The organism is Umezawaea endophytica (assembly GCF_025061645.1).
Lineage (GTDB): Bacteria > Actinomycetota > Actinomycetes > Mycobacteriales > Pseudonocardiaceae > Umezawaea > Umezawaea endophytica.
In genome coordinates this window covers 303117-533802 of the sequence record NZ_JANYMP010000004.1, presented here as the reverse complement: position 1 = coordinate 533802, position 230686 = coordinate 303117, and the positions used below count along the sequence as shown (strand labels likewise).

At 71.3% G+C, this 230686-nt stretch carries 191 protein-coding genes and 2 pseudogenes (1 of these 193 running past the window's edge); 92 read left to right on the top strand and 101 right to left on the bottom strand.

Annotation, left to right across the window (positions count from 1 at the left end; genetic code table 11):
• The 11 genes from NZH93_RS12270 to NZH93_RS12220 form a co-directional block, all read right to left on the bottom strand.
• Nucleotides 1–211, bottom strand: partial view of a COG1470 family protein gene (locus tag NZH93_RS12270; RefSeq protein ID WP_259623127.1) — the 5' portion only. 1094 nt of this gene lie to the left of the window's left edge; the window shows 211 of its 1305 coding nt (coding positions 1–211); its start codon is at nt 209–211; its stop codon lies beyond the left edge, outside the window.
• An 84-nt stretch (nt 212–295) separates the two neighbouring features.
• On the bottom strand, nt 296–2650 hold the full coding sequence (locus NZH93_RS12265) for a hypothetical protein (RefSeq protein ID WP_259623126.1): 2355 nt from the start codon (nt 2648–2650) through the stop codon (nt 296–298).
• A 5-nt stretch (nt 2651–2655) separates the two neighbouring features.
• Entirely contained in the window at nt 2656–3636 is a 981-nt protein-coding gene (locus NZH93_RS12260; RefSeq protein ID WP_259623125.1) for an NADase-type glycan-binding domain-containing protein, read from the bottom strand.
• Nucleotides 3633–4172 carry a phage tail protein gene (locus tag NZH93_RS12255; RefSeq protein WP_259623124.1) on the bottom strand — a complete coding sequence of 180 codons (540 nt, stop codon included), beginning with the start codon at nt 4170–4172 and terminating at the stop codon, nt 3633–3635. Before NZH93_RS12255 ends, NZH93_RS12260 begins: the two co-directional genes overlap by 4 nt.
• A 2-nt stretch (nt 4173–4174) precedes the next feature.
• Nucleotides 4175–6118 carry a putative baseplate assembly protein gene (locus NZH93_RS12250; RefSeq protein ID WP_259623123.1) on the bottom strand — a complete coding sequence of 648 codons (1944 nt, stop codon included), beginning with the start codon at nt 6116–6118 and terminating at the stop codon, nt 4175–4177.
• On the bottom strand, nt 6118–6528 hold the full coding sequence (locus NZH93_RS12245) for a GPW/gp25 family protein (RefSeq protein ID WP_259623122.1): 411 nt from the start codon (nt 6526–6528) through the stop codon (nt 6118–6120). The genes NZH93_RS12250 and NZH93_RS12245 overlap by 1 nt, the downstream gene beginning before the upstream one ends.
• A gap of 3 nt (nt 6529–6531) precedes the next feature.
• Complete coding sequence (locus tag NZH93_RS12240) at nt 6532–6813, bottom strand: PAAR domain-containing protein (RefSeq protein WP_259623121.1); 282 nt, start codon at nt 6811–6813, stop codon at nt 6532–6534.
• 20 nt (nt 6814–6833) lie between these two features.
• Nucleotides 6834–8654, bottom strand: coding sequence for a VgrG-related protein (locus tag NZH93_RS12235; RefSeq protein ID WP_259623120.1), 1821 nt, complete (start codon nt 8652–8654; stop codon nt 6834–6836).
• A complete protein-coding gene (locus NZH93_RS12230; RefSeq protein WP_259623119.1) occupies nt 8644–9411 on the bottom strand; it encodes a CIS tube protein in 768 nt (255 codons plus the stop codon). The genes NZH93_RS12235 and NZH93_RS12230 overlap by 11 nt, the downstream gene beginning before the upstream one ends.
• A gap of 3 nt (nt 9412–9414) precedes the next feature.
• Nucleotides 9415–9846 carry a phage tail protein gene (locus NZH93_RS12225; RefSeq protein WP_259623118.1) on the bottom strand — a complete coding sequence of 144 codons (432 nt, stop codon included), beginning with the start codon at nt 9844–9846 and terminating at the stop codon, nt 9415–9417.
• Between the two features lie 15 nt (nt 9847–9861).
• Complete coding sequence (locus tag NZH93_RS12220) at nt 9862–10500, bottom strand: hypothetical protein (protein ID WP_259623117.1); 639 nt, start codon at nt 10498–10500, stop codon at nt 9862–9864.
• On the opposite strand from NZH93_RS12220, the gene NZH93_RS12215 reads away from it, so the two are divergent.
• Nucleotides 10490–11386, top strand: coding sequence for a hypothetical protein (locus NZH93_RS12215; RefSeq protein ID WP_259623116.1), 897 nt, complete (start codon nt 10490–10492; stop codon nt 11384–11386). The two genes, NZH93_RS12220 and NZH93_RS12215, sit on opposite strands and share 11 nt — an antisense overlap.
• A gap of 18 nt (nt 11387–11404) precedes the next feature.
• The gene (locus tag NZH93_RS12210; protein ID WP_259623115.1) at nt 11405–11584 is read left to right on the top strand and encodes a hypothetical protein; all 180 of its coding nucleotides are present in this window, start codon (nt 11405–11407) and stop codon (nt 11582–11584) included.
• A 731-nt stretch (nt 11585–12315) separates the two neighbouring features.
• Here the strand turns inward: NZH93_RS12210 and NZH93_RS12205 are convergent.
• From NZH93_RS12205 to NZH93_RS12190, 4 genes are read right to left on the bottom strand one after another with little or no spacing between them, the layout of a single operon-like run.
• Nucleotides 12316–12474 carry a DUF6760 family protein gene (locus NZH93_RS12205; protein ID WP_259623114.1) on the bottom strand — a complete coding sequence of 53 codons (159 nt, stop codon included), beginning with the start codon at nt 12472–12474 and terminating at the stop codon, nt 12316–12318.
• Nucleotides 12471–12905 carry a hypothetical protein gene (locus NZH93_RS12200; protein ID WP_259623113.1) on the bottom strand — a complete coding sequence of 145 codons (435 nt, stop codon included), beginning with the start codon at nt 12903–12905 and terminating at the stop codon, nt 12471–12473. The genes NZH93_RS12205 and NZH93_RS12200 overlap by 4 nt, the downstream gene beginning before the upstream one ends.
• A 4-nt stretch (nt 12906–12909) precedes the next feature.
• Complete coding sequence (locus NZH93_RS12195; RefSeq protein WP_259623112.1) at nt 12910–13353, bottom strand: phage tail protein; 444 nt, start codon at nt 13351–13353, stop codon at nt 12910–12912.
• Nucleotides 13354–13365: 12 nt separating this feature from the next.
• Nucleotides 13366–14901 carry a phage tail sheath family protein gene (locus NZH93_RS12190; protein WP_259623111.1) on the bottom strand — a complete coding sequence of 512 codons (1536 nt, stop codon included), beginning with the start codon at nt 14899–14901 and terminating at the stop codon, nt 13366–13368.
• 150 nt (nt 14902–15051) lie between these two features.
• Here NZH93_RS12190 and NZH93_RS12185 point away from each other — a divergent pair, with 150 nt between their 5' ends.
• Nucleotides 15052–18393, top strand: coding sequence for a phage tail protein (locus tag NZH93_RS12185; protein WP_259623110.1), 3342 nt, complete (start codon nt 15052–15054; stop codon nt 18391–18393).
• Nucleotides 18394–18657: 264 nt separating this feature from the next.
• Here NZH93_RS12185 and NZH93_RS12180 read toward each other — a convergent pair whose 3' ends face one another.
• From NZH93_RS12180 to NZH93_RS12165, 4 genes are all read right to left on the bottom strand, one after another.
• Nucleotides 18658–19383 carry an eCIS core domain-containing protein gene (locus NZH93_RS12180; RefSeq protein WP_259623153.1) on the bottom strand — a complete coding sequence of 242 codons (726 nt, stop codon included), beginning with the start codon at nt 19381–19383 and terminating at the stop codon, nt 18658–18660.
• Between the two features lie 115 nt (nt 19384–19498).
• Nucleotides 19499–21496, bottom strand: coding sequence for an ATP-binding protein (locus NZH93_RS12175; protein WP_259623109.1), 1998 nt, complete (start codon nt 21494–21496; stop codon nt 19499–19501).
• Nucleotides 21493–22128, bottom strand: coding sequence for a Pvc16 family protein (locus tag NZH93_RS12170; RefSeq protein WP_259623108.1), 636 nt, complete (start codon nt 22126–22128; stop codon nt 21493–21495). The genes NZH93_RS12175 and NZH93_RS12170 overlap by 4 nt, the downstream gene beginning before the upstream one ends.
• A 103-nt stretch (nt 22129–22231) precedes the next feature.
• Nucleotides 22232–23386 carry an MFS transporter gene (locus NZH93_RS12165; protein WP_259623107.1) on the bottom strand — a complete coding sequence of 385 codons (1155 nt, stop codon included), beginning with the start codon at nt 23384–23386 and terminating at the stop codon, nt 22232–22234.
• A gap of 91 nt (nt 23387–23477) precedes the next feature.
• Here NZH93_RS12165 and NZH93_RS12160 point away from each other — a divergent pair, with 91 nt between their 5' ends.
• A complete protein-coding gene (locus NZH93_RS12160) occupies nt 23478–24257 on the top strand; it encodes a DeoR/GlpR family DNA-binding transcription regulator (RefSeq protein ID WP_259623106.1) in 780 nt (259 codons plus the stop codon).
• Here the strand turns inward: NZH93_RS12160 and NZH93_RS12155 are convergent.
• The gene (locus NZH93_RS12155; RefSeq protein WP_259623105.1) at nt 24233–25081 is read right to left on the bottom strand and encodes a LysR family transcriptional regulator; all 849 of its coding nucleotides are present in this window, start codon (nt 25079–25081) and stop codon (nt 24233–24235) included. The two genes, NZH93_RS12160 and NZH93_RS12155, sit on opposite strands and share 25 nt — an antisense overlap.
• Before the next feature lie 108 nt (nt 25082–25189).
• Here NZH93_RS12155 and NZH93_RS12150 point away from each other — a divergent pair, with 108 nt between their 5' ends.
• The gene (locus NZH93_RS12150) at nt 25190–25924 is read left to right on the top strand and encodes an NADPH-dependent F420 reductase (RefSeq protein WP_259623104.1); all 735 of its coding nucleotides are present in this window, start codon (nt 25190–25192) and stop codon (nt 25922–25924) included.
• 20 nt (nt 25925–25944) lie between these two features.
• Here the strand turns inward: NZH93_RS12150 and NZH93_RS12145 are convergent, their stop codons facing one another.
• Together NZH93_RS12145 and NZH93_RS12140 are read right to left on the bottom strand one after the other, a co-directional pair.
• Nucleotides 25945–26565: an NAD(P)-dependent oxidoreductase gene (locus NZH93_RS12145; RefSeq protein WP_259623103.1), complete on the bottom strand. Its 621-nt coding sequence runs from the start codon at nt 26563–26565 to the stop codon at nt 25945–25947.
• Entirely contained in the window at nt 26562–27368 is an 807-nt protein-coding gene (locus NZH93_RS12140; protein WP_259623102.1) for an inositol monophosphatase family protein, read from the bottom strand. Before NZH93_RS12140 ends, NZH93_RS12145 begins: the two co-directional genes overlap by 4 nt.
• 94 nt (nt 27369–27462) lie before the next feature.
• Here NZH93_RS12140 and NZH93_RS12135 point away from each other — a divergent pair, with 94 nt between their 5' ends.
• Nucleotides 27463–28383 (top strand): LysR family transcriptional regulator, encoded by a 921-nt coding sequence (locus tag NZH93_RS12135; RefSeq protein ID WP_259623101.1) that lies wholly within the window; start codon nt 27463–27465, stop codon nt 28381–28383.
• On the top strand, nt 28380–29237 hold the full coding sequence (locus NZH93_RS12130; protein ID WP_259623100.1) for an SCO6745 family protein: 858 nt from the start codon (nt 28380–28382) through the stop codon (nt 29235–29237). Before NZH93_RS12135 ends, NZH93_RS12130 begins: the two co-directional genes overlap by 4 nt.
• 117 nt (nt 29238–29354) lie before the next feature.
• Here the strand turns inward: NZH93_RS12130 and NZH93_RS12125 are convergent, their stop codons facing one another.
• Nucleotides 29355–30680, bottom strand: coding sequence for an extracellular catalytic domain type 1 short-chain-length polyhydroxyalkanoate depolymerase (locus NZH93_RS12125; protein ID WP_259623099.1), 1326 nt, complete (start codon nt 30678–30680; stop codon nt 29355–29357).
• 298 nt (nt 30681–30978) lie between these two features.
• On the opposite strand from NZH93_RS12125, the gene NZH93_RS12120 reads away from it, so the two are divergent.
• Nucleotides 30979–32412 carry a cellulose binding domain-containing protein gene (locus NZH93_RS12120; RefSeq protein ID WP_259623098.1) on the top strand — a complete coding sequence of 478 codons (1434 nt, stop codon included), beginning with the start codon at nt 30979–30981 and terminating at the stop codon, nt 32410–32412.
• Nucleotides 32413–32415: 3 nt separating this feature from the next.
• Here NZH93_RS12120 and NZH93_RS12115 read toward each other — a convergent pair whose 3' ends face one another.
• Nucleotides 32416–33153 carry an SDR family oxidoreductase gene (locus NZH93_RS12115; RefSeq protein ID WP_259623097.1) on the bottom strand — a complete coding sequence of 246 codons (738 nt, stop codon included), beginning with the start codon at nt 33151–33153 and terminating at the stop codon, nt 32416–32418.
• An 84-nt stretch (nt 33154–33237) separates the two neighbouring features.
• On the opposite strand from NZH93_RS12115, the gene NZH93_RS12110 reads away from it, so the two are divergent.
• Both NZH93_RS12110 and NZH93_RS12105 read left to right on the top strand, forming a co-directional pair.
• A complete protein-coding gene (locus tag NZH93_RS12110) occupies nt 33238–33846 on the top strand; it encodes a TetR/AcrR family transcriptional regulator (RefSeq protein ID WP_259623096.1) in 609 nt (202 codons plus the stop codon).
• A 188-nt stretch (nt 33847–34034) separates the two neighbouring features.
• Nucleotides 34035–35399, top strand: coding sequence for a glycoside hydrolase family 43 protein (locus NZH93_RS12105; protein ID WP_259623095.1), 1365 nt, complete (start codon nt 34035–34037; stop codon nt 35397–35399).
• A 99-nt stretch (nt 35400–35498) separates the two neighbouring features.
• Here NZH93_RS12105 and NZH93_RS12100 read toward each other — a convergent pair whose 3' ends face one another.
• From NZH93_RS12100 to NZH93_RS12090, 3 genes are all read right to left on the bottom strand, one after another.
• Nucleotides 35499–36860: a glycoside hydrolase family 10 protein gene (locus NZH93_RS12100; RefSeq protein WP_259623094.1), complete on the bottom strand. Its 1362-nt coding sequence runs from the start codon at nt 36858–36860 to the stop codon at nt 35499–35501.
• Between the two features lie 433 nt (nt 36861–37293).
• Nucleotides 37294–37554, bottom strand: coding sequence for a hypothetical protein (locus tag NZH93_RS12095; protein ID WP_259623093.1), 261 nt, complete (start codon nt 37552–37554; stop codon nt 37294–37296).
• A gap of 368 nt (nt 37555–37922) precedes the next feature.
• The gene (locus NZH93_RS12090) at nt 37923–38354 is read right to left on the bottom strand and encodes a toll/interleukin-1 receptor domain-containing protein (RefSeq protein WP_259623092.1); all 432 of its coding nucleotides are present in this window, start codon (nt 38352–38354) and stop codon (nt 37923–37925) included.
• An 82-nt stretch (nt 38355–38436) separates the two neighbouring features.
• Between NZH93_RS12090 and NZH93_RS12085 the strand changes: the two genes are divergently transcribed.
• Entirely contained in the window at nt 38437–40017 is a 1581-nt protein-coding gene (locus NZH93_RS12085) for an Hsp70 family protein (protein WP_259623091.1), read from the top strand.
• Here the strand turns inward: NZH93_RS12085 and NZH93_RS12080 are convergent.
• A complete protein-coding gene (locus NZH93_RS12080; protein ID WP_259623090.1) occupies nt 39965–45280 on the bottom strand; it encodes a tetratricopeptide repeat protein in 5316 nt (1771 codons plus the stop codon). The two genes, NZH93_RS12085 and NZH93_RS12080, sit on opposite strands and share 53 nt — an antisense overlap.
• Before the next feature lie 173 nt (nt 45281–45453).
• Between NZH93_RS12080 and NZH93_RS12075 the strand changes: the two genes are divergently transcribed.
• From NZH93_RS12075 to NZH93_RS50635, 6 genes are read left to right on the top strand one after another with little or no spacing between them, the layout of a single operon-like run.
• Nucleotides 45454–45951 (top strand): nucleotide exchange factor GrpE, encoded by a 498-nt coding sequence (locus NZH93_RS12075; protein WP_259623089.1) that lies wholly within the window; start codon nt 45454–45456, stop codon nt 45949–45951.
• A 17-nt stretch (nt 45952–45968) separates the two neighbouring features.
• Complete coding sequence (locus NZH93_RS12070) at nt 45969–47573, top strand: Hsp70 family protein (RefSeq protein WP_259623088.1); 1605 nt, start codon at nt 45969–45971, stop codon at nt 47571–47573.
• A gap of 6 nt (nt 47574–47579) precedes the next feature.
• The gene (locus NZH93_RS12065) at nt 47580–50255 is read left to right on the top strand and encodes a SaeA-related protein (RefSeq protein WP_259623087.1); all 2676 of its coding nucleotides are present in this window, start codon (nt 47580–47582) and stop codon (nt 50253–50255) included.
• Nucleotides 50233–51450 carry a TRAFAC clade GTPase domain-containing protein gene (locus NZH93_RS12060; RefSeq protein WP_259623086.1) on the top strand — a complete coding sequence of 406 codons (1218 nt, stop codon included), beginning with the start codon at nt 50233–50235 and terminating at the stop codon, nt 51448–51450. Before NZH93_RS12065 ends, NZH93_RS12060 begins: the two co-directional genes overlap by 23 nt.
• A gap of 1 nt (nt 51451) precedes the next feature.
• On the top strand, nt 51452–53803 hold the full coding sequence (locus tag NZH93_RS12055) for a GTPase-associated protein 1-related protein (RefSeq protein ID WP_259623085.1): 2352 nt from the start codon (nt 51452–51454) through the stop codon (nt 53801–53803).
• Nucleotides 53800–55344 carry a TRAFAC clade GTPase domain-containing protein gene (locus NZH93_RS50635; protein ID WP_259623084.1) on the top strand — a complete coding sequence of 515 codons (1545 nt, stop codon included), beginning with the start codon at nt 53800–53802 and terminating at the stop codon, nt 55342–55344. The genes NZH93_RS12055 and NZH93_RS50635 overlap by 4 nt, the downstream gene beginning before the upstream one ends.
• 162 nt (nt 55345–55506) lie before the next feature.
• Here NZH93_RS50635 and NZH93_RS12045 read toward each other — a convergent pair whose 3' ends face one another.
• Nucleotides 55507–56325 carry an aldo/keto reductase gene (locus NZH93_RS12045; RefSeq protein WP_259623083.1) on the bottom strand — a complete coding sequence of 273 codons (819 nt, stop codon included), beginning with the start codon at nt 56323–56325 and terminating at the stop codon, nt 55507–55509.
• Between the two features lie 185 nt (nt 56326–56510).
• Between NZH93_RS12045 and NZH93_RS12040 the strand changes: the two genes are divergently transcribed.
• The 5 genes from NZH93_RS12040 to NZH93_RS12020 all read left to right on the top strand — a co-directional run bounded on the left by NZH93_RS12040 (nt 56511) and on the right by NZH93_RS12020 (nt 62628).
• Nucleotides 56511–57440 (top strand): type II CAAX endopeptidase family protein, encoded by a 930-nt coding sequence (locus NZH93_RS12040; RefSeq protein WP_259623082.1) that lies wholly within the window; start codon nt 56511–56513, stop codon nt 57438–57440.
• Nucleotides 57437–58195 carry an ABC transporter ATP-binding protein gene (locus NZH93_RS12035; RefSeq protein ID WP_259623081.1) on the top strand — a complete coding sequence of 253 codons (759 nt, stop codon included), beginning with the start codon at nt 57437–57439 and terminating at the stop codon, nt 58193–58195. Before NZH93_RS12040 ends, NZH93_RS12035 begins: the two co-directional genes overlap by 4 nt.
• Before the next feature lie 3 nt (nt 58196–58198).
• Nucleotides 58199–60718: an ABC transporter permease gene (locus NZH93_RS12030; RefSeq protein WP_259623080.1), complete on the top strand. Its 2520-nt coding sequence runs from the start codon at nt 58199–58201 to the stop codon at nt 60716–60718.
• Nucleotides 60719–60782: 64 nt separating this feature from the next.
• Nucleotides 60783–61979: a sensor histidine kinase gene (locus NZH93_RS12025; protein WP_259623079.1), complete on the top strand. Its 1197-nt coding sequence runs from the start codon at nt 60783–60785 to the stop codon at nt 61977–61979.
• Nucleotides 61980–61983: 4 nt separating this feature from the next.
• Nucleotides 61984–62628 carry a response regulator gene (locus NZH93_RS12020; protein WP_259623078.1) on the top strand — a complete coding sequence of 215 codons (645 nt, stop codon included), beginning with the start codon at nt 61984–61986 and terminating at the stop codon, nt 62626–62628.
• Between the two features lie 6 nt (nt 62629–62634).
• On the opposite strand, the gene NZH93_RS12015 is transcribed toward NZH93_RS12020, so the two are convergent.
• Nucleotides 62635–63093, bottom strand: a complete 459-nt coding sequence (locus NZH93_RS12015) for a DUF4395 domain-containing protein (protein WP_259623077.1) — start codon at nt 63091–63093, stop codon at nt 62635–62637.
• A 496-nt stretch (nt 63094–63589) separates the two neighbouring features.
• Between NZH93_RS12015 and NZH93_RS12010 the strand changes: the two genes are divergently transcribed.
• Together NZH93_RS12010 and NZH93_RS12005 are read left to right on the top strand one after the other, a co-directional pair.
• Nucleotides 63590–64771, top strand: coding sequence for a glycosyltransferase (locus tag NZH93_RS12010; RefSeq protein WP_259623076.1), 1182 nt, complete (start codon nt 63590–63592; stop codon nt 64769–64771).
• A 423-nt stretch (nt 64772–65194) separates the two neighbouring features.
• Nucleotides 65195–66796, top strand: coding sequence for a DUF1996 domain-containing protein (locus NZH93_RS12005; protein WP_259623075.1), 1602 nt, complete (start codon nt 65195–65197; stop codon nt 66794–66796).
• A gap of 66 nt (nt 66797–66862) precedes the next feature.
• Here NZH93_RS12005 and NZH93_RS12000 read toward each other — a convergent pair whose 3' ends face one another.
• Complete coding sequence (locus NZH93_RS12000) at nt 66863–68605, bottom strand: serine/threonine-protein kinase (RefSeq protein WP_259623074.1); 1743 nt, start codon at nt 68603–68605, stop codon at nt 66863–66865.
• Between the two features lie 133 nt (nt 68606–68738).
• On the opposite strand from NZH93_RS12000, the gene NZH93_RS11995 reads away from it, so the two are divergent.
• Complete coding sequence (locus NZH93_RS11995; protein WP_259623073.1) at nt 68739–69473, top strand: SDR family oxidoreductase; 735 nt, start codon at nt 68739–68741, stop codon at nt 69471–69473.
• Between the two features lies 1 nt (nt 69474).
• Here NZH93_RS11995 and NZH93_RS11990 read toward each other — a convergent pair whose 3' ends face one another.
• Both NZH93_RS11990 and NZH93_RS11985 read right to left on the bottom strand, forming a co-directional pair.
• On the bottom strand, nt 69475–70602 hold the full coding sequence (locus NZH93_RS11990) for a cellulose binding domain-containing protein (RefSeq protein ID WP_259623072.1): 1128 nt from the start codon (nt 70600–70602) through the stop codon (nt 69475–69477).
• 120 nt (nt 70603–70722) lie between these two features.
• The gene (locus NZH93_RS11985) at nt 70723–71499 is read right to left on the bottom strand and encodes an alpha/beta fold hydrolase (protein ID WP_259623152.1); all 777 of its coding nucleotides are present in this window, start codon (nt 71497–71499) and stop codon (nt 70723–70725) included.
• A gap of 159 nt (nt 71500–71658) precedes the next feature.
• Here NZH93_RS11985 and NZH93_RS11980 point away from each other — a divergent pair, with 159 nt between their 5' ends.
• Both NZH93_RS11980 and NZH93_RS11975 read left to right on the top strand, forming a co-directional pair.
• The gene (locus NZH93_RS11980) at nt 71659–72180 is read left to right on the top strand and encodes a hypothetical protein (protein WP_259623071.1); all 522 of its coding nucleotides are present in this window, start codon (nt 71659–71661) and stop codon (nt 72178–72180) included.
• Between the two features lie 198 nt (nt 72181–72378).
• Nucleotides 72379–72705 (top strand): DUF6204 family protein, encoded by a 327-nt coding sequence (locus tag NZH93_RS11975; RefSeq protein WP_259623070.1) that lies wholly within the window; start codon nt 72379–72381, stop codon nt 72703–72705.
• A 19-nt stretch (nt 72706–72724) separates the two neighbouring features.
• Here NZH93_RS11975 and NZH93_RS11970 read toward each other — a convergent pair whose 3' ends face one another.
• A complete protein-coding gene (locus NZH93_RS11970; RefSeq protein WP_259623069.1) occupies nt 72725–73243 on the bottom strand; it encodes an MOSC domain-containing protein in 519 nt (172 codons plus the stop codon).
• A 32-nt stretch (nt 73244–73275) separates the two neighbouring features.
• Between NZH93_RS11970 and NZH93_RS11965 the strand changes: the two genes are divergently transcribed.
• Entirely contained in the window at nt 73276–74163 is an 888-nt protein-coding gene (locus tag NZH93_RS11965; protein ID WP_259623068.1) for an NAD-dependent protein deacetylase, read from the top strand.
• Here NZH93_RS11965 and NZH93_RS11960 read toward each other — a convergent pair.
• On the bottom strand, nt 74150–75457 hold the full coding sequence (locus tag NZH93_RS11960; protein ID WP_259623067.1) for a cation:proton antiporter: 1308 nt from the start codon (nt 75455–75457) through the stop codon (nt 74150–74152). The two genes, NZH93_RS11965 and NZH93_RS11960, sit on opposite strands and share 14 nt — an antisense overlap.
• 137 nt (nt 75458–75594) lie before the next feature.
• Nucleotides 75595–76500 carry a LysR family transcriptional regulator gene (locus NZH93_RS11955; protein WP_259623066.1) on the bottom strand — a complete coding sequence of 302 codons (906 nt, stop codon included), beginning with the start codon at nt 76498–76500 and terminating at the stop codon, nt 75595–75597.
• Nucleotides 76501–76619: 119 nt separating this feature from the next.
• Here NZH93_RS11955 and NZH93_RS11950 point away from each other — a divergent pair, with 119 nt between their 5' ends.
• Nucleotides 76620–77285 (top strand): type 1 glutamine amidotransferase domain-containing protein, encoded by a 666-nt coding sequence (locus NZH93_RS11950; protein ID WP_259623065.1) that lies wholly within the window; start codon nt 76620–76622, stop codon nt 77283–77285.
• Nucleotides 77286–77305: 20 nt separating this feature from the next.
• Here the strand turns inward: NZH93_RS11950 and NZH93_RS11945 are convergent, their stop codons facing one another.
• Both NZH93_RS11945 and NZH93_RS11940 read right to left on the bottom strand, forming a co-directional pair.
• Nucleotides 77306–78127, bottom strand: coding sequence for a GAF and ANTAR domain-containing protein (locus tag NZH93_RS11945; protein WP_259623064.1), 822 nt, complete (start codon nt 78125–78127; stop codon nt 77306–77308).
• A gap of 164 nt (nt 78128–78291) precedes the next feature.
• Nucleotides 78292–78684, bottom strand: a complete 393-nt coding sequence (locus NZH93_RS11940) for an STAS domain-containing protein (protein ID WP_259623063.1) — start codon at nt 78682–78684, stop codon at nt 78292–78294.
• Between the two features lie 409 nt (nt 78685–79093).
• Between NZH93_RS11940 and NZH93_RS11935 the strand changes: the two genes are divergently transcribed.
• The 3 genes from NZH93_RS11935 to NZH93_RS11925 all read left to right on the top strand — a co-directional run bounded on the left by NZH93_RS11935 (nt 79094) and on the right by NZH93_RS11925 (nt 83469).
• Nucleotides 79094–80209 (top strand): trypsin-like serine protease, encoded by a 1116-nt coding sequence (locus tag NZH93_RS11935; protein WP_259623062.1) that lies wholly within the window; start codon nt 79094–79096, stop codon nt 80207–80209.
• Between the two features lie 130 nt (nt 80210–80339).
• A complete protein-coding gene (mycP, locus tag NZH93_RS11930; RefSeq protein ID WP_259623061.1) occupies nt 80340–81731 on the top strand; it encodes a type VII secretion-associated serine protease mycosin in 1392 nt (463 codons plus the stop codon).
• A gap of 346 nt (nt 81732–82077) precedes the next feature.
• On the top strand, nt 82078–83469 hold the full coding sequence (locus NZH93_RS11925) for a glycosyl hydrolase family 18 protein (protein ID WP_259623060.1): 1392 nt from the start codon (nt 82078–82080) through the stop codon (nt 83467–83469).
• A gap of 195 nt (nt 83470–83664) precedes the next feature.
• On the opposite strand, the gene NZH93_RS11920 is transcribed toward NZH93_RS11925, so the two are convergent.
• The 5 genes from NZH93_RS11920 to NZH93_RS11900 form a co-directional block, all read right to left on the bottom strand.
• Nucleotides 83665–84603: a chitinase gene (locus NZH93_RS11920; RefSeq protein WP_259623059.1), complete on the bottom strand. Its 939-nt coding sequence runs from the start codon at nt 84601–84603 to the stop codon at nt 83665–83667.
• A gap of 699 nt (nt 84604–85302) precedes the next feature.
• On the bottom strand, nt 85303–86505 hold the full coding sequence (locus NZH93_RS11915) for a serine hydrolase domain-containing protein (RefSeq protein WP_259623058.1): 1203 nt from the start codon (nt 86503–86505) through the stop codon (nt 85303–85305).
• 18 nt (nt 86506–86523) lie between these two features.
• Nucleotides 86524–88062, bottom strand: a complete 1539-nt coding sequence (locus NZH93_RS11910; protein WP_259623057.1) for a flavin-containing monooxygenase — start codon at nt 88060–88062, stop codon at nt 86524–86526.
• 2 nt (nt 88063–88064) lie between these two features.
• Nucleotides 88065–88529, bottom strand: coding sequence for a cupin domain-containing protein (locus NZH93_RS11905; protein WP_259623056.1), 465 nt, complete (start codon nt 88527–88529; stop codon nt 88065–88067).
• Nucleotides 88530–88629: 100 nt separating this feature from the next.
• Nucleotides 88630–89397 carry an IclR family transcriptional regulator gene (locus tag NZH93_RS11900; RefSeq protein WP_259623055.1) on the bottom strand — a complete coding sequence of 256 codons (768 nt, stop codon included), beginning with the start codon at nt 89395–89397 and terminating at the stop codon, nt 88630–88632.
• A 64-nt stretch (nt 89398–89461) separates the two neighbouring features.
• On the opposite strand from NZH93_RS11900, the gene NZH93_RS11895 reads away from it, so the two are divergent.
• From NZH93_RS11895 to NZH93_RS11855, 10 genes and pseudogenes are all read left to right on the top strand, one after another.
• Nucleotides 89462–90241, top strand: coding sequence for an SDR family oxidoreductase (locus tag NZH93_RS11895; RefSeq protein ID WP_443742649.1), 780 nt, complete (start codon nt 89462–89464; stop codon nt 90239–90241).
• Nucleotides 90241–90744 (top strand): cupin domain-containing protein, encoded by a 504-nt coding sequence (locus tag NZH93_RS11890; RefSeq protein ID WP_259623053.1) that lies wholly within the window; start codon nt 90241–90243, stop codon nt 90742–90744. The genes NZH93_RS11895 and NZH93_RS11890 overlap by 1 nt, the downstream gene beginning before the upstream one ends.
• Nucleotides 90741–91619 (top strand): alpha/beta fold hydrolase, encoded by an 879-nt coding sequence (locus tag NZH93_RS11885; RefSeq protein WP_259623052.1) that lies wholly within the window; start codon nt 90741–90743, stop codon nt 91617–91619. Before NZH93_RS11890 ends, NZH93_RS11885 begins: the two co-directional genes overlap by 4 nt.
• Nucleotides 91616–92545, top strand: a complete 930-nt coding sequence (locus NZH93_RS11880) for a DODA-type extradiol aromatic ring-opening family dioxygenase (RefSeq protein WP_259623051.1) — start codon at nt 91616–91618, stop codon at nt 92543–92545. Before NZH93_RS11885 ends, NZH93_RS11880 begins: the two co-directional genes overlap by 4 nt.
• Nucleotide 92546: 1 nt before the next feature.
• Nucleotides 92547–93332 carry a 2-keto-4-pentenoate hydratase gene (locus NZH93_RS11875; protein ID WP_259623050.1) on the top strand — a complete coding sequence of 262 codons (786 nt, stop codon included), beginning with the start codon at nt 92547–92549 and terminating at the stop codon, nt 93330–93332.
• Between the two features lie 366 nt (nt 93333–93698).
• A pseudogene (locus NZH93_RS51220) lies at nt 93699–94067 on the top strand (toll/interleukin-1 receptor domain-containing protein); the annotation flags it as partial.
• Nucleotides 94068–94070: 3 nt separating this feature from the next.
• The gene (locus NZH93_RS11870; protein WP_372506615.1) at nt 94071–96170 is read left to right on the top strand and encodes a WD40 repeat domain-containing protein; all 2100 of its coding nucleotides are present in this window, start codon (nt 94071–94073) and stop codon (nt 96168–96170) included.
• 128 nt (nt 96171–96298) lie between these two features.
• A complete protein-coding gene (locus tag NZH93_RS11865) occupies nt 96299–97054 on the top strand; it encodes an HAD family hydrolase (protein WP_259623151.1) in 756 nt (251 codons plus the stop codon).
• Nucleotides 97051–99390 (top strand): glycoside hydrolase family 65 protein, encoded by a 2340-nt coding sequence (locus tag NZH93_RS11860; RefSeq protein ID WP_259623048.1) that lies wholly within the window; start codon nt 97051–97053, stop codon nt 99388–99390. Before NZH93_RS11865 ends, NZH93_RS11860 begins: the two co-directional genes overlap by 4 nt.
• Nucleotides 99391–99510: 120 nt before the next feature.
• Nucleotides 99511–100794 (top strand): annotated as a pseudogene (locus NZH93_RS11855) (transcription termination factor Rho, short form); the annotation flags it as partial.
• Between the two features lie 23 nt (nt 100795–100817).
• On the opposite strand, the gene NZH93_RS11850 reads toward NZH93_RS11855, so the two are convergent.
• Entirely contained in the window at nt 100818–101597 is a 780-nt protein-coding gene (locus NZH93_RS11850) for a hypothetical protein (protein ID WP_259623047.1), read from the bottom strand.
• 37 nt (nt 101598–101634) lie between these two features.
• Nucleotides 101635–102741 carry a PA2928 family protein gene (locus NZH93_RS11845; RefSeq protein ID WP_259623046.1) on the bottom strand — a complete coding sequence of 369 codons (1107 nt, stop codon included), beginning with the start codon at nt 102739–102741 and terminating at the stop codon, nt 101635–101637.
• 101 nt (nt 102742–102842) lie between these two features.
• Between NZH93_RS11845 and NZH93_RS11840 the strand changes: the two genes are divergently transcribed.
• From NZH93_RS11840 to NZH93_RS11825, 4 genes are read left to right on the top strand one after another with little or no spacing between them, the layout of a single operon-like run.
• On the top strand, nt 102843–104117 hold the full coding sequence (locus NZH93_RS11840) for a hypothetical protein (RefSeq protein ID WP_259623045.1): 1275 nt from the start codon (nt 102843–102845) through the stop codon (nt 104115–104117).
• Entirely contained in the window at nt 104114–105127 is a 1014-nt protein-coding gene (locus NZH93_RS11835) for a hypothetical protein (RefSeq protein WP_259623044.1), read from the top strand. Before NZH93_RS11840 ends, NZH93_RS11835 begins: the two co-directional genes overlap by 4 nt.
• Entirely contained in the window at nt 105124–107046 is a 1923-nt protein-coding gene (locus tag NZH93_RS11830) for a hypothetical protein (protein ID WP_259623043.1), read from the top strand. The genes NZH93_RS11835 and NZH93_RS11830 overlap by 4 nt, the downstream gene beginning before the upstream one ends.
• Entirely contained in the window at nt 107040–108194 is a 1155-nt protein-coding gene (locus NZH93_RS11825) for a CHAT domain-containing protein (protein ID WP_259623042.1), read from the top strand. Before NZH93_RS11830 ends, NZH93_RS11825 begins: the two co-directional genes overlap by 7 nt.
• 1 nt (nt 108195) lies before the next feature.
• Here the strand turns inward: NZH93_RS11825 and NZH93_RS11820 are convergent, their stop codons facing one another.
• Both NZH93_RS11820 and NZH93_RS11815 read right to left on the bottom strand, forming a co-directional pair.
• Nucleotides 108196–109650: an ATP-binding protein gene (locus NZH93_RS11820; protein ID WP_259623150.1), complete on the bottom strand. Its 1455-nt coding sequence runs from the start codon at nt 109648–109650 to the stop codon at nt 108196–108198.
• 5 nt (nt 109651–109655) lie between these two features.
• Entirely contained in the window at nt 109656–111353 is a 1698-nt protein-coding gene (locus NZH93_RS11815) for an NAD(P)/FAD-dependent oxidoreductase (RefSeq protein ID WP_259623041.1), read from the bottom strand.
• Between the two features lie 100 nt (nt 111354–111453).
• Between NZH93_RS11815 and NZH93_RS11810 the strand changes: the two genes are divergently transcribed.
• Complete coding sequence (locus NZH93_RS11810; RefSeq protein ID WP_259623040.1) at nt 111454–111720, top strand: UBP-type zinc finger domain-containing protein; 267 nt, start codon at nt 111454–111456, stop codon at nt 111718–111720.
• Between the two features lie 21 nt (nt 111721–111741).
• Here the strand turns inward: NZH93_RS11810 and NZH93_RS11805 are convergent, their stop codons facing one another.
• Genes NZH93_RS11805 through NZH93_RS11795 form a run of 3 tightly spaced genes read right to left on the bottom strand, consistent with a single transcriptional unit; the run spans nt 111742 to nt 114256 of the window.
• Nucleotides 111742–112218, bottom strand: a complete 477-nt coding sequence (locus NZH93_RS11805; protein WP_259623039.1) for a hypothetical protein — start codon at nt 112216–112218, stop codon at nt 111742–111744.
• Nucleotides 112215–113582: an ATP-binding protein gene (locus NZH93_RS11800; protein ID WP_259623038.1), complete on the bottom strand. Its 1368-nt coding sequence runs from the start codon at nt 113580–113582 to the stop codon at nt 112215–112217. The genes NZH93_RS11805 and NZH93_RS11800 overlap by 4 nt, the downstream gene beginning before the upstream one ends.
• Entirely contained in the window at nt 113579–114256 is a 678-nt protein-coding gene (locus NZH93_RS11795; RefSeq protein ID WP_259623037.1) for a response regulator, read from the bottom strand. The genes NZH93_RS11800 and NZH93_RS11795 overlap by 4 nt, the downstream gene beginning before the upstream one ends.
• A gap of 112 nt (nt 114257–114368) precedes the next feature.
• Between NZH93_RS11795 and NZH93_RS11790 the strand changes: the two genes are divergently transcribed.
• Both NZH93_RS11790 and NZH93_RS11785 read left to right on the top strand, forming a co-directional pair.
• Entirely contained in the window at nt 114369–115445 is a 1077-nt protein-coding gene (locus NZH93_RS11790) for an acyltransferase family protein (RefSeq protein ID WP_259623036.1), read from the top strand.
• 40 nt (nt 115446–115485) lie between these two features.
• Nucleotides 115486–116919, top strand: a complete 1434-nt coding sequence (locus NZH93_RS11785; protein ID WP_259623035.1) for an alpha/beta hydrolase — start codon at nt 115486–115488, stop codon at nt 116917–116919.
• Here NZH93_RS11785 and NZH93_RS11780 read toward each other — a convergent pair whose 3' ends face one another.
• The 3 genes from NZH93_RS11780 to NZH93_RS11770 all read right to left on the bottom strand — a co-directional run bounded on the left by NZH93_RS11780 (nt 116920) and on the right by NZH93_RS11770 (nt 120107).
• Complete coding sequence (locus NZH93_RS11780; RefSeq protein ID WP_259623034.1) at nt 116920–117933, bottom strand: YdcF family protein; 1014 nt, start codon at nt 117931–117933, stop codon at nt 116920–116922.
• A gap of 285 nt (nt 117934–118218) precedes the next feature.
• Nucleotides 118219–118593: an STAS domain-containing protein gene (locus tag NZH93_RS11775; RefSeq protein ID WP_259623033.1), complete on the bottom strand. Its 375-nt coding sequence runs from the start codon at nt 118591–118593 to the stop codon at nt 118219–118221.
• Between the two features lie 203 nt (nt 118594–118796).
• Nucleotides 118797–120107, bottom strand: coding sequence for a glycosyltransferase (locus NZH93_RS11770; RefSeq protein ID WP_259623032.1), 1311 nt, complete (start codon nt 120105–120107; stop codon nt 118797–118799).
• A gap of 252 nt (nt 120108–120359) precedes the next feature.
• On the opposite strand from NZH93_RS11770, the gene NZH93_RS11765 reads away from it, so the two are divergent.
• On the top strand, nt 120360–121949 hold the full coding sequence (locus NZH93_RS11765) for a glycosyltransferase family 4 protein (protein WP_259623031.1): 1590 nt from the start codon (nt 120360–120362) through the stop codon (nt 121947–121949).
• A gap of 64 nt (nt 121950–122013) precedes the next feature.
• Entirely contained in the window at nt 122014–123909 is a 1896-nt protein-coding gene (gene htpG / locus NZH93_RS11760) for a molecular chaperone HtpG (RefSeq protein WP_259623030.1), read from the top strand.
• 42 nt (nt 123910–123951) lie between these two features.
• Here the strand turns inward: htpG and NZH93_RS11755 are convergent, their stop codons facing one another.
• Nucleotides 123952–124680, bottom strand: a complete 729-nt coding sequence (locus tag NZH93_RS11755) for a Crp/Fnr family transcriptional regulator (protein ID WP_259623029.1) — start codon at nt 124678–124680, stop codon at nt 123952–123954.
• Nucleotides 124681–124748: 68 nt separating this feature from the next.
• Nucleotides 124749–124952, bottom strand: a complete 204-nt coding sequence (locus NZH93_RS11750) for a hypothetical protein (protein ID WP_259623028.1) — start codon at nt 124950–124952, stop codon at nt 124749–124751.
• Between the two features lie 1087 nt (nt 124953–126039).
• On the opposite strand from NZH93_RS11750, the gene NZH93_RS11745 reads away from it, so the two are divergent.
• Both NZH93_RS11745 and NZH93_RS11740 read left to right on the top strand, forming a co-directional pair.
• Complete coding sequence (locus NZH93_RS11745; protein WP_259623027.1) at nt 126040–126645, top strand: ABC transporter ATP-binding protein; 606 nt, start codon at nt 126040–126042, stop codon at nt 126643–126645.
• Nucleotides 126642–128000 (top strand): DUF6297 family protein, encoded by a 1359-nt coding sequence (locus NZH93_RS11740; protein WP_259623026.1) that lies wholly within the window; start codon nt 126642–126644, stop codon nt 127998–128000. The genes NZH93_RS11745 and NZH93_RS11740 overlap by 4 nt, the downstream gene beginning before the upstream one ends.
• Before the next feature lie 53 nt (nt 128001–128053).
• Here the strand turns inward: NZH93_RS11740 and NZH93_RS11735 are convergent, their stop codons facing one another.
• From NZH93_RS11735 to NZH93_RS11705, 7 genes are all read right to left on the bottom strand, one after another.
• Nucleotides 128054–133540, bottom strand: a complete 5487-nt coding sequence (locus NZH93_RS11735; RefSeq protein WP_259623025.1) for an ATP-binding protein — start codon at nt 133538–133540, stop codon at nt 128054–128056.
• A gap of 358 nt (nt 133541–133898) precedes the next feature.
• Nucleotides 133899–134513, bottom strand: coding sequence for a hypothetical protein (locus NZH93_RS11730; RefSeq protein ID WP_259623024.1), 615 nt, complete (start codon nt 134511–134513; stop codon nt 133899–133901).
• 29 nt (nt 134514–134542) lie between these two features.
• Nucleotides 134543–135607 carry a dipeptidase gene (locus NZH93_RS11725; protein WP_259623023.1) on the bottom strand — a complete coding sequence of 355 codons (1065 nt, stop codon included), beginning with the start codon at nt 135605–135607 and terminating at the stop codon, nt 134543–134545.
• 91 nt (nt 135608–135698) lie between these two features.
• Nucleotides 135699–137054: a serine hydrolase domain-containing protein gene (locus tag NZH93_RS11720; protein ID WP_259623022.1), complete on the bottom strand. Its 1356-nt coding sequence runs from the start codon at nt 137052–137054 to the stop codon at nt 135699–135701.
• Between the two features lie 72 nt (nt 137055–137126).
• Nucleotides 137127–137369 (bottom strand): helix-turn-helix transcriptional regulator, encoded by a 243-nt coding sequence (locus NZH93_RS11715; protein WP_259623021.1) that lies wholly within the window; start codon nt 137367–137369, stop codon nt 137127–137129.
• 2 nt (nt 137370–137371) lie between these two features.
• On the bottom strand, nt 137372–138211 hold the full coding sequence (locus NZH93_RS11710; protein WP_259623020.1) for an ABC transporter permease: 840 nt from the start codon (nt 138209–138211) through the stop codon (nt 137372–137374).
• Nucleotides 138208–139086: an ABC transporter ATP-binding protein gene (locus tag NZH93_RS11705; RefSeq protein ID WP_259623019.1), complete on the bottom strand. Its 879-nt coding sequence runs from the start codon at nt 139084–139086 to the stop codon at nt 138208–138210. Before NZH93_RS11705 ends, NZH93_RS11710 begins: the two co-directional genes overlap by 4 nt.
• Between NZH93_RS11705 and NZH93_RS51215 the strand changes: the two genes are divergently transcribed.
• From NZH93_RS51215 to NZH93_RS11670, 8 genes are all read left to right on the top strand, one after another.
• Nucleotides 139058–139327, top strand: a complete 270-nt coding sequence (locus tag NZH93_RS51215) for a putative leader peptide (protein WP_372506610.1) — start codon at nt 139058–139060, stop codon at nt 139325–139327. The two genes, NZH93_RS11705 and NZH93_RS51215, sit on opposite strands and share 29 nt — an antisense overlap.
• An 88-nt stretch (nt 139328–139415) precedes the next feature.
• A complete protein-coding gene (locus NZH93_RS11700; RefSeq protein WP_259623018.1) occupies nt 139416–140636 on the top strand; it encodes an ROK family protein in 1221 nt (406 codons plus the stop codon).
• 137 nt (nt 140637–140773) lie between these two features.
• The gene (locus NZH93_RS11695; protein ID WP_259623017.1) at nt 140774–141745 is read left to right on the top strand and encodes a TauD/TfdA dioxygenase family protein; all 972 of its coding nucleotides are present in this window, start codon (nt 140774–140776) and stop codon (nt 141743–141745) included.
• Entirely contained in the window at nt 141745–142791 is a 1047-nt protein-coding gene (locus tag NZH93_RS11690) for an ABC transporter substrate-binding protein (RefSeq protein WP_259623016.1), read from the top strand. The genes NZH93_RS11695 and NZH93_RS11690 overlap by 1 nt, the downstream gene beginning before the upstream one ends.
• A complete protein-coding gene (locus NZH93_RS11685; RefSeq protein WP_259623015.1) occupies nt 142788–143627 on the top strand; it encodes an ABC transporter permease in 840 nt (279 codons plus the stop codon). Before NZH93_RS11690 ends, NZH93_RS11685 begins: the two co-directional genes overlap by 4 nt.
• The gene (locus NZH93_RS11680) at nt 143603–144325 is read left to right on the top strand and encodes an ABC transporter ATP-binding protein (RefSeq protein ID WP_259623014.1); all 723 of its coding nucleotides are present in this window, start codon (nt 143603–143605) and stop codon (nt 144323–144325) included. Before NZH93_RS11685 ends, NZH93_RS11680 begins: the two co-directional genes overlap by 25 nt.
• Nucleotides 144322–145659, top strand: coding sequence for an LLM class flavin-dependent oxidoreductase (locus tag NZH93_RS11675; RefSeq protein WP_259623013.1), 1338 nt, complete (start codon nt 144322–144324; stop codon nt 145657–145659). The genes NZH93_RS11680 and NZH93_RS11675 overlap by 4 nt, the downstream gene beginning before the upstream one ends.
• Before the next feature lie 65 nt (nt 145660–145724).
• The gene (locus NZH93_RS11670; RefSeq protein WP_259623012.1) at nt 145725–146156 is read left to right on the top strand and encodes a pyridoxamine 5'-phosphate oxidase family protein; all 432 of its coding nucleotides are present in this window, start codon (nt 145725–145727) and stop codon (nt 146154–146156) included.
• Here NZH93_RS11670 and NZH93_RS11665 read toward each other — a convergent pair.
• Nucleotides 146153–147121, bottom strand: a complete 969-nt coding sequence (locus NZH93_RS11665; protein ID WP_259623011.1) for an anti-sigma factor RsbA family regulatory protein — start codon at nt 147119–147121, stop codon at nt 146153–146155. The genes NZH93_RS11670 and NZH93_RS11665 overlap by 4 nt on opposite strands.
• A gap of 139 nt (nt 147122–147260) precedes the next feature.
• Nucleotides 147261–147416: a hypothetical protein gene (locus tag NZH93_RS11660; RefSeq protein ID WP_259623010.1), complete on the bottom strand. Its 156-nt coding sequence runs from the start codon at nt 147414–147416 to the stop codon at nt 147261–147263.
• Nucleotides 147417–147554: 138 nt separating this feature from the next.
• On the opposite strand from NZH93_RS11660, the gene NZH93_RS11655 reads away from it, so the two are divergent.
• Together NZH93_RS11655 and NZH93_RS11650 are read left to right on the top strand one after the other, a co-directional pair.
• Nucleotides 147555–148166, top strand: coding sequence for a hypothetical protein (locus tag NZH93_RS11655; RefSeq protein WP_259623009.1), 612 nt, complete (start codon nt 147555–147557; stop codon nt 148164–148166).
• A gap of 21 nt (nt 148167–148187) precedes the next feature.
• Nucleotides 148188–148373 carry a hypothetical protein gene (locus NZH93_RS11650; RefSeq protein WP_259623008.1) on the top strand — a complete coding sequence of 62 codons (186 nt, stop codon included), beginning with the start codon at nt 148188–148190 and terminating at the stop codon, nt 148371–148373.
• Between the two features lie 391 nt (nt 148374–148764).
• Here NZH93_RS11650 and NZH93_RS11645 read toward each other — a convergent pair whose 3' ends face one another.
• From NZH93_RS11645 to NZH93_RS11635, 3 genes are all read right to left on the bottom strand, one after another.
• On the bottom strand, nt 148765–149469 hold the full coding sequence (locus NZH93_RS11645; RefSeq protein ID WP_259623007.1) for a hypothetical protein: 705 nt from the start codon (nt 149467–149469) through the stop codon (nt 148765–148767).
• Between the two features lie 94 nt (nt 149470–149563).
• Nucleotides 149564–149986 carry a hypothetical protein gene (locus tag NZH93_RS11640; protein ID WP_259623006.1) on the bottom strand — a complete coding sequence of 141 codons (423 nt, stop codon included), beginning with the start codon at nt 149984–149986 and terminating at the stop codon, nt 149564–149566.
• A gap of 150 nt (nt 149987–150136) precedes the next feature.
• The gene (locus NZH93_RS11635) at nt 150137–150556 is read right to left on the bottom strand and encodes a hypothetical protein (protein ID WP_259623005.1); all 420 of its coding nucleotides are present in this window, start codon (nt 150554–150556) and stop codon (nt 150137–150139) included.
• A gap of 1722 nt (nt 150557–152278) precedes the next feature.
• Between NZH93_RS11635 and NZH93_RS11630 the strand changes: the two genes are divergently transcribed.
• The gene (locus NZH93_RS11630; protein ID WP_259623004.1) at nt 152279–152596 is read left to right on the top strand and encodes a hypothetical protein; all 318 of its coding nucleotides are present in this window, start codon (nt 152279–152281) and stop codon (nt 152594–152596) included.
• Complete coding sequence (locus NZH93_RS11625; RefSeq protein WP_259623003.1) at nt 152580–152876, top strand: hypothetical protein; 297 nt, start codon at nt 152580–152582, stop codon at nt 152874–152876. The genes NZH93_RS11630 and NZH93_RS11625 overlap by 17 nt, the downstream gene beginning before the upstream one ends.
• 47 nt (nt 152877–152923) lie before the next feature.
• On the opposite strand, the gene NZH93_RS11620 is transcribed toward NZH93_RS11625, so the two are convergent.
• Nucleotides 152924–153244, bottom strand: coding sequence for a hypothetical protein (locus NZH93_RS11620; protein WP_259623002.1), 321 nt, complete (start codon nt 153242–153244; stop codon nt 152924–152926).
• Complete coding sequence (locus tag NZH93_RS11615) at nt 153241–153552, bottom strand: hypothetical protein (protein ID WP_259623001.1); 312 nt, start codon at nt 153550–153552, stop codon at nt 153241–153243. The genes NZH93_RS11620 and NZH93_RS11615 overlap by 4 nt, the downstream gene beginning before the upstream one ends.
• A 370-nt stretch (nt 153553–153922) precedes the next feature.
• On the opposite strand from NZH93_RS11615, the gene NZH93_RS11610 reads away from it, so the two are divergent.
• The 3 genes from NZH93_RS11610 to NZH93_RS11600 are packed head-to-tail and all read left to right on the top strand — an operon-like array spanning nt 153923 to nt 155506.
• Nucleotides 153923–154132, top strand: a complete 210-nt coding sequence (locus NZH93_RS11610; protein ID WP_259623000.1) for a hypothetical protein — start codon at nt 153923–153925, stop codon at nt 154130–154132.
• Nucleotides 154132–154653, top strand: a complete 522-nt coding sequence (locus tag NZH93_RS11605) for a DUF6879 family protein (protein ID WP_259622999.1) — start codon at nt 154132–154134, stop codon at nt 154651–154653. The genes NZH93_RS11610 and NZH93_RS11605 overlap by 1 nt, the downstream gene beginning before the upstream one ends.
• A 10-nt stretch (nt 154654–154663) precedes the next feature.
• Nucleotides 154664–155506 carry a helix-turn-helix domain-containing protein gene (locus tag NZH93_RS11600; protein WP_259622998.1) on the top strand — a complete coding sequence of 281 codons (843 nt, stop codon included), beginning with the start codon at nt 154664–154666 and terminating at the stop codon, nt 155504–155506.
• Between the two features lie 21 nt (nt 155507–155527).
• On the opposite strand, the gene NZH93_RS11595 is transcribed toward NZH93_RS11600, so the two are convergent.
• The 4 genes from NZH93_RS11595 to NZH93_RS11580 all read right to left on the bottom strand — a co-directional run bounded on the left by NZH93_RS11595 (nt 155528) and on the right by NZH93_RS11580 (nt 159837).
• A complete protein-coding gene (locus NZH93_RS11595) occupies nt 155528–156289 on the bottom strand; it encodes a hypothetical protein (protein ID WP_259622997.1) in 762 nt (253 codons plus the stop codon).
• A 685-nt stretch (nt 156290–156974) separates the two neighbouring features.
• Entirely contained in the window at nt 156975–158267 is a 1293-nt protein-coding gene (locus NZH93_RS11590; protein ID WP_259622996.1) for an AAA family ATPase, read from the bottom strand.
• Entirely contained in the window at nt 158267–159238 is a 972-nt protein-coding gene (locus NZH93_RS11585; protein WP_259623149.1) for a bifunctional DNA primase/polymerase, read from the bottom strand. The genes NZH93_RS11590 and NZH93_RS11585 overlap by 1 nt, the downstream gene beginning before the upstream one ends.
• A gap of 395 nt (nt 159239–159633) precedes the next feature.
• Complete coding sequence (locus NZH93_RS11580) at nt 159634–159837, bottom strand: hypothetical protein (RefSeq protein ID WP_259622995.1); 204 nt, start codon at nt 159835–159837, stop codon at nt 159634–159636.
• A 467-nt stretch (nt 159838–160304) separates the two neighbouring features.
• On the opposite strand from NZH93_RS11580, the gene NZH93_RS11575 reads away from it, so the two are divergent.
• Nucleotides 160305–161624, top strand: coding sequence for a tyrosine-type recombinase/integrase (locus tag NZH93_RS11575; RefSeq protein WP_259622994.1), 1320 nt, complete (start codon nt 160305–160307; stop codon nt 161622–161624).
• A 40-nt stretch (nt 161625–161664) separates the two neighbouring features.
• Here the strand turns inward: NZH93_RS11575 and NZH93_RS11570 are convergent, their stop codons facing one another.
• From NZH93_RS11570 to NZH93_RS11555, 4 genes are read right to left on the bottom strand one after another with little or no spacing between them, the layout of a single operon-like run.
• Nucleotides 161665–162105 (bottom strand): SRPBCC family protein, encoded by a 441-nt coding sequence (locus NZH93_RS11570; protein WP_259622993.1) that lies wholly within the window; start codon nt 162103–162105, stop codon nt 161665–161667.
• 25 nt (nt 162106–162130) lie between these two features.
• Nucleotides 162131–162559, bottom strand: a complete 429-nt coding sequence (locus tag NZH93_RS11565; protein ID WP_259622992.1) for a hypothetical protein — start codon at nt 162557–162559, stop codon at nt 162131–162133.
• A 9-nt stretch (nt 162560–162568) separates the two neighbouring features.
• A complete protein-coding gene (locus NZH93_RS11560; protein WP_259622991.1) occupies nt 162569–162733 on the bottom strand; it encodes a hypothetical protein in 165 nt (54 codons plus the stop codon).
• Nucleotides 162734–162780: 47 nt separating this feature from the next.
• Complete coding sequence (locus NZH93_RS11555; protein WP_259622990.1) at nt 162781–164277, bottom strand: FAD-dependent oxidoreductase; 1497 nt, start codon at nt 164275–164277, stop codon at nt 162781–162783.
• Nucleotides 164278–164350: 73 nt separating this feature from the next.
• On the opposite strand from NZH93_RS11555, the gene NZH93_RS11550 reads away from it, so the two are divergent.
• The 7 genes from NZH93_RS11550 (at nt 164351) to NZH93_RS11520 (ending at nt 172522) form a co-directional block, all read left to right on the top strand.
• Nucleotides 164351–164524, top strand: coding sequence for a CsbD family protein (locus tag NZH93_RS11550; protein ID WP_259622989.1), 174 nt, complete (start codon nt 164351–164353; stop codon nt 164522–164524).
• 240 nt (nt 164525–164764) lie between these two features.
• Nucleotides 164765–167605 carry a glycosyltransferase family 2 protein gene (locus tag NZH93_RS11545; RefSeq protein WP_259622988.1) on the top strand — a complete coding sequence of 947 codons (2841 nt, stop codon included), beginning with the start codon at nt 164765–164767 and terminating at the stop codon, nt 167603–167605.
• 26 nt (nt 167606–167631) lie between these two features.
• Nucleotides 167632–168462, top strand: coding sequence for a DUF4397 domain-containing protein (locus NZH93_RS11540; RefSeq protein WP_259622987.1), 831 nt, complete (start codon nt 167632–167634; stop codon nt 168460–168462).
• Entirely contained in the window at nt 168459–169109 is a 651-nt protein-coding gene (locus NZH93_RS11535; RefSeq protein ID WP_259622986.1) for a class F sortase, read from the top strand. Before NZH93_RS11540 ends, NZH93_RS11535 begins: the two co-directional genes overlap by 4 nt.
• Nucleotides 169110–169179: 70 nt before the next feature.
• Nucleotides 169180–169674, top strand: a complete 495-nt coding sequence (locus NZH93_RS50630) for a helix-turn-helix transcriptional regulator (RefSeq protein WP_259622985.1) — start codon at nt 169180–169182, stop codon at nt 169672–169674.
• A gap of 84 nt (nt 169675–169758) precedes the next feature.
• The gene (locus NZH93_RS11525) at nt 169759–171174 is read left to right on the top strand and encodes a M14 family zinc carboxypeptidase (RefSeq protein ID WP_259622984.1); all 1416 of its coding nucleotides are present in this window, start codon (nt 169759–169761) and stop codon (nt 171172–171174) included.
• A 316-nt stretch (nt 171175–171490) separates the two neighbouring features.
• A complete protein-coding gene (locus tag NZH93_RS11520; protein ID WP_259622983.1) occupies nt 171491–172522 on the top strand; it encodes a hypothetical protein in 1032 nt (343 codons plus the stop codon).
• 334 nt (nt 172523–172856) lie between these two features.
• Here NZH93_RS11520 and NZH93_RS11515 read toward each other — a convergent pair whose 3' ends face one another.
• Nucleotides 172857–173426 (bottom strand): NUDIX domain-containing protein, encoded by a 570-nt coding sequence (locus tag NZH93_RS11515; protein ID WP_259622982.1) that lies wholly within the window; start codon nt 173424–173426, stop codon nt 172857–172859.
• A gap of 490 nt (nt 173427–173916) precedes the next feature.
• Here NZH93_RS11515 and NZH93_RS50625 point away from each other — a divergent pair, with 490 nt between their 5' ends.
• The 7 genes from NZH93_RS50625 (at nt 173917) to NZH93_RS11480 (ending at nt 186548) form a co-directional block, all read left to right on the top strand.
• Nucleotides 173917–175221 carry an aKG-HExxH-type peptide beta-hydroxylase gene (locus NZH93_RS50625; protein ID WP_259622981.1) on the top strand — a complete coding sequence of 435 codons (1305 nt, stop codon included), beginning with the start codon at nt 173917–173919 and terminating at the stop codon, nt 175219–175221.
• Between the two features lie 224 nt (nt 175222–175445).
• Nucleotides 175446–177689, top strand: a complete 2244-nt coding sequence (locus NZH93_RS11505) for a VWA domain-containing protein (protein ID WP_259622980.1) — start codon at nt 175446–175448, stop codon at nt 177687–177689.
• A 22-nt stretch (nt 177690–177711) separates the two neighbouring features.
• Nucleotides 177712–180816 carry a tubulin-like doman-containing protein gene (locus NZH93_RS11500; RefSeq protein WP_259622979.1) on the top strand — a complete coding sequence of 1035 codons (3105 nt, stop codon included), beginning with the start codon at nt 177712–177714 and terminating at the stop codon, nt 180814–180816.
• Entirely contained in the window at nt 180813–182942 is a 2130-nt protein-coding gene (locus tag NZH93_RS11495) for a hypothetical protein (RefSeq protein ID WP_259622978.1), read from the top strand. The genes NZH93_RS11500 and NZH93_RS11495 overlap by 4 nt, the downstream gene beginning before the upstream one ends.
• Nucleotides 182939–183859: a hypothetical protein gene (locus NZH93_RS11490; protein WP_259622977.1), complete on the top strand. Its 921-nt coding sequence runs from the start codon at nt 182939–182941 to the stop codon at nt 183857–183859. Before NZH93_RS11495 ends, NZH93_RS11490 begins: the two co-directional genes overlap by 4 nt.
• Nucleotides 183856–184893 carry a GTPase gene (locus NZH93_RS11485; RefSeq protein ID WP_259622976.1) on the top strand — a complete coding sequence of 346 codons (1038 nt, stop codon included), beginning with the start codon at nt 183856–183858 and terminating at the stop codon, nt 184891–184893. The genes NZH93_RS11490 and NZH93_RS11485 overlap by 4 nt, the downstream gene beginning before the upstream one ends.
• Nucleotides 184893–186548, top strand: a complete 1656-nt coding sequence (locus tag NZH93_RS11480; protein WP_259622975.1) for a hypothetical protein — start codon at nt 184893–184895, stop codon at nt 186546–186548. Before NZH93_RS11485 ends, NZH93_RS11480 begins: the two co-directional genes overlap by 1 nt.
• 36 nt (nt 186549–186584) lie before the next feature.
• Here the strand turns inward: NZH93_RS11480 and NZH93_RS11475 are convergent, their stop codons facing one another.
• Both NZH93_RS11475 and NZH93_RS11470 read right to left on the bottom strand, forming a co-directional pair.
• Nucleotides 186585–187643: a ricin-type beta-trefoil lectin domain protein gene (locus tag NZH93_RS11475; RefSeq protein WP_259622974.1), complete on the bottom strand. Its 1059-nt coding sequence runs from the start codon at nt 187641–187643 to the stop codon at nt 186585–186587.
• 77 nt (nt 187644–187720) lie between these two features.
• The gene (locus NZH93_RS11470; protein ID WP_259622973.1) at nt 187721–188761 is read right to left on the bottom strand and encodes a LacI family DNA-binding transcriptional regulator; all 1041 of its coding nucleotides are present in this window, start codon (nt 188759–188761) and stop codon (nt 187721–187723) included.
• A gap of 133 nt (nt 188762–188894) precedes the next feature.
• On the opposite strand from NZH93_RS11470, the gene NZH93_RS11465 reads away from it, so the two are divergent.
• Nucleotides 188895–189860 (top strand): acetylxylan esterase, encoded by a 966-nt coding sequence (locus NZH93_RS11465; RefSeq protein WP_259622972.1) that lies wholly within the window; start codon nt 188895–188897, stop codon nt 189858–189860.
• 16 nt (nt 189861–189876) lie between these two features.
• Here the strand turns inward: NZH93_RS11465 and NZH93_RS11460 are convergent, their stop codons facing one another.
• From NZH93_RS11460 to NZH93_RS11445, 4 genes are all read right to left on the bottom strand, one after another.
• Nucleotides 189877–190839 carry an ROK family protein gene (locus tag NZH93_RS11460; RefSeq protein ID WP_259622971.1) on the bottom strand — a complete coding sequence of 321 codons (963 nt, stop codon included), beginning with the start codon at nt 190837–190839 and terminating at the stop codon, nt 189877–189879.
• A 92-nt stretch (nt 190840–190931) separates the two neighbouring features.
• Nucleotides 190932–191921 carry an L-glyceraldehyde 3-phosphate reductase gene (gene mgrA / locus NZH93_RS11455; protein WP_259622970.1) on the bottom strand — a complete coding sequence of 330 codons (990 nt, stop codon included), beginning with the start codon at nt 191919–191921 and terminating at the stop codon, nt 190932–190934.
• Nucleotides 191922–191929: 8 nt separating this feature from the next.
• Nucleotides 191930–192790 (bottom strand): LacI family DNA-binding transcriptional regulator, encoded by an 861-nt coding sequence (locus NZH93_RS11450; protein WP_259622969.1) that lies wholly within the window; start codon nt 192788–192790, stop codon nt 191930–191932.
• Complete coding sequence (locus NZH93_RS11445) at nt 192791–195235, bottom strand: glycoside hydrolase family 2 protein (RefSeq protein WP_259622968.1); 2445 nt, start codon at nt 195233–195235, stop codon at nt 192791–192793.
• A gap of 106 nt (nt 195236–195341) precedes the next feature.
• Here NZH93_RS11445 and NZH93_RS11440 point away from each other — a divergent pair, with 106 nt between their 5' ends.
• Nucleotides 195342–197498 (top strand): alpha-galactosidase, encoded by a 2157-nt coding sequence (locus NZH93_RS11440; protein ID WP_259622967.1) that lies wholly within the window; start codon nt 195342–195344, stop codon nt 197496–197498.
• A gap of 222 nt (nt 197499–197720) precedes the next feature.
• Here the strand turns inward: NZH93_RS11440 and NZH93_RS11435 are convergent, their stop codons facing one another.
• Genes NZH93_RS11435 through NZH93_RS11420 form a run of 4 tightly spaced genes read right to left on the bottom strand, consistent with a single transcriptional unit; the run spans nt 197721 to nt 203111 of the window.
• Nucleotides 197721–198638 carry an ATP-binding cassette domain-containing protein gene (locus NZH93_RS11435; protein ID WP_259622966.1) on the bottom strand — a complete coding sequence of 306 codons (918 nt, stop codon included), beginning with the start codon at nt 198636–198638 and terminating at the stop codon, nt 197721–197723.
• Nucleotides 198635–200398 carry a dipeptide/oligopeptide/nickel ABC transporter permease/ATP-binding protein gene (locus tag NZH93_RS11430; protein WP_259622965.1) on the bottom strand — a complete coding sequence of 588 codons (1764 nt, stop codon included), beginning with the start codon at nt 200396–200398 and terminating at the stop codon, nt 198635–198637. Before NZH93_RS11430 ends, NZH93_RS11435 begins: the two co-directional genes overlap by 4 nt.
• A gap of 12 nt (nt 200399–200410) precedes the next feature.
• On the bottom strand, nt 200411–201403 hold the full coding sequence (locus tag NZH93_RS11425; RefSeq protein WP_259622964.1) for an ABC transporter permease: 993 nt from the start codon (nt 201401–201403) through the stop codon (nt 200411–200413).
• A 28-nt stretch (nt 201404–201431) separates the two neighbouring features.
• Nucleotides 201432–203111, bottom strand: a complete 1680-nt coding sequence (locus NZH93_RS11420) for an ABC transporter substrate-binding protein (RefSeq protein ID WP_259622963.1) — start codon at nt 203109–203111, stop codon at nt 201432–201434.
• Nucleotides 203112–203316: 205 nt separating this feature from the next.
• Between NZH93_RS11420 and NZH93_RS11415 the strand changes: the two genes are divergently transcribed.
• Nucleotides 203317–204597 (top strand): ROK family transcriptional regulator, encoded by a 1281-nt coding sequence (locus tag NZH93_RS11415; protein WP_259622962.1) that lies wholly within the window; start codon nt 203317–203319, stop codon nt 204595–204597.
• Nucleotides 204598–204615: 18 nt separating this feature from the next.
• Here NZH93_RS11415 and NZH93_RS11410 read toward each other — a convergent pair whose 3' ends face one another.
• The 7 genes from NZH93_RS11410 to NZH93_RS11380 form a co-directional block, all read right to left on the bottom strand.
• Complete coding sequence (locus tag NZH93_RS11410; RefSeq protein WP_259622961.1) at nt 204616–205125, bottom strand: hypothetical protein; 510 nt, start codon at nt 205123–205125, stop codon at nt 204616–204618.
• Complete coding sequence (locus NZH93_RS11405; RefSeq protein WP_259622960.1) at nt 205110–206402, bottom strand: lytic polysaccharide monooxygenase; 1293 nt, start codon at nt 206400–206402, stop codon at nt 205110–205112. The genes NZH93_RS11410 and NZH93_RS11405 overlap by 16 nt, the downstream gene beginning before the upstream one ends.
• 16 nt (nt 206403–206418) lie before the next feature.
• On the bottom strand, nt 206419–208029 hold the full coding sequence (locus NZH93_RS11400) for a cellulase family glycosylhydrolase (RefSeq protein WP_259622959.1): 1611 nt from the start codon (nt 208027–208029) through the stop codon (nt 206419–206421).
• Nucleotides 208030–208110: 81 nt separating this feature from the next.
• Complete coding sequence (locus tag NZH93_RS11395) at nt 208111–210792, bottom strand: glycoside hydrolase family 9 protein (RefSeq protein WP_259622958.1); 2682 nt, start codon at nt 210790–210792, stop codon at nt 208111–208113.
• Between the two features lie 32 nt (nt 210793–210824).
• Complete coding sequence (locus NZH93_RS11390; protein WP_308214189.1) at nt 210825–213539, bottom strand: cellulose binding domain-containing protein; 2715 nt, start codon at nt 213537–213539, stop codon at nt 210825–210827.
• A gap of 268 nt (nt 213540–213807) precedes the next feature.
• The gene (locus NZH93_RS11385) at nt 213808–216738 is read right to left on the bottom strand and encodes a glycoside hydrolase family 48 protein (protein ID WP_259622957.1); all 2931 of its coding nucleotides are present in this window, start codon (nt 216736–216738) and stop codon (nt 213808–213810) included.
• A gap of 193 nt (nt 216739–216931) precedes the next feature.
• A complete protein-coding gene (locus NZH93_RS11380) occupies nt 216932–217354 on the bottom strand; it encodes a hypothetical protein (protein WP_259622956.1) in 423 nt (140 codons plus the stop codon).
• Between the two features lie 766 nt (nt 217355–218120).
• On the opposite strand from NZH93_RS11380, the gene NZH93_RS11375 reads away from it, so the two are divergent.
• Nucleotides 218121–219452, top strand: a complete 1332-nt coding sequence (locus NZH93_RS11375) for a glycoside hydrolase family 6 protein (RefSeq protein ID WP_259622955.1) — start codon at nt 218121–218123, stop codon at nt 219450–219452.
• Between the two features lie 130 nt (nt 219453–219582).
• Entirely contained in the window at nt 219583–220551 is a 969-nt protein-coding gene (locus NZH93_RS11370; protein ID WP_259622954.1) for a hypothetical protein, read from the top strand.
• 49 nt (nt 220552–220600) lie between these two features.
• Here the strand turns inward: NZH93_RS11370 and NZH93_RS11365 are convergent, their stop codons facing one another.
• The 5 genes from NZH93_RS11365 to NZH93_RS11345 are packed head-to-tail and all read right to left on the bottom strand — an operon-like array spanning nt 220601 to nt 226179.
• Nucleotides 220601–221626 carry a LacI family DNA-binding transcriptional regulator gene (locus NZH93_RS11365; RefSeq protein WP_259622953.1) on the bottom strand — a complete coding sequence of 342 codons (1026 nt, stop codon included), beginning with the start codon at nt 221624–221626 and terminating at the stop codon, nt 220601–220603.
• Nucleotides 221623–223020 carry a GH1 family beta-glucosidase gene (locus NZH93_RS11360; protein ID WP_259623147.1) on the bottom strand — a complete coding sequence of 466 codons (1398 nt, stop codon included), beginning with the start codon at nt 223018–223020 and terminating at the stop codon, nt 221623–221625. The genes NZH93_RS11365 and NZH93_RS11360 overlap by 4 nt, the downstream gene beginning before the upstream one ends.
• An 11-nt stretch (nt 223021–223031) precedes the next feature.
• Nucleotides 223032–223916, bottom strand: coding sequence for a carbohydrate ABC transporter permease (locus tag NZH93_RS11355; RefSeq protein ID WP_259622952.1), 885 nt, complete (start codon nt 223914–223916; stop codon nt 223032–223034).
• Complete coding sequence (locus tag NZH93_RS11350; RefSeq protein WP_372506608.1) at nt 223913–224917, bottom strand: carbohydrate ABC transporter permease; 1005 nt, start codon at nt 224915–224917, stop codon at nt 223913–223915. Before NZH93_RS11350 ends, NZH93_RS11355 begins: the two co-directional genes overlap by 4 nt.
• Entirely contained in the window at nt 224914–226179 is a 1266-nt protein-coding gene (locus tag NZH93_RS11345; RefSeq protein ID WP_259623145.1) for an ABC transporter substrate-binding protein, read from the bottom strand. Before NZH93_RS11345 ends, NZH93_RS11350 begins: the two co-directional genes overlap by 4 nt.
• A 967-nt stretch (nt 226180–227146) precedes the next feature.
• Here NZH93_RS11345 and NZH93_RS11340 point away from each other — a divergent pair.
• From NZH93_RS11340 to NZH93_RS11325, 4 genes are all read left to right on the top strand, one after another.
• Complete coding sequence (locus NZH93_RS11340; protein ID WP_259622951.1) at nt 227147–227665, top strand: redoxin domain-containing protein; 519 nt, start codon at nt 227147–227149, stop codon at nt 227663–227665.
• A 4-nt stretch (nt 227666–227669) separates the two neighbouring features.
• A complete protein-coding gene (locus tag NZH93_RS11335) occupies nt 227670–228518 on the top strand; it encodes a cytochrome c biogenesis CcdA family protein (protein WP_259622950.1) in 849 nt (282 codons plus the stop codon).
• Between the two features lie 94 nt (nt 228519–228612).
• Nucleotides 228613–229116, top strand: coding sequence for a SigE family RNA polymerase sigma factor (locus NZH93_RS11330; RefSeq protein ID WP_259622949.1), 504 nt, complete (start codon nt 228613–228615; stop codon nt 229114–229116).
• The gene (locus tag NZH93_RS11325; protein ID WP_259622948.1) at nt 229113–229985 is read left to right on the top strand and encodes a hypothetical protein; all 873 of its coding nucleotides are present in this window, start codon (nt 229113–229115) and stop codon (nt 229983–229985) included. The genes NZH93_RS11330 and NZH93_RS11325 overlap by 4 nt, the downstream gene beginning before the upstream one ends.
• Before the next feature lie 42 nt (nt 229986–230027).
• On the opposite strand, the gene NZH93_RS11320 is transcribed toward NZH93_RS11325, so the two are convergent.
• The coding region (locus NZH93_RS11320; RefSeq protein ID WP_259622947.1) for a Gfo/Idh/MocA family protein at nt 230028–230686 on the bottom strand (659 nt) is incomplete at its 5' end.

The window sequence follows — 230686 nt, the reverse complement described above, 5'->3', positions numbered from 1 at the left end:
GCGCGAACGTGACCACCACCTCGGCCGACTCCCCCGGCAGCAGGTTCACCGAGGGCGGTTCGGCGGTCGCCCACCCGCCCGCGTCACCGACCACGTCGACGACGAACTGGTCGACGACCTCACCGGTGTTGCGGATGGTCACGGCGCAGGTGACCTCCTGGCCGGGCTCCACGGTGAGACCCGCTGCGGACAACGTGGCGGTTGCTCCCATGGGTCGAGTCTCCGATCCGATCGGTGGGCGGGGGACGGGCGGAGGGGTGCGGACGGGGACATCACCCGCTGCCCCAAAGGGCAGTCAGCCCCGCGTGACGAAGCCGTGCGGCTGCACGGTGCGCGGCACGACGAGGAACGGGTTCGACCGCGCGGGGGTGAACGCCGGTCCGCTGACCGCCGTCACGACCAGCTCCCTCTCCCCCAGGGTGTCGCGGTGGAACACGAGCACCTGCGCGTCCAGCGTCCCGTCCACGCCGACGGTGACCTCGCCGGGCGTCTGCGAGATGCCGACGGACCACGTCAGCCGGACGACCGCGCCGGGCGGGAAGTCCTTGCCCACGGCCCGCGTGACGAAGCCCTGTGCGCCGATCCGCGGGGCCACCTCGACGCTCGGCTCGCGGATGACCACGCGGGCGGTCGCGGTGTTGTCGGCCGGGTCGACGTCCGGACCGGTCGTCGCCACGGTCGCGGACACCTCGGCGTCGACCGCCGTCCCGGCGCCGACCGTGATCCGCGCCTGGACGCTCTGCCCCGGCTGGAGGTCACCGAGATCGCACACCGCGCCGCTGGCCGCGCATCCCGCTGGTGACACCGCTTTCGGCGCGGGCAGGACGTCCCCGAACGTGGTGGTGATCCGCACGGACGGCATCACCGAGGGGCTGCCGTTGCGGACCGTGTACGACACGACCACGTCGTCACCACCGACGTAGCCGGGTATCGGCGCGACCTCCGCGCTCAAGGACAAGGGGCCCTTGACCTCCGGTGTCGCGGACAGGGTCAGCGCGGCCGTGGCAGCCACCGGCTGGTTGACGCCGTCGGACACCGTCAGGGTCAGCACGTAGGCCCCGACATCGGTGCACGTGACGACGGTGGACAACGCCGCCGCGTTGGTGAACGAACAGGTCGCGGTCGCCGGCGTGCCAGCGGCGGGGGCGCTGGTCCACACCGAGGTCCGTTCGGGACCGTCCGGGTCGACGGCGGTGCCCGTGATGGGCACGGGTGTCTTCTCCTGCCCCGAGTACGGTCCGCCCGCGCTGACCACCGGCACGCCGTTGGTCAGCGTCAGGGTGGTGCTCGCGGCGACCGGAGGGGTCACGCCGTCGGTCGCGGTCAACGTCAAGGCGTAGACGCCGTCGTCGTCGCAGGAGACCGTGGTCGACAGCGCCGCCGCGTTGCCGAACACGCAGCGCGCGGCGGGATCCACGCCCACTCCCGGCACGACGCTCCACGCCGTGGTCGAGGTCGGCCCGTCCGGGTCGACCACGGAGCCCTGGATCGGCACCGCGGTGTCCTGCAACCCGGTGTACGGTCCGCCGGGGCTCACCGTCGGCGCGACGTCCAGGGTGACGGTGTGGCAGTCGGTCACGCCGCCCGCGCCACCGCCGTCGCTGCCGCTCGCGGTGACGCACAACCGGTGGGCACCGGCCGGGAGCGGGCCGGTGGTCGTCCGGTAGGTGACCGCGACCGGGCCGTCGTGGGGCACGGCGGGTGTGACGTCGGTGATCGCCGTCGACGGTCCGCCGTCGACGCTGAGCGTCAGCGACGTCAGCCGGGAGGCGATCACGCCGGGCACGATGGTGGGCAGCGACGCGATGTCGTCCACCTTCGTGCACGTGCCGCGGGCCTTCTCCGCGATGTGCGCCAGGCTGCCCTGGGTGCCCGGCTGGTCGCAGGAGGACGCGGCGCCGACCGCGAACGTGTACACGCTCGCGGTCTGGGGCAGGGTCGCCAGTGCCGCGTCCAGGTCGCCCTCGACGGTCGACTGGCCGTCGGAGATGAAGGCGACGACCTGGTTCGGCAGGTCGGAGTCCCGCAGCGCGGACACGACCGTGGTCGTCTTCAGGATGCCCGCGGCGAAGTTGGTTTCCACCCCCACGGTCCTCGGGGAGTGGCGACGGGCTCCACCGTTGCCACCGAACTCGGAGAACAGCGAGGTCAGCATCCCGACGATGTCACCGCCGTCCGGCCTGGTGACCAGTTGGTCCCCCTCGTCGGACCCGACGTCGGCCGTGGCACCCTCCGAGGCGAACACCACGGCGCCCACCCCGCCGACGGTCCGCGCGTCGGCCGCTCGGCCGTTGAGGGCCCTGGCCGCGGCGATCTCGCAGTCCAGCACCCGATCGGGCGCCTCGTCGCCGTTCTGGTCGCCGCCGCACCCGGTGATCGCCGGGTTGTCGGTGCTGCCGGACACGTCCAGCACGTAGACGAGCCCGGTGCTGGCCACGGGCTGGCCGACGCCGATCGACGCCGTGCCCGCCACCGCGACCGGGCCGGGCGGCAGCACGGTCCCGTTCACCGGGGTGTCGACCGAGACCGCGATGCTGGTCCCTCCCGGCAGGTTGGCGCCGACGTCGTGCGCCACCACGACCCGCGGCGACGTCAGCAGCGCCGCGGCGACCACGATCACCACCGCCACCCGGCTCGCGCGTGCTCGCACCGTCCTCATCCCCGTTCGAAGAGCTCGATCTCCGAGATGGCCACGTCCGTGCCCTGCAACGACCGGTGCAGCGCGACGACGTGCACCTCCACGCTCGTGCTGCCCTCCCCGTTGTCCAGCGTGATCTCCTGGGGGTCCGGGGTGTCGGCGAGGTCCACGTCGTAGGTCTTGCCCGTGGAGTACACGAGGTGCCAGCTCCGCGGCCGGTGCGCGGACTGGAACTCCTTCTCGACGCCGACGCGGACGATCGCCTTGCGCAGGTCGACCGGGTGGTCGAAGGTCAGCACCAGCGCGGGCTCGCCCTGGTCGACCGGAGCCGCCCAGTAGGTGTTGAAGGCGTTGTCCACGACCAGGTTCCCAGGGTGGTCCGGCCGTTCGACGGTGGCCGTCACGGCGGTCGGCCGGACCGGGGCGAGCCGGGTGACGAACACGTCCTCGACGTCCTGCTTCCAGGACAGCGCCTGGTCGTTCACCGCCTGTCGGAAGGGCGAGTACAGCCCGTAGAGCGCGGCGGACACCACCAGCAGGACGGCGACGAGCCAGCGGACGACCCGGAGGACCCCGCGCACCGCGGGGCCGAGCCCGGTCCGGCGGTGCACCCCGTCGCGGCCCGGTCGCGCGCCCGCCTTGAGCGTCGCGGGTTCCCGCTTCGGGATCCAGCGGCGCCACCACGGCTGCGCGACGACGGCGACCTCGACGAGCGAGGCGCCGCACCGGCCGCAGAACCGCCGCACCGGCGCGTTGCCGCTGCCGCACTGGCCGCAGATCAGGTCGCCGGGCTGGGCCGCTCGCGGCCGGGTGGGACCGGGCCCGTGCTTCGGTGCCGCGGTCCGCTGTTCGGCGGGCTGCATGGCCGACGGCTGGACGGTCCTGGCGGGCTCCGCGACGGTCGCGTCCGCGCCCTCCCACTCCAGGAAGGCGCCGCACGCCCCGCAGAACTCGGTGCCCACCGCGTTGTGCTCCCCGCACCGCACGCAGACGGTCATGGCGCGATCACCTCGACGTGGACGGTCACGTGCGCGGGCACGGCCCCGACGACCGCGCTGGTGAGGTGTGCGACGTCGACCGCCGCCGGGTCCGGCACCCGCACCCGGACGACCACGCTGGGCGGGCCCGTGTCCGGCAGGGGCAGCCCCGGCTGGTCGGTCGAGGTGCAGCCACCGCTGTCGACCACCTCGACCTCGCCGCCGGTCAGCAGCGCGACGTGGTCGGCCAGCCCCCGCCCGGTTCCCCGCCAGCGGTGCAGGTCGACGGCCTTCGCGACCAGCTCGCGCCGCCGCTCCACCGTCCAACCCTCGCCGACGTCGAGCGCCACCCAGGAGGCGAGCCAGTCGAGGAAGTCCTCGGGCGCCAGGCGCGGGTCCAGGTAGCCCGCGAAGCAGTCCAGCGTCGCGAACACCGGGGCGAGCACCTCGTCCAGCGCCGCGGTGAACCGCTGGGTGAACAGGTCCTCGACGTAGACGCCCGGCAACCGCTCCCCGAGCGGACGGGCGGTGGGCAGCGTGGTTTCGCCTGTTCTCATGATCAGCTCCGCGTCACTCGAACCTGGTGGCCGAACGGGAAGACGAGACCGTTGACCGGCAGGTCGAGCCGCGGCACCGCGCCGCCGCGCTCGCCGGTCACCGGGTTGGCCCCGAACAGCCGGATGTCCTCGACCAGCTCCACGCCGGGCAGCCGCTGGAGCACCGCGAAGACCTCGCCGGACTGGACGGGCCGCCCGAACGGCCAGCCCGTCGAGTCCGGGCCGCCGCCGATCGGGTTGAAGTAGTCGTAGAGCGCCCGCGAGGCGCGGGCCCGCACCAGGTCCACGGGTGTCCCGGTGCCGGCGCGCACCTGCGCCACCACGGTCACCCCCTGGTAGAACGGCGGTTCCACCGAGACCCGCGCACCGACGCACCGCCGTTCGTCGAGGTGCTTCTCGATCCTGGTGCGCACGGCCGGATCGAGGCGGAGGGAGGCGAACTCCAGGACGTCGTGCTCGGCCACCGCGGGCACGACGAGGACGCGGACCGCCTCCGAGCCGGGGCCGACGGGCACGCAGCGGACCCTCGCGACCTCGGGGGCCGCCTCGCGGGTCAGCGACTCGTAGTCCTCCGCGGTGACCGCCCGGTCGCGGCTGCGCAGCGACAGCGGACCGCGGACCGCCGCGTCGCGCACCGATTCTCCCGCCACCCCACCGGTCGCGGGTTTGCGGTTGACCACGCCGCTGACGAAGGGGATCGGGTCGCGCTGCACCAGCAGAAGACCCCGCGCGACGTTGCCGCGCGGGCCGCCGCCCGTGCGGTACTCGGGCACCCTGATCGCCGCCGCCTTGGCGGGCACGGCGCCGTGGTTCAGGATTCCGCCGTCGGGGAGCCGGATGGCGGGCCCGAACGCCACCTCGCCACCGACCCGGTCGAGCACGACGTGCCGGTCGGCGGGCCCGGACTCAGCGAACGAGCTGACCTCCGTCCACTCCTCCCAGCCACCGGTCGCGGCCACCTCGACCACCAGCGCGCCCTCGTCGACGACCACCGGCACGCGGGACAGCGGGAAGCGTTGGCCGGGCACGCCCTCGGACACGCCGATCGTCTCGTTGCGCACGATGTCGGCGTGCGTCGCGTCGGTCGTGCCGCCGATCGTCGCGGCGGTGACCGAGACCAGTTTCGGCGACTCCTGGTAGAACGGCTGGTCGGACCTCGGTGGCACCGCCCGGCAGCGCAACCAGCCCGCCCGCTGCCGGGCGAGGATCGACGTGGTGTGCGTGCGCGGCACGTGCACCACGACGTCGCCCGGCTTGTTGAACCCGCCCGTGGTGTCCCGGTCGAGTTCGCACGCCGTCCAGTCCGTGCCGTTCCACGCCTCCCACACCCAGGGCGGGTCACGGGGGTCCACGCCGCGGCCTTCCGCCCGGCAGTCGATCCGCAGCAGCACCGCGCAGCCGGGAACCGCTTCGGACAGGCCGAACAGCACCGCGTCACCCGCCGCCGGAGGGGTGTCGAAGCAACCGGGCTCCTTGCCGCTGAGGAGGTCGTCGGTGCGGTCCAGCGGCGGCGACCCCTGGTCGGCGACCGACGTGGCGAGGTGGGCGAGCGAGCACGGGACCACCGTCAGCTCGCGGTGGACGCTGAAGACCACCGGTTCCTCCACCTCGCTGCGCTCGGTCGCCACCTGGGCTCCGCGCGGGACGACGACCGGCGTCTCACGAGGGGCGGACAGCCAGAAGGTGACCTCGCAGCGCGCGGCGGTAGGCGGGAACAGCCGCACCCCGATCAGGTCGAGGAACCGCAGGTAGTGCAGGTCCGGCACGCGGTTGACCCGGTAGATCAGCTCGTCGACCATGTGCGCGAACGCCTCGATGAGCGTCACACCCGGATCGGACACGTTGTGGTCCGTCCACTCCGGACACTTCTGCTGCACTCTCCGCTTGGCCTCGTCGACGAGGTCCTGGAAGCGCCGGTCGTCCAGGTTGGGGGTGGGCAGGGACATCAGGCACCGTCCTCGTCCGACTCGTGCGGCGGGATGACGTAGAACGGGAAGACCAGGTTGCGCGGGTCGTTGGTGCTGCGCACCGAGTACCGGACGTCGATCAGCAGCGTGCCCTGGTCGACCTCGTCGAAGCGCACGACCACGTCGGTCACGACGATCCGCGGTTCCCACCGCTCCAGCGACAGCCGGACCTCGTAGGCGATCTGGCCCGCGGTCGCGGTGTCGGCGGGCGCGAACACCAGGTCGTGGATGGCGCAGCCGAACTCCGGCCGCATCGGCCGTTCCCCCGGCGAGGTCGCCAGGATCAGCCGGATGCTCTCGATGATCTCGCGCTCGCCGCCCACCAGTGCGATCGACCCGGTCACGTCGGTGTGGATCGGGAAGGCCAGTCCCCGCCCTACGAAGTCCACGTCTCATCCTCCGATCAGCACGGTCGGGCACCCCACGACGATCGGCGCCCCGCACGCCGAGAGGTCGCCCATCCGCGCGGCGGGCAGCCCGCCGATCAGCACGGTCGGGCACCCCGGCGGCGCGATCACCGTCGGCGGGTGCGGTGGCAGACCGGGGAACGAGCAGATGTGCTGCGTGCTCACCGTCGCCGCGGGCATCCCGCCGATCAGCACGGTCGGCACGCCGGGGGGCCCGACCACGCCGGGATGGCCCGTGGGGTCCCCGACCCTCGCCGCTGGTGGCATCCGTCCTCCTCCCACTCCGCCTAGTTGATCCGGACGACGCCGCCGCGCACGGTGACCGCGCCGCTCGCCGTCAGTTCCGCCTGGCCCTGGCCCGCGACCGAGACCGTCGCGCCCTCGACCTTCACCCCGGACGTGCCCGAGAGCGTCAGCGCCGCGCTCGCCTCGATGGCCACGTCGCTCGCGGACTTGGCGGAGATCTTCTGGCCCTTCAGCTCCAGGGGCCCGTTCCCCGCGTCGATCGTGACGCCGTTGGCCGCCTTGACCGTCACACTCTTGCCGCTGGTGACCTCGACGACCTGCTTGCGCTGGTCGAGCCGGACGGTGAACTTCCCGTCACCGCTGGAGATCACGATGCCGTCCTGCTCGACGAACTCGATCTTGTGCCCCTTGCGGGAGGTGAACCCGCGCGCGGCGATCTCACCGCTGCTCCCGTCGACCGGTTCCGTCGACAGCGTCGGCGGGCTGTCCTTGCCGTTGTGCAGGCCGCCCAGGACGTAGGGCGCCTCGAAGTCGCCCAGTTCGAAACCGACCAGCACCTCGTCGCCGACCTCCGGCAGCACCAGCGCCCCGCGCCCCTTCCCCGCGCCGCTCTGCACGGTGCGGGCCCAGCCGCTGGTGAAGTCCTTGGACAGCCAGGGGAACGTGAGCTTGACGCGGCCGAGCTTCGCGGGGTCCTTGACGTCGCTGACGATCGCGGGCACGACACCTGCTTGTCTGGTGGCCGGACCACCGCCGTTGGCCAGGCCGTAGAGGGAGCGCTCCTGCCTGCCGGACACGGTGAACTCGGTGCTGTAGCCGACGTCCGCGGTGAACAGGTGCCGCGTGCTGGTCAGGGTGTACTTGCCGACGAACGGTTCGCCGACGTTGACCAGCGCCACCGCCGCGCCCGCGCGCAGCTTCGGGTTGCCCCTCGCCACCCCCGTCAGCTCCGCGCACGCGGTGCCGAGCTGCGCGGCGAGCGCGTCCGCGGTCGCCTTGGCCGCGGCGTGCGTGCGGCACGGCGGGTCGGCGCGCAGGAACGGCGGGCTGCCGAACTGCCCGGCCATCGCCACCGGGTCGAGACCCGGTACCTCGGTGCCCGCGGGGTTCGGCTTCGCGGTCGCCGACACCTCCTTCTTGGCCTCGAAGTCCCAGCCCCGCACCTCGACCTCGGGGACCTGCCCGGCGGCCGTGATCGCGGCGCGCAGCGAGATCAGCGTGCGGTGCATCTCCAGCACCAGCGGGTTGCTGCGGGCCTTGGCCTTGGTGTCGGGTGCCCCGCTCGGCTTCTCCGGCAGGCGGAAGTCGAGCTTCCCGTCCAGCACGGCGATCTGCGCGCCGACCGCGCCCGCGAGCCGGGACAGGAACTCCCAGTCGCTGACGTTGTCCTGGCTGAACTGGGTGTTCGGCCCGCCGCCGAAACCGCGCACGTCGTCGACCTGACCGACCTGCAACCCCGCCCGCAGCGCGACCTTGCGCACCACGTCGGCCACGGTCATGCCGGGGTACACCGCGACCCGCGTGCCGCGGAAGAGGCGGTGCGCCAGGTCGTAGCCGCGCACCTCGGTGAACGTGCCGTTGCCGTCGGCGTCGAGCCCCACCGCCGTGACCTCGCCGGTCAGCAGCGGTCGCGGCCCACCGGGATCGGACGTCTGCACCTTCAGCACCGCCTTGGCCCCGATCTTGAACCCTCCCTTGGCGAGCACCACGTGCCCCACGTCGCGGAAGCGGAGCACGAACACGTCCGGCAGGTTCCGGCTGTCGTCGACGTAGGCGTAGGTGAGCAGCGCCTTGACGTCCGCGGGCAGCGGGTTGCCGTCGACCTCCACGACGAGGCTGTTCGCGAAGCTCTCATTGGGCACGCTGGACCTCCTCCAGCGCGGGCACCAGCAGCCGGGAGCCCGGTCGCAGCCGCATCGGGTCGTCGATGTCGTTGGCCCGCGCGATCTCGCGCCACAGCTCGGCGTTGCCGTAGGCGCGGTAGGCCAGCGACTGGAGCGTGTCGCCCGCGACGAGCAGGTGCGAGTTCCGCATCTCCAGCGCGCCGGAGGTCGGGTTCTGGCCGCCCAGTTCGCCGGAGATCTCCTCCAGCGCGACCGTGCACACCGCCCGCACCGGGATCCCGCCGGGCGTGAACAACGTGTACTTGGCGCTGACGCTGGACACGAACGACGTGAACCCCGTCATCTCGCCCCACTTGAACTTGACCCACGGGGGCGAGCCCTTGCCCTGGCCACGGCTGTCCTCGGTCGGGACGCAGCAGGTGAAGAGCTGCTCGACCTTCTTGACCACCAGGTCGTCCATCTTCGCGGTGGCGTCCAGGAACACCTCCAGCGACAGCTTGCACGGGTCGGAGCCCTTGAACTGCGGCGGGCCGCTCTTCGGGTGGTTGGGCTGGTTGTCGCGGCCCCACTTGGCGTTCTTGGTCAGCGAGAGTTCCTTTGGGTTGAACTGGAACTCGATGTCGAACATCAGCGGACCCGGTTTGGTGATGTCGCCGGTCTTGTTCGGCTCGTGGACGCTGAGCAGCGCCTTCTGGAGGCTCTTCGGCGTCGAGCCCGATCCGTAGGCGCTGGGCGGCGGGCTGCCCGCCGAGGTGAACGTGACGGGGGTGGCCATGCCTCACCGCGCCGGGGTCAGGAAGCCGTGGTGCGCCAGTTCCAGCGTCTCGGTCGCGACCTTCGGCGAGTCCGCGGAGAGCTGGGGACCGCTCCACCGCACCGGGACGACCTCGGCGAGCTCCCAGCTCGCGATCTTGGTGCCGCCCAGCGTGCGGGCCTCGATGGTCGCGGTCTTGCGGGTGACGCCGCTCGCCATGCCCGCGATCCAGGCGGTGATCTTCGCGCTCTCCCTGGTCACCGGCCGGGTGAGCTTGACGTTGGAGTACTTGATCCGGGTCGGCAACTGCCACACCATGCCGTTGTTGCCGCCCTCCTCCCGCTGCTCCATGGTGAACTCGCAGCCGAGTCCGTCGCAGCCGCTGAACGACCCGAGGCTCTCGTCGTCGATCCGCACCACGAAGCAGACGGCGACCGCCTCCTCGATTTCCGTCATCGCGACGCCCTCCAGTCAGTTCCACACGTCGGTGAGCGCCCCGCGACGCTCGCGGTCCAGCCACAGCTCGGCCTTCAGCCGTCGCAGCAAGGGGTCGTACAACTTCTTCACCAGGTCCTCCGGCTCGCCCGCCGGAGCGGCCGGTACCGCCGCGGCGGGAGGACTCGCCGCGGCCGGGGGAACGTCCGGGACCTCCTCGCGCTGCACGACCGTCGACGACCGCACGACCTGCTCCACGCGCTGGACCGGCGCCTCGACGGCGGGCCTCGTGGCCACCGCGAGCGGCGCGCCCTCGACCAGCCGGGAGACGATCGGCGGCACCGCGACGGGCACGTCCCCGGTCCCACCCCGCAACGCGGCCTGGGACCGGTTCGGGGGGCCGGTCGGTTGGAGCACCGGGGTGTCCGCCGTCCACGGCCGCACCACGTCACCCGCGCTGGTCTCGACCTGGTTGACGAGCAGGGGGCGCTCGCCGACCAGCTCGATCCGGTCGGTCGGTGGAGGGGCGGGTGGTTCTTGGAGGCGTTGCACGGCGGGACGGTGGTCGGGGCTGTGGTCGGGGCTGTGGTCGGCAGGGCGGTAGTCGGCGGGGTGGTGGTCGGCCAAGCGGTAGTCGGCGGGGCGGTAGTCGGCCGACGATTCCATGCGCGCCAAGGGAACCACCTCGGGCCGCGACACCGGGTCCCGTGCCGGCACCATCCCCGGTGCCGGCACGGTCTCCGGAATCGGCACAGTCCCTGACATAGGCAGAGTTCCCGACATCGGCACAGTCCCCGACATCGGCAGAGTCCCCGGAATCGGCACCGACGCTGACACCGGCACAGACCTCGACACCGACACGGTCCCCGGATTCGGCACCGATTCCGACACCGGCGCAGATCTCGACACTGACACCGACATCGGCTTCGGCATGGACATGGGCACCGGCTCCGACATGGACACGGTTTGCAGCGTCGGTGTCGGCGACACCGGTTCCGGGCTCGGTGTGGTCTCCGGTCCGGGCACCATTCCCAACGTCGGCACGGTCTCAGATTCAGGCGTGGTCTCCGATGTCGGCACCGCCTCCGGCGTCGGCGCGGTGTCCGGCATCGGCGTCGTCTCGGGCACGCGCTGGACCGCCGTCTGCGGGGCCGGAGGCGGCGGTAGTGGCCGACTCGGTTCGGACTGCGGCAGGATCGGCGGGCCGAGGCCTCGCCGACGCACCACGGTGACCTCCGGACGTCCCACCTCCTCGACCGGGGAAACCTGGCGCTGCACCACCGCAGGTGGCGCGGGCGACAACACCGGTCTGACGCTCTCCCGCGCCTCGACCCTCTGCACCTCGTGCCGAACCTCAGGTGGCGCGGAAACCTCGACCGCTCGCCGCACGACCGGACTTGGCAACTCGACGACCCGAGACACCACAGGAGCCGCGACCTCGTCCGCCTCCTGGAGGACAGGCCGGAACTCTTGCCGCGCCAACGGTTCCGGCGCGCTTCCAGACGCCGGGCCGTCCACACGCTGCACCGACAGACTCGACAGCACCGGCGAGGACTCGTGACGTTCGGGCGCCTGCCCGATGACCAGTGGCGCGGGCGAGGTGACGACGTCCGCCACCGCGGGTTCCACCACGACCGCCGCCGTGGACCTCTCCTCCGCCACAACAGCGGAAACCTCTCGCTGCACCAGCGGCTCCGGCTCCCGGTCCGCCTTCACCGCGCTCAGGCGGTCCCGCGACTCGGCCACCTGCGCTCTCTGAACAGTAACCGGCGTGACAGCCCGCTGCACCTGCGGTACGGGTGCAGTGCGGTCGACCTCAACCCGTTGGGGAACAACAGGTGTCATCGAGTCCTGCGACACAGCGTGGCGCACCGGTTCAGCGGGCGGCTCGGAGTCACCCACCCTCGGCTGTCCCAGCGTGCTCACAGGCTCCTCGGACGGCACGACTTCCGCCGTCGCAAAGGGTTCTTCGGCAACCGCGACCTCCGGAGACACGAAGTCCCCGTGCACCACGGGTTCCGGCAAGACGGGCCCCTCACCCACCTCGGGTTCTGCAACCGCCGAGTCGTCGACCACCGAGTCGTCGAACACCGGGGTCTCGGCCTCCACCCGCGGCGGCACGTCCGCCGGAGAGGTGGCCGGGGCGACACTCCGCTGGGCCACCAGGTCCCGCACCCGCGACCAGGCACCGCCCACTGTGGACGGTCGTCGTCGAGGTGGCCGCGCGACCGGCAGGTCGACGGCCGCTGGACGCGCGTAGTCCGAGATGACACCCGCCGGTTCCGCGGGCCCTACCTCATGCCCGAGCGGCGCGAGGTAGGACGGGTTCCGCCACGACGTCAACGAGTCGGCGAACCGCTGCACCGGGTTCACCAGCGGGTGTTCCGGCACGATCCGCTGGATCGGCGGCAGCGTCCGCCACTCGCCGCGCCGGACCGGCGGTGCGGCCGGGCCCGCCGCGTCCTTCCGTCGCCACGGCCACATCGCGCTTCACCGCCCTTGGCTGATCCTCGTGTTGATGCGGGCTATCTCGCCGACGTACCGCAGCCGGTCGGCGTGCTCCAGGTCGAGGATGTCGTCGAGCGACCAGTGGAAGTGGTACGCCACGTACGCGACCTCCTCGTGCAGGCGGTCGGCCGCGTACGTCACGATTCCCCCAGGCGCCCGCCCGCGACGTCGACCACGAAGTTGTGACCGCACTCGGGGCAGGCGACACCGGCCCTCGTGTGCCCCTCGCTGTTGATCCTCCGGTACATGTCCTGCAAGAACGCCAGGTCCGACGCGAACAGGTTCTCGATGACACCCGCGTGCACGTCGGTGATCCCGCCGATGCGCGTGACGACCCTGGCGAGCAGCACCACCGTGAGGTAGGCCGAGTTCTCCCGCACCCGGTCGTCGCGCAGCGGCACCAGTTCGTCCCGCGCCGTCGCCAGCCGCATCAGGCCGGAGTGGTGCACCGCGCCGTCGTCGTCGACGTAGCCGCGCGGCAGTTCGAAGGCGAACTCGGTGCGCAGCTCCGGCTGTTCGCGGCGGCCCTCCGGCCGGGCCTCGGGCGGGGCGGCGGTCATCACCCTGCGCATCGGCTCACTCGACTTCCATCATCTCGTAGGTCACCACGAGCTTCTCGGTGAGGACGCTGGTGTCGCCCGCCTTGAGGGAGCCGATCTCCAGGCTCTTCGGCCACGCGTTGGTCAGCTTGTAGCGCTTGATCGCCTGGCCCTCGTAGTCGTAGACGATGATGGCGCCGCCCTTGCGCGCGGTCGCCATCTTGCCGAAGTGCGCGTCCTTCACCCACTTCTCGAAGCTGTTGTCGCCGGTCAGACCTCTGGTCAGCGTCACCTCGCCCGCTTTCGGCCTGCCGGGCAGCTTCTTGATGACGTACTTGCCGTCCGCCGTGTTCTGCTTCAGCTCGATGACGTCCTGCTCCATCTTCAGTCCGCTGACCTCGGAGATCTGCTTGATGGCGACGCCGTCGACTTCGAGGCCGAAGGAGTGGCCTACCGAGGTGTCGAGGTCGGGAAGAGCCATGATCTACCGCCTTTACTCGTTGACCAGGCTGGTGCCGCCGGAGAACTGGGCGAGCCTGAAGATGACGAACTCCGCAGGTTTCACCGGAGCGACCCCCACCTCGCAGACCACCTGGCCGATGTCGATGCTCTCGGCCGGGTTGGTCTCCCGGTCGCACCTGACGTAGAACGCCTCGTCCGGCGTCAGGCCGAAGAGGGCGCCCTTGCGCCACTCGTTGACCAGGAAAGCGCTGATGGTGCGCCGGATGCGGGCCCACAGCGCGTCGTCGTTCGGTTCGAACACCACCCACTGGGTGCCGTTGAGGATCGACTCCTCCAGGTAGTTGAACAGCCTGCGGACGTTCAGGTAGCGCCAGGCCGGGTCGCTAGACAGGGTTCGCGCGCCCCAGACCCGGATGCCCCTGCCGGGGAAGGACCTCACGCAGTTGACGCCGATGGGGTTCAGCAGGTCGTGCTCCGCCTTGGTGAGCTGGGTCTCCAGCGTGACGGCTCCGCGCACGACCTCGTTGGCCGGTGCCTTGTGCACGCCCCTGGCGCCGTCGGTGCGCGCCCACACGCCCGCCATGTAGCCGCTGGGCGGGATGAACACGTTGTCGTTGCAGGCGGGGTCGAAGACCTTCACCCACGGGTAGTAGAGGGCGGCGTACTTCGAGTCGTAGCCCGCCTCGACCGTGCGCCAGTCCTTGACCTGCTGCGGCGACAGCCCCGGCGGCGGGTCGAGGACGGCCATCCGGTCGCCCATCAGCTCGCAGTGGGCGATCATCGCGAGCTGCACCGTCTTGACGTCCTCCAGGCTGATCAGCTCGCGCCGGTAGGCGCTCATCAGGTCCGGCACCGCGACCATCGTGACCTCGTCGACCGCTTCCAGGCCACCGAAACCGGTGCGGTCCGAGACGTCCCCGACGTAGTCGACGGCGGCGACCTTCTTGGGCACCGGAGCGGTTTCGGGCTCTTGCTGGAGCGTCACGCTGCCCCGGTCCGGTTTCACGGCCACCGCGCCCGACCCCGCTTCCTCGACCGTGACCAGGCTGGACTTCTCCTGGACGACGGTGACGACGTTGTCCTTCGTGCGCTTCGTGGTCACGTTGTGCGTCTCGACCACCTTGCCGTGCTGCTTGACCAACACGGTGAACCGGTCCTCCGGCGGGTTCTCGCCGCCCGGTTCGGCGACCTCGACGGTGATGTCGCCTGCGCCCCTGCCCGCCTGCACCTGCTTCGCGGCGAACCGGTAGCCGCCGAGGACGGCCTGCGGGCTCTTGGGGCCGGGCGCTGACCCGTTGTCGCGGGGTCCGCCGATCCGGACGATGTAGCAGTTGCTGCCACCGTTGAGGAAGTACCCGTACACCGACTGGCCCAGGTAGCAGTCGCGGACGAAGTCCCCGAAGATCTGCGTGTACTGCGACCAGTTCGACACCAGCGTCGGTGTGTTGAAGGGCCCCTCCGCCGCGAACCCGACGAAAGCGGCGACCGCGGTGCCGACACCCTCGATCGGGCGCGCTCCCGCCTCCACTTCCTCGACGTACACGCCCGGCGAGTAGTAGGTGGGCATCCGTGCCTCCCTGGTCGAACGGATCCAGCGGTACCACGATCGTGCTGTGCCCCAACGGGCCGCGAAACGACCACGGGGATGGGCCAGGGGGAACTGATCGCTGCCCCTTTGGACGTTGTTCGCCGCCCCCGTCGAGCCGACAGTGGACGCATGGCACCTGGCCGGGACGTGCCCGCACGCGACCAGGCCGTGGTCGCGCGCGTGCCACGGCCCGCGCCCCGCGCCCGGAGAACGCCACCGCCCGGTCTGCTGGTGCTCCAGGCGACCGCGGGCAACGCGGCCGTGGCGAACCTGATCGCCGTGCAGCGGCAGTGCCCCGCTCCCCCGGTCGCCCCCGCGGGCGTCACCCCCGCGACCGACCCGAAGTTCCGGTCGCTCGAGCAGGACGTCGCGGGCAAGGCCAAGTCCGCCAAGGCGCATCCACCCGCGGGCTCCGAGGTGAAGAAGTCGCAGGACGCCGCCGTCGCTCCCGCGGACGACAAGGAGGCGCAGGCGAAGGCCGCGCAGGCGGACAAGATGGCCGGGGCGAAGCCGGGTGGTTTCGACAAGGCGGCGTTCATCGCCGCCGTCAACGCGGCCATCACCAAGCAGGCGCCGCAGAACCTCGACGAGGCGGACAAGTTCGCCACGTCCGGCAAGGCCGACCAGATCAAGACCGACGTCATGGGCAAGGTCAGCGCAGGCAAGGAGCAGTCCGCCAAGGACGTCACGGACAAGACCAAGGAGGCCCCGGACACCGGCAAGGCGGTGGAGAAGCCCGTCACCCCGCTGCCCGCCGCGCCTGCGCCTCCCGCGCTGGCCCCGCCCGACGCGCGGAAAGCCGTGCCGGACAAGGCACCCGCCGAGCAGACCGACCTGCGCGCCGACCAGTGCGAGACGCACGGCAGGATGGCCGAGTCCGGCGTGACCGACGAGCAGCTCGCCCAGTCGAACGAGCCCGAGCTGACCGGCGCGCTGGCGGCGAAGCAGGAGGGCGAGAAGCACACCGCCGCCGCGCCCGCCGCCGTCCGAGCGTCGGAGGCGAACCAGTTGGCCTCCGCGACCTCGGCCGCCCAGGCGAGCGGGCAGACCGCCGTCACCGGGCTGACCGGTGCCCGCGCCGCGAGCGGACAACGCGGTCAGGCCAACAAGTCCGCCACCAAGGCGAAGGACGAGCAGGACCGCGCGCGGGTCACCGGCGAGATCAAGGCGATCTTCGACGAGACCAGGACGAAGGTCGAGGGCGTGCTGAACGGCCTCGACGGCGAGGTCGCCAAGCGGTTCGAAACCGGTGAGGCGAAGGCGAAAGCCGCGTTCACGGCCGACCACAAGGCGCGGATGGCGAAGTACAAGGACGAGCGGTACGACGGCGTCTCCGGCGCCGCGTGCTGGACGTACGACCTGTTCGCCGGCCTGCCCGCCGAGGCAAACACCCTGTTCCTGGAGGCGAAGAAGGTCTACGAGTCGCAGATGCAGCTCGTGATCGGCGAGGTCGCCGACTACATCGGCGGACAGCTCGCCGAGGCGAAGCGGCTGATCGCCGAGGGCCGCGACAAGGTCAAGAAGAAGGTCGACTCGCAGTCCCCGGCGCTGCGCAAGATCGCGGACGAGGCCGCGAAGGAGTTCGGCGGCCAGTTCGACGACCTGGAGAAGTCGGTCGACGAGAAGCAGCAGGGCCTCGTGGAGGACCTGGCGGAGAAGTACACGGCCGCGCGCAACGCCGTCGACGAGGAGATCAAGAGCCTCCAGGCCGAGAACAAGGGCCTGTGGGACAAGGCGAAGGAGGCCGTCGGCGGCGCGATCGAGACGATCACGAAGCTCAAGGACATGCTGCTGGGCGTGCTCGCCAGGGCGGCGGGCTCGATCGACCTGATCATCAAGAAGCCGATCGAGTTCCTCGGGAACCTGGTCAACGCGGTGAAGACCGGCGTCGTGAACTTCGGCGCCAACATCGTCGACCACCTCAAGGCGGGCCTGAAGGCGTGGCTGCTGGGCAGCCTCGCCAGCGCCGGCATCGAGATCCCGGAGACGTTCGACGCCAAGGGCATCCTGAAGATGATCCTCTCGATCCTCGGGCTGACCTGGGCGAGCGTACGAGCCCGAATCCTGCGCTTCATCCCCGAACCGGTGCTGTCGAAGCTGGAATCGACGTTCGAGGTGGTCAAGATCCTGATCACCGAGGGCGTGCCGGGGCTGTGGAAGTGGGTGGTCGAGAAGCTCGGCGACCTGAAGGAGATGGTGCTGGGCCAGATCAAGGAATTCGTGATCGAGAAGATCGTGAAGGCGGGCATCACCTGGATCATCTCCCTGCTCAACCCGGCGGCGGCGTTCATCAAGGCCTGCAAGGCGATCTACGACATCGTGATGTTCTTCGTCGACAAGGCGGCGCAGATCAAGGAGTTCGTGGACTCGGTGCTGGACTCGATCGAGTCGATCGCCCGTGGAGGTGTGGGGGCGGTCGCGGGGTTGATCGAGAAGACCCTCGCCAAGGCACTGCCGATGGTGCTCGGGTTCCTGGCGAGCCTGCTCGGGTTGGGCGGCATCTCGGAAAAGATCAAGTCCATCCTGGACAAGATCCAGGCGCCGGTGGGCAAGGTGGTCGACTCGGTCGTGGGCACGATCGTGAAGGCGGGGAAGAAGCTCTTCAAGAAGGCGTTCGGGAAGAAGGACAAGAAGAAGGACGACCTGGAGACCGCTCAGACCTCCCAGGTGAAGAAGGCTGCGATCAGAGACGCAACCACAGCCCTGCGTGGCAAGGAGAAGGTCGACGACATCAAACCGGTTCTCGATGGAATTCGACGGCGCTATCAGCCCGATGGACTCAAGAGCCTCACCGTGGAGGCAGCCCCCGACCTGTCCACCATCGCCGTCAAAGCAACCGCAAGCCCGGAGGACGAGGCCCGCATCCCCTTCGAACACGTCTTCCGCAATATGGGCAAACAGCAGGTGGAAGACCTGAGGAAGGTATTCGAGAACAAGGCGAGGGAGGTGTACGGCGACGACGCCAAGCGGGACTACGTAATCGCAGCCATCACGGTAGACGGGACCGTCATCGGACAGGCCGAGTACAACGACGCCGGCACGGGCGTCCATGCCGAAGTGATGCTAGGACCACACTGGAACAACGCGATCAAGGTCGTCACCGCGCAGGTGGCCAAGAACAAGGACACGGCACGCCGGAATGGCGAAGAGTACAAGAAGCCGCAACTGGTCTTCGCACTCAGCGCGAGCCCCTGCCAGGCGTGCGCGAAAGTGCTCAAACAACGCATCGCGGAAGCGCGCCGCGACATCGGCGACGACGCGCAGTTCGTCTTGGCGATCAGAGCCGTCTACGAAGGCCGAATGGACCGGCAGAAGAAAACCCTCGGCAAGGACTTGGTCGCCCTGGTCGATCTCGGCTGGGACCTCAAGCAGCTCGCCACCAAGGTCGAGTTCAACAAGCACTGGGAAGGGCCGATCATCGAGACCGCAACCAGGCTAGCCAACCGAGTGACGAAGGTAGGAACCCACTAGATCAACTCGGCTGGACGCCTGGCCAGGTTGATCTGGTACCAAGCGGGCGGATGGTGCTGGCGATCAGGCAGGACTGCCGTGCAGAGAGCGATCAGCGTGCAAGATGGCGATGTGCCCGCGTCCGACATCGGGTCGTACTTGTCGTCGCGTTCTCTCGTCGCCGGTAAGCCTTCGCGCCGTTGCCCTCGACCCGTCCACACAGAGCGCGCATCGGCGAGAATGTAGCTGCCAAACCCGGACAGCGTGGTGGTTTACCGCATCCCCCTACGCCATCTCCTCCTCTTCCTCCCGCTGCACGAACGTCTGCGCCATCTTCTCCTCTTCCCCCTCCTCCGCCGCTGGCGCTTCCTCCCGCTGCACAGAGGCGTCACCGTGGTCCTCACACCGCTGCACCGCCGACACACCCGGCACCGCGACCGGACCAGCCGACATCACGCGGTCCGCGTTCGACACGGCCTCGCGTTCGAACCGGTCCGAGGGATCGCTCACCCTCACCCCGCCGCCCGCTTCCGTGCCCTCCACCGGCCCGCTGCGCTGCTGCACCACGTGCGTCAGCTCGTGCGCCAGCATGTGCTTGCCGGCATCCGACGCCGGGTCGTACTTGTCGCGCTGGAACACGATGTTCGTGCCCACCGTGTACGCCTGCGCGTTCACCGACTTCGCCGACTCGTGCGCCGCGCCGTCGGTGTGCACGCGGACGTCCCCGAAGTCGTGACCGAGTCGGCCCTCCATGTCCGCGCGGAGGTCGTTTGCCAACGGGGCGCCGCCGCCGGAGTTGACGACGTCGTGCACGGGCGAGCGTTCCTCCTCGACCAGGGTGGTCACGCCGGCGTTGCCGACGGCGCGCTGCAAGCCGAGCAGGCCCGCGGGGCCCAGTACGTCGGTGCGGCCCGCTGCCGCCGCGCGTCCCACCAGGTCCTGGTCCTGGCGCTCCACCCGGTCGCCCTTCGGCCGGAAGTCCTTCTCCAACTCGTGGTCGTGGCCGCGCATGGTCGTCTCCCGGAGGTCGAGGTCCCGCTCCATGCTGCCCCTACCTGCCCGGCCGGGCCAGGCACGGCAGCGTGACCATGAGGGCGGCGACCGCTGCCCGAAAGGGCAACCGCGGTCATCGTGCCGCTCCCTCGCTCGCCAGCGCCAGGTACGGGCCGAACTCGCGTTCGCCCAGCAGCCTGCCGAGCTTGCGGTACTCGCGGGCGACGGCGCCGATCAGGTCGGCCATCCCCACCTCGTGCCCCGCCTCCGCGGCGAGGTACGCGGCCGTCACCGCGGCGGACCGGATGTGGCCGCCCGCCAGCTCGAACGCCCCCGCGAGGAAGTCGAGGTCCAGGTCCACCTCGCGCGGCAGCAGGCGGCCGAGGCAGCGGTCCCACAACTGCCTGCGCAGTTCCTCGTCCGGCAGCGGGAAGTCGACGATCACGTCCAGCCGCCGGGTGAACGCGTCGTCGAGGTTGGCGCGCAGGTTGGTCGCGAGCACCGCGATGCCGTCGAAGGTCTCCATGCGCTGCAACAGGTACGCGCTCTCGATGTTGGCGTACCGGTCGTGCGCGTCGCGGACCTCGGAGCGCTTGCCGAAGATCGCGTCCGCCTCGTCGAACAGCAGCACGCCGTTGACGCCCGCGGCCTCGGTGAAGATCCGTTCGAGGTTCTTCTCCGTCTCGCCCACGTACTTGTCCACCACGGTCGCCAGGTTCACCGTGTAGAGGTCGAGCCCGAGCGACGCGGCGACCACCTCGGCCGACATCGTCTTGCCGGTGCCGGAATCGCCCGCGAACAGGCCGGTCACCCCGCGGCCCCGGCCGCCGCCGGGACGCATCCGCCACTCGTCGAGCACCTGGTCGCGGTGCTTCGCGCGGGCCGCCAGCTCGCCCAGCAGCGTGGTCACCGAGCCGGGCAGGACCAGGTCGTCCCAGCCGACGACGGGCTCGACGCGGCGGGCGAGCCGTTGCAGGCCCGCCGCGTTCTGGCTGCGCGCGCCCGCCCGGAGGTGGTGGACGTCGACCGCGCCGCCGTCCGCGAGCGCCGACACGGTCGCCGCCCGCGCCGCGCGCCGGATCTGGCCGGGGCCGAGCACGAAGTGGGCGGTGACCTCGGCCGGGTCCAGCCCGGCCTCGACCCTGCCGTCGAGGCATCCGCGCCAGAGGCCCGCCCGGTCCGTTGTGGACAGTGCGTGCGCGTCGAGCTGCAACGGCGGCGCGCCGCTCCACCTCGGGTCCCACCCGCCGGTGCCGTGCACGATCACCGGGATCTTCCCGTGCGCCAAGGAGGCCAGCCGCGGATCGGTGTCGACCGGTCCCAGCACGATGCCCGCGCGCCGCAGCAGCGCCTCCCTCAGCACGGCGGCCGACAGGTCGGCGTGGTCCGGTTCCGCGCTCAGCAGTTCGGCGTCCACGACCAGCGCCGCGAACCCGGCCCGCGACAGCGCCGCCGCGGCCAGTTCCCGCGCCCCGCCGCCCGGTAGTTCGCGCAGGTGCACCAACCGCACGTCGGCCCGCAGCGCTCGCGCGAGCCGCTCGGTCTCGGGCACCGGCACCGGGTCCACGCCGACCCGCGCGATCCGCTCCAGCACGGGATCCGGCCGGTCGTCGCCCAGCAGGTGGCTCACCACGCGGTCGGGCGCTCGCAGCGACCGGGACAGGAACGGCCGCTCGCGGTCCTCGACCACGAGCATGCCGGAGGCGATGAGCGGTGCCGCCGCGTCCAGCCGGGTCCGTCCCACCGACGAGGCCTCCGGCAGTCCGCACAGCCGCAGCGCCAGGCCCGTCGTGGCCCGGCGCCGGGTCACGTCGTCGTTGAGGTAGCCGTAGAACTGCTCGAACCGGCTGTCCACGTCCGGGGCGAGCGCCACCAGCAGCAACTCGACGTCCAGGCCGCTGAGCCCGGCGGTCGTGGCCAACCGGCCCATCCGCCCTTCGGCCGGGGTCTCCTGGAACGGCACGAACGGCTGCCGGTGCTCGTCGAGCAGCGCGTCGATCGCCTCGTCGGACAGGTACAGGCCGCGGAACGGGTCGTCCGGGTGCGGGTCCGCGACCCGCCGGACGGCGACCGCTTCCCGGATCCGCCGCTCCAGCCGGGCCAGCCGGTCGAAGAGGTCCACCGGGGTCACGACCGCACCCGCTTGCGCGACATCGCGACCCGCTCCCCGTCGACCCGGTGGGCCACCCGCTCGTCGCCGCCCATGTCCAGCCGCACGCCCTCCTCCGCGGGCTTCTCCGCCTGGAACACCCGGCCGGACTCGATCGGCGCCGACACCACGACGTCCAGCGAGGGCTTGAGCTCACCCCCGAGCGCGGTCCACACGTCGGCGAAGGCGCGGTCCTCCGGCGGCGGCAGCGCGACGGTCATCGGCACTTGGAGGCCCAGCGCGGCCAGTGACCCGGTGAGCAGCGCCTTGGGCAGCGCCTCGTGCCGGAGGAACCCCATCAGCAGGTCCGACAGCAGCCGGTGCTCGTCCTCCGGACGCTGGGTCCACGCGGTGACCAGGTACGACAGCTTCATGTGGCGGGGCGGGAGGTGGCGCGAGGTGACCACGCCGTCGGAGTCGTAGGTGTTGAGCAGGCCGCGTTCCCGGCGGCGCAGGTCCTCGCGGATGTCGTAGAGGTACACGTTGACGGTCGGCGCGTTGCGCCGTGCCGCCCAGTCCTTGGTCGGCGCGTCGAACGCGACCTCGACATCGGCGGCACGCAGCGCGTCGTCCCTGACCAGGCGCCGCAACGCCTCGTCGACCTCGTGGATCACCCCTCCACGATGAGGCCCTCCCGCTCGCCGCACGAGCGGCGGGCCGACGGATCTTCGGGTAGTGATGGCCGCCCGAAAGGGCACCCCGCCGGTACCGCCCCCGTCACCGGGTCGGTCGGGCGGACAGCGCCGGGACACCCCGCTCGGCGTCCGGAGCCCCGTCGCGGAACCGCCGGGTGGTGGCGGCGACGGCGGCGGTCAGCAGCGCGAGGCCGCTCAGCGCCCACGGCACCGCGCCGACACCGGCTTCGCGGGTGAGCAGGCCGATCAGCGGGGAGGCGACCAGCGGACCCGCCAGCGCGGCGGCGAAGATGATCGTCGCGCCGCGTCCGGTCGGCACCCGTGCGGCGTGCCACGCGATGGCCGCGGGGAACACCGGTGCGATGGCCAGCCCGACGAGGCCGTAGGCCACCACCGCCAGCGGCGCGTACGCCGCGAGGCCCGCCGCGGCGGCCCCGGCGATCGAGCACCCGACGACCAGGACGCCGGGGTCGTGCCGCAGGAGCAGCGGCGCCGCGCCCAGTCGGCCCGCCGCGAGGCCGAGCCAGAACACCGCGACGGCGCCGGACGCCTGGCCGTCGTCCAGGAAGGCCGCCAGGTGCGTCGTCGCCCAGCCCGCGGTCGACGCCTCCACGGCGACGTAGCAGAGCAGCACCAGCGCCAGTGCGGGCACGACGGCCCTGGACCGCGTCCGGGACGAGGCCGCGGCCGCTCCGCCGGGCGCGGACGGGAGCCGAAGCCCCGCCGTTAGGCCCAGCAGCGCCACGGCCACGGCGGCGCACCCCCAGTAGGGCACCCGCAGGTCCGCTGGCGCCCACCCGACCACCACGGGGGTGACGACCGCGCCCAGCCCGAAGGCCGCGCTGAGCGCGGTCAGCACCGCGCCGCTGCGGGTGCCGAACGACGTGGCGAGCGTCAGGTTGAGGACGATGTCCACCACCCCGAAGCCCGTGCCCGCGACCAGCAGGCAAACCACGGCCGCGCCGCCGCCCGGCACCAGGGGCAGCACGGCGGCGCCGACGGCCATCAGCGCCGCGCCCACGCTCAGCAGGAGCGCGGACGCCGGACGACGGCGGCGCACCAGGCCCGCGGCGACCACGCCCAACGCCGATCCCGCCGAGAACGCGGCGAGCAGCCAGGCGCCCTGCGCCGTCTCCAGGCCGAACTGGGCGCGCAGTCGGGGCGTGGTCGGCCCGACGACACTGGCGAACGCCCCCAGCACCAGGAACCCCACCGCCCCGGTGATCGTCAGTCGCACCCGCGAAGACGGACTCAAATCAGCAGATTCCCGCATAAATAGGCAGACAATCATGCATACTTCGGCAGAGTCAAGGAGAGGAGTGCGAGTGGTGCAGGCTTTCGCACAGGAACGCCAGGCGCGGATCCTGACCGAACTGCGGCAGCACGGCCGGGTGGAGGTCGTCGCGCTGGCGGTCCTGCTGGACGTCTCCGAGGACACCGTGCGCCGGGACCTGCGGGCGCTGTCCGCGGCGGGCCACCTGCACAAGACGCACGGTGGCGCGGTGCTGCTGGACACGGCCCGGATGGGGTGGGCGACCAGGGCCGACGTCGCCGCGGCGGCGAAGCAGGCCATCGCGGAAGCGGCGGCCGCCGTGGTGCGGCCGGGTGACGTGCTGATGCTGGACGGCGGGTCGACCGTGCTGGCGTTCGCCACGGCGCTGGAGGCGCGCCCGCTGACGGTGGTGACGAACTCGCTCGACATCGCGCGGGTCTTCGACGCCGATCCGGAGGTCGACCTCGCGCTCACCGGCGGCCAGTGGGACCGCGACTCGCGGATCTTCACGGGCTCGGCGGCGGTGGGCTCGCTCGGCCGCTACCGCGCCGACTGGGCCGTGCTCGGCGCGTGCGCGCTGGACCCGGTCGTGGGGGCCACCTCGGTCAGCGCACCCGACGCCGACGTCAAGACCGCCATGGCGGGGGCTTCCCGGCGCACGGCGGTGCTGGCCGACGTCACCAAGCACGGCCGCGTCGAACCGCACCTCGTGCTGCCGCCCGACCGGATCGACCTGGTCGTGACCGACGACGCCGAGGCGTCAGCCCAGTGGTCGGAACGGCACGTGGAGGTGCTGACGGCGGTCGGCCCTCACCCGGCGAACGCGGCGAGGTAGGACGCCACGCACGACTCCGGGGTGGCGAAGGACGTCACGACGTGACCGTCGACGGTGATCGGCGGGTCGAGCGGCACCTGCGCGACCCGGTCGGAACGGGAACCCGCGATCTGCTCGGCGGGCAGCAGCGTCCAGCCCCGCGGGTCGCGCCCCACGTCGTAGAGCACGGTGAGCAGGTCCCCGGCGGGCGGTCGCGGCGGGGCGACGGGCAGGGCGGCGAGGATCGCGTCGTGCAGCGGCGGGTCGCTGTCGCGGGCGGCGAGCCGCAGGCCGCGCGGGTCGAGGTCGTGCAGGCCGACGGCGGGCTCACCCGCGGCGGGGTGTTCGCGGGACAGCACCACGTGCAGCGGCTCGGACCACGCGCGCACCACCGTCACGGCGGTGGACGTGAGGGCGCCGCGGACCAGCGCCAGGTCCAGTTCGCCGTCGCGCACGGCGTCGAGGCGCGCGGTCACCGGCAGGTCGACCAGTTCCGGTTCGGCGGGGCGTTCGCCGCCGCGCAGGCGGGTCAGCGCGCGGTCGAGCCGCGGGGTGACGCAGGACGCCACCCCGATCCGCAGGGCCGCCGCCGGTTCTCCGGCGACCACGCGCACCCTGGCCGCCGCGGCGAGGGTCTCGCGGGCCGCGAGGAGCACCCGTTCACCGGCCGGGGTGAGCCGCACCCGGCGTGAGGTGCGGTCGAGCAGGCGCACGCCGAGTTCACGCTCCAGCCGGGCGATCTGCTGGCTCACGGCGGACTGCACGATCCGCAGCCGGTCCGCCGCGCGACCGAAGTGCAACTCCTCGGCGACGGTCACGAAGTACGACAAAGCCCTCAGCTCCACCCCTCTGATCTATCACACGATGTGATCGCTGCTGGTCGGTTTCGCTCGTTGTCGGCGACCGGCGCCCCGGCTGTGATGGGAGGCGAACCACACGATCGGAGAACAGCAGTGAGCACAACACTCGGCGTCATCGGCACCGGAGCGGTCGGCGCGGGAGTCGCCCGCCGCGCCGTCGACGCGGGCCTCGCCGTCGTCCTGAGCAACTCGCGCGGTCCCGAGACCCTGACCGACCTCGTCGCCGAACTCGGCCCACGAGCCCGCGCGGCCACCCCCGCCGAGGCGGCGCGCGCCGCCGACCTGGTCATCGCGTCCGTACCGCTGGCGGCCCACGACCGGCTGCCCCGCCCGGAACTCGCCGGCAAGACCGTGATCGACCCGATGAACTACGCGCCGAACGTACGGTGGCGAGCCCCGGAACTCGACGCCGACGAGCTGACCTCCAGCGAACTGGTGCAGCGCCACCTCGTCGGCGCACGGGTCGTGAAGGCGTTGCACAACATCGGTCCCAGGCAACTCCTGGACCTGCACCGCCCGGCGGGCCATCCCGACCGCACCGCGCTGCCGCTGTCCGGCGACGACCCCGCGGCCAAGGAGGAGGTGGCCGCCCTGCTGGACGCACTGGGCTTCGACGCGGTCGACCTGGGCGCGCTGGCGGAGAGCTGGCGCAGCGAACCCAACACCCCGCTGTACGCCTTCCCCTACGTGGGCCCGCCACCGTCCGGCCTCGCCGTGCTCGACCTGGTGGCCTGGGTCCAGGCGGCACCCGGCGTCCCCGTCCCCGCGTCCAGGGTGGAGGAGTTGGCCGCCGCGGCGGTGCGCGGACCGGCGGGCTTCCGGATGTAGCCCACGCGGCCCGCGGTCGGTCAGCGTTCCACGGGGATGACCGTTCCGCCGACGTGCGAGCGGTTCTCAGCCTCGTCGAGCATCGCGGCGGCGACGGTCGCGCGGCTGACGCGGGGTGGGAGCAGGTGGCGGGGCGCGTTCGCCAGGGACAGGGCGCGGCGGGAGGTGCTCAGCGGGCCGGTCGTCAGCGGGCCGGGGTGGAAGACGGTGCCGCCCGCGGCCAGGACCGTGGTGTCGGCGGTGGTCTTGTCGTCCAGTTCGGACTTGAGGAGCAGGCGCAGCAGCGTCCTGGTCAGCGGTCCCGCCGCGTCGGCCGAGGCTCCCGTGCCGAACGCGCCCAGCCAGATGATCCGGTCCGGTCGTGCCCGGACGACGGCCTCGGCCCCCGCGGTGAGCACGCCCGGTGGTTCGCCCTTGGGGATGCCGAGTCCGGAAAGGACGGTCGTGCCCTCGGGGAGCACCCGTGCGAGTGACTCCGGGTCGCGCAGGTCGGCGACCACCCGGACGAGGCGGTCGGAGTCCGGGACCGTCACGCGGCTCGGGTCGCGGGCGATCGCGGTCACGACGTGGCCGCGGTCGAGGGCCTGACGGGTGAGTTCGAGGCCGGTGGCCCCGGAGGCGGCGAGGACGGTGATGTTCACGAGGTCTCCACGATGGACAGGGCTTCGAGGGCGGGGCCGTGGACGCCGGGGGCGGCGGCCAGCAGGGTGGCGCTGCCGACGGTCCACGGCACGCCCTGGACGTCGGTGAGCACGCCGCCCGCCTCGGTCACCAGCAGCGCGCCCGCGACGAGGCCCGAGCGGACGTCGCTGTACTGCCAGAAGGCGTCCATGCGGCCCGCGGCGACGTGGACGAGCTGGAGCGTCGCGGGCACCGAGACCCGCAGCACGGTGCCCGCGACCAGCATCGCGGTCACCGACTCACCCATCTGGCGGAACGTCTTGGTGCTCTCCCCCGGCCGCGCCTGACCGGTGCCGACGAGCGCACCCTCCAGCGAGGTCTTCCCGGACGGGCGCAGCGGAACGCCGTCCTGGTGGGCGCCGCCGCCCTCGATGGCCGTGTAGGTGGTGCCCAGCAGCGGCAGGTGCACGACCGTGAGCACCGGGCGGTTGTCGCGGACGAGCGTGGCGGTCACGCCCCAGTCGGTCAGGCCGTGGATGTGGTTGATGTTGCCCTCGGCGGGGTCGGTGACCCACCACTCGCCCGCCGGGAGCGCGCCGCCCTCGAGTTCGTCCTCGACCCAGCCGGAACCCGGTCGCGCGGCGAGCAGCGGCTCGCGCAGGAGTTCCAGGACCGCCTCGTCGTTGGCGTGGATGGCCGCGATGATCTCGTCGAAGTTGGTCAACCACGGCGGGTCGGCCGTGAAGCGCTTCTGGAGCAGCGCGCCCGCCGCCTCCACGATGGAGACGACCTCGGTCAGCAGCGCGGTGTCGTTGTGGGACATGGTTTTCCTCGTTTCGCTCTGCGGTGTTGACACCAACGTATGGACCGCGAGCCATAACGTCCAGTGCATGCTTGCTCATGATAGGTTTACCCGCATGCAACTGGACTTGAACCTGCTCACGGCGCTGGACGCGCTGCTGGAGGAGGGCAGCGTCACAGGTGCCGCCGACCGGCTGCACCTGTCCGCGCCCGCGATGAGCCGCACCCTCGGGCGCATCCGCCGGGCGACCGGGGACCAGATCCTGGTGCGCACCGGCCGGACGATGACCCCGACGCCGCACGCGACGGCGATCCGCGAGCAGGTGCACGCGCTCGTCCACCAGGTCCACGGCGTGCTGTCGCCCGAGCGCGCGGTGGACCTGGCCACGCTCGACCGCGTGTTCACCCTGCGGTGGCACGACTCGATCACCACCGCGGTCGGCGCCGAACTCCTCGGGACCGTGCGCGCCCAGGCTCCGGGCGTGCGCCTGCGGTTCCTGGTCGAGACGACCGCCGACACCGACGACCTGCGGCGCGGCCACGTCGACCTGGAGACGAGCTCCCACGAGCCCGAGCTGCCCGAGATCAGCCGCGAACTCGTCGGCCACGACCGGCTCGTCGTCCTGGTGCGAGCCGACCACCCGCTGGCCGCCCAGCCGCTCACCCCCGAGGCGTACGCCGCCGCCGAGCACATCACCGTGTCGCGGCGCGGCAGGCTGCGCGACCCGATGGACGACGTGCTGGAGGACCTGGGCCTGCGCCGCGAGGTCGTGGCCGCCGCCCCCACCACGCTCGCGGCGATGCAGCTCGTGCGGCGGGGCGACTTCCTCATCGTCGTCGCCGAGCGGGCGAGCAGTTCGCTGGTCGGCGACCTCGGCCTCACCGCGCTGCCGATGCCGGTCGAGATGCCCGCCGTGCCGCTGTACCTGGCCTGGCACCAGCGCTACGACGGCGACCACGCGCACGTCTGGCTGCGCGGCCAGGCCCTCGCCGCGCTGCGGGCGCTCCAGGCCGGTGGGGCATCATCGGGCGCGTGACGAACGACGAGGGCCGGGCGCTCGCCCGACGGCTGTGGACGAGGTACGAGTCGGTGCACGCGCTCGTGTACTTCCACCCGACGGCGCTGTCCGCGCTGGAAGCGGTGGGGCTGCGCGGTTTCTGGCGCGGCTACTTCGCGCAGCGCGCGGCTCCGCTCGGCCCGGTGGACGAGGCGCCGGTGCGGGCCGCGTTCTTCGGCTTCGCCCCCGCGATGACCGCCCGCGCGCTGCCCGCCGTGTGGGACCTCGCCTCCCCGGCCACGGCGCTGGCCGCGCGGCTGGACGGCGCCGGGCGGGCGTTGGCGGGCCTGCTGCCCGACCTCGACGAGGACCTGGCCGACGACCTGTGGGCCGTGGCGTCCGCGCTGCCCTGCGGCGGCCGGGTGCTGGCGGCGGCGAACGCGGCGCTCCCCCGGCCCGACGACCCGCGCCAACGCCTCTGGCAGGCGGCCACGACCCTGCGGGAGCACCGGGGCGACGGCCACGTCGCCGCCCTGCTGACCGCGGGCGTGACCGGCCTGGAGTCACTGGTGCTGCGCACGGCCTCCGACCTGGACCGCCGGGTGGCGCAGGCCGCTCGTGGGTGGACAGACGAGGAGTGGTCGGCAACCGCGGAAGCGTTGCGGGAACGGGGGTTGCTGGTCACCGAGACCGAGATCAGCACCGCCGGGCTGGCCCTGCTGGAGGGCGTCGAGCGGGTCACCGACGACTTGGCCTGGGACGGCTGGACGCGCGCGGGCGCCACGGCCGCCGACGCCCGACGGCTGGCGCGGGACCTCCACGGACCTGCGCGGACGTGCCACGCGACCCTGCCCGCCGCGCACCCCATCGGCGTGCTGGACCTGGACGCCTGAACAGACGCCCCGGCACCATCCCCACGACCCGCCCCGATGGCCGCGCGATCCTGCCCATCGCGCGACCGATCGGGGCCGACGGCTGTGCGGAGGCCCCCGTGAGGGCCTCCGCGGCCGTCACGCGATCGTGCAGGCGGCCCCGTTCAACGTGAACGAGGTCGGTGCGGAGGTGTTGCCGGTGTGCGTCGCCTGGAACCCGATGCCGGTGGACGCGCCCGCGGCGATCGTCCCGTTGTAGGAGGCGTTCTTCGCGGTCACCGCCCCGCTGGTCGGCGTGTACGTCGCGTTCCAGCCGGACGTGATCACCTGGCCGCCTGGGAGCGTGAACGCGAGCGTCCAGCCGCCCGTCACCGACGCGCTACCGGTGTTGGTGATGGTGATCGTCGCGGTCAGGCCGGTGTTCCACGCGTTCGTGCCGTAGCCCACGCGGCACGCGCCCGCAGGCGGGTTGGACGTGGTCGTGGTCGTCGTTGTCGTCGTGGTCGTCGGCCCACCCTGGTCGAGGCCGAAGAACTGGATCACCCGCAGCCCCATGCCGGACGCGTACAGGTTGTGGCCGACGCCCTGGAGCGAGATGGCCTCGACGCCGGTCCCGTAGCGGGTGCGGGTCCAGCCCGACTGCGGGCTGTCCGTGGACGTCGGCGTGGTGGACACGCCGTGGACGTTCGTCCACTGGTCGATCTCCTCGCCGAAGTTGGGGTAGCGCAGGGTGTCGTCCGCCGTGCCGTGCCAGAGCTGCATCCGCGGCCTCGGCCCCGAGTAGCCGGGGTAGGCGGACCTGGCGATGGTGCCCCACTCCTGCGGGGTCTTCAGCACGGTTCCGTTGGCGCACGCGCTGTTCCAGCCCGATCCGTCCGTGGTGGCGAAGCACCCGTCGGGCACGCCGGCGAACGCCGCGCCCGCCTGGAAGACGTCCGGGTAGTTGGCCAGCATGACGTTGGTCGTCATGGCCCCGGAGGAGACCCCCGTGACGAACACCCGTCCGGCGTCGCCGTTGTAGCGGTCCAGCGCGTAGCGCACCATCGACATCAGCCCGACGGGGTCGCTGCCGCCGTCGCGCTTGAGCGCCTGCGGCGACGACACGTCGAAGCACTGCCCGCTGCGGGTCGCGGACGGGTAGACCACGATGAACCCGTATTGGTCCGCCAGCCGGGCGAACTCGGTGCCCGAGTAGAACGCGGGCCCCGTGCCGGTGCAGTAGTGCACCGCGAGCAGCACGGGTGGTCTGGCGGCGAGCCGGTCCGGCACGTAGATGTGCATCCGCAGGTTGCTCGGGTTCGTGCCGAACCCGGTGACCTCCGTCAGCGTCGCGGCCGAAGCGGGTGGGGCCTGCGGGGCGACCAGCACGGCGAGCACCGTGACGAGGGCGGCGACGAGGGCTCCGAGTGTTCTCACCACGACGGCGCCGTGGCGGGCAGGGGGTGGAGAGGTGCTGAGGTGCATCCTTCCTCCTTGAAGGATGGCGGCCAGGGGCCGCTTCACCGTACTGCCGCGTCAGCCGATCAGACGCGTAGTTTCGGGTGGTTTCGAGTCTCATTTGGTTCACTGATCAGCATAAATGTCGAATATGCCATTCGACGGCGTTCGAAACTTTCTCGAAGCCATCGAAACTTTACGGCGAGCGGGCCCCACCCCGTTCCTTGACATCGCGCGCGCCGGTGAGAAGTCTTGTGCCGCTCACAGTCGATCACCTGAAGAGCCGGGGCCGCCACGCGCGCACCGGTCGGCGCGAGAGGGCGAAGTGACCACCCCCGCCTCACCCCACAAACGCTCCACGCGCACGGCGCTGTTCGCCGCGGCGGCACTGGCCACCGTCGCCGTCGTGGTGGCCGCGATCCTGGTGTCCACCACCAGCGGCGCGGAGAGCACCCCGTCGCAGATGGGCAACGCGACCCACTTCGCCGGGTTCGGCTCGTCCTACAGCGGGTGCGGGCTCCCCCAGGACGTCCTCGACTCGCAGAACTTCGTGTCGCTCAACGTGTTCGACACCCCCGGCGACTACTCGACCCACGCCCGGCCGCTCCCCACGTCGGAGTCGCACCGGATCGGGCGCTGGGAGAACGGCCGCAACTGCGGCCGGTACGTCCAGGTCACCCTCGGCAGCTACTGCACCGGGATCAACGACGGCACGCAGGGACAACCGTTCTGCCGCGGGGGCTCCTGGATCGGCGACGACTTCAACGGCGCCACGCTGACGATGGTCGTGGCCGACGGCTGCGCGGACGCCACGGCCTGGTGCCGCGACGACCCGGACCACCTGCGACTGTCCACGAGCTCCTTGACGAGGTTCACCAAGAACGGCGTGTCCGTCGCCCCGATCCTGCCGGACCACTGGAACAACCGGCACGTGTCGTGGTCCTACGTGCCGACCCCGAACTACAGCGGCGACCTCGAACTGGGGTTCCTGCGGGACTCCCAGGCCTCCCGGCCCGTTCTCGCGGTGTCGCACCTGCCCAACGGCATCCACGGCGTGGAGTACCTGGACCCGAACGGCACGTGGCGGCAGGCGAAGCCGAACGGCGACATGGGCCAGGCGTTCGTCCTCGGCCCGGCGAGCGCGGGTGGCACGGACTACCGCATCCGCGTGCGGGACGTCTCCGACGAACTGGTGAACCGGGGCAGGGTCTACCGCTTCGGCCTCCCGGCCGACTGCTCGTCGCGGTGCGCCGACTCGTACACGAAAGTCCACTACAGCACCGAGGAAGGCCCCACGGTCACGTCCACGGACGCCTGGACGACCGCGCCCCGCGCGACCACGACGGAGGTCACCACCACCACGACGACCGTCGAGGCGGCTCCGACCACGACCACCACCTCCGACGTCGCGGCGCCCCCGGCCCCCACCACCACGACCACCACGACCCAGGCCCCGACCCCCGGCTGCACCGCGACCTACTCGGTCGGCGGCTCGTGGCAGGGCGCCCACCAGGTCGAGGTCACGGTCCGCAACACCGGCCCGCGGCGGATCTCCGGCTGGCGGGTCACCTTCTCGGTGGCCGGGTCCCAGCGGTTCACCAACACGTGGAACGCCGACGTGTCCCAGTCGGGCAAGCGGGTGTCGGCGACCAACGAGGACTACAACGGTTCGCTGGCGTCCGGCGCGTCGACGACGTGGGGCTCGATCGTGTCCGGAGTGGACCAACCGGTGACCGGGCTGAGCTGTTCGCCGCGCTGATCCTCAGGCCTGCGCGGTGGGCCGGATGACGACCTCGTTCACGTCGACGTCGTCCGGCTGGTCGATCGCGAACGCGATGGCGCGGGCGACGGCGTCCGCGGGCATCGCGACGGTGTCGCGCAGGGTTTCCAGCCGCGCCTTCGCCGCGGGGTCCGTGACGGACGCGGCGAAGTCGGTCGCGGTCATGCCCGGCGAGACCACCGTGACCCGGAACCCGTCGCCCGCCTCCTGGCGCAGGCCCTCGCAGATGGCGCGCACGGCGAACTTCGTGCCGGAGTAGACCGCCTGCCCCGGCACGGTCTTGAACGCGGCCGTGGACGCCGTGGTGACGAACTGGCCGGCCCCCTGGCGCCGGAACACCGGCAGCGCCGCCGCGATGCCGTGCAGCACGCCCTTGACGTTGACGTCGACCATGGCGTCCCAGTCGTCGACCCGCAGGTCGTCCAGCGGTGAGACCGGCATGACCCCGGCGTTGTTGACCAGCACGTCCAGCGAGCCGTACCGCTCGCACGCCAGCTCGACCAGCGCGGCCACGTCCTCGCGCCGCCGCACGTCCGTCGACGCCCAGGCGGCTTCCCCGCCGGAGGCCGCGATGCGGTCGGCCAGCGCCTCCAGCTCGCCCGGCCGCCGCGCGCCGAGCACGACCTTCGCGCCGTGGTCGGCGAGGCGGAGCGCCGTCGCCTCGCCGATGCCCTTGCTGGCCCCGGTGATGACGACGACCTTGCCCTTGATTCCCGACATGGGGGTCCTTCCGATGGCGATGTAAGAGGGCTATCACCAGCTAAAGTAAGTGGCCTATCACATCGATGTCAACCGGGAGGCCGAGTGACCGGCACGCCGCGCCGCGACCGCTACCACCACGGCGACCTGCGAACGGCGCTGGTCGACACGGGTTTCGACCTGCTGGCCGAGTCCGGTCTCGCCGAGTTCTCCGTCGCGCGGGTGGCCCGCAGGCTGGGGGTCAGCACCGCGGCCCCGTACCGCCACTTCCCCGACCGCGACCACCTGCTGGCGGCCGTCGCCACGCGGGCCGCCACCGAACTCGCGGCCGAGGTGGAGCGCGCGGTGGACGCGGCGGGCTCCGACCCGGTGGACCGGTTCGCCGCGTCCGGCGGCGCGTACGTGAGGTTCGCGGCCACCCGCGGGGCCGGGTTCGCCGTCATCTTCGCAGTGGACCTGCGCGACCTGCGGGACGAGGCCCTGTCCGCCGCGGGCCGCCACCTCATGGACCGGCTGCTGGACCTGGCCCGCGAGGCGATCGGCGGGGACACCGAACGCGCGCTGTGGCTGCTGGAGCAGCAGGTGGCGCTGGCCCACGGGTACGTCGCGCTGCTGTCGGACGGCTTCTTCGCCCGACCGCACCACACCATCGACCACCTGGCCGTACAGGCGGAACGGGCCGCCCGCACCCTGATCCGCGGGCTGGAACCCTGACCGACCACCGCCGATACCCCCTTCGGCGGCATCCGGTAGAGCAGTCGCTGAGAACGTGAACAAGCTGAACGTCGGCCCTTGACCTGGCTTTGATGAAGCTCCTACGGTCAATCGACAGCTCGGATGTTATCGCTCACATAGCGTCGACCCGAGCAGTTCGACAACCCGAACCGACAACGGAGCCGGTCATGAGTCGAAGAGTCCTGTCCGCACTGGTCGGGCTGCTGATGATCAGCGGCACGACGGCCGCGCTGAACCCCGGAACGGCGTCGGCGGCGACCTACTCCGGGTACGTCATGGGGTACTTCACCGAGTCGCCGAACTTCAGCGGCGCGAACTACGGGCTGCACCTCGCGGTCAGCGCGGACGGCCTGAACTGGACGCCCCTCAACCAGAACAACCCCGTGGTGACGCCGACGCAGGGCACGCAGGGCCTGCGCGACCCGTTCATCCTGCGCAAGCAGGACGGCACGTTCACCGTGCTGGCCACCGACCTCAAGGGCACCGACTGGAGCCTCCAGAACCAGTACGTCCACGTGTGGGACTCGACGGACCTGCGGTCGTTCACCGGCTACCGCAGGGTGAAGCTGCACTCGATGGCCACGCACTCCTGGGCGCCGGAGGCGTTCTGGGACGCCTCGCGCGGCCAGTACGCGATCATCTACTCGGCCGTCAACGGCGGCCACGACGTCATCATGGCCAACTACACCAGCGACTTCACCACCGTCGGCGCGCCGCAGACGTTCTTCGACCCCGGATACGCGGCGATCGACGGCCACCTGCACCAGGTCAACGGCGTGAACCACCTGTTCTTCAAGAACAACACCAACGGCACGCTGCTCGCCGCCAGGTCGTCGACGCTGAACCCCGGCAGCTTCACCACCTACAGCGGCCCGGTCTCGCACGGCGGCACGGAAGCGCCGATCGTCGTCGCGTCGCTGACGTCGGGCACCCGGTACCTGTGGGGTGACACGTACACGCCCAACGGCGTCTTCTACGCGTGGCAGACCACGAACGTCGCGAGCGGCGCGTGGACGCCGGTGGACCAGCGCTCGTACACGCAGCCGCTGAACTCCAAGCACGCCACCATCCAGCCGATCACGGCGGCCGAGATGTCCGGCTTGCTGTCGAGGTGGGGCGCGCCGGCGTGGAACCGGCTGAAGGCCTACAACTACCCCGACCGGTACGTGCGGCACCAGAACAACGTGGCCCGCGTCGACACCTACCCGTTCGAGCCGTACCAGGACCAGCAGTGGCGGATCGTCCCCGGCCTGGCCGGTTCCGGCGTCTCGTTCCAGTCCGTCAACGTCCCCTCGAGCTACCTGCGGCACTCCGGGTACGCCGTGGTGCTCGCGCCCGACGACGGGTCGGCCGCGTTCGACGCCGACGCGACCTTCACCGCCGTGGCAGGTCTCGCCGATTCGGGCTGGACCTCCTACCGGTCGTACAACTACCCGGACCGGTACCTGCGCCACGCGGGGTTCGTCCTGCGGATCGACCCGGTGTCCACGGCGACCGACCGGCAGGACGCCACGTTCCGGGTCGGCTACTGAGGAACGCGGTGCCCGCGGCCGTCACGGAGGCCGCGGGCACCGCGCCGGGACCCGGTGCGGGGAGTGGCGGCTCCCCGCACCGGGCTGTCGGTCCGGCCGTCAGGAAGCCGTGCAGCTCGGTTCCATGCCGGTGCCGACTCCGGTGCCCTGGAAGCCGAACTCGGTCGACTGCCCGGCGGACACGCGGCCGTTGTAGGCGACGTTCGTCCAGGAGTTGCCGCTGCGCTGGACGTTCCACGAGTTCGTGACCGTCGCGCCCGACGGCAGGGCGAGCGTCACCGTCCAGCCGTTGATGGCCGTCGACCCGGCGGTGACCTTGACGGTGGCGACGAAGCCGCCGTTCCAGGAGTTCAGCGACACCGCGGCCGTGCAGCCACCGGGCAGGGGCGGGTTCGTCGTGGTCGTCGTCGTGGTCGTGGTGGTCGTGGTGGGGTCGGTGCCGCCGCCCGCGTTCAGGGCGTTGAGGGTCGAGGTGTAGGCGGCCTTCTTGTTGCCGGAGCCGTCGAACAGCAGCGGGGTGCCCGAGGCGCGCCACGAGTCGGTGTCGCGGATGCCCCACACGGTGATCCCGTTGCAGCGCGCCACGGCCAGGCACGCCGACACGACGCGCTGGTAGTTGGCCGCCTGCGCCGACCCGGACCCCTCGATGTCCAGCTCGGTGATCTGCACGTCCACGCCGAGGGCGGCGAAGCTGGACAGGGTCGTCTGGTAGTTCGACGGCACCGGGCTCTGGGGGTTGAAGTGCGACTGGAGGCCGACGCAGTCGATCGGCACGCCGCGGGACTTGAAGTCCTGCACCATCCGGTACACGGCCTGGGTCTTGGCGTGCGACCAGTCGTCGGTGTTGTAGTCGTTGTAGCAGAGCTTCACGGCGGGGTCGGCGGCCCGCGCCGCGCGGAACGCGGCCTCGATCCAGTCGTTGCCGCTGCGCTGGAGGTTGGAGTCGCGCCGCGCTCCGGAACTCCCGTCGGCGAACGCTTCGTTCACCACGTCCCACGCGTAGAGCTGGCCCTTGTAGTGCGTGGCGACCTGCGTGACGTGGTTGAGCATCGCCGACCGCAGCGCCGAGCCCTCCATGTTCTGCATCCACCCCGGCTGCTGCGAGTGCCAGGCCAGCGTGTGGCCGCGCACGCGCATCCCCTGGGCCTTGGCGTGGCTCACGATCCGGTCGGCGTTGCCGTAGGAGAACTGGTTCTGGTTGGGCTCCGTCGCGTCGATCTTCATCTCGTTCTCGGCCGTCACCATGGTGAACTCGCGGTTCAGGATGCCGACGTAGGTGGAGTCCGACAGCTTGTTCGCCGCCACCGCGGTACCGAAGTACCGGCCGGTCTGCGCGGCGGAGGCGCCGAGGGTGGTGGCCGCGACGGCGGACGTGGCGAGCACCAGCGCGCCGCCGGTCGTGGCGACCACCAGGCTCGACACGAGCAGGGCCCGTGACACTGACCTCGATGTCAGTTTCATGTGTTGCACCTTCTGGGAGGAGCACCTGTGTGTTCCGCAGGTGGGGTTGGCAGGGACCAAGCTCCGGCAGGCTCAGGCAACGGGAGTATTGACCGAAACATATAGACCTGACAACCCCGGATCAGACCAATTCACGCAGGTGAACAGGACGTTGGCCCTCGACCCAACGGGTCGATTCCCTGGTGCGCAGCGCTGTAGCCAGCAGGTTTCGACGGCGCGGCTCCGAAACTCACGCCGAAGAGTTTCGCTCAATTGGACGAAACTTTTGCCTTCGACCCCGGTCGGCAAGAGGTGCCAAGACCAGGTTCAGGCGATGACGCCGATCGCGCGCCACGACACGGGCCGGACGACCGGCGGCACGCCAGGACGTCGGACGACGCTTCAGGACGTCGGACGGCACTCCAGGCGGATAGTCCACAAAGGACGGAGGGGCCTACCGGGCTCCGCGGCGGCGCACGGCTCCGAACGCGAGCACGTCGCCCTGTGCCAGCAGCGCGCGGGCCAGGTCGGTCGCCTCGGCGGGGGTCAGGCTCAGCCAGGCCTCGCCGCGACCGCTGCCGTCCGGGCCGACGCGCAGCGTGACCCGCCCGATGGGCGCGGGGGCGCTGAGCTCAATCCGCCCGACCGCGATGTGCCTGCCGCACTTCGTGGTCAGCGCGTCGCCCTCCGGCGACCCGGCTCGTTCGACCATCACCGACACCCTCCTGCTCCGTTTGCCCCTCGCGGGTACCCGGTGCAGCGCTGACGCGGCACGCGCTATTCCCGGTGGCCCGCACGGGTCCGGCCTGCCGAGGCGAGCACGTCCGCCACCCGCTCCCGATCGACGTCCGCGGTCGCCGGAACCCCGTGACGGCTCCACATCGGACGGCGCACCCGGTGTTGCGCGCCAAGGGGATCAGCGGCCGGGTGACAGATCGCCGCCAGTTCGTGGACAGTTCCCGCCGATCGGTCCACGGTCCCGCGCGAGCAGTAGCGTCGGGGCATGTCCGCCAACGCCGACGCCGTGACCGGTTCCGTCGCGGGGCCCAGACCCCCGGTCCTCGCGACCGGGTCGACGCGCGCTCACGGGAAGAGCGGGCTCCGCGGTGTCCGGGGACGGCCCCGGCCGATCTCCTCGGCGAGCCGCCTGCCGCCCTGCTCGCGGGTGAGCCCCACCAGGTCGACGCACCTGATGTCGCGCAGCAGCCCCGCGGGCTCGCAGGGCGCGACCCGGACCGGGATGAGCCCGCGCCGCAGGCCGTCGGGGTCCGCCGCCCACGCGGCGTGCCACTGGGCTCCGAGTCCGGGTTCACCGAGGTAGGCGGGCGAGATGACCGCGATGGTCCGCTCGGACAGCCGAACCGCCTCGTCGAGCCGGTGGACGGCGTTGGAGCCAGGAGCGGAGTCCCACACGGCCAGGTACGTCGTGGAACCGCCCGATTCGAGCTCCCAGGCGATCCACTCGCCCCATCCCGTATCGGATTCGGCGCACGACACGAAGAAGTCCCACTCCACCCGTTTCCCCTCGCACCGAGGAACCCGCGGAACGCCGCGACGAGCGACAGGGTACCCAGCGACCACACGACATGGGGCGTAGATGACCGTATACGGGATAGACCTGGGCACGACCTATTCCTGCATCGCCCGCGTCGGCGACTCGGGCAAGCCCTCGGTCGTCCGGAATTCGATCGGCGAGGAATCCACGCCGTCGGTCGTCTTCTTCGAGGACCGCTTCAACGTCGTGGTCGGCCGGGAAGCCAAGAACGCCGCCCTGCGCAATCCCGAACTGGTGGTCTCGCTGATCAAAAGGGACATCGGTAAACCGGGGATGACCCTCGACTTCCACGGGACCGACCACACCCCGGAATCCATTTCCGCCCTCATCCTGAGGGACCTGGCGAAATCGGTCGAGGGCAGCACCGGCGACACGGTGCGGGACGTCGTCATCACCGTTCCGGCGTACTTCGGGGTCGCCGAGCGGGAAGCCACCCGGCAGGCGGGCGTGATCGCCGGGCTGAACGTGGTCAACGTGGTCCCCGAACCCGTGGCCGCCGCCCTCTACTACGGCGTGCTCAACACCGGGGCGGACCGCACGGTGCTCGTGTTCGACCTCGGGGGCGGGACGTTCGACACCACCGTGATCAGGCTGGCGGGCGACGACATCACCGTGGTCTGCACCGACGGCGACCACGGCCTCGGCGGGGCGGACTGGGACGCCAAGCTGGCCGACCTGCTCGGCGAGCGCTTCATGGCGGAGCACCCGAACTCCGACGCGACCGACGACGAGGACTTCCTCCAGGAGGTCGGGCTGGTGGCGGAGGACCTCAAGAAGGCGCTGAGCAGCAGGCGCACCAAGCAGGAGGCGATCCACTTCAACGGCCTCAAGGTCCTCACCGAGGTCAGCCGCCAGTCGTTCGAGGACATCACCGCCGAACTGCTCGACCGCACGATGGACATCACCGAGCGCACCCGCCTGCTGGCCGCGGAGCGCGGCGTCACGCGCTACGACGAGGTCCTGCTGGTCGGCGGGTCGACGCGCATGCCCGCGGTCGCGGAAGCGCTGCGCTCGCGGTTCGGGTACGCCCCCAAGATCCACGAGCCCGACCTGGCCGTGGCGAAGGGGGCCGCGCTGTTCGCGCTGGTGGAGTCGGTGAAGGTCGTGTCGTCCGGGAACGAGGAGGTGGACGCCGCGGCCAGGCGGCTCGGCACCTCGGCCGACGCCGTCAGGAAGATGGCGGCGAAGAAGGTCACCATCGTCACCCCGAGGGCGTTCGGCGTGGCCGTGGTCGACGACGAGGACCCGACCAAGGAGAAGATGCTGGTCAGCCACCTGCTCGTGGCGAACACGCCGTTGCCTGCCGAGAACACCCAGCAGTACACCACCGCGTGGCCGGACCAGCGGTCCATCGACGTGCAGATCTGGGAGCAGGCGGGCGCCATCGCGTCCGCGCGGCCCGAGCACAACAAGCAGATCGGCCAGGCCCAGATCAACCGGCTCCCCCCGATGCCGAAGGGGTCACCGGTCGACATCACCTTCCGCATGGACGAGAGCGGGATGCTGCACGTGAAGGCCACCGAGGTGCGGACAGGGAAGACCGCCACGACGGAGATCACGATCGGCGACCTCACGGCCCGGCAGGTGGCCGCGGCGCAGGACGCGGTGGCGCGCCTGTCCTGAACCACCGCAGCGACGGGCTGACGACGGCGGGCACGCTCGACACCCCGGACGGCAGCGGCGCCAGCTCGCGGACGATCTCGGTGATGGACGGGCCCGCGCGCACGACCATCCGGTCCCCGAAGGCCGACTCGCCGTCGACCGCGCGGCGGCGCCGGAGCCAGAGCAGCGCGTCGAAGTCCGCCTTGGCGGCCTCGGGCACGTCGTCCGCCCCGCCGTGGAGGACCGCGGCGACCGCCAGGTACGAGCGCCGCTCGCGGAGTTCGTCCGCGAGCACGGCCGACTCGACCAGGTGCTCCCGATCGCGGCCGACCAGCCACAGTTCCCGGTGGACGTGCATCGCCGCGACCCGGTCGCCCAGGTGCCGGGCCGCGGCCAGCGCCGCGTCCAGGAAACGCACGGCGGACGCGTCGTCGCCCCTCGTGCGGGACACCTCGGCGAGGCCGCGGTCGCAGTCGACGAGCAGCGAGCGGACACCGGTGTGCACGGCCGACTTCCTGGCCTCCTCGTACCGGTCCCGCGCCGCGTCGAGGTCCCCGCTCGCCAGCGCCCCGTCCCCCGCGACCAGCAGTGCGACGACGACCGCGGGCGTGCGCGGCAGGTCGTCGGCGACCAGCGCCAGCCGGTCCACGACGTCCGCCGCCGCCGCGCCGACGCCCGCCGTCAGCAGGACCCAGCCGAGCAGGACCAGGCAGGACAGGACGTCCTCGGAGCGCCCGAGCCTGGCGAACGCGCTCTCGGCCCGTCCGAAGGACGCCGCGGCGAGGTCGGCGCGCCCCAGCTCCGCGAAGCACCTGCCGCGCTGCCTGAGCACCTCGGCCAGCAACTGGGGCGCGTGGACGTCGTCGAGGACGTCCAGGACGTGCTCGTAGGTCTTCAGCGCGTTCGGCCAGTCGCCGTCCTCCAGGTCGAGGTCGGCCAGCCGGGTCAGGCACTCCGCGGTCAGCCGACCGTCCCCCCGTGCGACGTCCAGGGCGGTTTCGAACAGCTCGACGGCCCTGCCGACCTGCTCGCGGGCGCGGGCGATCAGACCGAGGGCCAGCAGGCACACCACCTCGCCACGCCTGCTGCCGAGTTCCCCCGCCTGGCGGGACGCCCGGTCGAACATCAGCGCCGCGCCGTCGAGGTCGTCGGACCGGAGCGCGATCAGGGCGAGTTGGATGGCGAACCCCATCCCCAGGTCGCCCCCGGTGTGGTCGGCGCCCTCCCGGAGCACCTCGGTCGCCTCGTCGACCAGCCCCGCGTCCGCCAGTACCTCCCCGAGCGTCAGCCGGAACGCGCCCCGCAGCAGCGGCTCCTTCGCCATCGCCGTCCGCAGCGAGTCGCGCGCCGCGTCCACGTCGCCCAGCACGCCAAGCACCCGCCCCAGCTCCCGGTGGCCGATCGCCTCCCCGCGCCGGTCGTCCAGCCCCGACGCCAGCTCCACGAACTGCTCGTAGGCCGCCTGCGCCTCGGAGAACCGCCCGAGCGCGAACAGCGCCTCGCCGACGAGTTGCAGGCAGGTCGCCTGCTGGGGCAGGTCGTCCACCTCCTCGGCGAGTTCGAGCGCGCGCCGCAGGTGCTCCCAGGCCTCGTCGAACAGCCGCCGCCGCACGCACAGCGCACCGAGCTGGAGCGCCGCCGCGGCGATCACCCTGCGCAGGTCCACGTGGGCGGAGGCCACCTCCTGCGCCCTCAGGTCGTGCCGTTCGCCCGCGGCGTGGTCCCCGAGCGCGTGGGCGATGCCCGCCAGGTCCGCGTGCACGGTCGTGGCCACGGTCTCGTCGCCGACCTCGGCCGCCACTTCGAGAGCGCCGACGCTGCACCGCTCGGCGCCCGCGTCGTCACCCCGTGCCAGCGCGAGCCCTCCGAGCCGCTGGTAGCAGCTCGCCAGCACCACCCTGGCGTCGAGCTGCTCGCCGATCCGGTCGTCACCAGCGACGGCGACGGCCCTGCGGTAGACGTCCTCGGCCGCGGCACCGTCGTCCTCCAACTGGAAGATCGTGCCTAGCTGCTGCAACCCGGCGGCCTCGGTCACCAGGTCGGCGGACTCGCGGGCCAACCGCAGGGCCGTCCGCTGTTCGTCCTTGGCGCGGTCGAAGTCGCCGCGGCGCATCGCGACGATCGACACGCGGTGGTGGAAGAGCCTGGCGCGCGGGTCGCCGTGGCCGATCGCGCGCAGCGCGTCGGCGCAGACCGCCATCTCGCGGTCCAGCGCGCCGAGCCGGTCCAGCACCGCGCACATCTCGGCGCTGGTCGCCAACGCCTGGTCGGTGTCCCCCGCGCTCCGGCTGTGGTGCCGCGCCTCCTCCAGCTCGTCGAGGTGGACCGTCACGTCCGACCGCCACAGCCCCGCCTGCCACCGGTGGTACGCGGCGGCCCGGCGGTGCGCCTCGTCCAGGTCGTCCCGCACGACCCGGCCCGCCAGCGACGCCGCCGTCCAACGGTGCACCAGGAAGCGCTCGTCGATCGGCGTGAGGAGGGTGAGGTCGACCAGGCGGGCGCACGCCGCGTCCAACCCCGCGCGGTCGGCCGGGACGACCGCGGCGGCGAGGTCGCGGTTCACCTGGGCGCTCGTCCCGCCGTCCAGCTCGAGGTCGGCCAGCGAACGGGCGGCGCCCCGCCCCTCCGCCGCGACCAGTGCCCGGTAGACCCGGCCGAGCCTCAGGTCGCGCTCGGGATCGGGCCGCCGATCCGGCGCCACGACCCAGCCCAGCGCCTGCCGGTCGACGGGCCGCCGGTAGACCGACGCGGCCACGAGCAGTTCGGCCGCCAGCGGGAACGACCTGCGCAGACCGGCGTGCAGGTCGTCGAGGAGCACGTCGGCCGAGGTGATCGTGAGCGTCGTCAGCACCGCCCCGTCGAGGTCGAGACCGGTGCCCTCGGTCCGCCACCAGCGGTCGGGGTCAGCGACGCCGTTGTGCCGCAGCGCCAGGTCGATCCGCCTGACCACGTTCTCGAACTGCGCCCCAGAGCCGCGCTCGGGCACCCGCCGCCCACCGCCGCGCAGCAGCGCGTCGAGGTACTCCAGCGCTCGCGGGTGCCCGCCCAGCCTGCGGAACGCGAGCAGCTTGGCGTCCGCGGGCAGCGCGTCCAGCGCGGGCAGCCGGAACATGAGCTTCCCGGCCTCGGCCTTCGACAGCGGACCGAGGTGGTGCGCCACCAGGCGCCGGTCCGCGACCGCGGGCGGCACGCGTGAGGTGATCAGCAGGTGCGCCCGCGTGCGGAGCCGGAGCCAGGCGTCGGTGAACGCGGTCAGCTCGGGCGGTTCGGGGAGCGGGGCGCCCTCGACCTCCAGCGGGTCGCCCAGCGGGTCGTCGAGCAGGACGAGCACCCGCGCGTCGAGCCTCGGCAGGATCTCCTCGTCGAGGACGTCGAGCCGCTCCCGCCACGGCTCGTCGGGGTCGGCCAGCTCCTCCATCGCCTCCGCGGCCCACTGCCTGCCCTGGCGGCGGCGGATCGCCTTGTGCAGGGCCTTCAGCACGTCGTCCGGCGTGCACGGACCGTGGCGCGTCACGACCAGCAGCTCCCGCTCGGCCCCGAGCAGGTGCACCAGCTCCGCGGCGAGGCAGCTCTTGCCCACCCCGCCCATGCCGTGGACGAGGACGCCGCGCGCGCCGTCCCGCAGCGCGCGCAGCAGCGAGCGGAGTTCGGCGCGGCGACCGACGAAGTCGCCGACGGCGAGGTCGACGACGCCGTGCGCCAGCACCTTCCGCGGCGCCCGTTGACGATCCGGGGCGACCTCCTCGAACAGGGTGTTGTGCCGGACCCTCTGGTGCAGCGCCGGTGTCGCCCACTCGGCGCGGTGCTCGGCCTCCAGCAGGTACCGGGCGGTGGACACCGCGACGAGGGGTTCCGGCGAGGCCGACGACGCCAACTCCCGGTAGGCGCGGGCCAGGAACTCGGTGGCGTACTCGTCGGTGACGGAGGCGTTCATGGCGAGCACGGAGGGGACGCCCAGGCCGATCAGGGCGCGCGCCAGTCCGGGGAGGGCCTCGGCGGACAGCGCCGTGGCGCACCCCGCCAGCACGACGAGCGGCACGGGGCGCCCCGCGATGACGAGGTGGCCCGCCAGCCGGTCGGCCGACACCTCGTCGACCCGGCCGTCCGGGGTCTCCAGCAGCAGCACGCCGGGGCGCGCGTGGCACGAGACGTGCAGGACGTGGAAGGCCTCCTCGGTCAGCGCCTGCCTGATCGCCTCGACCGAACCCCAGTTGAGCACCCGGACGTGGGCCTGCTCGCGGCGGGCCGCCCCCACCTGGTCGAGGATGCGCGCGAGTTCGTGCTCGTGGTCGAGCAGGTCGGCGCCCGTGTCGTCGGGGCTCGCGATGACGGCGAGGATCCGCAGCGGGCCGGGGACCCGCGTCAGCGCGGTGGCCTTCAGCCCCGGCGTGTGCCGGTAGACCTCGACCCCCGGCCGGAGCGCCACCGGCTCCCCCGCCACCACCAGGGACTCCCAGGGCAGGTCGGCCAGGTCGGGGGCGACCTCGAGCGCGAGGCGCGCGGTCCGCCCCGCTCGCGCGGCGTCCGCCAGCCGGGCGTCGAGGGCGGCGGCCAGGCCGTCCGGGAGGAACGCGTCCGCCAGCGCCGCGCCGAACACGCGCGTCGCGGCGTCGAGGTCGCCGTCGCCCGCCCCGGCCTCCACGCCCGCACGCACCGTCCGGCCGTCCGCGGCCCGTGCGCGGTTCATCTTCCACAGGGCGTGCCTCAGGCCGGGGCCCTCGCCGCGGTGGCTCGCGTGCCGGTCACGGGCCGCACCGGTCACGAGCGTCGTGGTCGTGGAGGTGACCCGCAGGGTCGTCCACAGCGGCGTTCCGGGCGTCCTGGCCTGGTCGTCGGGCACGACGAGCGACAGTTCGGCCCGCCGAGGCCCGCGCTCGACCCCCAGTTCGACGACGAGGTCCGCCACCAGCGCGTCGAACCCGCCCTGGTCGACCACCCCGGCGAAGCTGAACCCCTTCCACGAGTCCAGCAGCGGCGGCAGGACCACCTCGTCGTCGCGCAGCACCGGCACGAACCTGGCGAGTTCGCCCTTGAGCGCCCGCGTCGCGAGCGCGGCGTACTCCTCGGCGACCCGGTGGCCACCGGAGCGGCGGTGGCCCACCACGACGATCGCGCTCGTCGCGTCGCGGATCGCCTGGTCGATCCGGCCCACGGTCGACTCGCCCGCGCGGATGTCCCACGCGTCGAGGAAGACGGCGACACCCGCGTGCTCCAAGCCGCTCGCGAGGTTCTCGGCGAAAACCGCGTCCTCGTCGTCGTAGGACAAGAAAACCTGTGCGCGCATCACCGTCGATGATTGCAGCGGAATACCACCGCAGAAATATCCGGGAACATTTCTGGCAACATTCTGTCCACGAACTGACCAAGCTGTCGGAACAAACGGGTGATAGAAATCTCGACATGATTCCCGCACTGGGTCGACCCGAACCGGACGGATCGACCGACCCACTTCCCGACGTGCCTTTCGAACCCGACGAGAATTCCCTGGCGGAGTTGTCCGGGAGGGTGGGCGGCGTGGAAAAGGCGCTGCTCGACTTCCACCGGCGTTCAGCACATCGGGAATCGGTCATCGACGACCTGAGCGCCGAGAACCGGCTCCTGCGCGACGGCGCGCGCCGCGACCTGCTGAAGCCCGTCGTCGCCGACCTGATCCGGCTCTACGACGGGTTGACCGAGGCGTCGACGCGGACGTCGGACCGGATGTTCGCCAGCTTCGCGGACGACGTCGTGCTGGCGTTGGACCGGTGCGGCATCGAGGTCGTGCCCGCCGAACCCGGTGAGCCGTTCGAGCCGGGACGGCACACCGTCGCGGCGGTCCGGCCCGGCACGGGCCCGGAGCAGCACAACACGGTGGCGGCACCGCTGGCCGCCGGGTTCCGCGACGTCGAGACCGGCCGCATGCGACGCCTGGCGGCCGCGGCGTTCTACCGGTTCGACCCCGCACCCGAGGCGTGACCAGAGCGAGGAATGCCATGGCGACATACGGAATCGACCTCGGCACCACGTACTCGTGCGTGGCCCACGTGGACGACACGGGCCGAGCGGCCGTGGTGAAGAACGCGCTGGGGGACGACACGACGCCGTCGGTCGTCTTCTTCGAGACCCCGGAGAACGTCGTCATCGGGAAGACGGCGAAGAGCTCCGCGAAGATCAGCCCGGCCCTGGTCGTCTCGCTCATCAAGCGGGAGATGGGCGAGCAGCTCACGCTGTCGTTCCACGGCGAGGAGCACACGCCCGAGTCAATCTCGGCGCTGATCCTCAAGGAGCTGGCGCGAGCGGCGGGCGAGAGCACGGGCGAGACCGTGCGGGACGTCGTCATCACCGTCCCGGCGTACTTCGGCGTCAGCCAGCGCGAGGCGACCAGGAACGCGGGGACGATCGCCGGGCTCAACGTCATCGACGTCGTGCCCGAGCCGGTGGCCGCCGCCCTGCACTACGACGCGATGAACACCAGCGACAACCGGACGATCCTGGTGTACGACCTCGGCGGCGGCACCTTCGACACGACGGTCATCCGGTTGACCGGCAACGACGTCGAGGTCGTGTGCACCGACGGCGACCACCACCTCGGCGGGGCCGACTGGGACCAGAAGATCGTCGACCTCCTCCTGGACGGCTTCGTCGCCGAGCACCCCGGCAGCGAGGCGAAGGAGAACGAGGACTTCCTCCAGGAGCTGACGAACTCCGCTGAGGACCTCAAGAAGATGTTGTCCAGCACCACTTCCCGCAGGCACAACATGCGGTTCGCGGGTGACGTCACGCAGGTGACGCTCACCAGGGAGGAGTTCGAGCAGACCACCGCCGAACTCCTCGACCGCACCTTCGACATCACCGCCCGGACCGTGGAGCTGGCCAGGGCGGCGGGCGTGACGACGTTCGACGACGTCCTGCTCGTCGGCGGGGCGACCAGGATGCCCGCGGTCACCGAGGGCCTGCGCGGGCGGTTCGGCTTCGAGCCGAAGCTCCACGACCCCGACCTCGCCGTGGCCAAGGGCGCCGCGATGTTCGGCCTGATCCGGTCGGTCAAGATCGCGCTGCCCGACGGCGACGGCGGCGGGCAGCCGAACGACGGCGCGATCACCTCGGTCGCCGACCAGCTCGGCATCGACCCCTCCCAGGTGCGCGAACTCGCCAGGAAGGAGGTCGTCACCGTCTCGCCCCGCGCGTTCGGCGTCAAGATGTTCAAGGGCGACACCGACGAGCAGTTCATCGACCACCTGATCAAGGCCAACGAGGCCCTCCCCGCGTCCCCGCCGACGAAGCGGTACTACACGAGGTTCGACGGGCAGAGCGCCATCAGGATCGAGGTGTGGGAGCAGGCGGGCGCGCGGGCGTCGGAACTGGTCGAGGACAACGAGAAGATCGGCGAGGGGCTGATCAGCGGCATGCCTCCCCTCCCCAAGGGGTCGCCGCTGGACGTGTCCTTCCACATGGAGCGCAACGGCGGCCTCCAGGTGCACGCCGTCGAGCTGAGCACCCGCCAGGACCTGACGATCGACCTGGTCATCGACGGGTTGAGCGAGGAGCAGGTCGTGCAGGCCCGTGACGCGGTCGCCCGCTACACGGTCGGGGCGTGACGGCCCGTGGCCGACGACTTCGACGCCTACCGGGACACCGTGCTCGACGCGGCGCGGCGGGCGGGGAACGTGCCGCCGTCGGACCTGCTGGTCCGGTACCGCCTGGAGCCCCGCGAGGTCAGCGACCCCGCGGAGTTCACCCGCCAGGTCGACGCCGTGGTCAAGTACTGGCGGAAGCTCAAGCTCCAGAAGAAGTACCTGCCGCTGGCGACCGCGCTCCTGTCGTCGGACACCGACCTCCGACGTCGTGACGTGCTCAACCTCAAGGCATTCACCGAGCAGCGCGAGCAGGGGCGCGGCCACGCCAAGGAGCAGCTCGACCAGCGGGTCGAGGTGATCGCCGCCTCCCTGCCGTGCGTCACCGTGGCGGGACTGCGGCGACTGGTGGGGGCGCTGGAGAACGCGTTCTCGGAGAACGAGGTGCGCGACGCGCTCCGGGCGGGCGGGGTGCGGATCGTCGACCCGCCGTGGGAACTGGCGGGTGGCGCGCCGATCCCGGCGGTGCGCTCGCTGCGGGGTCCCCTGAACGCGCTCGGGTTCCGGCTCTCCCCCGAGGTCCTGTTCGGCACCGAGGCCGTCCGGCGGGGCTTCACCCTCCGCGACGGCTTCCGGCTCGCCGCCGACGGGCGGACCATCACCGTCGCCGACCTCGAGAAGGCCAGGGAGGAGCAGTCGCGGGCCAAGCAGGACGAGCGCAAGACCGCGATGGACAACCTGCTGGCGATCCTCCTCAACGCCGCCACCCAGGCGGACAACCTGCTCGACCTGCTGGTGTGGGAGGTGCGCGAGCACCTGCGCCCGGACATCGAGGCGGGACTGCCCGCGAAGCTGGTCGTCCACACCGCCGTCGGTCTCGGCCTCGACCCGACCGAGGCCGCCGACCTCGCGGTCACGCTCACCGGGGAGGACCAGGGCCGCGGCGACGGCAACGCCGGGCAGCTCGCGGTCGAGGCGCTCCGCGAAGGTGAGCTCCAGGAGGCGCGGCGGCTGCTCGACGGGCTGCCCGACGGCGAGGCGCTCGACGCGCGGAACCAGCTCGACGAGGCGCTGCGGCGGGTCGCCGACCTCGTGACCCAGGCCGACGCCGCGTGGCGCGACGGGGACCAGGAACGAGCGGCCAAGCACCTCGCCGCCGCCGCGGACACCGCCAAGGACGACGACTCCCTGCGCGAGCGCCTCGCGTCGATCCCGCCGCCACCGCCCGCCGAGGTGTCGGCCGGGCTGGACGGCGAGCGGGTCGTGGTGCGCTGGGCACCGAGCACGGCCACGACCGCGGGGGTCAGGTACCGGTTGGTCCGCGCGACCGGCGCGCCCGCCGTGTCCAGCTCCGCGGGCACTGCCGTCGTCGAGACCCTGGCGAACGAGGCGGTGGACGACGCCCCTCCCGCGGCGGAACCCGTCCACTACAGCGTGTTCGCCTCACGAGGGGACACGTGGTCCGCCGGGACCAGCGCCGAGGCGGTCGAACTGCTCCCCGAGGTCACCGCCGCGGTGCTCGAAGCGGGCGAGAGGTCCGTGACCGCCTCCTGGCGCGCGCACCCCTCCGCGTCCGACGTCCTGGTGACCCGCGTCGACCGCGCCGACCCCGCCGCCACAGCCCACCCGGTCGTCGTCCGGTCCGGTGCCTCGACCTTCGTCGACGACTCGGTCGCGGGCGGCGGGACCTACGACTACACCTTCCGGGCCGTCTACCTGAACCGCGCGGGCGCGCGGCGGGTGTCGGCCCCGGTGGTGGCGACGGCGAGCCCCACCGCCCGGCCCGTCGCCGTCACCGACCTCGACCACCACGTCGTCCAGGAACGCGGGAAGCCCGTGGTCCGGCTGAGCTGGAGCCCCCCGGCCGCCGGTGTGGTCGAGATCCGCTCGTCGGCCGCCGAACCGCCGTGGCGGGTCGGCGACGTGGTCCCGGCCGCCGAGGTCCGCTCGTTCGGGCAGCCGGTCGGGGGCGCGCCCGTGCCCGACGGCGGTGGACGGGTGCTGCTGCCCCTCCCCGTCAGGCAGGGGCACCTGACGGTCACGGCCGTGACCGTGTCCGGTGGCCACGCCGCGATCGGCGCGACGATCTCGCTGTCGCTCGTGGACCCCGTGACCGGCGTGACGCGCGAGCGGTTCGGCGACCTGGTCCGCCTGCACTGGGTGTGGCCGGAGGGCGCGCACTTCGTCCGCGTGCGGTGGTGGCCCGCCGACGAGGGCGACCAGCCGATCCACGTGTCGGAGGTCGAGGTCTCGGCGCGCGTCCACCAGGACACCGGCGGGACCGAGTTCGTCGCCGGGCGCGACGCGGTCGTGGTCACCCTGCAAACCGTGGTGCGGAACAGGGGCCGCGAGAGCGTGTCGGCCGCCGTGGTCGACCACGTCGCCGGACGCCTGACCGAGGTCGGCTACGCCGTCCACCAGACCGGGCTGCCCGGCAGGCGGCGGTTGGCGGTGACCTTCACCAGCGACCACGAGTGCAAGCTCCCCGCGGTCGTCGTGGTGCACCGCGCGGACGGCCGCGTCCCGCTGCGCGTGGACAGCGGCCGGGTCGTCGAGACCATCCCGCCCCGCCCGCTGGCCGCGGGCAAACCCGTCGTCGTGGCGCTCACCGAGCGGGTGAGCCCCCTGTCGGGGCTGGCCTGCTTCGTCGACCCGAACGCGACGCACCCGGAAGAGGTGACCCTTGTTCCCGACGCTCATCGGTAGCCGGTTGAACTGCCCGTACTGCTACCGCGACTTCCGCGCCAAGGAGATCCGGTTCCGCTGCTCCGGCCGCGTCGGCTCGCGGAAGAAGTGCACCACCTCGCTCGACCGCGTCCTGGCCGACCAGATGGGCGATCGCCAGCCGCAGCTCCCCGTGTTCGACGCGGACGGCCGCAAGCCGACCGCCAAGCACGAGCCGTGCGGCGCGGAGACCCACTACCGGCTGTGCCCCCGCTGCCACAGCCAGCTCCCCGTCCACTTCGGACGGACGGAGAGCAAGCTCATCGCACTGGTCGGCGCCAAGGAGACCGGCAAGACCGTCTACATGACCGTCCTGCTGCACGAGCTGATGAACACCGTGGGCGAGCGCTTCAACGCCTCCGTGCTCGGCGCCGACGAGAACACCCGGCTCCAGTTCGAAAGCGCCTACGAGCACGTCCTGTACGAAAAACGCGAGCTGCACGGACCCACCAAGACCGCCACGGCCGAACGCGGAGGCCGCAAGCCGCTGGTGTTCAGCTTCACCACGGGCAACGGCGGCGGCAGGGTCCGGCGCTCGCTGCTGTCGTTCTTCGACACCGCGGGCGAGGACATGGTGTCCGAGCGCAGCATCGACCAGAACGTCCGCTACCTGACCAGCGCCGACGGGATCATCCTGCTGCTCGACCCGCTCCAGATGCGCGGGGCGCGCCCGCACGCCGACGCCGACGCCGTGCTGCCACCGCTGAGCACCGCGGCGGACACCCCCGCCACGGTGCTCACGAACATCATCGAGCAGTTGCACGGCAGGCTCGGTGTGAAGTCGAACCGGCGCATCGACAAGCCGATCGCGGTGGCGTTCACGAAGATGGACGCACTCGACGGGTACATCCCCGAGACCAGCCCGCTCCGGCGCAGGCCCCCCACCACCGCGGCCTTCAACGAGCCGGACAGCCTCCAGGTGCACGAGCACATGCGGGCGCTGCTGCACGAGTGGGCGGGCCACAACATCGACGACACCCTGTCGAAGAACTTCGCCAGGTACCGGTTGTTCGGGTTGTCCGCACTGGGTGAGAGCCCCCAGGTCGACAGCGCGGAATCGCGCTCGCAGCGCGTGTCCGACCGCGGCGTCCAGCCCCGCCGGGTCGAGGACCCGTTCCTCTGGCTCATGAGCGAGTTCAGCACCATTCCCAAGACCCTCAAACCCGGCGGGGAGTGACATGGCGTTCAGCCAGCTCTACTACACCTCGTGCGAACGCGGGCTGTCCGGGCACCCCGGCTACCAGTTCCACGCGGCGACCACGGGGGTGCCGCCCGACGTCATGTCCGATGTGGAGTTCCTGACCGGGTACGCCGCGCCCCCTTCGCTCTCCTCGAACGCGGACGCCGCGGAGATCGCCAGGTCGCCCGTGAACCTCTGCTACCGGCCGGGACCGTCCAGCGTGCTGGCCAACGTCGCCTTCCTGGGCAACGACTACTCGCGCCGGTTCGGCAACTACTTCGCGCACGCGCTGGTGACCGACGACCTGGCCCGCGACCTCGGCGACGTGCTGCCGATCGAGTTGTGGGGTGCCGGGTTGTGGAACCGGCGGCAGGTCGCCGACCCCGTGCTGCCGCCGCTGTCCGCGCCGTCGCCCGGACCGCTGGACCAGGCCGCCGCCGCCGCGTTCGTCAAGGCGCACAAGGGAGGACGACACCTGGCCGCCCTCCTGACCGCGATCGACAGCACGGTCGCGGACCACGAGCGCACCGTCGTGATCGTCGAACGCGACGCGGAGGCGGTCGCCCACTGGATCGCGGCGGCGTCCTACCTGCTGCCGCCGGGGGTCGTCAGCCGGATGTCGTTCGCCACCTACCAGCACACGCCCCGGTACAGCAAGCTGCACGTGGTCGGCACGCTCGCGGAGTCCTCCGTGGACCGCTCCGCGTTCGACGCCTACCACCTGTTCGACATGGTCGCCGACGAGCGCAGCCCGATCGCCGCGCACCCGTTGGCGGAGCACCTCGTCTACGTCGGCGTCGAGGACGCGGCCGAGTTGTGGAAGCAGGCGGGCGAGCTGGCCACCGGCCGCGAGCGGGACCTCTCCGACTGGTACCCGGTGGTGTTCGCCGCGGGCGGCGCGGACCGGGCCGAGACCGTCGCGGTGGTGCCGTGGCTCGTCGAGCACGCCCGGCGGCTCGGCGCCGCCGCGGTCGAGCGGATCGGGAACCAGATCGACGTGGGCGACTGCGGTCCCGCGGCGCTGTCGGACCTCGCGACGGCGGCACGGGACGTGGGGGCCCATGACCTCGCGGACCACGTGGAACTGGCCTGGGTCATGGCGTCCCTCGACAGCGGGCTCACCGGCCCGGACATCGCCCTGCGCTCCCCCGCCGCGCGGTCACGGGCCGAGGGCGCCGTGGTGGAGCGCCTGCGCCACGCCCCCGCCGCCGTGGTGGTGGACCTGCTGGCGTGGGCCGCGAAGTACGACATCGCCGTCCCCGGTCCGGTGCTCCACCAGGTCGGGACGACCGCCGTCGGACCGGCCGTGCTGGTCAACCCGGACGACGAGCGGTTCGGCCACCTGCTCCGCACGTGGTCCGGCCTGCGCACGGGCGTGGTCGACCACCTGGCGGGCGCGGCACACGACCGGCTCCACGACGTGGTCGGGGTGGTCGACTCGGGACTGGCCGACGTGCTGGACCTGCGCGGGCGGAGCGCGCTGGCGACGGCGGTGGTCATCGCCGACGCGCGGGCGGGCAGGCTCCAGCGCACGGCGGCGCTGAGCAGGCTCGCGTGCGAGCAGGACGTGGACGACCACCTGCTCCGGGCGCTGTGGCCCGACGGCGGGTGGACGCACTCCGAGGCGTCGATCCTGCTGCGCGACCTGCTGCCGCGGCAGTTCTGCTCCGGGGCGCTGCTCGTCTGGGTCAACACCGCCCTCCAGGCCCCGATCACCGACGGCGAGATCTACGACCGGCTGTCGGCGGACGTTCGCGAGCACCCCGTGGTCGACTCGCTCCCCTCCACGACACGAGCACTCGTGGAATCCCGGTTCAGGACGGTCAACCAGGTGGAGACCGCCCTGCGGGAACGCGACCCCGACACCTTCGACAGCCGCGTGCGGGAGGTCGTGCGGAGCTACCGGTCCTCGGGGCCGGAGCGCCGCAGGACGATCCTCGACCTGGTCATGGCGCGCGTCGGCGCGCTGCCCGTCGACCGGCTGGCCCACCTCGTCGTCCTGTTCGGCGACGTGCGCGCCGCCTACCTGCGCGGCGCCGAGCCCGGCCTGCGCCCGGCGACCGCGGATCCCCGGACCGCGGCGGACCTGCTCGTGCTCGTGTGGGAACTGCGGCGGTGCCGCGACAGGTACCCCGGAGCGCGGAAGGTCCAGGAGGAGTTCGAGCTGTTCGTGCTGCGCGCGGTCAAGAAGTGGCGGCGCCGACCGCTGGGCGAGACCGCGACCATCCTGCGCGGGCAGCGCGTCCGCGGTGTCGCCGACTGGTTCGAGGACTGGGCGCGGGACGCGACGGGCAACTCGGTCACGCGGTTCTTCCGCGGTCGCCGGACGTCGAGGGAGGCCAAGCCGTGACGGCCCCGCCGAGCTTCGGCCTGCTGCTGCTGGCCGCGGTCCTCGTGCTGCCGGTGGCCTCCGGGAGCCGCTTCGGCTGGGTGCTGCTCCGCCAGTACGTGCTCACGACCGCCGCCGGGTACGGCGTCGGCGCGAACGCCAACGCCGCCAAGGTCAAGCACCCGCCGGGGAAGCGGGGCAAGGGCGAGGAACCGGCGTGGGTGCACTACCTGCTCGGCCAGGCGTGGCGCGACATCCGGCACGTCCACACCCTGGTCGCGCGGGAGCTGCGCGACGTCGTCGTGAAGCGGTGGAAGGCGATCGGCGAGAAGTACTCCGCCGTGCCCGCGCCGCGGGCGAGGTGGTGGGGCGGGGTCCAGCGGATCGGGATCTTCACCGGCATCGTGATGACCGCCCCGGTCCTGGTGCTGACGCTGGTCGGCTCCGCGCTGTTCCTCGGCCTGCTGCTCGCGGCGAGTTGCGCGGGCCTCTACCTGCTGCGGCTGTTCGACACCACCGTCCTCCGGCTCCGCGGCATCAGGATGACCTGCAAGACGTGCGGTGTGCGGGTCGTCCACGCCCTGCACGGCTGCCCCGGCTGCAAGACCCTGCACGGCGAGGTCCGCCCCGGCCGGTACGGGATGACCCACCGCAGGTGCGGCTGCGGCAAGGTGTTCCCCTCCCTGCTGGTGCTCACGGCGCTGGTGAGGAAACCTGAGGACAAGCCGGTCCTGTGGTGCCCGCACGCCGAGACCCCGCACCCGCTGGCGGAGCGGACGGGCGAGACGGGCGAGATCGTCCTGCCGGTGTTCGGCGCGCCGAGCGCGGGCAAGAGCCAACTGACCACCGTCCTGCTCATCGCCGTGGAGACGATGGCGACCAGGGCGGGCGGCGCGTTCACCTTCGCCGACACGTCCACGAAGGACCGCTCGGTCAGCTCACGCGGGAAGCTGGCGTCCACCGCGCGCGTCGACAAGACCAGCCTGGTGCACAAGGACGGCGTCGTGCACCCGGCGTACTCGACGCACGTGGCCCCCAAGCGGGGCCAGCACAAGCTCGTGCACGTGTTCGACGTGGCGGGCGAGGTCTTCCGGAGTTCCACGAAGATGCAGGAGCTCGAGTACCTGAAGATCGCCCGGACGTTCCTCTTCGTCATCGACCCCCTGTCCATCAAGTCGGTGTGGGAGACCTTCGAGGGCGACCGGCGGGCGAAGCTCGACGACGGGCGGGCCAAGGACGAGCCGCACGTGACGTTCACCGAGACCGTGACGACGATGACCGAGATGGGCGTCGCCACCACCAAGGCCCGCCTCGCGGTGGTGATCAGCAAGTCCGACCTCATCAGGCACGTGCTCGACGACGTCGACGAGGAGGACTCGGAGGCGATCAAGTCCTGGTTGGACGGTCTGTCGCAGGGCAACATGGTGCGGGCGATGGACCACAACTTCAAGGACGTGACCTTCTTCCTCACCTCCGCGCTGCTCAACGGCGACGGCGAGGCCGATCACAGCGTCGAGAGGTTCGCCGAGCGGGTGCTGGCCGACGAAGGCCTGCGCCTCTGAGAACAGGGAGTCCCGTCCGATGGAAGATCTGCCGTACCGCCGGTGGCGCGTGACCGCGCTCACCGTGTTCCTGGCGATGGGCGCCGTCGCCGTCCTGTTGGTCGGACTCGTGGTGTTCGCCGTTGTCGCCCGCTGAAACCGTTGTCCCGCAACCGAGTCCGGCTAGCCCAGCCGGGCGAGGTGGGCCGGTGTCAGGTTGAGGTCGGCGGCGGCGACGTTCTCCTCCAGGTGGGTGAGGCTGGAGGTGCCGGGGATCGGCAGGACGACCGGTGAGCGGGCGAGCAGCCAGGCCAGGCCGACCTGCGCGGGTGTGGCGCCCAGGTCTGCGGCGACCTCCGCGATCCCGGCCGCCTGGCCGGTCGCCGCGCCGAGCACCGGCCGCCACGGGAGGAAGGCGATGCCCGCCGCCTCGCACGCCTCCAGCACTGGTTCGTGCTCGCGGTCGACCAGGCTGTAGCGGTTCTGCACGCTGGCGATGTCGACGACATCCCGCGCCAGCCCCAGTTCGGCTGCGGTGACCTCGGACAGGCCGATCCGGCCGACCTTGCCCGCGTCGCGGAGGTCGCGCAGCGCGCCGAGCTGGTCCGCGAGCGGCACCTCGGGGTCGATCCGGTGCAGTTGCAGCAGTTCCACCCGGTCGACCCGGAGCCTGCGGAGGGCGTGGTCGACCTGCTCGCGCAGCACCTCGGGCCGCCCGTTCAGCTCCCACTCGCCGCCGGGGCCGGTGCGGGCCACACCGACCTTGGTGGTGACGAGCAGGTCGGCCGGGTACGGGTGCAGGGCTTCGGCGAGCAGTTCCTCGTTCGCGCCCCCGCCGTACAGGTGGGCGGTGTCGATCAGCGTCACCCCCAGCTCGACGGCTCGTCTGGCGACGGCGATGGCGGCGGCGCGGGCGGCGTCCGGTTCGGTCGGCAGGTGCATCGCACCGAACCCGAGCCTCCGGACCTCCAGGTCCCCGCCGATGCGGAAGGTGGTCGGCACGCGGCAACCGTACCGGCGGCGGTGCCGTGCGCGGGCCGGGTTGCGCGAGGAAACCGCCCGGCCCTCCCCGGCCAGGTCAGGGTGGTCCGCCCCTCCTCGTCACCCGCGGTGGTAGAGCGGACTCCACCACGAGGACGCCCCTTGCCTGCACTGATTTCCACAAGATCCATTCCTAGCCTTTGAGCATGACCTCGACCCCAGCCGCCCACACCGGCCGCGCCCCCTCGAACCGCTTCCAGGCGCTGGTCCAGCGCTTCCCACTGACCACGTTCTTCACCCTCGCCAACGCCATCAGTTGGATCGCGTGGGTGCCGTACATCCTGTCGCTCGACGGGTTCGGCGTCCTGCACTTCCGCTACCCGGACCTGCTGATGGGCAACCAGCTCACGGCGATCCTGCCCGGCGCGTACCTCGGTCCGCTGACCGCCGCGTTCACCGTCACGGCGATCACCGAGGGCCGCGAGGGGCTGCGGCGGTGGCGCAGGCGGCTCTTCCAGTTCCGGGCCGGTGTCGGGTGGTACGCGTTCGCGCTGTTCGCCGTCCCGATCGCCGTCCTCGCGGGCACCGCGGCGATGCCCGGTGCCGAGGACGCGATGCGCGCCCCGTCGCTGATGGTGCTGGCGATCTACGTGCCGATGCTGGTCATCCAGTTCTTCACCACGGGCCTCGCCGAGGAGCCGGGCTGGCGCGACTTCGCACTGAGCCGCCTCCAGGAGCGCCACCAGCCGATGGTCGCCACCTTCATCCTCGGCCTCCTGTGGGCCCTCTGGCACGCCCCGCTGTTCCTCACCCCGTGGGGCGGCCCGGACGTCAACGCCGAGACGCTCGTCCGCTTCACCATCACGGCCATGGAGATGAGCTTCCTGATCACGCTGGTCTACAACAAGGGCCGCCAGAGCCTGCCGCTCGTCATGCTGCTGCACTGCTCGATCAACAACTTCCAGTCCATCGCCTTCTCGGAGATCTTCCCCGACGCGAACAACCTGTGGCTCTGGGGTCCGACGCTCGGCCTCGGCGTGCTGACGCTCATCGTCGTCGTCCTCACCCGCGGCAGGCTGGGCTACACCTCCCCGGTCACCGCCACCTCCACCACGAAGGCCGAGGTCTCCGCATGAGCCGCGCGCTGACCACCACGTCCGTCGGCACGAGCGCGCTGCGCCTGGAGTCGGTGACCAAGACCTACGGTTCCGGCGAGAACTCGGTGACCGCGCTCCGCGACGTGTCCATCGCGCTCGACCGGGGCACGTTCACCGCCGTCATGGGACCGTCCGGTTCGGGCAAGAGCACGTTCCTGCACTGCGCCGCCGGGCTCGACCAGCCGACGTCGGGCAGCGTCCTGCTCGGTGACGTGGAGCTGGCCGGGATGAAGGAGGCCGCGCTCACCGCCGTGCGCCGCGACCGGGTCGGGTTCGTCTTCCAGGCCTACAACCTGATGTCCGCGCTGACCGTCGAGGAGAACGTGGCGCTCGTGCCGAGGCTGTCCGGGCACGAGGTCGATCGGGCGTGGCTGCGCGAACTGCTGGGCCGGGTCGGCATGGGCGACCGCGCCGACCGCCGCCCCTCGCAGCTCTCCGGCGGCCAGCAGCAGCGCGTCGCCATCGCCCGCGCGCTGGTCAACCGGCCGGAGGTGGTGATGGCCGACGAGCCGACCGGCGCGCTCGACACCCGCACCGGCCGCCAGGTGCTGGAGCTGTTCCGGCAGCTCGTCCTCGAACTGGGGCAGACCGTGCTGATGGTGACCCACGACCCGGTCGCCGCGTCGTACGCCGACTCCGTCGTGTTCCTCGCCGACGGCCGGATCGCGGGGCGGATGCACCACCCGACGGCCGCGCAGGTGTCCGAGTTCATGACCAACCTCGGGGAGGTGTGACCGGTGTTCTCCCTCGCCTGGAGCACGATCAGGGCCCGCCGCGGCGGGTTCGTCGCCGCCTTCGTCGCGCTGTTCTGCGGCGCCGTGGTGATCACCGCGAGCGGTGTCCTGCTGGAGTCCGGACTGCGGTCCGGTGTCGCGGCGGAGCGCTACGCCGCCGCGGCCGTGGTGGTCGGCGGCCCGCAGGCCCACGCCGTCGCCGAGGGCCCGGACACCCCGTTCGCCGAACGCGTCACGCTGCCCGCCGACGTGGCGGACCGGATCGCGGAGGTGCCCGGCGTCGAGAAGGCCGTGCCCGAGCGCAGCGTCCGGGTCACCGTGCCCGCCGCCGGGGGCGCGGTCCCCGTGTACGCCCACGGCTGGACGTCCGCGGGCCTCGCCCCGTTCACCCTGACCGACGGCAGGCAGCCGCAGGCGCCGGGCGAAGCCGTGCTGGACAAGGGGCTCGCCGCGAGCGCCGGACTGTCCACGGGGGACACCACGACCCTCGCGATCGGCTCCGTCCCGTCGGACTACCGCGTGGTCGGGCTCGTCTCCGCGCCCGTGCTGACCCGGCAGTCCGCCGTGTTCGTCGCCGACGAAGTGGCCGCGGCGCTGTCCGAGCGGATCACCGCGGTGGGTGTGCTCGCCGCGCCCGGCGTGGACGCCGACGACCTGGCGAAGCGGATCACGGCGACCGTCACCGGCGTCCCGCTGGCCACCTACACCGGCGCCGAGATCGGGGACGTGGAGTTCCTCGACGTCGGCCAGGCGCGGACGTTCCTGACGATCCTGTCCTCGTCGCTCGTGGGCACCATCGCGATGGTCGTGCTGTTCGTGGTCTCCTCCACGCTGGGCCTGTCGATCCAGCAGCGGCGGCGGGAACTGGCCGTGCTGCGGGCCATCGCGGCCACGCCGAGGCAGGTCCACCGCATGATCGGCGCCGAGATGCTGCTCGTGTCGGTCGCGGGCGGTCTGCTCGGCAGCCTGCCAGGTCTCGCCGTGGCCGGGCTCCTGCGGGACGCGTTCGCCGCCGCGGGCGTGCTCCCCGCGGACTTCACCCTCGTGTACAGCCCCCTCCCCGCGGTCGCCGCGCTCCTGCTGTGCGTGCTCGGCGGGCTGGCGGCGGGCTACTTCACGGCCCGGCGCCTCGCCAAGGCCAACCCGGTGGACGCGCTGGGCGAGGCCGCGGTCGAACCCGCGCAGCTCGGTACCGCCCGACGCGCGTTCGGCGTCGGCTTCATCGCCGTGGGCACGGTGGTGGGCACCGTGGTGCCGCTGCTGCTGCCCGGCATCGCCGGGATCAGCGGCGCCGCCGGTTCGGTGCTGCTGCTGATGATCGGCACGGCCATGCTCGGACCGCACCTCATGCGGGTCGCCACCGCGACCGCCGCCCCGGTGCTCAACCGCGGCCGCATCAGCGGTTACCTCGCCGTGGCCAACACCAGGGCCAACGCCCGGCGGCTCAGCGGCGCCGTGGTCCCGCTCGCGCTCGCCGTGGCGATGGCGGCGGTGCAGATCTTCACCGTCACCACGGCCAACGCGGCGGCGTCCGACCAGGTGGAGGCCGGGATGACGGCGGACTTCGTCCTCGCCGGGCCGTCCGGTCTGGCCCCGGAGGTCGTCGAGGCCGTGCGCGCGGTGCCCGGTGTGCGCGACGCGTCGCCGGTCGTGCGGAGCCAGGTCCTGGTGGAGTACCCGATGTTCGACCAGGTCGAGGTGGAACAGCTCGCCGCGCAGGGCATCGCGCCGGAGCGCGTCGGGTCCACCATGGACCTCGGGGTGACCGCGGGTTCCCTCGACGAGGTGCGCGGCGACTCGATCGCGCTGAGCACCGGCGCCTCCGACAGCGCCGGGGTCGGGATCGGCGGCACCCTGCACGCGTTCCTCGGCGACGGCACCAAGAAGGACCTGAAGGTCGTCGCGCTCTACGCCAACGGCCTCGGGTTCGGCGACGTCACGGCGTCGCGCGAGCTGCTCGCCGCGCACACCGCGACCGGCTTCGACGACTCGGTCCTGGTCACCACCGCGGACGGCGCGAACCCCGCCGAGGTCGGCGCCGGGCTGGGCGCGCTCGCGAAGGAGTACCCCGGTCTGGCGGTGCTCGACCGCTCGGCGTTCGCCGCCGCCCAGGGTGACGCGCGGGGCCAGCAGTCCTCGACCAACCTGATCGGCAACGGCTTCCTGCTGCTGTACCTGGTGATCGCCGTGGTGAACACGCTCGTGATGGCCACCGGCGCGCGGCGGCGCGAGTTCGCGATGCTGCGGCTGATCGGCACGAACCGGCGGCACGTGAGCCGGATGATGAAGCTCGAGGCCGGGATCGTGGTCGCCGCCGCCGTCGTGATCGGCACGGTGGTCGCGGTCGTCCCGCTGATCGGGATCAGCATCGCCACCACGGGACGCGTCCTGCCCACGGTCGACCCCGTCGTCTACGGGGTGCTGGTGCTGGTCACCGCGGTCATCGGGTTCTCGTCGATCGTGCTGGCCACCCGGTCCGCGCTGCGGGGCCGTCCCGTCGACGCGGTCGGCGCGGGCGCCTGACGTGGCGGGGTCGGGGGACCGTGCCACGATTGCCCATCCCGTCGTCCGAAGAGGAGCAGTGACCGTGATCGGTCGGCAGTGGCGCGAGGCGTGGCGGTTCCTCGCCTTCACGATGGTGGTCGGGTTCCAGGCCGTCGCGGCGCTCGTGGCGATGATCGGGTGCGTGGCGATGGTCGTCACGCTCCCGCTGCTCCCCCACGTCGTCCGGTTCGCCCGTCGTCTCGCGGCGGGCGAGCGGGACCGGGTCGGCCGCTTCCTGGCGACCACGATCCCGCCGCCACCCGAGGGCACGAGCGCGGGCGTCGCGGAGGTGGCGACCAACCCCCACGACCGCAGGGACGCCCAGTGGCTCGCGTTCCAGGGCACCGTCGGCCTGGTGGCGGGGTCCGTGGCCATCGCCTCGCCCGCGGGCCTGGTGCAGAACCTGTTCATCGCCGCGTTCTGGCCGTTCATCCCCGACGCCGCCACGACGGTGGACACGCCGGTGGAGTCCTGGGCGGGCGCGGGGGTCGCCGTGCTCATCGGCGTCGTGTACGGCCTCCTGGGCGTGTTCTTCGTGCGGCCGCTGGCCCGCTGGTGGGCCAGGACGAGCGCGGCCAGGCTGGCGCCGCCGAAGCGGACGCTGACCGAACGGCTCGCCGAGGTCACGGCGACCCGCGCGGCGGCGCTGGAGGCGCACGGCGCCGAACTCCGGCGCATCGAGCGCAACCTGCACGACGGCACGCAGAACCGGCTCGTCGCGGTGGTGATGCACCTGGGCATGGTGGAGCGGGCGCTGACCCGCAACCCCGCCGCGGCGCTGCCGATGGTGGCCACGGCGCAGAAGGCGGCCACCGACGCGCTCGCCGAGCTGCGCGAGGTCGTGCGCGCCATCTACCCGCCTGTGCTGGTCGACCGGGGGCTCACAGGCGCGGTGGCGTCACTCGTGGGGCACTGCGCGATCCCGTGCACCCTGGACGAGCACCCGATCCCCCGGCTGCCCGCGGCCGTGGAGGCCGCCGCGTACTTCGTCGTGGCGGAGGGGCTCACCAACGCCGTGAAGCACAGCGGCGCCGACCGGATCACCGTCGGCCTGCGCACCGAGAACGGCGCCCTCGTCGTGGAGATCACCGACAACGGGCACGGCGGGGCCGACCAGGCGCACGGCAGCGGACTGCTCGGGATCCGGGGCCGGGTCGCCGCTTTCGACGGCACGACCACGATCGACAGCCCTCCAGGTGGACCCACTGTGCTGAGGGTGGACATCCCTGCGGGACCATGAGCCGGTGCGCATCGTGATCGCCGAGGACGACGCCCTGCTCCGGGAAGGCCTGACGCACCTGCTGCGGGCCGAGGGCATGGAGGTGACCTCCGCCGTCGACAACCCGGATGACCTGCTGTCCGCGCTCGCCGCCGACCGGCCGGACGTGGCCGTCGTCGACGTCCGGATGCCGCCGACGTACCGCGACGAGGGACTGCGCGCCGCCGTCCAGGCGCGCAGGCAGTGGCCTGGTCTCGCGGTGCTCGTGCTGTCGGCGCACGTCGAGGAGAGCTACGCGACCGACCTGCTCGCCGACGGCGCGGGCGGCGTCGGCTACCTGCTCAAGGAGCGGGTCGGCAAGGTCGCCGACTTCCTCGACGCGCTGGAGCGGGTCGCCGCGGGCGGCACCGCGATGGACCCCGAGGTGGTCGGCCAGCTCCTGGTGCGCCGCCGCGCCGACGACCCGCTGCAACGCCTGACGCCACGCGAGCGCGAGGTGCTGGGGCTGATGGCGGAGGGCCACTCCAACGCCACGATCGGCGGCCTGCTGGTGATCAGCGACGGCGCCGTGCACAAGCACATCGGCAACATCTTCACGAAGCTCGGCCTGCCCACCACGGACGCGGGGCACCGCAGGGTGCTCGCCGTGCTGGCCTACCTGAAGGCGTAGCGTCGGTCAGGTCAACCGGACCCGGCGGCAGACCCTGGTGAGCGCCAGGTAGAGGTGGCAGCCGACGCACACGCCGAAGACCGCGTTGAGCAGCGCGGCGGCCAGCGCCAGCGCGGTGGCGGCCGTGCCCACCGCGACCGATCCCGTCGCGTAGCCGAGCGCGCCCACCGAGGCGAAGGCGCACCCGACGCCCTGGGAGAACCGGAGCGGCGCCTCGCTCTCCAGTTCGGTCGGCGGGGCGAGCCGCGACTGGAACGTCCGCCGGTAGGCCGCGCCGTACGGGTTGAGCTGGAGGCCGAACACCGCGCACAGCCCGAAGAGGAGCGCTTGCGCCAGCAGCACCCGCGGGCTCTCGGCCAGCAGCCCGACGCCCAGCACCACGCTCGTCATGGCCGCGGTGAACCGCACACCCCTGGGGTCGGCACCGCGCGCGGCGCCTTCCTCGTGCACTTCTTGATCGACCATGGACCAAACCAATCCCGGCCGTGGTCCACCAGTCAAGGTCGAGGCGCGTACTTCGCTCGATCGGTCGACTACCTCGGTGTTCCCCACTCGCCGTCACCGGGAGCCCTCCGGTTCCACCGCGTCGACCACCGGGGCAGTCCGCCGATATCGGGTCACCGCTTATGGCGAAATGTCCGACTGGAGGGCCACGCCCCTTGTCGGTGCCATGTTTCGCCATTCCGCGAAACCGCCACGACAATTCCTGTTGAGACGGAAGCCATCCCCTCCGCGCCACCTCCCCCGCTCCCGAGTGAAGGCTGAAACGCTTCTGCATCGCTTTCCTGGAACCCTCGCGAAGAATCGAAACACATTCACGAAAACCGCCTCTACCACCCGTGGAGCCGGTCTACACTCGTCCCCGCCCATCAACTCCACTATTCACCGCCAACAGGAATTGACGAACCACACCTCCATTCACAATTCCACCAATTGACACAGGAGACGCACGGGAACCGAGATGCGGATCGACATGGTGGCGGCGTCGTGGGAGAACGACCCCGTCGAGCAGAAAGCACACGTCGCGGGCCTGGCAGGCGCGCTGAGCGGACAAGGGCACGACGTCACCCTCTACGTCCGGCGCGATTCCCGCGCCCTCCCCGAGCGCAGGCGCACCCCGCACGGCTACGACCTCGTGCGCATGCCGGTGGGTCCGACCACCCCGCTGCCCATGGCCGAACTGCTCCCCCACCTCGACGGGATCGCGGCGTACCTGGACCGCGGCTGGGAGCAGCGGGCACCCGACGTCGTGCACCTGCACTCCTGGACGTCCGGACTGGCCGTGCGCGAGTCCGACGCGCCGCTCGTGCAGTCGTTCCACGCGCTCAAGGTCGTGGAGGACCGCTTCCAGCGCTCCAGCGGCTCCACCGCCCGCTGGCGGATCGCCCTCGAACGCCTGATCGCGATCTCCGCCGACCGCGTCATCGCGGCCAGCAACGACGAGGTGGCCGAACTGGGGCGGATCGGCGTGCCCCGCTCGCGGATGTCGCTGGTGCCGTGGGGCCTCGACCCCGACCAGTTCAGCCCCGACGGCCCGACCGCCTCGCGCGGCCCGCGGGGACGGGTGCTCGCCGTCGGCGAAGTGCTGCCGCGCAACGGGTTCCACACCGCCATCGACGCGCTGGCCACGGTGCCCGGCGCGGAGCTGGTGATCGCCGACCCGGTCCGGCGAACGGCGCCGCGGCACAACCCCGAGGTCAGCAGGCTCGTCCAGTACGCCGAGAAGCGCTCCGTCGCGCACCGGGTGCGGTTCACCGGGGAGGTGACGACCGCGGCGCTGCCCGCGCTGCTGCGCTCGGCCGACGTCGTCGTGTGCGTGCCCTGGTACGAGCAGTCCGGCATCACCTCGCTGCGGGCGATGTCGTGCGGCATCCCCGTGGTGGCGGCCAGGGTGGGCGCGCTCGCGGACGTCGTCGTCGACGGCCTCACCGGCGTCCTGGTGCCGCCGCACGACCCCGTGGCTCTCGGCCGCGCGCTGCGCGACCTGCTCGCGAACCGGCTGAGGTGCCAGTTCTACTCGATCGCGGGAGCCGACCGGGTGCGCGCCCGCTACTCCTGGGACCACGTGGCAGCGGAAACCGTGCGGGCGTACCGGCAGGCCGTGCCCGCGCGGGACGGGAGAGCCACCAGCGAGATGGGGTGACCGGGCTCATCCCCGGCCCGCCATCGCCCGGGAACATCCCCGCGCCCCGTGCGTTGTACCTGATGCCGCACCGGTCCAGGACCCCCGGGCCTCACCCTTCGCCACCACGAGTGGCCACTCGCCGAGAGGCGTCTGCCGGTGCGGTGCACGACACCGGAGAGGGCGGTGGGAGCGGCGACTCCCACCGCCCTCTTCCTCGTACCAGGGGAATTCCCCGCCCTTCGAGCCGCGGCGGAGCACGCGGACCGAAACCGATGTCACACTGCGCAGTCTATCGATCACGCTGGGCAAACAGCCGAACATAACGGATCGATAACACCGAGAACACGGTTGAGGTACGCCTCGCCAACCGTGCGTATGCCCGTCTGAGCAGGTCTTCACGCGCCGCGCTCGAAGCACCCCGACGACAGAGGTGAGCAGCAGATGAGCCGGACCGGTGGGCGGCACCAGATCTCCCGCAGAACAAAGATCGCCACGTTCGGCGCCGCCGTGGCGATTGCCGCCGGTGCCGTGGTCGTCGTCACGACCACCGGCGACGACGAGGCGTACGCGGACGGGGTCGACAAGTCCCTGTTCGTCGACATCACCAAGGTGAAGCCGAACGTCAAAGCCGTGCAGAAGCAGGGCAACGCGTCCAGGGGCACGTTCACCGTCAACTGCGGGACGAACAAGAACGCCCACTTCAACGGCGACAACTTCATCGCCGCTCCCGGCGTCGAGAACGGCGCCCAGCACCTCCACGACTACGTCGGCAACCTGTCGACGAACGCGTTCTCCACCAACGAGAGCCTCCGCAAGGCAGGCACCACCTGCAAGAACGGTGACAAGTCCGCCTACTTCTGGCCCGTCATCCGGATCGACACGGAGGACGAGGAAGCCGAGCAGAAGGTCGACCAGAACGCGCCGGCCCTGAACGACCAGGCCGCGATCGACAAGGACGTCGCCGCCAACGAGAGCGCGGCACCGCTGCCCGAGAGCGCGACCGCGACCGCGAACCCCCCGGCGAAGGTGGCTGAGCGCAAGGAACAGGCCGCCGCCGACAAGAAGGACCAGGAAGCGCCGCGCGTCGTGTGCCCCGACGTCGCGAGCAAGCTGGAGGACGTGCCCGACGCCGCCGTGCAGGAGGTGTCCAAGCAGCTCGCCGAGGTCGACAAGATCACCGAGGACGCGGACAAGAAGCTCGCCGCCGAGGCGGGTGCCGCACCCGTGGTGAGCGAGGCCAAGGCCGAGCAGGTGCTGGCCCCGGTGGCCGACGCCCGCCAGGCCGCCCTCGACAAGATCATCGAAGAGCTGAAGAAGCTCAGCGACCAGGTCGCCAACCTCCAGAAGCAGATCGACGAGCTGAAGAAGCTCAGCGAGTGCGGCATCAAGGACGAGAACAACCCCGCGCCGGTGCCGGACGGTTCCGAGAACAGCGAGAAGCCCCCGGCCCAGACGCCGCCCCCGGCGCAGGGCGACGAGAACGAGAACAACGAGCTGCCCGGCAACGACGGTGTGATCCAGCGCCCGGAGAAGGCCGAGCTGACCTTCCGCGGCAGCCCGGTCGGCAAGGTCACCGCGATGCCGAAGTTCCTCCGCGTGCTCTACGGCGACGCGAAGATCTCCATCAACGGCACCAAGAACGCCCGCGACTCGTGGACCTGCTCCGGCTTCGAGGACAAGGTGCAGATCAAGCAGTACCCGATCTGCCCGCGCGGCGCGAAGGTCAAGCGCATCCACGACTTCCCGAGTTGCTGGGACGGCAAGAACACCGACTCGGCCAACCACCGCACGCACATCGTGTTCCCGGACCCGAACACCGGGAAGTGCGGCCAGGGCTTCAAGGCCGTGCCGCAGTTGCGCATCACCCTGACCTACAACATCCCCAGGGACATCCAGCGCAAGGGCCAGTACAAGGTCGACGCGTTCCCGACCGAGAACCACAACCCGGTCAGCGACCACGACGACTTCGCGAACGTCATGTCGCAGAGCATCATGAACCGCCTCGTGTGGTGCGTGAACCGCGGCAAGACCTGCAAGGAGTAGTCGGCACCTGAACGACGCGAGGAGGGCCACCCCGGCGACCGGGGTGGCCCTCTTCGCGTCGGGGGGTCAGTTCATCTTGGACAGGATCATGTGGTTCCACCACAGGTCCAGCTTGTCCAGGGTCTCGTTCGTGGTCGCCTTGGACGAGACGAGCTGGCCGATGGTCAGCGTCTTCGAGTCGACCCACCAGAGCTGACCGGTGCCGTCCTTGAAGAAGCACGTGGTGAACTCGCCGGGCAGCGGTCCCGCCTCGGTGCGCCAGATCTCCGCGTAGTGCAGGGGCTGCGTCACCGGGCGGCAGCCGCCCTGTTCGTCGATCCGCGGCAGGTTGTTGTCCTGCACCAGCTTGATGAAGTACGCGTCCTGCGCGGCGCGGTCGGCGAACAGCCGGAACACCGCCCGCTCCGGCGGCGGGACGTAGCCGTCCACGCCGTTGGCCTCGGTGCACTCGACGGTCGCCAGCTCACCGCCCCCGCCGTTCTCCTTCTCGACGCACGTGGGGTTGCCCGCGTAGGACGTCGGCAGCACGGCCTGGAGCGCGTCGACCGACGGGTTGGGCGGCGGCGGTGGCGACGTCGTGGTCGGCGCCTTCGAGGTCGTCGGCGCCTTCGAGGTCGTGGTGGACGACGTGGGCGCGTCCGAGGACCGGCCGGACGCCTGGCCGCCCTCCTTGTCCTTGAACACCACCAGCGAGACCACGACCGCGGCGATCACGAGGACCGCGCCGACGGCGCCGACGAGCACTGCCCGGTCCCGGCTCGACACGCCGGGCTTGGCGGGAGGTCGGGACTGCGCGGGCGGCCAGCCGTGCGGCGGGGCCGTCACCGGCTGGAACGGCCCCTGAGGCGGGGTGGTGAGCGGCGGCCGGGCCACGCCCTGCGGCGGAGTGGCCGACGGCGGGGTGGCCACGCCCTGAGGAGGTGTGGTGGGCGGCGGGAAGCGCGGCTGCCCCTGCGGCGGGGTCACCGGGGGCGGCATCGGCCGGGGGCTCGCGGCCTGGTCCAGTGCGGCGGACGCGGCCGCCGCGAGCGCGCCGGCCGTCGGGTAGCGCTGCTCGGGGTCCTTCGCCATCCCCCTGGCGATCACGTCGTCCAGCGCGGCCGGCACGTCCGGGTGCACGTGGGAGGCGCGGGGCGGCGGTTCCTGCATGTGCGCCCAGATCTGGGCGGCGGTCGTGTCCGCGGTGAACGGGCGGCGGCCGGTGACGCTGGTGAACAGCACGCAGGCCAGCGCGTAGACGTCCACGCGGCCGTCGACCGGGCCGCCGCCGAACCGTTCGGGCGCCATGTAGTCGAGGGTGCCGACGACGTCGCCGGACGCCGTGAGGTGCGTGGCCGTCGGTGACGCGCTGCGGGCGATGCCGAAGTCCACCAGGTACACGAAGTCACCGGCGGCGACCAGGATGTTCGACGGCTTGACGTCGCGGTGCACCAGGCCGTCGGCGTGCGCGGCGTCCAGCGCGCTGGCGACCTGCTCGACGATCCGCACGGCGCGCCGGGAGTCCATCGGGTCGGCGATGAGGTCGGTGAGGTCCCTGCCCTCGACCAGCCGCATGTCCAGGTACAGGTGGCCGTCGATCTCGCCGTAGGCGTGGATCGGGATCACGTGCGGTTCGCGCAGCCTGGCGACGATCTTCGACTCCGCGCGGAACCGGGCCCGGTAGTCGGCGTCGGCGTTGAACTGCGACGACAGCCTCTTCAACGCCACCACGCGGTCGTGCACCGTGTCGTACGCGCGGTGCACCTCGCCCATGCCGCCGCGGCCGAGCAGCCCCTCGATGCGATAGGGCCCGAACGCCTCCGCCGCCACCGCTCCTCCTGCTCCCTGGTCGTCCACCACACTGCGTCGACGCAGATGGTAACCACGTGGTTCCCCCATTAGGCGCACGTCAGGCCGACCCTATGATCAGGACGACGGACCCCCGAACGGCGAGGAGGCGACCATGACCGGTGTCGCGGTGGTGACGGGTGCGGGATCCGGGGTGGGCAGGGCGGTCGCGCGGAACCTGCTGGAGGCGGGCTACCGGGTGGCGCTGGCCGGGCGCAAGGCCGACGCGCTCGCCGAGACCGCGAGCGGCGACGACGTGCTGGCGGTCCCGACCGACATCAGGGTCGAGGAGTCCGTCGTGGCGCTGTTCGACGCCGTGCGCGACCGCTGGGGCCGGGTGGACGTGCTGTTCAACAACGCGGGCACGAACGTGCGGGCCACCCCGGTCGAGGACTTCTCCGTCGGGCAGTGGTCGAAGGTGGTCGACACGAACCTCACCGGCACGTTCCTGTGCGCTCGTGAAGCGTTCCGGATCATGCGCGACCAGGACCCCCAGGGCGGCCGGATCATCAACAACGGCTCGGTGTCGGCGTACGCGCCCCGGCCGAACGCCATCGCCTACAACGCGACCAAGCACGCGATCACCGGCATCACGAAGTCGCTGTCGCTGGAGGGCCGCCGCTACCGCATCGCGTGCGGGCAGATCGACATCGGCAACGCCGCGACGCCGTTGACCGAGCGGATGGGCCAGGGCGTGCTCCAGGCGGACTTCACCGTCGCGCCGGAGCCGACGATGGACGTCGCGGGCGTCGCGGACGCCGTGCGCTACATGGCCGGATTGCCGCTGGAGGCCAACGTGCAGTTCATGACCGTGATGGCGACGGCGATGCCGCTGGTGGGCCGCGGCTGACTCAGCGGGGGACGCAGGTCAGCGCCATGGTCTTCGGCGGGGCCCCGATGCCCACCAGACCGAACGTGATCGAGTCCTGGACGTCGATCAGCCCGTTGTAGGCCGCGTTCACCGCGTGCACGGTCCGGCCCTTCTGGGTGATGGTGGCGTTCCAGGAGTTCTCGACCCGCTGCTCGCCGGGGAACGTCCAGTCGACCGTCCACCCCTCGACCGGCCTCGCGCCCGAGTTGGTGATCTTGATCGTCGCGGTGAACCCCTGCGGCCAGCTCGTGTCGATCGCGAGGCTCGCCGTGCACGCCGCGGGCCCCACCGGGGGGAGCTGCTCGGCGACCACCACCTCGAACTCGTCGACCGAGTTGCCCGCACCGCCGCGCCACAGGTCGAACCCCGCCTCGACGCCGATCAGGTACCAGTCCGGCTTGACCCACGCCCGGTTCACCGCGTCCTTGCCGAACGCGCGGATGTCCAGGCCCCGCACCGAGTCCACGTCGCCGACCCGCTCGTAGGTGATCCGGTTCCGCCCCTGCGCCTTCTCGAACCAGACGTCCCAGCTCGCGCCGGAGATCGGCATCGCGCCCGCGACCATGATGCCCGCGGGCCGCGCGTCCCCGTTGGCGCGCAACCAGATCGCCATCTCCGCACCGTCGGGCAGCCCCTCCACCGCGGGCTTGCTGTGGAACCAGGCCGTGTAGGCCGTCGCGTAGTCGCCGTCCGCGGCGGGCGTCGTGACGAGGTTGCTGGTCAGCTCGGGCATCCGCGACACCTGCACCGGGAGTCCGCTGTTCTCCGAGCAGATGTCCTGGTGGCACCCCTTCAGCAGCGACGGCGACGCGGCGGGCGGCCCACCCACCGGCAGGTCGTGCTCGGCGCTGTCCACGCGCAGCTTCCGCTCACCGACCGTGACGCACTGCGCGGTGTCCACACCCCCGACGTTGTTGCCCGCCAGGTACTCCTTCTCCCCCGCGGGCACGACGTCGTTCTTCCCGCACACCTGCGTCCCCGCCGCCGTCGACGGCAGCGCCGCCAGCAGCACCAACCCCACGGCCGCGGCCAGCACCGCACCGCACACACCGATTGCCGCGATCGTGAGTGACACCCGGAAGGCCAACTGCGCCAACGGATTGCTCATCTACGCGCTCCTCGGAAGATCCGCGTCGTACCGGACGTGCCCATCTCGGGAATACGGGCGAACCGGGTGGGCGGTTCAAGCGGCGGGGGCGTCGGGGAGCGGTTCCGGAAGATCCACAGGTCAGCGGGGCGAGTCCAGGAAGTCCGCCACCAGAGCGGCCACCAACCCCGGCTGTTCGAGGTGCACGTCGTGGCCCGCGCCGGGAACGCTGACCGCCTCCGTGTCCGGTCGGCGGGTCAGCATGAGATGGCCCCGGCCGGTCGAGATGATGCCCTGCTGGCCGAACACGGCCAGCACGGGACAGCGCACACGCGACCACTCGGCCCACTGGTCGCGGCCGGGCTCGACGGTCAGCACGCGGGCCACCACGTCGACGTCGAAGCGCGGCCACCAGCCCCCGTCGCGCTCCTCCAGCCCGTCCGCCCACCCCTCGCCCACCGGGCCGCCGCCGAGGAAGACCGCGGCGGCCTCCCGTGTCGGGAACGGACGTGGCCAGGAGTCCAGCCAGGCGACGATCCGGTCGCCGCCGGACGGGTCGGGGTCGTGCGGGCCCGCCTCCACCAGGACGAGGCCGGAGACGCGGTCGGGGTGGTCGGCCGCGGCGACCATGGCGGTGTCGCCGCCCATCGACTGGCCGACCAGCACGGCCCGGTCGACGCCGAACGCGTCGAGCACCGCCACCACGTCCGCCGCGTGGGCGGCGCGGGACAGGTCGGCGGGACGACGCTCGCTCGCGCCGTTGCCGCGCTGGTCGAAGGCGATCAGCCGCCGACCGGGCAACGCGGCGACCACCGCGTCCCATTCGCCGCTGTGCCCGCACAACCCGTGCAGCAGCACCGTCACCGGACCGTCGCCGCCGCTGTCGTGACACCCCAGCCGCACGCCGTCCGCTCCCATCACTTCCACGGGCACGATTGTGCCAGCGGGCGAGGTCCGATGAGGACGGACGTGGTGCGGCGGGCAGGGGGCCGCACAGGTCGTTCTCGCCGAGCGCACAGGAGTGGCACAGCCGCGGCCGTGAAGGTGGTCATCACAGCCGACCACGAGGAGCGCACGATGACCACCACCGAGCAGGTCCCCACCAACCAGACCCCCGTCGAGCCCGCCGGACAGCGGCCGTCGCGGTTCCGCAAGGGGATCATCGCCGCGGCCGTCGCGCTCGCCATCGCGGGTGGCGGCGGGGCGGTCGTGTACGCGACCAGCAATAACGCCTCGTCGTCCTCGGCGATCGGACAGGCGCCCGCGGGCATGGGGCAGCCGCCGAACGGTGGTGGCGCGGGCGGGGATGTGTTCGGGAGCGTGACGCACGGCGAGGTGCAGACCGGCACGGTCACGGCGATCACCAGCACGTCGCTGACGGCCGAGAGCACCGACGGGTACAGCAGGACCTACGTCATCGACGCCGACACGGTGTTCGCCGCTGCGGGCGGGGCACCGGGTGCGGCAGGGGCGGCGGGTGCGGCGGGCGACACGGCTTCGGGCACGGCGTCGGACATCGCCGAGGGCGACACGATCACCATCGTGGCCACCACCTCCGGCGACACCGCCACCGCCGTACAGATCTCCGAGACCGCGTGACGCCGGAATCCCTTCGCACCCCCGCGTGTCCACGTCCGCCACGCGATCTCGGAACCCGCTCACCCCACCCGCCTTCCGGAATTCGTTCGCGCCGACCGGGTGTCGCGGGAGAGGATGCCGGTGCGAGCCATCAAGATCAACTCGGCTCGCGGCAAAATTGTCAGACCCCTGCCGTAACGTGAAAACCGAGGAGAAGGCATGGCGGAGCACACCTACCGGGTCATGGTGCGGGGGCGGTTCACCGATCTCGACGCGGCCGGGCGGGAGCGGTTGCTCGCGGTGGTGGAGGAGCACGGCATCCTGACGAACGGGTTCTCCGAGGAGGGGTCGTTGTCCTACGACCGGACGCTGGACTTCTTCAGCTTCCGGGTCCAACTGCGGGCCCCCGTGGAGCAGAACGACCGGGCGGTGTGCGAGCGCGGGCTGGCCGCCGCGGCGCTCGCGGTGGACGCGCTGGGCGTGGACTACCGGGACCTGAAGGCGTCGGCGACGGACATGGACCTGGTGAAGATCCGCCGCAAGTGACGCCAAGCAGTGCGACCGGTCAGAGGACGGTCAGGACGGCGGGCCCGACGCGCAGGAACCCGTCGTCCAGCGGTTCGCAGCGGACGCCGCCCCGGCCGCGCAGCGCCTTGTGCGCGCCGGGCGCCAGCACCTGGTCCATCCAGCCGCACGGGCTGGCCGGGCGATGCGCCTGGAAGCGGACCGGGCCGTCGCCGGAGTCGAGGCTGAACAGGGCACCCGCCCTCGACCGCCCGGCGGGCAGGCCGTCGACCGGGAAACCGCGCAGCACGACGTTGCGCCTGGTCAGCACGGGGTTCGGCACGGCTGCCAGGCTCAGTTCCGCGGTGATCAGGTCGAGCGACTCGGCGGCGATCACGGTCACCGAGGCCTTGCGGTGCGCCGGCTGGGCGTAGAACCGGTCGCCAACCAGGCCGAGCCCGGCGCGCACCTCCACCCGGTCGCACGAGCCCAGCAGCGGATCGACCAGCGGCCCGTCCTGCGGACGCCCCTCGAAGGCGTGCACCGGCGACACCAGCAGGGCCACGACCTGGACGTCCACCCCCAGCACGCTACACACGTAAGCTCGGTGGCGTGCGAACTCGGCCGACGTTGAGCTGGACGGCGACGGGCGCTCCCCTGCCCCGCACGACCGACCTGGACGAGGTCGTCGAGACCGTCGCCCGCGGGCGCGTGGTCGTGCTCAGCGGGGCGGGCCTGTCGACGGAGTCCGGCATCCCGGACTACCGGGGCGCGGAGGGCAGCCTCCGCCGCCACACCCCCATGACCTACGAGGAGTTCGTCGGCAGCCCCGAGGGCCGTCAGCGGTACTGGGCGCGCAGCCACCTCGGCTGGCGCACGATCGCCCGCGCCGCGCCGAACGCGGGCCACCGGGCCGTCGGCGCGCTGCGCGCGAGCGGTCACCTGTCCGGGGTCATCACCCAGAACGTCGACGGCCTGCACCAGGCCGCGGGTGTGCTCGACGCCGTGGAGCTGCACGGCGGCCTCGACCGGGTGGTCTGCCTGGCCTGCGCCGCCACCAGCCCGCGCGAGGAGCTGGACCGCAGGCTGCGCGCGGCCAACCCGGCGTTCGAGGGCACCGCGAGCCGGATCAACCCCGACGGGGACGTGGAGCTGGCCGCCGACGTGGTCCGCTCCTTCCGCCTCGTGGCGTGCGGGGCGTGCGGCACCGGGGTGCTCAAGCCGGACGTGGTGTTCTTCGGCGAGAACGTGCCGCGCGCCCGCGTCGAGGAGTGCTACCGGCTCGTCGACGCCGCCGACGCGCTGCTGGTGCTGGGTTCCTCGCTGACCGTCATGTCCGGCCTGCGGTTCGTCCGGCACGCCGCCAAGGTGGGCAAGCGGGTCCTCATCGTGAACCGCGGCGAGACGCGGGGCGACTCGTGCGCCGCCGTCCGGGTCGACCTGCCGCTCGGCCAGGCCCTCACGGACCTGGCCGGACGACTGGGTGTCACGTGCCGCTGAACGCCTTCTCCCGGTCCTTCTCCTCGCTCGTCTCGGCGATCTTGCCGACGGCGTAGCGCAGGGTCGGCGGCGCCATCAGCGACGTCACGACGGCGACCAGGATGACGATCGTGTAGGTCTCGGTGGTCAGGACCCCGAGGCGCAGGCCCACCATCGCGACGACGACCTCCACCACGCCGCGGGCGTTGAGCCCCGCGCCCAGCGCGAGCCCTTCCCAGTGCGTCAGCTTGCCGGTGCGGGCGCCGATGTAGGCGCCGATGAACTTGCCGCCGATCGCGACCGCGAGCACCAGGACGGCCGCGCCCAGCACCGCGGGCTTGCGCAGCGCCGTCAGGTCCATCCGCAGACCGGCCGTGGCGAAGAAGATCGGGGCCAGGACGGCCATGACGAACGTGCGCAGCGGCGCGAGCTTCGTGCGGTCGAGCAGGCCGGACGAGCTGAGCAGCACACCGCAGATGAACGTTCCCAGGATCGGTTCGAGGCCGAGCGCGTGCGTGCCCGCCGCCGACAGGATGAGCAGCAGCACCACGACGGCCACGGTCACGCCGGGGTCGCTGGACCTGTTCGCGTACTCCAGGCTCTTGCGCACCAGCGGCCTGCCGATCAGCAGCGCCACGAGCGCCACCACGACGAGGCAGCCGATGGTGAACAGCACCAGGCCCGCGCGCAGGCCCGTGGTCGCCATCGCCGAGACGATGGAGAGCAGCGACCAGCCGACGATGTCGTCGACGGCGGCGGAGCTGATGATCAACTGGCCGATGTTGCGGTGCAGCAGCCGCATCTCCAGCAGGGTCTTCGCGATGACCGGGATCGCGCTCACGCACATCGCCACGCCGAGGAACAGCGCGAAGACGTTGCGCTCGGTGCCCTGCGCGAGCAGGGACGTCGGCAGCACCATCCCGACGGCGAAGCCGAGGCCCAGCGGCACCAGCAGCCCGCCCATGCTGACCCAGGCGGCGGTCTTGCCCTTGCGCCGCACCAGACCCAGGTCGATGTGCATTCCGGTCAGCCCGACCAGCAGCAGCACGCCGAGCTGGCCGACGGCGTCGAGCAGGTGGATCTGCTCCGGGTTCGTCGGCAGCAGCCACGCCGACAGCGCGGGCAGCGCGTGCGCGAGCAGCGACGGTCCCAGCAGGACACCCGCCGCCAGCTCGCCGACGAGCGCGGGCATCCTGAACCGGATCGCGAGCCTACCCAGGAGGAACGCGGTGCCGAGCAGCAGCGCGATCTGGAGCAGGAACACCAGCATCTGGTGCGCTCCGATGGGGCTGACCGGTGCGGCGAAGACCGTCATCCGGGTTCTCCTTCAGTGGTGTGCCGGGTCTCGGACGACGGTGCCACCCGAATGCCAGTCCCTCCGCGACGACACTGCGGGATCCCGTCGCGACGGTACCGCTCCGGCTACGGGTGGCCGAAGTGGACTCGGGCCCACTACAGACCGGCCCACTCCTTCGACCTGGCCAGCAGGGTCCGGTGGACCAGCGCGACCGAAGGGTTGGCCAGTCCGCCCGCCCTGGTCGCCAGGTACAGGGTGTTCAGCGGGCGCACGGCGGGCTGGTGCAGGAGTTCCACCGAGCCCGCGGTGAGGGCCGGGTCGGCCAGGTAGCGGGGCAGGGCGGTGACGCCGGCGCCCGCGACGACGGCCGCGAGCACGGCCCGCAGGTCCGGCACGGTGACGGCGACGTGGTTGGGCGGGCGGCGGCCGAACTCGCCGCGCCAGTAGCGGCGGATGATCGGCAGCTCCTCGGCGTAGGCGACGAGCGGCAGGTGCGCCAGCGCCTTGACGGGGTCGGCGGCGAGCAGGCCCGCGTCCACGGTGCGGGCCAGCGCGGGTGGCGCGACCAGCACGAACTCCTCGTCCACGAACGGGGTCGCGACCAGGGAGCGGTCGGTGGGGCGGACGGCCGAGACGACCAGGTCCAGCCGGGCGTTCGCCAGCGCCGCCAGCAGGTCGTCGGCCAGTCCGAGGGTGACGCGCAGCCGGAGGCCGCGGGTCGTGAGCGGCACGAGCGCGGGCAGCACCCGTGCCGCCACCAGCTCGGACGGCCCGGCCAGGTGCACCGCTCCCGCGTACGCCCCCTGGTCGTCGGTGTCGCTCAGCGCCGACCGCAACTGGTCGACGTGCGGGCCGATCCTGCGTGCCAGCTCGTCGGCCCGGCCGGTCGGCGTGACGCCCCGGCTGGACCGGACGAACAGCGGCTCGCCCAGGTCGCGTTCCAGCCGCGCGAGCTGGCCGCTGACCGCGGGCTGGGTCAGGCCGCGGCGGGCGGCGGCCGACGTCAGCGAGCCGCCGCGGTAGATCTCCAGGAACGTCGCCAGCAGGTCGAGGTCGGTCACCGGCGGACCCTTCCGGCCATAAGAAATCTGATGATCCACGAAACGGTACCGGACTACCGGTGATGGCAGGGTGGTTGACGTCAGCAGACCCGATCGAACCGAGCGAAGTGGAAGAGCGGATGAAGAAGGTAGTGATGGTCGTGTCCGGCGCCGACGCGCTGGTGCTGGCGGACGGCACGAGCCACCCGACCGGGTACTGGGCGGAGGAGGTCGTCGAGTCGCTGCGGGTACTGCGGGAGGCGGGCGTCGAGGTGGCCGTCGCCACGCCCGGCGGCGTCCGGCCGACCGTGGACGAGGCCAGCCTCAAGGGCAACGACTTCGGCGCGGCCGTGGACGCCATCGCCGACGAGCTGGCGGCGCCGCTGGTGCTGGCGGACGTGGACGCGGCGGACTTCGACGCCGTCTACCTGCCCGGCGGCCACGGCCCGATGGCCGACCTGGCCGTCGACCCGGACCTCGGCAGGCTGCTCGTACGGTTCGAGGCGGACGGCAAGGTCGTCGCGGCGCTGTGCCACGGTCCCGCGGGCCTGCTCAGCGCGGTGCGCGAGGACGGCACGTTCGCGTTCGCGGGCCGCGAGCTGACCGTGTTCACCGACGAGGAGGAGCGCCAGGGAGGCCTGGACGTGCCCTACCTGGTCGAGACGCGGCTGCGCGACCTCGGCGCGCGGGTAGCGGCGGGTCCGGCGTGGACCAGCACCGTCGTGGTGGACGGCACCCTGGTCACCGGCCAGAACCCGCAGTCGAGCGTGGACACCGCGAAGCGGGTGGCGGCCCTGCTCGCCTAGCGCGGGCAGGGGTTCCCGGCCTACAGCTCGATCTCGGTATGCCGCCGCGCCAGCGTGCCCGCGAGTTCCGCGAGCTTCACGTTCAGGCTCTGCGACGTCGTCCGCAGCACGTCGAACGCCTCGTCGGCGGTGATCCCACGCCGGTGCATGAGGATGCCCTTGGCCTGGCCGATCACGTCGCGCGTGTCGACGGCCTTGCGGAGTTGGAGGACCTTCAGCTCCGCCGACGTGCGCGCGTGCGTGGCGGCCAGCGCCAGGGAGGCGTGGGTCGCCAGCAGGAGCGCGGTGGAGCGGTCCTCCGGGCGGAAGCCGTGGGTCTTCGTGGAGTACAGGTTCAGCGCGCCGGTGAGCTGGGGCGGGCGGGAGTCGGGCAGCAGCGCCGTCGACAGCAGCGACCCCATGCCGCGTGCGGCGGCGGCCGGCCCGAACACCGGCCAGTTCGGGTCGTTGGCGAGGTCGTCGCTGTACGCGAGCGCCGGGCCGGGCAGCCGGGCGGCGTCCACGCACGGCCCCTCCCCCGTCGCGTACTGCACCTGGTCGAGCTCGTAGCCGATCGAGTCGGTCTCGTTCGGCGTGTGGAACGACCCGTCGGGGTCGCGCATGGTCACGCTCGCCACGTCGACGGCGGGGATCGCCCTGGTGCACGCCTCCAGGACCCGGTCGAGCACCTCGGACAGCGACTCGGCGTCCAGCAGCGACCGGGTCAGGACGGCGAACTGCGCCACCAGCGGGCTGTCGAGCGGCGACTCGTCGGACGTCGGCACGGGGTGCTCCTCGGCGACGCGCCGGGCGTCCTCGACGAAGCGGCCCTTGTCGCCGATCCAGTCCTGTTCGTCAGCCATGTGGTGAGCCTTCCTCCGTCGAGTTCGCTGGAGACCGGTCGGGCTCGACGTAGCGCTGTCGCGCCGCGTCGAGCCCGGCCGATCGGGGCGTCAGCGGCGCTGGCTGCTCAACGCACGACCACCCACGTTCGCACCGGTGGCCGTCGACCGCCACCGGAAGTGGTTCACGCACCGCCGGATCTGGCGAGCGGGATGCCGGTGCGCTCCAGGGCGTCGAGCGCGGCGGGGAGGGTCGGGCGGATCGTCAGGCGCACGTCCACACCGGTCACCTGCAACGGGCGCAGCACGGCGTGCTGGTCGGCCACGACGACGAACCGGATGCCGCGCAGTTCGGCGCGCTGAGCGGTCTCCAGCAGGATGGCGATGCCGTTGGAGCCGAAGAAGTGGACCTCGGTCAGGTCGAGCACCAGCACGGACGGCCGGGCGTCGACGGCGGCGAGCGCCTTCTGCCTGGTGGCACCGGCGGTGACGGAGTCGATCTCGCCGGTCAGCGTGAGCACGGCCACGTCGGAGGGCAGGACGGGCGCGGAGGTGGGTGACGACACTTGCTCGGGCATGGGGAGTCCTCTCCACAGAGCAGAGAAAGACCAGCCGAGCTAGCTGTTGAACCCGAACCAATCTTGTGGTGCACGAACACTGGTTCGCCTGGGTAACGATACGAGGATTGGCCCGAGTCGGCAACCCGGCGCGGTCCCCGCGTGTCCGGCGCACCGCGCTCCCCGTCGGCGGAGAGCCCGACCGCGACGCGGGTCACATCACCCCGAGGGTCGCCGAGCAGCACGGAAAACGCTTTCTAGGTCCACAGAGGACAGTCGAGCGCCGCACCGCGTCCGCCCCGCCACGATCTCCGGACTGTCCGGTGGTGTCGCTTTTTGTCCGTTCGTGTCGGTGACACGTAACAGGTCTGGACCATACGCTGAGTGCTCCGCCGCCACGTCGAGGAGGACGAGCCGAGGAGTTCCCTGCGTGAAGGCAACACGAATCCGACTGGCGGTCACCGCGGTGGCGGCGCTGTCCGCCGCACTCATCAGTTCCCCGGCGTCGGCGCAGCCGGCCCCGTACACCGATCCGGTCCAGGCGAAGATGCTCTCCCAGCAACCGCTGATCGCGGCCGCGGACATCGTCAAGGCGGAAGCCGAGGACACCACGGGCTTCGCGGGCCTCGTGCTGGAGGACTCGCACGTCGAACTCTGGTGGAAGGGCGACGTGCCCGACTCCGTCGCAGCGGCGGTGAAGCGGGCGTCGGAGGTGGCGCCGGTGCGCGTCTCCCCCGCCGCGCACACCAACGCCGAACTGCGGGCGGCGGCGAAGACGATCGACGCGAGCCGCGGCCCCGGCTCACCCGTGCACGCCGTCAAGATCCCCGCCAACGGCAGCGGTCTCGTGCTCGGCGCCTACCCGTGGAGCGACGCGAAGGCGTTCACGTCCGCGCTGGACGTGGGCGTGCCGGTCTCCGTGGTCAACGAGGAGCCGCTGCGACCGGTGTCGCGGCGCAACGACGGCCCGCCGTGGAAGGGCGGCGCCACCATCGTGCTCGGCAACGCCGCGTGCACCTCGGGTTTCGCGGTCCGCAACGGCAACAACGACCGGTTCCTGCTCACCGCGGCGCACTGCGGCAACCCCGGCCAGCGGGTGACCGACCCGACGGGCGAGTACATCGGCACCGTGAGCGTCGAGCACTCCGACCACGACATCATGCTGATCCCGACCGGCAACGTGACGAGCCAGATGTACGTGGGCGGCGGCGACAGCAGCTCCGTGGAGACCGTGCGCGGCTGGGGTGACGTCTACACCAACGAGATCCTCTGCCAGTCCGGCGTCACGAGCGCCGGGGCGACCGGCAACGCGGTGTGCAACATCAAGGTCCTCTTCTTCTACAGCGACCGCGAGGACCTGGTGGAGGGCGAGCAGTTGAACGGCCAGCCCGCCGCGCGGCCGGGTGACAGCGGTGGTCCGGTGTACGGCCCGTCGTCCGCGGGCGGCGTGATCGCGAAGGGCACGGTGACCCGCACGGCGGGAGCCCGCATCGGGTTCCAGGACTTCCGCACGGCCAGCCGCGACTTCGGCGTCTACATGCCGTGACCGAGGCGGACCGGGGGAACCGAGCGGTTCCCCCGGTCCGGGCGAGTTCGGCGAAACCCCCTCGCGGCACCGGCGTTCCTCCCTACAGTGGTCGACGCGATCTTCACCCCGGCCACCGAGGACGTCGACCATGCCTGTTGCCCGCACAGCGCACAGGGTCGCCGCGACCGCCGCGGCGGCGCTGCTGCTCATCACCGCACCGCCCGCCCTCACGACCGCCGTGTCGGCGCCCACGAACGCCGTCCCGCCGCCGCTGGACCGGAGCCTGCTGCCCGCCGACGCGACGCCCGCGGCCGACCTCACCTACGCGCGGACCACCAAGCCCTGCAAGGCGTCCGCCGCCGAGGACCGCAAGCTCACCGCCAAGCCGCACGCCCAGCTCGTGCTGCGTTTGGACGAGGCGCACCGGTTCGCCACCGGCAAGGGCGTGCAGATCGCGATCATCGACACCGGGGTGCAGCCGCACCAGCGGCTCGAAGGCCGCGTCGAGGCGGGTGGCGACTACGTGGTGACCGCGGACCGCGGCCTGGTCGACTGCGACGGCCACGGCACGGAGGTCGCCGGTGTCGCGGCGGCGAGCCGCGACCAGGAGACGGGGTTCGTCGGCGCCGCCCCGGACGCGACCATCCTGTCGATCCGGCAGACCAGCGCCTTCTACGAGGCCACGACCCCCGCCCCGGACGGACGCACCGTCCCCGGCGCCGTCACGACGCTGGCCCAGTCCATCGTGCACGCCGTCGAACTCGGGGCCGACGTCATCAACGTCTCGCTCACGTCGTGCGGCCCGCCCAGGACGCCCGGCAGGGGTGAACGCTCGGTGCAGGCGGCGATCGACTGGGCCGTCAACACCAAGGACGTCGTGGTCGTCGCCGCGGCGGGCAACATCGGGCCCGACTGCACCACGCAGAACGACAACCTGGACGACGAGGACGTGAAGGTCGTCGCGTCCCCTCCGTGGTACCGCGACGACGTGCTGTCCGTGGCGTCGGTGGACCGCCAGGGCAGGCCGTCGAAGTTCACCGTCTGGGGCCCGTGGGTGAGCATCGCCGCGCCGGGCGAGGAGATCACGACCGTCGACGCGCGCGGCGAGGGCTTGACCGACAAGTCCATCGCCGACGACGGCAAGGAAGGCGCCATCCAGGGCACCAGCTTCGCCGCGCCCTACGTCGCGGGCATCGCCGCGCTGGTGCGGGAACAGCACCCGGAACTCACGGCGCGGCAGGTGGTCCAGCGCCTCACCTCCACGGCGCAGCACCCCGGCAACCAGGACGGCCGGGACCGCAAGGTCGGCGCGGGCGTGGTCGACCCGGTGGCCGCGCTCACCTCGGACCTGCCGCGGGAGCGGTCGGAAGCCCCTCCCACCGAACTGCCGCCGCTGGCGACGGACCTCGACGCACCGGCGCGGCCGGACCGGACGGGGCTCGCGGTCGCGCTGGCGGGCAGCGGCGTGGCGGCGGGTCTGCTGCTGCTGGTCCTGTTCCTCGTCCACACCACCAGGAGGGTCCGCGCGCGCCGCGGGTGACGACGGCGGGGAACGACGCCGCACCAAGAAGGTCTAGACAAGTCACGACTTACATCGTGACTTGAATAAAGACATGCAGTAACGTCGCCCGCAGCCGCCGCCCGAGCGAAGGGAAGTGTCGATGAGGACACGAGCACTCGCGTTCGACCGCTCGGGAAGCCCCCTGATCGCCTAGCCCCCTCGACACCTCACCGGTTCTCGCGGCACGACCGCGGGGACCGGCGCTCGTCGACCGCGTGCGGCGCCGTCACCCTGCCGCGCTCCGCACGCGCGTCCCGCCGTACCCGAACCACGCTTCGCGGGCACCGCGTCGCACCGGGCTCCCTATCCTGAAAGCGAGCCGTCCATGCAGTCATCCACGTCCGGGAGCCGATTCCGGAAGCGCCTCGGCGCCGTCGGGGTCGCTCTCGCCACGGTCGCGACGGGCATCACCGTCGCCGTCGTCGGCAGCACGGCGGCCGAGGCCACCGTCCTGCCGAACGGCTTCCGCAGCGTCGGCTACATGCCCTCCTGGTCCGGCAACGTCAACGCCATCCAGTACGGCAAGCTGACGCACATCAACTACTCGTTCGCGCTGCCCAACTCCAACGGCACGCTCCAGGCCATCCCCGACCCCGGCAAGCTGACGTCCCTGGTGAACCAGGGCCACGCCAACGGCGTCAAGGTCTCGCTCGCCATCGGGGGCTGGAACGACGGCAACGACTCGGCCTTCGAGGCGCTGGCGGGCAACGCGGGCAGCCGCACCACGTTCGTCAACGCCGTCATGGGCGCGATCAGCCAGTACAACCTGGACGGCGTCGACATCGACTGGGAGTACCCGGATCCGGGCCAGTCGGGCAACAACTACACCGCGCTGATGCAGCAGTTGAGCGGCAGCCTGCACGCCCAGGGCAAGCTCCTCACCGCGGCCGTGGTCTCGGAGGGCGGCACCGCCAACGGCGTCCAGCCCGCGGTCTTCACCGCCGTCGACTGGCTGAACATCATGGCGTACGACGGCGGCAGCCCCCACGCCAACTACGACTGGTCGATCGCGTCGGTCAACTTCTGGAAGAACCGCGGCCTGCCCGCGAACAAGGCGGTGCTGGGCGTCCCGTTCTACAGCAGGCCGACCTACCTCACCTACGCCGACCTGGTGTCCCGCGACGCGGCCAACGCCAACCGCGACTGCACCACCATCAGCGGCGTGCAGCAGTGCTACAACGGCATCCCGACGATCAAGCGCAAGACCCAGTGGGCCATGGCCAACGCGGGCGGCATCATGAACTGGGAGCTGTCCCAGGACACCACCGGCGCCACCTCGCTGGTCAGCGCGATCTACGACACCGTCACCGGCGGCACCCCGCCCGTGGGCGGCAAGACCGGTCCCATCACCGGCATCGCGTCCAAGTGCGTCGACGTGGCGGCGGCCAACAGCGCCAACGGCACGGCGGTCCAGCTCTACACGTGCAACGGCAGCACCGCGCAGAGCTGGACGGTCGGGACGGACACCACCGTCCGCGCGCTGGGCAAGTGCCTGGACGTGACGAGCGCCGGCACGGTGAACGGCACGCCGATCCAGTTGTGGGACTGCAACGGCACCGGCTCGCAGAGCTGGCAGGCCCAGTCGAACGGCACCCTGCGCAACCCGGCCTCCGGCCGCTGCCTGGACGTGACGGGCAACAGCTCGGCGGACGGCGCCCGGTTGCAGATCTGGGACTGCTTCGGCGGCGCCAACCAGGTGTGGAGGCTCCCCGCCTGATCCGGTAACCCCGTGGAAAACGCCCGGCCGCTCGCACAGCGGCCGGGCGTTTTCGCATTAACGGCGAAACAGCGTCCGATTGGTCCGTTTCAGATGCATAAACACCGGGACAACTCGAATGCTGATTCTTCCCTAATTACCGGATAAGCGAAAGCGGCCCCCGGACGAGTCCGAGGGCCGCTTCCCGACAGGAGATCAGCCGGTGTAGTTCGCGGTGATCTTGGTGAATTCGTACTGGCCCTGCGGAACGCCCGCGCAGTTGTCGCAGTCGCGGTTCAACGCCCAGAACGAGAGCCGCGCGAGGTGCACGGTGCGCGCCCAGTCGCGGATCGCGCGGTAGTCGTTCACCGACACGACCTCACCGGCGTTGTCGGTGTGGCCGTTCATCGACGACAGGCCGGACTTGCGCCACGCCGCGTCGTCCGACAGTCCGAACACCGTCTTGAGCCGGTTCTTCAGCCCCGTCACGGCGCTCTTGGTCTTGCCGGGCATGTCGCCGCCGCTGCTGAAGTCGAACGGCATCAGCGTCCACACGTCGACGTTCGCGCCGAGGTCCTTCGACCGCTGGATCAGCCGCTGGCCCCACGTCTCGGGGCCGGAGACCTCGGTCGGGATCGTGATGACGACGCGCAGACCAGGGTTGTTCTGCTTGACGATCTTGATCGCGCCCAGGATCCGGTCCTGCACGGTGGCGTTCTGGAACTCGTCGGTGTTCTCGATGTCCAGGTCGATCGCCTTGAACTGGCCCGCGTTGATGACCTTCTGGTAGGCGCCGGCCAACGCCGTGGCCGACGAGCAGGTCGAGCCGAGCTTGTTGCCCGACCACCCGCCGATCGACGGCAGCGCGTCACCGCCCGCGGCCCGGATCTGGTTGACGCGGGTGATGTCGGCACCGGTCAACGACCGGTTCCCGTCCCACGCCGGGTTGCAGTTCCCGTTGCTCAGGACGAACGCGAGCGTGAACGACTTGACGCCCGTCGCGTTCATCACGCTCACCGGATTCGGCGGACTGTCCCACTGGTAGAGGTAGGGAGCGGAAAGAACGGGATCCACCGCGGCATTCGCCACGGGAGCCAGTCCGACGGTCGACGTCGCGACCGCCACGGCAACGAGAATCCGCCCGATGATCTTCATTTATCGGTCCTCCGAACATGCCGGGTGCACAGAACCCACCTCCTCGACCAAAGGCGGCATTCGGACGTGGAGGCGACTGACGGGGTCAGCAGAAACAAAACTGGACTAGACCAATGCGAAATGTCAAGGGGGTGGTGAATGGAAATCGAGTTCCGGTCGTCGGCGGAAGGAGCGCACGGAGTCACGCGGTCGGCCGCACGGGACCGGGGACGCGCGGCGGGAGACCCACGGGCGACCGGCGGCAACGCGGCCACCGAACCGCGAGCGGCAGGCAGGGACTCGACCGCCCGAGCCGCGAGCCCCCGCCGCGACCCGAACCTCCGCGGGAACTCGACCCGCGAACCGCGGGTCTCCGCCGCGAGGCGGCCACCGGGCCGCGAGCCCCCGTCCCGCCCGGCCGGTCCGCGGCCGAACACCGTCCGCCAATCCCGTCCGCCGGCCCCGCCCGATCCGGTGGAACGGGATGGAACAGGCGTGGAACGCCTACTGGGTGAGGGCACCACCTGCCGGGTGGCGGGGCCGGGGCGGGGAGAGCCGTGCCGGGCCGGTCGTCGGCAACGGTGACGTCGGCGCTGTGGGGTGTCGGGTGGGGTCCTCACATCCTCGCCCCCCAGGCAGGATGGTCGGCCACCCGGCCGACCCGCCGGGGTCCTCCTCTGTCGGCGCCCCTTCGGAGGAGGACCCCTCGGGGGCGGCGGGTCAGAGGCTGTCGGCGAGTTCGGCGAGCCGGGACGCCACGGCGGCGGGGTCGATCCAGGTGTCGTTGGTCAGCACCGTGATCGACAGGCCGGTCGACGGGCGGATGCTGTTGGCGCAGCGGAAGCCCGTGACGAGCCCGCCGTGGTAGTAGGTGGGGGCCGGGCCGCTGTCGTGGACCTCGATGCCGTACCCGTAGCCGATCGATGTGCCGGGCACCTGGGCGCGCACGACCGTCATCGACGCCAACGAGTCGGCGTTGAGGACCGCGGGCTTCCCGCCGAGGAGGAAGGCGTTCCACTTCGCCAGGTCGCCGGTCGTGGACACCAGCCCGCCCGCGGCGTAGTACAGCGACGGGTGGTCCTCGCCGGGGGTCGTCCAGTCCGTGTACCCCTTGGCGCGCGGCGGGATCCCGCCGTCGTAGCGGGTGTCGCGCATGCCGAGCGCGTCGAACATCTGCCGCCGCAGGAACGTCCCGTAGTCCATTCCGGACAGCCGCTCGATCAGCGCGCCGAGCACCACGTACCCGGAGTTGCTGTACCGCCACTGCGTCCCCGGCGGGAAGTCGAGCGGTTTGCCCGCCACGTAGGAGATCAGCTCCGACGGCGCCACCTGCCGGTTCTGGAACGCCGCGGCCTCCTCCTCGGGGGCCGAGGTGTAGTTGTACAGCCCGGACGTGTGGACCAGCAGTTGTTCCACGGTGATCGCCGTCCACCCGGCCGGGCAGCCGGGCAGGTAGGTGCAGACCGGTTCGGTGACCCGCAGCTTGCCCTGCTCCTGGAGCCGCAGCACGGCGACCGCCGTGAACTGCTTGGTGATCGACCCGACCTCGAACCTGGTGTCCGGGGTGATCGGGATGCCCGCTTCGACGTCCGCGGGCCCGTACCCCTTGCGCAGCAGCACGTCCGCGCCCCGCCGCACCTCGACCGCCCCGCGGAACTGCTGCTGCCCCGCCATGCCTGCCAGGTAGTCGTCGAGCGGTCCGCCGTCCGGGGTCGGCGCGACGGAGACGGCGGACGGCACCGGCGGTGGCTCCGACGAGGACGCCGGGACCGACGACGAGGAAGGCGAGGTCGACGAGGACGGGGGTGTGGAGGTCGGGGCGGCCGTCGGGGCGGCGGTGCACGCCACCGCGAGCCCGGCGACGCACAGCACCGCACCGACCACCACCGCACGCACCGAGCCGACCACGGCCACCCCCTTCACGGAGGTGACTCTACGTCGTCAACCTGCGACGTTGCGCTCAGACTCCTCGACGACCGGGCTCAACCGCACCACCTGCGCCGTCGGTGCGGGCTCGGCGGCCGCGAGCCTGGCCAGCAGCGCCGGGGTGACGCCCCGGTAGGCGGCCGGGTCGATCGGGTTGAGCCAGTGCGACGCCCGGACGCGGGCCTTGATGTCCAGGTCGAGGTCGCCGAGCACCTCGTCCACGTTGTGCATCGAGAACGGGATGATCTTCGTGCCGCGGCAGTGGTGCCGGTCGGTGGCGGTGTCCATGAACGCCAACTGGTCCACGACCGCCCGTCGCATGGAGTCGTGGTCCGGCAGCGACACGGAGCCCGCGATGTCGGCGGCGATCCAGACCGCCGCCATCTCGGCGTTCAACGGGCTGAAGAACGACGAGTTGTAGCCGTTGAAGTACAGGCCGGGCACGCCGAGGGGCAGGATCTGCCGGTACAGCATGAAGTTGCCGCTCTCGTCGAACAGCTTCCGCCGCACGTCGTCGGCCAGGAACGGCACGCCCTGGGTGAACCCGGTCGCGCAGACGACCAGGTCGGCGGGCAGTTCCGCGCCGTCGCTCAGCTCGGCGAACGGCTTGCCGTCGCGTGCGAACAGCCGGGTGATCGTGCGGTCGCGGCGCACGGTGATGCGGCCGGCCTCGACGCCCTCGAAGAACCCCTCGGTCGCGAGGCCGATCGCGCCCTTGACGATGTCCTCCATGTGCCCGGACGGCACCAGGTCGAGCTTCTTGAGCCCGTACTGGCGGACCGACACCGAGCCGACGGAGTTGAGCATGCTCCGGCGCAGGCCGTTGCCCGGACCGTGCAGGAACTTCTCCACGCCGCGCAGCCGCAGGTAGCGGAACAGCGCCTCACCCATCCTGGTGAGCAGCAGCATCTTGAAGTTCACCACGCCCGCGATCTTGCGCGGCACCTTCCACAGCAACTGGCGGGCGATCACGTCCGTGCTGGCCGCGACCTCGCTGACCGGCACGGTCACGTCGCACGCCGACTTGCCGTAGCCGACGACCAGCACGTGCTTGTCCCGCGCCTCCTCGGCGTCGTGGAAGTCCGTGCCCGCGAGCAGCTTCCCGCCCGCCGCGGTGAACTCCTCGACGCCGGGGTAGGCCGGGACCAGCGGCTCGCAGAACACGCCGTTGGCGACGACGAGCCGGTCGAACACCTCGGTGCCCACCGTGGTCGCCACGGTCCACCGGCCGTCGACGCCGCGCCGCGCGCTGGTGACCTCGGTGTTGAGCCGCAGCACGCGGTCGACGCCGTACTCGGTGGCGTAGGCCGCGAAGTACTCCTGGACCTGCTTCCCGTTCGGCCACTCGGGGTAGTCCTTCGGCATCGGGAAGTCCGACAGCGAGTACTGGGCCTTCGAGCTCTGCGTCGTCACGCCGGGGTAGCGGCGGGTCGCGCTCCACACGCCGCCGACGTCGGGCGCCTTGTCGAACACGGCCACGTCGTGACCGGCCTGGAGCAGGACCTTGGCGGTGGTGAGGCCGGCGACGCCGGCACCGATGACGGCGATCCGCATGGCTACTGGGCCTCCGACGGGATCTGGAGCTCGATGCCGAAGTCTTCCATGATCGACTTCATCAGGGTCATGTCCTTGGGACCGGGCGGCATGTCGGCGAGCGCCTGGTAGTACCGCTCCAGCCCCGCGGGCGACACGACGGACACCACCCGCGTCTCCTCGGCGTACGGGTTGCGGAACGCGTGCACGACGTCGCGCGGCAGGAACAGGAAGTCGCCGTGCCCGATCGTGAACTCCTCGCCGCCGAGCGTGACGTCCATCTTGCCCGCGAGGCAGATGAACGACTCGTCCTCACGGGTGTGCAGGTGCGGAGGGGGACCGTTGGTCTCCGGCGGGACGGTGTACTCGAACATCGAGTAGGCGTCCCGCGTGGACTTCCCGTCCGTCTTGACCGTGATGCCGAGCCCGATCGCCGCGATGGCGTGGCCTTCGCGAGAGGGGAGCATGTAGCCGCCGCCCAGGGTCACCGGAGTCTCCATTCGTGGTGGTCGGAGTGTCAGCGGTCACAGCCTGGGGGCGGACGCCGCGATCCGCCAAACCCGAGTCCCGCTCACCGGGACTCTTTCCTCATCGACGGGTGGCGTACGCCCGTGACGCCGCCGCCGCGGCCAGCCTCACCGCGGGCCCGATCCGGTCCGCCCGCACGAGCGCCGTCGGCCCGGTGACCGACAGCGCCGCCACGACGTCGCCGAGCGGTCCGAAGACCGGCGCGGCCACGCAGTTCACCCCGATGTTGCCCTCCTCGCGGTCGACCGCCCAGCCCCGGTGCGGGATCGCGGCCAGCTCGCGCAGGACGGCGACCTCGGTGGTGAGCGTGCGGGGCGTGCGCGGCACCAGCCCGGCGGCCAGCACCTCCGAGACGACGGCCGGGTCGGAGTAGGCCAGGATCGCCCGGCCGAGGCCGGAGCAGTGCGCCGGGATCGTGCCGCCGACCTGCGAGAGCATCGGCATCGGCTGGTGGCCGGTGATCTTCTCCACGACCAGCACCTGCGCCTCCTTGAGCACGCCGAGCTGCACGGTCGTCCTGGTCGCGTTGTACAGGTCCTGGAGGAACGGCAGCACGGCCTCGCGCAGCTCGTGCCGGATCGGCGCCAGGCCGGACAGCTCGAACAGCCGGTTGCCGATCCGGTACCGGTCCTTGGGCTTGTCCAGCCAGCCGAGCCTGATCATCCGGTCGGCGGTGCGGTGGGTGGTCGAGCGCGGCAGGCCGCAGCGGGCGACCAGCGCGGCGAGCGTCAGCTCCCGGTGCGTGGCGTCGAACGCGCCGAGGATGGCGGCGGCCCGGTCCAGCCCGCCCGTCCCCTCCGAACTGCCGTCCCGCTCAGCGGGACTCATCATTGGCTCCCCGAGTTCACACGGGTCAGGCTAACCCCAGTCGCGACGATCGACCCAGGAGGAAATCATCAGCACTCGGACCGCTCTCGTGGGTGGCGGGGCCGCGGGCATCGGCCACGCCACGGCCGAGCACCTGGCCCGCGCGGGCCACCAGGTCGTCATCACCGGACGTCGGGCGGACGTGCTCGACACCGCCGCGGCCCGGTTGCGGGACCGCACCGGCGCCACCGTGCACGCGCTCGTGAACGACGTGTCCGAACCGGACGCCGCGAAGGCCGCGCTGGCCGAGGTGGAGAGCCGGTTCGGCGCGCTCGACGTCCTCGTGCTCAACGCGGGCGGCCCGCCGCCCGGCCGGATCCTCGACGTCGGCGACGAGCAGTGGCAGAAGGCGTTCGAGCTGCTCCTGCTCGGCCCGCTGCGCCTGGCCAGGCTCGCGCTGCCCCGCATGGCCGAGCGCGGCTTCGGCCGGGTGGTGTTCGTGACGTCGTCGGCCGTGCGGCAGCCGCAGCCCGACCTGGCCACGTCCGTGGTGCTGCGCTCGGGGGTCACCGCGGCCGCGAAGCTGCTCTCCCGCGAGCACGCCGACCGCGGCGTGACGGTGAACTGCGTGGCGCCCGGCGCCACCGCGACCGAACGCCGGGCGCAGGTCCTCGGCAACCGCGCCAAGGCGGCGGGCCGCGAGTACGCCGACCTGGCGGCCGAGGACTCGGCGGGCATCCCGGCGGGCCGGGCCGGTGAACCCGAGGAGGTCGGGGCCGCCGTGGCGTTCCTGGCGTCGGACGCGGCGAGCTACGTGAACGGGACCGTCCTGGCGGTCGACGGCGGACGAACGGAGACGATCTGATGGCCCAGTCCGGACCGGACTTCAGCATGGCCGAGTTCCTCGGCGCCATCGCCGACACGGTGCGGCCGAGCACGCTGCGGCCGGTGGTCGTGCGGGCGGCGGAACTGGAGACGCTGCCCGCCGCGCAGGTCCACAACCCGACGACGCTGTCCATCGCGGGGAAGCTGCCGACCGCGACGTTCGAGATCTTCCGCCAGACCATCCCGCCGGGCCTCACGTCCGACATGCAGCGCCACCACCACGAGACGGTGCACTACGTCATCTCCGGCGACGGGCACAGCGAGGTCGAGGACGAGACCGAGAGCTGGTCCACCGGCGACTTCGTCTACACGCCGCCGTGGACCTGGCACCGGCACTACAACGACTCCACCGAACACCCGGTCGAGTTCCTGACCATCGAGAACTCCCGACTGCTCAACGCACTCGGCGTCGGACGGCGGCAGAGCGCGGGCCTGGCGACCCTCGCGGAGGCCCGCGCCCGCTTCAAGGAGGAGACCTCATGAGCGCCCTGCCCGAGCACATCAGCGTCTGGGGTGAGCTGGCCGACGTCGACCACCAGCTCCGCCACGTGCACGTCGACGGCGTCCGCACGAGGGTGCTCCAGGCCGGGTCCGGGCCGGACCTGGTCCTGCTGCACGGGACCGGCGGTCACCTGGAGGCCTACGCCCGCGACATCGCGGGGCTGGCGACCCAGTTCCGCGTCACCGCCTACGACATGGTCGGCCACGGCTGGTCGGACCTGCCGGACTTCCCGTACACGATCGACGTGCTGTCCGCGCACCTGCTCGGCCTGATGGACGCGCTCGGCATCGACTCCGCGCACCTGTCCGGCGAGTCGCTGGGCGGCTGGGTCGTGGCGTGGACGGCGGCGCACCACCCGGAGCGGGTCGACAGGCTCGTGCTGAACACGCCGGGGAACATCGCCAACAAGCCCACGGTGATGGAGCGGATGCGCGACAGCACCAGGGCCGCGGTGCAGGACCCGAGCGACGAGACCGTGCGCCGCCGCGTCGAGTTCCTGTTCCACCACAAGGAGATGGTGACCGACGAGCTGGTGAACCTGCGGCGCGCGGTGTACAGCCGCCCCGGTTTCACCCAGGCCATCGAGAACACGCTGGTCCTCCAGGATCCGGTGGTGCGCAAGGACTTCGCCTGGGACCCGTCGTGGGTCGGCAAGGTGACCGCACCGACGTTGCTGCTGTGGACCGAGCACGACCCCACGGGCGGGCTCGACGAGGCGGACATGCTGCTGGAGTGGCTGCCGGACGCACGGCTGCACGTGATCGCCGACGCCGGGCACTGGCCGCAGTGGGAGAAGCCGGCGGAGTACCTGCGCGTCCACCACGACTTCCTCGTCCTCGCGGTGGACCCGTCATGAGCGAGATCATCGGCTTCGTGGGCATGTCCCACTCCCCCTTCGCCACCATGACCCCGCCGACCGACGCGTCGCAGCCCGGCGGCACGTTCCTGGCCGACACCGAGCGGGTGGCGCGGGCCGTGGCGGAACTGGCCCCCGACGCGATCGTCGTCATCGGGCCGGACCACTTCCACGCCAACTTCTACGACGTGATGCCGCCGTTCGTGCTGGGCGTGGAGGAGGCCATCGGCTTCGGCGACTTCGACAGCCGTTCCGGCCCGCTGCCGGTGGCCTCGCAGCTCGCGTGGTCGATCCGCGACGGGCTCGCGGACGACGGGTTCGACCTGTCCCTGTCGTACTCCCTCACGGTCGACCACGGCGTGGTGCAGAGCTACGACATGGTGTCCGGCGGCTCGCCGATCCCCCTGGTGCCGCTGGTGGTCAACACGGCCGCGCCGCCGCTGCCGAGCATGGAGCGCTGCGTGCGGCTCGGGGTGGCGCTGGGCGAGGCGATCCGCTCGTCGGCGTTCGACGGGCGGGTGCTGGTCGTGGCCAGCGGCGGGCTGTCGCACTGGCTGCCGTCCAACGATCCGCGCGAGGTGGACGGCGAGAAGCGCGCGTCGGTCATCCACGGCCGCAAGGACGTGCACGCGTTCGCCGCCGCGCGGGAGCCGCGCGTGCGGGCGATGGGCGGCAACCCGAACGCCCGCGTCAACGCCGAGTGGGACGACTGGTTCCTCAAGCAGCTCGAAGCGGCGGACTCGACGCCGATCACGGCGCTGGGCGACGCGGCGCTGGAGGACAACGCCGGCAGCGGCGGGCACGAGGTCCGCGCGTGGCTGATCGGCCAGGCCGCCGTCGGAGAACCCCTGCGGTGGACCAGTTACGAGCCCGTCCCGGAGTGGATCACCGGGATGGGCATCGGCACGAGTTTCGAGGTGCGCTGACGTGACCGCGACCGAGGCCTACCTCCGGCTGGCGTCGGCGCGGGCGGGTCACCGCCCCTGTCCCCCGGTCCGCGACCTGCTGCCCGTCGGTGACGTGACCGCGGCGTACGCGGTCCAGTCGACGTGGGTGTCCGAGCGGGTCGCGACCGGCTCGGTGGTCGTCGGGCGCAAGATCGGGCTCACCAACCCCGCCGTGCGGAAGCAGCTCGGCGTCGACCAGCCCGACTTCGGCTTCCTGCTGGACGACATGGTGTGCCCCGACGGCGTCCCCGTCGACATCACCCGCCTGCTCCAGCCGAAGATCGAGGCGGAGATCGCGTTCGTGCTGGCCCACGACCTCATCGACGACGTGATCGGGCCGGTGGAGGTCGCCGCCGCGACCGGGCACGTGGTCGCCGCGCTGGAGGTCGTGGACAGCCGGATCGCGGGCTGGGACATCGGCATCGTCGACACCGTCGCCGACAACGCCTCGTCCGGGCTGTTCGTGCTCGGCCCCGACCCCGTGCCGCTGGACGGCCTGGACCTGGTGTCGTGCGCCATGACCATGAGCCGCGGCGACGAGATCGTGTCCAAGGGGACGGGCGCCGACTGCCTCGGCGACCCGCTGCTCGCCGTCGCCTGGCTGGCGACGACCGCCCGCGACCGGGGCCGACCGCTGCGGGCCGGTGAGGTCGTGCTGTCCGGCGCGCTCGGGCCGATGGTGCCGGTGGCGCCTGGTGACCACTTCCGCGCGCACATCGGCGGACTCGGCGACGTGGCGGCGCTGTTCACCGGAGGTTTGTCGTGAGGTGGCCGTGATCGGGTTGGGCGGCATCGGCACGATGTGATGATCGAGGTGCTGCGGGTGGGGCGACGGGTGGAGATGGGCGCGTTGGGGGTTGGGGGGCCTCCGCCACCCCGCTCGCGCGATTGTCTCGATCGTTGATCTTGGTTTGTCAAGGCGGGAAAGATGCCTTGACAAACCAAGATCAACGATGAGGGCGCTTCGGATCGGGGCGGCGGAGGGGGTGTGTGGCGGAGTGGTTGCGGGCGTTCGGTTGCGTTGCGTGCGGGGGAAGGTAGGGGGAAGAAGGGAAAGAGAATCCTGCTGGCGGGGAACGTTGCGTGCTTTTGGTCTAGTGGCGTGTGGGGGAAGGCTGTGCTCGCTGTGTAGGTGCTTGGCTGGTGTGCTGGGTGGGCGGAGACTGTAGGGGTCTTCGGAGGGATCGTTGTGGCTTCCTCGGCGTCTGGGCATGATGTGTTCATCTCCTACAGTCATCTGGCTGATCGGCCGGTGGCTGTGGCGCTTCAGCAGGGGTTGCACCGGTTGGCCAAGCGGTGGTTCCAGGTGCGGGCGTTGCGGGTGTTTCGGGATGACACGAGTCTTGCTGCCAATCCGCATCTGTGGACTGCGATCACGCAGGGGTTGAGTGGGTCGCGGTTCTTCCTGCTCGTCGCGTCTCGTGAGTCGGCGGCGTCGGAGTGGGTGGCCAAAGAAGTCTTGTTCCGGCGGGAGCGCAGTGATCCTTCTTCGTTCCTGATCGTGGTGACCGACGGGGATGTGGCGTGGGACGGGGTTTCCCGCGACTTTGATTGGGCGGTCACCACCGCGTTGCCCCGGCAGTTGAGCGGGTGGTTCGTCGACGAGCCGTTGTGGGTGCGGTTGGACGGGGCTCGGCGTGGGGTGCAGTTGTCGCTGCGTAACGCGGTGTTCCGGGCTGTGGTGTGCAAGGTGGCGTCGCCGGTGCACGGTGTTCCGCCCGATGAGTTGGACAGCGTCGACATCGTTCGGCATCGGAGGGCGAATCGGGTTCGGGCGGCGGCTGTCGTGGCGCTCGTGGTGTTGTTGGTGGTGTCCGCGCTGCTCGGGGTGTTCGCCGTGCGGCAGCGGGATGAGGCGGTGCGGCAGGCCACCGCGGCCAGTGTTCGGGCGTTCGCGGCCGAGGCGGACGCGTTGGCTGATCGGGATCCGGTGCTGTCCGCGCGGTTGGCGCTCGCCGCTTACCGGTTGGACCCGGCCGCGGAGCAGGCGCGGCAAGGGGTTCTGCGGGCGCTGGACCGGAATCGGCACCACGTGCGCCACCTGGTGCAGGAGCCCGCGCTCACCGCCGGGGGTGCTGGGCGGAAGGTCGACACCGGGTTGCCCGGAACGGTCGCGCTCAGTCCGGATGGTGCTGTGCTGGCGGTCGGTGCGCGCTGGACGGGTGGTGTGCGGTTGTGGGAGGTGGCGAGCGGGCGTGAGCTGGGAGCGCTCGGTGAGGCGCCCGGCAACTCCGATCGGTTGGGGCCCGCGCTGCGGTTCGGTGACGACGGCGCGACGGTGTCCGTGAGCACCGCCGACACGGTGGAGGTGTGGGACGTCGCGACGCGGACGCGGCTGTCCAGCAGTCCGGCGCCGCCGTCCGAGCAGGCGCCGGGGAGTACGACCGCCACGTCGCGTGACGGGCGGTCGATCGTTCGCGGGGACGACGACGGGCGGATCTCCCTGCTGGACGCGGGATCCACGCCGGTCGAGGTGCTCGCGGAACTGCCGGACGTGGTCGTCGGTGTCGTGGTGTCCGACGACGGTGCGGTGGCCGCCGCCGTGGACGTCCACGGCAACGTGCTCACCCTGCGGACGCGGGCCGACCTGAGGTCCGACGTCCTGGCGGGTCCCGTGGCGGGGGACGCGCCGCAGCTCCTGCCGAGTCCGGACGGGCGTCGGCTGCTGGTGGTCAGGACCGGGGTGGTCGAGCTGTGGCGGGTGGACGAGCGCGGCCAGGTCGGGACGTTCCCGACGACCGAGGCGTTCGCCGGGACGTTCAGCCCGCCGGTCGCCGCGTTCAGCCCCGACGGCAGGCGGTTCGCGATCCGGTCCGGCGGCGAGGTCGTGGTGCGCGACTCGGAGTCCTTCCACGTGCTCGGATCCGAGCCTGCGAGCGGTGATCCGGTCGACGTCGCCAAGGCGTTCACCGGTCAGGTCGGTGGTGTCGTCACGGTCGTCGACGCGGCGGGCGCGCTCACCGCCGTGCTGCCGGACGGGACGCGCCGGGTGTCCGAGGACATCGGCGCGGGGCTCATCGGGACGCCACCCGGCGGGGCCGGGGCGGTGCTGGTGGCCGACCAGAGCGGCGGCGGTCGTCTGACGAGCTGGACGTCGAGCGGGGCGCCTGTCGGTGAGAGCAGGGTGGAGGCCGCGCCCACCGGCATCGCGGTCAGCGACGACGGCCGGTTCGTGGCGCTCGACGACGAGGTGGTCGACATGACCACCGGGCAGCGGACGCCGCTGCGGGGTGGCGCGGGCAGCGGGGTCGCGGGCAGCGTCCTCTCCTTCGCCGCGCGGGGTGACGTCGTCCTCCAGCAGGTGCTGCCCAGCCGCGACTACTCGGGCGGGACGCGCCTGCTGGTGTGGGACCGGCGAGGAGGTGCGCTGATCGGCGAGTTCGACGACCACTCACTGGTGCCGGTCAACCCGTTCGAGGTCGCCTCCGGTGTCGTCGGGGTGGGGCCGGGTTCGGCGGTGGCCGTGCGGCAGGACGGCGCGATCGTCCTGCTGGGGGTGGAACCGGACGGGTGGGCCCGCTCGTTGTGCGGTCTGGTGGGCGATTTCGACCCCGACGAGCGCCGGGACCGGCTGGGTGGCGTCGAACTCGGTCCGGTCTGCTGAGATGGCGCGCTCCCCCGCCGTGGTTCAACCTGGAGCGGTCCGGGTAGTCCGGTCGGACCATCTTTCGACGGAGGGGCGCGGGAGTGACGAGTGGGCGCGAGGTCGTCACGGCGAAGGTTGCCGGGGTCGTGAGCGAGCAGGGCGCGGGGGCCGTCGGGTTGCCCGCGGGCATCACCGCCGTGCTGTTCGACCTGGACGGGGTGTTGACCAGCACCGCCGCTGTGCACCAGCGGGCGTGGAAGAAGACGTTCGACGACTTCCTGCGCGAACGGGACGGGGCCGGGTTCTCGCCGTTCACGGAGTCCGACTACCTGCGGTTCGTCGACGGCCGGCCCCGGTACGAAGGGGTGCGGGAGTTCCTGGAGTCGCGGCAGGTCGACCTGCCGAAGGGCGAACCGGACGACGAGCCCGGCCACGGGAGCGTCCACGCCGTCGGGAACCTGAAGAACCGGCTGCTGGAGTCGATCATCGCCCGTGACGGGGTCACGCCGTACCCCGGTTCGGTGCGGTACCTGGAGGCCGTGCGGGAGGCGGGTCTGCCGATCGGCGTCGTGACCGCGTCCGCCAACGGCGAGCTGGTGCTGGAGAAGGCGGGCCTGTCGGCGTTCGTGGACGTCCGGATCGACGGGGTCGTGCTCGCGCGGGACGGGCTCAGGGGCAAGCCCGCCCCGGACTCCTTCCTGGCCGCTGCCGAGGCGCTCGGGGTCGCGCCCGCGTCGGCCGCCGTGTTCGAGGACGCGCTGGCGGGCGTGCAGGCGGGCCGGGCGGGCGCGTTCAGGCACGTCGTGGGCGTGAACCGGGGCAACCAGGCCGACGCGCTGGTCCAGCACGGCGCGGACGTGGTCGTGGACGACCTCGCCGACCTCCTTGGCGGGCGCCGGTGAGCGGCTACGTGGTCGAGCCGTGGCGGTTGCGCTGGTCCGGGCTGGCGGTCGGCGAGCTGCGGCGGACCGAGTCGACGTTCGCCCTGTCCAACGGGCACATCGGGCTGCGCGGCACGCTGGACGAGGGTGAGCCGCGCGGGCTGCCCGGCACGTACCTGAACGGCTTCTACGAGGAGCACCCGCTGCCCTACGGCGAGGCGGGGTACGGGTACCCGGAGGCGGGCCAGACGGTCGTCAACGTGACCGACGGCAAGATCATCCGGCTGCTGGTCGAGGACGAGCCGCTGGACATGCGGTACGGGCGGGCCGTGGAGCACGAGCGGGTGCTGGACTTCCGGACGGGGACGCTGCGCAGGCGCACCGAGTGGGTGTCGCCGACCGGCAAGCGCGTGGTGGTGCGCAGCGAGCGGCTGGTGTCGTTCACCCAGCGCGCGGTCGCGGCCGTGCGCTACGAGGTCGAGGTGGCCGAGGACACGCAACTGGTCGTGCAGTCCGACCTGCTGGCCAACGAGCCGGTCGAGCGCGGCGAGAGCGACCCGCGCGTGGCCGTCGCCCTGGAGGACCCGCTGGTGGCGGACTTCGCGTTCGCGGAGAAGAACCGGGCCGTCCTGGTGCACCACGCGCGCAAGTCCGGGCTGCGGATGGCCGCGGCGATGGACCACGAGATCGAGGTGGACGACGGGATGCGCACCGGCGTCCACGTCGAGGACCACCTCGCCCGGTTCACCGCGGCCGTGGACATGAAGGCCGGGCAGACGCTGCGGTTGACCAAGTACCTCGGCTACGGCTGGTCGGGGCAGCGGTCGGTGCCCGCCCTGCGCGCGCAGGTGGAGGCCGCGCTGGCGGGTGGGCTCCAGACCGGCTGGGAGGGCCTGCTGGAGGAGCAGCGGCGCTTCCTGGACGACTTCTGGGACGTCGCGGACATCCACGTGGACGGCGACGAGGGCCTCCAACAGGCCGTGCGGTTCGCGCTGTTCCACATCATCCAGGCGGGCGCCCGCGGTGAGTCCCGCGCCATACCGGGGAAGGGCCTCACCGGGCCCGGCTACGACGGGCACGCGTTCTGGGACACCGAGACGTTCGTGCTGCCGGTGCTCACCTACACGGTGCCCGAGGCGGCGCGGGACGCGTTGCGGTGGCGGCACTCCACCCTGCACAAGGCCAAGGAACGGGCGGAGGTGCTGGGGCTGCGGGGCGCGGCGTTCCCGTGGCGGTCGATCAACGGCGCCGAGTGCTCGGCGTACTGGCCCGCGGGCACGGCGGCCATGCACGTCTCCGGTGACGTCGCCTACGCCACCGCCCAGTACGTCGACGCGACCGACGACCGGGAGTTCGAGCGCGAGTCGGGCGTCGAGCTGCTCGTGGAGACGGCCAGGCTGTGGCTGTCGCTCGGGCACCACGACCAGCACGGCGGGTTCCGCGTCGACGGCGTGACCGGCCCGGACGAGTACAGCGCCATCGTGGACAACAACGTCTACACCAACCTGATCGCGCAGCGGAACCTGCGTGCCGCCATCGCCGCGTGCGAACGGCACCCCGAGGTGGCCGAACGGCTCGCGGTGGACGTCGAGGAGGTCGCGGACTGGCGCGACGCGGCCGAGCACGTGGTGCTGCCGTTCGACGAGCTGCTCGGTGTGCACCAGCAGTCGGAGGACTTCACCGAGCACGCGGAGTGGGACTTCGGCGCGACCCCGCCGGAGAAGTACCCGCTGCTGCTGCACTACCCGTACTTCGGCCTGTACCGGGCGCAGGTGGTGAAGCAGGCGGACCTGGTGCTCGCCATGCACCTGCGCGGCGACGCGTTCACCCCGGAGCAGAAGGCGCGCAACTTCGCCTACTACGAGGCCAGGACGGTGCGGGACTCCTCGCTGTCGGCGAGCACGCAGGCGGTGCTGGCAGCCGAGGTCGGCCACCTGGACCTCGCCTACGACTACCTGGCCGAGGCGGCGTTCACGGACCTGCACGACCTGCACGACAACGTCCACAACGGACTGCACATGGCGTCGCTCGCGGGCGCGTGGAACGGGGTCGTGGCCGGGTTCGGCGGGATGCGCGACCACGACGGGCACGTGACGTTCGCGCCGCGCCTCCCGCCCGCGCTGAACCGTTTGGCGTTCCGCATGTTCGTGCGCGGGACCCGGCTGTCGGTGGAGATCGGCCGCGAGTCGGTGACCTATCGGATCGTGTCCGGCGGCCCGTTCCGGACGAAGCACCACGGTGAACCGATCGTGGTGGAGGCGGGCAAGGACCTCACGGTGCCGATCCCGCCCGTGCCGCACCGCGACGCGCCGCGGCAGCCGCACGGCAGGCGGCCCGCGCACCGCGGCACCGACTAGGGTGGTGACACAGGTCTCCCGGCGCTCGCCGGGAGACCTGTTGCCAAGCAGCGAATCCTGGCCTACCATTGGTCACGATCTCCGCGGACGATGGCGCAGCCTCCCGCAGAACTCCCCGAAGGCCCCGGGCCCGGTTCTCCTGATGACGACCGCACGCGGCAGGCGCTTTCACCTCATCACCGCGAGTTCCGTCGCGGTACCCGAACCCGCGCCCTGTCGCGGCATCCCCGTCCGGAAAGGACTTCTCCCATGACCAGCTCAACCCTGCTCCGAAACCCCGACCCCGTGGTGGTCGAACAGCTCGTCCCCGTGTCCGGCGTCGTCGACGTGCGGGGGAACTCGACGTTCCTGCGCACGTCCGGCTACCTGCCCGGCCCGAGGGACGCCGTCATCTCGACGCAGATCGCGCACAAGCACGGCCTGCGGCGCGGTGACCTCGTGACCGGTGCGGCCCGCACCCCCCGCGACGACAAGCGGCAGAGGTCGCTCCAACTGGCCAGGGTGGACAGCGTGAACGGCGTCGACCCGCTGAAGTCGCCGTCCCGCAAGGACTTCACCGACCTGGTGCCGATCCACCCGAACGAGCGGCTCCGGCTGGAGACCGCGCCGAACGTCCTGACGACCCGCGTGATCGACCTGCTGATGCCGGTCGGCAAGGGCCAGCGCGCGCTGGTCGTCGCCCCGCCGAAAGCGGGCAAGACCTCTGTCCTGCAAGCCATCGCGCACGCGATCGGCAAGAACAACCCCGAGTGCCACCTGATGGTCGTCCTGGTCGGCGAACGCCCGGAGGAGGTCACGGACATGCGCCGCTCGGTGCCCGGCGAGATCATCGCCTCCACGTTCGACCAGTCCCCCGCCGACCACGTCGCCATCGCCGAACTGGCGATCGAGCGGGCCAAGCGCCTGGTCGAGGACGGCCGGGACGTGGTGGTGCTGCTGGATTCCCTCACCCGGCTCGGCCGGGCCTACAACCTGGCCGCGCCCGCGTCCGGCCGGATCCTGTCCGGTGGCGTGGACTCCAGCGCCCTGCTGCCACCCAAGAAGTTCCTCGGCGCCGCCCGCAACATCGAGGACGGCGGCTCGCTGACCATCTTCGCCACCGCGCTGGTGGAGACGGGGTCGGCGGGCGACACGCTGATCTTCGAGGAGTACAAGGGCACCGGCAACGCCGAGCTGAAGCTCGACCGCCGGATCGCCGGGAAGCGGGTCTTCCCGGCCGTCGACGTCGAGCAGTCCGGCACCCGCAAGGAAGAGCTGCTGCTCTCGCCGGAAGAGCTGGCCGTCACCAGGAAGCTGCGCCGCGCGCTCGACAGCCGCGACACCCTCCAGTCGATCGAGGTCCTGCTCGACGGCCTGCGCAAGACCCGCACCAACATCGAGTTCCTCACCCAGCTCGGCGAGTAGTCGCCCCGTGCGCCTCACCGCGGTCACGACACCAGTGAGAGCAGCACCGCGACCTCGGACTCGTCGTGCGGCAGGTACATCACCCGAACCACCGAGCCGGGCTGCACGTGGCGGATCGCGTTAGGCGGCAACGCCTTCTCCTGCGTCACGTCGAACATGCTCTGGTCGGGCCTGGTGACCCGCAGGGCCAGCACGACGACCGACCGGCCCTGCCGGACCTCGCCGGTGGGCGCCATCGACAGCACGACGGCCTGCGTCTCGGTGCCGTTCCGAGCGATGTGGAGCTGCTGCGGCGTGATGTGCCCCTTGGCCAGTTGCACGTGGTCGAGCGCGGCCTGGAGCTCGTGCTGCGAGGCGTCCGTGGCCAGCGCGACCCGGCCGTCCGGCAGGTACCGCACGGGCAGGACAGCGCCGGGCTGCACGGAGGCCATCTCGGTGAGGTCGACGATCTGGCGGGCGGTGCCGCGGAAGGACCGGCCGTCGGGGGTGTCGACGTCGAGCTGGATGTCGAGCTGCGGCTGGTCGTTGACGCTCAGACCCGTCCTGGCGACACCGACGACCGTGCCCATGCCGATCGGGGCGCCGAAGAACGCCTTGGGCACGCCGCCGGTGAGCGAGGCGAACCCGCCGCCCAGCTTGCCCGCGAAGGAGAACAGCATCGGCGCGACGAACAGCAGGATGATCGGCCCGGCCATCCAGCCGTTGAGCCAGGAGAACTGGTCCTCACCGGTCAGGCCGGTGGCGACGAACAGGGCGGTGCAGACGAGCCCGACCAGGAGCACGATCCAGGCGATGGCCTTCATGGTTCTTTCCTCTTTCTCGTTGGTGTCGAAAGTGTTGTCAGGAGGGGTTGCCGAGGAAGTCGGTCGCGCCGATGGTCACGGCGACCACCCGGCCGTCCGCTCCCGCGGTGGCGAGCACGTCACCCGCCGCGACGACCGCGGTGCCGTCGGCCCTGGTGACCGCCCGCTGGGGTGAGGAGTCGACGGCCAGCGAGCCGGTGACCGCGCCGGTCGTGAGCGAGACCGAGCTGAGTTCGGTGCCGATGTCGTTCACCGAGCGGTTGTGCTTGACGAGCACGTGCCCCGCCGCCGCTCCGGCGGCCGTCCCGCCGTCGAGCACGATGGACGCGTTGTGGAACGCGGTCTCGCCGAGTTGGGTCTCGCCGCCGTCGGCGCCGACGCGGACCAGGACGCTGCCCGGCCCACCGGCCGGTCGGGGACGGACCTCGACGACGTCACCCGAGCCGAGCGCGGCCTTGTTGGCCGTGGCCGGGGAGCTGCTGGGCCTGGCCGAGAGCGTCGCGATCCAGACCGCCGTGGTGGCCTGGTCGGTCGGCGTGGCGGCCACCGCGTCCAGCGGCAGCGCCAGCACGGCGCCGGTGGCGTTCATCGCCAGCACCCGCCGGTTCGCGGCGTCATAGCCGTAGGCCGACGGCGCGGCCACGTAGGAGCCGCCGATCCCTTCGATCTCGGAGCCCTGGGCGACGACCGCGCCGTCGTGCAGGTCCACGATCACCAGCCCGGACCCGGTGGCGAGGTAGGCGTACCGGTCCCCCGCGGCCAGCACCTGGGCGTCCCAGATGAGTTCGTCGGAGAGCTGCACGTCCCACAGCACCTCGCCGGTCGCCGGGTCGGCCGCGGCGAGCCGCACCTGGAACATGTCCCGCACCATGAGCTGGAACATGCCCCGCGAGCCGTGCCGCTCGTAGGGCACCAGCACCGCCTGGCGGCCGTTCACCGCGGCGAAGCCGACACCGGGCTTGACCTCGATGTCCGGATCGGGCGACACCAGGTAGGAGAAGCCGAAGAACATGAAGCCGAAGAACAGCAGCGGGATCAGGAACAGGAAGGGCGCCTTCCGACGGCGGCGGACCGGCCGGGGCATCTCGTAGGGGGCGACCTTGCTGAAGGCCTGCGGTGTGTAGTCCTGCGGTGACTGGTACATGTGGGTGGCTCCCCCGGCTCGTCGTCCGTCGTGGGGAGAGCTTGCGGCGGAGGTTCCGCCTACCGATCACAGAAACCGTGCGGTGACACTAGGCTCGGGTGGTGAGCACCGTCCGCACGCAGGCACAACCCGCCGAGGTGGCGTTGCCGCGCGGGCTGCTCATCGCGCAGGCATGGTCGGCGCTGGGTGACGCGGTGGCGCCGCTGAGCAACCCCGAGGGCCGTCCGCTGGCCCGCACGGTGAAGCTCATCCTCGACCCGCTCGTGCTGCGTCCGGTGCAGAACCCGCGGTTCGCCGCCGGGGCCGTCGGCATCGAGCACGTCGACGCGCTGCGCGACCGGATCACCGAGGCCGGGCCCGTGCTGGCGGCGACGGCCGCCTGGTTCCTGGTGGTGAAGAAGGAGCGCCGCAAGGCGGGCATCACCGACGGCAACCCGCAGGACCTCTACTTCCAGCGCTGCTACGAGCTGGCCTCCGCCCACGGCGACCCGCGCCTCGACCCCGCCGCGGTCGCGGGCCGGGCCGCCGCCGTCCTCGCCGAGGCGCACCGGCGGGAGGGCCCGACGCTCGCCGGGCTCCGCGACTTCGTGACCGGCCACGACGCCGAGCTGACCCGGCTGCTCGACACCGCGTGGGCCCACCCGCCCGTGCCGCGCCGCGAACCGGGCCCCGCGCGGCCCGAGGCGTTCCTCGCCACCTGCGCGACCACCCCCGACCGCGCCCTGTTCGCCGCGCTGGTCGCGGACTCGGCGGGCAGCAGGAGCGCGGCCGAACTGGACCTGCCGGGTGGGGCGCGGGTGCGCGGCCTGACCGACCTCGACCGCCCGGCGCGCCCGGTCCTGGGGCACGGCGCTGCCAAGCAGAACCTGCCGAAGCCGTTCGACCGGTCCGTGGTGGAACGGCTGTTCGGCGCGGTGACGAGCCCGCTGCGCGACGCGCTGGACGACGTGCCCGCGTTGGTGCGGCAGGAGATCTCCCGGTCGGCGGGCCCGTGGCAGTTGGCAGACGAGACCGGCAGGGTCGTGCTGGCGCTGGGCTGGGAGGCGACCGTCGCGCTGGTCGGCGGGCCACCGGGTCCGGCCGGTGGGGCGACCGCTCGGCTGCGGCTGCGCTGGGACCGCGAGGCGTACGTGCACCGCGCCCTGCGGATGCCGTCGTCCATGCCGGACGGCGTCCGGGCCGATGTGGACGGTGTCCGCGAGGCCTACCAGCGGCGGCTGTGGGTGCGGGTGCACGGCCGCGAGCTGCGGCACGACACCGTGACGGCCGACGAGCTGTGGGACGTGCTCGACGGCGTGCTGCGCTCGGTGGTCCTCGACCAGCGCGACCGACTGCGGTCCGCGCTCGAACGCCGGTCCGCCGGGGGGCCGTCATGAGGGTCGAGCGCACCGAGGCCGGGGTGCTGGTCGGCGCCTGGCCCGCGCACGCCGAGCGGACGGCGCTGCTCGAGGCGCGCGGAGCGCTGCTGGCCTGGGACGTCCTGGCCGACGACCCCGTGCCGAGCGCCCGGATCCACGACCTCGACCGGGCGGCCGACTGGCTGTGGGAGGTCTACGGGACGGCCGCGGCGGCGATCACGAGCGGCGCGGCCGAGGTGACCGTGCCCGCGGAGGGCGACTGGCGGGTGCGCGACGCGTGCCGGGTCGTCGCCCACCTGGGCTGGGCCGACGCGTGGTGGCCCGCCTCCCCGACGGCAGGCGTCCCGGCGCTGGACCCGGCTCTCCTGCGGGCCGAACTGGCGGTCGCGACCGGCTCGGTCGAGCACCTGCTGGACGCCGAGGACGCCGTCGAACGGGCGCTGGCCGCAGTCGGGCCGTTCACCGCCGACCCCGCCGTCGACGCCCTCGCCGCGCGGCTCGTCGCGCTGGCCGAGGACTACGGCGTCGTGCTCGCCGAGGCCGCCGTGCCGAGCCGGTCGTCGTTCGCGCTGGCGGCGGGCGGCGGCGAGCAGGCGGAGGGCGTGACCGTCCTCAGTGGAGCAGACGCGGTGGACTGGGCGTTGGTGCCGCAGGGGGTCGTGGACGCGGCGGCCGACGCGCGGTGGTCACTCGTCCGGAGGCAGGGCTCGACCTTCCTGGAGGTCGCGGTCTCCCCCGGCCCTCGATCCGGCCCTCCGCTGGCCGCGCGCTTCGGCCAGGTCGAGGTGGCGCTCGACGACACCGACGGCCTGGGCCGCGTCACCGGTCGCGCGCCCGTCCCCCCGACCGTGCTCCTGCTGCCGCCTGCGCAGCGCGTGCTCACCGTGTACGCCCCCGACTTCGCCTCTCCCGCGGCCGGACCGGACCCGGACGCCCGCACGCGACGGGCCGCGATCGTCGCCCGCGCGCGGTCCAGGGTCGGCTCGCCGACGGCGACACTCACCGAGCGGCTGGCGGGCCGCAGGTGACCTGCGCGGCCCTCAAGGACGAGGGCCTTCGACTGCTCCAGTCCGGCGACTTGGCGGGCGCCGAGACCGTGCTGCGCGCCGCGTACGACGCCGCGACCACCCCGGCCGAGCGCGTGACCACCCTGCTGAACCTGGTGTTCACCGTGGACGCCGCGCAGGCGCACGCCCTGCTGACCGAGGCCCTCGGTCTGGCCGACGCCGCCCTGCGGGCCACCGTGCTCGCGTCCCGCGCGGAGACCCTGCTCCACCTGGGCCGGTGGGACGACGCCTGGGCGGACACCGAACTCGGGCTGGTCGACGCCGGTCCGAGGGACGAGGCGCTGCTGCGGACCGTGCGGACCGGGCTGCTGATCGTCGTGGGCAGGCTGGAGGAGGCGCGCGGCGAGGCGCTGGTCGCGCAACGGCACCCGGAGTTCGCTGAACAGGCGCGGGCGACGCTGGCGCACATCGCGGCGGCCCCGCCGTGGCAGGCGTGCGTCGCGCTGAACGTCCGCGGCGCCGCGCTGGCGCAGGCGGGTGACGTGAGCGGGGCCGTCGAGGCGTACGAGGCCGCGTACCGGGCCACCCTGCTCTCCGACGACGCCGAGGCCGTGGCGTGCCGGGCCGCCATCGCGGGCAACCTCGCGAACCTGGTGGACGCCGTGCGGTGGAGCACCGAGGCGATCGACCTGGCCCGTTCCGCGCCCGTCCAGGCCGACGTGCTGGTCAACGCCCTGCTCGTGCGCGCCCAGCACCTCGGGCACGCCTCCCGCGTCACCGAGGCGCTGGCGGACCTGACCGAGGCCGCCCGGTACGCCGACACCGTGGCGCTGCGGGCCGTCCGCGCCAGGGTGCTGGCCACGAACGGGCTGTTCGGCGAGGCCTCCACCGAGGCGACGGCCGCGCTCGACCTCGCCTACGCGGGCCAACCGGAACTCGCCGCGGGCCTGCACGTGACGCTCGCCGAGATCGCGGGGTCGACCGGTGACCTCGCGGGCAGCGCCGAGCACCACGCGCTCGCCCGCGACCTGGCCGCCGCCACGGGGGACCGGCCCACCGAGGCGGGCGCGCTGCTCAGCCTCGCCCGCCTCGCCTACCTGGGCTCCGACAACGACCGGGCGGAAGCCCTCTTCGCCGGGGCCGCCGACCTCCTGCACGACGACCCGCGCAGGCTCGCGGTGTGCCTGCACGGCCGCGCCGCCATCGCGATCAGCCGCGGCGCCCCTGCCGACGCCCTGCCGCTGCTCGACGAGGTGCGCGACCGGCTCGGCGACCAGGCGACCCCCGTCGAGCTGATCGCGCTGCACCAGGTCAGGGGCAGCGCGCTGGAGGCGCTCGACGACCACGCCGGGGCCGACGAGGAGTACGCCGTCGCCACGGCCGTCTGCGAACGGGCCGGGCTGCGGCACGTGGCGATCGGCATCGCCTGGTGGCGCGCCGACGCGATCCTCCGGACCGCGACCGCCGCCGACGTCGACCTGTGCCGCCGGGCGCTGGACCTGGCCCTGCCCGCCGCGCTGGCCGCCGAGGCCGTGCGCCACCGCTTCGCCCACGGCCCGCTGCGCGAACGCTGGATCGCGCTGGCCGCCGCGCCCGCGACCCGTGCCGCGTTCACCGCCATCGGCTCGCTCGGCGACGTGCGGTTGGCCGCCGCGTACGTCGACCACCTGACCGCGACGGTCTCGCTGCACACCGAGGCGAGCCAGGCGTTCGCCCGCGAGGAGCTGGTGACGCTGCCCGCCCCGCCCGCCGAGGACCACCTGCCGTACGCGGCCTCGTTCCCGCGGGTCGCGAGCGCGGACCTCACCGCGGACTTCCTGCTGCCGCCCCGAGTTCGCGTCGACCCGGCCGTCCCGTCACCGCTGGACCCGTGGATCGACGAGGCCCAGCGGCGCTACGGCCTGCCCGTGCGCTCCGCCGAGGCGGTGTCCGCGTGGTAGCCGTGCAGCTCAAGTTCGTGGACGCGGGCGACCTGTACGCGTCGTGGCGCTGGGAGCACGAACCCGACCGGCCCCGCGCGTGGCGGTTCCCCCGCGCGCTGGTCGAGGAGGCGCTGGCCGACTGGGCCCGCGCGGTCCCGTCACCGCTGCCGGGCGAACGCGCCGACCAGGCGCTGGTCCGGTCCCTCACCCACGGCCCGCTGCTCGACCTCGCGCGGGAGACCGAGCTGTCCGGCCGGTTGGCGCGCGCCGTGTTCCCCGGTCAGCTCGGCGGTGAGCTGAACTCCTTGCTGGAGCAGGGGATCCGCCCGCACCTGCGCGTCCAGTCGTCCCCGTCGACCGCGCTGGTGCCGTGGGAGTCGCTGCGGGTCGACGAGGGCGAGCGGACCGTGCACCACTCCGACGTCTCCGTGCTCACCCCGGCGACGGTCCGCAACGCCCACGGCCGCCGCGTGTCCCCGTTCAGTCCACACGGGACGGTCGTCTCGGTGGTCGACCCGGTGGTGCCCGGCTTCGCCGACGACTCGGCGCTGGGTTCCGTGCTGGGGCCGGACTCTCCGTTCGACCGGTCCACTGTGGACCGCGACGACCTGGAACGGGCGCTGGCCGACGCTTCCCGCTTCCTCTACGTCGGCCACGTGACCACCGGCGACCACGCCCTCGACTCCCGCCTGCACCTCTCGTGCGACACCACCTCGACCGGCCGCGCCGCACCGATCGGCGCCCACCGCCCCCTCACGGCGGCCGACATCGCGCTGGGCCACCGCCCCGGAGCGCCGAGCCCGTGGCGGCTCCCCAACCGCGTCGCCCTGATCGCCTGCGACAGCGGCGGCGACACCCGCTTCGCCGAACCGACCGGCCTGGTGGCGGCCGTCGTCCACGGCGGCGCCGAGTACACCACCGCGACCCGCTGGACCCTGCCCACCGACGCGGGCCTGCGCCACCTCGTCCCGAACTTCCCGACCACCCCGGTCCTGCTCCCCGCGGTGCGGGCGATCGACCACGCCCAGTCCGCCCCGGACCCGGTCGCCGCCCAGTGCGCCTGGCAACGCGACCAGGCCGACGAGTGGGAACGAACCGGCGACCCGACCCGCTCCCCCGTCATCTGGGCCGCGTTCGGCACGGCCTGGACACCCGCGCCGCGCTGACCTACTCGTCCAGGTCGATCGCCGTCAGCCCGACCCGCACCGGCACCTCCAGCGGCAGCAGCACCCGGAACCGCGTGTCGCCCGGTTCGGAGTCGACCAGGATGTCGCCGTGGTGCTTCTTCACGACGATCCGCCACGAGATCTCCAGCCCGAGGCCGGTGCCCTCGCCGACGGCCTTCGTGGTGAAGAACGGTTCGAAGATGCGGCCCTTCACCTCCGGTGGGATGCCGGTGCCGGTGTCGCCGATCTCCACGACCACCCGGTCGTCCAGGCGGGACGTGCGGACGGTCAGGGTGCCGGTGCCGCGCATGGCGCCCAGCGCGTTGTCGACGAGGTTCGTCCACACCTGGTTCAGCTCGCCCGCGAACGCGGGGATCGGGGGGAGCGAGCGGTCGTAGTCCTTCACCACGTGGACGCCCTCGGGGATCTTGCTGCCGAGCATGACGAGCGTGGAGTCGAGCAGTTCGTGCACGTCGACGACCTGGAACGGCGCGCGGTCGAGTTGCGAGTACTGCTTGGCCGCGCCGACGAGCGTGGACACCCTGGTGGTGGCGTCCTCGATCTCGTTCATCAGCGTCTCGGTCTCGACGGTGTAGGCGAGCCAGCGGACGGCCGCCTCCGTCGCCGAGTTCGGGCACAGGCTCGCGGCCTCGTCCAGCCACTCGACGTCCAGGCCGCCCGCCACCAGCGTCGGGGCCAGGTCCCAGCCGCCCCGGACGCCGTGGTCCTCCAGCCAGTCGCCGACCTCGTCCTCGCGGTCGTTGGTCTCCAGCGGCCCGAGCTTCGGGGCCTTGGCGACGCGCTCGACGGCGTTCTCCTGGAGCTTCACCAGCGCGGGCAGGGTTTCCGGGTCGATCTTGCCGCTGGCGAGCATCGCCAGCTTGTGCCGCATCCCGGCGACCCGCTCGCGCAGCGCGGCCGTCGCCCGGACCGCCGCCGCGGCCGGGTTGTTCAGCTCGTGCGTCAGGCCGGCCGACAGCGATCCGAGCGCCAGCAGGCGTTCGCGGTCGTTGACGATGCGCTGGGTGGTCTGCATCCCGAGGAACAGGCCCTCCAGCAGGTGCATGGCCATCGGGAACCACTCGCGGATGGCGGGACCGAACTCGTCGGCGTCCAACTGGTACATCACGGTGTCCGTGATGGACTCCACGGTCATCCGGTAGGTCGGCGACGGCTGCACCTCGCCCCGCAGGTACGCCTGCGTGGCGCCGAAGTACGAGCCGCGGTGGTCCGTGCGGCTCGTCTCCACCCGCTGTCCGCCGACGTTGCGGCACAACGCGATCGTGCCTTCCAGCAGCACGAAGAAGCACGTCGCCGGTTCACCCTCGGTGTGCACGGGGACGCCCGCCGCGCGGGTCTCCACCTGGCCGTGCTCCACCAGCCAGGCCAACTGGTCCTCCGAGAGGTGTTCGAACAGGAACAGCTCCCGCAGCTCGTCCGCGGTCAGGTTCGACACGGCCGTCACGACCTCTCCAGGTAGCGGTGCACCAGCGTCACGGCCATCGCGCCCTCGCCGACGGCCGACGCCACGCGCTTCACCGAGTCGGCGCGCACGTCGCCCGCGACGAACACGCCGGGCACGCTGGTCTCCAGGTGGTACGGCGGCCGGTCGAGGGCCCAGCCGTCGGGTGCGCCGCCGTCCGCGGTCAGGTCCGGGCCCGCGAGGAGGAACCCGCGCTCGTCGCGCGACACCGTCCCCTCCAGCCAGTCCGTGCGGGGCGCGGCGCCGATGAAGGCGAACAGCCAGGACGCCTCGACGGTGGTCTTCTCGCCGGTCGCGTTGTGCAGCAGCGTCAACGACTCCAGGTGGTCGTCGCCGGTGCCGCCGACGACCTCCGTGCAGGTGCGGACCTCGATGTTCGGCACGCCCGCGAGCTGGTCGATCAGGTAGCGCGACATCGAGCGGTCCAGCGAGTCGGCGCGGATCACCAGCACGACGCGGCGGGCGTGGCGGGAGAAGTACATGGCCGCCTGGCCCGCGGAGTTCGCGCCACCGACGAGGTAGACGTCCTGGCCGGCGCAACTCGGGCCCTCGGTGGTGGCCGCGCCGTAGAACACGCCCCGGCCCGCCAGGTGGTCCAGGCCGGGCGCGCCGAGCATCCGGTAGGACACGCCGGTCGCCAGGATCACCGTGTGCGCGGCCAGTTCCGTGCCGTCGTCGAACCTCACGACCCGCGCGGCCCCGCGCTGCTCCAGCGCCACCACGTCGCGGGTGGTCAGCATCTCCACGTCGAACTTCAACGCCTGCCTGCGCGCCCGTTCGGTGAGCTGCTCGCCGGACACGCCGTCCGGGAAGCCGAGGTAGTTCTCGATCCGGCTGCTGGTGCCCGCCTGGCCGCCGGTGGCCACGCGCTCGACCAGCACGGTCCGCAGGCCTTCCGAGCCGCCGTACACCGCGGCGCCCAAGCCCGCCGGGCCGCCGCCGACCACGATCAGGTCGTAGAAGTCCGCGGACGGCTGCGTGCTCAACCCGACGCGCGCGGCCAGCTCGGCGTCCGTCGGCCGGACCAGCGGCTCACCCTCCGGCGTCACGACCACGGGCAGGTCCGAGCCGTCCAGGCCCGCCGCGGCGAGCAGGCGCGCGGCCTCGCAGTCGCCGTCGTCGAGCGAGTGCCAGCGGAACGGCACGGAGTTGCGCGCCAGGAAGTCGCGCACCTCGTAGGAGCGCGGCGACCAGCGGTGCCCGACGACCCTGACCTGCCGCGCGGGCTGCCGGTCGGTCACCGACCAGGCGTGCAGCAGCTCGTCCAGCACCGGGTAGAGCTTCTCCTCCGGCGGGTCCCACGGCTTGAACAGGTAGTGGTCGAGGTCGACCACGTTGATGGCCTGGATCGCGGCCTCGGTGTCGGCGTACGCGGTCAGCAGTACCCGCCTGGCCTGCGGGAACAGGTCCATGGCCTCTTCGAGGAACTCGATGCCGCTCATCCGCGGCATCCGGTAGTCCGCGAGCAGCGCGGCCACCTCCTCGCCGCGCAGCTTGATCTCCCGCAGCGCTTCGAGGGCTTGGGCGCCGGACTCCGCGCGGACGATCCGGTAGGTCTCGCCGTAGTGCCTGCGCAGGTCCCGTGCGACGGCCCTGGACACGCTGGGGTCGTCGTCCACCGTGAGGATCGAGGGTCGCGAGACCCTGGCGGTCTCGGCGGGCGGGGGTGTCGTCATGCCGCCCAGTCAAGCAGCGCGACCGGCCGCCGTCATCTGCACACCCGTCTGCCCTGGGCGTAAGTTCTGCTCGGGACGACCACCGACGCGAGGAGCACCCATGACCGCCGTCACCTGCGAGCACGCCGCCGAGCTCGGCGAGGCGCCGGAACCGAGCACGCTCGACGGGTGCGAGGACTGCCTCGCGGGCGGCGGCCGCTGGGTCCACCTGCGACTCTGCCTCTCCTGCGGCAAGGTCGGGTGCTGCGACTCCTCACCCGCGAAGCACGCGAGCAAGCACGCGGCCGAATCCGGGCACCCGGTCATCCGGTCGTTCGAGCCCGGCGAGACCTGGCGCTGGTGCTTCGTCGACCAGACGACCGTCTGACCCCGGCCGCGCGGTTGCCCGCTAGCAGTAGAACGGGCCCCGCTCGGAGCCGTCCGGGGCGCGCACCACCGCCGTGACGTCCCTGGCGACGCGGGGAGGGGTCGCCGAGCAGGCGATCTGCTCGCCCGCCACGTCGCTGAACCGGTCGAGGTCGACCCCTCCCTCGTGGGCGACCTCGACCACGATCCGGTTGTCGCGGACCTCCGTCGGCGGGGTGGCGATCCGGTAGCCGTCCGGCAGCGCGGTGAAGACGCCCGCGGCCCGTTCGGCCGCGGTCGGGCCCGCGAACAGCAGGTCGAGGCGTTCGGCGGGCGACCGGTCCGGCGACCCGGCCCGCAGCACGTGGAACTTCTTGCCCTCCAGCCGGAACGTCACCCGCACCCCGTCCACCTCGGTCATGGCGGGTGGATCGCCGTAGTAGAACGGCTCGGTCTGCGTGATGCCGCACCCCGCCAGGACCGGCACGAGCAGGAGCGCGACGGCCGCGCGACGGATCACGACCGGCTCCTGGGCAGTCGCACGGTGAACCGCGCCCCCGTGCCCGGCGCGTTCCCGGCCTCGAGGGAACCGCCGTGCAGCCGGGTGTTCTCCCACGCGATGGCCAGTCCGAGCCCGCTGCCCTCCGACCGGGCCCGCGCGGAATCGGCCTTGTAGAACCGCTCGAACACCAGCGGGGTCACGTCGTCGTCCAGCCCAGGCCCGTCGTCGGTGACCACCAGCACGACCTCGTCCTCCGTCCCGGTCAGCTCGACGAAGACCGGCCGGGCGCCGTGCCGCAGCGCGTTGCCGACCAGGTTCGCCACCACCACGTCGATCCGCCTGCGGTCCACTTCGGACACCAGCGTCACGGGTGCCACCACGTCCACCTGGTCGGTCCACCCCCGCGCGGCCAGTGTCCCGGTCACCAGCACCACGAGGTCCACCGGCTCCGGCCGCAGCGCGGCCACCCCGGCGTCGAACCGGGAGATCTCGATCAGCTCCTCCACCAGCGTCCCCAACTTCCTCGTCTCGGTGCTCACCATGCCCGCGGCGGTCGCCGCGTCCCCGGTCAGCGACGCGTCGTCGAGCGCTTCCGCGACGGCCGTCATCGCCGTCAGCGGCGTGCGCAGCTCGTGCGACACGTCCGCCACGAACCGCCGCGACCCCTCCTCCATCCGCCGCAGCTCGGCGACCGTGCGCTCCAGCTCGGCGGTCATCGTGTTGAACGTGCGCACCAGGTCCGCCAGCTCGTCGGAGCCCCGGACGGCCAACCGGGTGTCCAACCCGCCGTCCGCGACCCGGCGCGCGCCCGTGCGGAGCTCGCGCACCGGCCTCAGCACCCCGCGCGCCGCGAGCAGGGCCAGCACGAACGCGGGCACCAGCGACACGAGGACCAGCAGCAGCGACGACTCCGGGAGCGCGGCGATCTCGTCGCGCTGCGCACCGAGGTCCTGCCGCCGGTACACCTCGATGCCGGTCTCGCCCGCGCGGCCGAAGTTCAGCGGCGCGCCGACGAAGGCGTGCGGGGAGCCGTCGACCTCCGCCCGCTGCACCATCAGCCTGCCGGTGTCCCGCACCCGCTCCCGCAGGTCGCGCGGGAGGTCGCCGAACGTGATCCCGTTGCCGTCCGCGTGGCTGTTCCCGAACACCACCACCGCCTTCAACCGGTTGGCCAGCGCGACGAGTTCGGCGCCGGACGGCGAGTGGTCGATGCCGGCCGACCGCTCGACGTCCGAGCGGAGCCTCTCCACCATCCGGTCCTGCGCCGACGACAGCACCACGTCGCGCACCTGGAGGTAGGAGCCTGCGGCGACGACGGCTCCGGTGAACACCGACACCAGCGTGAACGCGATCAGCAGCCGCGCACGCAGACCGAGCCTCACAGCGGCCCGAACCGGTAGCCGAAGCCCCGGACGGTCCGCACGAACACCGGCGCGGACGGCACGTCCTCGACCTTGAGCCGCAACCGCTGCACGCACGCGTCGACGAGCCGGGAGTCCCCGAGGTAGTCGTGGTCCCACACCGACTTCAGCAGTTGCTCGCGCGACAGGACCTGACCCGGTGACCGCGACAGCTCCAGGAGTAGCCGCAGCTCCGTCGGCGTCAACCCCACCTGCACGCCTCCCTTGTGGACGGTCAGCGCCGCCCGGTCGATGACCAGGTCACCGAAAACGCTGGTGCTGCGGGTGTTCTCGCGGTCGATCCGCCGCAGCACCGCCCTCAGCCGCGCGTCGAGCACCCGCGGCTCCACGGGTTTGACGACGTAGTCGTCCGCTCCCGCCTCCAGCCCGCCGACGACGTCGAAGTCGTCACCGCGAGCGGTGAGCATGACCACGGGCACCTCCCCCATCGCCCGCACCCGCCTGCACACCTCGAACCCGTCGATCCCCGGCAGCATCACGTCCAGCACCACGATGTCCGGTACCTCCTCCCGCACCAGCGCCACCCCGTCCTCCCCGCTCGCCGCCGCGGACACCTGGTGTCCGTGACGGCGCAGGGCGAACTCCAGGGCGCTCCGGACCGCCTGGTCGTCCTCGATCAACAGCACACGAGCCACGGCAGGAGTATGGACCGCGGCCGACACGGCGTTTCCGGTGTTCAGGGTTCTGTAGCGAAACCCTGACACGACCCCGACGAGATCGGGAAGCTCGCTGCGGAAGCTGCTCCACATGACACCGACCCATTCCGACTACCTCGCCACGCGGCGGTTCCCCGCGCTCGACGGCCTGCGGGCCATCGCCGCGGTCCTCGTGGTGCTGTTCCACTTCGACGGCCCCGAGATCCTCCAGGGCTGGATCGGCGTGCACCTGTTCTTCGTGCTGTCGGGGTTCCTGATCACGACGTTGCTGCTGCGCGAGCACGACCGCGCCGGACGGGTGTCGCTGGTGGACTTCTACCTGCGCCGGGCGTTCCGCATCCTGCCGGTCTACTTCCTCGTGCTCGCCGCGATCGTCGTCGGCTGCCTGATCGCCGGGACGGTCACCAGCAGCGGTCTGCGGGCCGCGCTCCCGTTGCAGCTCACGTTCTTCAACGAGTTCACCCAGAACAACCCCTACGGGCACTCGTGGACGCTGGGCACCGAGCAGAAGTTCTACCTGCTGTGGCCACTGCTGGCGTTCGCCGGGGCGGCCTCGTCGGCGCGGCGGTTCGGCGTCGCGGCGGCGGGCCTGGTCCTGGCGCTCGCGCTGCTGCCGTTCACGCTCGGGCAGGCGTCGCCGAACTGGACCCTGGGCTACTTCTCCATCCTGGTGGGGTGCGTGGTCGCGCTCGTCCTGCACCACCCGCGCGGCTACGCGCTCGTCCGCCCGTTGACCGGTCCCGTCGCCTCGACCTGCGTCAGCCTCGCGTTCGTGGCCGCGCACCTGTCCGTGCGCACCGCGGCCCCGGTGCTGGGCGAGTGGTTCGGCGTGCCGGGATCCATGGCGGTGACACCGGTGTACGCCGTCGCGTGCGCCTTCCTGCTGCCCGCCGTGGTCTCGGGGTGGCCGGTGCGGCAGGCGCTGTCCACGCGCCCGCTGCGGTTCGTGGGCGAACGCTCCTACTCGCTGTACCTCGTGCAGGGCGTGGCGGGCGGGGCCGTCGCGCTGGTCGGGTCGTTCGGCGGCGCGCGCCCGGTCGTGGTGCTGCTCGTGGCGCTGGGACTGGCCCACGTCCTGCACCGGGCGGTCGAGCTGCCGATGATCGCCGTCGGCCGCCGCGTCGTGGCCCGGCGGAACTCCGTCTCACCACGCTTGCGCGTCACGTGATCGACTCGCGACAATCCCCCGTCGGATCTCGTGGGCGACGATGGTGGAGGACCCCGTGCGGTCGATCCTGCGCGTGCTCGGAACGGCACTCTCCTGCGTGGCGCTCGTGGCCGGGGCCACCGCCGCGCACGCGGACACCGGGTGGAGCCCACCCGCCATCGCGTGGCACGCCTGCCCCGAGGTCCCGGAGGCCGAGTGCGGCACGCTCCGGGTGCCGGTCGACTGGGCCGAACCGCGCGGGGAGTCGTTCGACCTCGCCGTCTCGCGCCGCACGGCGACGGACCCGGCGCGGCGCATCGGCGTGATCGTCGCCGATCCCGGCGGGCCGGGCGGCTCGGGAGCGGCGTTCGCGCAAGCGTTGGCGCTGTTCGGCCCCGAGGTGCGGGCGCGGTTCGACGTCGTCGGGTTCGACCAGCGCGGGACCGGCGACAGCGCGTTCGTCCGCTGCTCGGAGGACCTGCTGGGGCACGGCCCGTCGACCGACCCGGTGGACCAGGCCGGGTTCGACGCGCTGGTGGCGCACAACCGGGCGCTGATCGCGGACTGCCGGGCGCGCAGCGGTCCGGTGTTCGACCACGCCGACGCCGGGCAGTCCGCCCGGGACCTGGACGCGCTCCGGCGGGCGCTGGGCGAGCGGAAGGTCAACTACGTCGGCCTCTCCTACGGCACGGTGCTCGGCCAGGCGTACGCGGAGCGCTTCGGCGGTCACCTGCGGTCGATGATCCTGGACAGCACCGTCGACCACAGCGCGGACACCCGCCGGTTCGTCAACGACCGGGCGGCCTCCGTCGAGGCGGCGTTCACCGAGTTCGTGAAGTGGTGCGACCGCACGCCGACCTGCGCGGTGCACGGCCGGGACGTCCGCGCGACCTGGGAGGACGCGCTGGACGGCGCGGACGCCGTCGGCTGGGGCCGGGCGAGCTTCATCGGGTTGGTCCACAACATGCTGTACCAGCCCGCGTGGGCGGAGATCGCCCAGTACGTGTCGGACCTGGCGGCGGAGAAGCCACCGCTGTCGGCGGCGTTCGAGTACAACTACCTCGCCGTCCGGCTGGCCACCGTCTGCCAGGACTTCTCGCTGCGCGTCCGGGACCACCGGGACTACGCACGGCTGCGGGCCGAGGAACTGCGGCTCGCCCCGACCACGCGCGGCAGCGACCTCGGCCACGACGAGGCGATGTCGTGCGCGGGCGTCACCGGCCCGCCCGCCAACCCGCCGCACCGGCTGACCATCCGCACCGGCCCGAAGATCCTGATCATGAACTCCCGCCACGACCCGGCCACGCCCTACGCGTGGGCGAAGAGCATCCACCGGCAGGCCCCCGCGCACACCGCCCTGCTCACCTACGACGGCTGGGGCCACATCGCCTACGACCGCAGCGACTGCACGCGCGGCGTGGCGGAGACGTACCTGTTCACCCTGCGCACGCCAGCCGAGGGCGCGTCGTGCCCGGCCGTCGAGCCGACGCCGTGATCAGCCGATCGCGGGCAGCACGGCGGCCAGGACGATCAGCAGGCCGATCACCCCGTTGACCACCCAGTGCTCCACGAGGATCGCGACGAACTCCCGCAGCGTCGCGGTCGGCCAGAAGTACCAGGCCGTCGGCGAGCCGATGACCTGGCCGTTCAGCTTCGCCTTGCGCGCCAGCAGCGCGGCCCGCAGGACGTGGAAGTTGTTGGTGACGACCAGGCAGCGGTAGTCCGGCCGCTGCTCGACCATGATCTCCTTGCTGAACGTCAGGTTCTCCCACGTCGTCGTCGACCGGTCCTCCAGCAGCACCCGCTCCCGGTCGACGCCCCTGGACACCAGGTACTCGGCCATGGCGACCGCCTCCGGCACGTCCTCCCCCGGCCCCTGGCCGCCCGAGGTGATCAGCGCCGGCTCCACACCCCGCGCGACCGCCGCGTCGAACGCCGTCCGCCCCCGCTCCAGCCTGCTCGCGAGCAGCGGCGGCACTCTCTCCCCGATCAGGCCCGCGCCCAGCACCACGATGAAGTCGACACCCCGCTTCGGGCGGATCCGGCCGTAGACGAACGAGTACAGCAGGAAGCACGCGAACAGGAACCCGAGGTACGCCAGCAGCCCCGTCATGACGTCGCCGACGACCCCGAGCGGCGGCCAGTCGACGGCCTGCCGCACCGCCTGGAACACCACGAACGCGAAGATCCCCAACCCGGCCGCCAGCGACAGCAGGTTCACCGGCCGCAGACCTTCACGGCGGACCATCGTCACACCGTTCGCGACCAGGAACACCGCGAGGCCCACGATCAGCAGCGGGATCAGCACCACGACCGCGATGACCACGATGCTCGCCGCCGTCGAGGAGACCGACGCCAACGTCATCAGCAGGCCGAAGCCGAGGAACACCAGGGACAGGAACAGGTAGACGCCGTTGCGCAGCCTCCGCCGGTCGCGGATGAAGCTGACCAGGAAGAACAGGAACCACAGCAGCGCGATGCCGTAGCTGTAGACGCTGGCCGTGGTCATGTGGGAGCCCTCCGAGGTCGAGGTGATCATTAGACCAGACGGGGGACGGACCACCTGCCGGAACACCACCGGTCACACCTGGTCACGGCACGGGTGCGGTTGCATCGGACCCCGCCCGCCGTGTGGCCGGTCCGTTGTGGACCAGCCGCCACGTCCTCGCGGTCTCCGTCCATTCGCGATCCGGTTACCAAGATTCATTCAACACTGAAGCCACAAAGCACACCACCAACAGTGCAACCCACCCGAAAAGCTTTGCCCGGCAGGAAATTCACCGCTGCGTGGAAGTCAGGTCGTCAGGGCGTCGTTCATGGTGCCGAACACTTCCAGGTCCTGGTCCATGCGCGACACGCGGAGCACCGCGAGCACCGCCGGGGTGCTGACGACGAGTCTCAGTACGTTGCCGCGGGCCTTGGCGTGGAGGTGGGCGTCGAGCACGACGGTGAGGCCGGTGGACCCGAGGAACCGCAGCCCGAGGCAGTCCACGACGACCAGGGTGTACTGGGCGCACAGCGCTCTCAACTCGCGGCCGAGGCGGTGGGCGCTGGCGGAGTCGGACTCGCCCTCGACCGCGACGATGGCGCTTCGACTGCCCCGGCACACGCGGATGGTCAACGCCTGGCCGTCCACGACCAGCGGCTCGACCTCTACCGGATCGGACATGGTGCACCCCAAGGACATTCCAGCCGAAGGGCGCACTTGAACCCCCGTCAGAGGGAGAGGACCATATCGGGCACCAGCTCACCCCACAACGCCGCGAGGCCACGTTCACCCGGCCTGCTTAGCCCGATCGCGCAGCACCGCGACCGGCCGGTGGACGCCGCGCCCCGACGACTGTCCGAAGTGGACCGACGGGCGCGGGGAGGTCATCGTGCGGCCACCTTCCGGTCCAGCACGTCGACCAGCGCCGCGGCGCCGCGATCCGGTCCCGCGGCGCGCACCTCGTCCCGCAGGGCGAGCAGCCCCGGCGTGCCGCCACCGCCGAGCAGGCCGCGCAACGCGGTCTCCACCTGAGACGCGGTGAGGGCGTTCGGGTCCAGGCACACGCCCGCGCCCGACCGCTCGGCGTCGTGGGCGACGCAGAACTGGTCGCTGGAGAACGGCAGGACCAGCGCGGGCACGCCCGCCTCCAGCGCCTCGGTGAACGTGTTGTTGCCGCCGTGGTGCACGAGCGCGTGCACGTGCGGGAGCAGGGCCCGTTGCGGCACCTCCGCTTCCAGCACCACGCGGGGGTCGGCGGCGAGGTCCGCCAGCGCCTCGACGCGCGCGCCCGCCGCGACGACGACGGTCACGTCCGGGATGCCCAGCGCGCCCGTCACGGCGGTCCGCAGGACGTCGTCCCGAGCGGACAGGAACGTGCCCAGCGCGATGAGCACCACCCGGCGGCCGGTGAGCCGGGCCGCCCAGGCCTCGTCGAGCCGGGCGGGTTCGGTGCAGTGCCCCAGGAAAACCAGGTCGGGCTCCTCGGGCAGCGGCGGCAGCCAGGGGAACCGGGGGTAGTTGAGGACGGCCGCGTGCGGTGACGTCAGCGCGAACGCCCGGCGCGGCACGGGCCGCCGCGGCGCGTGGCGCCGGAGGAAGTCGGCGAACAGCTCGGTGAACCGGAGGTCGGTGAGCCGGGTCGCCTCGCGCAGCTCGGCCAGGTCCGTCGGAGCGACGGCGGACGGCCAGAGCTGCGGCAGGCCGAAGTACTGGTCGTCGCGGGCCACCAGGTAGGTCGGGTGGCCGGGGCAGAACGACGCGTACGGCAGCCCCAGCGCGTGCAGCGCCAGCGTCGCGGCGTAGTTGAGCTGGTCGACCAGGTACCAGTCCGGCCGCAGGCGCTCGTGCAGGGCGGCGACGTCCGCCAGCACCTCCTCCGGCGAGGCCAGCACGTCGGCCCGGCGGTGTGCCGTCTGCGTCAGCAGCGCGGGCACGGCGCCACGCCTGGTGGAGTCGAGGAACTCGTCGAGCCTGCGCGTGGACCCGGAGTCCTGCACGGTGTTCTGCGCGATCCCCGTGTTGGCGTTCCTGGTCGTGCGCAACGGCACGAAGTCCAGTCCCCCGGCCAAGTCCGCGAACTCCGGTGTGGACGCGAATACCACGTCCACACCGGCTCCGCACAACGAGCGGGCCAGAACGGACAGCGGCTGCGCGTGCGACCTGAACGGCGGGCTGATCACCACGGCGCGGGGCATGGCCCACCTCACTTTCCTTGGGATAACAGGGTTTTGTTCGATCCGGACGTCCGTCCGGTTCGAACGTCGTGCGTGCGATCACACCCGGATGTGCTGCGAGCGCTGGAAGACCGTCGACTCCGCCTGGGCGGACCACCCCCGCTCCCCTCGCCGGAACAGGCGCTCGGGGACCTCGTTCGAGCCCCGTCACCTGCGGCGTTCTCCCTGTTGTGCGACCTCGTTCCGGAGCTGCTAAAAGGCGACTTCGGGACCGTGCTGCGGAGAACCCTGCTCGACCGCCCCGGCGAACCCGTCACCGGGTGGCTGCTGGACCTCGCCGCCCTCCACGGGCTGGCGCCGCTGACCGCCGACGAGGCGCGGTCCGTCGGCGAGCGCGCCCCGCTGTGGCGGTACCTGCACTCGCTGGGCCTGCCGGTGCAGGGCGACCCCGGATCGCCGTACGAGAAGCTGCTGCTGGACCTCCTGGCCGACTGGTCGCCACCCCCGGCCGCTCCGGTGGACGGGCCGACGGTGGCGCAGGCGATGCTGATCGGCGGCACCGGGCAGCCCGGTGAGGGGGCCAGCGGTGGGCTCGGGGTGTTCCTGCGGTCGCTGGGCGACGCGCTGGCCGACCGCGACGACGTCGGCCGGGTCGTGACGATCGTGCTCGCGGCGAACCCCACGGCGATCGTCGTGGAACGCGCGGACGACCGGGAGCACTGGACCGTGCACGTGCCGGTGGACTCCCCCGTCGCGTTGAGCCAGCAGGAGATGGGCGGGCACCGGGCCGCGATCACCTGGTGGGTCCGCGCGCTGCTGTCCCGTCACGGGTTGAGCCCCGACGTCGTGCACGTCCGGTACTCCGACGACGGTTCCCTCGCGGTGGCCGACGCGGCCCGGCTGCTGGGCGCGCGCGTGGTGTTCACGCTGACCCCGGATCCGCACCGCCACCTGGCCGAGCGGTACCCCGAGGAGGGGGCGGACACCGACGCGCTGCGGTTCGACCTTCACCGCGTGGGGGTGGCGGACCGGCTGGTCGAGCGCGCCGACGCGCTGGTCACCATCGGCGGGCGGGACGACGAGCTGGTAGAGCACTTCCCGCAACTGGAGCACCGCCGCGCCGTGGCCGTCGAGGAGGGCATCGCGCCGGTGGCCGGGACGGCGCGGCCCGCGCTGGTGCGCGAGCTGTTCGAGCCGTCCAGGGTGTTCCCGCGGCTCGACGACTCGGCGCGGGGCCTGCCCGTGCTGCTCAACGTCGGCCGCCTGCACCCGGTGAAGCAGCAGACCGTGCTGGTGCGGGCGTGGCTGGGGGCGGGCCTGCACCGGTCGACGGCGCTGGTGCTGATCGGCGGGTCGGTCACCGCGCGCACCCCCGACGAGCAGGCCGTGCTGGACGAGGTGCTGGCGCTCGCCGCGTCGGTGCCGGAGGCGCGCGGACGGCTGGCCGTGCTGCCCGCCTGGCCGAACGGGAAGGTGCGCGAACTGGAGCACACGCTGGTCCAGGCCCTGCCCTCGCCGTCGCCGCACCTCTACGCGTGTTCCAGTGCCAAGGAGGAGTTCGGCATCGCCGTGCTGGAGGCGATGGAGGCCGGGCTGCTGGTGGTCGGCCCCCGGCGCGGCGGGCTGCCCCACTACGTGGAGGACGGCCGCAACGGGTTCCTCGCCGACACGTCCACCGCCGAACGGCTCGGCGCGCGGCTGCGGGAGGTCGTCGCGCTGGGCGGGGCGACCCGTGCGGTGGCCGAGGCAGGCCGGGCGACGGTGCGCGAGCGGTTCCCGATCGACCGCGTCGCGGGCTCGTTCGCCCGCGTCTACCTCGGCCAGGCGCGGGCGGGCGACCCGAGTTCTGCGGACAGGGGGTAGCGCGCGACGCCGAACTCCCGATCCGCACACGATCACCGGGGGCGCTTCGGTAACATCGCCGAACGTGACCACGCCGACCCAGACATTCGAGTTCCAGTCCGAGGCGCGCCAGCTCCTCCAACTGATGATCCACTCGATCTACTCGAACAAGGACGTCTTCCTGCGGGAACTCGTGTCCAACGCCTCAGACGCGTTGGACAAGTTGCGCCTGGAATCGTTCCGCGACAAGGACCTGAACGCCGACACCGACGACCTGCACGTCGAGATCGCGGTCGACGCCGAGCAGCGCACGCTGTCCGTGCGGGACAACGGCATCGGCATGTCCCGCGACGACGTCATCGCGCTGATCGGCACGATCGCGAAGTCCGGTACCGCGGAGTTCCTGAAGAAGGTCAAGGAGTCCAAGGACGCCGCCGGGTCGCAGGACCTGATCGGCCAGTTCGGCGTCGGGTTCTACTCCAGCTTCATGGTCGCGGACAAGGTCACCCTCGTCTCGCGCCGCGCGGGCACGTCCGAGGGCGTGCGCTGGGAGTCCGAGGGCGAGGGCACCTACACGATCGAGCCCGTCGAGGACGCGCCGCAGGGCACGACCGTGACGCTGCACCTCAAGCCGGAGGACACCGAGGACCACCTGTTCGACTACACGTCGACGCACAAGGTCCGCGAGATCGTCAAGCGGTACTCGGACTTCATCACCTGGCCGGTGAAGATGGTCGAGCTGCACACCGAGGAGGGCGCGGAACCCGCGCTGGAGACGGTGAACTCGATGAAGGCGCTCTGGGCCCGCTCCAGCAGCGAGGTCGAGCAGTCCGAGTACAACGAGTTCTACAAGCACATCAGCCACGACTGGAACGACCCGCTGGAGACCTTCCGCATCCAGGCGGAGGGCACGTTCGAGTACCAGGCGCTGCTGTTCATCCCGTCGCAGGCGCCGCTGGACCTCTTCATGCGCGAGCGCAAGCGCGGCGTGCAGCTCTACGTCAAGCGCGTCTTCATCATGGACGACTGCGAAGCGCTGATGCCGGAGTACCTGCGCTTCGTGAAGGGTGTCGTCGACGCGCAGGACCTGTCGCTCAACGTCTCCCGCGAGATCCTCCAGCAGGACCGGCAGATCCGGATGATCCGCCGCCGCCTGGTGAAGAAGGTCCTCCAGACGGTCAAGACGATGATGGCCGACAACGCCGAGAACTACGCGAAGTTCTGGACCGAGTTCGGCAAGGCCGTCAAGGAGGGCCTCCTCGACGACGTCGACAACCGCGACTCGATCCTGGAGATCGCGTCGTTCGCGTCGACCCACGACGCCGAGGCGCCCACCACGCTGAAGGACTACGTGGCGCGGATGAAGGACGGCCAGTCCGACATCTACTACCTGACCGGCGAGTCCCGCTCCATCATCGAGAACTCGCCGCACATGGAGGCCTTCCAGGCCAAGGGCTTCGAGGTGCTGGTCCTCACGGACCCGATCGACGAGATGTGGGTCGACGCCGTCAACGGCTTCGACGGCAAGCAGTTCCAGTCCATCGCCAAGGGTGAGGTCGACCTCGGCAAGGACGAGGACGAGGAGAAGAACGCCGAGGCGAAGAAGGACTTCGCCGACCTGATGACGTGGATGACGACCACGCTCTCGGAGAACGTGAAGGAGGTGCGGCTCTCGTCGCGCCTGACCACGTCCCCCGCGTGCATCGTCGGCGACTCCCACGACATCACGCCGACGCTGGAGAAGATGTACCGGGCCATGGGCCAGGAGGTGCCGAAGCAGAAGCGCGTCCTGGAGCTGAACCCGACCCACCCGCTCGTCACGGGCCTGCGCACCGCGCACGAGACCCGCCCCGACGACGAGGCCGTCGCCGAGACGGCGGAACTCCTGTACGGCATGGCCCTGATCGCCGAGGGCGGCGAACTGGCCGACCCGTCACGCTTCATCAGGCTGATGGCGCAGCGGTTGCAGCACTCGCTCTGACCGGGTCCTGGTGGGGCGCGCGAGGATCCGCGCCCCACCGGGTCACCTCTGGACCTCGTCGGCTTCCGCCTCGCAGGCCCTGTCCAGCACGCGCTTGAGGTTCTCGTGGATCAGGACCTTCCTGGGGTGCACGGTCAGCACCCCGTCGTCCTTCAGCTCCTTCAACGCCTTGGTGACGGCCGGGATGGACGCGCCGATGGCCGAGCTGACGTCGTCGCAGTTCAACCCGAGGTCCAGCAGGACACCCCGCTCGGTCCGCTCGCCGTACAGGGCCTCCATCCGCGCCAGGAAGGCGAGGAGCCGGATGTTGACCTTGTGGGTGGCGAACGAGAGGGACGCGTCGCGCAGGACTGTCCGCCGCACGACCACGTCCGTGAAGGCCCTGTGGGCCGCGGGGTTCTCCAGGAACGCTGTGAAGGCCTCCCTCCCGACGACCAGCACGTCACCGTCCTTCGAGGAGACGTGCCCCGCGTGCCTCGGCTTGCCCGTCCAGTGCGCCTCCGCGCCCAGCAGGTCGCCGGGTCCGGAGAGGGCGACCATCATCGGTCTGCTGCCCGCCCGCGCCGCGCGGACGGTCTTCACGTACCCCGTCAGCACGACGGCGACCGAGTCGGGCCGCGCGAACTGCTCCGCGATCCGGTCCCCCGCCCGGTGCCTGCGCGGTCGGCCGATGGTCCACAGCTCGTCGTGCTCCGGCCTGTCGAGCAGCGACAGGAAGACGTCACTCGGCCACGGCGTACCGGCGTACGCGTGGATTCCGCTCGTGCTCATGGCTCTTTTCGTTCCCGCTCTCGTGGCACCCGCCGGGCGGGCGGGCAGGTCGGTGGTGGTCGTCGGGGCTAGTCGCGCCCGTCGTCGTTCGGGCGGACGTGCGCGTGGAGGAAGGCGAACGCGCCGCCGAACGCCGTCAGGCCGGCGATGACCGCCACCGGGACGTTGCCGAACGCCAGGAACGCCAGCACGCCCATGACCAGCGCGCACAGGATGGCCGCCACCAGCAGCAGTGCTGCTCGCTCGGTGATGGGCGGCACGGGGTTCGTCATGCGGTTCTCTCCGGAATCGGGTGTCGTGCAGTGCCGTGACCGCTCGGCGGTCACGGCACTGGAAGGGGGAGGTGCGGCGCCGTGGTTGGGGAGGCGCGGTTCGGTCAGGGGCGGTGCCGCGGGCGCGGGCACTCCCGGCGGGCAGGGGCGATCACGGGGGTCTTTCCACTTCGTCTCGTTGTTGACCTGGGATTTGGGATTTCACGTTCGACCGGCCCGACGCGGTGAACGGCTGTCCACCGGGGACCAACCCGGCGACACCGCTGCCGCTCACCACTTCGGACCGCGTTGTTCGAAATCGTAGCGCGCGGGTGACCGAACACCACGATCCGACGCGTTTTTCCGAACACCTGCGCACATCACGGCGAAGAACTGAAGCCTACTCGGCCCCATTCACTCGATCGGTTATACACGGACCGCGACTCAACGCCACCGCGACCGTGGGCGCAATTGTGCGTGGACGCCCCGCCACGTGGCAAGAGGCGACTCCGCCGTCCACAGAGGCCGGAGTTCCCGCCGACCGGACGCGGCTCCGGGACCGGTGGTCGCCGGGTGGCCCCTGGTCTACCGTGACGGGCGAACCTCTCTTCGTCGTGACGGAGGGCGGGGCAGATCCCGTGGCACCGTCCCGTTGACCTGGGCAGCTCGGGCGCCGCAGCGGGTCGTTGGGCCAACAGCGACCCGCTGCGGCCACAGCACTCCCGCCGGTGCGCGGCGCTCCCCAGGAGCGCGAGGGCCGCCGGTCGTGACCACCGAACCCCACAGCTCCTCGCACGGTGATGTGCGCCACTAATGAGCTTTTCATCATCCCCAGCGATCCCGGGTGAATTCGCGACAATGGACCGATTCCAGATGGAAGCGCTCTCCCGTCGCGGAACACCGCATTTCAGTACGACTGTACTGACGTAAATCTCCGCAATCGTGCGTACTCTCCGGCAGAACCACCTTGTAGAGCGTGTCGCGAACCTGGAAAATTACATGATCAACTCTACGGCTAATTCGGATTCGCGAAATGCCGACCGGGAGGCACGGAAGACCCACCTACCTCCGCCACGCCGAACGAACGCCGTCCGATAACGTCGGCCCCGTGTTGGAAGTGCGCGACCTGACCAAGGCCTACGGCGGCCTGACCGTGCTGCGCGGCGTGTCGTTCACCGTGCGTCCTGGTGAGGCCACGGCGGTGATCGGCCCGAACGGGGCGGGCAAGTCGACGTTGCTGCACTGCGTCGTGGGTTCGGCCGAAGCGGATTCGGGCACCGTCAGCCTCGACGGGGCAGTGCTGCGGGAGTCCGATCCGGGGGTCCGGGCAGCGGTGGCGTCGGTGCTGGACGACTTCGACTTCTTCCCCGACCTGTCCGTCGTGGAGCACCTCGACCTCCACGCCCACGCGCACGGCGGCGGTGGGGTGGACGAGGTGCTCGCGGAACTGGGGCTGGAGGGCGTTAGCGACCAGCTCCCCGCGACGCTGTCGAGCGGGCAGCGACGGCGGCTGGCACTCGCCTCGTGCCTGATCCGACCTCGGAGGCTGCTGGTGCTGGACGAACCGGAGCAGCGCCTGGACGCGGCGGGTCGCGAGTGGCTGGCCGACCGGCTCGCCGCCGAGAAGGCCTCCGGCACGGCGATCCTGCTGGCCACCCACGACGTCGGGCTGCGCGACGCGGTCGCCGACCAGCACGTCGACCTCGGCGCATGACCGGCCGGACACCCGTCGACGACCGGCCGGAGCCCACGACCACCGCCGCCGACCTGAGGCGCGCGCTCCGCCGCTACCGGGCCGACCCGCGTCCCCTGACCGCCCGCCTCTCGGACCTCTACGGCCAGGCCCTCTACGTCGTCATCGTCGGTGGCCTGCTCGTCTCGGCGGTGAACTCCGGGCTGGAGCGGGTGGCGACGGCGGGCCCGCCGCAGGCACCGGACCTGCTCCGGTGGACGGTCCTCACGGCGGCGCTGCTCGCGGTCGCGCTCCTGTGCCGAGCGGCGATGGCGGTGGGGCCGGTGCTGGTCTCGCCCGCGGCGCGGACGTGGCTCCTCAGCTCACCGGTGGACCGGAAGCGGTTGCTGGCGCCCAGGTTCGCCGTCCTGATCGCCGCCGCGGCGGTCGTGGGCGCGGTGCTGGGCGCGACGGTCTCGCTCCCCTCCGCGCTCCTGGGCGCGCCGATCGGCGTGCTCATCACCGCCGCGCTCGTCGAGGCGCAGGCGAGCCGACGACGAACCTCCAGGGCCCGCGCCGGGATCACCGCGCTGATCGGCTGTCTGGCCGTGTTCACCGCCGTGCTGGCGGCGGTGCCGTCACTCCCCTGGCCGCCGCCTGTGCCGATCCTGCTTCCGGCGGGTGCGGCGTTCGTCCTCGCGACGGCGGCGACGTGGCACGCCCATCGGATGCTCGCCAGGATGACCAGGAGCGCGCTGTCCGACGGCGCCGAGGTCGCCGCGGTCACGGCCACCGCGACCACGTTCCTGGACCCGGCGCTGCTGTCCGGCACGGTGGTGCTCCGCCAGGCGCGCGCGACGGGCGCGGTCCGGTCGATCCGCTTCTCCGGCGGCAGGCGCCGGGCCCTGCTGCGCGCCGACCTGCTCCGCCACACCCGACACCCCCTCGGCGCGCTGGTCTTCCTCGGCCTGCTGCCGGTGCCCTACCTGGCAGGCCACCTCACCGCCCCACCCGTCGTGGCCGTGGTCCAACTCGGCTGCCTGTTCCTGGTCGCCGACCGCTTCGCCAGAGGGCTGCGGCTGGTCAGCGGATCGGCCGCGCTGCGCCGCGCGCTGGGCGGCTCGGACCCCGAACTGCGCCTGCTGCACCTCGTCCTGCCCGCCACCACCGCCCTGCTGTGGACCCTCGCGACCCCGGTCGTGCCCGCAGGGCACCTGGCGCTGTCCGCGGTGGGAGCCGTGGCCGCCGTCTACCGCGGCGCCACCAAACCCCCGATGGCGTACGACTCCCCACTCCTGGACACCCCGATGGGCACCATGCCGATCGGCCTCATCGCCCGCCTGCTGCGCGGACCGGGACTGCTGGTGGTCGTCGCCGTGGTTCACCTGTCCTTCTAGGACGCCGAACGGGCCGGGTCCACTGTGGACCCGGCCCGTTCGGTGGAGTGGAACTACGCCGGTTCGCCACCGATGGCCGCGATGATCCTCGGCCGGAGTTCGGCGCAACTGATGATCGCGTCGACCGAGCCGACGTCCACGGCGCGCTGAACGCTGTGCACGCGGTCGAACTCGGTGGCCACTTCGGAGAGCTTCTCCGACCGCACCGACTGGCGGACGTCGGCCAGTTCGGCGGCCAACGACGCCCTCTCGCCACCGGACGAGCCTGCCACCAGCGCCTCGGCCTCGCGGACGCGCGGGTCGTTGCCGGTCCGCTTGTCGACGTCGCGGGCGAACACCACGGCCGCGGCGGGGGCGCCGCCGATCACCGAGGCGAACGAGCCCTCGACCGCGAGCACGGTCATGTTCGGGTTCAACGCCTTGGAGAACACCACGAACGCGCCGCCGTGGTACCGCGAGATCACGCAGAACACGATGGGGCCCTCGAAGTTCACCACCGCGCGGCCGATCTCCGCCCCGTACTCCAACTGGAGCTTGCGCATCGACTCAGGCGAGCCGTCGAAGCCGGACAGGTTCGCCAGCACCACGAGGGGCCGGTTGCCGCTGGCCGCGTTGATGGCGCGAGCGGCCTTCTTCGACGACCGCGGGAACAGCGTGCCCGCGGTGTAGGTGTCCGGGCCGTCGGTGGGGGGGAAGCCGCGGCGCGGCACGGAGCGGGACTCGATGCCCAGCAGGCACACCGGGCGGCCACCGAGGTGGACGTCCTGCACGGCCGCAGTCTCCGCGTCCGCCATGCCCGCCCACCGCTCCAGCACCGGGTGGTCCTGGTCGGACAGCGCGCGCATCACCGTGCGGATGTCGAACGGCTTCTTGCGGTCCGGGTTGAACTCGGACGAGAAGATCTGGCCGACCGTCGTGAACTCGCTGTCCGGCACGGCGTGCGGGAACGGCGACACGTCGCGGTCGACCGGGTCGGTCGTGGTGGTCGACCGGGGACCGGACTCGCCGGGCGCGACGTAGCTGTGGTCGTAGTGCGACATCAGCACTTCACGCGCGGCGCGCAGGTCCGGGGCCCAGTACTGGGCCTGGCCGTTCGGGCCCATGATGCGGTCGTAGCCGCCGATGCCGTGGTTGTCCTCGGCCGAGACGCCGCCGGAGAAGTCCAGCGACTGCTTGCCGGTGAGGACCATCGCGGAGTCGGGCGTCATGACCAGGATGCCCTTGGTGTGCATGAGCATCGTGGCTTCGGCGTTCCAGTACGGCTGGGCGCCGACGTTGATGCCCGCGACGACGATGTTGATCTCGCCGCCGTCCTGGGTGAAGGTGACGATCCGCTTGAGCGCCGCCGCGACCCAGTCCATGTTCTCGGTGCCCGAGTCCATCGAGATCCGGGCGCCCGCCGAGAGCGCGAACCACTCCAGCGGGACCTGGAGCTCCTCGGCCAGGTCGAGCGCGGCGATGACGCGGGCGCACTCCGGTTCGGACAGCGCGCCGAGCGCCTTCGTCGGGTCGCCCAGCAGCACGACGCGGGCCATGCCCTGCGGGTGGCGCGAGGTCGGCGTGGTGACGACACCGGCGACGAGCGCGGCGGTGTTGCCACCGCGCGGCCGGTCGGTGGCGACGAGCTTGCCGGTCGACGAGTCCAGGTCGTACTCCTGGAACGAGCCGAACGGCCCGGCCAGCATGCCGGTCAGCTCGTACGGGTACACGGTGCCGCGGCTGTGGGCGCGCAGCACCTCCTGGCGGTAGTCGTCGAGGGGCTCGACGGGCTCGGTCGGCGGCAGCACCACGGACAGCCGGACGCCCGCGCCGACGTCGTACCCGATGCGGACGGCGATGTCGACCAGCTCACCGGACGCGGGGTCGCGGCGGCGGCCCAGGAACAGCACCTCTTCGAGGTCCGCCCCCGCGGTCGTCGGCATGACGCGCCGGGCGACGACGTTCAGCTCCTCCGGGCTGAGGTCGGTCGGCGGCCACACGTAGATGACGATGCGGTTGGTCGCGGACTTCTTGGCGCCCGGCTTCTTCGCCCGGCGGATCGCGTCGAGGCAGGTCGCGAGGATGTCCTCGGCGGCGGGCAGCGCCACGAGCCTGCCCTCGTCGTCGCGCAGCGGGGTCAGGTCGCGGACCTGGCCCAACACCACGAGGCGCTCGTCGGACGGGTTCTGCTTCGCCGTGGCGCGGAAGAGGTAGACCTCCTCGTCCGGCGACGCCAGCCGGGTGAGGTCGAACGCGCGCAGCCGCTCCAGTTGCATCCGCTCGGCGATGCGCGGGTGCAGGCCGCGGAGCAGGCGCTCCTCGGTGAAGCCCTCCGGCGACGGGCGGAACGTGAAGTGGTGGTGCATCACGGCGCCGCTGTTGCCCGCGACGGTCGTGGTGATGCGGCCGATCCGCTCCGACGGCTGCTGGGCGGCCAGCACGTCCTGGAGCTTCGAGGCCATCGCGTCGGGGTCCGTGGGGCCGTCGGCCCACGCCAGGTAGAGGTCCGCGACCACGTCGCCGTCCCCGGCGAACCCGTTGACCGCCCGCACGGCCGCGGGCAGCGCGGTGAAGTCGACGGCGGTGGTGACCACGCGACCGGCACCGGCTTCGGTCCGGTGCTCGGCGACGACGAACGTGCAGCCGTCCACCTCCACCGCCCGGACGTCGCTCAGCGCGCGGTTGCCGTAGTAGCGGCGGGTCAGGACCTCCAGCAGCGCCTTCGGGTCCGCTCCGTCGCGGCCGATGCGCTGGCCGACCAGGCGCACCAGCGGCTCGGCGCTGGCGACCATAGTGGAGATCCGCTCGGCGCGGTCCTCGGCGTTCGGGTTCACGTCGAGGTGGCGGAGCTGCTTGCGGACGCCCGCGTAGACCTTGGCGCGGGTGCGGCGCAGCAGCGGCTGGGCGAACCAGCCGAACACGACGCCGCGGGCCAGGTCGGCGACCGCCGGGAAGCGGACCTGCGTGGCGGCGACCAGGTGCTCCAGCGCGAGGCCGACGGTGATCCGGTCCGCCTCCGGGGGCGGGCCCTCGGACAGCCACTGGCGCAGCAGCGTGGTCATCACCGCGACGTCGGACGAGGACCGCTGCTGGGCCAGGAAGATCCGGAAGACCGCGTCCTCCAGCTCCGGCGTGCGGTCGAGGCCGTCGACGCCGTAGTGCGACAGCACGTGCGTCAGGCGCTGGCGGAAGCTGTCCGACAGGCCCGCGCGGTCGGCGTCCAGGCTCTGGAGGTACGTGTGGAAGTACTCGCGCGGGCTGTGCACCGAGGAGTCCGGCTTGCGCTCCTCGCCGACGGGCCGGTTGCGGCTCAGCTCGCACAGGTCGGCGAAGAGCTGCACGAGCGTGCTCTCCCCCGCCAGCGCGCGCCTGCCGGAGCTCGTCAGGTCCTTGCGGGCCGCGAGGTAGTCGTTGAGCAGCCTGCCCGCGTCGACCGGGTCGACGTCGAAGCCGAGCAGCAGGCTGCGCAGCCCCTGGAGGCCGTGGGCGACGCGCGTGTCGGCGGGGGTGTCGAGCTGCTCGGCGGGCAGTTCCAGCGCGGCGGCCGGGACCGCGGCGGCGGGCGAGGCGGTCTCGTCGCCGTCGCCGACCGGCTCCAGGCGGAGCAGGCGGGCGCCCGACTCGACCTGGCTGCCGACCTGGACCGCCAGCTCGCGCAGGCGACCGCGGAACGGCGCGCGCAGCACCGTCTCCATCTTCATGCTCTCCAGCACGAGCAGCGGCGCGCCCGCCTCGACCTCGTCGCCGACGGTCAGCGGCGTGGCCACGACCAGCGCGGGCACGGGCGAGCGCAGGACGCCGCCCTCGTCGCGGCTGATGCGGTGCGTGACGCCGTCGACCTCGACCTGGTGGACGGGACCGTGCGTGCCGGTCACCACCCGGAAGCGGACGCCGTTGACGATGAGCTGGCCGGTGTGGCGGTCGAAGCGCTCGACGTCCACGTCGGCGGTGTGGTCGGCGCCGCCGCTCGCGGAGACGCCGACGCGGAAGCTGTGCGGGGCCACGCGGGACACCTGGACGCGGTAGCCGACGTCGCGGAGCTTCAGCTCCAGCGCGCGGCCGGTCTCGTGCTGGGCCTGGGGACGGCCGCCGTGCGCGGTGGTCAGCAGGCGCTGCCGGGCGACGGCCTCCTCGTCCTCGTAGGCCTCGATGGCCGCGGCGATCAGCGCGACGGCCGAGTTCTTGTGCGTGACGAGGCCGCCCTGCGAGCGGACGCGGTCGATCCAGCCGGTGTCCGCGGAGCCGTCGATCACGGCGGGCTCGTCGAGCAGGTCGCGCACGAAGCCCTTGTTCGTGACGCCGCCCGCGATGATGACCGTCGTCTCGGTCATGGCGCGGCGCAGCCGGGCCAGCGCCTCGGTGCGGTCGCGGCCGTGGGCGATGATCTTGGCGATCATCGAGTCGAAGTCGCCGGGGATCGTGTCGCCCTCGCTGAACCCGGTGTCCACCCGGATGCCGGGGCCGCTGGGCAGCGCGAGGCGGACGATCTTGCCGGGCGACGGCGCGAAGTCGCGGTCGGGGTCCTCGGCGTTGAGCCGGGCCTCCACGGCGTGACCCCACTCGGCGGGCGCGGAGCCCTCCAGCTTGCCGCCGGACGCGACGTGCAACTGGGCCTTCACCAGGTCGACGCCGGTGGTGATCTCGGTGATCGGGTGCTCGACCTGGAGGCGGGTGTTGACCTCCAGGAACGCGAACAGCTTCTCACCGGGGTGGTAGAGGAACTCGACGGTGCCCGCGCCCTGGTAGTCCACGGCGAGCACGAGCCGCTCGGCGGACGCCTTCAGGTCGGCGACCTGGTCCGGCGCCAGCACCGGGGACGCGGACTCCTCGATGATCTTCTGGTTGCGCCGCTGCACGGAGCAGTCGCGCACGCCCAGCGCCCAGGCGGTGCCCTGCCCGTCGGCGATCACCTGCACCTCGACGTGGCGCGCGCCCGTGACCAGGCGCTCCAGGAAGACGACGCCGCTGCCGAAGGCGCGGGCGGCCTCCTGGCGCGTGAGGTCGTACGCCTGGGTCAGCTCCGCCTCGGAGGCGACCATGCGGATGCCGCGGCCACCACCGCCTGCGGTCGCCTTCAGCATCAGCGGGTAGCCGATGTCCTGCGCGGCCTTGAGCGCGTCGTCGAGCGAGTCGACCGGCCCACCGCTCCACGGTGCCACCGGCACGCCGACCTGCTCGGCGATCAGCTTCGAGCCGATCTTGTCACCGAGCTTGCGCATGGCTTCGCCACTGGGACCGACGAAGGTCACGCCGATCTCGGCGCACAGCTCGGCGAACTCGGGGTGCTCGGCGACGAAGCCCCAGCCCACCCACGCCGCGTCGGCGCCGGTCTCGACCAGCGCGCGCTTCAGCACGGCGTAGTCGAGGTAGGGGCGGTCGGCCGCCAAGCCCAGGTCGTAGGCGAGGTCGGCTTCCCGAACGAAGGTGGCCGTCCGGTCGGAGTCGGTGTACAGGGCGACGGTCTCGATCCGTGTCCCCAACTCCGCGGATAGGTCCCGAACGGCGTGGATGAGCCGCATCGCGGCTTCCCCACGGTTGACGATGGCAACACGACTGAACACTGATCGGGCCTTTCGAAAGACGACGAACTGGACGGCCGTCGCCGTCGCAACGGAGTCAACACTCTCGACTGCCTACTAGTACAAGGTATGGCGATCGCAACGCGTGTCAGGTGCCCTGCGTTGTAAGGATCTGCCAAAAGGCGAGCCGCCGACAACCCCTAGCGGGCCCCTTCGGCAACCCCTAGGAGAATGCTGGTGTGATCTCGGCCGCGCTCGGTTCGCCCGCTCGCCACAGCGGGAACCGCGATCGTCGAGGGAGTGTGCCCCGGATCGCCCGGTTTGTGCGATAGCGACAAAGGCCCGGTCGGGTGGTCCCCATCGTGTCCACTGCCTGCGGGTTTCCGAACAAGCCCCGCGGTCAGTAGGGCAGGCCGCCGACCCGGCGGGCGTGGGCGCCGCGGACGGGGACCTCGGTCCGGCCGAGGAGCCTGCCGAGCGGGGTCAGCGCGGCGAGCAGGCACAGCCCGGCGACCGGGATCAGGTCGAGGGAGACGATCGTGAGCCCGGAGCCGACCAGCACCAGCGCCGGGCTCCACCAGGCGAGCGTCCCGGCGCGGACCAGCAGGACCGTCAGTGCCAGCAGGCCGACGTAGAGCAGCGGCGGGCCCACCACGTAGAAGACCGGCCGGACGCCGGGGACCCCGGTGAAGGCCCTGGTGAACTCGGTCATCCCGGCCCGGTCGGCGGCGACCAGGCCCGCGAGGACGTCGACCACGAACTGCACCACCGTCGTGGCCACGCCGAGGAGCGTCGCGACGACCGCCACCTCACGGGCGGTCGTGCGCGGCATCGCCCGGCGCAGGGCGAGCAGCGCCAGCACGAACAGCAGCAGGCCGACCAGGTTCACCAGGTGAGCGGCCTGCCAGTCCAGGCCGGGCCCGTAGCGGCCGTCCAGCCTGCCGACGAAGCGGATGACGCCGTAGGCGGTGAAGCAGACGGGCAGGGCGAGGAGGCTGGCTCCGGCGAACTTCATACCGGAACCCTGGCACCGGCGCGCGCCGCTCAGCTCAGGGCAATTCCCCCACCCGACCCCGATCCCGGCCCCCTGGGACGCCGGGGTCCCGCTCCCAGGACGCGCAGGACGTTGGCGCCCAGCACCTTGCGCACCAGCGGCTCCGGGAAGCCGCGGCGGAGCAGGGCGTCGGTGACGAGCGGCAGGCCGGCGGGCCCTTCGAGGCCGGGGATCGCGATCTCCGCGTCGACGCCCTCGACGACCAGCGGCCGGTCGCACGCCGGGACCTTCTCGTCGATCACCTCGGACATGAAGTCGCTGCCCAGCCCGACGTGGTCCTCCCCGGCGACCGCCACGACGTGGGCGACGTGGTCCACCAGGTGGTCCAGGGTCGGCTTGTCGTCGGTGAGGAACCCCGCGAAGAAGGTCACGCACACGACGCCGCCGGTGGCCGCGACACCGCGCAGGTGGTCGTCGACGAGGTTGCGGTGGTGCCGGTGCACGGCGTGCGCCGACGAGTGCGTCGCGATCACCGGCCTGGTCGCCAGCTCCAGCACGTGGTCGACGCCGGAACGGCTCAGGTGCGACACGTCCACCAGGACGTCCAGCGCTTCGAGGAGGCCGACCGCCTCGACGCCCGCGCGGGTCAGCCTGCCGCCGGTGGCGTCCTCGGCGGAGCCGTCGGCGAGCATCGACCGGCCGAAGTGCGTGAACGACACGACCCGCACGCCCAGCCGGGACAGGGTGTGCAGGAGTTCCAGGTCGTCGTCGACCTGCGGGCAGCCCTCCAGCGCCAGGACGAGCGCGATCCGCCCGGACGCCAGCGCCGCGTCGATCTCCGCGCCGTCGCGGCAGAGGGCGACGACGTCGGCGTTCGCCTCCGCGATCCGGTGGGCCGCCTCGACCATCCGCAGCGTCTCGCGCAGCGCTCCCTCGGGCCGGAACTCCGCGTCGATGAACACCGGCAGCACCTGCACGTCGACGCCGCCCTCGCGCAACTGCGGGTACCAGTGGTCGCGGAAGTAGGTCGCCCACACCGCGCGGGGGCGGCGCACGACCAGCATCAGCAGGTCGTTGTGCGCGTCGACCACGGTGGCCTCGTGGTGCGGGGTCATCGTGGCCTCCTGCGCGACGCGGGGTGGAATCCGGATCATCCGCCGGACGCGGCCTCCACGCCGGGTGGCGCCACCCGGCGGACGGGCGCGCTCAGCCGACCTTCGGCACCGCCCGCAGCGCGAAGTGCAGGTAAGCGGTGTCGCCGACCGGGTAGAACACCAGCGGCAGCCACTGCTCGCGCTCGTCGGCACGACCGCCGAACAGGGTGTCCGTCACCGCCACGAAGTCGAGTTCCCGCGGCTGGACGAGGTCCGCCGTCTCGCCGCGCCACCGGTAGCTCATGTGCAGCGCGCCGTCGCGGTCGGTCAGCTCGAAGTCGATCCCCTCGCTGCGGTAGGCGCCGAGGTGCCGGGCGAAGTCGACCTCCGGCGGGTCGGACGGCGGCGCGAAGTGCGCCATCCCCACGCCCGCCAGCTCGGCCAGCAGCTCGTGGGTGAGCGTCCCGTGCAGCCCGTCGACCTCGCCGCCGTTGGTCAGCAGCACGATCACCACCCCGGCTCCCGGAACCACCGTCAGGTACGAGTACTGCCCGATCGTCGCGCCGCTGTGGCCGAACACCGGACCGCCCGGCCAGTCGAACAGCTCCCACCCCAGCCCCCAGTGGCTCGGTCCGCGCCACCGGTTGGGCACCTCGACCTCGGGGCGCGTCATGGCCGCGACGGTCTCGGCCCGCAGCACCCGCGTGCCGTCCTGCGCGAGACCGCCGTCCAGGTGCGCACGGGCGAACCGGACGACGTCCGCGGCGCTCGCGACGATGCCGCCCGCGGGTCCGATCGAGCGCGGGAGGCTCCACACCGGAGCCGGTTCCGGGTCGACCCCCGGTCCACCGGTGTGCCCCATCGCCGCGCGGAACCGCAGCACCTCCTCCGGCAGCGTCACCGTGCGCGTCAACCCCAGCGGCTCGACGATCCGCTCGCGCAGCGCGGTGTCCCACACCCGCCCGGTGACGACCTCAACGATCCGGCCGAGGATCTTGAACCCGCTGTTGCAGTACGACATCGTGGCGCCCGGCGCGTGGTTCTGCGGCAGCCCGGCGCACGCCTCCACGTACTTCGCCACGCAGTCGTCACCCCGGCCGGTGTCGTGGAAGAAGTCCCCGTCGATGCCGCTGGTGTGGTTCAGGAGCTGCCGCACCGTCACCGACTTCGTCGCCTCCGCGTCGGCCACCGCGAACTCCGGCAGCACGGACACCACGGTCGCGTCCAGCTCCAGCTCACCCGCTTCGACGAGCTGGGCCACCAGCGTCGCCGTGTACACCTTGCTGATCGAGCCGATCTGGAACAGCGAGTCGACCGTCGTCGCCACCCCCGTGCCGCGGTGCAGCACACCGGTCGCGAACTCGTGGACCTCCCCCTCGGCCAGCACCGCCAGCACCGCACCCGGAACCCGGTGGTCGTGGACCAGTTCGTCGAGCCTGGCCTGCCACCGCGCGTGGTCGAACACCATCGCTTCCCCCTGTCTGGATGGTCACCCCAGAGTGCCGGCGAAGCTGGTGATCGGGTCGGGCAAATGCGGTGTTCAGGACACCTCACCCGGTTGGCTGCCGAGCCGCGGGAACGGTTTCGTGGAGAACACGACCTCCATCGGCACCTCGAAGTGCTCCGCGATGCGCAGCGCGAGGAACAGGCTGGGGCTGTACTCGCCGCGTTCGAGGTAGCCGACGGTCTGGTAGTGCACGCCCAGCGCCTCGGCGAGGTCGCGGCGGGAGATCCCGCGCTCCGCGCGCAGCATGGCGATCCGGTTGTGGATCGTCTCGCTCATCGTCACCCCTGTCCCGCGGCGTCCGGTCGCACGGTCGAGCCGGGTTCCCTCCGTGCCATGCGACGCAGCATGACGGGCGCCGCGACGAGGCCGACGACCGCCCACGCCCCGAGCACTCCGACCATCTCCAGGTGCCGCCACGAGCCGTCGACCTCGGCGAGGACCGCCTGGCTCGGCAGCAGCGCCCACCGCAGCCCCAGGCCCAGCCAGTACACCGGGAACAGCTCGCCGACCCACTGGAGGAACCGGGGCAGCGAGGCCAGCGGGTAGAACACCCCGGAGATCGCCAGCAGGCCCATGACGGGCAACGTGACCAGACCCAGGCTCGCCCGGCTGCGGAACGCCGCGCCGACGACCACGCCGAGCGGCAGGATCGCGAGCAGCCCGAGCACGAGCACCCCCGGCAGGAAGAGCCACGTCACCACGCGGCCCACCTGGACGTCCTCGAACAGCCACGCCGACAGCACCAGCAGGATCAGCGCGGTCTCGACGCAGAGCACGGCGCGGCCGAGCACCGTGCCGACGAGGTAGCCGATCGTCCCGTTGGGCACGGCCTTCATCCGCAGCAGCGTGCCGTCCGACTGGTCGGTGACCAGAGCGAGGGACAGGCCGAGCAGCCCGGTGTAGACGACGCTCACGGCCAGGAGGCCCGGAATCCCCTGCAAGCCGACGTCCAGGGCGGTGTCGCCCATGGTCCGGCCGCTCAGCGCGTGCAGCGCGAACGCGCCGATGACCCACGGCCACAACTCCCCCACCAGTCCGCCGACGTCGAGCGCCCGCTGGCGGAACTCCGTCCAACCGCGGCCCAGCCCGACCCGGACCGCCACCCCGCGAGCGCTCACGGCCGCGCCTCCTGCTTCCGCACCATGGTCATGTACACGTCCTCCAGGCTCGCCCGGCGCACCTCCAGGTCGCCGATCGCCTTGTCGTGCTGCTCGAACAGCTCCCGCACGAAGCCGGTCGCGTCCTCGGTGGCGTGCACGAAGAACTCGCCGTCGAGGCTGTACCGGACCTCGTCGCGGCTCGCGATCCGCCGGGTCAGCTCGGGCGCGCTGCCCTCGGCGACGACCTCGCCTCCGACCAGTAGCACAATGCGGTCGGCCAGCTTCTCGGCCTCGTCCAGGTCGTGCGTGGTCAGCAGGATCGCCGTGTCGTCCAGGTCGGTCAGCCGGTGCACGAGGTCGTGGAACGCCTGCCGCGCCTCGGGGTCGAACCCGGTGGTCGGCTCGTCCAGGAACAGCACCTCCGGCCGTCCGACGACGCCGACCGCCACGTCCAGCCTGCGCCGCTGCCCGCCGGACAGCGTGCCGACGACCGTCCGCGCCTGCCCGGTCAGCCCGACCAGCTCCAGCAGCTCGTCGACGGCGAAGGGCGTGCGGTACGGCGGGTAGAAGCGGGCGAAGTGGTCCAGCAGTTCGGCGACCCGCCACCTGCCGTGGTCCCGCCACGACTGGAGCACCACGCCGACGCGCGCCCGCCAGGCCTCGTCACCGGTCAGCGGGTCGACGCCGAGCACCCGGACCTCACCGGCCGACGGCTTGCGGAAGCCCTCCAGGATCTCGACGGTCGTGGTCTTGCCCGCGCCGTTCGGCCCCAGCAGCGCCACCACCTCGCCGCGGTGCGCGCGGACGTCCACGCCGTGCAGCACGGCGGTCGCCCCGTAGCTCATCCGCAACCCGCGCACGTCGATGACGGGTTCCGCACCCCCCAACGCCATCGCGTCCCCTTTCATCGTCACTGTGCGTCGAAATGTAGCAGACCTACTACATATGATCAGACTTCCACATCATTTTCACCGGTCCCACATCCTGAGCCGACCTCACCGACCCTTGGCCGGACCTCGCCGGGGTGCCAGCATCGGAGCCATGTCCCAGGCAGCCGCGCTGAGCACGCGCCGTCACGTCGACCTCCGTCGACAGGCGAGCGCGATCTGTGCGGCGCCCGGTCGGCCCGCCTGACAGTCCACTGAGGACAGGCCCTCCGCGAGCGCGGGTTCGTTGCGCTCACTGGGGAAGTGACCGCCTGACCCCACCGGGGAGGGACATCGTGCACAACCCCCACCGCGTCCTCGTCGGCGACGGACGCCGCACCTCCAACGCCGCGGCGGTGCTGCGCTCGGTGCTGGACAACGGCCCGGTCGCGCGCAGCACCATCGCGCGGCTCACCGGGCTCAGCGCCGCCGCCGTGACGCGGCAGTACGCCGAACTGGCGGGCCTCGGCCTGCTGCGCGAGGTCGACAACCGCGTCCCGCGGGCGACGATCGGCCGACCGCACATCCCGGTCGACATCGACGTGGACCAGCACGTGGTGTGCGGCGTCCACATCGCCTTCGCGCACACCACGGTGGCGCTGGTCGACCTGCGCGGCCGGGTGCGGGCGCGGGAACGGGAACCGCACGCGGGCACCGGTCCCACCGCCGTGCTCACCAGGGCGGCCGACCGGGTCCCGGACTTCCTGGCCCGGCACGCGGACGGGCGCACGCCGCTCGGCGTCGGCGTGGCCATCGGCGGCTGGGTCGACCCGGCGTCGGGCGTGGTCGTGCGGCACAGCCAACTGGGCTGGCACGACGTGGCCGCGCGCGACCTGCTGCACGCGCGGGTCGGCCTGCCGGTGCACGTGGAGAGCCACTCGCGGGCGCTCGCGCGGGCCGAGCAGATGTTCGGCGACGCGCGGGCGCGGACCAGCCTGGTCCACCTGTTCGTCGGCAACGTGGTGGACGCGGCCATCGCGACCGGCGGCGCCGTGCACCACGGGCCCCGGTCGGCCGCTGGCGACATCGCGCACCTCCCGGTGGACGGCGGCGACCGGCGATGTCCTTGCGGCAGAACGGGATGCCTGGAGGCGGAGGTCTCCGACCGGTCCGTCGCGGAACGCGCGGCGGCCGCCGGGATCATCACCGCGCCGGTGCTGACCGACCTCCTGGACGCCGCGGTGGCGGGTGACCGCAGGGCCGTCGAGCTGTTCCGGACGCGCGCGAGGCAGGTCGGGCGGGTCGCCGCACTGCTGCTGGACGTGATCAACCCGGACGTGCTCGTCGTGACCGAACTCGGCTCGATCCACCTCCCGGAGTGCCTCGCGGACCTGCACGAGGTGGTCGCCGAGCGGTCGCGCCGCGACGGTCCGGAACAGGCCGTCGTCACGACCAGCTTCGGCGCCGACGTGCTCAGCGTGGCGGCGGGAGCCGTCGTGCTGCACCACGTCTACGAACGACCGCTCGAATTGCACGGAAATCCCGCGACGAGTTATTTTCAGAAATCGCAAAATTGACAGGCCGCACGCGTCGATAGACGATAGGACCAGACAAAGAAGTCGAAGACACCGGCACTGAGCTGGCCTTTTATTCACAAAGCCCTGGATGCGCGATGCATTGTCGCGCCTATTCGACGCACCCGAAAAGGACCATCATGACGTCCCTTCAGGAATCCAAGACCGCTTTTTCCGCACGCCCGGTCGCGGGCCACATCGGCGCCGAGATCTCCGGCGTCGACATTTCCCGCCCGCTGGACGCCACCACCGTGGAACAGCTCAAGGCCGCTCTCCGGACGCACAAGGTGATCTTCTTCCGCGACCAGGACCTCGACCACGCGAGCCAGATCGCGTTCGGCCGCCAGTTCGGTGAGCTGACCTACGCCCACCCGCACGACGACGCGCCGCCGACCGGCTTCCCGGAGATCTTCACCATCGACCCGAAGCGGTACGAGGAGCGCTACGGCAAGGACTTCAAGTCCCAGGTGAAGCGCCGCCGGTACAGCTACTTCTCCGGCTGGCACACCGACGTCACCGCGGCGGTGAACCCGCCCGCGGCCTCCATCCTGCGTTCGGAGGTCGTGCCCGAACAGGGTGGCGACACCACCTGGACGAACCTCGTCGCGGCGTACCAAGGGCTTTCGCAGCCGGTGAAGTCCTTCGTGGACGGTCTGCGCGCCGAGCACCGCTACGGCGGCGACCAGAAGCCCGCGGACGACGGCAGCGCGTACGCCAAGCGCGTCAACGACAACCTGCTCGTCGCGCACCACCCGGTGGTCCGCGTCCACCCGGAGACCGGCGAGCGGGCCCTGTTCGTGAACCCCGGCTTCACCAGCCACCTGCTCGACGTGTCCCCGCAGGAGAGCAAGGCGGTCCTCGACCTGCTGTACGCCGAGATCACCCGCCCCGAGTACACCGTGCGCTTCCGCTGGGAGCCGGGCAGCGTCGCGTTCTGGGACAACCGCGCCACCGCGCACCTCGCGCCGCGCGACCTCGACCACCTGGACGTCGAGCGGCGGCTGCACCGGGTCACCCTGATCGGCGACCTGCCGGTCGGGCCGGACGGCCGCGAGTCCGACCTGGTGGCGGGCAGGCCGTTCACGGCCGACCACGCCGTGGTGGTCGACTGATGACCGCGGTCGCCCGCCGCTCGTTCCTCGCCGGACTGGCGGGACTGGGAGCGCTCGGCGTGGTGGGGTGCGCCGCCGCGGGCGGGGCGCCCACCGCCGCGCTCGGCACCGGACCGCTGCCCACCACCGTCCCGCCGGGCACCAGGCTGACGATCTCCATCCGCACCACGCTCAAGCAACTCGAGGCGTCCGGCGAGCTCGCGAAACTCCCCTTCCAGGTCACCGACTGGCCGAACATCGCGGCCGGACCGGACGTCATCCAGGCGTTCCGCGCCAACTCCGTCGACCTCGCCACCAACGCGGGCATCCCGCCCATCCAGGCCGCCGCCATCCGGTTCGACGCGCGGATCGTCGCCGTCTCGGTGCGGGACAAGCCGATCTACAAGTTCGCCACCGCCGCCGGGTCGCCGATCACCTCGCTCGCCGACCTCGCGGGCAAGAGGATCGCGTTCTCCCAGGGTCAGGCGCAGGGCGTGGTCGTGCTGCGCACGCTGAAGGAGCTGGGGCTGAAGAACACCGACGTCCAACTCGTCCCGCTGAACAGCCCGCAGTTCCTGACCGCGTTGCAGGCCAAGCAGGTCGACGTCGCCGTGCTCGCCGAGCCGGTGCTGACGAAGTACCTGTCGCAGTACGAGCAGGACGGCGCGCGGGCCGTCGACATGAACGCCGTCGACCTGCTGACCGTGCTGTGGGCGCCGGTCCCGGTGCTCGCCGACGAGGCGAAGCTCGCCGCCGTCCGGGCCTTCATCCCCTTCTGGGCCAGGGGCCAGGTGTGGGCGTGGGAGAACCCCGACGCCTGGATCGACTCCTACTACGTCAAGGAGCAGGCCGTGTCCACGGCCGACGGGGCGCGGATCGTGCGGGCCAACGAGAAGCCCCTGATCGCGGCGAACTGGGACCGGGCCATCGCCTGGGAGCAGGAGACCGCCGACCTGCTGGCCGAGGGCGGGTTCACCCCGCCGATCAAGGCGGCCGACCTGTTCGACCGGCGCTTCGAGACCGTCGCCGCCGACGCCGTTCCCGCCGAGTACCGGAGCACCGCATGACGCGCACGCTGGAACCACCGCCGCGGGCCACGTCCCCGCCCGTCACCACCCGGACCCGCAAGCGCAGGCTGGGCCTCGGAAAGCCGATCCCGTTCGGCCGGGTGCTCGGCCCGCTGCTGCTGATCGGCCTGTGGAGCGCCGCCTCCGCGACCGGGCTGCTCGACCCGAGGATCCTGTCCGCGCCGTGGACGGTCGTCGAGGCGGGCGTGCGGCTCACCGAGGACGGCACGCTCCCCGACAGCATCGCGACCTCGTTGAGCAGGGCCGCGATCGGTTTCCTGGTCGGCGCGTCCGTCGGCACGTCGCTGGCCGTCGCCGCCGGGCTGAGCCGGATCGGCGAGGCGCTGATCGACGGCTCGGTCCAGGTCAAGCGCGCGATCCCGACGCTCGGGCTGATCCCGCTGCTGATCCTGTGGCTGGGCATCGGCGAGGCGTTCAAGATCGTGGTGATCGCGCTCGGCGTCGCCGTCACGCTCTACATCCAGACCTACTCGTCGCTGACCGGCATCGACAGCCGGTACGTCGAACTGGCCGAGGTGGTCGGGCTCAACCGGCGGCAGTTCGTCCGCAAGGTCGTGTTCCCCGGCGCGCTCCCCGGTTTCTTCGTCGGCCTGCGGCTCGGCGTGACGGGCTCGTGGCTGGCGCTGGTGGTGCTGGAGCAGATCAACGCGACCAGCGGCATCGGCTACCTGATGTTCCAGGCGCAGAACTACGGCCAGACCGAGGTGATCCTCGTCGGGCTCGTCGTCTACGGCCTGTTCGGCTTCGTGTCCGACGCGCTGCTGCGCGTCCTCGAGAGGAGGGTGCTGTCGTGGCGTCGAACGCTCGCGGGCTGAGGGTGGCGAACCTGGTGCGGCGCTTCGGCGACCGGGCCGTGCTGGACGGGCTCGACCTGGACATCGCGCCCGGCGAGTTCGTGGCGCTGCTGGGCCGCAGCGGCTCGGGCAAGAGCACGCTGCTGCGCGCCATCGCCGGGCTGGACTACGACGTGACGGGCACCGGCGAACTGGACGTCCCGGACCGGGTCTCGGTGGCGTTCCAGGACTCCCGGCTGCTGCCGTGGCTGCGGGTGCTGGACAACGTGGTGCTCGGCGTCGGCGGTTCCGACGCCCGTGAGCACGGGCGGCAGGCGCTCGCCGAGGTCGGCCTGGAGGGGCGGGAACGCGCGTGGCCCAGCGAGCTGTCCGGCGGCGAGCAGCAGCGGGTCGCGCTGGCCCGCTGCCTGGTGCGCGACCCCGAGGTGCTGCTGGCCGACGAGCCCTTCGGGTCGCTCGACGCGTTGACCCGCATCAGGATGCACGGCCTGCTGCGCGAGCTGTGCGCGCGGCACCGGCCCGCGGTCCTGCTCGTCACGCACGACGTGGACGAGGCCGTGGAACTGGCCGACCGCGTCGTCGTGCTGGAGGACGGCCGCATCCGCCTGGACGTCGCCGTCACCCTGCCCGCTCCCCGCTCGCACCGCGATCCGGGTTTCCAGTCCTACCGCGACCAGCTCCTCCTCGCGCTCGGCATCACCGAAGGGGCCACGCCGTGACCCGGCAACTCCACCTCAACCTGTTCCTGCACGACACCGGCCACCACGAGGCGTCCTGGCGGCTGCCGGGCAGCTCGCCGACCGCCAACACCGACATCGAGTACCACGAACGCCTCGCGCGGCTGGCCGAGGCGGGCACGTTCGACTCGCTGTTCCTGGCCGACAGCCCGGTGCAGTTCAACGACCCCGGCCGCCGCCCGGCGGGACGGCTCGAACCGACCGTCCTGCTGACCGCGCTGGCGCGGGCGACCGAGCGGATCGGCCTGATCGCGACGGCGTCGACCACGTACAACTCGCCGTTCAACCTCGCCAGGCGGTTCTCCTCGCTCGACCACGTCAGCGGCGGACGGGCGGGCTGGAACATCGTCACGACCGCGGGCGACGACGCGGCCCGCAACTTCGGGCTGGAGCACCAGCCCCCGCACATCGAGCGGTACGAGCGGGCCGCCGAGTTCGTCGAGGTGTCCAAGAAGCTGTGGGACTCCTGGGAGGACGACGCGGTCGTCGCCGACCGGGAGCGCGGGGTGCACGCCGAACCGTCGCGCGTGCACGTGGTCGACCACGTCGGCAAGCACTTCCGCGTGCGCGGGCCGCTCAACGTGCCGCGCTCCCCGCAGGGCTACCCGCTGCTGGTGCAGGCAGGGTCGTCGGCCGACGGGCGGCAATTCGCCGCCCGGCACGCGGAGGCCGTGTTCACCGCGCAGCAGACCCTGGAGGAGGCGCGGGCGTTCTACGCCGACCTGAAGCGGCGGGCCGGGCAGGCGGGACGCGCGGCCGAGGGGGTGAAGATCCTGCCGGGGCTGGTGCCGGTGATCGGCTCGACCGAGGCGGAGGCGCTGGCCGCCGACGCCGAACTGGAGGCGCTGATCGTCCCCGAGTACGCCAAGCGGCAACTCGCCCACCTGCTGAAGGTGCCGTCCGAGCACCTGGACCTCGACCGGCAACTCCCGGCCGACCTTCCGCCGGAGGAGGCGATCGAGGGGTCCAAGAGCCGGTACACGCTGATCGTGGAACTGGCCCGCCGCGAGCGGCTGACCGTGCGCGAGCTGATCGGCAGGCTGGGCGGCGGCCGGGGGCACCAGACGTTCACCGGCACGCCGGAGCAGGTCGCGGACACCGTGGAGCGCTGGTTCACCGCGGGCGCCGCCGACGGGTTCAACATCATGCCCGCCGTGCTGCCCTCGGGGCTGGAGGTGTTCGTCGAGCACGTCATCCCGGTCCTGCGGGCTCGCGGGCTGTTCCGCGCCGAGTACACCGGCACAACCCTGCGCGACCACTACGGCCTGCCCCGACCGGCCAACCGGCTGACATCGCGGGAGGAGGACGTCGCGTAGGCGTGGGGAGCGCGCGGAACGGGAACCCCCCTGGGTGAGCGATCCGCGACCCACGAGGAGAAGGCATGATCAGGACGGCCGCAGAGACCCGCAAGGCCACCGACGCCCGCGCCGGTGTGCTGACCACCGTCGACGCCGTCGGCAGGCTCGTCAGCAGGCCGATGGCGCGGCAGGCGGTGGGCCCCGACGGCGACCTGTGGTTCGTGATCGAGCGCGACTCGCGCGAGGTCGCCCACATCGCGGCGGTCCCCGAGGTGTCCGTCACGCTCACCTCGGAGGACGCCAGCGTCTCGATCTTCGGCATCGCGGCGGTCGTGGACGACCCCACCGAGGCCTGTGACCTGGGGACCGGCTGGCCGGAGGACCCCGACGTCGTGCTGGTCAGGGTGACCGCGATGTCGGCGGACTACCCGGACGCCCCCGACGGCGGGATCGTGTACTTACCGGACCTCGCGACCTCGGAGCCCGACGACGACCGCTCGGGCGGCCAGGCCTAGCGGTCCACCCGCGGTGGGCCCGCGACGACGCGGACGGTGAAACCCTCGTCGTCGCGCCCCAGCGTGACGTAGCTGCACGTCTGGTAGGTGAGCCACAGCCCGAGGCCCGCCGTGACCGTCTTCGTCGTGGGCAGCAGGCCCACCGTCGGGTCGGACGGACCGGGCCCCTGGTCGGTGACGGTCAGCACGACGTGGTCCCGGTCGGCCCACAGCCGGAAGCGGACGGGTGGGCGGCCGTGGCTCAGGGCGTTCGTCACGGCCTCGCTCGCGGCGAAGACCAGGTCGTCGGCCTCGTCCTCGGTGAGGGTGGTGCCCGCAGTGGCCTCGCGGACGGCTCGGCGCACGTCGACCGGCGCGGGGTCGAGCAGCACCAGCGCGGGCGAGCGCGACTCCAGGGCGTCCGGCAGCGGTCTCGGCCGCGTGGTGAGGAAGCCCGACGGCTCCTCGTACCGGGGGTTCACCCGGTGGTCGCCCTCGGCCGTCAGGATGCGGGGGTGCGTGCGCGCGACGTCGGCGAGCACGGCCGCGGGCGTGGTGCGGGTGTCGTACGGGCACATGCCCCACAGCGGGAAGTCGTCGAACGCCTGGTTCACGACCGCCTCGTAGCGGGCCCACCAGTCCCACGGCACGCCGACGCCGGGGTGCGGGACGTCACCGATCACCCGGATCTGCCGGGCGCCCGCCGCGGTGAGCTCGGCGAACACCTCGCGGTAGCGCTTGATCGCGCTGGTGGGCCGGGAGTACCGGTCGTCGGCGGCCACGTAGGTGATCCCGGTGGCGGAACCGCCCAGCTCCGCGCGGAGCAGCTTCTCGTTGAGGCCCCCGCACGCGACCAGGGTCGGCTCCCCCGCGGCGACGCCGTCGAGCACGAACGGTGCGACGAGGGCCAGGAACTCCTCGTCGGAGTCGTAGAAGGCCGTCTCGTGGTAGTAGCCCTCGTACCCGCGCGCCGCCCCGGATCTCACTCGCGCGCCTCCACTTCCACACCTGCCACGTCCACCGCCGTCCGCGCGCCGTGGTCGCGGTCACCGGGCTCCGAACGGGCAGGGCTGACGCGGACGACGGGCGCGAGGCGCACACCCGCGAACACTACCCGGACGGCGGCTAGGCGGGACCCGCCGTCGAAGGCAGCCCCGCGACCGCCTTGGTCATGGACTCCACGACCTCGTCGCCCAGCTTCTCGAACTCCGACTTGAGGAACGGGTCGGCCACCGCAAGTGCTCTGGTCAGCAGCTTCCCGTTGAACGGCTGCGTGATCATCTGCCCAACGGAACATCCAACGAACACCAGAGCAACGGGCTGCACCTGCGACGACCACGAGAGTGATCGGAGTTCGTCCCACTTGGCAGTATTCATGTCTCACACCTTGGGATAGATTGGTCACGGGGAGTAATCCCCGTGACCACCAAGAGTGAGACCCAGGAGAGCATCATGACTGCCGCAACGATCGCCAAGCCTGACGCGAAGGCCAAGGCACCGACCACCCGCAAGGCAGTGTCCAAGCCTACGAACCCCGTGATTGTCGAGCCGGACGCGACTGCCCCCGTGGAAGCACAGTCGGCCGAGCCGGTTGCCGCCAAGCCAACTACCCAGACGGCCGACGCGGAGGTCTCCAAGGAGGTCGAGAAGGTCTCCCAGACCTCCCCGAAGAAGTCGGACCGCTACACCGACCCGGTTGTTGCTGCGGAGATCGCAAAGCGCCTGGCGGGTGCGCGGACGGCCGGTTTCACCCGTCCCGTGCTGATGGAACTGACCGGGATGACCGCTTCCGCCATCTGGCGCGCCGAGCACAGCAAGTCGCACCCCACCGAGGTCGACACCCTCACGGCAATGCTGGACCGAATCGACAGCGGCGAGGTCAAGCCGGTCAAGCACGTGAAGCCTGGCCGTGTAGCCAAGAACGCGAAGGTGGTCGAGGCACTGACTGCCGCGCTTGAAGAGAAGACGCTCGCCGGGGCGCGCAAGCTGATCACCGACGCGCTCGCCTTGATCAACGGTTCCGCGAAGTAAGCGCGCCGGGGAGTGATGATCATGACCAACGCTCACGACGTCACCACTGACCGCTACATCGTCACGATCACCGTCGGGCCGTACGCCTTCGAGTTCACCACCTGGGCCGAGAATGCGAATCATGCCGAGAACGAAGTCCGCACGCTGATCAGCGCCACGGGAGGTAGCACGGCAGGCGTGACGTTCGAGGTCGAGCTGTACGACTGATTACCGGCCGAACCTAGTTCCACAGCAACCCGCACCGGTCACACCGAGTGCGGGTGTGCTGCGTTTGCCGGCTGTCCAGGGGTAGCAGTCGACGGCTGATGCTCGGACTCCCCCTGGTGCTGCTCAGACATCCTTCCGGACGTCGAAACGGCTGGTTGGTTGATCGCTACCCGATCGGCAGTCGAGTCCATCTCAGTGCCCGTCAGCGGTTCAGGGTCCGGCTGAGAGTTGAGACCGAGCATGGCCAACAACTCGGCGCAGTCGTCAGCGTCCAGTGCCTTCCGCGTGACAAGCCGTACGACTCGTCGATCACGCTCCGGGTCGGGCTTGATCACGGCGCTCGGGATGACCTCGGGAAAAGTCACCCCGAATCGCTTCATCGGGTCCGCCATCAGAACGGGTGAACGATCACGGACCGGTTGGTCCAGATCGCGGCCGCCGCGAACGCCGGACCAGCCGTGAGCTTGAAAGCCGGTTTGACCGTGATGTGCGCGTAGCCACCCACGTTGTGAGTGTTGGAGTAGGCGACCGTCTGTTGGATCCCCATCGCGGCACCGGGGTCGAGCACCATCGCAGCCCGAGCATCGGACGCTGCGATGTTAGCTCCATCCAAGTCAGCATATGCCGCGTAGCTGAACCTCGCCGCGCTCCGCGCCCCCGAGAGATCGACCTGCGCGGTCAACATAATCAGGAATCGACCGCTGTATGTCGTGAACGTGACGTCATTGCCGCTCTCGACGTAACCCGAACTTGTACCCGTGCCCTGACTCTGGTTGAGAGGGCCGGGGGTGATGCCGGTGCTGAAGCTGATAGCGCTGCGCGCCTCCACCGTGTCCGAACCAGGGGCGACGATCGAACCAAGTACAAAATACGAGTTCTTCCAACGCAGCAGTCCGACAATACTGCCTGCCCTAATGGTGACAATGTCCGAGCTGTCCATGACAGAGACATTGTTGAACGTTGCTCCACGGGTTTTGATGACGTTCTCGCCGGTGTCAGGGTTCCACGACACGACGAAACCCTGACTGAAGCCGACTTCGGACGGGTCTACTCCAGACATGAACTGCGTGAGATCGGCCGAGCGAGGAACTGCCATGTCTTCACTTCTCCTTGTCAGTGTCGGCGACCCGCGCTCAAACATCCACTAGCGCCGCTGGTGCATCGACCGAGCAATCAAACCGGACGACCGGTCAATCGCTATCCGTCGACTGGTCGGGTTCGTCAGAAAGAGACTCAGCGGTCGTGGTGTCAGCGGGAATGAAGCCGCTCCACTCAAGAATCGTTCGGATGTTCTGGGCCTCTTCAGCGGGAATGATCTTAAGCATGTCGCCCAGAGAGCGCTGGGATTCGCGAGGCATCCACCACTGAACAGCCACGGCATATGCCATAGCGAGTGCAGCGAGCTGCGGTCGTCGGAGATTCAGCACCGAGTGCTGCTTGATGACTCCGGCGTCTTCCAGCCCCTCCACGCTCTCGTCCATCAGCATCTTCGCGGCTGCGCGTTGCTCGTCGAGCGTGGGTTCGTAGACGTCGACAACCGTCCCAAGCTCACGCTTTGCCGCCTCACTGGCTGAGACCAGCGCGAGCACGACCTCATTCCGAATCTCGGTCATCGGCCTGCCTCTTTCGCTTGTCTTGAATGAGCTCCGGTGACACTTGGCTGCCACGCTTCCACGCTTTATTCAGGTAAACCTGGAGACGGCCCAACTTCTCCTCAGAGCGCGATGGAGTATTGAAGTTGGCCCTACGATTTCGGCGCAATGTCATCGGTTCCGCCCAACTCGTGCGCGTTGCTTTTCGAGATCACGCATCGCGTTGTCAAGTCTACATACGTCGTTGAGGCAGGGGCCACAGTCACAAGGACTCGGAAGAGGTGGCAGAACTCCGGCCGCCAGCACAGCAATCAGCTTTCCATTTCGCTCAACGCGCCGTGGGTAGCAGGCGGTTGCGAAACTCTTAACACGATTGCCAGAAGCCGCAAGTGCGCGCACCTGTTCATCCGCGTCCAAATGAAATCCTGGCACGCTTACTGTGCAGGCGGCTACCAGATCTTGCTCACGCCAATCACCACTGATCGAGTAGCGATCCAGCAGCATTACCTGGAAGGGCTCAACGCCATAACGCAGTGCGCCCGATACCCAAATACCGTGTTTGTCTTCCCCGGCCACAACGTCGGCGACCACGTAGCGAGGATCGTCGTAATGCTCGGACACCTGACTGATCGACAGATTGGACCTAGTGCTGAAGTGCCCGCCAGTGGCTAGTGGTCCGGTTCTTACGAGACTGCCGCTAGCCGTCCTTACCGGGTGGCGGTGAAACTTCGAGTATCTTCCATCTCTAGACCTAGGAGGCGTGACACCGGGGATTCCGGCGTGAACCGATTTCCACGCGGCGATGTGCCCATAAACGCGGCCCTCATCCGTAACGCGAACCTTCACCGGACCCGTGAGCTGCGGATCAGAGAACCATGCTAGGGGCGGCTCTAGGGGTGCTGCACGCGCTACGCGCTCACACCAGGCGCTCCCAGTCCTTGGCAACATCACCTGAGACGCCCCTGCGATCAGAGTAAGTTGCTTGGCCGAGGAATTGGCCGACGCTACTAGTGCGCGGCCAGTGTCAACCTTGGTGCGCAATTCTTTCATCCACTTGTCTTTGCAAAGATTGCACGGACGTCCCAAGAGTGGCATCAAGCCTACGGAGAACTGTGGGATGCGAAGCTTATGGACGCGGGCATGCATCTGTGCACCACCCCAGCGGCAGCAGTTGGGCACAGGTGCACTCGACCCCACGGCGGCTACTACTACCGACTCGCCGAGAACCTCACGCGCAGCCGGAAACACGCGCATAATCTCGGCGGCATGAGCTTGCCTGCCGTTCATAGAAGCAGTCAACGCGTAAGAATCGAGCTGTGGGTCATCAAGCCAGTTCCGAATGCTGCGCGCGAGATACTCCGGAGTGCTCCGGACAGCGCGATCGGCGCGAGCAAAGAGACGGTGAGCCCGAGGGTCATCGTGGTTTCGGAGAGTCATCGGACGGACCTCGTTTCAGCTAGGTGGGATGATCGCCAATCCACCTCGCTCAAGAGGAGGTGGGGAGAACGAGATGAATCAGCGACCATCCCAGTCTGCGTTGCGCTGGCTTATGCAGCCACGGCGCAAGTGTTATACGTGATGTGCGAGATCCGTCGAGCAGGCACACGGTAAAAGCCATCAAAGGTCGTGACCGTCGATTGAACAGGAAAGCCGTAACCCCGCAGGGTGGACATCAAGGTCGGACGGCGGAAGATAACCCAGTCACCACGCCACTCGACCGACTTGGCCTCGAACTGCACGTCAGTCCAACTGTCACGGCTACGAGGGCTGTAGTCCAGTTGAAACGACCCCTGGACACAGTCGTTCTCGCGGTAGACGTCAGGAGGTGATGTAGCGGGGTTCTGCCGTGGCTTCATCCTCGACCACCCCGATCCAACGAGGTCATAGCCAGCATTGCGTGGCCATGCGCCTTAAGTCCGGCGCGTAGGCAGATATTCACGACGGCTGCGTTCGATACGCCTGAGTGAACTGCGATACGGCGAACCTCATCCATGACGGAAGTGTCGATCCGAAAGGCAAACGATTCAGTCGGAACGCTAGCCACGTACCCACCTCCCATGTTTTGGTTTGTTGCCGTTACTGCAACAAATCGAAACAGGCGAGGGGGCGATTGTATATCCCGTTATGGCGAGAGATTAGCCAGCTAGCCGAGTGCGACCGGAAGTGATCCTGACCACCGTGTCGTCCATCTTCGTTCAGGCACGTCTGCGCATGTTCACCCTCATCTGAAATGCGAAAACAGCGCGCTTGCGTCTAGTCAGCCGACCTGCTTCTCTTCGTGTCGCCCCAGTCAACATTGAGCAGGGAGAGAAGATGGAGAAATACGAGCTTCCGTTCAAATTCGTCACACACGCAAAGGGTGCAGTGAACTTGAGAATGTTCGAGCCCTTGCCGGAAGGTAAAACCGCTATGGACCTGATGGAACACTTGAACAAGGCCTTGATTAAAGCCGCGACGAAGTTCATGGGAGGCGGCGAATTTTCTCAGCACATTGTGGCGCTGCACCTGGAGACTGAAGTCATCCACAATGAGAACGACATCGAGCTGGGGTTTTCAGTGAACTGGGGTAAAGCTCGCGGGTCCTCACTCTCCAAAATGCATCAGGAGACGACCGATGGTGAGGATTACTGAAGAAGCCCTAACCGCCATGACCGAGGGTGTACGTCGGTTGGACCCACAGGCAGATGACGAACTGCACTGGCGGGCGGACCTCGTCGGAAGGATCGACGGCGAACCACACCTGCGGTCGTACCACTTCGGACCTGCTGGCTCGAAGGACGAGGCGAAGCGGCTCGCGGTTGAGAAGTTCGGCCACGAGTGGGACCAGACCCCCAGGGTGACCACAGTCGAGCGCTACCGCAACTGGCGCATGTGGGAGTCACAGCCGGAGGGCCGACTAGGCATGGGATAGATCGTCAAGCGCGTCGTTGCCCGGTGGGGTAGCGGCGCGCTTGACGTTCAGCCAGTCAGGCCACTGCCCCACAGCAGCCGGGGTGCGCCGGGAGGAGGCAGCGCCAGCAGCTCGCTGATGACGTCGACCAGGGTGCCGGTCAGTTCCCACACCAGCTCGTGGTTGGGGTTCGTACGGATGCCTAGGACGTCAGTAGCGGACCGGATGCGGATGCCGTCACGCCAGCCCTCGGGCCAGGCGCGGAATCCGTCCAGTTGGGCGCGGCCTTGCTCTTGCGGCAGGAACTGCCAGCCGCCATCACGGATGATCAGCAGGTACTGGATCTCCGGGAAGGCCTGGAGTGCCGCTGCGTCTTCGATGGTGCTCATGCGGCACATCCGGTGTCGGGAGTGGAACCGGGCAGCGTGGACAGGTCGGGGTCGCTGGCCACGCTGCCCGGAGTTGGGGACGAAGACGAAGACGGGTACCGAGGAAGGTTGTCGGCGTCGCATCGGCGGCGCAGCTCCGCGACCGTGATCGACGCGGTGGGATCCGCCACCGGGTCCGGAGCCCGTGTGGTCAGTCGCGCCCTGACCTGGCGCACGGTCTGACGACGGACCCGGTGGCGGTTGTAGTTGGGGCACAGCAACGCGACGGCAAGCAGAAGCAAGGCCGCGGTGACCCAGAACCCGGTCATCAGGTCGACCTGGGTGGGCGTCGATTAGGTGTGACGGGGCCGCACGTCGGGGAAGAAAACGACCCCGTCACGCACCGGCTTCGCTGGGCCTGAACCCGGTTCGCCGCCCAGGTAGGTCCGGTGAGCCGATGCTGTCTGGGGTGGGGCGTCTGAACCCGAAGTGCCAGAACGGCAACCACTGGACCTCCTCGGGTCGAGCTGACTGGGCTGGATGGTCGATCGAGGGCAGCTTGCCTCGATCGCGCCCAACTCTCAAGAATTTCGCGAAATTCGACACTCATACCACTCGATTGGGGTACCAGTGTGGTGAACTTCGTCGTGTTGGATGCAACTTGGGCGCAACGCCACGACCACAACGAGAGGACCGCACGTGAAGATCACGTTCTTGGGGAGCACGTCCACGACCGGCAGTTGCCCGAACCTGTACGAGACCGACCGGGGAACGTACCTGGTCCAGGGGTCGATCGTGACGGACGAGGAAGCGCTGACGGTCATGCGCGAGCGTGGCCTGCCTGATCACGAGACCGTGGTGGAGATTCCCAAGGCTCTGCTGGGTTTCGCACCTGCCGAGGCTGGCTGATGACGGAGCAGGTCACCGGCGACGGCTGGTCTCGACTGCTGCGCGACTTCCGGGTATCGGCCTGGCGCTGGGAGGCCCAGGGGGTCTACCGCGAACCGGTGGAGCAGGAGGCGCTGCGGCAGTTCCTCGCAGGAGACGAGCCGGACCTGTCGTACATGGACGACTGGTTGACAGGAGTACGCGCGTTGGTCGATGCCGGGCGGACGTTCTCCCGAGTGCGAGTGTTGACCGAGCCGTTGACGGACTACCTGCGGTTCGAGCTGGCGGCGACACCACGCAACGTGGCAGCGGGCGAGGACATCAGGGTGATTGCCCAGGGGAGGGCGCGAGAGCTGGAGCTACCCGACCACGACTTCTGGATCTTCGACGACCGGCGTGTAGCGGTCATGCACTTCGCTGAGGATGGGTTCCACCACGCCGAGGTGATCACCGACGCTCCGGCCGTGGCCAAGTTTCGCGAAATTCGCGACCGCGCGTGGAAGGATGCGACCCCGTTCAGTGACTACCTGACCAGCCGATGACGAGGACCGCGTGGCCACCAGCTTTGAGCAGCGTCGAGCCGAGTTCGGCGAGCGTCTGCGGATCATCCGTGAGCAAGCGGGCCTGACCGCGAAGCAGCTTGCGGCCGAGATCGGCTGGAACGCGCCGAAGTTGAGCAAGCTGGAGACTGCGAAGCAGACGGCCAGCCCAGAGGATCTGGAGGCGTGGCTCGCGGTCACGACGCCAGGTGACATCGTGGCGGCCGAGTTGCGCGAGGATCTGGCCGCGATCCGTGAGGCGTACGTGACCTGGAAGGCGCAGGTACGGCTCGGCCATCGGGCACGGCAAGAGGAAGCCGTCCAGGTGGAGCAGGCAGCCACGGTGATTCGTGCCGTGGACGTCGGTGTCGTGCCGGGGTTGTTGCAGACTCCCGAGTACGCCCGGCATGTGTTGCTCGCGTCGGCCGGTCTCCACGGTGGTGGACAGGACATACCGGACGCGGTGCGTTCTCGGATGCGTCGTCAGCAAGTGCTCTACGAACCGGGCCGGACGATCGAGACCCTGATGACCGAGTCGGCGTTGCTTCATCCGATCGCGCCACCGGACGTGATGACCAGCCAGATCCACAGGTTGCTGTCCACGATCGGCCTGCCCAACGTGCGGTTCGGCATCCTTCCGGCTCGGACACGGCTGCCCTATCCACTGGTGCACGGCTTCTGGATCGTGGATCAGCTCGTGATGATCGAGTTCCTGACGGCTGAGGTGCGGGTGTCCGACCCGGAAGAGGTTGCTACGTATGGGAAGTTGGCCGATCGCTTGTGGTCGGTGGCAGCCGAGGGCAACGACGCACGGGAGCTGCTGACGCGCGTCGCTGCCGAGCTGCCTGCCGACTGACCATGGGCTGATGCGTGGCCGTCAACCGATGGCCTGGCTGAATGGGCTGCCGCCCTGCCTCCAAGCACTGGGCATTCCACGTGGTGACCAGCTCCGTCGTGGTCCAGGGGTTGGCGTCTCCTCCACCAGTTCCGCCTCCAGCGGTTCCGGTGTCGACTCTGCTCCGGAAGTTGGCGCCGGACCGTCCCCTTCTGGGTCCGAGTCATCCTCTCGCGTGCTGGTATCCGAAACGGGTTGTCGACTACGGCTAGCGCTGTCGTCGGCCGTCGAGGAGGTCTGAGCGGCCAGCAACTCCAGGCGCTCCGGGGAGACGAGCGTGAACCCGGCCAGTGGCGAGGGCGGTAGCTCCAAGTCAACCGCGGATTCGTTCGCGTCCAGGTGGAGGAGTACGGCGTGCGCGCTCTCGAACGCCCAGGTGCGGGTTCCCTGCAAGTAGTGGACACCGCCTCTTAGGTCGTTCAGTAGGACATCGAGAACACGGCCGATGGCTTCGGCGACGACCTTGCCCTCAAGCTCCACGTTCCGCCGGGTCTGTTCGGCCATCATCTCGTAGGAGCGCGTGTCGATGGCCAGTTTCGCTGCCGTGAGTGCTGCCTTCGAGCTGTCCACGATGCGGTCAAGTTGTTCTGCTGAAACGTCTTCGCCCTCACGTAGGTCAACGCGGGCCTCACGAGCGATGGCGTCCAGGGCGTGCACGTGATCAAGCACGACCTCCCACACTGGACGAGGGTCCGACTTCATCAGCTCGGCGAGTCCCAGGCGCATCATTGCCTTGTCCTTCACTTGTGGTGCCGCGCCACCGTGGATCTCACAGACCAGGGTGCCGGGAATGGCGTGCTTGCCACAGGGCTTCTTGGTTGTTCGTCCATGTGCGCTGCACTTGATGGGCGGGATGGCATTGGGACGTGGTGCCACGGGATCATCCCTTCAAATGGTCCTGAACTAACTGTTTAGGAATAATCCTTTGACCAGCAGTTTTCCGAGCAAACGGAACAAGTTGGGAATGTCGTTGCAGACGATGTCGATACCCAGAGGATTGAGCGAAGTGTGATTTTGTACGGTCTACCTTTAATACGGTAAAAGGCGGAGCGCCACCTGGGGGAGGGTGAGCGCCTGTTTTGACTACTCGGAGCACGTCCATTTGGCATCTCACTCACGCGACTTGAAAAAGTTCAAATGCCCAGAGATTTGAGTGCTGCTTTCAATATTGCCCATCTCTGCTCAACCTAGTTAGAGAACCTTGTTTGAACCTTGTTCTATAGCCAGCCAGCCGTCGAACAAGGTTCGCCGACTGGCTGACCGACCGATTGAACCGTGTTAGCAACCCTTCTAGGGCTAACACGACTGTTTGTCGACTTCAGAACCTTTCCAGGGCCAACCTAGTTGATCTCCAATATCTCTAACACGGTTCCAAACACGGTTGAATCAACCTTGTTTGAACCTTGTTGGAGATCAACTAGGTCGACGGTCAGTCGACGCTTTCGAGCAGCTTCGACAACTGGGCAAACCGACCCTCAGCGTCCACGCAAGGGACAAGTCGTTCAAACGGCAGCGCACGTCCATTCTCCCGCGTCTTCCTGCACTTCTTGAGGTAGAGCACCTTGTCTGCTTTCATGCGCTCGATGGCCTTCTTCCGCTGGGCCTGCGTACCGACCAGGCTGGTATGAGGCTTACGTGCAATGTCCGAAGACGACCAGGCATCGTCGTCAGGGTCATTAGCTGTGGCCTGGATGTACAGCCAGATTGACTCGGCCACTGCCTGCATATCGAAGACTTTGCGCTTCTCTGCTGGAGTGGGTGACTCCTCCGATGTCGCAGGCTCCCCGTATACGAACACCACCGACGTAATGGGGTCGCCATCCTCGTCGACACCGAGAGACACGATGTCGAGATGCCCCTTCCTAGCTATCCCCGACGCATCGTCTCGCTGCTTCTCGATTGTGATCTTGATTTTCCGATCCGCTGCGCTGCCTTCACGCGTCGTGTGCAAACGCGTGTCGACGTAACCATCCAGTGACGTCGAGCCTCGATACCCACCTCCCTTGTTATCGTGATGGATGACCAAGATGGCGGCCTCAGCCTCGTCTCGGATGCGTCCGAGACGTTCCAGCGCGACACCCATTGCTCCGGCCGAGTTCTCGTCTGCTCCGGTGGTCGATGTTGCCCAAGTGTCGAAGATAATCAGCCCATACTTCTCGTTCTTAATCCGCTCAAGGAGAGCATCCACGATCGACTCGCTCCCAGTGAGAGGAACTGACCGAGGATAAAAGTGCATCCATTCAGCCAGTTCCGCAGCCTCAGTGGAATCGGCCGCGTTCCGAGTAAGCCAGGCGTCGCGACGCTTCCAGAGTCGCGACCCGCCCTCGGAGTAGATGTAGAGAACTCGAACGCGTCGCTTGATGCGGAAGCCACACCAAGTCGCGCGGCCAAGAGCAACATGGAATGCCAGGTCGAGCGCAGTGAAAGATTTGCCAACGCCTGGGTCGGAGTGATTCAGCGTGATACCGGGCATATACATGAGGCCCTTGATCAAGCAGTCATCGCTACGAAGCTGATCGACCTCGACCGAGTTGAAAATCCCGGTGTCAAGCCTACTCTTGAAATCCTTAACTTCGGCCAGAGCCTTGGTTTCATTCATCAACTGCGTGGAAGCGTCACGCGTAAGCATCGCCGCAGTGCCCGACGTGACTGCTCTTACGTCAAGCTGCACGTCTCCGAAAGGGGTTGACACTGTGAAGGTGCCGGGCTTCTGCTCGTCCACTAGGAGTACCTCTTCTTCAGGAACCCCTCGACCAGGGTGAGTTGGACCTCAGTGAGTTCAACGGATGACTTGCCTGCCGTCACTTCGTTCTTTGCGCGTTCCCACTTCTCGTTGGCTTTATCCAACTCCCACGGGTCCGATGCATCCGTGTTCGTGAAGAACGAGACGACGGTCCGGAGTAGCGGAATCGCTAGACGGTCTGGAACGTCCAGGGCGCGCAGTGACCGGCTCGCGCGGTACAGCGTGTCGTCTTGGTTATTGAGAACACCACCTGGCGTGAGAGCCAGACCCCAGTCGAATTCCTCCTCAGAGCCTCCCGTCCCTGCACCGTAGTTACCTGGCTGCTTCGCCCTGTAGATCCGCTGAAGGAGGTATCCGGACGCGTAGTCAACACGTTCGAGGTCTCCTTGCCAGCGTCGCCCTACTGACGGAGGGATGTATACAATGGACCCAGGTTCACCGTCACTTCGCCTTCCCTTGATCTCGAACCCAGGCAAGTTCTGAAGCCTGCCCTGACTGAGGGTCTTCACCTTCCCGGCAAGCGGATCGTTCACGTCCTCCAACGGCTGGTGATATACGAAGTGCCGTCCACCACCAGGCGTCTCCTGGACCAGGGTGGGAATCAAGAAATCGGGATCGTTCTCATCCAGGAGCGCAAGTGTCTCCATGCCGCCGTGGCGCTTATCGATGTCCACAACGAAATGATCATCAAGCGACCAACCCCAGTTGGCACGAGGCCACTTCTGGTGCCATCGGGCGACCTGCTCAAAATCACTAGTCGCCCTCACATTGAAGTCGTTTTCACCCTCGCGAACTTCCGCACCGTGCTGCCATTTTACGATTGCGTGTCGACCTCGGTCGTCGCAATCACTTCCCTTTGGGCAACTGCAAGTCCCATCTTCCGCTAGCCAGGCGCACGGAAAGATCCGCCAACCAAGCTCGCAGTAGCGTGCGAGCAGTTGCACTCTCATGTCGTTGTCGAGCGGCTTTGACGTTGTAAAATCGTTCATAGCTGATCGTTCACTTTCCGATGGCCCGGAGTGCACCGACTCCGGGCCATCAACCATTTAACCCGCTAAGGACACTGCTTTCCTGTACTGCGAATCAACCGATCACGAGGCTTCAGCCTCAGCGGTATCCAGTTTCAGCACACGTACGATGTCGGCGGTCGACACAACCCACCGTCGCCCGCTCAACTTTTCGACGTGGACCGGAAAGTCACCACGGTGGACAGCGTGGTTTGCTGCTGACGGGCACCATCCGAAGATTTCCCCCGCGACGGCCACGGTCGTCCATGTCCCTTGCGCAGCTAGTTCGCGTACTTCGTCCGGCGTCCATACGCGACGGGGGTTCTTCCTGCGAGGGCTCACGACTCGTCCTCACTGTCGACCTCAGCGAGCATCTGCTGGCCAGCGGCGATGATCACGTTTGCGCGCAGTCGCTTGTAGTCGCGACGCGCTTTTGCAACCTCTTCGTCGTTCTTGAAGGAGACCGAGTAGGCAATGCGCGCTCGCGCCTGGTTGAGCTCGGTCGGCCCACCCTTAATCTTTATCTCCACCCTAACCTCCATGAAGGAAGTCCATACACGCAAAAGAACCCAGGGGCGGCACTTGAATCTTGCGCCTTGCTCTCCTGGGTTCTTGCGGTACTGCCGTGCGGTAGTGGGTGGATAGATAACCTGGACCGTGCGCGGGACTGCTACTTGCTCCGTTGGTATCAACTATACAGGTTGCCCTGCTGTCGCGCGACAGCCACGGCGGGTGACACAACGCTTGCGGTCGATTACCCTGCGACGTCGAAAGAACGTTCATGAATGAAGGTCAATGAGGATGGATGAAGGTGGACGTATGTGAACAAAATATTCAGGTCGTCATTCCTGGTTAGAATCATTTCAATGTCTCCGATTCTCCAGAGTGACGGGATGAATTAATGCGATCACGCGGTTCGGTGTCGTGGTGGTGCGACTGCCCGGGCAAGAAGGAAGAGTGCACACGACCCAGCGCTCGTAACCATCGGACGTGGTACTACGCCATCCGCTTGGACACGATCGACCGGGACGACGTCCAGGTGAAGCGCGGAGGGTTCGCCACGCAGAACGACGCCACGGCCGTCCTGGAGCACGTTCGCGAGCTGATCGCGGTCGCGGCCGGTGATGACCGCATCCAACGACGCATCGCGTCCACGATCATCGAGCGCTCAAAGCGAGGCGGGACGCTGCCGTCCGTTGATGAGGTCCGCCAGAAGTACGGCGCGGGGCTCGACCCGATCGCGCCGTCGATGACGCTCGGCCAGTGGCTGGACGAGTGGTTGACCACCAAGCGACGTGCCTCGGAGTCCACAGTGGAGTCGTACCGAGACCGGATCGAACTCGTGTGGAAGCCCCACCTGGGAGAGATGCCTCTAGACCGCCTCAGCGGCTCTCACATCGTCGGGGTGCTCGACTGGTTCGAGCGGCGCAACCGGGTGATCCAGGAGGCGATCGAGGCTGGCAAACCGGTACCTCGCGACCCCCTGGACAAGCGGCACTGGCAGCAGATCGTCGGCGCTGAGACTCAGCGGCAGATCGTTGGTGTGCTCGCGATGGCGCTCAACGCGGCGGTCCGTCGACGGCTGCTGACGTTCAACCCACGCGATGAGATCGAGATGCCGAACAAGCCCAAGCCGGACACGGCACGAGTGTGGGCACCAGAGCAGGTCGTGAAGTTTGTGACGGCGACGGTTGATCACCGACTTGGCGCACTGTTCCGGTTGGTGCTGCTCCGTGGTCCACGACGTGGTGAGGCGTGTGGTCTTCAGTGGGCAGACATCGACCTTGAGCGCGGGCAGGTCGAGATCAAGCGCACCATGCGCTTCGCTGGTCCCAAGCGCGGGATCGCTCTAGGTAAGCCGAAGACCGAGTCGAGCAAGCGAACGATCTCCCTCGACAGGGGCACGCTCGACGCTCTCCGCAAGGTCAAGCTCCGGCAGCGACAGGAGCGCCTGGCTGCCGGGGTTGCGTGGAGAGGGCCCAGCAATCCCGAACTCGACTGGGTCTTCGCTGCGCCGGACGGCTTCCCCACTCCCCCGACTACGGTCACTCGGACCTTTATGCGGTTGGCTGCCAAGCACAGCCTGCCGGTGATCCGACTCCACGACGGTCGGCACACGGCGGCGACGCTCGGGTTTGAGGCCGGACTGGACATCAAGCTCGTGAGTGTCCAGTTGGGCCACTCCGGCACAGCCATCACGCAGGATCTCTACACGCACGTGCGGCGCGCCCGTCAGGATGCCGCAGCGGAGACCGTAGAGACGTTCCTGTTCGGAGACAACGGAACAGCGATGGAACAAACGTCGGCAAACCTGCATGGACGTAGGTAGACCTGCCGTTGAGAGCGGCAGGTCTCTGACCAGCTACAACCTACGAAACAGGGAGATTTTCGACCGCTTTGGTCATGGACTCCACGACCTCGTCGCCCAGCTTCTCGAACTCCGATTTCAGGAACGGGTCGGCCACCTTCGCCAAGCCGTGGAACACGATGTGCGCGTGGTAGGTGACCTCGGTGCCGGAGCCCGCGGGCGTCAGCGTGAGGTCGTCGGTGGACGTCGCGGTCTTGTTCTCGCCCACGAACACCAGCCGGTTGGGCTCCATCCGGTCGAGGCGGTAGTCCAGCTCGGTCTCCTTGCCCTTGAACTCGGAGACGTTGTGCCACGTCGACCCGACCTGGACGGGGCCGGAGTCGGTCCGGACGCAGGAGCGCGTGCCGGGGTCCCACTGCTCGGCGTTGGCGAAGTCCTTGAGGTACTCGGCGACCACCCCGACGGGCTTGTCGACGGTGAACCTGCGCTCGACGTTGACCACTTCGTTCTCCTCTGTGCTCGGCGGATCAGTCGGACGGGTCGAGCCGCTGGCCCGGTGCGCCCGCCGTGGTGTTGCGTTCCTTCATCTCGGCCTCGAAGACGTGCCGGGCGCCGTCCAGCAGCTCGTCGCGCACCCGCCGCTCCCAGTCGCGGAACGCCTGGTGGTAGCCGTCGTCGTAGTCCTCGACGAGCTGGAACGTCCACCGGCCCGCCACGACGTTGCGCCCGACCAGGTCCCGTTCCAGCTCGTCGGCGAGAGCGGTGTGCCCCGCGTCGCGCAGCAGGCCCGCCGCCCGGCTCGCCTTGGTGTCGGCGTCGCCGGTGAGCTGGTGGAAGTCGAACAGCCGCCCCCGCGCCCGCTCGGCCGTCTCCAGCGCCTCGGTCAGCGCGCCGACGGCCTCGACGGTGGCGTCGTCCGCCCCTTCGGGCCGCCTGCCCCGCACCTGGTCGACCATGTCCGCCAGTTACCCACGTTCCAGCGGGGCCAACCACCGGGAACCGTCACCCGGTCGGGCGGACCCGCGGTCGCTCAGGAGCGCGTCGAAGCCCTCCCCGTTCGGGCCCATCAGCCGCAACGCGCGCAGCAGGTCCCGCGCACGGCGCTCGTCGAGCGGAATCGATGTGCTCATGTCCCCGGTTACCCGCGCGGCCCGGCGTCCGACCGTGCGCTGGGTCACTACTTCGGCTCGCGGCGCGGCAGGGGCCGGGTGGCCGGGCCTTCGAGCACCGCGCCGTCGACGTCGAACCGCGACCCGTGGCACGGGCAGTCCCAGGTCGTCTCGGCGGCGTTGAACGCCACCAGGCACCCGAGGTGCGTGCAGCGCAGGGAGACCCCGTGCAGCTCCCCGGCCCGGTCCCGGTAGACGCCCATCTTGCCGAGCCCGTCGCGCACGACGTGGGCCTGACCGGCGGGCAGGTCGTCGCTGGACGACGCGTCCGCGGGCTTCACCCGCGCGCCCACCAGGTCCAGCCCCGTGGAGGCGTTCATCCTCAGCAGGTCGGGCAGCGACTTCAGCGACAGCCGGTGCGGGCTGAACACGGACGCCCACGGGTTGGGGGTGCCCGCGACGGCGTCGGCGAGGATCGTCGCGGCGAAGGTGGCCGTGGCCAGCCCCCACTTCATGAACCCGGTCGCCACGAGCAGCCGGTCCGAGCCGGGCAGGTACGGCCCGATCATCGGCAGGTGGTCGTAGGACGTGGGGTCCTGGGCCGACCACCGGTGGGTGATGGCCTCGACGTCCCAGTGCTTCCGCGCGAACGCCTCCAGGTCCTCGTACGGCGACCCGGCCGGGTCGCCCGTCGAGTGGCCCCGACCGCACACGATGAGCTGACCGTCGTAGGCGCTCAGCGACCACGACGGGGAGCCCGCGCTGATCGCGAGCCCGGTGGGCGGCTCGCCGGACGCCAGCGTCGCCGCGACGCAGTAGGAGCGGGTCGTCTCCAGGCGGGCGAAGTACAGGCCCCGGTCGAAGACCGGGTAGTGCGTGGCGACCACGACGCGGCGCGCCGACACCGACCCCTCGCCGGTGTCGACGCGGCAGGGCTCTCCGTCGTGCAGCCGTTCGACGCGGCTGTGCTCGAACACCGCCGAACCGTCGCCGTCCACGGCGGCGGCGAGTCCGAGCAGGTAGCGGACCGGGTGGAGGGCGATCTGGTCGTCCAGCCGCACGGCCGCGTGCACGGGGAACGGCACGTCCAGGTCTGCGTCGGCCGACACCGGCAGACCGGCGGCGCGCGTGGCGGCCAGCTCGTCCTCGACGGCGCCGACCTCCTCCGGTGTGAAGGCGTAGGTGAACGCGGGCGCGTGCCGCAGCCCGCAGTCGATGCCCTCCTCGCGCACCAGCCTGGCCAGGAGCGCGACCCCCGCCTGGCTCGCGTCGGCGTAGGACTTCGCCGTCGGCTCGCCGTGCCTGGAGGAGATCGTCGAGTACACGGTGGACTGGAGGGCCGTCACCTTGGCCGTGTTGTTGCCGGAGGCCCCGGAACCGATCCGATCCGCCTCGACGACGGCGACCGTGAGCCCTTGGCGCTTGAGCAGGAGCGCGGCCGTCAACCCCGCGACGCCCCCGCCGACGACGGCGACGTCGTAGACGTGCTCACCGCGCAAGGTCGGCCGCGCGGGCGCGGGGAGCGACTTGAGCCAGAGGGACTGCTGAGCCGAGGTGGTGTCCACCCCGACCGGATACCCCCGAACGGCGCCGCGACTCCTCGGGTTTGGACCTCCGGGACTCGGGCACCCACCGGACATGGGTACTGACGACAAGATCGACGCCAAGGCCGACGAATTCAAGGGCAAGGCCAAGGAGACCGTGGGCCGCGCCACCGACGACGAGGAGCTGGAGGCCGAAGGTCACGCCGACCAGGCCAAGGGCAACCTCAAGGGCGCTGCCGAGAAGGTCAAGGACGTCTTCAAGAGCTGACGCCGCACACGAGGGCCCGCGTTCGCAGGGAACGCGGGCCCTCGGCGTGTCCGGACCCGGTCCGGTTGCTCCATCCGTGGCGGCACCGCGCGGACGGCTCTACCGGGAGTAGGCCGATCAGCCGTCCGAGCACGGCTTTCTCCGTCAAGCGCATGAGTACATCCGGACGCTCCTGCTGCACAGTGACCTGGTGGAACGCCCGCGCCCACCTCACGTCGACGACCGCTCGCCAGGTCGTCCATGATCGGCGTCCTGCTGGTGGCGCTGCTCGTGCTCGGCCTCACGCCCACCCTCCACGGCGTGATCGCGCTCGTACGCGGCCGGAGGTCGACCGCCGACGCCGTGAGCGGCACGTTCGTCCCCGATCCCGGCTCGGTCGCGGTGCTGATCGCCGCGCACGACGAGGCCGACCGCATCGCCGACACGATCCGGATGGCCGCGCGGCTGGTGCCGCTGGAGAACGTCCACGTGGTGTCGGACGACTCCACCGACCGGACCGCGGACGTGGCCCGCGGCTGCGGCGTCCAGGTCGCCGAGACGGTGGGCAGGCTCGGCCGGGCGGCGGCGGTCGAGAGCGCGGTCCAGGCGTTCCGGCTGGTCGACCGGTTCGAGTTCGTGGTGCCGCTGGACGTGGGGACGGTGCTGGACCCGTACTACCTCGACGCGGTGCTGCCGCTGTTCGCCGACCGGGACGTCGTGGCCGTCGACGGCCGTCTGGACCTCGACCTCCGACCATCGCGGGCCGGGTCGGTCGGCGCGCTGCTGTCCGCGTACCGGGCCAGGAACCACGCGCTGGCCGACGGGCTGCGGCAGGCCCGGCCGACCGGCACGCCGATGGACGTCGGCCCCGGCGTCGGCCGGGTCTTCCGCACGAGCGCGCTGGCGGACGTGAGCCCGGCCGACGACTTCGACACCACCCTGCGGATCCACCGCGAGGGGATCGGCACGGTGGCCTTCTCCCCCACCGCCCGCGCCGCCCCGCCCCAGCCGACCCGGCTGCGTGACCACCTCGCGCAATTCTCCCGGTGGGGCAACGGTTTCTGGCGGGCCGTCCGCCGTCACGGCCCGCGCGGCGCCCTGCCGCGGGTGGTCGACCTCGTGCTCACGTCGCTCGCGCTGGTGCTGGCCCCGGTCGCGATCGTCGTGGCGGCCGTGCCCGGCCTGCTGCCGGTGTCGCCGTGGGCGCTGGCGGCCGCCGTGGTGGTGCCCGACTACCTGCTCACGCTCATCGTCGCCCTCGCGCGGCGCTCACCGTCGTCGTTGCTGCCGGGGTTGCTGTTCCCGGTGCTGCGGGTGCTCGACGCCGCGACCCTGCTGCGCGCCTGGTGGGGCCGCCCGGCTGCGGACGAGTGGCAGCGGTTCGGCGGGACCGCTGAGGAACCCGCCGTCGCCCGGAAGGTCCGGCCCGCTGCCGTGCTCGCCTGGTCCATCCTGGCGGCCTCGGCGGCCGTGGTCGCGGGGCGGGTCGCGCTGACGGTGGGCACGCTGCCCGCGACGCGGATCGAACCGGGCCTGGTCGACGCCACCTACGCGAAGGTGAGCGGGCTCGGCCCTCCCCCGGTGGAGGGCGCGCTGAGGGCCTTCGGGCTCCAGCTCGACGCCTACGCCACGGTGACCGGCGCGTTCACCCGCCAGTCGAGCACGCTGGTCAGCGCCCGCGAGCTGGCCGTGGTCTCGGTGGCCGCGGCGTTGATCGGGCTCATCGTGGTCGCCGCGCTGCTGCGCGTCCGGCCGCTGGTGATGGCGGTGGCCGTGCTGGCGCTCGCGGTCAGCGGTCCGGTGATCACCGTTCTGACGCCCGTCGGCCCCGGCGTGACGGCGGCGGCGTGGACCGCGCTCGCGGCCACCGCCGCGCTGGCCACGGCGAGGCGGGGCGACAGCCGCTGGGTGACGGCGGGGCTGCTCGCCCTGCTCGTCGCGCTGGCGACGGCCCCGCTGCTGGTCGTGCCGATCGGCGTCGGCGGCGCGGTGTGGTTCGCCCTGGCCGACACCAGACCGTTGACCAGGGTCTGGACCTCCGCGCTCACGCTGGGGGTCGCCGTCGGAGCCGCCGTGCTCTGCCTGCGGGGCGGACTGCTGACGGCACCGGACACCGAATCACTCCCGCGGGCCGACCAGCGCGCGCTCCTGCTCGCCGTGGTGGCCGCCGCCGTGCTGGCGGGCCTGCTCGTCGCGTGGCTGCGGCCGGTCGCCGCCGGGGCCGCGACCGGCGCCGTCCTGGTGGCCGTCGCCGCGCCCGGCGCGGACGCCGTGCTGCCCGCGCTGGTGCTGACCGCCGCGACCCTCGTGGCGCTGGTGGTCGACGAGACGATCGGCCGCTTCCCGGCGGCGACGCCCGCGCGGGTCAGGTGGGTGGCGACCTCGCTCGCCTCCGCCGCCGCGCTCACCGGCTCGGCGGTGGGGGTGGTCCTCGCGCCCGAGTCGGGTCGCGCGGTCGACCACGCCGGGCTGGCCGCGTGGATGGCGGAGAACCTCGACGGCGAGACCCGGCTCGCCGCGCCCGCGGGCCTGTGGTCGGACCTGCGGCGCGACCGCGCCAGGGCCGGGCTGCCCGCGGACGCCGTCCGCCAGGCGGCCACCGCCGGACCGGACGACCTGGTCGCCGCCGTCGGTCCCACCTCGCTGTCCGGTGTGGACCTGGCGCGCTTCGGCGACCCGGCGGACCGGGACGGCGTCGTCGTCCTGCTCACCGGCCGCGACACCCCGTACCTCTCGCCGGACGAGCGCGCGGGCGCGGGCGGGCAGTTGGCCGAGAACGCGCGGCTGGACACCACCGACGAGGTCCGGGCGGCGTTGCGCGCCGGGCGGGTCGACCTGCGGGCCATGGTCGTGCTCGCCGAGCTGTGCCGGGAACGCGAGGTGACCGTCGCGTCGACCGGGAAACCCGCGCACGAAACGGGTTCGACGCTGCCGGACCGCACCCTCGTGCTGTCCACACCGGACGCGGGGACCGCCGCGGCGCTGCTCGACTGGTTCGAGGCGCAGCAGCCGCCGTTCGCGCCGGACGAGGTCCGGCAGGTCCCGAACGGGGTGTCCGCCTCCTGGCGGCTGCCCCCTCTGCACGACAGGACGTCGAAGTGATCAGCCTCGCGAAGGGTGGTACGGCCATGGGATCGATCCGATCGGCGCGCCGGGTGTCGGTGGCGGTGGTCGCCGCGGTGGTCGGCCTGCTCGCGGTTCCCCTGCCCGCACAGGCGGTCGGGGGCTGCTACCTGCGGCTCGCGCACCTGTCCCCGGACACCCCGGCCGTGGACGTCACGGTCACCGCGTTCTCCAGACCCGACTGGTCGGTGACGCTCAAGGGCGTCGCCTACGGCGCCCTGTCGGACTACCAGAGGATCGAGACCGGCACCTACTCCGTCGCGATGCGGCCCGCGGGCGCCGACCCGGCGAGCAAGCCGGTCATCTCGGCCACGATCGACGGGGCCGACGGCAAGGCCTACACCGTCGCGGGCCTCGGGAAGTTCGCCGACCTGTCGCTGGCCGTGCTCAACGACGACATCGGCCTGCCGCCCGCGGGCCAGGCGCGGATGCGCGTGGTCAACGCCGCCCCGCTCGCGGGCGACCTGGCGGTGCGCCGGGGCGACGAGTCCGTGGTCGAGCACGCCGTCTTCGGTCGGGCGGGCGACTACGCCCTCGTGCCCGCGGGCAGGACCGTGCTCAAGCTGGCCCCGCAGCAGGGGGCCAACGCCGAGCTGCCGGTCGACCTGCAAGCGGGTTCGGTCTACAGCGTGCTCGTGCTGGAGAAGGACGGCGTGCTCTCCGCGACCGCCCGGCAGGACGCCAAGGGTGCGGAGGTGGTGCCCACCGGCGGCATCGAGGCCGGTCTCGGCGGGGCGCAGGACGGCCTCGCACCGCCGCACCTCGCCCTGCTGGCGGTCGCCGCCGCGGCGGGCGGGGCACTCGTGCTGGCGGTGCGCCGCCGACGGACGGGATGACCGGCAGGCACCGACGGAGCGGATCACCGCGCCACGACCTGCGCCGCACGATCGGCGTGGTGGGCGCGGTGGTCCTCGCCGCGTCCGCCGTCGCGGTCTTCCGGTTCGCCGGTGACCAGCGGATCGCGGGCGTCGCCACGGCCGCCGTGCTCCCCCGGCCCGCCCCGACCTGGTCCACCGACCCGGTCGAGCCGGGCTCCGCCGGGGTCGCCAGGCCGACCAGGGTGCGGATCCCGGCCATCGGCGTCGACAACCCCGTCGTGGACGTCGGGGTCGACGGTACGGGCGCGCTCGTGCCGCCCAGCGGCCCGGACGACATCGGCTGGTTCACCGGCGGTTCGGCGCCGGGCGGCATCGGGTCGGCCCTGCTGGCGGGCCACATCGACGGACGGGGTGGCCCGGCCGTGTTCTTCCGGCTCACCGAACTCCACCCCGGCGACGAGGTCGTCGTCGACCGCGCGGACGGCACCACCGTGACGTTCCTGGTGGACTCCACGACGAGGGTCGCGAAGACCGCGTTCCCGACGGAGCTGGTCTACGCGCCGCTGCCGACACCGCTGCTGCGGCTGGTCACCTGCGGCGGCTCGCTCGACACCGCGGCGCACAGCTACCGCGACAACGTCATCGTCGAGGCCTCGCCGAGGTGAAACGCGGACGGCGTTCACGTCGATTACCCGTGTGATGCCACGCGGCGAGGACTAGCGGTCGGGGGACGTCGTGCAACGCTCATCGGATCGACGACGGGGGCCGGGCAGGCGCGCCGAGGACCAGCGGCGCGCGGAGGTCGCGCTGCTGCTCGAACAGGACCTCACCGCCGTCTCGGACCTGGTCGGGGCCATCCGGGCCGACCCGGCGCTGCCCGAGGAGACCACCCGCCGCCTGAGCGCCGTGGACCGCGAGCTGTCCCGGATCATCCAGGTGACCCGCGAGGCCGCGCCCGCGCTCAGCCGCGAGGCCGCCGACGCCCACCAGTTGGCCTCCCACCTGACCCGCCGCGAGTGGCAGTGCCTCGACCTGCTGGTCAAGGGCCTGTCCACCGACGCCATGGCCGACGCGCTGACCGTCTCCACCACCACGGTCCGCACCCACGTCCAGGCGCTGCTCGCCAAGCTCGGCGTCCACTCCCGCCTCCAGGCGGTGGCACTGACCACCCGCACGGCCCTGCTCGCCTCGGCCCCCCGCACCGGCGTCGATCGCCGCGACGGGCGCTAGCGGGTTCGGCCGTTCGCCGAAGTCAGGGGTTCCCGATCGGTCGTCCTCGCGAAATCGCGGGCGTCCGTGAGCGACACTCGGTGGATGCGTGCGCACCAGCGGACCGCACAGTGGCTGATCGCCGTGGTGGTGACGGCCTGCGCCTGCACGCCCGCGCCACCACCGGGGGACACCGGGCCGACGGTCGACGCCTCAGCCGCCGCGCAGGCCCTCGACCAGCACAAACACTCCTCCGCGACCGCCTCGAAACTCCCCGGTGGGCGGACGGCGTACCGCACCTACGCCGAGGTGGGCGGCGACCTGGCCGAGTTGGCGTCGGCACGACCGGACGTCGTCGAGCGGATCTCCCTGCCGCACCGGACCCTCCAGGGCCTGGACGTCGTCGGCGTGGAGATCACCCACGACGTCACCGCGCCCGACCGCAAGCCCGTGCTGCTCGTCACCGGCGCCCACCACGGCGACGAGTGGGCCACGGTCGAGGTGGCCGTGGAGTTCGCCACCGACCTGGCCCAGCGGGACGGCCGCGACCGGCGCGTCACGGCGCTGCTGGACCGGGTCCGCGTCATCGTCGTCCCGGTGGTCAACCCGGACGGCTTCCAGCTCTCCAGGGCGGGCACGGTGCCGGACAAGCGCCGCAACTGCCGGGTGGCCGACCCCGCGACGCGGTCGTGCGCCACCAGCCCGAGGACCGGCGTGGACCTCAACCGCAACTACGGCGTCGACTGGGGCGGCGTGGGCGCGAGCGCCGACGAGGCGACCGAGGACTACCGGGGCGGCGCCCCGTTCTCCGAACCGGAGACCCGCAACGTCCGCGACCTGGTGGCAGGCCACCAGGTCACCGTCTTCACCAGCCTGCACAGCCACGCGGCGATGGTCCTGCGCCCACCGGGCCAGGACGCGACGCCGGACACCGCGGACGAGGCGGCCTACGCGGCCGTCGGGCAGACCCTCGCGGACGCCAACGGCTACCGGAACTCCCGGTCGCGCGACCTGTACGAGAACAGCGGCACGGCCGTGGAGTGGTTCCACCACACCACGGGCGGGTTCGGCTTCGACGTGGAACTCGCGGGCGACCGGCGGCACGCCACCTTCCAGGAAGGCGTGATCGACGACTACCTGGGCACCAGGGCGCAGGGCGTCCGCGAAACCCTCGTCCGCGCGGTGGAGGCGGCGGCGAACCGCGAGCACCACTCGGTGCTGGTGGGGACGTCCCCACCGGGCGCGGTGCTGACCCTGCGGAAGACCGTGACGCAGCGAACCGCGGCGGGAACCCCGTTCACCGACGACCTGCGCACGACGACGACGTCGCCGGGCGCGTTCGAGTGGGACGTGAACCCCTCGACGCGCGGCACCCACGAGGGCACCACGGCTCAGGAGTCCTGGACACTCGACTGCGCGCGGGGCGACGGCACCGTCCTCCAGTCCCAGCAGGTCACGATCGGCCGGGGCGACCGGGCCGAGGTCGACCTCGCGGAGTGCGCCCGGCGCTGGCCCGCGTAGCCGCCCGACCAGCCGGGAGCGGGCTCCCGGACCGCACTAGTGCGGCCCATGATCTGAATCAATCTCACGTTCGAACCGCTCCCACCGCGCTCCCGTTGACCCCTACGGCGACGTGCTGATTCCCGTCGGAAGTACAGGTGGCGTGGAATCAACCAGTGTAACGATCGGAGTCTGGCGGGAGTGCGAGTCGTAACAATGGCCAACGGCGATTCGATGGCACCATCGGGACGCACAATCACAACGAGCAGAGGGAAAACGTTCTCACCGCAGGTCGCAGGTGAATCATGATTTCGTACGCTGTTTGCCCGGAGGGCCGATGACCGCCACATCCACGTCGCTGATGAACGAGTTGCGAGCGCTGTGCCGTGGCCAGGGAGTGCAGGCGCCCGGAATTGACCGGCAGGTCGGACCCGCGCTGCGCGAGGTGTGCGGCATCGTCCCGTCCGACGGCCCCGAGATGATCCGCGTCAAACTCGGCCGCTGGGTGACCGACATCGTCGACCAGTTCCCGACCGAGCTGCGGCTGGCCGTGCTCGCGCCACTCGGGCTGCACGAGGAGGCCCAGTCGCGGTTCCTCAACGACCGGGTCGACTGGCTCGCCAAGCTCCAGGACCGCGGGCACCGGACCATCCGCCGCCGGGTCGAGGCGGGGCTGACCCGGCTCGTGGAGGCCGCGCTGGAACGGGTCGTCCCGGCCGAGGCCCCGGATCCGGAGAACGGGTGGCGGCTGGTCGAGTTCGACGCGCTGCTGCGCCTGGACGGCGAGACGCCGACGTGCACCGAGCGCCGCACGATCCGGGCCGAGCGCGACGGCGTGGACGAGGTGGTGTGGTCGATCAGCCTGCCCCCGGCGTCCGAGAGCGGTGTGCCCGGCGACCTGGACGTGCAGGTCCTGCACGGTGTGGAGCTGATCTCCGCGGAGCGGCCGTCGCCGCGGCGGTTCCTGATGCGGTTGCGGCTGCCGCGTGCGTTGCGGGCCGGGCAGACCCACCAGTACTCGTTGGAGGTGCGGGTGCCCAGGGGTCAGCCGATGCGGCCGACGTACGTGTTCTGGCCCGAGCGCGGGTGCGACCTGTTCCGTCTGGTGGCGCGGTTCCCCCTGGACGACCCGCCCGCCGCGCTGTGGCGGGTGGACGGCGCGTTCCACCGCGATCTCGACGACCAGGCCGAGGGGGGCGACCTGCTGGAGGTCAACGGGATCGGTGAGGTGGAGGTGTCGTTCCCGCACCCGCGACCCGCTCACGGTTACGGGATCCAGTGGCGTCCCCGGACGCGGGACTGGCCCGGCGCCCCTGCCCCCCGCGCGGCTCCCGATCGGAGCGGCGCGGAGAGCATGGCACGGGACTAGAGGACGACGGTGGAAGCGGTAGCGATGAAGTGCGGCTCCATGACAACTCCTCCTTTCCCCTTTCGGAGAACCGCACGAACCGACAGTCGCCCCAGCGGAAGAAGGCATGCCGAATAGACGTGGGAAAGCGGCTTTTTTTCCGCCGACCATTCGATTGCTCACCCGCTGGCTGAAACCCGATTTCGGGGATCCGCCGGCCCGGCTGTTGTTCTCGCCGATGGGACAACAATGGGCCGGCAGCGGAGCCGTGAGAATGGGTTTCCTGTTTCCGGAATGAGCGGGAAACAGGAAACGGCGCCGACCAGGCGTTCAGCCCGGCGCGACGCCCGCGGAATCAGGAGCCCGTGCGGCGCAGCGCCTCGGCGAGCACGGCGTGACCGCTGCCCGCGTGCGGCAGCCTCCCCAGGCGCACCAGGTCGACCACCTCGCGGAAGGGCACGCGGCGCATCCGCGGCGTGCGGCGGCGGAGCCGGTCGCCCGCCGTCACGCCGTCCGCGCGGAACAGGTGCTCCACGTGGTCGCAGACCAGGTCCGCCCCGTGGACCCGCCCGATCCTGGTCCACACCGACGCGCGCAACCCCGTGCTGTCGGCGAGTTCCCGGCGCGCCGCGGCGGCCGGGTCGTCGTCCGCGGCCGTGACCGGACCTCCGGGCAGGCGCCACTCGGTGCCGCCGTGCGTGTACACCCACTGGCGGGTGAGGACCACGCGGTCCTGGTCGTCGACGGCCAGGACGGTGACCGAGGCGGGCACCACGACGTGGGTGCAGGCCTCGTGGCCGCCGTCCGGCCCGACGACCTCGTCCTGCCTGACCTGGAACGCGGGTGAGGAATGCACCACCACGGACGACAAGCGCTGCCACGCCGCCACGGCGTCGATGGGTTCACTGGGGAGTTCCGCTGTCATGAGATCAATCGAACCACCGCGGAGTTCGGGAAAAGTTCGCGGAAAACGGCCAATAGATAGACAGCGCGCGAAGGGCCCGAAGTCCGCGTGAACGCCCGCGCCGACCACCGGTCGACACGGTGGTCTGCGCGTCGCGACGCAATCGGACCCCCTCTGGTCGGGCCGGTCGATTCGGTACGCCGCCACCCGGCGGAACGGCTTCTCCACCGACCACCCGCCACTCGGGATCCGGCGCCACGGGACGGTCCGCGCATGCCAAAAACACGCCAAAGGGCGGACATCCGGTCGTCGCGGCCGTCGCCCGTGGAATTCTGACCCCACGAGTTCAGCAAGCCGGACGCGCACTTCGGTCGGAGACGAGCGAGCTGACTTCCTCGCGCTGTGAGGGGTGCGCGAGGAAGCCGGCCCGACTCCGCACGGCGTGGCCCGGCCACCATCGGGGGGTGCCACCGGACCACGAGGACACCAACCACCACGGGAGCGGATCACGGTGAACACCCGCCACGCCGTCGCCGTAGTCGACCGCCTGCGCGCCCGCCTCGACCTGCCGGACACCGGGTCCTGGTCCGACGACCACCTGACCGCGTTCCTGCGCTACGAGGACGACCCGGCCGTCCACCGCGGCTTGCGCGAAGCCGTGTACCGCAGGCGCCTGGCCCTGGTCGCCGACCTGCTGCCCGCCCACCTCGACGCGGCGGCCCCCATCGTCCGGCACGACGTCCTCACCCTGCTCGACCTGCTGGCCGACGCGCCCCGCACGCTCCTCCAGGACGTGCTCTCGCAGCCCGGCGTCGAGCCGTGGCTGACCGGCCACCCGACCGAGATCTCGGCGGCGGGCCTCGGCGGCCTGCTCGCCGCCGCCCAGTCCGGCCGGACCGAACCGGTCGTGCCGTGGTCCGGTGTGGTGGCCCCGCTGCACCTGGGCAGGCTCGTCGTGGACGGCGCCATCGGCACCGTCGCGGTCGCCGAGGACGGCACCACGCGGATCACCACCGGCGGCGGCACCGTGGAGTTCGACCCGCTGCTCATGCTCAGGGAAACACCGCGGCCGATGATTTCCGGGACCACCCTCTCCTTCGTCCTGCCCCAGACCCGGCACAGCGGATTCGTGCTCGACGGATTCGACACCCGCCTCGCGGACGGCCCTCTCCCGATCGAACGACTCTCTTCCGGACTTCCCCGCGCGCGAAGGTGGGTGGAGGTCGTCGATTCCGGTTCCTGCCTGCTCTCGTTCCTCGATCCCGCCGCCGGGAACCAGGTCGACCGCACCTTGCGGATCCTGATTCCCCACCACCAGCCGGACGGCCGGAAGTTCGGTTTGCCGGAACGCGAGATGGTCAGTTCGACGGCGGAGGCGACCGTCGGCGCGTTCGGCATCAGCCTGGGCGACGAGAACCCGCTGCGGATCGCCGAGGCACTGGTCCGCGAACACGCCAGGACCAGGCTGCGGACCCTCCTGTGGGAACGCCCCATGCACGGACCGGACCGGCGGCGCTACGACACCCCGTGGCGCCGCGACCCCGGCCACATCAGCGACCTCGTTCCGGGAATCGCGGCGTTCACGCTGGTCAGCGCGTTCTACCGCACCGTGCGGACCACCGTGCTCACCCACCGCTGGTCGCCCGACCGCCTCGGGACCGAGGCACCCGGCGAAGCGGACCTCTCCCGCGCCACGGCGCGCGCCACCGCCGAGGTGCTGCACGGGATCGGCCAGGCCCTCGCCGCCGACGAACTCCTGCCGTTCGGCAGGAGGTTCCTGTCGATGGCGCGCGAGGTGGTTTCCGAATCCCGCTAGGAACGCGTCCCCCGAAGCGTGTCGCGCGGTCGCCGGAAGACGTGTCCGTGTTATGGACAAATCCATTCCGTCGAATAATGACCACTATTTGACCGGTGTTTGACCATCGAAATGCCACCTCGTAACAGCATCATGGCGAAGGTCGATGTGCTGATTGATCGGTGCCACGTCGGACGGCACCGACTTCCTGCGCCAAGTTCGCAAGCAAATACGGAGGTGGCTCTTTGGCCACGCCATCTTTTCCCGTAGTCCCGCGGCGCGCGAGAGCGACGTGGAAAGCGCGTCTCCTCGCACTGACCGCGATCGGTCTGCTGCTGCCGATCACCGCCACACCCCCGTCCTCCGCCCGGCGGCAGGCGCAGGCGCCCGTCGAGATCAAGCCCGCTCACATCGTGGTGCTGGTGGACGAGTCGGGCAGCATCTCGCCGGAGGACATGGCCCGCGAGAAGGAGGCGGCCGGGCTCATCGCCCAAGCGGAGTTCTCCCCGAAGTCGACCGTGGCGGTCGTGGGGTTCGGCAGCGACAGCGGCGGGGTGTCGCCGGTGGACGCCGTGTGCCCGCCGACGACGGTCTCGACCAGCGCCGAGCGCCAGCGGCTCAGCACCTGCGTCGACCAGTTGAGGATCCGCGAGAAGGACCGGGGCGACGGGACCGACCACGCGCAGGCGCTGGCGCAGGCCCTCACCTACCTGTCCGGGGACCAGGCCGACGAGCCGAAGATCATCTTCCTGCTGACCGACGGCAAGCTCGACGTCGGCGACAGCGAGCGCTACGGGAGCGGCAAGACCCCCGACCAGCGCAACAGCGCCGCGCACGACGTGATCGTCGACGGCCTCGTCACCGCGCGGAACGCCAAGGTCCAGGTGTGGCCGCTCGGGTTCGGCGCGGTCGACGCCAAGGCGCTGGACGAGTTCGCCGCCGGTGGCCACCAGGGCTCCTGCGGACCGGGCACGCCGACGCCGAAGTCCACCGTCGTCACCAGCTCGGCGGACGTCAAGCGAGCCATCTTCGAGTCCTACAGCTCGGCCCGCTGCGCCGGCATCGGCCCGATCAACGAGCAGCAGCTCACCTCCGGCGGGTCGGTCGAGGCGAAGGTCGACATCCCGGACATCGCCACCGACGGCTCGATCATCGTGATCAAGCACGACCCCAGGGTCGGGGTGGAGTTCATCGCGCCGGGGACCTCGGAGGCCTCCCCCAAGGCGGGCAGCGCCGACGGGTCGACCTACGAGGGCAGCGGGCAGAGCGGCCCCGTCGAGGCGCTGCGCATCGTCGACCCCAAGCCCGGCACCTGGACCGTGCGGATCACCTCGGCCGCGGGAGTGCCCGCGCAGAACGTCAGCACCGCGGTCACCTGGCAGGGCGCCGTGCAGGCGATCGTCCAACCCGGTTCGTCCACGCTCAGCGCGGGCCAACCGGTCACCGTCTCGGTGCGGCTGCGCACCCGGCGCGGCCCGGTCACCAACACGGCCGTCCTGCGCACCCTCAGCTTCACCGCGGAGGTCAAGGGTGCCGGGCCCGCCGAGTCGATCGGGCTGTCCGACAACGGCCAGTCCCCCGACCCGACCGCCGACGACGGCACGTATACCGGACGCGTGACGCTGCCTGCGGACGCGACCGGGCAGATCACGTTCACCGGGCACGTCACCGGGATCGGCATCAGCGGGGACCACCCGACGGCCAGCGCGACCGTCGCGAAGGGACCGCCCGCGGTGCTGGCGGGCGCGACGCTGCCGACCATCACGGACACGGTGGCCCCCGGCGGGACCGTCACCGCGCACCTGGACGTCACGAACAACTCCGGGGGTCCCAGGAAGGTCCGCGTGCAACTGGACCAGGACAGCGGATCGCTGATCACGGTCGACGACGCGGTGCGCGAGGTGCCCGTGGGCAACAGCGGCTTCGACGTCGACCTGCGGATGGGCGACGGGGCCGCGGAGGGCGCGGTCACCGCCCAGCTCAAGCTCGTCGACGACGCCGACCCGTCGGTCGTCTACCAGAGCTTCCCCTTCACCACGACGGTGGCGAAGCCCTTCCCCTGGTGGATCGTGATCGCGGGCGCCGCGCTGCTGGCGCTGGTCGGCGGGGTCGCGCACCTGGTCGCGACCAGACGTCGCGCCGCCGACCTGCGGGGGCTGCGGATCACCGTGGGGAACGGGGCGGGTTCCGGTTTCCTGCCCGCTCCCGCCTCCTCCACGAAGGTGATCACCTTCGTCGTCGAGGTGAGCGCGGGCGGCGTGCCGTCGATCCGGCCCGCCGAGCGCGGGGACCCGGACCTGCGCAGGCTCACCCGGTCCAAGCGGGGGCTGCGCGTCACGTCCCCGTACGGCGACTCCCCGCCGTTCCACCTCGACCAGCCGCACGACATCGGCGAGGGCCTGACCCTCACGGTGACCGACGAGACGCGCCCCCCGGACGAGCACGAACCAGCGTCCGCGTACGCCGCGTGGACCGACTCGGACCTCTGACCACGCCGCCGGAAGGAACCACATGAAGATCTACCAGCCGATGATGTTCGTCGGGTTGGGCGGGACCGGGTGCCGCGTGGGCGCCGAGCTGGAACGGAGGTTCCGCGCGGAGCTGTGCGGGCCGGACGGCACCGCGCTCCAGAGCGCCATGCCCGGCCAGAACTTCCTGCCCTACCAACTGCCCAAGTGCCTCCAGTTCGTCTACGCCGACCTGGCCGAGGACGAGTTCGGCCACGTGGAGAGCCGGGCGGTGCCCGACCGGTCCCACCTGCCCGCGGCTCAGCGGACGATGCGGATGGTGCGCGGGCTCGTCCCGCCGCACGACACGTATCCCGAGGTCGCGCGCAGCCTGCGCCTGCTGTCCTCCGACTACTGGGAGGGCTGGCTCCCGCCGCCGCAGGGCGAGCCCAAGGTCGCGCCGCTGTCCAAGGGCGCGGGCCAGTTCCCGACCGTGGGGCGGGCGGCGCTCTTCGAGACCTTCAAGGACGGTCTCGGTGCCGCGCAGAGCCCCCTCGCCGACGCCATCGGCGACATCAACAACTCCGGGGGCCAGCTCAGCGAGCTGGGCGGCAAGCTGCGGGGCTCGATCGACGTGTTCGTCGCGTTCTCCGTCGCGGGCGGCACCGGCAGCGGCCTGTTCTACGACTACCTGCACCTCATCGGCGACGCGCTCAACCGCGGCCAGTACCGGGCCCGGATCTACCCGCTGGTGCTGATGCCGTCCGCGTTCGAGGAGGGGCTGGGCGGCGGCCGGGCCGCGAAGCTCAACTCGGGACGCGCGCTGCTCGACCTGTTCCGGATGGTCGACGAGCAGAACTCGTCCGACGCGGGCATCGACCTGGACAGCCGGGGCGTGTCGGGGTCGCTGGCCGTGCGGTACCCGGCGCGCGACGAGATCAAGCTGCGGCCGAGCACCGTGCAGACGGCGTTCCTGTTCAGCGGCAACGCGGGCATGCGGCGCGAGGACCTGCACCGGTCGGTCGTGTCCATGGTGCTCTCGCTCGTCGGCAGCGACCTGCCGCGCGACTCGGACGGCAAGTCCCTCGGGCAGCAGGAGTTCCAGTCCTTCGCCGACAGCTTCATCAACAAGGCGGCCGAGCGGAGCGTCCAGGCCTCCACCGGCATCGGGCGCAAGGGCGTGTCGACGAGTTCGGTCGCGTCGCTGACCGTCCCGGACGACGAACTCGCCGACATCGTCAGCTCGCGACTGCTCGCCGACGCCGTGCGCGAGCTGTCCGAGCCGCCGCCCGGCCAGGCGGAGAACAACCGCGAGCTGGTCGCGAAGTTCTTCACCGACGCCAACATCGACCCGGTCTGGCACCGGGCGGCGATCCCCGTCAGCGAGCCCGCGGCGTCCAACGGCGCGGACGCGATCCTCGCCGCGCTCGGGGCCCGCGCGCGGACGATGGAGGCGAACCTGTTCACGCTCGGGCAGCAACTCGCCCAGCAGGTCCCGCAGCTCACGCAGAACTTCGACCCGCACAGCGCGCTGCGCTCGCTGCTCGGCTCGATCGACCTGTTCCGCCTGCGGCGCGTCGTGATGGGCCACGAGGCGATCACCGACGAGGTCAGCAAGCGGGGCTTCGGGCTGGTGCTGGAATCGCGCCGCAGCGAACCGCAGCCGCCTCCCGGCATCAGCCTGATCGCGCCCGCCCCGCAGGTCGTGCGGGCGCGGATGATCGGCAGGGCCAAGTTCTCCGACCCGTCGGTGCGCGACTCGATCCGGCGGCAGAACGACTGGTACACGTGGCGCGGGCAGTGCGCGTGGCACGCCGCGTGGGGTGACCAGGCGAGCCGCTGGGAGCGCAAGCTCCGCGCGGCGCAACGGGACCTGACCGACCTGACGAAGGCGTTCGAGCAGCACGCCCAGTCCGACAACGCGATGTTCGAGCGGCGGTCGCGGGCCCTGTTCGAGCACCGGGTCGGCGTGTCGTACCTGCTGCCGCGCCAGGGCGACCTCGGCGCGTTCTACGCCGCCGTGGTGCGGCGGTTCGTCGACCACTACGTGGAGGTGGACCGCCTCCGGCCCGCCGCGACGACCGCGCAGGTGGTCGGCGAGATCCTCGGCGACCAGGGCTGGCGCACCGCGTTCGAGATCCACCAGGAGCGGGACGCCGCCCAGGCCGTGTCGTACGTGCGCGGTGAGCTGAAGAAGGCCGTCAAGTGGCTGTTCACCTACAACGACAACCGCCAGCCGCTGCTGCCCCGGATGCACGACCTGCTGACGGCGGCGAGCGGCCGGGAGAAGGACAGGGTCAGCGAGGAGGACCTGGCGCAGTTCCAGCAGAAGCTCGCGGGCCTCGTGCCCGGCGGGTTCGCGCCCAGCGGCAAGGGCCAGCTCAAGGTCCTCTACTCCTACCCCGCGTCCAACCGGGACGTCGAGCTGGAGAACCTGCTCCGGCGGGAGATCTACCTGCCCGCCAACGAGAACACGCACGAGGAGTTCCGGCCGGTCGACACGGAGTCGATCGCGGTGGTGCTGGTCCGCTCCTCGATGGGCCTCACCGAGGTCGACGAGGTGCGCGAGGTGCTGCGGTTCTGGGCCGAGGCGCTGCACGACGACCAGCACGACGACTTCCTGCACTGGCGGCAGCGGCTCGACTACCAGTCGCCCTACCTGGCCACCACGGCGGACGACCGGACGAGGATCCTGCACCACCTGCTGTGCGCGGTGTGGAACGGCGAGGTCGTCCCGACCGGTACCGACACCTCGCCGGAGTCGATCACGGTGTCGCTCGGCGTCAACATGCGGCTGGACCTCCAGGGTTACGGCCACCGGTCGAGCTGGGGCAGCGTGATCGCCGCCTACGAGCGGTGGGTGCTGGCCGACAGCGAGGACATCCGCAGGCAGTTCTGCGAGAAGCTGACGAGGAGCGTGCCCGCGCGCCTGACCAGCACGCCCTCCGAGCCGTCGCGGCTGTTCCTCGAACTGGTGTCGCTCGCCGAGACCGAGCCGAAGCACCTCACCGAACTCCTGGCGCAGAACCGGGAGTCCGGGCGGCGGAGGCTGGAGTCGCTGCTGGAGTTCTGGGAGGTCGTCTTCCCGGCGGCCATGGAGCTGAGGTTCGGCGACAGCGGAGCGGTCGAGCACAACCTGCGCGCCCTGCACGAGTGGTTCTCCCGGTGACCCGGCTCGTCGACGTCGTCGACCTCAGGCCGGGGGCCTCGTCCGGGATCGACCCCGACGGGCCCGCGATCCGGAACGTGGCGAGCCGGATCGTCGTGGTCGACCTCGCGTCCCGTTCGGCGGAGAACCACTCGCGCTACCACCAGCTCGCCACCATCGGCCAGGTCCGCGAGATCGTGCTGGTGCTCGTCGGACCGATGACCACCGACGAGCACGGGAGTCCCGCGCTGCGGCTGTCGTCCATGCTCGGGCAGGCCTGCGTGACGCTGTGGGTCGGCAGCGAGGTGGGCGTCCGGTGGGAGGGCGGCACCGATCGCGGCAGGCAGTCGGAGCCGGAGGTCGAGGACGGGCTCGCCGACCTGCTCCGGGTGCTCGGCTCCCGGCCGGTCTTCGACGAGGTGGTCAGGAGGGTGCGCGAGATCCCGTTCCACGTCGCCTCCCCGGCCACGGACGTCGTGCACCCGTCGGTCCAGCCCGCCGAGCTGACCACGTTGCTGCTGCGGGCGTTGCGGCAGATGTCCGGCACGAACGACCAGGCTCCCGCGTCCGAGGAACCGGCCGCCGGGAAGCGGGCGGGCACGGGGACCGCGGCGGCGGTCGTGCCGCGGTCCCCGCTGCACCGCAGGCGCGCGGCGGCCCAGCAGCGACTGGCCGACGCCGTCGCCGCGACCGCCGCGCTGCGCAGGTGGAACGGCGCGTTCACCACCGGTGGCGACGCGGCCTGCGAACGGGTCGCCCTCGCGGGCGCCGCGCTCGAAGCGCACCGGACGATCGCACTGGAGGCGGTGTCGCTGGTGCAACGGCTCCCCGCCCCCGACGACGACGCCCTCGCCGCGATGGGCGTGCCGCACCCGCAGGCGGTCGACCACTCCGCCGTGGCGGCCACGACGGGCGCCCTGCTGAAGGGCCGGTTGCGCAGCGGGTCGCTGCTCGGCGCGAGCCGGGCGCTGCGGCACCTGGCCAACTCCCAGGCGGGCCGCGACGCGAACGTCAACGCGTTCACCACCAGGGTCGCGCTGGAACGGCCGGAGTCCGCCAGGGCGAACCGGTGGAGCCCGGTGCTGGCGGTGCTGCCCGTCGTGCTGGCCACCTGCTTCGCCACGGCGGCGCTGCCCGTCTCGGGGATCGCCGCCGGTCCGGTCTCCGCCGCGCTCTGGCTGGGGCTGCTGGCGTTCCTGCTGACGAGGCGCCCGCCGGGCGGACCTGCCACCGGGAAGGTGCTCGCCGTGGTCGGCGCGACGGCCGTCGCGGGCGTGGCGGGCGGTCTCCTGGTCCCGCCGATGGTCCCGGTGCCCGAACCGTTCGAAGCGCTGGTGTGCGGGCTGTCCGTGCTCGTCTCGCTGACCGCGCTGGTGCTGGTGTGGCGCGCGCAGGTGGACCGCTGGACCTCGACCCTCCTGCTGGGGCAGGCCGCGACGGTGCACGAAGGGCTGGTCGGGCTGGTCGACGAGTTCGTCGTCGGCAGGCAGGGCAGCGCGGACCTGCGCAGGCGGACGGCCGACGCCGCGCTGCTGCTCGCGGGCGGGTGCGACGACGTGCGGGCCGTCTTCACCGAGACCTGCTCCGAGAGCCCCGTGGACGGTGACGTCCGCACCGGCAACCACCACGACCTGGTCGACGTGATCCACCGCGACCTGGAGCGGATCAGCACGACGGCGCTGGACGAGTCCGTGCGGGCCATCGCCTCGGGCGCTCCGCTGACGGCGGAACCCGGACTGGTGGCGCTCCGGGCGCGGACCCTCACGAAGGAGTACGTCGACTACCTCCGCCGCTCCGGCGGGCACCGCAGGCCGCCGATGGGGGCGGTCGACGCCAGGGGCGCGCTGGAGGAGGCGTTCTGGGAGGACTCGGTCGACGCGCGCCGCGTGCTGAAGGCGTCCGGTCGCGAGGAGATGCGGCAGCTCTGCCACCTGTCCGACATCAGGCGGCTCAACCCCGACTGGTCCGGCGTCCGGGTCATCCGGTTCGCGCCGGAGCACGTGCTGGAGCTGTTCGGCGTCATCGGCCACGAGATCGTGGACACCGACCAGGACGTCGTCGGCGTCCTGCGCCTCGTACCGCTCCGCAGGGACGTCGTGCGCCGGGTCGCTCCCCCGCTGTCGGCGGACCCCGGCGGTGACCTGTGAGCGGGGACCAGGAGGTCGTCCTGCACGGACGGGACGCCTGGGGCGCGCCGCGCACGTGGCGCCTGCGGACGACGGGCACGGTGGAGGCGGGCTCGGTCCTCCGCACGGCGGAGGGGAAGCTCAACACCGGCGACCGGGTCGTCCTGCGCACCCTGCCCCCGGCCTCGGCGGTCCAACCCGAGATCTCCCAGGTGTGGCTGGACAACGAGATCCGCGCGGTGACCCGGACGACGCGGCTGTACCGGGCCGAACGGCCGCCTGCCGAGCTGCCCAGGCTGCTGGGGTACCAGTTCGACAGCGACAAGCCGTTCGCCCTCCTCACCGGGTACAGCTCGACGGGCGCGGCGACCGCGGTCGGCAGGCTGCTGGACTCGCAGCGCACGGAGTTCACCGTGAGCCTGCTCCGGGCGCTCGCCCACCTGGACGCCGTGGACCTGGTCCACGGGAACGTCGGCCTGCCCGCGCTGCGGCTCGACGGGTCCTCGGTGCGGCTCGTCAACTTCGAGCACGCCGTGCTCGGCGGCGAACCGTCGCGGTCCGGGGTGTGGCCGCCCGCCCACCACGGGGACGACGTCCTCGCGGCGGGCAGGCTGCTGTACGAGGTGTACACCGGGGTGCCCACGACGGGCGACGGGCACCCGTCCGGCACGGCGGTGCCGTGGCTGCGCTCGCTGCTGTCGGGCGTGTTCGCCGACAACCCGCACGAACGCCCGTCCGCCGTGGACCTGCTGCGGCGGGTGAACGCCGCCGCGCCCGCCCCGTCCGACGACCAGGACGCCGCGCTCCACCGCGGCAGGGCGCGCTTCGACACCGTTCGCTCGGTCAAGTCCGCCGGCTACCCGCCGCAGGCCCCGCCGAGCGCGACGGCCGCGGGCCCCGCGCCCCGCCCGCACGACCGCATGGGAGCCGAACGATGACCGCGCCGCTCGTCACCTGCCCGACGTGCCAGGACCAGTTCCCCTGGGTGGAGGACCAACTCCTGCGGTGGTCCCCGCGCGACGGCCGCTTCCTGCCGGTCGAGCCCGTCGACACCACGAACCCGATCAAGCTCGCCGACCAGCGCGCGAGCTGCTACATCCGGTGCCCCAACCCGTCGCAGGACACCCCGCAGCACTACACGCCCGTCGTGCTGGGGCAGAGCCCGGCCCCGGTGGTGATCGGCCTGGTGGGGCGCCCGCGAGCGGGGAAGTCGCACCTGCTGGCCGCGATGGTCCAGGGGCTCGTCACCGGCCGGGCGAACGCGCTGGGCGTCACCGCGAGGCCGGGTGACGGTGTCCAGCACGCGGCCTTCCACCGAGGGCACATCGAGCCCATGCTGCGGGGGGAGAGCCTCGACGGCACGGGGGACGGTGTCGTGGGCTACGCGGACTTCCTCCTGGTCCGCTCCCCCACCGGCGAGCGGCCGGTCATCTTCTTCGACACCGGGGGCGAGAACTTCCGCGCGATGGCGCACAACAGCCTCAGGTCGCGGTTCCTGCTGAACACCAACGCCCTGATGTTCGTCGAGGACGCCGACCAGGTGATGGCCCGCACGGCGGGCGGCAACGAGTGGATCAGCGACGCGCTGGCGCGGCTGGGGGTCGTCCCGCACCTCCGGTCCATCCCCTCGACCGTCGTCCTGATGAAGTCCGACCAGTTGCGGTACACGCACCCGGTCGACCGGTGGCTGCGCCTGCCGGACGACCGCGGACCGCTGGTGGCGAACGACTTCCTCACCGAGAGCAGGGACGTCTACGCGGTGCTGGACCAGTACGGGGCGAACTTCGCCCGCGACCTGTACGACAGGTTCGACCGGTGCACGATGCACTTCGTCTCGGCCACCGGCGTGGCGGCCGAGGACGAGCGCTACCCGCGGGGCGTCCACCCGATGAGGGTCCTGCGGCCGCTGGTCGCGCTCCTCGCCATGACCGGGGTGCTCACCGGCCCCGAAGCGGCCCAGGTAGGTCGGTGATGGGTGCGGGGCAGGAAGCGAGGGGCCACCTCGACCAGATCGTGTTCGGGTTCGTCGACTCCGGTGCGGGCGGTGCGATGGACATCGCCTGGACCACCTTCCCCACGACGTCCAGCCGGGTCGCGGTGTGGAAGGAACGCCTGCGCAACCACGTCCGGCTGCACTCGAGCCAGGTCGGGGGCCAGTCCTACCTGCCCGACCACTCGCTGTCCTACCTGGAGTTCGGCGACGGGTCCGCCGCGCTGCTGCGCCGCACCAACGAGGGCGAGGCGGGGCGCAACTGGTCGCACGCCATCGTGGGCTCGGCGAGCGACCTCGGGCAGCACGCCGCCGCGCTGTGGGACTGGCGGCGCTGGCAGGAGGGGTCCTCGGCGATCCCGCTCGACACGCTGCACGTCGACGCGCTGCACGAGCACCACGCCGCCGTCGCCCCCGAACTGGACCGCCGTTCGCTGCGGCAGCGGCACTACGTCGTCCCCGTGGTCCGCGCCCTGCTCGCCGACCCCCTCGCCCGGCTGACCGTGCTGGACGCGCCGGAGCACGCCGTCGCCGAACTCGTGTGGCTGTCGCGGCGGATCACCGAGCCGCTGCTGCCCGCGTGGACGTTCTCGACCTACGAGGTCACCGACGGCCGCGACGTGCCGGACCTGCCGTCCGTCCTGTTCCTCCGCGCCGCGCCCCTCGCCGGGGAGACCGGTCACCGGCGGCTCTACCTGGACGAGGCGCTGGCCGGGGACGGTGCCGCCGACGCGGCGGAGAGGCTCGTCTCGACCTACGTGGAGTACGCGTCGACCGGCAGGCTGCCCGAGTACCGGGCCTGGGTGGCCGACCTGGTGGGTGGCGCGCCGGACCGGGTGGGCCGGGTGGTCCGAGCGCTCGGCGGCGCGGAACCCGCCGCGGCGCGGCAGTTCCCGGCCCCGCCCGACGAGGACCTCACGATGATCACCCCCGTCGTCCCGCCCACCTTCGGCGTCCCGCTCGACCACGGCCGGTCGGAGGACGACCGGCCGCCGACCGAGCCGCGGCCCGCGGTCCTGTGGCACAAGGTCCCCCACGACCGCCTGGTCGTCGTGATGGCCAACGAGGAGGACGTGGCGGCCGGGCTCGCCGAGATGGAGGCCCGGCTCGGGCAGCCCACCCCCGAGGAGCGGCAGGCGATCCGCGGGCAACTCGTGCGCAACGACTACCTGACCGCGGTGGTGGAGGGCATGCCCGACCAGGGGGACGAGCACCTCTGGAACGCGGCGCTGACGATCATGCGGTTCGGTTACGGCCAGAAAGGCGAGGACCTGGTGTCCACCCTCGCCGTGATCGCGCTGAAGGACCACCTCCTGACGCTCAGACCGGGCAGCCTGTTCCTGCACGCCGCGTACCACCTGTGCGTGGACAACGGGACGGCCAGGCAGTTCGACGAACTCGTGGGCTGGATGCTGCGCCGGAAGTTCCCCGCGCCGGACGCGCTGCGGCACGCCGACGAGCCACCGCTGGGTTTCGCGGTCGCGAACGAGCGCAGGCACTCCTGCCTCAAGACCACCGCCGCGAGGTACCGGTGGGAGGCGGTGCTCATGACACCGCCCGTCCGGCAGCGGGGCGTCCTGCTCGCGCTGGCCGGGGTGCTGCTGGTCGTCGGGTTCCTCGCGGGCCTGCTGCTCTGACGGGACCGGCGGCCAGGGCGGGTGGCCGCCGTCCGGTCAGCGGCGGCTCCACTTCTGGTTGGCCTGGCCGTTGCACGGCCACGGGGCGGTGCGGGTGCCGTTCGCGGTGCCCTGGCCCATCGCGTCCAGGCACAGGCCGGACTGGGCGTTGGCGAGGGAACCGTCGGTGTTGAGCGTCCACTGCTGGTTCGCCGCGCCGGTGCACGGGCGGGCCTGGGTGGTGGTGCCCTGGGTCGTGCCCTCCAGGCAGGTCGAGGCGTCGGTGCGGAGTTCGCGCGCCGCCGTGGTGGTCCAGCGCTGGCTGGTGGCGCCGGTGCAGTCCCAGAGCTGGGTGGTGCCCGAGCCGGAGACGTCGAGGCAGCGGCCCGACTGGGTGCCGACCAGCGCGGTGCCGGTCGTCGGGGTGCCGGAGAGCGCGGCGGCCAGCGGCGGGTACCAGCGGCTCTCGATCTTGCGGATGCCGGTGGTGTCGTTGGGGTGCACGCCGTCGTAGGTGTCGGTCGCCGTGCTGAAGCCGGTCCACTGGTCGACCACGGTGATCGGCGAGCGGGTCGTGGAGTTGGCCGACGCCCAGCCGGGGATGGCGTTGTTCAGGTCGACGACCCGCTGGGCGCACGCGGCGCAGCCGCTCGGGTTCATCGGGATGATCTGGGCGACCAGGAGCTTGGTGGCGGGGTTGCTCGCGCGCATCTGGCCGAGCAGCTTGGTGTAGGCGTTGAGGATCGTGGTGGCGGGGATGCCGTTCCACACGTCGTTGGTGCCCAGGTGCATGAGGACGACGTCCGGCAGCGTCGCGGACAGCCAGCCCGGTAGCTGGTTCTCGTCGGCGATCCTGGTGGCCAGGAAGCCGCCGTGGCCCTCGTTCTCCCCGTCGTAGGTGAAGCCGCAGCCCTGTGCGGGCAGGGTACCGACGAAGTCGGTGTTGGTGAGGCCGGAGGTTTGCAGGTGCTGCCACAGCAGGGCGCGCCAGCAGCCGGGTGAGCCGGTGATCGAGTCGCCGAGGGCCATGATCCGGACGGGGGCGGCGGCCGAGGCGGGGAGTGCGGGCGTCAGGCAGGCCACGAGTGCCAGCAGGACGGCGAAGAGCGCTTTCATGGAACACCTTCCATCGCAGGGATGCGATTCCTCGCCACGAGAAGTGGTGAGCCGGCAGGCGATTCCAGGTTAAGCGGTTAATTGCGGGAGGACAAGGCCTGGTCGGAAACGGGCCCGGTGCTCGACCTGGGCACCAGCTCGGGGTCCGAGGTCTTGACGTGCCGGGGCTCGCCGCCGCCGATCACGTCGAGCAGCAGGCGCACGGCGGTCGCCCCCCGTTCGGCTATCGGCCTGCGCACGGCGGTCAGCGCGGGACGCACCAGCCTGCACAGCGCGGAGTCGTCCCAGGCGACGATCGACAGCCGGTCCGGCACCGGGATGCCGAGCTCGTGGGCCACGGCGAGCGCCGACACCGCCATCACGTCGTTGTCGAACACCATCGCGGTCGGCGGCTCCGCACCGGTCAGCACCCGGCGGGTGACGCGGGCCGCAGCCTCGTCGGAGTAGTCGGCGTGCACGGCGCGGGCGTCGCTCAGGCCGAGCCGCGCGGCGGCCTCGGTGAAGGCCTTCGACCTGATCCTGGTGTGCACGAACGTGTCCGGCCCGGCGACCCGGACGATCCGGCGGTGGCCGAGCGCCACCAGGTACTCGACGACCTCGGCCACGGCGGACTCGTCGTCGGTCCACACGCACGGCAGGTCCGGCAGCACGGGTTCGGCGAGGATCACCGTCGGCAGGCCGAGTTCGCGCACCAGGTCGACGCGCGGGTCGTCGGCGCGCAGGTCGGCCAGCAGCACACCGTCCACCCGGCGGCCCGCCCACCAGCGGCGATAGGCTTCGAGCTCGGCCGTGGCGTCGTCCGTGACCTGGAGCAGCAGCGCCGTGGGACCGTCGGCGAGCGCGTCCTGGACCCCGGCGATCAACTGCACGAAGAACGGCTCGACGCCGAGTTCGCGGGCGGGCCGGTCGACCACGAGCCCGATCGCGTTGGCCCGACCGTCGGACAGCGAGCGGGCGGCGCTGCTCGGCACCCAGCCGAGCCGGTCCGCGATGTCCATGACCCGCCTCCGGGTCGTCTCCGAGACACCCGGCCGCCCGTTGAGCGCGTACGACACCGCGCCGGTCGACACGCCTGCCGCCTTCGCGATGTCCGAGATGGTCGGACGCTTGTCCCGCACCGACTCCCCCTACCGCTTGTTGATCACGGGAGTCTAGCCCCGGAAGACCGGTCCGCACGGCAGCCGCGCGCGAGTAGTCTGCGGACGGTCAATCGGTTAAGCGCCTTGGGGGTCTCCCGTGCCGTGGTTCGACATGCCAGCCGACCAGCTCGTCGCCTACCGCACTCCCACCGTCGAGCCGGAAGGCCTTGACCAGTGGTGGGAGGTCAGGCTGGACGAGGCCCGCGCGGCGGCGCGGCCGACGGTGCTGACGCCGCACGAGCCCGAGGTCTACGGGTCGCTGCCGGTCGCGGACGTCGAGTTCTCCGGCGCGGACGGCGACCCGATCCGCGCCTGGTACCTCCGCCCGCCCGGCAGCGGTGACGCCCCCCTGCCGACCGTGGTCACGTTCATCGGCTATGGCGGCGGGCGCGGCCTGCCGGTCGAGCACACCCTGCTGCCCAGCACCGGGTTCGCGGTGTTCGTGATGGACACCCGCGGCCAGGGCGGGCGCTGGTCGGTCGGCGCGACCGGCGACCCCGGCGCGGCGCTGGCCGGCCCGGCGCACCCCGGCATGCTGACCAGGGGCATCGAGAAGCCGGAGTCCTACTACTTCACGCGGCTGATCGTGGACGCGGCTCGGGCCGTGGAGGTCGTGGCCGGGCTGGACGGCGTCGACCGCGACCGGATCGCGGTCACCGGCGTCAGCCAGGGCGGCGGGCTGGCGCTCGCGGCGGCGGCGCTGAGTGGCGACCTGGTCAAGCTGTGCCACGCGGACGTGCCGTTCCTGTGCGACTTCCAGCGCGCGGTCACGCTCACCGGCAAGCCGCCGTACAGCGAGGTGGCCGACTTCCTGGCCCAGAACATCCACCTCGTGCCCGCCGCGCTGGACACCCTGCGGTACGTCGACTGCGCGCTGCTGGCCCGCCGGATCACCGCGGAGTGCCTGCTCACGGTCGGGCTGATGGACGACGTCTGCCCGCCGTCGACGGTGTACGCGGCCTACAACGAGATCAAGGCGCCCAAGGACATCGCGGTGTTCCCGTTCACCGGGCACTCCCTGCCGCGGGGGCACGTGGAACGCCAGTTGCGCCACCTGCGGTCGGTGCTGAAGCCCTGACCGGCGCGGAACCCCGTCACCGCGTGCTCCCCGCGGCGGGCGCGGGTTCGGCGGCACCCTCCGGTGCCCGCTCCCGGACGAGTGCGGCGGCGCCGACCAGCCCGGCGTCCACGCCGAGCAGCGCCGGGTGCACGTCGACGTGCCGGATGAAGTCCAGGCCCGGCCATCCCGCGAGCGCTCCGGTGATGGCCGGGCCGAGCAGGTCCCACGCCTGCGCCACGCCACCGCCGACGACCACCCGGTCGACCTCGCACAGCGCGGCGGCCACGGTGATCACCTGCGCGACCGCGGTCCCCGACCGGTGGAACGCCGCCCGCGCGATCGGGTCGCCCGCCCGCGCCGAGGCGGCCAGCGACCGGCCGTCGGCGACGCCCGCGGCGAGCCAGCCGCGGTCGGACGCCCAGCGCACGATCGACGGCCCGCTGGCGATGGCCTCGGAGCAGCCGCGGGCGCCGCACGCGCAGAGCGGGCCGCCGGGTTCGAGGACGAAGTGGCCGACGTGCCCGGCGTTGCCCGCGGCGCCGAGGTGTGCCCGGCCGTCGAAGACGAACCCGCCGCCCACGCCGGTCGACACGACCATGCCCAGCAGGGCGTGGCTCCCGCGGCCCGCGCCGTGGTGGTACTCGGCGAGCGCCATGCACACCGCGTCCCCGGCCAGCCGCACCGGCACGCCGGGCACCAGCGCGGAGACGCGGTCGACGAGCGGGAAGCCGCGCCAGCCGGGGATGTTGACCGGGCTGACGGTGCCGGTGCGGACGTCCATCGGTGCCGCGCTGGCGATGCCCACCCCGACCACGGCGTGACCGGCGGTCAACTCCAGCAGCACGGCCTCCAGGGCTCGCCACACCACTTCGCCGTCGCCTGGCGGGGTGGCGGCGGACCGCCGGTCCACCACCGTCCCGTCCGGCGTGACGAGTGCCGCCGCCAGCTTCGTGCCTCCCACGTCCACCGCGAGAGCGAGATCGACCATCAGCGCCATGCGGCTCACCTCGTCGGAATGGAGGACCTTCGCGAAGTTAACCGGTTAAGCACCGGGAGATCAATGCCTGCGACCACCGCGTTCGGGGGAATTCAGAGCAGGCGGTCGATCTCGGCCAGCTCGTCGGCGTCGAACCCCAGGTTCCGGGTCGCCGCGACGGTGTCCTCGAGCTGCGCCACGCTGCTCGCGCCGACGAGCGCCGAGGTCACCCGGCCGCCCCGCAGCACCCACGCGATGGCCATCTGCGCCAACGTCTGACCGCGCCGCTTGGCGATGTCGTCGAGCGCCCTGACCTTGCCGAGGGTCTCCTCGGTGAGCCCGGCGGAGGTCAGGAACGGGCTGTCCGACGCCGCGCGCGAGTCCGCCGGGACGCCGTTGAGGTACCGGTCGGTCAGCAGCCCCTGCGCCAGCGGCGAGAACACGATCGACCCGGCGCCGACCTCGTCCAGCACGTCCTGGAGGCCGTCCTCGATCCACCGGTTCACCATCGAGTACGACGGCTGGTGGATCAGCAGCGGCGTACCCAGCTCGCGCAGCACCCGCGCGGCCTCGACGGTTTGCTCCGGCGAGTAGTTGGAGATGCCGACGTAGAGCGCCTTCCCCTGCCGCACGGCCGAGTCGAGCGCGCCCATCGTCTCCTCGATCGGCGTCTCCGGGTCCGGCCGGTGCGAGTAGAAGACGTCCACGTACTCCAGGCCCATGCGGCCGAGCGACTGGTCCAACGAGGACAGCAGCGACTTGCGCGAGCCCCACTCGCCGTACGGGCCCGCCCACATCCCGTAGCCCGCCTTGGTCGAGATGACCAGCTCGTCGCGGTACGGCAGCAGGTCGCGGCGGAGGTGCCTGCCGAAGTTCTCCTCGGCCGAGCCGGGCGGCGGGCCGTAGTTGTTCGCCAGGTCGAAGTGCGTCACGCCCAGGTCGAACGCCCGGCGCAGCACGGCCCGCTGGACGTCCGAGGTCCGGTCGCCGTCGCCGAAGTTGTGCCAGAGGCCCAGCGACACCGCGGGCAGCTTGAGCCCGCTGCGGCCGACTCGGCGGTAGGGCATGTCGTCGTAGCGCGTGTCCGCGGCGACGTGGGTCACGGTTCTCCTCAGGGGGTGGGGGCGGAGGCACTGCTGCCCCGCTGGACGAGCGTGGCGGCCGGTGACCACCGCGGCGCGACCGGGTCGCCGTCGATCAGCTCCAGCACGGACTCGGCGACCGACGTGCCGAACTGGTGCACGTCCACGCTCATCGTGGTCAGCGACGGCGACGCCAGCCTGCACAGCGTCGAGTCGTCCCACGCGACGAGACTCAGCTCGTCCGGCACGGCGACGCCGAACTCCTTGGCGGTGTTCAGCCCGGCCACGGCCATCACGTCGTTGTCGTAGAGGATCGCGGTCGGCCGCTCGTCCCGCGTGAGCAGCGCGGCCGTGAGCTTCGCGCCGGACTCCTCCGAGTAGTCGCCCTCCAGCACCACCGGCTCGACGCCCGCCGCGTGGCAGCCCGCGAGCAGCGCCGCGGAGCGGGCACGGGTGTGCAGCAGCGCCTGCGGACCGCTGATCCGCGCGATGTGCCGATGCCCCAGCTCCAGCAGGTGCGCCAAGGCCTCCTCCATCGCCCCGACGTCGTCGGAGCGCACGGCGGGCGTGGCCAGTTCCGGTGACGGCTCGCCGACGACGATCGTCGGCAGCCCGACCTCCCGCAGCACCGCGAGGCGGGGGTCGTCGGCGGTCCGGTTGACCAGCAGGACGGCGTCCACCAGGTGGTGCGCCGCCCACCGCCGGTACGCGGCGATCTCGGCGTCGTGCGCGGCCACGACGTGCAGCAGCACGGACAGCCCGCGTTCGGACAGCCGCTCCTCGATGCCCGCGATGAACTCCATGAAGAACGGCTCCGCGCCGAGCAGCCGGGTCGGGCGGGCGAGCACCAGCCCGACCGCGCCGACCGACCCCGTCGGGGTGGCCCCCATTCAGGACCTGACCGCGGGGGTCACGAGGCCGTTGGCGCAGCGCAGGACGTGCGGCCCGGCGAGCACGGCCGGGTCGGGCAGCACCGCGTCCGTGCGGACCAGGAACGAGCGGGTCTCCCCCGCGAGCATCGGCACCAGCATCTCCTCGGCGACGGCGTCCGGGGCGACCCGGTCGGCCAGCAGTGCGACGTCCCGCGCGAACGACGTGGCGCGCACGTCGACGCGGTAGCCGCCGGTCACGGCTTCGACCCGCGCGCTCAGCGGGGCGGGGTCGTACGACAGGTCGCGGTCCTCGGCGAAGAGGTGGACGGCGCGCGCGTCGGCCGTGGTCGCCACCAGCACCTCTCCCTCCGGGTCGTTCGGGGTGACCAGTGGCTCGGTCAGCTCGATCAGGGCCGCGGTCCGGGCCCGCACCGTCACCGGCAGCGTAGTCGCCTCCAGCACCTCGCCGCCGAAGGTCTGCCGCTCCAGGCGCACCTCGCCGGTCCACTCCTCGTCGTGGTCGTTCACGGCGGCCAGCACGAGCCGCCCGTCGCGGGGCTGGAACGTCAGCAGCCGGGGCGCGAAGGCGTGCCGCAGCGAGTACCAGAGCGGCTTGGGGCGCTCGTCGCCGTCGACCGCCGCCCAGGACGTGGACGGCCAGCAGTCGTTGAGCTGCCACACGACGGCGCCCGCCGTGCGCGGCCACCAGGACCGGAAGTGCTCGACGCCGAACGCGACCGCGCGGGCCTGGTTGAGCTGCGTCGCCCAGTGCCAGTCGGCGAAGTCCTCCGGCACCGGCAGGTGCGCGGCCAGGCCGCGGTCGAGCTTGCCGTTGCCGTCCTCGGCCTTCTGGTGCAGCAGGAACGTCGGCGAGGTCGACGTCAGCGGCTCGTCGTGCACCCAGTTCGTGAGCGTGGTCCACGTCGGCGGGCCCTGGAAGCCGAACTCGGAGCAGAAGCGCGGCACGTGGTCGAGGTAGTGGGAGTAGTCGAGCCGGTTCCACACCTCCCACTCGTGCCGGGTGCCGTGGTCCGGGTCGTTCGGGTGCGCGTCGCCGGGGCTGTACGGGCTTCCGGGCGAGTAGTGCCGGGTCGGGTCCAGCTCGGCGACGATCGCGGGCAGCAGCTCGGTGTAGTACCTCAGCCCCCACGTGCGACCGGCGAGCTGGTCGGCCCAGCCCCAGTCGGCGAAGCCCCACAGGTTCTCGTTGTTGCCGTTCCACAGCGCCAGCGACGGGCGGGCGACGAGCCGGGCGACGTTCTCCCGCGCCTCGGCCTCGACCTCGCCCCACAGCGGCTCCTCCTCGGCGTAGGAGGCGCAGGCGAACGGGAAGTCCTGCCACACCAGCACACCGCGCTCGTCGCACACGTCGTAGAAGTCGTCGGTCTCGTAGATCCCACCGCCCCAGATCCGCAGCAGGTTCAGGTTCGCCCCGACCGCCTGGTCGACCCGGCGGGCGAGCCGGTCGCGGGTGATCCGGGTGAGGAAGTGGTCGTCCGGGATCCAGTTGGCGCCCTTGGCGAACACGGGTTTCCCGTTGACCACGAAGGTGAACGGGGTGCCGATCTCGTCGGGCTCGGTGTCGACGGTGATCGTGCGGAAGCCGATCCGGCGCTCGTCGCCGTCGACGACCCCGCCGTCGGCGAGCAGGTCGACCCTCAGGTCGTAGCGGGGCTGCGCGCCGTAGCCGACCGGCCACCACAGCTCGGGGTCCGGCACCACGACGGTGACCGCGGCGGTGTCGCCGTCCACCACCACCCGCTCCTCGTGACCGTCCACGGTGGCCACCAGCTCGACCTCGGCCGTCCCGGCGCGCTCGACGTCCACGCGCACCTCGACCCGGCCGTCGCCGTCGACCGTCACCAGCGGGCGCACGGACGCCAGCCGCGCGGCCGACCACCGCTCCAGCCGGACGGGCTTCCAGATGCCCGCGGTCTGGAGGTCCGGGCCCCAGTCCCAGCCGAACGAGCAGGCCATCTTCCGGACCATGTTGAACGGGTGCGGGTAGGCGTGGTCCCGCCAGCCCAGCTCCGCCTCGACCTCGGCGGCGTAGGCCAGCGCGGACCGGAAGGTGACCACCAGGTCGTTCGCACCGTCCCGCAGCACCTCCCGCACGTCGAAGCGGTAGCCGCGGTGCATGTTCCTCACGGACCCGAGCCGCACGCCGTTCAGCTCGATCACCGCCACCGTGTCGAGCCCCTCGAAGACCAGGTCGACCCGCTCGCCGTCGGCGGGGGCCGCGGCGTCGAACGTCAGCGCGTAGCGCCAGTCCGCCCGGTGGAGCCAGGTCAGCTCCTCCTCGGCGCGATCGAGGAACGGGTCGGGGATCAGCCCGGCGGCCAGCAGGTCCAGGTGGGTGCTCCCCGGCACCGCGGCGGGCACGCTCACGCCCTGGACTGCCTCGGGCACGTCGCCCGACACCGCGCTCAGGTGCCACCCGTCGTGCAAGGTCTGGTGGATCATGGGGTCCCCGCTCCACGAAGTGACTCGAAATCACGTCGATTCTTACGTCGGCAACTAAAGTAAGTCAATGATGGTGCTTCGACGACCGACAGGGATGTAGCTCACTGTGCCCTCCGCACCCGCTGACCCGACCCCCGACCACGCCCACCTGCGCGCGGCGGGGGTGAGCCTCGCGCTCGACCTGTCCGGCGGGACCCTGCCCAGGGTCCTGCACTGGGGCGCCGACCTCGGCGAAGGCGCCGACTTCGACGCCCTGCGCACCACCTCCCTCCGCCAACCGATCGGCAACTCGGTCGCCGGTGACGTGGCCGTGGCCGTGCTGCCCGAGCAGTCGGCGGGCTGGCTGGGCACCCCCGGCCTGGTGGGCAACCGCGCGGGCCGCGACTTCTCGACCGCGTTCCGCGTCTCCGGCACGTCGGTGTCCGACGGCGTCGTGGTCGTGCGGGCCGAGGACACCACGGCGGGCCTGGCGCTGGAACTGACCATCGAACTGACCGCCGCGGGCCTGGTCCGCCAGCGGGCCGCGCTGACCAACACCGGCGACTCGCCGTTCGCGCTCGACGCGGTGAACCTGACCCTCCCGGTGCCGCCGGACGCCGTGGAACTGCTCGACTTCACCGGCCGCCACCTGCGGGAACGTGCCGCGCAGCGGACGGAGTTCACGCACGGCCTGCGGATGCGGGAGAACCGCACCGGCCGCACCGGCTACGACTCGGCCTACCTGCTCGCGGCGGGCACCAGGTCGTTCGGCCACCGCACCGGCGAGGTCTGGGCCGTCCACACCGCGTGGTCCGGCAACCACCGCACGTTCGCCGAGCGCACCTTCCACGCCGTGTCCCTGCTCGGCTCCGGCGAACTCCTGCTGTCCGGCGAGGTGGTGCTGGAACCGGGCGAGGTCTACACCTCCCCGTGGCAGTACGGCTCCTACGGCAACGGCCTCGACGAGCTCTCCGCCCGCTTCCACGCCGACCTCCGCGCCCGACCGGGCCACCCGTCCAGCCCGCGGCCGGTGGTGGTCAACACCTGGGAGGCCGTCTACTTCGACCACGACCTGTCCCGCCTGAAGGACCTGGCGGACGCCGCCGCGGCCGTGGGCGGCGAGCGGTTCGTCCTGGACGACGGCTGGTTCGGCTCCCGCCGCGACGACCAGCGCGGCCTGGGCGACTGGTACGTCTCCGACGAGGTGTGGCCGGACGGCCTGACCCCGATCATCTCCCACGTGACGGGCCTGGGCATGCAGTTCGGCCTGTGGGTGGAACCGGAGATGATCAACGAGGACTCCGACCTGGCCAGGGCCCACCCCGACTGGATCATGGCCCCCGAGGACGGCCGCCTACCCGGCCGCGCGCGCAACCAGCAGGTCCTCGACCTGGCCCGCCCGGAGGCGTTCCAGCACATCCTGGAACGCCTCGACGACCTGCTGTCCACCTACGACATCTCCTACCTCAAGTGGGACCACAACAGGGACCTGGTCGAGGCGGGCCACCGCCCCACCGGCCGCGCGGGCGTCCACGGCCAGACCCTCGCCGTCTACCGCCTGCTCGACGAACTGCGCGCCAAGCACCCCGCCGTGGAAATCGAGTCGTGTTCCTCCGGCGGCGGCAGGATCGACCTGGCCATCCTCCAGCGCACCGACCGCGTCTGGGTCTCCGACTGCATCGACGCCCTGGAACGCCAGGGCATCCAACGCTGGACCAACGCCCTGATCCCCTTGGAACTCATGGGCACCCACGTGGGCTCGGGCATCTCCCACACCACCCACCGCAAGCACCCGCTCGACTTCCGCGCGGGCACAGCGCTCTTCGGCCACTTCGGCATCGAATGGGACCTCACCAAGGCCAGCGAGGAAGACCGCGCCAGGCTCACCGAATGGGTGGCCCTCTACAAGGAGGTGCGCACCCTCCTGCACACCGGCACAGCGGTACACGCCGACCACCCCGACCCGGCCTACCACGTGCACGGCGTAGTAGCCGCAAACGGCACGGACGCCCTCTACGCCATCGTCGCCACCGACACCTCCACCTACTACCCCACCGGCCAAGTCCGCCTACCAGGCCTACACCCCGACAAGACCTACCACGTACGCCCCCAGCCCCCCGGCGACATCCCAGACGGCAACGCCATCCGCTGGGGCGTACAACTCCCCTGGTGGACCGAAGAAGGCATCACCACGACGGGCAGGGCCCTGACCACAGCAGGCGTACAAGCACCAGTCCTCTTCCCAGAACGCCTGGTCCTCATCCGCGCAACCGCCACCACGTAAGCACTCACCCGCACAGAAGCACTCACCCGCCACGCAAGCACGCACCCGCCACATAAGCACGCACCCCACGGAGCCTCCAGACCCCTCCCTGCCCCCGATCCCCAGCGCCCTCATGGCCGGCCGAGCCGTGTCAAGGCATCTTTCCCGCCTTGACACGGCGCGTCCGGCCATGACGACAATCGCGCACCGGGGGGACCCGCCAACCACCACCCGAGAACCACCTCAAACAGCCGCCCACGTCCCCGCGAAATGGTCATACGCAGCAGCGGACCCAGCCGCCTCCACCACTTCCCTCCCCACCGAAAACTCCCTACCCCGCGCCGAAGGATCAGGCGAAGCCGCAGCCAACAACTTCGTATACGGATGCCGAGGCTCAAGGATCACCTGATCAGCAGGCCCCCTCTCCACCACCCTCCCCCGATACAGCACCAAGATCTCATCCGAAAAATGCCGAGCCGTAGCCAAGTCATGCGTGATGTACAAAACCGCCAGGTTCTCCTCCCTCTGCAACCGAGCCAACAACTTCAAGATCCCCAACCGGATCGACACGTCCAACATCGACACCGGCTCATCCGCCACCACGATCCCCGCCCCCGGCGCCAACGCCCGAGCAATCGCCACCCTCTGCCGCTGCCCACCCGACAACTCGTGCGGCCTCCGAGACGCGAACTCCGCGGGCAACGTCACCCTCTCCAACAACTCCCGCACCATCTTCGAGGACTCCGCACCCCCCTTGACCCGCCCGTGCAACTTCAACGGCCGAGCCAGGTGGTGCTCCACCGTGTGGAACGGGTTCAACGACGCGAACGGGTCCTGGAACACCATCTGCACCCGATGCCGGTACTCCCGATCCGACAACGCCTTCCCACCCAGCGCCTTCCCGCCCAGCACCTTCCCGCCCAGCGCCTCCCCTTCCAACGCCTCCCCACCCAGCACGATCTCCCCGGACGTGGGCTTCTCCAACCGGGCGATCATCCGGGCGATGGTCGACTTCCCCGACCCGGACTCCCCCACCAGTGCCACCGTCCGCCCGGCCGACAACGTGAACGACACCCGGTCCACCGCCCGCAGCACCGACCGCCGCACCCCGTCGCGAACCCCGAACTCCTTCACCAGGTCCCGCGCTTCCAACGCGCTCACCGCACACCCCCGTCCAAAGCCGGCGTCCCACGAACGAATCCCCCGCGCTCCCCGGTCAAACTGGGGAACGACTCCAGCAGCTCCCGCGTGTACGGGTGCTGAGGATCGACGTTCAGCTCCTCGGCGGACCCCAGTTCCACGACCTCCCCGTCCCTCATCACCGCGATCCGGTCCGCGACCTCCAGCAGCAGCGGCAGGTCGTGCGTGATGAACACGACGGCGAACCCCAGCGAGTCGCGGAACTTCAGGATCTCCAGCAGGATCCCCCGCTGCACCACCACGTCCAACGCCGTGGTCGGCTCGTCCATGATCATCACCTGCGGGTCGAGCAGCAGCGCCATCGCGATCATCACCCGCTGCCGCATCCCGCCGGACAGCTCGTGCGGGTACGCCCCCAGCCTCTCCGGCGGCACACCCACCAGCGTGAACACCTCGACGCACCGCTTCCGCCGCTCCTCCCGCGACATCTCGGGCCGGTGCGTCACCAGCACGTCGTCCAACTGGGCCGCCACCGACGTGACCGGGCTCAACGCGTTCATCGCGCCCTGGAACACCATCGACAGCTTCGACCACCGGAACACCCGCAACTCCTCCACGCCGAGCCCGAGCACGTCCACATCCGTCCCGTCCCGGTCGTGGAACGTCACCGCCCCGGCCGTCACCTCCGCGGGCGGCTTGTGCAGCCGGTTCACCGCGTACGCCAGCGTCGTCTTCCCGCACCCGGACTCCCCGGCCAAGCCGAGGATCTCCCCCCGCCGCAACGTCAACGACACGTCCCGCACGGCGTGCACGGGCTTCTCCCCCTGGTACACCACGGAAAGCCCGGACACGGTCAGCACGGCGTCGTCCGAACCGCGCGTGGCGGGGACGACCTCGACCGTCGCCGCCACCTTCCCCGGCTTCCGCGGCACGTCCCGCAGCCTCGGGTTGATGATCTCGTCGATCGAGAAGTTGACCAGCGACAACCCGCACCCGAACAGCGCGATCACCAGCCCCGGCGGCACGAACCACCACCAGGCCTCCCGCTGCAACGCGAACCCGTTCTGCGCGTAGTACAACATCGTCCCGAGCGTCGACGAGTTCGAGGCACCAAGCCCGAGGAACGACAGCCCCGCCTCGCTCAGGATCGCCAGCACCACCGCGAACACGAACTGCGAAGCCAGCACCGGCAACAGGTTCGGCAGGATCTCGACGGTGATCACCCGCCAGGTCCTTTCCCCCGCCACCCGCGCCGCGGCCACGTAGTCCCGGTTGCGCAACGACAGCGTCTGCGCCCGCAGCACCCGAGCCGACGCGGCCCAGCCGGTGATGGCCAGCACGATCGCGATCGTCCACGACCCGCGCTGCGCGGCGGGCACGAACCCGGCGATCACGATCACCAGCGGCAGACCGGGGATCACCAGCATCACGTTGGAGAACAGCGAGAACGCCTCGTCGACGATCCCGCCCGCGTAGCTGCCGACGATCCCGAAGACCGCCGACAGCACCGTCGCCAGCACCCCGACCACCAGGCCGATCTGCAACGACCCCCTGGTGGCGTAGGCGATCTGCGCCACCACGTCCTGCCCGGTCTGGGTGGTGCCGAGCCAGAACGAGCCGCCGGGCGGGGTGAGGCCGATGTCCCGCACGGTGTTCGGGTCGCCGACCACGAGCGGCCCGACCAGCCCGAACACCACCACGACCCCGATCAGCCCCAACCCGATCGCCAGCTTGGGCGACCAGCGCGGCAGCACCCGCCGCTTCACGTCCACTGTGGACATAGTCCGCGCTCCTCATCCACCGCTGACGCGGGTTCGGGGGTCGATCAGGGCGTACAGCAGGTCCACCACGAGGTTCGCGCCGAGCACGGCCACCGTGATGACCAGGAAGATCCCCTGCATCAGCGCGTAGTCGTTGTTCTGCACGGCCTGGAGCAGCTTCGACCCGATGCCGGGGTAGGAGAAGACCTGCTCGGTGATGATCGAGCCGGACACCACGAACCCGAGCGAGATCGCGAACCCGGCCACCGACGGCAGCACGGCGTTGCGGGTGGCGTACCGGATCATGATCCGGCTGTCGCGCAGCCCCTTGGCCTGCGCGGTGAGCACGTAGTCCTCGGACATCGCCGACACCATCATGTTGCGCATCCCGAGCAGCCAGCCGCCGACCGACGACACGACGATCGTCAGCGCGGGCAGCGTGCCGTGGTAGATCGCCGACGACAGGAACTCCGCGTCCCACGCGGGCGTGAGGATGACGTCGTAGCCGCCGGCCAGCGGGAACCAGCCGAGTGCGGACGCGAACACCGCCACCAGGATCAGCGCGAGCCAGAAGTACGGCACCGCCGACAGCACGGTCGTCGCGGGCACGAGCGAGTCGAGCCAGGTGCCGCGCTTCCAGCCGACCAGCGCGCCGAGCGCGATGCCGACCAGAAACGACAGCAGGGTCGCGATCCCGACCAGCACCACCGTCCACGGCAGGGAGGAGGCGATGACCTCGGACACCGGCGCGGGGAACGCGCTCACCGAGACGCCGAGGTCACCGCGGAAGATGTTGCCGAGGTAGGCGAAGTACTGGCTCACGATCGACTCGTCGCCGCCCGTGCCGAGCAGCAGCTCGAACGACCGCCGCGCCGCCGGGTCGATCGACCCGCCGCGCTGCTGGAGCTTCGCCAGCAGGATGTCGACCGGGTTGCCCGGCATCAGCCTGGGGATGACGAAGTTCAGCGTGAGCGCCGCCCAGAGGGCGACCAGGTAGAACACGAACTTCCGCACGTAGTACCTCATCGGCGCGCTTTCCCCGACCCGACGCGCCTCACTTGCCCGCTGGCTTGAGCTTGAGGAAGATCTCGGAGTTCTCCGGCCGGGACCACACGGCGGGGAACGCGTAGAGGTCGTCCTCGGTCGGCCAGCCGGTGAACTTCTTGGCGTTGTACTCGCTGGTCGTGCCGCCGGTGAGGATCGGGATGTAGGGCATGACCTCCTCGATGCGCGTCTGGATCACGTCGAGGTGCGGCTGCCGGGCGGCGGTGTCCTTCGGGTCGATCTTCTTCAGCGACGCCAGCGCCTCGTCGAGCGCGGAGTCCTTCATCCGGCCGAAGTTCGGGTTCGCGATCTCGCCCGCGGGCGCGGTGGTCGCGCTGCTGAAGAAGTAGCTGTAGGTGTAGAACGGGTCGGGCGCGGGTCCCTGCTGGACGGCGTCGATCAGCAGTTCGTACTGGCCGCGGCCCCGCGCGTCGGACCACTCGTTCCAGGAGAGCTGCTGCGGGGTGATCTTGATGCCCACCTGCTGCAACTGCTGGCCCATCGTGTCGACGGCGGTGATGTAGTCGGTCCACCCCGCGACGACCTTCACGGTCAGCTCCAGCGGTTTGCCGTCCTTCGCGTAGATCCCGTCGCCGCCCTTGGCGTACCCGGCGCCCTCCAGCAGCCCGGTCGCCTTGGCCACGTCGGGGCTCATCGGCGCGGTCTTCTCCTTCAGCTTGCCGGAGACGAGGCCCTTGTCCCGCCGCACCAGCGCGTAGCCGGGCGAGACCTCGCTGGCCGTGCCCTCGAACGCCAGCGCGTTCACCTGGCCGCGGTTGATGCCGTAGTAGATCGCCTTGCGCACGGCCGGGTCGGTCTGCGCGCCCGTGCAGCCCAGTTCGGCGTTCGAGCAGGTGAACAGCGCGGCCTGGTTCATCGGCGTGATGATCGCCTTGTAGCCGGGGTAGTTCTTCTCCACGTTCTTGATGTCCGGCACCGGCCCGGTCTGCCAGTCGACCTGCCCGGCCTTGAGCGCGTCGGCACCGGCCTGGTTGCCCGACAGCGACAGGTACCGGATCTTCTTCACGGCCGGTTCGCCGCCGTAGTAGCCGGGGTTGGCCTTCAGCGTGAACGCCTGGGGCTTGAACTCGTCCAGCAGGAACGGCCCGGTGCCGACCGGGGACTTCACCGGGTCGGTGGCGGGCGTCGCGATGTCCTTCCACAGGTGCTCGGGGACCATGAAGATCTTCCCCAGCACCTGCGGCCCTTCCATGTACGCGGGCTCGTCGAACTTCACCACCACGTGCGTGTCGTCGGTCGCGGTCGCCTTGCCCTTATAGCCGGTGGAGTTCATCGTCTTGTTCTTGGTGATCATGTCCAGGGTGAACACCACGTCCTTCGCGGTGAACTTCTGCCCGTCGGACCACTTGGCGTCGTCGCGGACCTCGATCGACAGCTCGGTCCCGTCGGCGTTCCAGGAGAAGGCCTTGCCGAGCCGGGGCCGGGGCTCGACGTCCTTGATGACGTTGAAGAAGAACAGCGGCTCGAAGATCGTGCCCGGCCCGTCGATGAGCGTCGGCGAGAACGGGTTGAAGTTGACCTGGTAGTCGCCCGACTGCCCGGTGTAGAGGACGAGCGTCTCCGCGTCCGCGGAACGACTGCTGTTGGAGGACCCGCACCCGGCGGCGACCAGTGCGACCACGGCCAATCCCGCCGCCGCGACGCGGGAGCGCTGTGCCTTCAGGAACATCGTTGATCCTCTCCTGGCTGGGTGACAGCGACCGGCCGTCGACGTGCGGGCCACTGCGGTGTGGAGATTGTTAAGTCAGTGAAGAAACGAAGTCAATACCTCCCGAGCACCCCGGTGCTACCGCCGACAGGCCTGACCAGCCTCGCCCGCTTGCTACCCTTCGACCGGTGAACGAAGTAAGTGCTGGCCACACCACGGAGGACCAGTGACCGGTCAGGCCCGGACGACGCTGCACGCGAGCAGCAAGGCGGCGGTGCTCGACGTCATCCGCGCGGCGGGGACCATCAGCCGGGTGGGCCTCATCAACGCCACCGGCTTCACCGGCGCCACGATCTCCACGGTCGTCCGCAGGCTCATCGACGAGGGCCTGGTCCTCGAAACGGGCCGGGCCGAGTCGACCGGCGGCAAGCGCAGGGTGCTCCTCCAGCTCGACCACGCCTCCCGCTACGCCATCGGCGTGCACCTGGACCACGCGGGCATCACCTACGTCCTCACCAACCTCGGCGGCGCGGTGGTAGCCCGCATCACCAGGCCGGGCGCGGGCGCCGAGGAGCCGCCGGAGGTGGTCGCCAGGATGGCCGCCGAGGTCCACGCCCTCGTGGACCGCGTGGGCGTGGACCGGGAGCGCGTGCTCGGCGTGGGCCTGGTCTCCCCCGGCCCCCAGTCGGCGACGACGGGCATGACCCACACCCCTCCGTCCATGCGCCAGTGGGAGGACTTCCCCCTGGACCGGGCGCTGGCCGAGGCGGTCGGCCTCCCCGTCCTGCTCGACAACGACGCCACGGCCGCCGCGCTGGGCGAGCACTGGTCGGGCGGCATCGGCGGCACCGCGACCTCCGCCGCCCTCTACATGGGCACCGGCATCGGGGCGGGCCTGGTCATCGGCGGCATCACCTACCGCGGCACCAGCGGCAACGCGGGCGAGATCGGCCACATCTGCGTGGACGCGCTCGGCCCCGAGTGCTGGTGCGGCGCCCGCGGCTGCGTGGAGGCCATGGCGGGCCCGGCCGCCGTCGTCGCGACCGCGCGCGCGGACCAGGTACTGGCCCGCATGGTCGGCCTCACCGGCGCGAAGCGCTCCCGCCCGTCGGTGGCGGCGGACTTCGCGGCGGTCAGCCGCGCGGCGAGGCGGGGCGAACCGCAGGCGCTGGCGATCCTGGACCGCTCGGCGAGGTACATCGCCGTGGCCGCGAGGACCCTGGCGAACCTCATGGACCTGGACGTCCTGGTCCTCACCGGCCCGAGCTTCGCCATCGCGGGCTCGATCTACCTGCCCGTGGTCAAGGAGGAGCTGGACCGGGCGTTCTTCGCCAGGGCCACCCACGAGGTCGACGTGCGCCTCTCCCGCTCGGCGGCCACGGCACCCGCGATCGGCGCGGCGGCCATGGTCCTCCAGTCGGAACTCGTCCCGCTGCACGAGGGCATGCGCCTCCCCGAGAACCTCGCGGCGGCCGAACCGGCGTTCATCACCCCGCCCAGCGCGTAGAGGAAGCCGTCCCCGGTCTCAGTGCCCGTGGCCCTGGTGCATCTTGGTGTACACGCACCCCTCGGCCTCGGCGGGTTCGGGCGACATGACGTGCCCCTCGACCGGCGTGCAGTGCAGGTACCGCAGTCCCAGCCGCTCCAGCCCGTCCGTGGCGCTCACCGCGAAGCCGGGTCCGAACGCGAAGTCCGGGTCCCCCACGACCTCACCGGCTGCCACGGAAGCCTTCCAGGCCTCCTGGAACTCCCGCATCACCCCCGGCCGGAACACCACCAGCCCCAACTTCTCGTACGGGGCCACGGCACAGGTAGCCCACTCCTGCACGAACGGCGCGTACAGGTCCGCCCGCAGCGGCCCCACGAACTCCGCGAACTCCTCGATCGAACCGACGCGGGGCGACGAGCACTCCCCCGTCCGGGCGTGCACCCACTCCCCGACCCCGGCCGCCGACCCGGTGGCGGGGTCGGCGGCGGAACACGCCACCGACCCCGCCACCAGAGCCGCGCCCACCAGGGTCACGCCGAGCCGCACGACGCCCCGTTGAGGGTGAACGCCGCAGGGGTCGCCGGGGTGCCGGAGGCAGTCCCGTTGAACCCGAAGTTCACCGATCCACCGGCCGGGATGGACCCGTTCCAGCTCACGCCCTTCGCCGTGGCCTTCCCACCGGACACCACGACTTCGGCGGACCACGCGCTGCTGACCGTCTGCCCGCTGGGCACGTCCCACACCAGCGACCAAGGGCTCACCGCGCTGGTGCCGGTGTTCTTCACGACCACGTTCGCCGTGAACCCACCGGACCACACGCTGGGCGTCGTGTAGGTGACCGCGCACGCCCCGCCCGGCGTGGAGCCCGGCAAGGTCGTCACCGACACCGCGGACGAGGGCGGTGACGTGTTGCCCGCGGCGTCCTTCGCCACCACGTAGAACGCGTACGCCGTCCCACCCGAGAGCCCGGTGACCGTGGCCGAGGTCGAGGAGGGCGAGGCCACCAGCACGTCGGTGGCACCGGCCTCCCGGTACACCTGGTACCCGCTCACCCCGACGTTGTCCGTCGAGGCTCCCCAGGACAGCGCCACCGAGTTCGACGTGGCGGAGGCCGTGGGAGTCCCCGGCGTGGACGGGGCGGTGGTGTCACCGGGGTTCCCGCCGCCACCGTTGAACACGACGTCCGAGCAGCTATAGAACGCCTCGGGGCTGTCCGACCGCTGCCAGATCGAGTAGATCACGTGCCGCCCGGACTTGTTGGGCAGCGTGGCGTTCCACGAGTACTCCCCGTTCCCCAGCGGCGGGTTCACCACCGTGTTGAACGGCGCCGACTCCAGGTCCGACCACCGCAGCGGCTGCGCGGGGTTGTACCCGTCCTTCGTGACGTACTGCTCCCACGTGCCGGGGTGCGGGGCCCACGCGTTGTACTTGAGCGTGATCGACGCCCCCGCCTGCAAGGTCGTGGTCGGCCAGTCCGTGCGCCCGAGGTTGTAGGCGTCGTACTTCGTGGTCGGCCCGCACAGCTTGCCGTCACCGATGATCTCCCGGTGCTTGCCGCCCGCCTGGCTGATCAGGTTGCCGAACCAGTCCCACAGCGGTTGCTTGCCACCGGCGGCCACCGCGGCGGCGCACGCGGGGTTCGTGGGGTTGAGGTCGCCGCCCCCACCGCCCGCCCGGCCGTCTTCGTAGCACGCGTAGGTCCGGCTGGCGGGGTAGGTCATCGATCCGTGGGCGAGCGCCACTCCGCTCGGCACCAGCACGGTGGTGACGGCGGCGACACCGATCACCGCCGCACCCAGGGCGATTGTTCGCTTGAACCGCAACGACTTCTCCTTTCGATCACGAGCTGGTGCACGAGGCACCGTTGAGGGTGAAGGTCGTGGGTGCCGCGTTGGTGCCGGTCCACGAGGCGTTGAAGCCGAACCCGACCGACCCGCCCGCGGCGATGGCCGCGTTGTAGGGCGCGTTGACCGCCGACACCTGCGCGCCCGACTGGCTCGCGGTGGCGTTCCACATCTGCGTCACGGTCTGGCCGTTGGCGAAGGTCCAGCGCAGGGTCCACCCGTTGACGGCGGTCGACCCGGTGTTGCGGATCGTCACGTCGGCGCCGAACCCGCCCTGCCACTGGCTGCCGACCTTGTACGCGACCGCGCACGAGCCGCCACCGCTGCCGGGCGAGGTGGTGAACGTGGTGGTGCCGGACCGGGTGGACCGGTTGCCCGCCGCGTCGCGGGCGTAGACCGCGACGGTGTAGGCGGTGGACGCGGTCAGCCCGGTGAGCGTCGCGGACGCCGAACTCGTCGACGTGAGCGCCGACTCGGTGCCGCCGCTGACCCGCACCACGTCGTAGCCGGTGACGCCGACGGCGTCGGTCGACGCGGTCCAGCTCAGCGACGCGCCGCCGGAGGTGATCGAGGACGCCGACGGGGTGCCGGGCGTCGTGGGCGGGGTGGTGTCCACCGGACCGCCGCCGCCGTAGACGGCCGCCTGCCGCGAGGTCTGCTTGATCCCGTTGGCGCCGTTGAAGATGCGCTGGCCCCACGTGGTCAACTGGGCGGCGTTGAAGCCGGTCGCCATGTCGAGGTACTCGACGCCGCCGCCGTTGCCGCTCCACGACCAGCCCAGGTACCCGATCCCCTGCGACTGCGTGTAGGAGAAGATCGTGTCCTCGTCGGGGTCGCCGTCGGAGTGGTTGTGGCCGAACTCGCCCACCAGGATCGGCAGCCCCGCCGTGCGGAACCGGCCGAGGTAGTCGGTGATCTCGGCGGCGGTGTCGAACACGCCGTACATGTGGACGGAGAACATGGTGTTGCGCAGCGAGTCGCTCGCGAACACCGAGGCCGCGTTGTCGCGCATGGTGAAGGACCAGTCCTGGCCCCAGTTCGGCGCGTCCACCATCAGGGTGTGGGTGAACCCGGCGGCCCGCAGCCTGCCGATCGCGGCCTTGGTGTCGGCGGTCCACGCCGAGGTGTTCGTGTTGCCCCAGGGCTCGTTGCCGATGTTGAGGATCGTGTAGGCCTCCTGGCCGGTCATCGCGCTCTGGACGCTGATCCAGTAGTCGACGGCCTTCGCCAGCGACACGGCGGCGGCCTGCTCGCCGTACCCGGTGGTGTCGTGCACCTCCAGCACGCAGATGAGCTTGTTCGCCTTGCACTGGGAGATCACGTTCGCCACGTCGGTGGCGTCGTTGCGCGTCCACTGGTCGCCGCTGGACAGCACGACCCGAACGCTGTTGGCGCCCAACGCCTTCACGTCCGCGAGCGCTTGCGTGGTCCGGGAGGTGTACCAGGTGTGGGCGTGGTTGACGCCGCGCATGATGAACTCCGCGCCCGTCGCGTCGTAGAGCTTGCCACCGGAGATCGAGAAACCCGTGGCCGCGGAGGCCGGGGGGACGGCGACGAAGAACAGGGTGGCGAGCAGCGCGCTCGCCAGTGCGATCAGCCTTCTCATCGGCGGGAACCTCTCGTGAGGCGGTGGGTACCGGTGCGGGACGCCTGAGCGCGCAGTACGCCCCGCACCGGAATCTGCGGGTTAGGGCTCGACGCCCCAGGAGAGCGCGCCGCCGGTGTAGGCGGTCACGCGGTCGTGGTCCGCCCAGGAGGCGGAGACCCGGTAGCTGTGGTCGTCGGCCTGGTCGAACGCGGACCAGTCGGACTTGGCGAAGCGGAGCTGGATGTCGCCGCTGGTGGAGCCCGCGGCGACACCGCCATCCGTGAAGGTGACCTGGAGGTAGGCGTCGGCGCCGGTCCTGGCCGTCGGGAGCTTGACGACCTCGGCCCTCACCTGGGCGCAGCCGACCACGGCCCAGTCGCAGAACACCTGGTAGGTGGGCGAGGGGGTGTCGCCGGTGAACCAGTACCGCAGCGTCACGCCGGTCAGCGGCAGCGCCGCCGTGCCCCGGTTGGCGACCTGGAGGGTGGCGCGGACCTGGCTGTCCCGCGCTCCCCCGTCACCGCGCTGGAGCACCGCGACCGAGCCGCCGCCACCGCCCGCCGTGGTCGTCACGGCCAGCGGGCCGGTGGCCGCCGACGTGTTGCCCGCCGCGTCGCGGGCGCGCACGGCGAACCGGTACGCGGTCGAGGGCGTCAGCCCCGTCACGGCGTAGGTGGTCCCGGACGGTGTGCCGATCACGGTCGACGTCGACCCGTCGACCCGCAGCACGTCGTAGCCCGCCACGCCGACGTCGTCGGTCGACGCGGCCCAGTTCAACGTGAGGCCTGTGCTCCCGACGGCCGACGAGGACAGTCCACTCGGGACGGTCGGTGCCTGAGTGTCCGGGGTGCTCGTGCCGTCCGGGGCGGTGCCCCACACGGTCCGGCCGTCCTGGACGAGGACCATCCGGGACGTGGTCGTCGGCGTCACGTTGCCGACCGGCAGCCCCTGGTAGGACCAGTCGTTCGTCGGGTCCCAGGTGCCGGAGCTGGTCAGCCGGAACTGGACCTCCTTGCGGTACGCCGACTGCCCCGCCGGGGCGATCCCGGTGCACGGGACCTCGACGTAGTAGACGTTCCCGCTGTGCCGCAGCGGCTTCGACGCCGTGCCGCACTGGTTGTAGTTGGTGGTGACGGTGATCTGGTCCGCCGTCGTCGAGCCGTCCAGGGTGAAGTAGTAGCGCAGCGAGCCGTTGAACGTCCGCGCGGGCCACGCCGACCTGTTGAGGACGAACGACTTGATCTCGGTGAACAGGGTGCTGCTCTGGCTCACCGCGGCCTGCGTGGTCAGCTCCGGCCCGTCCGTGGTCTCCGCGACCGGGAAGTTCGCCAGGGGTGTGCCGCCGTACTCGCCGTGGAGGCGGGCCAGCGCGCCGGTGAACCCGGCGTTGTAGTCCAGCGCCACCTCGTTGGCCACGTAGTCCTGCCTGCTGTCGACGTACGCGTCGTTGTTCGTGCTCGGCCCGCCGACCAGCGCCCCGTACAGGACGTGCCTGCTCGTGACGGGCTCGGCGATGCTGTCCGCCCACGACCCGTGCGCCGTGCGGTGGTGCGGGTTGCGCGGCGGGTTCACGCCGAAGCCGACGACGTAGCTGGCGCCGCGCGGGTTGTCGCCGAGCGCGTAGTTCACCTGCCGCACCGCGAAGTCGTGGTAAGTGGTGGCGCGCGCGGCGTCCCTGGTCTTGAGCCAGTCGCTGTGCACCAGTGCGACGAACGCCGTGTTGGCCGCGTACCGCAGCGACCCCCAGCTATCGAGGACGGCCTGGCCGCCAGGCGAGTACCGGACCCGGTTGCCGTTGTAGCCGGTGGTCCAGAAGTCCAGCCAGCGGTTGGCGTCGGTGAGGTAGGTCTGCTCACCGGTCAGGTGGGCCATCAGCACGTAGGCGCCGTAGGACTTGTCGTCCCAGGCGATCGTCCACTTGTAGGAGCGCTCGGTGCTCTGCGGCTCGGTGCCGAGCTTGGTGTACTCGGTCTTCGCCTTGGTCAGGTAGGACGCGTCACCAGTGGCCCGGTACAGCCAGATCGCGCCCCACACCAACTCGTCCTGGTAGCCGCTCCAGGAGTTGTAGTAGTTCGCCGCGTCCGTGATGCAGGCGCTGTACTTGCCGCGGTAGGTGTCCGCGAACGAGTAGAGCTGCTTGGCGTGCGTGATCAGCGTCGCCGCGTAGGTGGGATCGGTCGCGGAGAACACCATCGAGCTGGACGCGAGCGCCGCCGCGTACTCCCCGGCCAGGTCCGAGCCGGGGCAGGACGCGTCGACCTTGTAGGACGGCCGGGCCATCGGCATGACCTCGGCCGAGCCCCACCAGGCGTGGTCGGGGTTGCCCGCCCCGACCTGCCCGTAGACCACGTTCGGCGACGGGTGCGCCTTGATGATCCAGTCGGTGCCCCACTTCAGGTTCGACCGCAGCGCGGCGAGCTGACCGGAGCTCGTGTAGGCCTGCCGGTTCTCGACCGCCCCCCACGCCAGCATCGACATGCTGGACGCGAAGGGCAGCCCGAACTTGACGTGGTCGCCCGCGTCGAAGAACCCGCCCGACAGGTCGAGCCCCACGTCCGCGCCGTCGTTCACCGCCGAGTCGCCGCGCCAGGAGACGCGGTTGTCGGCGGGCAGCCTGCCCGTCCGCTGGGCGTCGTAGAACCAGACGGACTTCTGCAGGGCTTCGCCGTAGTTGAACGCGGGCGCGGCGGACGCGCCCGGCGGTGCGGGCGCCACCAGTCCCACCGCCGCGAGGAGCGCGGCGGCGAGCCAGGTGAGCGATCTCGACGTGCGTCGGTGCACGGGAGCCTCCGGGAGGGCAGGGGTGGTGGGCTTTACGCGCACGCCTTGTCGTTGACGGTGAAGGCCGTCGGTCTGGCGTTGGTGCCGGTCGAGCTCGCCGTGAAGCCCACCTCGGTGGTGGCGCCCGCGGCGATCGTGCGGTTGTAGGAGGCGTTGGCGACCGAGACCGCCGCGCCGGACTGCGTGACGACACCGCCCCACAGGCTGCTGATCACCTGGCCGTTCGCGAACGACCACTTCGCCGTCCACCCGTCGATCGGGGTGGTGGAGGTGTTGGTGATCTCGACCTTGCCCTGGAAGCCGCCCTGCCACTCGCCCGTCACGGTGTACTTCACCGAGCAGCCGGTCGACGGCTGCGGGGTCGTGGTGGTCGTCGTCGTGGTGGTGGTCGTGGTCGTCGTGGTGGTGGTGCTCGTCGGCGTGGTCCCGCCGGACGTCTGGCCGAGGATCACGCCGCGGCCGTTGGTGCCCAGGTAGACCCGGCCGTAGACGCGCGGGTCGCCGGTGATGGCGTCGCCGATGTTGCCGTACTGGTGCTTGTCGTCGTTGATCCGCGTCCACGTGGCGCCGGTGTCGTCCGAGCGGAAGACGCCGCGCACGCCGCCGATCAGGGCGATGGCGTAGAGCGCCGGGTAGGTCTTGCCCGTCGCGGCCTTGCCGAAGCCGATGTTGCTCGACTCCGTCACCGACGTGGACTTGGTGAAGGTCGCGCCGGAGTCCGTGGAGCGCCACAGCCCCGCGCCACCGGCCAGCCACACGTCGCCCTCACGACCGGCCACGGCCTTGAAGTGCCCACTGGCGGGCAGACCGGTGGCGGCCGACGCGGTGAACGTGGCCCCGCCGTCGACGCTGACGTAGAACCTGTTCGCGGCGAACCCGTAGAACTTGCGCGGGTTGACCCGGTCCGACTCCACCACCGCGCCCGCCTGGATGCCGCTCGACGCCTGCCAGGAGTTGCCGAAGCCGACGGAATAATGCACGCCCGCGCCCACCGGGCTCCAGACGAACCTGCTCCCGTCCGCCGCCGCGGCGACCGTGCCGCCACCCGTCACACCGCCCGGTTCGGCGCCCTGGAACCAGTTCGAGCCGCCGTCGGTGGAGAACGCGACCCGGTTGTCGTTGGGGCGGCTCGACTTGTCGAACTGCCCGACCCGCACCATCGTCGCGGGCGTCAGCTCGGCGTAGTCCAGCCCCGTGGTCGAGGTGAAGGTGGGCTGGGTGAACACCTTGGCGGGCACGGCGTCCAGCCGGTCGTGCCGGAAGCCGCCGATGTCGCCGAGCGCGCTGATCAGCGGCGCGCCGGAGGGCGGGCTGATCAGGTCCAGCACCGCGGTCTCCTCCAGGCCCGCGACCATCGGCGTGATGGTGATCTTCCCGCCGGTGTCCCACGTGGTGAGGTTCCTCGTGCCGTAGATCGTCGCGCCGGTGCCGTACATCATCCGGTTGGAGTCGAACGGGTCGATCTCCATCGACTCCGTCATCCAGCCCAGCTTCGGCGTGACCTCGGGGGGCTGCGGGTTCATGCCGAGCGACAGCCACGGCACGGCCGAGATGTCCTGCGTGTAGCGGGTGGAGCGCTCGGGGTAGTTGGTCCAGTCCCAGATCCGCGTCCAGGTCGCGCCGGAGTCGGTGCTGCGGAAGAAGATGACGTCCGGCCACCACGCCACCTGCGTGGCGACCATCAGCGTTCCGGGGCGCGAGCGGTCGACGGTCAGGCCGCTGTAGCCGAAGAAGTCGTCCGTGCTGCTCGACGGGATCGGGCTGACCTGCGTCCACGCGCCGGTGGCCGTGTTCAGCCGCCACACGTCGCCCTTGGCGCCGTCGTACGGGCCGCCCGTGTCGCTGGTGGCCAGGAAGAGCTGCCCCGCGCCGTCCAGCACGCCCTTGTGCGGCAGGAACCCCGTCGGCTGCCCGGCCACGCGGGTCCACGTCGTGCCGCCGTCCGTGCTGCGGTAGACGTTGTTCTGCTTGTCGGCCACACCGACGTAGATGGTCTTGGTCGTCTGGCCCGCGGTGCCGGTCCTCGGGTCGAACGTCACCCAGAGCACGCCCTGGTTGTCGTTGAGGTACCCGTTGGGGTCGTTGGGGTCCTGGGCGTAGTTGCCCGCGTTCGGGAACGCGGTCACCTTGCCCCACGTGACGCCCGAGTCGGTGCTGCGCCACAGGCCGTTGCCGCTCGGCGCTCCCAGGTAGAGCACGCTGTTGCGGTTCGGGTCGATCGCCAGCCGCTCGCCCATGCCGCGACCGGGCATGTTGCCGCCGAGCTTGAACGGGAGCGCGGTCTTCTGCCAGGTGGAGCCCCGGTCCGACGACCGCAGGATCGCGCCGTTGTTGGGGTCCCAGGTGTTGGTGTACATGCCCGCGGCCACGTACACGCGGTTCGGGTCGACCGGGTCGGTGGCCAGGCTGGCGACGCCGTTGAGGCCCCAGTCGGTCGCGCCGACGTGGTCGAGCAGGGGAATCCACCGGTTGGTGGACTGGTTCCAGCGGTAGGCACCGCCGATGTCGGTGCGGGCGTACACCAGGTTGCGCTCGGTCTGGTTGAAGACGATGCCGGGGACGAAACCCCCGCCCGCGATCTCGACGTTGCTCCAGGTGTACCCGGCCTGCGCCTCGGCCGGGGCGGGCCCGGCGACGTGCGCGACGACCACGAGACCGGCGGTCGTCACCGCCGCGGCCAGTCCCGCCAGCGCTCTGCGCGGGGCAGAGGCGCGTGGGCTCCTCGTGTTGTGCAGGGGATATCGCACGAGTGTGCTCCTTCTCGAATGCGACGGCCCCATCATGGGAGCACCGCTGATCTACCTCCGTCAAGGACTGAACCGGTTAATCGCACCAGCGTTCAAGAGTGCGAAAACCATTGCGGCACAACCGCTTAAGCGCTCACCTTAAAACTGCGCGACAAGGTCCACACAGGACTCAACACGCCTTCGACAGCGCTGTCGAGGACGTCGTGTCGCCGAGCCCGGACCACCGCCCCCCGCCTGCCGGGTTCGGGGGGCGGCGTCCGTCCGGGTGTTACCCGAACAGCTCGGTGTGCAGCGAGAAAGCCGTCGCGATCTCCGCCTGCGCCCAGAACCTGTGGTACGTGAACGTCGGGGCGGCCCCGCCGTCCAGGTAGGCCTGGACCTTCGGCCACTCCGGATCGGTGCGGAACTTCGAGCGCAGCGACAGGAACGAGGAGTTCTGGTCGATCGCGTCGCCGTTCGGCATCTTCCCGGTCCAGCCCGGCGGGACGTAGGGGCCCTCACCGGTCGTGGCGTTGTACTTGTCGTCGAAGCGGTTGTAGTCGCTCCGGGTCTCGGGCACCGCGATGCCCTTGTCGTCCTGGTGGGCGAGCAGTGCCGTCAGCAGTCCCTCGCCGACCGTCTTGGCCTGCGCGTTGCCGGACTTGGCCGCGTAGTTGAGCAGCGTCTTGGCGTACGACGCCGCGACACCCACGTCCGTGCTGAAGTTGAGCACCCTGGCCCGCAGGTTGGCGTTCGAACCGGGGGTCGTCGGGTTCCAGGTGTCCGGCGCGCCGGTCCACTCGATGTCCGACGGGATCTGGAAGTTCCCGTTCGTGCCGATCGTGGTGTTGGCGATGGCCCACGGCACCCACTTGTCGAGGATCTTCTTGGCCCGCGCGTCACCGGTCATCTGGTAGAGCGACGCCGTGCGCTCGATCCCCCACGCCTGGAAGCCGAACCACCGGTTGCTCGGCGGGTCGCGCCACACGGGGTGGGCGTCGTAGTACATGCCGTAGAACGTCGGCGTGCCCGAGGGAGGCGTGCCGTAGTTGCCCTCCCAGCTATTGGTCACGCCACCGGCGATGGCGCCGTCGGCGGACTGGAGCCACTGGAGCATCTCCAACTGGCGGTCCAGGCTCTTGGCCCAGTCCGCCTGGCCGGTGGCCGACAGCGGCTTCAGCGCGGCGGTGTTCGCCAGCGCGTAGGCCGCGAGCGGGTTCTGGTAGCCCTGGTGCGAGGCGCCGTCGCCGATCCTCCACGCCCAGCCCGCGGACGTGTCGGTGGCACCGCCCCACGCGTAGTACCAGGACATCAGGTAGTGGTCGCTGTCCTTGCCGGTGCCCGCCGCGCACGAGCTGGCCCCGACGCAGCCGCCGATCTTCTTGAAGTACTTGTCGAACATGGCGTACCGGAGGTAGTCGCCCATCTTGGCGGCCTTCTTGACCTCCGAGGCGATGTCGCCCGCCTTGCCCTGCGCGGTGGCCCACTGCTGCGCGAGCAGCGCGACCTGCACCGCGCGCGCGTCGGCGTCCGGCGCGTTGGTGTACTTCCACTGCTTGGCGTAGGACGCGTCCTTGGTGAACAGGTCCAGGTAACCGTTGGGCCCGCCGTGCTTGAACGTGTCGCAGGACGGCTGCGGGATGGTCTCCCACACCGACTCCGACGACCCGCGCTGGTAGGTGTTGATGTACGCGGGCGCGGTGGTGCCGTCGCCGCAGCGGCCGAAGCCGAGCGTGTTGTCCACGTCGATCAGCCAGTGCATGCCGTACACGTCACTGGTGCCGTAGGCGGACTTCAGCTCGTTCGCGATCGGGTCGGCGCCCACCTTGACGTTCGCGTCGAGCACGGACGGGTACTGGTCCATCCGCGAGTGCTCGGGCGCGTAGGTCGCGGGCTTGGACGGGTCGTACTTGTCGTTGGTCGGCTGGTCCGCGGTGGCGGGGATGATGAACTTCTCCATCGACGCCCATGCCGACTTGAACGGGGCCCAGTCACCGGCGATCCGGCCGTAGCTGGCCTCCAGCCACAGGTAGTAGCTGAACGCCTCCGAGGTCGTCTGGTGGCCGTGGTCCGGCGCCTCCACCATCAAGGTCTCGATGGAGTGGTAGGGCACCAGCAGGTCGCCGAACTTGCGGAAGTAGCCGCTCGCCGGGTCCTTGATCTTGTTGTACTGGTCGAGGAAGGCCTGGTTGAAGTCCGAAGTGGACGACGAGATCTCCTTGACCACCACGGACGCCGCCGTCTGGCCGGTGGCCGACGCCGAGAAGGTCGCGGTGCCGAGGTCACCGCCGTTGGCCGCCGACGTCACGGTGACGTTCTGCTTGGTGTTCCAGTTGGACGTGGTGAACGTCAGCGTCGTCGGCGACGCCGTGAGGTCCGCGGTGCCGGAGGCCCGCGCGATCGTCACCGCGACCGACGACGTCGGCTGGATCGCCAGCGAGACGCCGAACGTGCCGGTGGCGCCCTGCTTGACGCTCACCGCGCTTGGCGAGGCGATGATCGCGGGGCCGGAGAGCACCTTGACCGCCGCGGGCGTGGAACTCGTGGCGGCGCCGCGGTTGTCGTAGGCGCGGGCGCTGATCGAGTAGTCCCCGACCGGGACCCCGCTCCAGGACCCCGCGAACGGCGAGGCCGTGTCCGTGGCGAGGAGCTGGTCACCCGCGTAGAACTCGACCTTGGCGATCGTGCCGTCGGAGTCGGCCGCGGTCGCGGCGAGGGGGATCGTGCCGGGCGCGGTGTACGTCGCGCCCGAGGCCGGGCTGGTCAGCGAGACCGTCGGCGCCTTGTTCGCCCCCGTGCAGGGGACGCCGTTGAGCGCGAAGTCCGTCGGCGCGGTGTTCGTCGCGCCCTTGCTGCCGTTGAAGCCGACCGACGCGGTGCCGCCGACGGGGATCGTGCGCGCCCAGTCGGGCGGCGTGACGGTGACCTTCGTGCCGGACTGGCTGAACGTGCCGTTCCAGCCCTGGGTGACCTTCTGGCCGTCGGTGAAGTTCCAGGTCAGGTTCCAGCCGGTGACGGCGTCGCCCTCGTTGCGGATGGTGACGTTCGCGCCGAAGCCGTTGTTCCACTCGCTGCTGACCTGGTAGTTCACCGTGCAGGCCACCGCCGCTTGCGCCACCCCGCTGGTGGCGGGCAGCACCGACGCGACGATCAGCGCCACGACGGTCAGACCCGGTAACGGTCGCCTGAGGAGCGGACGTGCTCTGCCCCTGATCCTCATTCGGTCCTCCTCGATCTCGGGTCGCCGTCGACCCGTGCAGGGGTGCGCGCCGAAGGGGCGGGCGGGGGCGCCCACTTCGGTCCGCGTGGTGGTGCGGTGGTCTGGCTGCGGCGGCGGGCCGGGTCGGGGACCGTGGCGTCGCCGCTGTCGGAGGAGCCGAGGGCGGTGGTGGCGCCCGGCCCGGTCGAGCCGTTCAGGTCGAGGTCGTCGACCGACGTGCGGGTGGCGTTGCGGGTGGGGCCCCGTTCCGGGGGCCGCCGGTCGGCTGGTCGGCGGGTCTGCTCCGCCCGACCGCCCAGCCGGACAGGGGTGCGGCGCCCGGTCTCGCGGTGGTGGTCCCGGCGCGCTCCGGGGCTGGACCACCGCCTGACAGCACGGACCCGACGCGGTGGGCCGCGAGGTCGGGCACCGGCTTCGGCGCACCTCGCTCGACCCGCGCGCTCGGCCCGACCTCGACGTCGAGGCCCGTCCTGGCGAGCAGGGCGCCGACGCTCCCGGCGACGGCGGGTGCCGCGGGCCGTGAGGGCGGGACCAGCACCAGAGCGCCGATCGCCGCTGTCGCGAGCGGTGCCGCGGTAGCGGCGCCGGACCCACTGGATAACGGAGTGCGCGTCATTGCGGAACCTCCGGGAAAATTCTGGGAGCGCTCCCAAGTTAGGGCTTAACCGCCCGGAAACGCAATGCACCAGATGTTTCCTGCGCCGACCGGCTCTATTCGACGACGGCCGATCGGCCCAATTCGAGAAAGCCGCAATATCAACATCAGCGGCACCGGAACCTCGGCCAGGCGTCTCTCTAATGGCCTAACCGAGCCAAGATCGGACACCGGACGTAGCCCGGACTAGGCCGATCGCCGTCTCAATTGACGAATTCATCGAACTTTCGACCGGTTTTCGCGACAGCGCGTGTCTGAACAGCACGACATGGACCACGTTTTCCCGGCTCACGGGTCTTTTCCGGCACGTTTCCCCCTGGTTAAAGTCCTTCCCACCTGGGAGCGCTCCCAGTCCCCTGCCCCCGCAGTCGAACAGATGACGCGAGGATTTCATGCGAACCACTCCCCCACCTTCCGGGCCTCCCGGCCCGGTTCGCGGCCTGACCGCCGACCCCTGTGCGGCCCGGAGCGCCGGGGTGCCCGCCAGGCGAACGGCGGGAACCTGACCGGCACCCCGGACGACGCGCCGCACGCGAGCCTCCGAGGCCCGAGCCGGTCGACCACACCGGCCCGGAACGCCTGACCCCGCGTACGGCGCGGACGCCGGTCCCGTCGCACTGCCCTGCGGCGGGACCGGCGGCACCACACCCCTGCCGCCGCCCTGAAACGCGGTGCCGGGGGGAGCAGCGTCGCTCCCCCCGGCACCCGACCCACCGGGAGAGCCACCATGTCCGCACCGAAGCACGCCCTGGCACTGGGAGCGCTGTCCACCGCGCTCGCGGTCGGGGGCGCCCTCCTGCTGCACGGCCCGAGCACCGCGCTGGCCGCCGATTCGGCGTTCTACACCGACCCCACGTCCAGCGCGGCCAAGTGGGTCGCGGCGAACCCCGGCGACTCGCGCGCCGCCGTGATCCGCGACCGGATCGCGTCCGTCCCGCAGGCGAAGTGGTTCACCACCACCAACACCGGGACCGTCCGCGCCGAGGTGGACGCCCACGTCGGCGCGGCGGCCGCCGCGGGCAAGATCCCGATCCTGGTCGTCTACGACATCCCGAACCGCGACTGCGGCGGCGCGAGCGGCGGCGGGGCCCCGTCCCACAGCGCGTACCGGCAGTGGATCGACCAGGTGGCCGCCGGGCTGGCGGGCCGACCCGCGTCGATCATCCTCGAACCCGACGTGCTCCCGATCATGACGAGCTGCCAGAGCGCCGCGCAGCAGACCGAGACCAAGGCGTCGATGGCGTACGCGGGCAAGAAGCTCAAGGCGGGCTCGTCCTCGGCGAAGGTGTACTTCGACATCGGCCACTCGGCGTGGCTCGGCGCGGGCGAGGCGGCGAACCGGCTGCGGGGCGCGGACATCTCGAACAGCGCGGACGGCATCTCCACCAACGTGTCGAACTACCGGTTCCGCAACGACGAGGTGGCGTTCGCGAAGTCGGTGCTCGACGCCGTCGGCGACTCGCGGCTCAAGGCTGTGGTGGACACCAGCCGCAACGGCAACGGCCCGCTCGGCAGCGAGTGGTGCGACCCGGCGGGCCGCGCGATCGGCACCCCCAGCACCACCGCGACCGGGGACTCGCGGATCGATGCCTTCCTCTGGGTGAAGCTGCCTGGCGAGTCCGACGGCTGCATCGGCCCGGCGGGCCAGTTCGTGCCGCAGCGGGCGTACGACCTCGCGGCGGCGGCCGGGCCGATCGAAACGACGACGACCACGACGACGACCACGACCACGACGCCCGGCAACCCGTCCGGCGGCTGCCAGGTCAGCCAGAAGATCACCAGTAGCTGGTCCGGCGGGTACGGCGGCGAGGTCGTGATCACCAACCGCGGCGCGGCGATCACCTCGTGGACGCTGGAGTTCTCCGCGCCCGGCGTGACGCTGTCGCAGGGCTGGAACGGCAACTGGACCGACACCGGCGACGTCATCAGGGTGACCAACGTGGCCTGGAACGGCCCGATCGCGACCGGCGCGTCGGTGACCGTCGGCTACAACGCCACGTTCTCCGGCGGCACCCCGCCGTTCGGTAGTCCGAAGCTGAACGGCGCGGCCTGCGCCTGATCCCCCCGGACCGGAGTGGCGCTTCGCGGGAGGCGCCACTCCGCCGTGCCCTGGAGGTTCCGGAACATTCCGGAACCTCCAGGGCGCCACGGCTGTCAGACTGGAAACTCTTACGCAGGGGGAGATTTCCATGGTGACACGACGGTCGGCGGCGGTACTGGTGGTGGCGGCGGTGCTCGGCACCACGGCGTGCTCGGCGACGGAGATCGAGCCGGACGCGATAGGCCTGCACTACACGTCGGGCAGCTTCGACGGGAAGGCGTTCTCCAGTGTCGTCCGGCCGGGCGAGGTCGAGTGGACCTGGAACGACGACGTCTACCGGCTCACCACGGCGCAGCGCAGCTTCATCGTCCGCCGGGACGAGCGGGCCGACGTCAACGGCGTGATCAGCGTCCCGGCAGGCGGTGACGCCGAGACCAACGGCATGCTCGTCGACTTCGAGATCAGCGTGGCGTTCAAGACGAACACCCGCGACAACGACGTCCCCGGCTACGAGGGCGGCACGCTGCGCAAGTTCTTCGAGGACCTGTGCAAGCACTACGAGTGCCAGCTCGACTCGGACGGCAACGAGCCCGAGGGGTGGCGCAAGCTGCTGCGGGAGAAGTTCTACCCGCAGCTCGAGTCCGCGTTCAAGGACGAGGCCCGCCGCTACTTCGGCGACGCGATCGTCAACAACGTCCAGGTGGGCGACACCGACACCGGCACGCTCACCCTGCTCCAGGGGGATGTCGGCAAGCGCTTCCAGGAGTACCTGGAGCGGCAGACCGGCAAGCAGTTCTTCTGCGGTCCGTCGTTCGACCGCGAGGTTCCCGGCGACCCGAACTCGAAGGACCCCCGCCTGCTGCCGTGCCCGCCGGTCGAGCTGCTGATCATCGGCGCCGACTACAACGACCCGGAGATCCGCAAGGGCCGCAGCGCCAAGAAGGTGGCCATCGACCAGTCCGCCGCGCAGGCCCAGTTGTCGAAGTCGCTCGCCGACCCGAACTACCTGGAGTACCTGCGGATCGAGGCGTCGAAGGAGTGCGCGCGGTCCAACCAGGCCGTGTGCGTCTTCTCCTCCGGCGCCACCAACCCGTCGCTGAACCTGCCCGCGAAGTAGGTCGGGATCGCCCGCCGCACGGCTCGGGACACGTGCGGCGGGCGACGTCTCAGGCGCTGGCCCTGATCACCAGCGAGGTGGGCAGCAGCAGGGAGGGCGGCAGCCCCTCCTCCCCGTCGAGCTGACCCAGCAGGCACCACGTCATGGTGCGGCCGAGCTGCTCCACGTCCTGCCGCACGGTGGTGAGCGGCGGCAGCGCGGTGGAGGCGATCATCAGGTCGTCGAACCCGACGACGGCGACGTCGCGCGGGATGCGGCGGTTCTGCGCGTGCAGCACCCGCAGCGCGCCCATCGCCATGATGTCCGCGGCGACGAACACCGCGTCCAGCTCGGGTTCGCGGGACAGCAGGTCCTCCATCGCCGCGGCGCCGCCGTCCGGCGTGAAGACGGTGCTGTGCGCCACCAGGTCCGAGGGCTGGCCCGCCTCGGCCATGCCGCGGCGCCACCCGTTGAGCCGGTCCATGCCCACGGCCATGTCCTTCGGCCCGGCGATGGTCGCGATCCGGCGGCGGCCGGTGGCCACCAGGTACCTGGCCGCCTCCAGCGCGCCGTTGAAGTTGTCCGAGTCCACGTACTGGATGCCGTCGCCCACCAGCGGTCGGCCGCCGACCACGATCGGCACCCCGGCGTCGGCCAGCTTGAGCGGCAGCGGGTCCTGCCCGTGCAGGCTGACCATCAGCACGCCGTCGACGTGCCCGCCCGCGAGGTAGCCCACGATGTCCTGCTCGTCGTCCTGCTGGGTCATCATCAGCACGAGCTGGACCCGCCGACCGGACAGCTCGGCGTGCACCCCGCGCAGCACGCCCGCGAAGAACGGGTCGGACAGCACGCGGCTGCCCTGCTCCGACACCACCAGCGCGATGGCGTTCGCCCGGTTGCCCGCGAGCGTCCTGGCCGCCTGGTTGGGGCTGTAACCCAGGTCGAGGATGGCCTGGTGGACCGCGTCGCGCGCCTTGGCGCTGACGTAGGGCTCCTCGTTGATCACCCTGGAAACGGTGGAACGCGACACCCCGGCCGCACGGGCCACTTCCTCCAGCCTCGGGCCGGGGCGTCGGTTCCTGGCTACGTCGGTCACAGGCCACCCGTGGCGACGAGTGCGTTCTCCCTCGTCACCTTGGCGTACCACCGGGCGCTCGCCTTCGGCGTGCGGATCTGCGTGTCATAGTCCACGTGCACGATGCCGAACCGCTTCGCGTACCCCTCGGCCCACTCGAAGTTGTCCAGCAGCGACCAGCAGAAGTAGCCGCGCAGGTCCACGCCCGCCTCGATGGCGTCGTGCGCCGCCCGCAGGTGGGACTCGATGAAGCCCAGCCGGTCCGGGTCGTGCACGCCGCCGTCGCCGTTGACGGCGTCGGGGTAGGCCGCGCCGTTCTCGGTGATGTACAGCGGCAGCCGCGGGTACTCGTCGTGCAGGCGCCGCAGCACCTTCGTGAGGCCCGCGGGCTGCACCTCCCAGTCCATGTCGGTGCGCGGGAGGTTCCTGGTGGGGAACGAGAGCTGGTCGAGCCCTACCCACGGCGACCCGCTCTGCCGCCGCCCGTTGCGCAGCGGGACGAGGCCGTCGGACACGGTGCTCACGTTGTGCTCGGAGTAGTAGTTCACCCCGAGCATATCCAGCGGCGTGGAGATGATCGCCAGGTCGCCCTCGTGGACGTTCTCGATGAAGCCGTACGGCCGGAAGTCCTCGATGACGTCGGCCGGGTACTCGCCGCGCAGCACCGGGTCGAGGAACATCCGGTTCTGCATGCCGTCCAGCCGCCGGGCGGCGTCCACGTCGGACGCGCTCTCCGGGTCCGCGGGGAACACCGGGTAGAGGTTCAGCGTGATGCCCACCTCGGCGTCGGACTGGACGGCCCGGATCGCGGACGTCGCCAGGCCGTGGCCGAGCAGCAGGTGGTGCACCGCGGCGACGGCCGCCTCGGGCTCGCGGCGACCGGGCGCGTGCACGCCCGCCGCGTAGCCGAGGAACGACGAGCACCACGGCTCGTTGAGCGTCGTCCACGACGTGACGCGGTCGCCGAGCGACTCGACCACGGTCGTGGCGTAGTCGGCGAACCGGAACGCGGTGTCGCGCTCGGCCCAGCCGCCCTTCTCCTCCAGCGCCTGCGGGAGGTCCCAGTGGTACAGCGTGACCCACGGCTTGATCCCGTTGGCCAGCAGCGTGTCCACGAGCCTGCCGTAGAAGTCGAGGCCCGCCTGGTTGGCCCTGCCGCCGTCCGGGCGGACCCGCGGCCACGCGATGGAGAACCGGTAGGCCTGGAGGCCCAGGTCCACCATCAGCTTCACGTCCTGCTCGACCCTGTTGTAGTGGTCGGCGGCGGGCTCACCGGTGTGGCCGCCGACGATCGCGCCGGGCAGCCTGCAGAAGGTGTCCCAGATGGAGTCGGTGCGACCGTCCGCGGTCGTCGAGCCCTCCACCTGGAAAGCGGCCGTCGCCGCGCCCCACACGAAGCCGTCGGGAAACGAAATCTGGTCCACAACTACCCCTTCACAGCGCCCTGCATGATCCCGGCGACGATCTGCCGCCCGAGTACGAGGAAGACCAACAAAACCGGGACCGTGGCCATCGTGGTCCCGGCGAGCACCAACGAGTAGTCGACGTAGTAGCCGGACTGGAGCTTCTCCAGCGCGACCTGGATGGTCGGGTCCTCGGGGTTCAGCACGATCAGCGGCCACAGGAAGTCGTTCCAGGACTGCATGAACGTGAACACGCCGAGCATCGCCGCGGCGGGTCGCACCGCGGGCAGGCACACGTGCCAGAACGTGCGCAGCAGGCTGCACCCGTCCATCCTGGCCGCTTCGATCAGCTCGTTCGGGACGGCGTCGACGATGTACTGCCGCATCCAGAACACGCCGAACGCGGTGACCAGGTTCGGCGCGATGACCGCGCCGAGCGTGCCGGACCAGCCGAACTCCGCCATCGCCATGAACAGCGGGATCACGCCGAGCTGGGTCGGCACGGCCAGGGTGGCGATGACGAACAGCATGAGGCCCTTGCTGCCGCGGAAGCGGAGCTTGGCGAAGGCGAACCCCGCCAGGCTGGAGAACAGGACGACGGACACCGTGACCGTGCCGGACACGATGACGCTGTTGCCGAGCGCCTTCCAGAACGGGATGGAGTCGACGACCCTGCTGGCGTTGGCGAAGAAGTTCCCGCCGGGGATCAGCGGCACGTCGCCGGTGAAGACGTTGGCGTCGTAGCTGGCCACCAGGAACGACCAGTAGAACGGGAACGCCGACCCGAGGATGAACGCGATCAGGATCCCGTACACCACGAAGTTGGGGCGTTCCAACAGGGTCGAGGCCTTGAGCTTCTTGCCGCGACCCGGCCTGCGCACCGGGGGTGCGGTCGTGAGCGCGGTCATTCCGCCTCCCCTGTTGACGCGATCCGCCTGGTGAGGAAGAAGTTCGCGGCGGCGATGACGAGGACCACCAGGAACAGGATCCAGGCCATGGCCGAGGCGTAGCCGAGGTCGAAGTCCTGGAAACCGGCCTGGTACAGGTAGAGCACGACGGTCTGGTACTGGTGGGAGAACCCACCGCCGCTGCCGCCCGCCGGGTCGAACAGCTTGGGCTCGGTGAAGATCTGGAGCCCGCCGATCGTGGACGTGATGACCACGAAGATGATCGTCGGGCGCAGCAGCGGGAGCGTGATGCTGAAGAACCGGCGGACCGCGCCCGCTCCGTCGACCAGCGCGGCCTCGTGCACCTCGCGCGGGATCGCCTGCATGGCGGCCAGCACGATGAGCGCGTTGTAGCCGGTCCAGCGCCAGTTCACCATCGTGGCGATGGCGACGTGGCTGGCGAACCAGTTGCCCTGCCAGTCGACCGGGCTCAGCCCGACGGTGTCCAGGAACGAGTTGATCAGGCCGTACTGCTTGCCGAACAGGTTGCTGAAGATGATCGCCAGCGCGACCAGGCTCGCCACGTACGGGAGGAGCACGCCCATCCGCCACGCCGTGCGCGCGCGCAAGGCGGTGTTGAGCAACGCGGCCAGCAGGACCGCGGTGATCATCTGCGGAACGCTGGACAGCACGAAGATGCTGATCGTGTTGAACATGGCGTTCCAGAACTGGGAGTCCGCCAGCAGCGCGGTGTAGTTCTCCAGGCCGACGAACGGGTGCTCGTCACCGCCCAGTTCCCAGTCGAACAGCGAGACGTACCCGGTGTACAGCAGCGGGAAGAGGCCGATCACCGCGAACAGCACGAAGAACGGCGCGATGAACAGGTAGGGGGTGAACTTGACGTCGAGCCGGGTGAGCCGGTCGCGCCAGGGCAGTGCGGGGTGCTCCTGGGTGTCACGGCGGACGGGCGGGCGGGGCTCGACGCCCCGCCCGCTCGGTACCTCCGTGAGGTCAGCCGTCACTTGGCTGCCTTCTGGGCGCCCTCTACCGCCTGCTTCCAGGCGTCGTCGACGCTGGTGCCCTGCTCGACCGCCTGGAGCGCCGAGTTGAACACCTTGTCCTGGATGGTGCCCGAGGCCGGGCCCTTCGGCTGGGCGGCCGGGACCTTCTTGGCCTGCGCGGCGAACAGCGCGCCGGTCTTGACGCCGCCGAAGTACGCGCTGGTCTGCTCGAGCAGCGCCGGGGACGTGAGGGCCTCGACCTGGCTCGGGAACGTGCCCTTCGCGGTGAACGCCTTGATCTGCTGCTCGGGGGCGGTGAGCCACGCGGCCAGCTCGGCGGCTTCCTTCGGGTGCTTGCTCTGCTTGGGCACGGTCAGGAACGAGCCGCCCCAGTTGCCGCCGCCGTCGGGGAAGGCCTCGGTGACGGCCCACTTGCCCGCGTTCTCCGGACCGGCCTGCTTCTCGACGACGCCGAGCATCCAGGACGGGCAGGTCTTCGTGGCGAAGGCGGCGTTCTTGAAGCCGGTGTTCCACTCGTTGCTGAACGCGACGAGCTTGGCGGACTGACCCTTGGCGACCGCGGCGGTCACCTGGTTCCAGTCGGCCTTGAGGTCCGGGTTGGTGTCGACGACCAGCTTGTCGCTGGCGTCGTAGTAGCCGACCTTCTCCTGGTTGATCATCGCGTTGAAGACCTGGGCGGCGCTGTCGAACCACGCCTTGTCCGCGGACTTGGCCTTGAACTGGTCACCGGCGGCGAAGTAGCTCTCCCAGGTGGCGAAGACGGCCTTCACGCCCTCGGGGTCCGACGGGAGCCCTGCGGCCTCGAACAGGTCCTTGCGATAGCACATCGCCAGCGGGCCGATGTCCGTGCCGTAGCCGATGAACGAGCCGTTCTTGGTGGCCGACTCGGACTTCCAGCCCAGCCAGCGGTCGGGCTTGACGTCGGCCGGGCCGATCTCGCTGAGGTTGTTGAACTTGTCCGCCTTCGACAGGACCTGGGGGAGGTAGCCCTCCTCCACGGCCTCGATGTCGGACAGGCCCGACCCCGCGGCGATCTTGGTGAACAGGTTCTGGTGGTGGTCGTCGGCCTTGCCGGTCTTGCGGGCGACGACCTTGATGTTCGGGTGGGCCGCCTCGTAGGCCGGGAGGAGGTCCTCGTAGCCGAACTCGTTGAAGGTGGCGACGGTCAGTTCGATCTTGCCGTCGGCGGTGGTGCCACCTGTTCCGCCGCTCGACCCGCAGGCTGCGGTTGCGGCGAGCGCGGTGGTACAGGCCAGCGCCATGACCCATCGGCTTGAGCGGTGCGGCACGTAAGAACTCCTCTGCTGAGGGCGGCGGATCTCGGCGGCCTCCGGATGAGGCGAGCGAGTCTGGGAGCGCTCCCAGGTGCCGAAGTGTGGTCGGCGCCACTAACGGGTGTCAAGCACTTGTGTCCAGCCTGTTACCAACGGGCGTCGAACGGGTGGACTGGAGGCTTGAGCTGCGAAGATTTGGTAACGGCCAGTTTCGGACCTCATTGGACCCACCTGTTCGGTTACTCAATTCCGAGAGCGCTCCCAGGACTACCACCAGGTCAGATCCGATTCAGTGGGCCCCCGTGACCAGGGCTCGCGAGCACAGTGGACGGTCTCTCGGCACCCACTACGCCAATCGAGACCGCCCCCTCCACTCTTGGCCGATCGGGACGCCCACCGTGGCGCACACTCGCCACCGCGAAACGAGACGAAACGCCTCGTCGGCCGGTGCCACCGCCCCCACCGACGGGTACGGGCGGGCGCCCCACGGCCTGCCCCGACACGGCGGCGGCGAGCGACACGACGACCGACAGCCGACCGACAGCGACCCGCCGCGGTCCGACCACAGTGGACCCGACCCCGCCGGAGCCCGATCCGACCCGCTTCCACGACGGCCTAGTGGACGCACACGGGTGTGCGACACCGATTTTCGCGCCCTCGAAGGACAAATCACCCAACCCGGACACCACGGGGCGGCGTTCGTCCGAACGCGCCGAACCCCGCGGCGCACACGCCTCCGAGAGGAGCGCGCGCGCAACCGTTGGCAGTACTCGGTTCACCCTCATGGCCCACCTCGTCGTGGATGTTCTGGGAGCGCTCCCAGCGACCGTAGCGCTACCCCGCGCCGAGGGACAAGGACCGTGGCTGCTTCTCGCCGGGCACACACGGTCGGGACTACCCTCCGCCGAATCCGACGCACGCCCACCCGCCGCCACGCCCGCTGGAGGCTTTCGACGTGAAACCCGTCCGGTCACTGGGACTGGTGCTCGCCGCGCTCGCGCTGGTGGCGGCCTGCGGCAAGCCCTCCGACCCCGCTCCCCCACCGGCCGCCGCGAGCGCCCCGACCTCCGACGGGAAGCTGGGGTTCACCGCGAAGACGGTCGACGGCAAGGACTTCTCCGGCGACAGCCTGGCCGGGAAGCCCGCCGTGCTCTGGTTCTGGGCGCCGTGGTGCCCGTCGTGCAACCGCGAGGCGCCGACGATCACCAAGCTGGCCAAGGAGATCACCGACGTGTCGTGGGTCGGCGTCGCCGCCAGGGACGAGGTGCCCGCGATGGAGGCCTTCATCGCGAAGTACGACATGGGCGGCTTCCCGCACATCGCCGACCTCGACGCGTCCGTGTGGCAGCGGTTCGGCGTGACCGCGCAGCCCGCGTTCGCGTTCATCGGCGAGGACGGCCAGGCGGACGTGCTCATCGGCAGCCCGACCGAGGAGGACGTCCGGGCCAGGATCGCCAAGATCACCGGCGCCTGACCGCGTGGACGTCCAGGTGCTGGGCTTCGCGCTGGCCGCGGGCCTCGTGGCCGCGCTCAACCCGTGCGGCTTCGCGATGCTGCCCGCCTACCTGGCGCTGGTGGTCGGCGACTCCACCCGTGGCCGCTCGGCCGCCGTGTCCCGCGCCCTGGCGGCCACCGGGGCGATGGCGCTGGGGTTCCTGGCGGTGTTCGGCACGTTCGGCCTGGTCGTCGCACCGCTGGCCGCGTCCGTGCAGCGCTGGCTGCCCGCCGTGACCGTGCTGATCGGCCTCGGTCTCGTGGTGCTCGGCGTGCTGCTGCTCCTGGGCCGCGAACCGACCCTGCCGCTGCCGAAGCCGGGCCGCGGGGCGCCGACCGCCCGGCTGCGCTCGATGTTCGGCTACGGCCTCGCCTACGCGGTCGCGTCCCTGTCGTGCACCGTCGGCCCCTTCCTCGCGGTCACCAGCGCGACGTTCCGGCGCGGGTCCGTTGTGGACGGTGTCCTCGCGTACCTGGCCTACGGGCTGGGCATGGCGCTCGTCGTCGGCGTGCTGGCGGTCGCCGTCGCCCTGGCGGGCTCGACCGTGCTGGCAGGCGCGCGGCGGCTCCTCCCCCACGTGAACCGGATCGGCGGCGGGCTGCTCGTGCTCGTCGGCCTCTACGTCGGCTACTACGGCTGGTACGAGCTGCGGCTGTTCTTCGCGGGCGGCAGCGCCTCGGACCCGGTGGTCGAGGCCGCCGCCGTCGTGCAGGAGTTCCTGGCTGCACGGGTCGACGAGTTCGGCCCGCTGCCCTGGGTCGCCGCCCTGGTCGTGCTCTGCCTGGTGGCGGCCGTCGTCGGCAGGCGCCGCCGCCGTTCCACTGTGGACTGACCGGTGCGTCGCCGAAAGTTTCCCGTGGACCGTGCAACCGGATCCGCTCCCGTGAGCGTGACTAGCCCGGTACCGCACGACAGGGGAGAGACGAATGAGTGATCGGGACGCCGAGTTCGCCGAGTACTTCGCGGCGCGCTCCGGCGCCATGCGCGGCACGGCGTACCTGCTGTGCGGCGACTGGCACCGGGCGGAGGACCTGGTTCAGGTCACGTTCACCAAGCTGTACCTGGCGTGGCGGCGGATCGCCAGGCACGAGGTGGTGGACGCCTACACCCGGCAGATCCTGGTGCGCACGTTCGTCTCGGACACGAGGCGCGGGCAGTACCGCCGCGAGCGGTTCTCCGACGGCTCCCCCGAGGCGGCCGGTCCGGCGAGCGGGTCCCCGGAGGACCGGCTGGTGGTGCTGGCCGCGCTGGAGCACGTGCCGCCCCGGCAACGGGCCGTGCTCGTCCTGCGGTACTGGGAGGACCTGTCGGTCGAGGAGACCGCCAGGGCGTTGAAGTGCACTACGGGAACGGTGAAGAGCCAGGCCGCGCGGGGGCTGCAGACGCTGCGCGGCAGGCTCGCCGACGACTACCAGGAGTGGGGCCGATGAACGAGGACGAGGTCAAGAGCGCTCTGCACGGGGTGATGGTGGCGAGCAGCCCGCCACCGCCGATGGATCCGGGGCTCGCGGTCGAGGCCGGGCGGAAGGCGCACCGGCGTCGTCGCGCGACCTGGGCGGGCGGCGTGGCCGGGCTCGCGGTCGTGGGGATCGCGGCGGGCGCGGCCCTGCTGCCCGGCGCGATGTCCAGCGGTCCGCTGGAAGCCGCGAACGGGGGTTCCCAGCCCGCCGGGGACTCCCGGCCCGCCGCGGAACAGGGGGGCGGCGTGGTGGGGGAACCGCAGGTGAAGTCGTCCGAGACGCTGTGGCCGGACGGCCAGACCGACCGGACCGCGACCAGCGGCCCCCGCGCGACCAAGAGCGTCGACATGGTGCCGGTCCTCGCGGGCGCCGTGCCGTCCGGCCTGTCCGTCACGGGCGGGGCGAGCGGCGTGTCCGTGAACACCCAGTCCCAGTTCGAGGAGTACACGGCGACCGGCGGCCAGGTGTGGGAGTACGTGGTGACCGCGCCGGTCGTGAACACCGACGGCAGCGGTGCCGTGGGCACCCTGTTCGCCGAGGTCACGACGGCGGGCAACACCTTCCCGACGGGTGCCTGCGAGGTGACCGAGCGGTCGTGGGGCATCAAGGGCACCTGCCGGGTGGTCGACGTCGACGGCAAGAAGGTCGGCGTCCTCACCTCGGACGGCACCGAGAAGCGGTTCGACCAGCTCGCCGCCTACCGCCACGACGACGGCACGGTGGTCTTCGTCGCGCAGGCCAAGGCGTTCCGGGAGGACATCCCCGCGCTGGCCGCCGCACCGCTCACCGAGGACCAGTTGGTCAAGCTCGCGACCGACCCGAAGTTCCACCTGGACTAGCGCAGGCAGGTGCCGCTGCCACCCGGCAGCGGCACCGCGGGTTCACGCGTGGAACGCCTCCACGGCCTCCTGCACCCGCAGGGCGATGTCGAAGCCCGCCAGGTTCGGCGAGCCGGTCCCGCGCACGGCCTCGGCGAACAGGCCGAGGCGCGAGGCGTCCGAGCCCCTCCGGCGGCTGGGGACGGGGTTCCAGGAGCCGTCCTCGAAGACCTCCAGCCTCGCCCAGTCTCGCAGCCGGTACGACCGGCGCGTCCCCCACAGGACCCACTCGTACACCTCGGGTCCGGCGACGCCCGCGACCCCGGTGAAGTGCACCGGCACGTCGCCGGCCCGCAGCAGCCCGCGCGCGGCCACCTCACTGCCCTCGGCGGGGAAGTCGGCGCTCACGTCGACCGCCCGCAACGGCCCCAGCAGCCGGTCCGTCAGGTACGCGAAGTGCGAGAACACCTCCCGCACGAACCCGCCCTGCTGCCGCCCGTCCAGCCACGCCGCGTCCGCCTGGAACTCGCGGGGCCACTGGGGGAACTGGAGCCGGACGTCGACGCCGAGCACCTCGCCCGCCTCACCGGCGGCCAGCGCCCGCTCGACCTCCAGCACGACGTCCCGGTCCGAGAGCGCGAAGTTCACCGCCGTCGCGAGCCCGCTCGCCGCGGCCGCGTCCCGCATCGTCCGCCCGTCCTCCGCGCTGACCGACAGCGGCT

Excerpts from the sequence above, each read along its gene's own strand:
- NZH93_RS11645 (WP_259623007.1), bottom strand. The coding sequence starts at position 149,469 with ATGGCAGTTCCTCGCTCGGCCGATCTCACGCAGTTCATGTCTGGAGTA.
- NZH93_RS11695 (WP_259623017.1), top strand. The coding sequence starts at position 140,774 with ATGACGTCCCTTCAGGAATCCAAGACCGCTTTTTCCGCACGCCCGGTC.
- NZH93_RS12100 (WP_259623094.1), bottom strand. The coding sequence starts at position 36,860 with ATGAAACTGACATCGAGGTCAGTGTCACGGGCCCTGCTCGTGTCGAGC.
- NZH93_RS11990 (WP_259623072.1), bottom strand. The coding sequence starts at position 70,602 with ATGAGCAATCCGTTGGCGCAGTTGGCCTTCCGGGTGTCACTCACGATC.
- NZH93_RS11985 (WP_259623152.1), bottom strand. The coding sequence starts at position 71,499 with ATGGGAGCGGACGGCGTGCGGCTGGGGTGTCACGACAGCGGCGGCGAC.
- NZH93_RS12250 (WP_259623123.1), bottom strand. The coding sequence starts at position 6,118 with ATGTCCCTGCCCACCCCCAACCTGGACGACCGGCGCTTCCAGGACCTC.
- NZH93_RS11540 (WP_259622987.1), top strand. The coding sequence starts at position 167,632 with ATGGGATCGATCCGATCGGCGCGCCGGGTGTCGGTGGCGGTGGTCGCC.
- NZH93_RS11690 (WP_259623016.1), top strand. The coding sequence starts at position 141,745 with ATGACCGCGGTCGCCCGCCGCTCGTTCCTCGCCGGACTGGCGGGACTG.
- NZH93_RS11630 (WP_259623004.1), top strand. The coding sequence starts at position 152,279 with ATGGAGAAATACGAGCTTCCGTTCAAATTCGTCACACACGCAAAGGGT.
- NZH93_RS11670 (WP_259623012.1), top strand. The coding sequence starts at position 145,725 with ATGATCAGGACGGCCGCAGAGACCCGCAAGGCCACCGACGCCCGCGCC.
- NZH93_RS12215 (WP_259623116.1), top strand. The coding sequence starts at position 10,490 with ATGCGCGCCAAGGGAACCACCTCGGGCCGCGACACCGGGTCCCGTGCC.
- NZH93_RS11715 (WP_259623021.1), bottom strand. The coding sequence starts at position 137,369 with ATGAGCGAGACGATCCACAACCGGATCGCCATGCTGCGCGCGGAGCGC.
- NZH93_RS11560 (WP_259622991.1), bottom strand. The coding sequence starts at position 162,733 with ATGAGCACATCGATTCCGCTCGACGAGCGCCGTGCGCGGGACCTGCTG.
- NZH93_RS11790 (WP_259623036.1), top strand. The coding sequence starts at position 114,369 with ATGACACCGACCCATTCCGACTACCTCGCCACGCGGCGGTTCCCCGCG.
- NZH93_RS11835 (WP_259623044.1), top strand. The coding sequence starts at position 104,114 with ATGAGGGTCGAGCGCACCGAGGCCGGGGTGCTGGTCGGCGCCTGGCCC.
- NZH93_RS12105 (WP_259623095.1), top strand. The coding sequence starts at position 34,035 with ATGAGTCGAAGAGTCCTGTCCGCACTGGTCGGGCTGCTGATGATCAGC.
- NZH93_RS12180 (WP_259623153.1), bottom strand. The coding sequence starts at position 19,383 with ATGCGCGGCCACGACCACGAGTTGGAGAAGGACTTCCGGCCGAAGGGC.
- NZH93_RS11475 (WP_259622974.1), bottom strand. The coding sequence starts at position 187,643 with ATGAAAGCGCTCTTCGCCGTCCTGCTGGCACTCGTGGCCTGCCTGACG.
- NZH93_RS11750 (WP_259623028.1), bottom strand. The coding sequence starts at position 124,952 with ATGACGAACCCCGTGCCGCCCATCACCGAGCGAGCAGCACTGCTGCTG.
- NZH93_RS11720 (WP_259623022.1), bottom strand. The coding sequence starts at position 137,054 with ATGGTGTTCGACCACGCGCGGTGGCAGGCCAGGCTCGACGAACTGGTC.
- NZH93_RS11920 (WP_259623059.1), bottom strand. The coding sequence starts at position 84,603 with ATGAAGATCATCGGGCGGATTCTCGTTGCCGTGGCGGTCGCGACGTCG.
- NZH93_RS11445 (WP_259622968.1), bottom strand. The coding sequence starts at position 195,235 with ATGATCCACCAGACCTTGCACGACGGGTGGCACCTGAGCGCGGTGTCG.
- NZH93_RS11810 (WP_259623040.1), top strand. The coding sequence starts at position 111,454 with ATGACCGCCGTCACCTGCGAGCACGCCGCCGAGCTCGGCGAGGCGCCG.
- NZH93_RS11995 (WP_259623073.1), top strand. The coding sequence starts at position 68,739 with ATGACCGGTGTCGCGGTGGTGACGGGTGCGGGATCCGGGGTGGGCAGG.
- NZH93_RS11345 (WP_259623145.1), bottom strand. The coding sequence starts at position 226,179 with ATGGCGCTGGCCTGTACCACCGCGCTCGCCGCAACCGCAGCCTGCGGG.
- NZH93_RS11385 (WP_259622957.1), bottom strand. The coding sequence starts at position 216,738 with ATGAGGATCAGGGGCAGAGCACGTCCGCTCCTCAGGCGACCGTTACCG.
- NZH93_RS12190 (WP_259623111.1), bottom strand. The coding sequence starts at position 14,901 with ATGCCCACCTACTACTCGCCGGGCGTGTACGTCGAGGAAGTGGAGGCG.
- NZH93_RS12240 (WP_259623121.1), bottom strand. The coding sequence starts at position 6,813 with ATGCCACCAGCGGCGAGGGTCGGGGACCCCACGGGCCATCCCGGCGTG.
- mycP (WP_259623061.1), top strand. The coding sequence starts at position 80,340 with ATGCCTGTTGCCCGCACAGCGCACAGGGTCGCCGCGACCGCCGCGGCG.
- NZH93_RS11485 (WP_259622976.1), top strand. The coding sequence starts at position 183,856 with ATGACCGCGCCGCTCGTCACCTGCCCGACGTGCCAGGACCAGTTCCCC.
- NZH93_RS11785 (WP_259623035.1), top strand. The coding sequence starts at position 115,486 with ATGGTGGAGGACCCCGTGCGGTCGATCCTGCGCGTGCTCGGAACGGCA.
- NZH93_RS12010 (WP_259623076.1), top strand. The coding sequence starts at position 63,590 with ATGCGGATCGACATGGTGGCGGCGTCGTGGGAGAACGACCCCGTCGAG.
- NZH93_RS11900 (WP_259623055.1), bottom strand. The coding sequence starts at position 89,397 with ATGAGTCCCGCTGAGCGGGACGGCAGTTCGGAGGGGACGGGCGGGCTG.
- NZH93_RS11910 (WP_259623057.1), bottom strand. The coding sequence starts at position 88,062 with ATGCGGATCGCCGTCATCGGTGCCGGCGTCGCCGGCCTCACCACCGCC.
- NZH93_RS11950 (WP_259623065.1), top strand. The coding sequence starts at position 76,620 with ATGAAGAAGGTAGTGATGGTCGTGTCCGGCGCCGACGCGCTGGTGCTG.
- NZH93_RS11460 (WP_259622971.1), bottom strand. The coding sequence starts at position 190,839 with ATGGCGCTGATGGTCGATCTCGCTCTCGCGGTGGACGTGGGAGGCACG.
- NZH93_RS11480 (WP_259622975.1), top strand. The coding sequence starts at position 184,893 with ATGGGTGCGGGGCAGGAAGCGAGGGGCCACCTCGACCAGATCGTGTTC.
- NZH93_RS11740 (WP_259623026.1), top strand. The coding sequence starts at position 126,642 with ATGACCGGCCGGACACCCGTCGACGACCGGCCGGAGCCCACGACCACC.
- NZH93_RS11890 (WP_259623053.1), top strand. The coding sequence starts at position 90,241 with ATGGCCCAGTCCGGACCGGACTTCAGCATGGCCGAGTTCCTCGGCGCC.
- NZH93_RS11615 (WP_259623001.1), bottom strand. The coding sequence starts at position 153,552 with ATGACCGGGTTCTGGGTCACCGCGGCCTTGCTTCTGCTTGCCGTCGCG.
- NZH93_RS11845 (WP_259623046.1), bottom strand. The coding sequence starts at position 102,741 with ATGTACCAGTCACCGCAGGACTACACACCGCAGGCCTTCAGCAAGGTC.
- NZH93_RS12255 (WP_259623124.1), bottom strand. The coding sequence starts at position 4,172 with ATGAGAACAGGCGAAACCACGCTGCCCACCGCCCGTCCGCTCGGGGAG.
- NZH93_RS11730 (WP_259623024.1), bottom strand. The coding sequence starts at position 134,513 with ATGAAGTTCGCCGGAGCCAGCCTCCTCGCCCTGCCCGTCTGCTTCACC.
- NZH93_RS12185 (WP_259623110.1), top strand. The coding sequence starts at position 15,052 with ATGGCACCTGGCCGGGACGTGCCCGCACGCGACCAGGCCGTGGTCGCG.
- NZH93_RS11500 (WP_259622979.1), top strand. The coding sequence starts at position 177,712 with ATGAAGATCTACCAGCCGATGATGTTCGTCGGGTTGGGCGGGACCGGG.
- NZH93_RS11650 (WP_259623008.1), top strand. The coding sequence starts at position 148,188 with ATGACCAACGCTCACGACGTCACCACTGACCGCTACATCGTCACGATC.
- NZH93_RS11520 (WP_259622983.1), top strand. The coding sequence starts at position 171,491 with ATGACCGCCACATCCACGTCGCTGATGAACGAGTTGCGAGCGCTGTGC.
- NZH93_RS11945 (WP_259623064.1), bottom strand. The coding sequence starts at position 78,127 with ATGGCTGACGAACAGGACTGGATCGGCGACAAGGGCCGCTTCGTCGAG.
- NZH93_RS12070 (WP_259623088.1), top strand. The coding sequence starts at position 45,969 with ATGGCGACATACGGAATCGACCTCGGCACCACGTACTCGTGCGTGGCC.
- NZH93_RS11685 (WP_259623015.1), top strand. The coding sequence starts at position 142,788 with ATGACGCGCACGCTGGAACCACCGCCGCGGGCCACGTCCCCGCCCGTC.
- NZH93_RS12195 (WP_259623112.1), bottom strand. The coding sequence starts at position 13,353 with ATGGCTCTTCCCGACCTCGACACCTCGGTAGGCCACTCCTTCGGCCTC.
- NZH93_RS11420 (WP_259622963.1), bottom strand. The coding sequence starts at position 203,111 with ATGTTCCTGAAGGCACAGCGCTCCCGCGTCGCGGCGGCGGGATTGGCC.
- NZH93_RS11400 (WP_259622959.1), bottom strand. The coding sequence starts at position 208,029 with ATGAGAAGGCTGATCGCACTGGCGAGCGCGCTGCTCGCCACCCTGTTC.
- NZH93_RS11545 (WP_259622988.1), top strand. The coding sequence starts at position 164,765 with ATGATCGGCGTCCTGCTGGTGGCGCTGCTCGTGCTCGGCCTCACGCCC.
- NZH93_RS11975 (WP_259623070.1), top strand. The coding sequence starts at position 72,379 with ATGGCGGAGCACACCTACCGGGTCATGGTGCGGGGGCGGTTCACCGAT.
- NZH93_RS12225 (WP_259623118.1), bottom strand. The coding sequence starts at position 9,846 with ATGACGGAAATCGAGGAGGCGGTCGCCGTCTGCTTCGTGGTGCGGATC.
- NZH93_RS12115 (WP_259623097.1), bottom strand. The coding sequence starts at position 33,153 with ATGTCGGGAATCAAGGGCAAGGTCGTCGTCATCACCGGGGCCAGCAAG.
- NZH93_RS11325 (WP_259622948.1), top strand. The coding sequence starts at position 229,113 with ATGAACGAGGACGAGGTCAAGAGCGCTCTGCACGGGGTGATGGTGGCG.
- NZH93_RS12035 (WP_259623081.1), top strand. The coding sequence starts at position 57,437 with ATGAGCCGCGCGCTGACCACCACGTCCGTCGGCACGAGCGCGCTGCGC.
- NZH93_RS11550 (WP_259622989.1), top strand. The coding sequence starts at position 164,351 with ATGGGTACTGACGACAAGATCGACGCCAAGGCCGACGAATTCAAGGGC.
- NZH93_RS11775 (WP_259623033.1), bottom strand. The coding sequence starts at position 118,593 with ATGTCCGATCCGGTAGAGGTCGAGCCGCTGGTCGTGGACGGCCAGGCG.
- NZH93_RS12005 (WP_259623075.1), top strand. The coding sequence starts at position 65,195 with ATGAGCCGGACCGGTGGGCGGCACCAGATCTCCCGCAGAACAAAGATC.
- NZH93_RS12125 (WP_259623099.1), bottom strand. The coding sequence starts at position 30,680 with ATGCACCTCAGCACCTCTCCACCCCCTGCCCGCCACGGCGCCGTCGTG.
- NZH93_RS11725 (WP_259623023.1), bottom strand. The coding sequence starts at position 135,607 with ATGACCCCGCACCACGAGGCCACCGTGGTCGACGCGCACAACGACCTG.
- NZH93_RS11880 (WP_259623051.1), top strand. The coding sequence starts at position 91,616 with ATGAGCGAGATCATCGGCTTCGTGGGCATGTCCCACTCCCCCTTCGCC.
- NZH93_RS11780 (WP_259623034.1), bottom strand. The coding sequence starts at position 117,933 with ATGACCACGGCCAGCGTCTACAGCTACGGCATCGCGCTGCTGTGGTTC.
- NZH93_RS11370 (WP_259622954.1), top strand. The coding sequence starts at position 219,583 with ATGGTGACACGACGGTCGGCGGCGGTACTGGTGGTGGCGGCGGTGCTC.
- NZH93_RS11585 (WP_259623149.1), bottom strand. The coding sequence starts at position 159,238 with ATGAGAGTGCAACTGCTCGCACGCTACTGCGAGCTTGGTTGGCGGATC.
- NZH93_RS11580 (WP_259622995.1), bottom strand. The coding sequence starts at position 159,837 with ATGGAGGTTAGGGTGGAGATAAAGATTAAGGGTGGGCCGACCGAGCTC.
- NZH93_RS11450 (WP_259622969.1), bottom strand. The coding sequence starts at position 192,790 with ATGGGGGCCACCCCGACGGGGTCGGTCGGCGCGGTCGGGCTGGTGCTC.
- NZH93_RS11815 (WP_259623041.1), bottom strand. The coding sequence starts at position 111,353 with ATGACGACACCCCCGCCCGCCGAGACCGCCAGGGTCTCGCGACCCTCG.
- NZH93_RS11705 (WP_259623019.1), bottom strand. The coding sequence starts at position 139,086 with ATGGCGTTGGGGGGTGCGGAACCCGTCATCGACGTGCGCGGGTTGCGG.
- NZH93_RS11940 (WP_259623063.1), bottom strand. The coding sequence starts at position 78,684 with ATGCCCGAGCAAGTGTCGTCACCCACCTCCGCGCCCGTCCTGCCCTCC.
- NZH93_RS12210 (WP_259623115.1), top strand. The coding sequence starts at position 11,405 with ATGACCAGTGGCGCGGGCGAGGTGACGACGTCCGCCACCGCGGGTTCC.
- NZH93_RS11770 (WP_259623032.1), bottom strand. The coding sequence starts at position 120,107 with ATGCCCCGCGCCGTGGTGATCAGCCCGCCGTTCAGGTCGCACGCGCAG.
- NZH93_RS11640 (WP_259623006.1), bottom strand. The coding sequence starts at position 149,986 with ATGACCGAGATTCGGAATGAGGTCGTGCTCGCGCTGGTCTCAGCCAGT.
- NZH93_RS11755 (WP_259623029.1), bottom strand. The coding sequence starts at position 124,680 with ATGAGCACGAGCGGAATCCACGCGTACGCCGGTACGCCGTGGCCGAGT.
- NZH93_RS11355 (WP_259622952.1), bottom strand. The coding sequence starts at position 223,916 with ATGACCGCGCTCACGACCGCACCCCCGGTGCGCAGGCCGGGTCGCGGC.
- NZH93_RS51215 (WP_372506610.1), top strand. The coding sequence starts at position 139,058 with ATGACGGGTTCCGCACCCCCCAACGCCATCGCGTCCCCTTTCATCGTC.
- NZH93_RS11850 (WP_259623047.1), bottom strand. The coding sequence starts at position 101,597 with ATGAAGGCCATCGCCTGGATCGTGCTCCTGGTCGGGCTCGTCTGCACC.
- NZH93_RS11535 (WP_259622986.1), top strand. The coding sequence starts at position 168,459 with ATGACCGGCAGGCACCGACGGAGCGGATCACCGCGCCACGACCTGCGC.
- NZH93_RS12200 (WP_259623113.1), bottom strand. The coding sequence starts at position 12,905 with ATGCGCAGGGTGATGACCGCCGCCCCGCCCGAGGCCCGGCCGGAGGGC.
- NZH93_RS11660 (WP_259623010.1), bottom strand. The coding sequence starts at position 147,416 with ATGATCACGCAGCCGTTCAACGGGAAGCTGCTGACCAGAGCACTTGCG.
- NZH93_RS12040 (WP_259623082.1), top strand. The coding sequence starts at position 56,511 with ATGACCTCGACCCCAGCCGCCCACACCGGCCGCGCCCCCTCGAACCGC.
- NZH93_RS11925 (WP_259623060.1), top strand. The coding sequence starts at position 82,078 with ATGCAGTCATCCACGTCCGGGAGCCGATTCCGGAAGCGCCTCGGCGCC.
- NZH93_RS12135 (WP_259623101.1), top strand. The coding sequence starts at position 27,463 with ATGCAACTGGACTTGAACCTGCTCACGGCGCTGGACGCGCTGCTGGAG.
- NZH93_RS11425 (WP_259622964.1), bottom strand. The coding sequence starts at position 201,403 with ATGAGGTACTACGTGCGGAAGTTCGTGTTCTACCTGGTCGCCCTCTGG.
- NZH93_RS12140 (WP_259623102.1), bottom strand. The coding sequence starts at position 27,368 with ATGTCCCACAACGACACCGCGCTGCTGACCGAGGTCGTCTCCATCGTG.
- NZH93_RS12260 (WP_259623125.1), bottom strand. The coding sequence starts at position 3,636 with ATGACCGTCTGCGTGCGGTGCGGGGAGCACAACGCGGTGGGCACCGAG.
- NZH93_RS12085 (WP_259623091.1), top strand. The coding sequence starts at position 38,437 with ATGACCGTATACGGGATAGACCTGGGCACGACCTATTCCTGCATCGCC.
- NZH93_RS11885 (WP_259623052.1), top strand. The coding sequence starts at position 90,741 with ATGAGCGCCCTGCCCGAGCACATCAGCGTCTGGGGTGAGCTGGCCGAC.
- NZH93_RS11430 (WP_259622965.1), bottom strand. The coding sequence starts at position 200,398 with ATGTCCACAGTGGACGTGAAGCGGCGGGTGCTGCCGCGCTGGTCGCCC.
- NZH93_RS12230 (WP_259623119.1), bottom strand. The coding sequence starts at position 9,411 with ATGGCCACCCCCGTCACGTTCACCTCGGCGGGCAGCCCGCCGCCCAGC.
- NZH93_RS11960 (WP_259623067.1), bottom strand. The coding sequence starts at position 75,457 with ATGACGGTCTTCGCCGCACCGGTCAGCCCCATCGGAGCGCACCAGATG.
- NZH93_RS12080 (WP_259623090.1), bottom strand. The coding sequence starts at position 45,280 with ATGCGCGCACAGGTTTTCTTGTCCTACGACGACGAGGACGCGGTTTTC.
- NZH93_RS11375 (WP_259622955.1), top strand. The coding sequence starts at position 218,121 with ATGTCCGCACCGAAGCACGCCCTGGCACTGGGAGCGCTGTCCACCGCG.
- NZH93_RS12015 (WP_259623077.1), bottom strand. The coding sequence starts at position 63,093 with ATGGTCGATCAAGAAGTGCACGAGGAAGGCGCCGCGCGCGGTGCCGAC.
- NZH93_RS11625 (WP_259623003.1), top strand. The coding sequence starts at position 152,580 with ATGGTGAGGATTACTGAAGAAGCCCTAACCGCCATGACCGAGGGTGTA.
- NZH93_RS11605 (WP_259622999.1), top strand. The coding sequence starts at position 154,132 with ATGACGGAGCAGGTCACCGGCGACGGCTGGTCTCGACTGCTGCGCGAC.
- NZH93_RS11330 (WP_259622949.1), top strand. The coding sequence starts at position 228,613 with ATGAGTGATCGGGACGCCGAGTTCGCCGAGTACTTCGCGGCGCGCTCC.
- NZH93_RS11380 (WP_259622956.1), bottom strand. The coding sequence starts at position 217,354 with ATGACGCGCACTCCGTTATCCAGTGGGTCCGGCGCCGCTACCGCGGCA.
- NZH93_RS11465 (WP_259622972.1), top strand. The coding sequence starts at position 188,895 with ATGCCAGCCGACCAGCTCGTCGCCTACCGCACTCCCACCGTCGAGCCG.
- NZH93_RS11525 (WP_259622984.1), top strand. The coding sequence starts at position 169,759 with ATGCGTGCGCACCAGCGGACCGCACAGTGGCTGATCGCCGTGGTGGTG.
- NZH93_RS11980 (WP_259623071.1), top strand. The coding sequence starts at position 71,659 with ATGACCACCACCGAGCAGGTCCCCACCAACCAGACCCCCGTCGAGCCC.
- NZH93_RS11515 (WP_259622982.1), bottom strand. The coding sequence starts at position 173,426 with ATGACAGCGGAACTCCCCAGTGAACCCATCGACGCCGTGGCGGCGTGG.
- NZH93_RS12055 (WP_259623085.1), top strand. The coding sequence starts at position 51,452 with ATGGCGTTCAGCCAGCTCTACTACACCTCGTGCGAACGCGGGCTGTCC.
- NZH93_RS11565 (WP_259622992.1), bottom strand. The coding sequence starts at position 162,559 with ATGGTCGACCAGGTGCGGGGCAGGCGGCCCGAAGGGGCGGACGACGCC.
- NZH93_RS11620 (WP_259623002.1), bottom strand. The coding sequence starts at position 153,244 with ATGAGCACCATCGAAGACGCAGCGGCACTCCAGGCCTTCCCGGAGATC.